Genomic DNA, 230,686 nt, shown 5'->3' with positions numbered 1-230,686 from the left:
CATTAACAAACCGCTTGATAGTAAGGGTTGAACATAGCCTGGTAGGCTGCTAAATGCTGAGGCAGGTACTGCCATTAGAACCAATCCTAAAAACATTGGTATTGCTGAACGGTAAATATTTAAACTATTAAATTGAACAAGTTTGAACCAATCCCAAGCTGAACCAAAGAGTTGAACATAAGATACAAATAAAACAGCACATCCAACACTTAGAGGTATCATCGTAAAGAATGAACCAATTTGAGGAATGACACCCATAACAAAGAACATCGCGGCACCAAAAATGAATGGCATACGGTCATAAATTTTAGTCTGTTGAATAAATCCAATTGAAGAAACAAAAGGTGAGTAAGGTACTAGACCTAAAAAGCCAGGTAAAATTGTCATAATACCAGTAATCGTAAAGGAGTTTCTATAGTCTTTACTCGTTGATGGTGAGTCTGGATAGATTGGATCTGTGCCTTTGATTGAACCATATTGTTTTGATAGATTAAGCATCCCTGTAATAATGACGGTTAATATAATTCCGATATTCCAAGCTGGAGAACCCAGAGGGAAGAGGAATAATTCTAAAGAACTTGATGTGCCTGAAGTGAGTTGAGCATCCTGACCAAATAAAAGGACATAGGATGGCCACCCGATGATAATACCAATTAACATGGCGTATTGTGATAGTTTGTTAGATCCACGAATTGTTAAGACTAAAACAAGTGCAACAATAACAAAAGATAGGATTGCTGGACCTATTTGAATCTCTGTAGGGCCTTCTCCACCACCAAAAGGTAGACCAACCATCCCCTTAAAGAAGCTAATACAAAGTGATACACCAAATAAAAGCATGAACACACCCATCACACTTGGGTTAAATAATTTCTCTAAGTAATAACCAAAACCTGTCAGGCCAATAATTACGGTTAATACACCAGTGATGACTAATCCAACAGCTATACTGCCACCGACTTCAGAGATTGGCATGCCTTGTGCGGCTGCAAGTGTAGATAAGGCAAGTAAGACACCCCACCATAATCCAGAAGGACCGTCCATAATTGGGCGTCTATGGCCGATTAAAGCTTGTAGTAAACAGGCAATCCCGCCTAAAATAAAGGAAAATTGCATGGTGCTGACGATTTCCGCTTGAGATAGATTAAAGGCAGCACCCATGGTAATCGGTACAACGACAGTATTAATGAATATATACATGAGCCACTGTAGACCACCTAACCAGTTATCTAAATTTTTAAGTTGATTGATCATTTCCCAACATCTTCTTTCTTATAATAATCATTATTTATAATATATAGATTTACATAAAATGTCTTTGGTGATAATAGATAAAAAACTCTAGCTTTCTTATCACAAATTATCCAAGGGCATAGTAAAAAATCTAGAAAAGTGTTTAGGAATAAAAACTGATATACTGTACTAAAAGAGGTGAGTTTTTGAAAATTATTGTCGATGCGGATGCATGTCCAGTCAAAGATATAGTAATTTCTGAAAGTGCCAATAGAAATATTGATGTCACTTTAGTATCAAGTTTATCGCATTTCAGTAATAAGGATTTACAAAGTCACGTCAATCATATCTATGTCGATGCTGGTCGAGACGCAGCAGATTTTAAAATTGTTCAGCTTGCAAAAAAGGGGGATTTGATCATTACCCAAGACTATGGTCTAGCATCCTTATTGCTCCCAAAGGGCTGTAGAGTGATGCACCACACAGGTTTTGAATACGATAATAACAATATGGATCACCTTTTAGAAAGTCGTTATATGGGTGCTATGGTCAGAAAATCGGGTGGGAGAACAAAAGGGCCAAAAGCATATACAGAAGCAGAAAGACAAACCTTTAAAGCTCAACTTAACGAGATTCTCGACCAATACTAAACATACAAAGCAGCAAGAATAAGTCGATAGAGGATGAATACTATGAATGAATTTATCTTTATTATATATAACGTCATGCTACCGATAGCAATTATAGTTTTGCTCGGCTACGGCATACAACTTAAACTTAAACTCGACAGAGTGACGCTCGGTAAATTGATGATTAACTACATAATGCCAGTTTTTATTTTTATGAACCTATATCAATCCAATATTGATTTTAGTCTGTTACTTTACGTCATGTTATTCTTATTTCTATTTGCAGGGCTATCATTTATTGTCTCTCAACTGATTGCGACATTTGCTAGTGTAGATCGTGACCACAAGGTGCTCTTTACTAATTCTAGTCTTTTATATAATGCTGGAAATTACGGTGTGCCGGTCAACGACCTAGTTTTTAAAAGTGATCCCTTTGCGATGAGTGTGCAGGTCATTATCATGGTATTTCAAAACATTATCAGTTATTCCTATGGCATCATTGCTCTAAGCTCAAAAGATACAGGGAAACTAGCGGCCTTACTTGGCTACTTTAAAATGCCAATGTTCTATGGTCTATTGTTTGGACTAGGATTTAATTACTTCAACGTCGACAATAGCAGAGCCCATCATTTCTTCCTTATCTTATGTGAAGGACTCAATGATTGGACTCGTTCTGTTTATACTTGGCACACAAATCGCGGGAATTAAATTTAAAAAGTTACGACCCAGTGCATTTCTCGCTACAGCGGTGAAGCTACTGATTATTCCGGCTATGTCACTTGCACTCTTAATGTTATTTAATGTTGATGACGTCGTTGCACAGGCAATCTTTATATCGACCGCCTTACCATCATCTGTCAATAGCTCTGTTATTGCTCAGCAATATAGTGATGATCCAGAGTACGCAGCAGAAATTGTCATGATGAGTACAATTTTTAGTGCAGTCACTGTACCGATTATAATATTCATTGCTTTAAATGTATTTTAAAAGTAAAGCAGCTGAATCAATTGATTCAGCTGCTTTCTGACTTATTTATTCTTTTTTACAATGATTTCAATTTCAACTTCTGCACCAAGTGGTAGTTCATATACTGCGACACAAGTACGTGATGGGAAGGGCTCTGAAAACTTAGTCTGATAGACTTCATTCATCGCTTCAAAATTTTTCATTGTAGTAAGGTATACGTTAACTTTAACAACATCTGCTTCAGTTACGCCCTGATCTTTCATTACATCGAACAGGTTGTTAAAAGCCACTTCTGTCTGGCGGGCAATATCTCCCTTTAAATCTTCTTTTAAATCAATGCGATTTTTGGCAGTTTGTCCTGAGAAAAATAGGAGTTCTCCTGCATCAGTGACATGCGAGTATGGACCTGAGCTGCTGACTGTATTTGTATTATATGCTTTTCTTGTCATGAAATGACCTCCTCTATATATTAATATCATCATAGCATTAAGCAGTACAAAATAAGATATCCATTATAGATAAGAAATTGTGAATGCCATTTCTTGCTGTCACTTAGTAAAATACGTGTAAATGTTGGTATGATAGAGAATAATGACAGAAAAATCCTTATCCAAGTTGGATAAAAGCAAAAAAGGAAGGTGCTTATGAATTTTACAGTGAGAGAATTGTTGCAATTAGAAGAAATTCAAGAAGCGAATTATATAGGAACTAAGCAAAGCCTATCTAAATATATCACAGGCATCACCATAATGGATGCACCTGATGTGTCACAGTGGTTAAAAGGCGGAGAGGCCTTGTTGACAAGTTTTTATCCTGTAAAGGATTTTGATAATCAAGATTTAGAACAATGGATTAACTCCTTAATTGACAAAAAAATATCCGTTTTTATCACAAAGATACCTAAGGAAATAAAGGAGTTGCCAGATGTTATCACTCGCATATGTCATCAAAATAATATAGGAATTGTGAGCATTCCTGAACATGAGCCCTTTATAGAAATTATTAAGAGGGTCACACGTAAATTGTTCAGTCAAGATATCGAGCGACTAGAATACTTCAGAGAAATCAATCATAGATTCACAGAACTTTCTATTAGAAATATGGATGATGAGGTCATTATTAAGACGCTTGAATCACTAATTGGTAATCCAGTTACGATATATAATGAACTTTTTAAAGTACTTGCCACAACAGATAGTGAAGTGGAGTTATTTTATGAAACTCAGACCTTTGAGAAAGATAAACACACCTTAAACACTATATTTCCAATATATCGTCGATCTGTTATCTATCCGAAATTACAGGACAGAGAATGTGAACAGATTATGATTCCGATAACAACCGTCAATCAAAGTCGGATTATGTTGGTCATTAGTGCCATAAACTCTGGTTTTTCAGAATTTGACTTCGTGGCTATAGAAAATGCGGCTACGGCCTTATCACTTAACTTAGCTAAAAAAATTGCGATTTCAGAAGTGGAAAAGAAATATAAAAATGAAATTATCGATGACTTATTATCCGGTGAAATTAAAAATGAAAATGACATTGCTGAACGTGCTCAAAATATTAACTTTAACTTAAATAGTCGATCAGCAGTTGTTGTATTCACCTTAAATATTAAGGAAAGTAAAAACAATTCAACCGTTCGTCAACGCTACTACAATATATTAATTAATAATATTGAATACTATCTGAAATCAGCAATCATCAGAGAGCGTTTCAATCAAGTTATTGTAATTTGGCCGATATTCTCAGGTCAAAAAGATAGAAAAAAAGAGATGGCCAACATTAAACGAACTTTGAACTTAGTTGTTGAAAAATTTGAGGCGAGTGTTTCGGATGCAAAAGTTTTAGCGGGGATTGGCACAATCGCAGAGACTGTTTTTGACTTGCCGAGAAGTCATACAGAAGCACAAGAGGTCAACCGCATGTTAAATAACTACAATAGGGTTCAAAGCTTTGAGGAATTGGGTATATATAGATTGTTGTATCAGTTCAAGCATGATAGCAATGCACTCAGCGACTATATTCCGCACAGCTTGAGACGCCTGTTAGATTACAATAAGAATAAACGCGAACAGCTCATTGAAACCTTAGATATGTATTTACAAAGCCAACAGAATATTTCTCGTACCGCAGACCGACTCTATGTACACTATAAAACAGTCACATATCGTTTAGATAAGATCAAAGACATTACTCAGATGGACTATGAGGATGCGAATGAGATGCTATCCGTTCAGGTCGGTCTGAAGATATTAGAAATTAATAAGAGTGAATAACTATAATAAAATGGTATGATATTGAGAGAAAACGATTTAAATTTATCCATCATAGATAAAGACATGGGGAGTATAGAAATATATAATTGCTTATGGATATTATTACTGAAAATTATATGTTTTGAAGAGGTGTAAACATGTCAGAAGAAAATAAAGAAGTCCAAGGACTTGAGAATCCAGATGCGGCAGCTCAAACGGATTCACTCAAGCCTAATGGACCAGAAGATCGTACCCTAGGTGCAGCAGGTTACATGTCACTTTGGGTCGGAGACGGTGTCAACATGGGTAACATGACACTAGGTGCTAGTGTTGTCGTAGCGGGAATGGCAGTATTAAATATTTACCAAACTATTGCAGCAGCTCTAGTTGCTATCGCAATTGTTTCAGTATTATTTGCACTAAATGACCGTGCTGGTTATAAATACGGTATTTCGTATGTTTCACAGTTGAAAGTGTCATTTGGTGAAAAAGGGACTTTAATTTCATCACTACTACGTGCTGTTCCTGCTGTAATTTGGTACGGAATTCAGTCATGGATTGGTGGTACTGCATTAAACGAGGTATTTAGAATTGTCTCTAATGGTGCGATTGATAATGTATTTGTCGCATTTATTATTTTACTTGTGATTCAAATCTTACTTTCTATGAAAGGCTTCCATAGTATTAAGATGGTTGAATCAGTAGCTTCAATCGTACTTATGGGTATTGTTATTGTCGTATTTTACATACTCGTAACAGACCATAGCGCTGCGATTGCAGACACATGGATTAACACACAAGGTACATGGGGCGTTGAATTCTTCGCCTATGTCATGGTATTCCTTGGTAACTATGCTGCAATATTCTTAAGTGCTGCAGACTACTCAAGAGAACTTAAAGTTGGATACTCAGATGGGAAACGTAGCTTACTTTACTTTGTTCCGATCATTATTGCTTATGGTTCAGTTATTGTTGTTGGTGCAATGCTTGCAAGTGCGACAGGCTATGCCAACCCTGCACTAGGTTTACCAGCCCTATTCGATAACGAAGCAATGCAATTATTCATTTCTGTATTTATTGTCTTTGGTGCGATTGCTGTAAACATGGTTGCGAACATCGTCACACCAACTTACGTTATTCAGTTATTTACTAAGTTAAATTACAAGATTGCAGTAACGATTACAGGACTGCTTGCTATGAGTTCATTCCCTTGGTTACTTGTACAAGATGATAACGCTAAAGGTTTAGATACATTCGTTCATGTATACTCAGCATTCTTAGGGCCAATGATTGCAATTTTAATTATTGAATTCTATGTGATGAGAAAACAACATATCGATATTAAAGAGCTATACAAAAAAGGCGGTTACTTCTCAGGATTTAACTATGCAGCTCTACTCGCATTAATTATTGGTGCAGCAGCAGCCTTCTCATTCGTTGATCTCGCATGGTTGATTGGATTTATTGTTGCTGCTATAGCATATCCAATTATATCTAAGACAATGTTTAAAAACTCACCGTTCAAAAAAGGTACAATCTTTGAAAAAGAGTGATGAGTGAAGACAGCAGATTAAATCTGCTGTCTTTTTTTATTATATGTTGGCAAATTGGGGTAAGGATTATAAAGAGGTGACAAAGTGACACTAAGCATTGAATATATTACATATGATAATCAAATTGTTCATGGCACACAAAAAGAAGACGTACCCGCTGATGCATCTTTCGTTTGGTACGATTATTCGAGCTTTGAAGATAAAGACCAGCTTCTAAGAGACTTTGACTTTACAGCAATTACCTTAGAAGATGAAATTACAAAATTATATCGGCCATCTTATTACAGGACAGACGATTACCAGTTGTTGATCTGTCACAATATAGATAAGGAAACACTTCAAGCTCATGCCATTAACATTTGTGTTATGAAAGATATTGTACTTACATTTCACAATGGTCAACTTGAGGATTTTATCGATATAGGTAAGATTATTAAAAATATGACCGAAGATTTAGAAGTAGATATCGCACTGTATATCCTTCTACAGGCAGTCGAACAATACTTTGGAATACTTCATGATATTGAAGATGAAGTGATTGAGTTTGAAGAACGGCATGGTGATAATAAACGGGACCCTAAAATTAATGCTGCAATTTTTGATTTAAAACGAAAGGTTTTTCGTGTTAAACGTGTAATTGTTCCGATGTCGGAATTAGTCGATAAGTTTTCAGAGGAAGAAGAAATATTTAACAGTGAGAATAGTGCGCGTATATTAAAGAAAATAAAGGCAAAAATTGATCGTCAGAAGCTAATTATCACCTTCTCTGAAGAGATGATTGACGAGATAAAAGAAAACTATATCTCATATAATTCTTACCAGATGAACCGGGTGATTAATGTACTTACAATTATTTCAGCGATCTTTTTACCACTGACTCTGATTACAGGGATATACGGCATGAACTTTAAATTTATGCCAGAATTGAACTTACAGTTTGGTTACTTTATTACCCTAGGTATTATGCTGTTGATTAGTATTGGTATGCTCGTATTCTTTAAATATAAGAGGTGGATGTAAATGGTAAAGGAAATATTCAAAAAGAGTTTAGATAAGTTGAACGATGAGCAAAAAGCAGCGATTACTAAAGTGTACGATTGGATTGAAAATCATTATCCTGACTTTGAAGGCCAAGTAAAGTGGAGAACACCGCTATATGTAAAAGAGGGTAGTTTCATCATAGGGGTCAAGCCGGCAAAACATCACTTTTCTATTAACCCAGAACCCAAAGGCATAGAAGTATTTAGCGATAAAATCAAGGCAGCAGGTTATAGTCATGAAAAGATGACCTTCAAAATAAAGTATGATCAAGCGGTGGATTACGATTTATTAAAGGAGATTATCGACTTTAATATTGAGGATAAGAAGGATTTAGACACATTTTGGAGATAACTTAATATGTATTTTGAAGCGGATTGCATCAGTCAATCCGCTTTTTTTAATGCCTAAATATAAAATCTATGTTTACATTCTTTAAAATTTCATGCTATGATACAAATCGTAACAATTACGAATAGTAATAATTACGATTTAAAGGAGAGAGATTATGAAAAAGAATGTATGGGTGTTTGGTGCAAGTTTAGTGTTAACGATGATGGCTGCCTGTCAGAATGCAGATAGTGAGGAACAAACAAGTGAGGACAGTCATGAAAATCATGATCATCATGACCACGACCACAGTGAAGCAGTTCAAACGGCAACAATCGAAGGCTTAAATGATCACTATCATACTGGAGACCAAGTCGAGCTTTCAGTTACAACAGGTGAAGAGACAGAAGGTCACTGGCATTGGTATCAGAAGTCTGATGATGAAGAGTGGGTAATAATCGAAGAAGAGTTTGAAGATACACTTAATATAGAAGCTGTAGACGGTCAAAAAATAAAAGCGACATTTTATGATGAGGACCATAACGTAATTGCTGAAAGTGAGCCGGTTGAAATACATATTGATGATCACAATAGTGATGTCTATAACGGATACTTTGAAGACGAAGATATTGCCGACCGTGACATTTCAGATTGGACAGGGACATGGCAATCTGTCTACCCTTATCTAACTTCAGGTGAGCTTGAAGAAGTTTTTGAACATAAAGCAGAAGACGGTGATAAGACTGCTGAAGAATATAAAGAGTATTACAATACAGGCTATGAAACGACGATGAATGAAATTGAAATTAAAGAAGATGGCACAATTTCCTTTGTCAGTGGAGAAGACACAATCACCGGACAGTATGAATATGATGGCTATGAAATTTTAGAATATGAAGCGGGCAATAGAGGTGTAAGGTTTATCTTCGAACAAGTGAATGGAGATGAGGATGCACCAGATTATATTCAGTTCTCTGACCACATTATCGCACCAGAAAAATCTGGTCATTACCACCTTTACTGGGGAGATGATAGAGAAGCCTTACTAGAAGAAATGGATCACTGGCCAACGTATTACCCTGAAGATCTAACAGTAGATGAGATTAAAAAAGATATGTTACAACACTAGAAAGGATATACAATGAAGCAGTTTTTAGTTTTGATAGTGACGGTATTGGTGTTAAGTGCCTGTAGTCAAGGTGAAGCAACCAATAATGATAAGTTAAAAATATATACGACTGTTTATCCTCTAGAGTATTTAGTCAATGAAATTGGTGGAGAGACAGTTGAGACCGAATCGATTATCCCACCTGGTGCTGACGGTCATTCTTATGAACCGACTATAAAGGAAATGACTCATTATGCTGATGGAGATGGTCTAATCTATGTCGGTGAAGGCATGGAGGCATTTTCTAGTAATATTGCAAGTGCCTTAGAAAACCAAGATGTGGAATTAGTAGAAATTGGTCAATACAACAATCTATTTGAAGGTCATCATGAAGAATATCAAGGATTTGAAGATGAAGCTGATCAGGAAGTTATTGAAGGTCAAAGCGACCACTACCACACTGGTGACGTTGTTGAATTGACTGTAACAGACAATGAAGTAGATGAAATTCAGTGGTCGGTCACTGAAGAGGGCGGCTTTGAAGCGGTTATGAAAGGCGATTCATTTGACCATGAAGCGGGTGAAGAAAGCTTTTCTGTTAAGGCAGAAGGTCTTAAAAACGGTGAAGTCATTTATACAGATTATGCCGATATCATTATTGATAATCATGATAATTTTGACCCGCACATCTGGATTGATCCTTTAAAAATGATTGAAGTTGGAGACATTCTTAAAGATGAACTGATTGCTTTAAATCCAGAACATGAGGCTCTTTATGAAGAAAATTTTAACAACCTTCAATCAGAACTAGAAGAGCTGGATGAAAAGTTTAGTGAAACTTTAGATGATAAAGAAAGTGCTAAAATCATCGTGCCACATGCAGCCTTTGGTTATTGGTCGCGTTATGGTGTGGAACAATTAGCGGTTTCTGGTTATTCAATGAGTGATGAGCCTTCACAACAACAACTAAAAGAATTGAGTGAGACGGCCCAGGAAAACAATTTAAATTATGTACTATTTGAGCAAAATAGTTCTGGGAAAATATCTAAAGTCGTTCAGGATGAAATCGGAGCAGAGCCAGAATACATTCACAATATGGAAGTATTAACAGAAGAAAATATAAGTAATGATGAGGACTACATTTCACTAATGGAGAAAAACTTACAAGTTTTAGATAAAGTGACTGAGTAAATATCTGTTAACTTCTTTGAATTCGGGTATATTAAATAAAGAATTCTAATGAGGTGACAGGATGAAAGATGACGGTGTGATTTATTTAAGTAGAAAAGATGTGCCTAAAAATTATGATCCGAAGGGCTTTAATTTTACCTTATTTGGCTTGATTGTCCTCGGTGCATACTTATTGTTCATTATCTTTGATTTGTCATACAGAACTTTCAATAACATTGAAGAAAGTGCCTTTAATCGTGCCTACATCATAGCGATTATTGTATTAGTTGCCCTGGTCATGGGTTTTATCTTCAAGGCAGACAAAGGAGATAAGTATTATCAACTTCATATCTCAGAAAGTGGGATAATTATTAAATTTAGACGTGGTGAAAACGTGTTGATAAAAGAAGATATTACAAATATCACTATAGAGAACGATGTTATCACTGTAATTAAATTTTTAAATGGAGATGAAGTACTTAGAGAATTGAATCATGTTCATCTAAATCATGAGCAGTTTATTTCTCGTTTAAAACAGTATAATTATCCTGTTGAAGATAAGACTAAAGAAGGTTAAATTTATAAGAAAAGGGTATGCATTTTAATAGTAAAAGAATAGTTGTAATGTTATTATTCTTTTTAATGTATTGAAAGGATGGAATAGAATGGCGTACGATATAATCATGCTCGATGACTTAACTTTAGATGTAAAAGAACTCGTTAGAGATAAAGAAGAGGGTACTGTAAACATCGTTTTCGATGTGGCGAGTGAAGATTATCACTACTTATCAAAACACTTGTATCAAGAACAATTTCGTGTAAGAATTCCAGGGAATGATAATGAAGAATTCGAAGCGAAGATTGTTAACTTCTCAACATCTCTAGACAACTTGTATGAAGAAGACAATGTTGGAGAGTATAATATTACTTTGAAAGTCATAGATTAATATGCGTATAAGTATATTAGACCAGGCACCAATTTCAACACACATGACAGCAGAAGAAGCACTGGGTAATACTGTGAAACTTGCAAGTGTTGCTGATCAATTAGGGTATACTCGGTTTTGGTTAGCAGAACACCATGGAATGAAAGGTTTATCCTCAAGTGCACCGGAGGTAACGCTCGGTGCAATCGGGATGATAACTAAAGAGATTAGACTAGGCAGCGGTGCAACACTGCTGCCTTATTATAAACCATTAAAAGTAGCTGAAACTTTTAATACACTGCTCGTACTTCATGGTGATCGGATTGACGTCGGTATCGGTCGTGCCCCGGGCGGAGATAACGTTGCCTCTGAAGCACTAAGTGATAATTATCTTGGGCATGTCTTTAAGATGCCAGACTTAGTCAGTGAATTAAAAGCATTGTTAATGAATAAGAGAGAAAACTTGAAGGTTATGCCAGATAGCCAGCATAAAGTCAAAATGTGGATGCTCGGTACCAGTGAAAAAAGTGCGATCTTTGCAAGAGACAATCAGTTGAATTACTGCTATGGGGAGTTTATGAGTGGTCAGTCAACAGGCGAAGTACTATCGACCTATAAAGCAGATAGCAATAAAGGGGAAATCATAGTTACGGTCAACGCTTTTTGTGGAGGAACGTATGAGGAAGCAGAAAGAATGGCGAGACCTTATTTAGTCAATCAAGCCTTAAAATCAACTGGGCGAGAATTTTCTGGCATACCTTCATTTGATGAAGTTTCAGCAATTGAATTGACCGAGGAAGAAGTAGCTGAGCTCAATAAGGTCCGTGACAATGTCATCATAGGAGATGCTGATTTTGTGCGGGATAAGTTGATGGCATATCAAAGAACTTACGGTGTTGATGAGTTAATGATAGTGACGATTACACATGATTTTACTGATAAGGTTAATAGTTATAAAAGAATTGCTGAAGTGATGTAAAATAATTAAGAAAAGCGTTGAACCTTATAGAGTTCAACGCTTTTTTTGTGATGTTGATGATAGCGGGTGGCCCGCTGTAGTGATCACAGAAAGCCGAAAAGTAAATAACGGCCCGCTGTGACCACGACAGAGAGCCGATAGCTATAGAGATATTATAAAACATTAATTTTCAAAGCGGCTTTTATCTTCTATGAAGTGAGTGGCGACCATGCATAAAGCGCCAAATACTAACATACCACCGGCAATGAAGGTAATCTCACGGTATGAAAATCCGTTAGTCAATAAAAGTGAACCGAGTGATGCACCGATTGAGTTTGAAAGGTTGAAAACTGAAGCGGCCAAAGTTCCGGCTAAAGCGGGTGCGGTAACGGCTGCAAAAATAATCTTAGAATTCAACATTGGAGAAATTCCGAATGTGCCTAAGCCAAATAGTCCAGCGGCAAGGTAGGCAAGATATGGAACTTCTAACATAAAGGTTAAACCGAATAAGACGATGGCTAAGAACAGAATAACCAAAGTAACTGCGCCAGTTAGTTTTCCGGGTTGGATTCGCCCAGACGAAAAGTTACCAATGACTGCAAAAGTACCAAACATTAGCATACTAAAAGTGACCCCAAAGTCTCCCATACCAGCAATGTCTCTTAACATAGGTTCTAAAAACGTATAAGCAGTAAATACACCTGAGTATCCAAAAATAATCGTAATCATTAACATGATGACATTCTTATCTTTTAATGCTGACAATTCACTAGAGATTTTCGGTGCTTCACCTGTCTTATAGTTTGGTGTAAATAATATTAGACCAAGTAAGTTGATTATGCAGAGGGTAACGATGATCCAAAAGACGATTCTCCAGTCTAACAAGGCACCAATGTATGAACCAAATGGTACACCGAGCATCACTGCGATGACGAGTCCACCATTCACTAGGGCAACCGCGCCGGTTTTCTTATTTGGTGGAGAAATTACCATCGCTAAACTCATCATGACACCGAAGAATGGCGCATGCATAGAAGCGGATAACAAACGCGATAATAGTAGTACTTCAAAATTTGGTGCGGTCGCGGCAACAATATTAGAAACTATAAATATAGAAATTAAAATTATTAAGAGTAATTTCGGAGACAATCTCAACGTTAATAATCGAATCACCGGACCAAACACAGCAACACTGAGTGCATAAACACTTAGAAGTAAACCGGTTGTAGAAACTTCAACGTTTAAATCTGCAGCAAATTGAGTTAATAAACCGGTAACGACATACTCTGTCATGCCGACTGCAAAGGCACCGATCATAAAAATTGTAATGACAAGTTGTCTTGAAGCTTGATTCTTCATATTAACCTCCTTACTAAAAGCATAAGAGATATACTATTACACATTAAAAACAAAGTCTATATTATATATAAAGAAAGTGTTTTCACTTAGTGATTTATAAGTTATTTGACAGAATATTATGTCTAGTGCTAATATAATATTCAATTAAATAAATAAAATTCTTATCCAGAGAGGTGGAGGGAAAAGGCCCGTCGATACCTCAGCAGCGGACCCTTAGGGGTACTGTGCTAATTCCTTGAAGTTCTTGTAACTTAAAGATGAGAAGATGGACATGTAAAGCACTCCTCTTTTAAATCTTAAACAAGATAGAAGGGGATTTTATTTATTTAAAAACAATATTGAAAGAGGTTATTACATGTCAGCACCATTTAAAGCAGATCACGTCGGAAGTTTATTACGTCCTGTCAGAATACATCAAGCAAGAAAAGACTTTGAAGCAGGTAATATCAGTAAGGACGAATTATTTAAAATAGAAACAGAAGAAATTGAAAAAGTTGTGGATAAGCAAATTGAAGTCGGACTCAAGGCTGTTACGGATGGCGAGTTCCGCCGACGTTTTTGGCACACTGACTTTATGGAACATGTTGGTGGCTTTGAAGGCTATATCCCTGAAGAAGGTTACTCATTCAATGGCATGAAGACAGAAGCCTATAATATCCGAAACATCGGTAAGATTTCTTTCGATAAAAACCATCCACACGTGAAAGAGTTTATCCTGTTTAAGGAAATCGTTGGAGACAGAGCTGTTCCAAAACAAACGATTCCTTCACCTAACCAATTTTTCAACTATGGTGTACGTAATAAGGAAATCTATCCGGATATTGAAGAATATACAGATGACATTATTGCAGCTTACCAGGATGCCATCTTGGCCTTCTATGATGTCGGTTGTCGATACTTACAGTTAGATGATGTTTATATTGCAAGACTAAATACTGAAGAAGAACCGTATCAAGAGAGTGGTTATAACCGCGAACAACTTATAGATCTTGCTCTAAGAGTTGTAAATGGCGCCCTAGAAGTGAAACCAGAAGATATGGTAATTACTACTCACTTATGTCGAGGAAACTACCGTTCAACTTGGGCATTTGAAGGATCATACGCCAAGATTGCACCTGTCTTATTTGCTAAAGAAAATGTTGATGGTTTCTTTTTAGAGTATGACGATGATCGTTCAGGCGATTTTGAGCCTCTAAAAGAAATTCCTGATGGTGGCCCGGCTGTTGTGCTCGGTTTACTGACTTCAAAAAGTGGTGATTTAGAAGATAAAGAAGTGATCAAAGCGCGTATTGAAGAAGCGACCAATTATGTGCCTAAAGAACAAATTCGTTTGAGTCCACAATGTGGATTCTCTTCAACACACCACGGAAATGTTTTAACTGAGGAAGAACAGTGGGAAAAATTACGTTACGTCATTGCACTTGCTGACGAATTATTATAAGGAAACTGCCACTCATGGTACAATCATGAGTGGTTTTATATATTTAAAGGAGTATCGTTATGGCGAAATATTATGCAGTGCGTAAAGGACATCAAACAGGCATCTTCACTAATTGGCCGGACTGTCAAAAAGCAGTTAAAGGTTATAGTGGGGCAGAATTCAAATCATTTAAAACAAGACAAGAAGCTGAGAATTATATAGATAATTTAAAAAATGAAATAGTAGATATTCCTAAAGGTGCCCTTGTGACTTATGTGGATGGTAGTTATGACAAAAGAAGTGAAAAGGCAGGCTTTGGTGCGGTGTTTATAGTGGACGATCGTGTGATTCACCAAGCGAGTGAACCGACTGAGGTCGACCCTGAAGTCAATCTTTGGAACGTAACAGCAGAAATAGCAGGTATTCTCTATGCAGTAGAGTGGGCGATTCAACATGACTATAGTGATATATATGTGCACTACGATTATGCAGGATTAGAAAAATGGTATAATGAAGAGTGGAGAGCGAGGAATTCTGTCACTCAAAATTATGTTAAAACGATGCACGAATATAGTAAGAAGATTAATATTCATTTCTATAAGGTGGCAGCACATACAGGTGTGGAATTTAACGATCTTGCAGACCAACTCGCTAAACAAGCTGTAAGTCAGTAGGAGAAATTATGCATATACTTTTATTTGTTTTAGTTGCAGGACTATTAATTAAATTTGCGACAACGTCATTTTTTGACCAAGATAGAATTCATTTTTCATTCGATGAAAGACGATACTTTAATGATGAAGAAGAAACGATTGCGAAGATAATGCGGTTAAATCTAGTGAAAAAAGAAAGAATATTCTTCATTGTAATGACCCTAGTTTATATCACTTCAATCATCTTATATTTCTCGGGAAATATCACTTTAGGCCTTAGTGCTTTAGTTTTAGTAATCATCTTACAATTACTTTTAAATATCATGACGGATTTTCTCTTGTATACTGCTTTTTACGATAAGGCGAATCTGTTTATGATTGCAATTTGGCTTGTACTGATTGCTGCAGTGATTATTTTATCGAATATGTATATTATTTAAATCAAAAGAGGTGCCTTATGACAGATAAGAAATTGATATTCTTTGATATCGACGGAACTTTATATAACACTTCTAAAGAAGTGCCTGAAGATGCTAGAAATGCTGTAATACAACTCAGAGAACAAGGTCATATTGTTGCAATTGCGACAGGTCGTGGTCCGTTTATGTTTAAAGAGTTAAGAGAAATGTTAGGTATCGAAACATACATTAGTTACAATGGTCAATATATTGTCTACGAAGGTCAGGTTATCTATGAAAATCCAATTTCGAATGAAACACTTGATGCACTGACTAAACAAGCTCATAAAAATGATCATCCAATTGCATATTGTGATGAGAACGATCTACGAGTGAGCACGAGAGAACATAAACATGTTCAAAGTGGCATCGGATCATTGAAGTTAAACTTCGAGGTGACAGAAGATCAGGCATACTACCATAATAATGATATTCATCAAGCGCTGTTGTTTTGTACCGATGGCGAAGAAGAAGCGTATGAAAACAATTATGATGATGTTTACTTCTTAAGATGGCATGAATTTGCTACAGATGTCATACCTAAAGGCGGTTCTAAAGCTAAAGGAATAGAAATGTTGATAGAGAAAATGGGTGTCGACTTAGAACAGGTATATGCATTTGGAGATGGACCGAATGATGTAGAGATGCTTAGCTTAGTTAAAAATAGTGTTGCTATGGGAAATGCTGTTGATGAGGCAAAAAGAGTAAGTCGATATCAAACCCGTCACGTAGACGACAACGGCTTAGTAGAAGGTTTGAAGATGGCTGGTTTAATATAAATCAGTCATTTTTTTAATGTTTATATTAATTTAGTAGGGGTATTGATTATTGTTAGCGAGATAGAAAAGTCTTCTAAAGTCTTATTTATAATAATTCTAAATAGAGCTTGATTAATTATTCTATTGTTGCTATAATAAGTTTATAAATAATAATGATTCTAAATAAATAGTTGCGCAAACTCATACTATTATATAAGGGAAAGGTGATTTTATAATGGCACAAGTTACAGAAAAAACAGCAGTAATCGAAGTATTAAACAAGCAATTAGCGAACAACACAGTATTATGGACTAAATTACACAACTACCACTGGTATGTTAAAGGACCTAATTTCTTCTCACTACACGCTAAATTTGAAGAGTTATACGATGCAACAGCAGTATATGTAGACGATTTAGCAGAGAGAATTCTTACTCTAGGTGGAGAGCCAATTGCTAAACTTACAGAATCACTTGAAGAGTCTAGCATTGAAGAAGGCGAATATGGTCTTGATGCTAAACAAATGGTTAAACAGTTAACTGAAGACTTCGAAGTATTATCTGCAGAATTAAATCAATCAGTTAAAACAGCAGAAGATGCTGGTGACGATCGTACAGCAGATATGTTCATTGCAATTGCTCAAGATGTTGAGAAAAACAACTGGATGCTTAAATCTTATTTAGGTGAGTAATGTTTATTAGGGTACATGCTCTAATGAAATGATATAGAAGACCGGTGCGTTAGAATTCTAACGCACCGGTCATTTTTATTGTTCCTCAATAACAACAAAGAGATATTGTGCAATGGTTTGACTGAGTTCAACGTTTTCATCACGACTTATGTTGTGAATGAATAGGAGATCGAGTGTTTTATCCACCTCATAAATTTTAATCTGATCGCCTACATTTAGATTGGCACGTTGGAAGTAATGAACGAGTTTTTCCTCATTAAGCATTCGTGCGATGTTGACTGGTTGATTAAGTTCAACATCAGACAGACGAATCGACACTTTCTCTTGTTTCTCCATTAAATCTAAGGGGATTGCACCGCCATGGGGACAATGACTTGGATAATCTAAGTACGCTTCTAAGCGGTCTGCTAAGAGATCACTCGTTGAATGCTCTAGTAGCTCTGCTTCATCATGAACTTCGTCCTTTTCAAAGTTAAGATTTTTCACGAGAAACACTTCCCAAAGACGGTGCTTACGAATGAGCTTCTTTGCATATTTCGCACCTTCATCGGTCAACATGCTGCCCTTATATGGAATGTATGTGACCCAGCCTGCTTTTACGAGGCTGTTCATCATTTCAGTGACAGTCGGTGGTGAAATGCCTAACCGTTCTGCAATCTCTTTATTAGGTACTTGTATTTTCCAAGCACCAAGTTCAAATAACACTTTTAAATAATCTTCTTTAGTTGGGCTCATCGTTACCCTCCATTCACAAGTTTCATGTCTAATTATGAAGAAACTTTATGAAACAGGCAAATTTAATTTACTGGTTTTCTATGGCTTAAAGTGAATTTTTGAATCATAAACACTAGTATAAATGTGATGAATGAAACCGTTGCAACACTACCTGATATAGAAGTGTCCGTGAAATACCCAAATATGCCGCCGGCTATACTGTTGAATGCCGCAATAATCAGTGTGAGCCAAATCATTCTAGATAGTCTTTTGGAAACTAAATAAGCAGTCATGGCCGGGGCCGTAAAGAAACTAATGACGAGTATTGAACCAACAGTATCAAAAGCCGTTACTGCTGTAATAGAAACTAGTGACATCAGAATGTAGTAGATCAATGTTGCCGAAAAGCCAGAAACAGCAGCGAATATTGGATCAAAACTTGTGACTTTTAATTCTTTGTAACACAAGAGAACGAAGATGATATTAATTAGTAAAATAATCGATAATTGAACAAGTGCATAGGGTAGGCTGAAACCTAAAATATCGATGCGATTTAAGGGGGCGAATAAGACTTGCCCCATAAGGACGACGTCGATATCTAAGTGCACGTCATCTGCATATCTCGACACTAAAATGACGGCAATTGCAAATAAAGCTGTAAAGACAATGCCGATTGAAGCATCGGCTTTGACTAACTTAGAGTTAGAAATTAGCTCTATTAGATAGACGGTTAATAAGCCGATAACTGTTGCTCCGATGATGAGTAGGGGTGATCGTAAATCATTGGTGATGAAAAAAGCGAGTACGATACCAAGTAAAATCGTATGACTGATAGCATCGGTTGTCATCGCCTGTCCTTTTAAGACTAAAAATACACCAAGTAAACTCGTTGCAAGTGCCGTGATGAGTAGGACTGCAAATACTTCTATCATATGTTGGCACCTCGCTTTTTACTTTGAATAATTTTAGCACCGAGCCCTTTTGGTGCAACAATTAGAGATAGTATAAATAGAATACTGAGTGATAAAATAATCGCTGGACCAGTCGGTATGCCTGTGAATGCAGTTGAAACATAGGTGCCTATAAAGGCTGAAACGACCCCTGAAATACCAGCGATAATGAGCACATTAAGGAAACGGTTCGACCATAAACTGCCTATGACAGCAGGTATGATTAAAATATTTACCATAAGAATGGCACCAACTGCCTTCAGTCCAACTGAAATTAAGACAATTGTCATGAGTAAGACCAGTGCATTCATTAAGTTTTTATTAATGCCGATTGTACGGCTGTATGTTTCATCAAAAATATAGATTCTTAATTGATGATAGGAAATAATAAATATCAGCAGATTGATCAGTGCAGCAGCAATGATGATATAGACATCAGATTTCAACATATAGGCAGCCTGACCAAATATAAAGTCATCAATCCCTTGGGTACCTGAAAAATTTGAATTGCCTTGAACGTAACTTTTTAAGACCATGCCTAAACCGAAAAAACTAGACAGAATTAAGGCAAGGGCACTGTCTAAGGAAGTCTTTGACTCTGAAGTGATTTTGTTTATAAACCAAAAGGCAAGAACTCCAAATATGACTGCACCAATCACGAGGACTGAGGTTTCCATCATGCCAAAAATCATAAAGGCAATGACAACACCTGGAAAAGTTGCATGACCGATTGCATCACCAATTAAACTTTGTCCCTTTAAGACGCTTACAGTACCCACTACGCCTGAAGCGATTGCTAAAATGACCGTGCCGAGAGCGACAATTATAAATGAATAAGACGTTAAAATATCCATTACTTATCACATCATTTCATAATAAGCGGCATTAATATTGTCTTCTGACCAGACTTCTTTTACCGGGCCGCTTGCAATGACTGTTTTGTTTAATATAATGACATAATCAAAATATTCAGGCACAGTATTTAAATTGTGATGTACAACTAAAAAAGTCTTACCTTGTTTTTGTAAATTTTTCATGGTGTCGATAATTAACTTTTCGGTTGTAATGTCAATACCTTGAAGCGGCTCATCCATAAGGTAAATACTCGCATCATGTGCAATAGCACGTGCTAAAAAGACGCGCTGACGTTGACCGCCTGATAACTCAGAGATTTGACGGTCTTTATATTCTGTCATCTTAATTGTTTTCAGTGCTTCTAGAGCGATTCTTTTATCCTCGTTATTTGGTCTTTTAAACCAACCTTTATGAACATAGCGTCCCATTGTGACGACGTCTAAGACAGTAGCAGGGAAATCCCAGTTAACGTCGCCTTTTTGAGGCACATAGGCAATATTTTTAAGTGCTTTTTTACTAGTGTCATCCATAACTGATGTCGTCCCTGATGTGGGTTTGATTAACTTCATGATTGTCTTCATTAATGTTGATTTACCCGCACCATTTGGACCGACAACCGCAGTTAAACTCCCTGCTTTAACATCTATATTTAAATGACGGACTGCAGCCTTATTGTTATAGGCTACAGTTAAATCATTTACGTTAATTATTGAATGTGACATAGTTATCCTCCTTTATTTAAGATTATCGACGATCGTATCAATATTATGGCGGTACATACCAATAAAGGTATCGCCAGCATCACCTTCTACGGCTAATGAGTCAGATAGCAACTTATCTTCGTTGCTGTTAACCACTTCTACCGAACCACCTTTTGATTCGACAATTTCCTGAAGGCGTGTCATTCTGTCTGGATTTGTCGTTGTTTCTACAAAGATTGCTTTAATATTGTTGTCAGCAATTAAATTTGCAGTTTCTTCAATTTGGTTATTTGAAACTTCACTGTCAGTAGAGAAACCTTGAGGTGCGTGAACATCTATATCTTGAGTTTTCTCTAGGTATTGGAAAGCATCGTGAGGCGTCACAAGAATACGGGATTCCTTAGGAATTTCTTCGACTCTATCTGATACGTAAGTTTTAAGTTCATCAAGCACTTTAATATAGTTATCATAATTTTGTTCATAATCATCCACAGCTTCAGGATTGTTCTCGATTAAAGTATCCTTCACTTTTGTAACAGCTTGTTTGTAAAGTTCGATATCAAACCAGAAGTGAGGGTCAGTTTCAGAGCCTCCCTCATCATCTTCCATTGTCGTTAAATGATCCGTATTGAAATCATAAGTAATCGATACACCTTCCTCAAGCACATCTGCCATTCGACCTTCAAAATTTAAACCGTGGTAAAGCACGGTATCCGCATCATCTAACGCCCTAAGGTCACTTGCCTTAGGTTCATAAACGTGTGGGTCCTCTCCAGCAGGAATAATCATTTCAACATTGTAGCCATCTATACCTTCATCTAAAACAGAGACCATATCATTGATAAAGGTCGTCGTGACAACAAGATTTTGTTTATTGTTGTCAGTTTCAGAGCTTGCTTCAGTACTACAAGCGGCTAAGATAATCGTTAAAGTTAATGCTATTATCATCGTTATTATTTTTTTCATCTGTATAAACTCTCCTTTTGTTGGGTTATATAAATTTAAATATTAGGTTACCCTAACTTTTTGGATTAGTCAAACCGAAATAGAGAGGGAGGTTATGTTGAGTGTGTTTGAGAAAAATGTTGAAAGGCTAAGTGATACTAAATGGTTTGATTTTATGTTGGAATGCGTTAGTGAATTGGTAAGAGAAGGGGAATTTTCAATGGTCAAGGAGAATGAAAGTAAAAAACTAAAAGGGAGGAGCGTAAACTATTTATTTGGGGTTTAGTGATAGGGATAATACTGGATGACATTTTGGGTAATCCGATTGTTATATTAATTGAATATATAATTGAGCATTTTTAAGTGTGATTGGGCTTCGAAAAATAAACGACTTCGCGAAAAGGCGAAATCACGAACTCGATAAATAAACGACTTCGCACAAAGCCCACAATATACAACAACACCACAAAAAAGAGCTGATAAAAATCAGCTCTTACAATTCAAATCTATTCCAGTGGTTGCGGATTTGTTGCCCACATCTCACTATTTTTAACAAAGGTTCTAGGATTAATTTTCAGTTGGTTCACAATGATATCAGCAATGTCTTCTGGATGTGTCATTGTTTCTGGATCTAGGTTAGGTTCTCTTGTTAATACAGCGGATGGTGTGAGGTAAGACATGCGAATATTGTCTTTTCTCACTTCTCGCATGACCCCTTCAGTCAAACCGATAACTGCGTGTTTTGAAGCAGAGTAAAGAGCGCTAGATTCTGATGCTCTTAGACCAGAAACGGAAGCGATATTGACAACGTCCCCACGCTGTTCTTTTTGCATATACGGTAGGACAGCTTTCATCGTGTAGTACATACCGAACACGTTGACATCTAACATCTGCCTGAACATGTCCTCGTTGTCGTCAAAGAAACTACCGCCACCCATGATCCCTGCATTATTGATAAGAATATCAATCGTACCGAATTCTTCGACTACCGATGATACGATTTCATCTACTTCTTCTTTTACAGATACATCACCGCGAATTGCGATTGTTGACACTTTATATTCATTTAAAATAGCAAGGGCTTCCTTTAGAGTGTCTTCATTACGTGCTGTAATTGCGATGTTGACGCCTTCTCTGGCAAGCGCTTCAGCAGTTTTTAAGCCTATTCCTTTTGAACCACCTGTAATCAATGCATTTTTACCATTCAAGTCTTGCATAATTTTCCCTCCTATTTTTTAGTTCTCATTATGAAATGAACTTATTTTTAAGTATAATAAAGATATTAAGAACATGATATCCATATGCTTGTATACAAAGGAGGACGGAATCATGGCAGAGCATGGTCAGACTAATATCTTTGATGATGTACTAAAGGATAATGAATCATTTGTGATTGTTGTACAAGAAGTGATGGATAACAACGGTGCACTTCAAAAAAAGATACTTCGTGAATATCCGAGCTTAGATCATACAGCAATGAAAAACTTATTTGATCACTTAAAAGATACGTATTTAAACGAAACTTTTAGTGAACACGGGACATATTTTGATATTACGGTTTATACTAATGAAGACTATGCGGCAGAAAACATTTATGCCCATACTAAAAAGTATAGAAATAAGAAAGAATGGACTAAAACATCCAAGTAAAAGGAGTACTTAAACATGAGAATGGTAGACATTATCGCTAAAAAGCGTGACGGCAACACTTTAACAAAAGAGGAAATTGAATTCTTCGTCAATGGATATACCAAAGGTGAGGTGCCTGATTACCAGGCTTCAGCACTTTTAATGGCAATCTTCTATAATGATATGACACCTGAAGAATCTGCTGATTTAACGATGGCAATGGTGGAATCTGGAGATCAAATCAATTTAGCAGATATCGACGGTATCAAAGTGGATAAACACTCTACAGGTGGTGTTGGAGATACGACTACGCTTGTATTGGCACCACTAGTGGCAGCTTTAGATGTACCAGTGGCAAAAATGAGTGGTCGTGGCCTGGGTCACACAGGTGGAACAATTGATAAGTTAGAAGCCCTAGATGGCTTCCACGTAGAATTGTCACAGGATGACTTCGTAAATCTAGTTAACAAGGACAAGCTCGCTGTAATTGGGCAGTCTGGAAACTTAACCCCTGCAGATAAGAAAATCTATGCTCTACGTGACGTGACTGCAACTGTGAACTCAATCCCACTGATTGCAAGTTCGATTATGAGTAAGAAAATTGCTGCGGGTGCAGATGCGATTGTTTTAGATGTTAAGGTGGGCGATGGTGCCTTCATGAAGACCGAGGAGGATGCAGTTGCCTTAGCTGAAGCGATGGTCCAAATTGGTAATAATGTTGGTCGTCGTACGATGGCTATTATTTCAAGTATGGAAGAACCACTTGGTTATGCAGTCGGCAATGCAAATGAAGTGCGTGAAGCAATTGACACTCTAAAAGGTGAAGGGCCAGAAGATTTAACAGAACTTTCATTAACTCTAGCAAGTCAAATGGTCGTTGTTGGCGGTAAGGCTGAGACGATTGAAGAAGCGAGAACAATGCTAGAAGAAGTCATTAAGAATGGTAAGGCGCTCGAGAAATTTAAAGCCTTTGTTAAAAACCAAGGTGGAGATGATTCCTTAGTTGATCATCCAGAAAACCTCGCTCAAGCGAAATATCATATTGACGTTGTAGCAACTGAGTCTGGCTTTATTGAGTCAATTGATGCAGAGAACGTTGGTGTGGCAGCATCTATCCTAGGTGCAGGTCGTCAGACTAAAGATGACGAGATCGACTTAGCTGTCGGCATTATACATAAGAAAAAAGTAGGCGACAAGGTCAATAAGGGCGATGTTCTTGCTGTTTTAGAAGCAAATACGGATAGTGTTGATGATGTTGTGAAACGTGTTCAAGACAGTTATCATTACGGTAAAGATGAAGTACACACTAAATTAATTAAACGCATTATTACTGCATAAAAGGAGTGGACTTATGATTGAAGAATTAATCCCACAATATAATTTATTAGAAGATAGCTATAAAGAAAAAGTTAAAGCGCAATTTGAAACTTTGGATTTAAATTTAATTAAACATGTCTATGAAGATGTGTACTTAAAGAATAATGAAATGGACTTAACAAAAGTTGAAGAAGTCCCTCACGTGTTAAAGCAGGACCTTGATGTAGATGTAGTTTCTGGACTTGCAACAACAGCGATTGAAAACGGTGAGGTCGCAGTTGTTCTACTTGCGGGTGGACAAGGTACTCGCTTAGAGCACTCAGGTCCAAAGGGGACTTTCTCTTTTGAAGGTGTTTCTTTATTCGAATTACAAGCAAGAGAAATTCTTAAATATAAAAAAGCAGATGGTAGTCTACCTGTGCACTGGTATATCATGACGAGTGATATCAATCATGAAGAAACATTACAATTCTTTGAAGACCACTTGTATTTTGAAGTGCCAAAAGATAACATTCACTTCTTCAAACAAGAGCATTTCCCACCTTTATCTAAAGATGGAGAATTGTTATTAACAGAAGAAAAAGACATCATGCTTACACCTAATGGTAATGGTGGGATCTTCAGTTCACTTAAAAGTAGTGGCATGCTAGATGATATGGCAGATAGAGGCGTCAAAAATGTGTTCATGAACAACGTTGATAATGTTGTTGTAAAAGTATTAGACCCTGCTTTAATTGGTCTACATTTACAGGATCAAAATGATGTCACATCTAAATCCATTACTCCAAAAGAAGGAGAGTCTGTCGGTAGATTGGCTGTCTTAGACGGTTATAAAGGTGTTGTTGAATATACTGAACTTCCAGAAGGTAGCGAAGATCAGTTCACTAATGGGAATATAGGGATTCATGTCTATAGCATGAATTTCTTAAATGAAGCTGCAGACGGTGCAATGCCATATCACCTTGCATTAAAAAAACTAGTGCATCTAGGACAGCATCTCGAGGTGACTAAGGAAGAAGTATTGAAATTTGAAAAATTCTACTTTGATGCCTTTAGATATGCTGGCAAACACAACACGCTTCAAGTAGACCGAAAAGGTGAGTTCTCCCCACTAAAAAATAAAGTGGGCAAGGATAGTATTGAGACTGCCTTTAACGATCTTTCTGAAGAAGGGTTGATTTAATGTATGGGGAGTCAGAACAAATGGGAGAAAAACACAACCAAGAGAATGTAACTTCTAGAATCGAACGTACTTTAAAAAGTGTTGTACCCTTATCTTTTGGAGAGGAAGTTGGCAATGCAGTCAGTCATGGTGTGGCAGCACTGATTTTCATTTTCCTCTTACCATTTACTGCGATTTATATGTACGTCCTTGGTGGGATTAGTCACGCAGTTGGGGGTTCGATCTTTGTCATTAGTATGTTGCTCATGTTTCTGACGTCTACCCTCTACCATTCGATGGCGCATAATACCAATCACAAATACGTTATGCGTTTACTAGACCATAGTTTTATCTATGTTGCTATCGCTGGAACGTATACCCCGATTGCTTTATCAGTAGTAGGCGGAACTTTTGGACTCGTTATTTTAATCATTCAATGGTTGGCGACAATTCTTGGTATCTTATATAAGGTATTGGCACCAGTCGTTAATGAAAAGGTGAGCTTGGCATTTTATCTGGTAATGGGTTGGTCAGCAGTTCTATTCATACCAACTATTATTACGGATACGTCATGGCAGTTCATGAGTCTGATTATACTAGGTGGTGTATTTTACACGGTTGGTGCATGGTTTTACGCACAAAAAACGCGTAACTACTTCCATATGATTTGGCATTTCTTCATTATTGCTGCTGCAATATGTCACTATTTTGCAATTGTGTTCTATATATGAGAGGATACTATGGTAAAATACGTACCAATAAAGAACCGAGGGTGGTCTTATGAAAATTGTATTTTACGGGGCTGGTAATATGGCCAGCGCAATCTTTACAGGAATGATTCATAAAGGAATTGTCAGTGCAAAAGATATTTATATCACAAGTAAATCTAATCGAATTACTGCTATGGCCTTTAAAGAATCATTAGGTTTAAATGTCTCTTATGACGATAAGGAACTGTGTGAAGATGCTGATTATATTGTGCTGGCATCGAAGCCTCAAAATTTCTCAGATGTTGCAGATAGAATTCGTCCGCATTTAACAGAAAAGACGAAATTAGTGTCTGTCATGGCTGGAATTAGAATTGAAACTGTGCAAGAAGAATTTGCAACGGGTAATCCAGTTGCAAGAATTATGCCAAACACCAATGCGATGGTTCAACACTCAGTTAATGGTATTGCCTTTTCTGATAACTTTTTAGAACGGGAAGAACTGATTAAACTTATGGCAAGTTTCGGGAAAAATGTAGTGGTTGAAGAAGATGGTATGGATAACATCACAGCAGCAACTGGTTCAGGTCCTGCTTTTCTCTACTATATATACGAACAATATGCGAATAGTTTAGTAGAACTCGGCTTTTCAGAAGAGGATGCGCATGAGTTAACACGTGAACTTGTTATCGGGACAGGTAAAACGTTATTGAACAGAGATGAATCGTTTGAGCGTTTAAGAAAAGATATTACTTCTAAAGCTGGAACTACTGAAGCCGGCTTAGATACTTTAATGGAGTTCAAACTCCAAGAAATGATTTTTAAAACCTTGGGCTCAGCAAGAGACCGTAGCAAGAAACTAAGTGAACGATAAATGAAACTAAGAATACTTTCATATATAATCATATATGAAAGTATTTTTTTCTGAGGATGATAATTATGGCAGACTTATATTTTAATGGGAAAATTTATACGATGACTGGTGAAAACGAAGTTGTTGAAGCCGTCTTAGTAGAAGATACAACAGTGAAAGCTGTAGGTACGTTTGAAGAATTGAAAGGTTTAGCAAATCAACATATTGATTTACAAGGCCAGACGATGATGCCTGCCTTAACGGATGTACACCAGCACCTGATTATGATTGGTAAAAAATTAGCATTACTTGCATTAGATGATGTGACTGACATAGATGAAATGAAGCAACAAGTTGCGGATTTTGATTCTAATCATAAGTGGAATAATATTCTTGGTTATGATGAAAATAATTTTGATAATCAATACAAGATTCATATTGAAGAACTTGATCAGTTAACTGAAAAACCAACCTTAATTACGCGCATTTGTTCTCATGCAGGTGTAGTGAACTCCAAAGCATTTGAAGCTTTAGGCATTACAAAAGATACAAAAAACCCAGAAGGTGGGTACTTTGAAAAAGACGAAAATGGTGAACTAACTGGATGGGTCTATGACAAAGCCTTTGAAGAAATGAGAGCAGCAACGGTAGATGATACAGTTGAGTCGATTAGTGAAGATATTACTCGTGCCGTTAAATATATGCATTCCCTAGGTATTGTTGGCGCTCATACCGAAGACCTTGCTTATTATGGTGACTTCAATGTGCCGCTTGACGCTTACCTTCAAACACTTGGTGAAAAAGAACTTAAATTCCGTGCGAATTTACTAACACATGAACAAGTTTATGAAGATGTCGTGAAAGCAAATAAGGCCTATAAGAAGAACTACGTCGAACGTGATGCCATGAAAATCTTTGCAGATGGTGCATTCGGTGCAAAAACTGCCTTAGTAAGTGAACCGTATGTTAATTCCGATGACCAAGGCCTGCAAATTCACACAAGAGAAAAATTAGAAGAAATGGTCCAGACAGCAAGAAAAAATAAAGATGCGATTGCAGTTCACATGATTGGTGACCGTGCGATTGAAATGGTGCTAGATACTATAGAAAAATACCCAGTAGCCAAAGGTAAGCACGATAGACTGATTCATGTGAGTCTCCTACGTCCAGATCTTATAGAACGTATGGCGAACCTACCAGTCATCTGTGATATTCAACCGACATTCTTAACCTCAGATATGCCTTGGGTAGAGGACTATATTGGTAGTAGTCGTGCGAAGTACTTGTATCCATTTAAAACCCTCCTCGATAAAGGACTCGTTCTCGGTGGGTCATCAGACGCTCCAATTGAAAAGGTAAATCCATTTTTAGGAATTCATGCCTTAATCACTCGTGAAAAAGATGGTGTAGTATACAATCCGAATGAGATTGTTGACCGTTATGATGCCTTTAGAATGTACACAACAGAAGCAGCAAAAATTGTTTATAGAGAAGATATTCAAGGTCAGATTAAACCGGGCTTTCTTGCGGACTTCATTGTATTGGATAGAGATGTGATGACAATAGAGCCAGATGAACTTTTAGATGTACAAGTCTTACAGACAATTATTGATGGTGAGGTCGTCTTTGAGCTGTAGCGATAAGTTCAAGATTGAGTGATATTAGGGGTAACGATCTTATGTTATTATTAGAAGTATTGGAATCAAGTTGAAGTTAGGAGCGTTTACATGATAACTGAAAGTAAGGTTAGAGAGATTATCGGAGCGTTAAATGATCCGATTTTAAATGTCCCGATCAGTGACACAGAAGGGCTGCTGGAGGTCAGTATAAAAGAAGAAAAAAATCATGTCAGTCTAAAGGTCGCAATCGGTCGTGAAGGTGGCCAAGAGCAATTAGACTTACAGATGAAGATTGTTAACCTGTTAAAAGAAGCGGGTGCAGATAGTGTCGGACTACGTTTTCAAGAGTTACCAGATGAAACAATTGAAAAATTCCGATCAACTCGCGGCGCAGCAATGGAACTTGGCTTTACACTTGGGAAGACAGAGTTTATCTCAATTGCATCAGGTAAGGGCGGCGTAGGTAAATCTACGGTTGCTGTGAACTTAGCTGTTGCCTTAGCTGAAAAAGGTAAGAAAGTTGGTCTCATTGACGCAGATATTTACGGCTTTAGTGTCCCGGATATGATGGGTATTACTGAGCGCCCTGCTTTAGATGGTGAAACAATTATACCAGTGAAACGTTTTGGTGTTGAAGTCATATCTATGGCGTTCTTCGTTGAAGAAAACACACCAGTAATTTGGCGTGGCCCAATGCTCGGACAAATGTTAACAAGTTTCTTTGAAGAAGTCAGATGGGGTGATCTTGATTACCTACTATTAGACTTACCACCGGGAACAGGGGATGTCGCTTTAGATATTCACCAGATGTTACCGCACTCTAAAGAAATTATTGTGACAACACCTCACCCGACTGCAGCCTTCGTTGCAGCGCGAGCTGGTGCCATGGCGCAGCATACAGATCATGAAATAATTGGTGTCATTGAAAATATGAGTTACTTCCAAAGTAAAGAAACGGGTAATAAGGAATATATTTTTGGTTCAGGTGGTGGTCAAAAACTTGCCGATGAACTGAACACACCTCTATTAGGACAGTTGCCACTCGGACAACCAAATTGGAATGAGGATGATTTTGCACCTTCTGTTTATATTGATGATGAGATCAGTAGAGTTTATAGTGCAATGGCCGACAAAGTAATTGGAGGATCAGCAGAATGACTTCCAAATATTTAGTTAAGTTCTACTTTGTCACTTTACTAATTGGGGCAGTAATTACTACCCTAATTAGTTTGGTGACTGAATATGATGCTGTGACAACCTTCCTATTTCAAGGTGAGTTCGGTGACTTTTTCGTTGGACTTCTATTCCTAATTGGTTACGGGCTCCTAATTGCCACAGTCAGTCAAGTAGTCTTCTACATATATCTATTCATTAATCCATTAGGTCTAGGTATCTTTAGACGCTTGTGGCCATATGTTCAACTTTTACTGATACTGTATGCAATCTTTGACTTGTTCTACTTAAGATTTAGACAAGTAGGTGCAGGTCACGAGTCAACCTGGTCATATGTATGGATTCCGATTATTATCGTCATTGCTGGAATATTCTTTGCATACTATAAGAATAAGATTTCAGAGACAAATGTATTTATTCCATCATTATTCTTTATGATCTTTATGACGTCTTTAACTTTAATTCCATTTATATCAGTAGAAAATACAGATTGGATTTATCGTTCAGTATTTACCGTAATACTTACAAACGCATATCAATTAATCAGACTACCTAAATATATCGAAGACTCCGAGCGTGAAAGAAAAGAACGCGGACGTACAACAAGGGCAGATGTTAATGAGCAAAAGCGTAAAGAATTAGAGGAAGAGAAAAGAAAACGTGAAGAAAAAGACAATAAGCAAATTAAAGCAAGTAAGAAATTAGGTTATAAGAATAAGACTAGAGCTGCAAAAAGTGACAGTAAGAAATAAAAATTGATTTATATAAAGCCCGTCAAGACAATGTTTGACGGGCTTTATATATTTTATTAGTGACTTCAGTCGGTTGAGCACGTAGACGTGCGAAACAAATAAACCACACGCTATGCGTGTGGATGAAGTAGCTTTAGCGATAATATGCCCCTTTCTGTATACTAAATAATGGCTACCAACCGCTATTTAGAAAAGAAAGGGGCATATTGAATGTCTAAAGACGACCAAAGTTTATCACATACAAGATGGAATTGTAAGTATCATATAATATTTACTCCTAAGTATAGGAGAAAAGTTGTGTATGGACAACTTCGAAAAGACATAGGGAAAATACTTAGACGATTATGTGATATGAAAGATGTAGAAATTATCGAAGCACATGCGATGCCTGATCATATACACATGCTTGTGAGAATTCCGCCGAAACTGAGTGTTTCTGGATTTATGGGATATTTGAAAGGGAAAAGTGCCGTACTTATCCATGAACAACATGCGAATTTGAAGTACAAATATGGAAACAGAACGTTTTGGGCGAAGGGATACTATGTGAGCACCGTCGGACTGAACCAAAAAACGATTGAAAAGTATATCAGAGAGCAGGAAGCAGATGACAGGGTGCTCGATTCAATTTCAAAACGAGAATACGTGGATCCATTCAAAAAGTAAAACCAAATAAAAGGTAAAGTGAATAGCGGTTGGCAGTCTTTTGAGAGCTCCCTTTAGGGAGTATGTGCGGAATGAGCCCTTATAGGGCTGAAAAAAAGCCACCCGTTATACGGGTGGATACTTACTTTAAAAATTATAAGAAAAAGTATTGACCTTTATAAATTAACTTGATAAGATATAAAAGTCGTCAAAACAAGACGTAATCAAAAAATAACAATCTTAACATTAATTTAATAAATCTCTTGCATTTAGAAAATGAACGTGTTAAGATAATTAAGCAATAAAAAACGAGAACATTGAAAACTGAATGACAATATGTCAACGTTTAATTCCGAATAAAAAGTCTTCTATTAAGATAGGAGCACAGATTGAGGCGAACAATATAAACGCAAGTAGATACTGTCAGCAGTATCGAGTGAGCTTAGTAAAAGCTTTCCAATCATGGAGAGTTTGATCCTGGCTCAGGATGAACGCTGGCGGCGTGCCTAATACATGCAAGTCGAGCGCGAGCGTAAGGAGCTTGCTCCTTACAATCGAGCGGCGGACGGGTGAGTAACACGTGGGCAACCTACCCTTTAGACTGGGATAACTACCGGAAACGGTAGCTAATACCGGATAAGTTGGATTACACAAGTAATCTTAATGAAAGGCGGATTTATCTGTCACTAAAGGATGGGCCTGCGGTGCATTAGCTAGTTGGTGAGGTAGTGGCTCACCAAGGCAACGATGCATAGCCGACCTGAGAGGGTGATCGGCCACACTGGGACTGAGACACGGCCCAGACTCCTACGGGAGGCAGCAGTAGGGAATCTTCCGCAATGGACGCAAGTCTGACGGAGCAACGCCGCGTGAGTGAAGAAGGGTTTCGGCTCGTAAAACTCTGTTGTTAAGGAAGAACACTTTAGGTAGTAACTGGCCTAGAGATGACGGTACTTAACCAGAAAGCCACGGCTAACTACGTGCCAGCAGCCGCGGTAATACGTAGGTGGCAAGCGTTATCCGGAATTATTGGGCGTAAAGCGCGCGTAGGCGGTAGAATAAGTCTGATGTGAAAGCCCCCGGCTCAACCGGGGAGGGTCATTGGAAACTGTTTTACTTGAGTGCAGAAGAGGAGAGTGGAATTCCATGTGTAGCGGTGAAATGCGCAGAGATATGGAGGAACACCAGTGGCGAAGGCGGCTCTCTGGTCTGTAACTGACGCTGAGGTGCGAAAGCGTGGGGATCAAACAGGATTAGATACCCTGGTAGTCCACGCCGTAAACGATGAGTGCTAAGTGTTGGGGGGTTTCCGCCCCTCAGTGCTGCAGCTAACGCATTAAGCACTCCGCCTGGGGAGTACGACCGCAAGGTTGAAACTCAAAGGAATTGACGGGGACCCGCACAAGCGGTGGAGCATGTGGTTTAATTCGAAGCAACGCGAAGAACCTTACCAAATCTTGACATCCTCTGATCGCCATAGAGATATGGTTTCCCTTTTGGGCAGAGAGACAGGTGGTGCATGGTTGTCGTCAGCTCGTGTCGTGAGATGTTGGGTTAAGTCCCGCAACGAGCGCAACCCTTAAATTTAGTTGCCATCATTCAGTTGGGCACTCTAGATTGACTGCCGGTGACAAACCGGAGGAAGGTGGGGATGACGTCAAATCATCATGCCCCTTATGATTTGGGCTACACACGTGCTACAATGGGCAGGTTACAAAGGGCAGCGAAGCCGCGAGGCCAAGCGAATCCCATAAAACTGTTCTCAGTTCGGATTGGAGTCTGCAACTCGACTCCATGAAGCTGGAATCGCTAGTAATCGTAGATCAGCATGCTACGGTGAATACGTTCCCGGGTCTTGTACACACCGCCCGTCACACCACGAAAGTCGATAACACCTGAAGCCGGTGGACTAACCTTAATGGAGGTAGCCGTCAAAGGTGGGATTGATAATTGGGGTGAAGTCGTAACAAGGTAGCCGTATCGGAAGGTGCGGCTGGATCACCTCCTTTCTAAGGATATAACGGAGCGGAATTAAGCGGCAGACATATTGTATTCAGTTTTGAATGTTTTTAAATGAAACATTCTAAAGTATGTACATTGAAAACCGAATAGAAGTAAAGTAAAGAGAAAAAAGATTTCATTTCAAGCAGAAATAGAAACGAGAACGCAAAGTATCGAGAGATACACTCACACATTTCAATACGATTAAGTATTGAAGGGCGCATGGCGGATGCCTAGGTACCAAGAGCCGATGAAGGACGGAACAAACACCGATATGCTTCGGGGAGCTGTAAGTAAGCGATGAACCGGAGATTTCCGAATGGGGAAACCCAATACCGCGAGGTATTATCCTAACGTGAATACATAACGTTAGCGAAGGAGACCTGGAGAACTGAAACATCTTAGTATCCAGAGGAAGAGAAAGAAAAATCGATTCCCTGAGTAGCGGCGAGCGAAACGGGAAGAGCCCAAACCAGCATTAGCTGGGGTTGTAGGACATTCACAACGGGTTGTGACATTTAGACGAATGGTCTGGGAAGGCCAACCGTAGGGGGTAAGAGTCCCGTAGTTGAAAGATGAAACAATTTAGAATGTATCCTGAGTACGGCGGAACACGAGGAATTCCGTCGGAATCTGGGAGGACCATCTCCCAAGGCTAAATACTCCTTGGTGACCGATAGTGAACCAGTACCGTGAGGGAAAGGTGAAAAGCACCCCGGGAGGGGAGTGAAATAGAACCTGAAACCATGTGCTTACAAGTAGTCAGAGCCCGTTAAGGGGTGATGGCGTGCCTTTTGTAGAATGAACCGGCGAGTTACGAATATATGCAAGGTTAAGCAGCGAATGTGGAGCCGCAGCGAAAGCGAGTCTGAAACGGGCGAATGAGTATATGTTTGTAGACGCGAAACCAGGTGATCTACCCATGACCAGGCTGAAGTTCAGGTAACACTGAATGGAGGGCCGAACCGACTTACGTTGAAAAGTGACCGGATGAGTTGTGGGTAGGGGTGAAATTCCAATCGAACCTGGAGATAGCTCGTTCTCTCCGAAATATATTTAGGTATAGCCTCATATTAGCATCGTGGAGGTAGAGCACTGTTTGGATGAGGGGCCCATCCCGGGTTACCGAGTTCATACAAACTCCGAATGCCATAGATGTGATGTATGGGAGTCAGACAGTGGGTGATAAGGTCCATTGTCGAGAGGGAAACAGCCCAGACCACCAGTTAAGGTCCCCAAATATATGTTAAGTGGAAAAGGATGTGGCGTTGCACAGACAACTAGGATGTTGGCTTAGAAGCAGCCATCATTTAAAGAGTGCGTAATAGCTCACTAGTCGAGTGACGCTGCGCCGAAAATGTACCGGGGCTAAACATATTACCGAAACTGTGGATTAAAATTTATTTTAATGGTAGGAGAGCGTTCTAAGTGCGGTGAAGCATGACCGAGAGGACATGTGGAGCGCTTAGAAGTGAGAATGCCGGTGTGAGTAGCGAAAGACGGGTGAGAATCCCGTCCACCGAACGACTAAGGTTTCCAGAGGTAGGCTCGTCCGCTCTGGGTAAGTCGGGACCTAAGCCGAGGCGAAAAGCGTAGGCGATGGACAACAGGTAGAAATTCCTGTACCAGATGATTGCATTTGAGTGAAGTAGTGACGCAGAAGGAAAAGATGAGCGCGCGGAAGGAAGAGCGCGTCCAAGCCATAAGGCTGCATGTTAGGCAAATCCGGCATGCATAAGGCTGAGTGGTGATGGGGAGCCGAAAATAGTAGGCGAAGCATACGGACTCACACTGCCAAGAAAAGCTGCTAGCGAGTAATTGATCTGCCCGTACCGTAAACCGACACAGGTAGTTGGGAAGAGAATTCTAAGGTGAGCGAGCGAACTCTCGTTAAGGAACTCGGCAAAATGACCCCGTAACTTCGGGAGAAGGGGTGCTTATAGAAATATAAGCCGCAGTGAATAGGCCCAAGCGACTGTTTACCAAAAACACAGGTCTCTGCCAAACCGAAAGGTGACGTATAGGGGCTGACGCCTGCCCGGTGCTGGAAGGTTAAGAGGAGTGCTTAGCGCAAGCGAAGGTACGAATTGAAGCCCCAGTAAACGGCGGCCGTAACTATAACGGTCCTAAGGTAGCGAAATTCCTTGTCAGGTAAGTTCTGACCCGCACGAAAGGCGTAACGATTTGGGCACTGTCTCAACGAGAGGCTCGGTGAAATCATAGTACCTGTGAAGATGCAGGTTACCCGCGACAGGACGGAAAGACCCCGTGGAGCTTTACTGTAGTTTGATATTGAATCTCGACTCCACCTGTACAGGATAGGTGGGAGCCAAAGAAGCATGGACGTTAGTTTATGTGGAGGCACTGGTGGGATACCACCCTGGTGTGGTTGAGGTTCTAACCCGCAGCCGTAATCCGGCTGGGAGACAGTGTCAGATGGACAGTTTGACTGGGGCGGTCGCCTCCTAAAGAGTAACGGAGGCGCTCAAAGGTACCCTCAGAATGGTTGGAAATCATTCATAGAGTGTAAAGGCACAAGGGTGCTTGACTGCGAGACCAACAAGTCGAGCAGGGTCGAAAGACGGACTTAGTGATCCGGTGGTTCCGCATGGAAGGGCCATCGCTCAACGGATAAAAGCTACCCCGGGGATAACAGGCTTATCTCCCCCAAGAGTTCACATCGACGGGGAGGTTTGGCACCTCGATGTCGGCTCATCGCATCCTGGGGCTGTAGTCGGTCCCAAGGGTTGGGCTGTTCGCCCATTAAAGCGGTACGCGAGCTGGGTTCAGAACGTCGTGAGACAGTTCGGTCCCTATCCGTCGTGGGCGTAGGAAATTTGAGAGGCGCTGTCCTTAGTACGAGAGGACCGGGATGGACATACCACTGGTGTACCAGTTGTCGTGCCAACGGCATAGCTGGGTAGCTACGTATGGACGGGATAAATGCTGAAAGCATCTAAGCATGAAGCCCCCCTCAAGATGAGATTTCCCCAATAGATGCCTCAGAGACTATGAGGTTGATAGGTTCGGCGTGTAAGTGTGGTGACACATTGAGCGGACGAATACTAATCCATCGAAGACTTATTCAAAGTAAGAAATAAATGAGTGCGTTCACTCTTTACTGACACTTCTATTTGGTTTTGAATGTATATACATTCAAAGTCTGGCGGCGATGGCGGAGAGGCCACACCTGTTCCCATGTCGAACACAGTAGTTAAGCTCTCCAGCGCCGATGGTAGTTGGACTGACGTCCCGTGAGAGTAGGACGCTGCCAGGCTTACATATTTTTTATTCCACAGTAGCTCAGTGGTAGAGCTATCGGCTGTTAACCGATCGGTCGTAGGTTCGAGTCCTACCTGTGGAGCCATTTTTTTGTCTTAGGCCCGTTGGTCAAGCGGTTAAGACACCGCCCTTTCACGGCGGTAACACGGGTTCGAGTCCCGTACGGGTCACCATTTTAATATAGTCTAATATGGAGAATTAGCTCAGCTGGGAGAGCATCTGCCTTACAAGCAGAGGGTCGGCGGTTCGAGCCCGTCATTCTCCATTTTTCATTTGGAAGGGTAGCGAAGTGGCTAAACGCGGCGGACTGTAAATCCGCTCCTTCGGGTTCGGCAGTTCGAATCTGCCCCCTTCCACCATGATTTTTGGGCTGTAGCCAAGCGGTAAGGCAACGGGTTTTGGTCTCGTGACGCGAAGGTTCGAATCCTTCCAGCCCAGTTTTAATTATATTTAGAGCCATTAGCTCAGTTGGTAGAGCATCTGACTTTTAATCAGAGGGTCGCAGGTTCGAGCCCTGCATGGCTCATCTTGGACACTTGCAAAAGCAAGTGTCTTTTTTTATACATGAATTTAGTTCAAATTTAATATTTATAAGCACTTGTATAAAAACGCTTTCTTTAGTATATTTGTATAACAAAAGGGTTTAGATTTGGAGGAGTTGTAGTGGTAAATATTGATTTGATCGGTGCGCCAACATCATTTGGTCAACAAAGACCAGGTGTTGCTTTAGGTCCAGATGCTTTGCGTTTTGAACATTTAATAAAGAAATTGAATGAGCTCGGTCATGAAGTAACCGATAAGGGGAATGTTGTTGGAGGATATGGGGTATGGAAAGAGAATAGTAATGAAAAAGATAAAAATGGCTTAATCAATCTAAGTGAAGTATTAGATTGTAGTCAGACGCTTGCCTCTGTGGTAGATGAGAGTGTAAGTAATAAGAAGTTCCCATTTATAATTGGAGGCGACCATAGCTTATCTATTGGTTCAATTAGTGGTATTAGTCATCATTATGATAACTTAGGGGTAATTTGGATTGATGCGCATGGGGATATCAATAGTAGCGAAACGTCACCGAGTGGTAATATACACGGTATGCCTGTAGGTGTCTTATTAGGTGAAGGGCATGAACAGCTGGTTGATGTACATAAAAGTGGTCCAAAATTAAAACATGAAAATATTGTCTTTATAGGAGTGAGAGACTTAGACTCTGGTGAGCAGTCTTATATTAAAGCACACAATATTAAGTGTCATACTATGTCAGATGTGAGAACTGAGCGTTTGACTGTTGTGATTAAAAAAGCTTTAGCTTCTTTAGAGCATTGTGATGCCATACATCTATCATTAGATGTAGATAGCTTAGATCCAATGGAAATAGAAGGGACAGGTACAAAGGTCAACGGGGGACTTTTTCTAGCTGAACTACTCGAGGCATTAACAGTACTAAGTGCATCTGATCGTTTAGTTTCTTGTGATTTAGTGGAAGTTAATCCACTCCTTGATAAGGAGAATAATACAGCTAAAAAAGCTGTAGAAATCGCATCGTTTATCTTCGGGAAAAGATTGTTATAGATAGTAAAGAAGCTGTGGAAGACGGACTTTCACAGCTTCTTATTTTATATTACTGAATCAGTTTGTCTTCTGTTTTTACAATATTAATGAGATAAGAAGAAATATCGGAGTCGTTTTCTTCATTATTTAGGTTTTTAAGCTGCACCATCAGGGCATTAAAAGAGTAATCATTTAATTTTAATTGATAAACGTGCGGGTCCGAATGTTCGGATAATGGTTTATAATTGAGTATATTCATATCAGCAATAATATGTTTTGCGCTAGGAATGTAAAACTTTTGTAAAATGCTTTTCTTTTCTACTGTATGTGAGATGGTTATAATACCGTGTTTTAACAATTGGCTGAGGTGATAGTGGACTTTAGCTCGTGGCAATTCAAGTTCGTCTGCAAGCATCTGACCAGTTTTTGCTTCTTCTGACATCATGGCAAGGAGTTTCATTCTAAACGGATCGCTAATTGACTTGAGCTGCTCTAGGTCTTTTATAACGAGCAAATTCTTCATTATATCCTCCAATGTTTTCTTTTATTATCATGTAAAAAGTAAACCTCGTCAATTAATCAAGATTTCATTTATATGATTGTTTGTTACATAAATTTGGATTTGGTATTATTAAAATGTTAAGTACTAGGGGGATGAGTATGATAGGTCAAAGAATCAAAGAAATTCGAAACAATAATAATCTGACGCAAGAAGAGCTCGCTGAGGGAATCATCTCCCGCACATATTTAAGTTTGATTGAAAAAGGTACCGTTCAACCATCAACAAATGTATTGGTTAAGTTAAGCAAGCGTTTGAATTGTACTGTAAATGATTTCATGACTGAAGTATCTCATTTTAAATATAATAATTTCGAAATACTTAGAGAAATAGGTCACTATGAATTGAAGGTTGAACATGGAGACTTTGAATCTTTGAAATATTTTATCGATAAAGAATATGAACAGATTGAAGATATTCCTATGCCAGATAGTGGTCGAATTCATTTGATATATGCTCAGTATTACCGTCATCTCGGTGATAGTAAACGTACACGTACGAACATAGATAAGGCATTAAAACAACTATCTACAGTGGCTGTGAATCAACATTATATTAACGCAGTCTTATTGAAGGCGGATTTACTGGTGAATGATAAGTTAACAGATCAAGCAATCGATATTTTAGAAGATGCTTTATACATGTTAACGAAGTTTGATGAATTAAATATTTCAGATTTAAAATTACGCTATGCACTTGTAAAATGTTATATTATATTTAAACAGTATTACACTGCACACAGAATCATTACTGATATAGAACTTATTTCTACAAGACTAGGTATCCACTATAAAGACTTGGAAATTGAACAGCTAAAAGTGCTTTGTTTGGTTAAGATTGAGCGTTATAATGATGCACTAGAAATACTGACTACAACAGATGATGAAGTACTATTAGTTTTAAAAGCCTATAGTTATTTCAAAATGGATAAGGTTAAAGAAGCAGATGCCTTATTTAAACAATTAGCTAACATTGAGTTAGATACTTCAGTCATACCTGAAATAACAGTAGTATATCGCGAGTTAACAGAGAGATTAGGTGGCTTATAACATAATAGAAAGGATAATCATTATGGACACAGCCAACTTTTTTGAAAATATCTCTACTTCCTTTGTAATTACAAGTATTATCGATGTGCTTATCGTTTGGTATGTATTTTACTTAATACTTACCGTCATCAAAGGAACAAAAGCCGTTCAGCTAATCAAAGGGATATTTTTCATAATAATTGGGCGGGCAATTAGTAATTTTTTCGATCTAACAACGACAACTCAGTTGTTTGATATGGTTTTACAATGGGGTTTCTTAGCAGTAATCGTTATCTTCCAACCTGAACTAAGAAGAGCCTTAGAACAACTCGGGCGTGGAAGTCTATTTAGATCCAATGGACAAAACGAAGCTGCAGTTAAGGAACGTCTTGTACAAGATATGCTCACCGCTGTAAGGTATATGGCTAAAAGGCGGATTGGAGCTTTAATAGTGATGGAAAAAGAGACGGGGTTAAAGGACTACATCGAAACAGGTGTGCCATTAAACTCAGAAATTTCCTCACAACTTCTTATTAACATTTTTATACCGAATACACCGTTACATGATGGTGCGATGATTATTCAAGGTGATAAAATCGCTACTGCAGGTAGTTATCTACCGCTTTCTGAAAGCAATAAGATCGCAAAAGACTTAGGAACACGACATAGAGCTGCTGTAGGAATATCGGAAGTGACCGATGCTTTTACGATTATCGTATCTGAAGAGACAGGGAATGTGTCTGTTACATACGACGGTAAAATGACCAAAGAACTCGACATGGATACACTTGAAAAACTACTCCATGAACAGTGGTTAGTCGCTGCTTCATCTAAGGAAGGGGGCGGTATATTTGCTAGAAAGTAAGGTTGGAATAAGTATTGTTGCACTGTTATTAGCAATCTTGATGTTCTTTAATGCAAATAACATCTTCGATGAGGCAAATATATTTGTTGATGACGAGAATACAAATGAAGATGCCGATTTTGTTGAATCCGTACCAGTTGAATTACTTTATGATGAAGAAGAATATTATGTTTCTGGTGTACCACAAGAGGTTACAGTTGAATTATCAGGCTCAAGTTCAAATGTGAAAAGATTACAGGCGACGAGAAACTTTGAAGTGACCTTAGACCTTAGAAATAGAGAGCCGGGAGAGCACGAAGTGTTCTTCACAGTAAACGGACTACCTGAGAATGTTACTGCAACCGTACAGCCTGAAACAACAAATGTTACAATACAAAACCTAGTGTCACAAACTTTTGAAGTTCAAGCAGAAGTGAGTGACGGTAGAGTGGGTTCTAGTTATCAACTGGATTCAGTCAATGTAGAACCTTCCACAGTGACAGTGAGTGGTGGAGAAAGCACGATGAATCGTATACAATATGTACGTGCCATGATGTCAGACACCTCTAGTATTACTGATGAGAGAGTAGAAGAAGCAGAGGTGAGTGCTTTTGATGCTCAGTACAATAAGTTAGATGTCGTCATCGAACCAGAAACTGTAAGAGTGGAAATTGAAGTTGAAGAACTTTCTAAAAGTGTACCTGTGTATCAAGAAACGGTTGGTGAACCAGATGACGGACATACGGTATCTGATGTAGAATTAAACCATGATACAATAGAAATATTCGGTGACAAGGAAACCTTGGACTCTATCAACTCTCTAATAGCTGAGGTTGATGTTGAAGGAATGTCATCGTCGGGTACAAAAGATGTTAGAATAGAATTACCAGAAAATGTGACAAAGAGTGAACCGGCAGTGCTGGAAGCAGATGTCACTGTTGAGAATGATTAACATGGACTTACAAAAAGGAGACTATTATGGGAAAGTATTTTGGAACTGATGGTGTAAGAGGAATTGCTAATGAAGGATTAACGCCAGAATTTGCTTTTAAATTAGGCCGTTACGGCGGTTACACTTTACTTGGAGAAGGCCAAGAACACCCTCGTGTACTCGTAGGAAGAGATACACGTATTTCTGGTGAGATGCTAGAATCTGCCTTGATTGCAGGCCTATTATCAATCGGTGTTGAAGTGATGCGACTCGGTGTCATTACAACTCCTGGTGTGGCTTACTTAACTAAAGATATGGAAGCGAACGCTGGTGTAATGATCTCTGCATCACATAATCCGGTTGAGGATAACGGTATTAAATTTTTCGGTCCAGATGGATTTAAGTTAACAGATGAGCAAGAAAATGAGATTGAGGCATTAATCGACAGTGAAGGTGATAATCTTCCAAGACCAACTGGTGTTAATGTGGGTACAATCTCTGACTATTTTGAAGGCGGTCAAAAATACCTTTCATACCTTAAATCAACAATTAACACAGACTTTGATGGCCTAAAAATCGGTATTGATGGTGCGCATGGTTCGACTTATCACCTAGGCCCATACTTATTTGGTGACTTAGAAGCAGAGACAGCAACAGTCGGTTCAAACCCAGATGGTACAAATATCAATGCAAATGTTGGTTCGACTCATCCAGAGAGATTACAAGAATTAGTGAAAAATGAAGAATGTGATTTCGGTCTAGCCTTTGATGGTGATGGCGATAGAATTATTGCTGTAGACGAAAATGGAGATATCGTTGATGGGGATAAGATTATGTTCATCTTAGCTCAATCACTCAAAGAAAAAGGTGAACTCAAAGACGATACAGTCGTATCAACGGTAATGAGTAACCTTGGTTTCTATAAGGCGTTAGAAGCACATGGCATGAAATCTGATAAGACAAAAGTCGGAGACAGATATGTTGTTGCTGAGATGCGTGAAGGTGGCTATTCTCTTGGTGGAGAGCAGTCAGGACATATCGTGATGATGAACTATAACACAACGGGTGACGGACTATTAACAGGTATTCATCTTGCTCAAATTATTAAAGACTCTGGTAAGAAGTTAAGTGAACTTGCAGCTCAGGTTGAAACATTCCCTCAAGAGCTTGTTAACGTTCGTGTAACAGACAAGCACCACGTAACAGATAATGAAGCGGTTAAAGCTGTCATGTCAGATGTTGAAGATAAGATGAACGGTAACGGCCGTATTCTTGTTCGTGCATCAGGAACAGAGCCATTAGTACGTGTAATGGTGGAAGCAGAAACTGAAGAATTAGCTACAGAGTATAGTGAAACAATTGCAAAAGTTGTAGAAGCTGAAATGGGTTTAGATAAATAAACATAAAATGATAAGTGGTCCGGAATGCTAATGTCCGGACCACTTTTATGTAAAATTTAAGGTGTAAGATTATTAATGAAAGATGAAAAGTTTGTACTTAGCACTTGAAATCCTAAATAGAGAGAGATTAAAGACAGTATAGAGAAGATAATGTTCTCTACAAAACTCCCTGTGCGGGTGGTTAATGGAAATCGAACTTTGAAGTTTAGGGGGAAGAACAATTGGATCCCACTTTTTGTAGCCATGTCTAATATGTAATGACTGATGATACCCGAAAGAAGCCCCGTCTTTATAGCTGTGTTGCTAAATAAAAAGTCTGCTAGAAATGCAATGACAAAACAAAATACTATACTATGAGTAAATGAGCGGTGTCCAAAAACAAAGTTGATTATTCTTGATAAGATTGGCATCCGCTTTCCAATTTTGCTTCCACTATGACAAATATCTGGAATGAGTGATCCAACTAAGCTACTTGCTAGAACAACGAATGGATCTAAATCTGTGAGATGTACCACGGTTAAACCAAGAGTGACACCGCCGATCACATGAGTTTTTCCCTTCATGATATGTGCCTCCTATAAAGGTAGTATATCATTAAACTAGATATAAAAATAACTTTATATAAACAAAAACATAACAATGTTAAATAAATTTAACTTAAAGGAGTTGTAATGATGGATCATAGAAATCGATCGAATATTAAAGTGGGGAGTCATGTCAAAGTCGTGCAAAAGCATCATCAGCGTACCGGAGAATTGACAGAGGGTATTGTTGAAAAACATTTAACAAATTCAGCAAACCATCCGCATGGTATAAAAGTGAGATTAGAAGGCGGTGTTGTAGGCAGAGTTAAAGAAATTATTGAACAATAATATTTATGGTATAAATAGGTAAAAAAATCTTGTAATATTTCGCCATATAATTTACACTTTTATTCTGACAGTAAAAAGGAGGGAAACTTTATTTAAATCGGAATAGCGCCAGAGCAGTATTAACTGCTGACGAGGAGGACAGTTATCGAACATTCGGCGGATGCTGTCCCGGATACTAAAGTATTCGTAAGTTTATCTGTTAAAACTATCGAGTGATCGATCTGACAGAGCAGATATTCCACAAAACATTAATTAAGACTAGGAGTATTATTATGTGTGGAATTGTAGGATATATAGGAACAAATGACGTTAAGGAAATTCTATTGCACGGTCTAGAGAAGCTAGAATACCGGGGCTATGACTCAGCGGGTATCGCAGTTAAGGGTAACTCTGAGACTAAAGTATTTAAAGAAAAAGGTCGTATTGCTGACCTTAGAAAACAAGTTGACGCAGATTTTTCTGGTCAAGTGGGTATTGGTCATACACGCTGGGCAACTCATGGGGAGCCAAGTGTCGTCAATTCTCATCCTCATCAGAGTAACGATGGACGTTTTACACTTGTTCATAACGGTGTTATTGAGAATTATGTACAATTAAGAGAAGACTACTTATCAGATGTAGAATTAGTGTCTGAGACTGATACAGAAATCATCGTACAGTTGATTGCTAAATTCGCCAAAGAAGGTTCATCTACTTTAGAAGCGTTCAAGAAAACTTTATCATTGTTACATGGTTCATATGCATTAGGTCTATTAGATAATGAGGATGATAATACAATCTATGCAGCAAAAAATAAATCACCACTACTATTAGGAAAAGGTGACGGGTTTAACGTTATCACTTCTGATGCAATGGCGATGCTTAGATTAACAAATGAGTTTGTTGAATTGATGGATGGTGAAGTGATTCAAATCATGAAAGATCAAATGATTATTCATGATCTTGAAGGTACAGTAATCGAACGTGAATCTTATATTACTGAGATTGATGCAAGTGATGCTGAACTTGGCACTTACCCACATTACATGATTAAAGAAATTAATGAACAGCCTCAAGTAATGCGTAAAATTATCAATGAATACCAAGATGAAAATGGGAACCTGAAAATTGATGATGCCATCATCAAACAGCTAAATGATGCAGACCGCTTATATATTATCGCAGCTGGAACGAGTTACCATGCTGGTTTAATTGGTAAAGAATATATCGAGAAATGGGCAGGTGTACCAACTGAAGTACATGTTGCTTCTGAGTTTGTGTATAACACACCATTACTTTCAGAAAATCCACTATTCATCTTTATATCACAGTCAGGTGAAACTGCAGACAGTCGTGCAGTATTAGTGGATATTAAAGAAAAAGGCTATCAGGCTCTTACTATTACGAATGTACCTGGGTCTACACTTTCACGTGAAGCGGACCAGACTTTAATCTTACATGCAGGCCCAGAGATTGCTGTAGCATCTACTAAAGCTTATGTTGCACAAATAGCAGTACTCTCAATTGTTGCAGCCGTAACAGCAAGAGAACTTGGTAGAAAGAGCGACTTAAACTTGATGTCAGAGCTTGGTAAAGTGACGACAGCGATTACTTCAGTGATTGATGATGGATCAACGATTGAAGGCATTGTTAAAGACTTCTTAGAAACGACTAGAAATGCGTTCTTTATCGGAAGAACAATGGATTATTATGTCGGCTTAGAAGGCGCCTTAAAACTTAAAGAAATCTCCTATATTCAAGCAGAAGGCTTTGCTGGTGGAGAATTGAAACATGGTACAATCGCCTTGATTGAAGACGGTACACCAGTATTTTCACTCGCAACACAAGAGAATGTAAACCTAAACATCCGTGGTAATGCACAAGAAGTTGCAGCACGTGGTGCCAATGTTTGTATGATTGCCATGGAAGGACTAGAACAAGAAGGCGATACTTATGTTATCCCTCACGTTCATGAAATGCTGACACCATTAGTATCTGTAGTAGTTTATCAGTTAATTTCGTACTATGCAGCACTTCACAGAGGTAATGATGTCGATAAACCACGTAACCTCGCTAAATCAGTTACTGTAGAATAGATACAAGAACAAAAGGTTCAGAGTAAATCACTCTGAACCTTTTGTTCATACATGTATATCTAAATATAATGAAAGCAGAGGAGTGAATTTAATGAATATATTAGTTTTAGGTGGCACGGGACGAGTTGGGTGTAAAATAGTTAAACATGCACTTCGTGATCAGCATCATGTGACTACACTAGTCCGTAGTCCAGAAAAGCTACAAATAAATCATAGAAATTTAACAATTATTGCAGGCGATGTATTAAATAAAGAGGATGTCATAAACGTAATGGAAGACATTGATGTGGTTATTAGTGCACTCAATACCGATGGTGGAACTACACTATCAAAAAGTATTCCGTATATTATAGAATCTATGGAAAGAAACGATGTAAAACGCATTATTACCATAGGCACGGCGGGGATTTTACAAAGTAGAGTAAATCCTGAGATACTACGTTATCAATCAAGCGAGTCAAGGCAGAAGTCAACACGTGCTGCTGAGGAACACAATAAAGTCTTTGACGTGCTTAGAAATTCTAACTTGGACTGGACGATTGTTTGTCCTACATATTTACCTGATGAAGAAAGCGTAGGTAAATATAGAATAGAAAGTGGCTTTTTACCGAACGGTGGAGTAAAAATTTCAGTTTCGGATACAGCAGAATTTGCATTTAACCAAATTAATAGTAGAGAGTTTATAAAAAAACGTGTAGGCATTGCTTACTAAAACAATTTTCCAAACCTCATACCTATGGATGTGACTTGTCAGTCGACGCTAAAAAAGTTTGCAATAAAAAATAATGCATGATTGAATAGAGATATTTTAATTATAAAAAGGACTTGATTGCTGTGTGTTTTTACCAAGTGAGGTTAAAAGATTCAGAGTGATGTCACTCTGAATCTTTATTTTTTATAAGGCTATAGATGTATATAATAGGTGCTAAAATATAGGCGGAAATTAGTGTGAATTTAGAATTAGGTATCTTAGTTTGTGAAAATTTGTCTTCAGTTTCTAGACCATTAAATGGGTGTGTTAAGGTTGCGACAATGAAATATATCGTTAAGATGACGTATGGGAAAGCCATGTAGTCAACCCCTACAAATTCTGACATGATTGTTATGTAAAAAAGAAAAAAGAACACATCAATAAATAATATGAGTAGACGAAAAATTCTATCACTCATTCACGAAACCTCCAATAAATCATTTCAGGTATTATTTTAAAAATGAAAAGTAATAAAGTAAACACACATTTACCAAAATATTGATAGTCTTTAACATTCCCTTGGTAAAATGATTTCTATGATTAAAATTATTGTGGAGGTTACTAATGAATAACAAAGCACAATTGAACTGGGTACGTTTACCTTTAAAAAACTTGGAAAACTGCCGTGAGCTAGGTGGATATGAAACAGGGAATGGTAGCCAAACAAAGTGGCACACATTTCTACGTTCGGATAATATGGCAAGCATCAATGCTGAAGAAATCGAATTTCTGAAAGATTATGGTGTGAAGACTGTGATCGATTTAAGAGGCGATGATGAAACTTCCATTCATCGTAACCCCTTAAGTAATGAAGATTCTTGTGATTATCATAATATCCCCTTGGCAGTCCAACCCGTTTCTGAATTAAATGAAGATGTGGCAGAAACGATGGGTGAATTCTATGTGTCAGTCTTAGAAGAATCAAAAACCATTAAGGAAGTTTTTGATGTGATTGCGAATTCTGAGGGTGGGTTGATCTTCCATTGTATGGCAGGTAAAGACCGTACAGGTATTATTGCAATGTTATTGCTTGGGCTTGTGGGTGTGAGTAAAAAAGACATTGTGTCGAATTATGAAGTGACGTATACAAACTTAGAGTCTTTCCAGAATATTAAAGGATTACCAGCGAGAATCCCCGAATCTTATTTGTATTCTAATAGAGACTATATTTTAAAGGCTTACAATCATATTATGGATAATTATCAATCGATTGAGGATTATTTACTTAGTAAGGATATTGCTCAAGAGAGTATCGATAAAATTAAAGATAAATTTACTGCGTAGATTAAAAGAGGCAGGTTACTTGATATGGTAATCTGTCTTTTTATTAAAAGGAGCTGATTTAATGGTGTAGGTCCGCTTCGAAATAAAAACGAAGCGGATGAATGGGTGAAGCTCCGCTTCGAAAGTAAAACGAAGCTGATGTAATGGTGAGGGTCCGCTTCAAAATAAAAACGAAGCGGATGAATGGGTGAAGCTCCGCTTCGAAAGTAAAACGAAGCTGATGTAATGGCGGGGCTCCGCTTCGAAAATAAAACGAAGCTGATGTAATGGTGAGGGTCCGCTTAGAAGTAAAAACGAAGCGGATGAAATGGCGGGTCTCCGCTTCGAAATAAAAACGAAGCTGATGTAATGGCGGGGCTCCGCTTCGAAATAAAAACGAAGCGGATGAATGGGTGAAGCTCCGCTTCGAAAGTAAAAACGAAGCGGATGAAATGGCGGGTCTCCGCTTCGAAATAAAAACGAAGCTGATGTAATGGCGGGGCTCCGCTTCGAAATAAAAACGAAGCGGATGAATGGGTGAAGCTCCGCTTCGAAAGTAAAACGAAGCTGATGTAATGGTGAGGGTCAGCTTCGAAATAAAAACGAAGCTGATGTAATGGTGAGGGTCCGCTTCAAAATAAAAACGAAGCGGATGTAATGGTGAGGCACCGCTTCGAAATAAAAACGAAGCGGATGTAATGGTGAGGCACCGCTTCGAAATAAAAACGAAGCGGATGTAATGGTGAGGCACCGCTTCGAAGTAAAAACGAAGCTGATGAAATGGCGGGTCTCCGCTTCGAAAATAAAACGAAGCTGATGTAATGGTGTGGGTCCGCTTCGAAATATAAACGACTTCGCGCAACCTACCATAACCTAAAAGATCAACTCAATAATGTTTTTAGCAATAATCAGACTGACGATCAAGACAATAATACTTGAGAATTTATTTAGTATTAATATGTACTTCCCTGTTTTGTCAATATTCCCAACAACCCGACCGATTATAGCCAACAAGATAAACCACAGCCATGACACAATAATGGTTGAAGCGGTGAAGAGAACTTTATCCCCACCGTCATAGACCGTAGCACTTGTACCGATAACGCCTATAGTATCTATGAGGGCATGCGGGTTAAATAAGGACACAGATAGTGCAAAACCGACTTGTTTCTTACCACTCATCGATTGCTGTTCTTCTAGATGAGTTGGCTTTTCATGCCAAAGTGACCAGGCCATATATATGAGAAAGACAAAACCGATTATATAGATAACTAATTGTAAGGCAGGTAAGGATATCAAGATTAATGAAACGCCGAGAACTGCCATTAATATAAGAAAGGTATCCGCTAGACCAGCTGTAATAATGACAGGTAAGGCGCCAGTGAGCTTCTTATGATTTGCGCCTTGATTAAAGACGAAAACGTTTTGAGCACCGAGTGGTAAAATTAATCCTAGTGCGAGTAAAAATCCATGTAGTATAGGTTGCATTAAGTGATGCTCTCTTTCTATAAAGAAGGTAATTCATATTATTATAATGGACTATATATGTTCTGACTACAAAGGGTTCACAATGTATCATAATTATTTGTGCAAAATGTACAAAAGTATAATAACAAGTACTTTTAATATTTGTGACTTATCGTTATAATAATGAATGTATGGATAAATATTCAGAAACTAATCATTTTCTGAAAGCGCTCTAAATAATAGCGTCTCCATGAGTAAATTCTATTTCTGGAGCGAGCTCCAGACTAGATACAATAATTATATTATTATCCAGGAAGAATAGGGAGGAAAATGTAATGGATTTTCGTTTTTTACCAGCTACAGAAGCTGATAAAGCAGAGATGTTAGAAAAAATCGGTGTAAAATCCACAGACGAACTTTTTTCTGATATTCCAGAAAAAGTTAGACTGAAGAGAGATCTAGACCTGAAAGACCCTAAGAATGAGTATAAGTTGAAGAAAGAATTGAACACCATGGCATCTAAAAATGCTAACCTTCAAGAGTACACTTCATTCCTTGGTGCTGGTGTTTATGATCACTTTATTCCATCAGTCGTAGACCACGTTATTTCTAGACAAGAGTTCTACACTTCATACACACCATACCAGCCGGAAATGACACAAGGTGAACTTCAGGCAATGTTCGAGTTCCAAACAATGGTATCTGAAATTACAGGCATGCCTGTTGTCAACTCTTCATTATACGATGGTGGTACAGCAGTTGTTGAAGCAATGTACTTGGCTAATGTTCAAACTAAGAAGAGCCGTCTACTTGTTTCTAAAGCTTTACACCCTGAATACCGGGAGTTAGTTAAGACTGCATCTAAAGGTAAAAACATCGAAATCGTTGAAATCGACCTAGTTGATGGCCGTACAGACCTTGATCAACTTGAAAAAGAAGTTAATGAAGACACTGCAGGTGTTATCGTTCAATATCCTAACTTCTTAGGACAAATTGAACCTCTCGATAAAATAAATGAAATCGTTAAAACTTCACCTAAAGCAATGATGATTGTATCAAGTAACCCATTAGCACTTGGCTACTTAACACCACCTTCAGAGTTTGGTGCAGACATCGTTGTCGGTGATACTCAAGTATTTGGTATCCCAGCACAACTTGGTGGACCACACTGTGGTTACTTCGCAACAACTGAAAAGTTAATGCGTAAAGTTCCAGGACGTTTCGTTGGTGAAACAGTTGACGAAGACGGACAACGTGGTTTCGTGCTTGCTTTACAAACGCGTGAGCAGCACATCAGACGTGAAAAAGCGACATCAAACATCACTTCAAACCAAGCGCTAAACGCTGTAGCAAGTTCAGCAGCAATGAGTGCCTTAGGTAAAAACGGTGTGAAAGAAATGTCTGAGCTTAACCTACAAAAATCTCGTTACACTAAACAACAGCTTGCAGATGCTGGTATTAAAGCAGCATTTGACGGTTCATTCTTCAACGAATTTGTTGTTGAGTTAAACAAACCTGTTAAGGAAGTTAACGAGCAATTATTCGAAAAAGGAATCGTTGGTGGTTTTGATCTTGGTCGCATCTACCCAGAATTCGAGAACCATATGTTAATCGCAACGACTGAAATCCGTTCTAAAGATGAAATCGATGCATTCGCTAAAGAATTGGGGGCAATCAACAATGGCTAATGAAAACTTTCCATTAATTTTTGAACGCAGTAAAGAAGGTCGAGTGGGTTATCACTTACCTAGCCTTGACGTTCCTGAAACTGATTTAAAAGCTGAAATTGGCGAAACTTACATCCGTAAAGAGCCAGCTAATCTGCCTGAAGTAGACGAATTAGAATTAATGCGTCACTACACAGGATTGTCTAACCGTAACTTCGGTATCCACACTGGTTTTTATCCTTTAGGATCTTGTACGATGAAGTACAATCCAGTAATCAACGAAGATGTAGTTAGACACCCAGGTTTCAGCCACATCCACCCATACCAAGATACAAAAACAATCCAAGGTGCTTTAGAGTTAATGTACGATCTACAAGTACACCTTGAAGAAATTACAGGTATGAACGAAATTACACTACAACCAGCGGCAGGTTCACAAGGTGAGTGGACTTCACTAATGGTATTTAAAGCCTTCCACGAAGCAAACGGCGAAGGGCACAGAAACGAAATCATCGTTCCTGACTCAGCGCACGGTACAAACCCTGCATCAGCAGCGGTTGCTGGCTTTAAAGTTGTAGAGGTTAAGTCTAACAGTAAAGGTCTTGTAGACGTTGAAGACCTTAAGAAAGTTGTTAACGAAAATACAGCAGCACTTATGTTAACTAACCCGAACACATTAGGTTTATTTGAAACTGAAATCGTTGAGATGGCTGAGATTGTTCACGCTGCCGGCGGTAAAATGTACTATGATGGAGCGAACTTAAACGCGATTATGGGTTATACTCGTCCAGGCGACATGGGCTTTGACGCAGTTCACTTAAACTTACACAAAACATTCACTGGCCCACATGGTGGTGGTGGACCAGGTTCAGGTCCAATCGGTGTAACAGAAGAACTTGCTAAATTCTTACCTAAACCACAAGTTGTTGAAAACGATGGTGTCTACGAATTAGACTACGACCGTCCAGATTCAATCGGTATGGTTAAGAACTTCTACGGTAACTTTGGAATCAACGTACGTGCTTACACTTATATCCGTACACTTGGTGCTGAAGGACTTAAGAAAGCAAGTGAGTACGCAGTTCTTAATGCGAACTACATCATGCGTAGCCTACAAGATAAATACGAACTTCCATTTACACAACACTGTAAACACGAATTCGTATTATCTGGAAATAAACAAAAAGCTCACGGTGTGAGAACATTAGATATAGCTAAACGTCTAATGGACTTCGATATTCACCCACCAACTGTTTACTTCCCATTAATCGTTGCTGAAGCATTGATGATTGAGCCGACTGAAACTGAATCTAAAGAAACATTAGATCACTTCATCGACACAATGTTACAAATCGCGGATGAGACTGAAAACAACCCAGATATCATTCACGAAGCACCACACAAAACTTCAGTTAAACGCTTAGATGAAACTAGAGCTTCACGTAAGCCTGTACTTCGTTGGCAAAAAGAAGCGTAAGTGAATAATATAAGCAGCAAACACCTTGTCGTGTTTGCTGTTTTTTTATTTCTACATAGAAATTTATGGTCACGAAACAGTCAAAATCGATGAAATTATTTTTATATATACTCCTTTTTACATGATTTTTTTAATAGTGTACGTTAGAATGACCTCTAACACTTTATTAAAAGGAGTTATCTTAAATATGAAAAAATGGATATCAGGATTAACAATAATAGGATCATTATTAGTAGTCTCTGCATGCAGTAATGATGAAGGTGCAGAAGATACAAGTGCAGAAGAAGAAAATGCTACTGAAGAAACAGCTTCGTCAGAAGAATCTGGTGGAGCAGCTACTGAAGGAGAACAGTCATCAGAAGGCGAATCAGCAAAAGGTGAAGGCGAACAAGCAGAAATGCCTGAACCAGATTTAGAAGATGTACCTGATGTCGTAGCAGAAGTAAATGGTACACAAATAGAAAAACCGGAATTTGAAGAAGCGTATAACGCTCAGTTCCAGCAGATGGCAATGATGTCTCAAATGTCTGGTGAAGAGGTCAATCAGGATGATCTTAAAACACAAGTGGCTGATGGCTTAGTTTCACAAGAGCTACTCGTGCAGGAAGCCGATAATAGAGAACTTGAAGCATCTGAAGAAGAAACGACAGAACTTCTAGATCAGCTCACAGAACAAGCTGGTGTTGAATCACAAGAAGAACTTTACACAATGTTTGAAGAGCAAGGTATGAATCAAGAAGAAGTCGATGAACAAATTCAACTTCAAGTCAGAGTAGATAAACTCATTGCAGAAGAAGCTGGAGAAATTGAACCTTCAGAAGATGAGCTAAAAGAATTATATGATCAGCAAGTCGAACAGTTAGAGCAAATGGAAACTGAAGAAGAGCCTCCTTCATTTGATGAGCTGAAACCGCAACTAGAAGAACAATTGGTCAGTCAAAAAGAAGGTGAAGCTGCTCAAAAATTAGTAGAGACGCTTAAAGAAGATGCAGAAATTGAAATGCATGTTTAATAACATATAAAAAATAAGCTATGCAGAACCGTCAGGGAATCTGCATAGCTTTTTACTTGCATAAGAATCTTATCTCACAATTATATAGTAAATAACATAGAACCATGAGAAGATGCCATGGATAATCGCCCATAGTATAGATTGGTGTAAACTCCAAGAAATTGTGACGGCTAATACAGTACCGAATCCAACACCAGTTTTTACAACGCTTGTCGATTTACTCATTACTTACTCCTTTCTGCCTCTTTAACCGGGACAGTTATTTTTGTCACGTATTGTGATGCATCTCTGACTGCAATACGGTCATATACAGGCTCGCAGTATATCTTATCTATAATCTCTAGTTGATGATTGTTTATAAATGTCTTTACCTTATCGAAAGTTTGATATATTTTCTCGTATTCACCTATATGGTAAGCGACCACATCTTGACACTTATCTTTTTTTACCAAGGGCAGTTCTTTTGTATACTCTGTTCTAACGAACAAATGCTTGAAATTATTTTCAGTCGATAGATTAAAATCATCTTTTCTTAAGATAACACCAATTGCGTATTTCTCATTCAAAGTATCCATACTTGTATGGTAAAAGTCTGCAATTACCTTTTTGTTGTAGTCTTCATCATCGTATACTAGTTGATGACTCACATATAGGTATTCAATATCTGAGTTTTGTACGACAATCTCTGAGAAATCTTGTTGTTGTGCTTCTTTGGTTAGGGTAATTTTCTTTTCTATTGAATTTTGGATGGACTTTAAGTTATCAATTTTCTTAGATATCTGTTCAGACTTTTTCTTAAATAAATCAATCATGGACTCAGGGTTTGTATTATTTATAAAGATCTTGATTTCCTTTAATGGTGTTTCCATTTCTTTTAACGATTCAATTAAGAACATGGTGTCACACTGTGTAATTGAATAATAGCGGAAACCATTTTGATCTTTATAAATCGGTTCTAGCAGATTGATTTTGTCATAATAAAATAAGGTTTGCTTAGAAACATTGCAAAGATTTGCGAAATCACCAGTTGAAAAATATATTTCTGAATTCATTAACTCACCTCTTGACTATATAGTTACTATATACTTTATATTTAATTAGGTCACTAATTATGCTGTTAGTCGACAAAACGTTTATAGAAAAAAACAGATACGAGGTGTATTATGACGACCGAAAACGTAAAGTATGAGTTTCTTTCAGAAAATCCGAATGTTAAAACTAAGCCTATTATGATTGCTTTAATCATCGGGGCATTTTTTGCGATACTCAATGAAACATTACTAAATATTGCATTAACGACTTTAATGCAAGAATTTGATATTACGCTACCCACAGTTCAGTGGATTGCGACAGGATTTATGTTGGTGATGGCTATAGTTATGCCAATATCTCCACTCTTAATTGGTTGGTTTACCACACGACAATTATTTATCGGTACCATGGTGACTTTCTTAATCGGGACCATAGTAGCAGGTTCAGCACCAACATTTGGTGTTCTACTATTTGGTAGAATGATTCAAGCTGTTGGTACAGGTTTGATTATGCCGATTATGTTTAACGTATTCTTGCTATTATATCCACCTCACAAAAGAGGTAAGATCATGGGGATTGTAGGGCTTGTCATTATGTTTGCACCTGCAATTGGACCAACACTTTCAGGTGTAATCGTCGAGTATTTAGGTTGGAGATTCCTCTTCCTCCTAGTTGTGCCATTTACAATCTTCTCGATTTTATTTGCAATGAAGTTCCTAGTAAATGTTACTGAAATTACTAAACCTAAGATTAACTGGTTATCAATTGTATTCTCAACCATTGGTCTTGGAGGTACAATATACGGATTCAGTCATGCCGGTGAAAGTGCAAATGGATTTATGACAGCATCTGTATTCATTCCTATAATTATTGGTGTGATCAGTCTTGTGCTCTTTGCCATGCGTCAATTTAAACTTGATGAACCGCTTATGGATTTAAGAGTATTCAAGTTTCCAATGTTTGCCCATGCTGTAATCATGTTCATTATTATTATTATGGTTATGTTTGCTTCAGAGCTAATTTTACCTGTATTTATGCAGGGGCCAATGGGCTTAACAGCAGCAGCAGCAGGACTTTTACTATTACCTGGTAGTATTCTTAATGGTTTAATGAGTCCATTTATGGGTGCCTTATTTGATAAGGTGGGACCAAAAGTCATGATGGTTCCAGCAACAATAGTCTTGGCAGCAGTTATGTTTATGTACAGTAACCTGACTGCAGATACACCAGAGTGGGTCATCATTGTCGGCTTTATGTTGATTATGTTAAGTGTTTCAGCAATGATGATGCCAGCAGAAACGAACGGTTTAAATCAGTTGCCTAAACATATGTACTCACACGGTACTGCACTAATGTCTACTTTACAGCCACTATCTGGCGCAATTGGTGTGTCAGTATTTCTTAGCTTACTGAACTCTAAACAAGCGAGTTACTTAAATGGTGTGGAAAATCCAACCTCACCACAAGCCATTACTGATGCGATGGTTGCAGGAACAGAATTTGTATACTTCGTCATCTTTATTATTACGATTGTTGCATTTATCTTAGCTTTATTTGTTTATAGAGCAAGACCACTTGAAGATGTTGTACCTGCACCAAAGAAGACAGAAGAAAATAATAACTAATTAGCGAAATCACTCCATATTTACTCTGGAGTGATTTCTTATCATGTATAATTGATATACGGCTAGTTAAAGGAGACTAAGTATGAATAAGTGGTATTTATTATTCTTAACCATAGTGCTCGTAGCACTTCTACTATTTACAGTGTTCTTATCACTGGGTGGAGTGTAGACTCGGAACTCACACCTGCAGACATCGATTTGCAGGTGTTTTCATTGCTTTGTCTAATTAGGTATTATGTGGTAATATTCATCATGGATTATACGAGATATTTTAAAGATAAGAAGGTTAGACATATATGAAAGAAAATTTTTGGCAGACGCTACCGCGTCCATTTTTTGTGCTTGCACCAATGGAAGACGTCACTGATGTTGTCTTTAGACATGTTGTTGCAAAAGCGAGTGCACCTGATGTTTATTTTACAGAGTTTACGAATACGGAAAGTTTTTGCCATCCTGAAGGCATACACAGCGTAAGAGGCAGATTGACGTTTACGGAAGATGAGCAACCGATTGTTGCACATATTTGGGGCGATAAGCCTGAACATTTTAGAGAAATGAGTATCGGCATGGCAGAAATGGGCTTTAAAGGTGTCGATATCAATATGGGGTGTCCAGTACCGAATGTCGCAACAAAAGGTCGTGGTTCTGGATTGATTTTAAGACCAGAAGTCGCAGCAGAAATTATTCAAGAAGCTAAAGCTGGTGGACTTCCAGTCAGTGTAAAAACACGATTAGGCTATACAGATATTGATGAATGGAGAGACTGGTTAAGGCATGTTCTAGAACAAGATATCGCAAACTTATCGATTCATTTAAGAACGAGACGTGAAATGAGTAAAGTCGATGCACATTGGGAATTAATTGGTGAAATTAAAGCACTTCGTGATGAAGTTGCGCCGAATACGCTACTTACAATTAACGGCGATATACCGGATAGAAAGACAGGTCTTGAACTCGTTCGTAAGTATGGCGTGGATGGTGTGATGATTGGTCGCGGAATATTCACGAACCCATTCGCTTTTGAAGTTGAACCAAAGGAACATAGCCCTGAAGAACTGCTCGATCTTTTAAGATTACACTTAGATCTTTTTGATAAGTATTCAAAAGATGAGCCGAGACTATTTAAGCCGCTCCGTCGTTTCTTTAAAATCTACGTTAAAGGTATACGTGGTGCAGGGGAACTTAGAAATCAACTGATGAGTACAGAAACTACAGATGAGGTACGTGTTCTACTAGATGAATTTCAAAATAATAAGTAAGACGATTTGTCCCTTTTGGTTTCCAAAAGGGATTTCTTTTTGAAATCGTGATACCATAAAGGAAAATACAGGGGATGAGAACATGATAGGAATACTAGGCATTGTAATAGGTAGTGGAATGTCCTTTCAGTCCGCTGTCAATTCACAACTGAGAAATTTCGTTTTCTCTCCTTACATAGCTTCTATGTTGTCATTTTTAGTCGGGACCATACTCTTGGCTCTGGTGGTAATCTCACAGGGCCTACCATTATTTCCGACCTTTGAGATTATAACGAATCATCCTTGGTGGATATGGCTTGGCGGACTTTGTGGTGTGATTGCATTAACAGGAAATATCATCATCTTCCCTAAGATCGGCAGTATAGAAACTGCAGTAATGCCGATTATTGGAATGATTATTACAAGCATGTTGATTGACCATTTTGGTTGGTTTGAGTCTACGGTATTACCATTCGGTTTAAACCGATTTGTTGGCGTCATTCTTATACTTATCGGCGTAGTATTTGCGGTCGTCCTGAGAGATGCCTTAATAAATCGTAAATTAACGAAAGATACCGATAGTAATATTAATAAGAATCCATGGCGTGCGGTTGGCTTATTTGGCGGAGCTATGCTCGCTGTTCAAGCGGCAGTCAACGGCCAGCTTGGTGTCGCAGTAAACTCACCACTAACAGGTGCATTCCTATCATTTTTAGTAGGAACAATTATTCTGTTTCTGCTAGTAATTTTTATCGATAAAAACCTGAAGCCCGTGAGTCGACCATTTACCGAGAAAGCACCTCTCTGGGTTTGGTTAGGTGGTGCATTTGGTGCCTGCTACGTATCGATTAATATTTTACTAGTCGGTATCATCGGTACCGGCCCAACCGTTGTACTCGTTCTATTTGGACAAATTACAGGCAGTATACTCGTGCAACAATTTGGATTGTTCCGTTCAGTTAAAACACCAACAGCTCCAATCCAAGTGATTGGTCTAATCGTTATGCTGGTCGGTGTAGTTTTAATTAACTTATTCTAGGAGGATTTATATGAATTCAGTATTCGGACATCACCATATCTCAATGATGACAAAAGATGCAGAAGAGAATAATCGATTTTACAATGAAGTGCTCGGTTTAAGACGTTTAAAAGTAACAGTCAATCAAGATGATCCGTCTATGTATCATATATTTTTTGGCGATAAGAAGGGGACACCGGGTACGGAACTTACCTTTTTTGAAATGCCTAATATCGGACAGACACATAAAGGCACCAATGCGATAACTAAAATTGGCTTATTGGTTAAAGACGAAGCGGCTTTAAGTTATTGGCAACAACGCTTTGACGAATATGGGGTAGAATACGGTAGTATCAAACAGTTCGCAGGTAGAAGAGGCTTACCGTTTGCAGATCCAGATGGCTTACATTTAGTCCTTCAAGTGGCAGACCAAGTCGACGGGAACTATCTTCCTTGGGAAGACTCAGCAGTCCCTCTAGAACACCAAATTATTAGTATGGGGACAGTTGAGTTGACGGCAAAACGATTGGATAAGCTTGAAAAAACACTGATTGAACTGTTCGATTATGAAAAGGTAGCAGGTGGTGACAACCAACGTCTTTATAGACCGAAAAATGGTAGTCATGAAGGCGAAATTTTAACTGTTTACAAAGATGGACCAAGAGAAAAACAAGGGCGTGGCAGTGTACATCATCTAGCGATTAATGTTCGAAATGATGATGAGCTCGAGTTTTGGCATGAGAGGGTAACGAAGAGGGGCTTTCGCTCAACTGGTGTCATTGACAGACACTTTTTTAAGAGTATGTATTTCAGAGAATCAAACGGCATAATGTTTGAAATTGCAACTTTAGATGGCCCCGGAATGACAGAGGATGAAGCGAATAAATCACTAGGAAATCACTTAGACTTACCGCCATTCCTAGAAGAGAAAAGAATACAAATAGAAGAAGATTTAATCAAACTATCATTTATTGAATAAAATGTGAGGAATTTCAAATGACTCAACTATTAGATAATTCAAAATTAGAAGATGTAACCATTCATACAATTACGTATATTGATGACATTGTCGGTCTGGGAGAAAAAAGACTGTCGATTGATCGTAAACATTTTGATGACTTAGAAATTTCAGAATCATTATTAAAAATGCATATTAATAGAGCCTCATTAGAAGAATTTACTAAGGAAAGAAATAAAGAGCTACTAGAATATGAGAATTACTCAGAATTTGATCATCTTAATAGTATGGTCGCTATGCTAGAGCACGATTTCTTTAGTATAGACAAAGTGAAGTTTTTTTATAGAGATGAAAACCATCTATCCGGTGAAGCGGTCATAGACACTTCAGATGAAGAACAAGTAAAAATGACTAGTGAGGTCAGTGGTAAATCGCTTATATTAACAATAGAATTACGATAAAAGAAATCCGTACATGTGATCGTGACTACATGTACGGATTTTATCTTACTATTTAATTGAAGGTTTAACGATTTTACGATCTCCACGTTCTAATGGCGCATTTCTCATCATGAAGTATGACAGGACGAGTAGGATTAGTGATCCGCCTGCAAGTATATGAATGAATAATGTGTAGTCTGTCATGATGAATTCAAACAGTGGTCCAAAATCAATATAGAAGTAGATTGAAATTGAAGCGAGTATAACTAGGCCAAGCAGTATCAATGTTCGCATTGTTCCCATATTAAAATTGATAACTTGTGCAAACATTCCGATACCAAATAGAATGAATAGCCATAGGAAATCTATCCAAAAGTACATAAATATATTTGCGTCAGTTAAAATGTCTGCCATGTGAAACACAGAATAAGAATCCTCGAATAAATTTGTCCCTATAAAGTGTAATAAAGTCAGTACGACTGATGCAGCTATTATAAATAAAATGCTTGATAGGTAAGCTGATAACACAAACTGAGTTCTAGTTCCGCCTAAGCCGAGTATGAATCGATACGCTTTAAAGAATATAAATGGCAGTGTCAGAAACACTATATAAAAGGGACCGAAAAGTGCGCCAACACTATTAGCGCCAGATGATAACGAGCTTAAAAAAATAAAGAGAGCAAAAATGGCGACTGTAACAAAAATACTAATATAAAATGTTATGCCAGTTTCTTTTGCGACGATTTTAAAAGGACCATTAAGCGTGTGCATGTAATTTTGCCTCCTTTTTAGTTAAATTGACTAGATAATCTTGGAAGGGAGCTTTTTCTATAGAAACACCGTGAGAAAAAGCTTCTTGCTTTAATGCTTCTGTATACGGTGCATCAATCATAACGTTGAGCTGTTTGCCGAGCTTTCGTTCTTCTGAAATTGTGTACTGTTCTGCAATAGCATTCACAGCATCACTTGTACCGCTTAAGTGAACACCACGTGTCTTAAGTGATTCCGTATCCTGATAGGTTAGAAGCGTATTGTTATCTATAATTGCAATTTTTTCACACAGTGGTTCAACTTCTTCAATATGGTGTGTTGATAAGAGAATCACCCTTGGATCTTCTTCAAATGAATCGAGTAGGATATCGTAGAATTGCTTTCTCATATGCGCATCTAAACCGTTTGATGGCTCATCGAAAATTGTTACGGGTGCTTTACTCGCGAGTCCGATTGCGATAGTTAACATCGTCTTCATACCTTTAGAAAATTTACGAATTTTTTTCTTTCTTGGAAGTTGAAAAATTTCTATTAATTGATCAGCTAAAGCTTGATCCCACTTATCATTAAAATTTGATGCGTAGTTTAAGGCGTCATTAACATTCCACAAGTCACTATAAGGGTGGTCTTCTTGCATAAATGCAACATGGTTCATCGCTTCAATATTATTGTAAGGTATTTCACCATCGACATGGACCGTGCCAGAAGTCGGGTGTTCTAAACCTGACAATAGTTTCATAAGGGTTGTTTTACCAGAACCATTCCTTCCCCATAAACCAATAATGACCGGATTATTTTCTATAAGATTGATATCTTTTAAAATATATTTGTTGTCATAAGCAAATGCGACATTGTCTAAATTAATCATTATTATCCTCCTTTAAAAACTTAATCACTTCATCAAGCCCCATATCTAAGCGTTTAGATTCTTCTAACATAGGTTTAATATATTGCTTTCTAAATTCATTTTTTCTCTTCTCTAATAATTTAGACCGGGCATCTTTAGAGACGAATATACCGAGACCACGTTGTTTATAAGCATATCCTTCTTCAACAAGGACAGTGAGACCTTTCTGTGCAGTTGCACGGTTAACTTGATAGAATTTCGAAATCTCCGTCGTTGAGGGGATTTGGTCACCTTCTTGGAGTTCACCTTCAATTATGTCGTCCTCTATCATTTCGTGTATTTGTTGGAATATAGGTTTTGAGTCATCTAGTACTGCTTTCACACATGAAGACCTCCTTTTGATGAGTGGTTGATTAGTTGTGTAATCAACTATACATACGAAGATAGATTTTGTAAAGAAAAAGTATAAAAAACTTGAAAGTCAAACAAGGTCAATGTATAATAAAATCATAAGTCAAAGATAGTCAAACTTCTCGGTATGATTATAAATTTGATAAGCACATAATTTGAAGTCACTGATATCAGGCTTTATACTATAAACATAGTCAAATATAGTCAAAGTCAAAACGAACTATGATTGAAACACTTTTAAAAGGAGGAAACACACATGAAATGTCAAAATTGTAGTATTAACGAAGCAAATGTTAACCTTGCAATGAATTTTAATAACCAAAAAATGCAGGTTCATTTATGTGACAGCTGTTTCCAAGAAATCCAAGGACAAATGATGAACTCTAACGATTTCTTTAAAGGTCAAAATAATGCAATGAATAACAATAAATACTTTAACGGACAAGGAAACAGTGCAACGAGCACTAGAACAAGAGAAGAAAGCAATAGAGACGGACTTTTAGATCAATTAGGTAATAATATTTCCGACGAGGCGAGAGCTGGGAAAATTGATCCTGTAATTGGTCGTGACAAAGAAGTTAAACGTGTCATTGAAACACTTAATAGAAGAAATAAAAACAACCCTGTACTCATCGGTGAACCTGGTGTTGGTAAAACTGCCATTGCTGAAGGCTTAGCACTTAAAATTGTTGAGGGCAACGTTCCTACGAAGTTGATGGACAAAGAAATTTATGTTTTAGATGTCGCATCACTAGTCGCGAACACTTCTATGCGTGGACAGTTTGAAGAACGTATGAAGCAGTTAATCTCTGAATTGAAAGAACGAAAAGAGGTCATCTTATTTATAGATGAAATTCACCAAATCGTTGGAGCGGGTTCTGCTGAAAGTTCACAAATGGATGCTGGTAACATTCTAAAACCAGCACTTGCACGAGGTGAACTACAGATCATCGGTGCAACAACGCTAAAAGAATATCGTCAAATTGAAAAAGATGCAGCGCTTGAGCGTCGTTTACAGCCAATCATTGTTAAAGAACCAAGTTTAGAAGAATCTGTATTAATCCTTAAAGGTATTAAAGATCGCTATGAAAAATTCCATGAGGTCAATTACTCTGATGATGCAATTGAAGCATTTGTTAACTTATCTAATAGATATATTCAAGATCGTTTCTTACCAGATAAGGCAATTGACTTAATGGATGAAGTCGGTGCACGACTCAACCTGTCTAATGCTGAAAATGATACGGAGTCTATTAAACAAAAATTAGACAAAATTGCTAAAGAAAAAGATGAAGCTGCTGAACAAGAAGACTATGAAACTGCAGCACACTTAAAATATCAAGAATTACAACTACAAAAACAACTAGATGCAGCAGAGGATGAACAAAAGACTTTAGATGTTGATGTCACAGATATTCAATTAATTGTAGAAGAGAAAACAGGTATTCCTGTAACAAAAATACAAGCAGAAGAACAAAATCAGATGAGACATCTGAGTGAAAATCTTAGTTCTAAAGTAATTGGGCAAGAACAAGCGGTAGATAAGGTAGCGAAAGCGGTCAGAAGAAGCCGTGCTGGACTAAAATCTAAATATCGTCCAATAGGTTCCTTCCTATTCGTTGGCCCAACTGGTGTTGGTAAAACGGAATTAACCAAAGCATTAGCTGAGAAAATTTTCGGTACAAGAGACTCTATGATTAGATTAGATATGTCTGAGTACATGGAAAAACATGCTGTCTCTAAAATTATCGGTTCACCTCCAGGTTACGTTGGTCACGAAGAAGCAGGACAACTAACAGAAAAAGTACGTCACAATCCTTATACAATTATTCTTTTAGATGAAATTGAAAAGGCACACCCTGATGTACAAAATATGTTCCTTCAAATTATGGAGGATGGTCAGCTTACTGATTCTCATGGTCGTACTGTTAGCTTTAAAGAAACAGTAATCATCATGACAAGTAACGCTGGTACAGGAGATAACAACGCTAGTGTTGGATTTAATGCGAATCAACATGAGTCAGTAACGACACTTGAGAACTTAAGTGATTACTTCAAACCTGAATTCTTAAACAGATTTGATGTAATTATTAACTTCAATGAATTGTCCGAAGAAAATCTGATGGAAATTACTGATTTAATGCTTAATGAGCTATCAGAGACACTTAAGGAAAATGATATTAACATCACTGTAACTGAAGACGCTAAGAAAAAATTAGTGAGCCTCGGTTACGATAAACGCTTTGGTGCTAGACCATTGAGAAGGGTGATTCAAGATAGAATTGAAGACCAACTTACTGATTTAATATTAGAATCGGATGGTTTAGAACAAGTCAGAGCGCACATTAAAAATGGTGAGATTGTCGTATCTAAAGCATAAGGAAGCGCAGAAAACTGAAATTTTAAATATTGAAAAAGGGTTGGGACAAAACAATTCCCTTCATATAATAAGCCGGACGTTAGCAATTCTTAAGGCATCGCGTGAGCCTGTAGTCTCACGCAGATGCTATTCCCCTAGAAGTCTAACGTTCGGCTTTTCTATTATAATTTATTATTTCCCTATATATTCAGAGTTTTTGTCCCAGCCCCTTTTTTTGTTGTTCTATTTTAATTTAGTAACCAAATCATTTATCAGTTATATCTACGAGTGATCCATTAGTAATGCTCAGTAAATCATTAGGTGTCACTTCGACCTGCATTCCTCTTTTACCAGCAGATACAACCATCTTATCAAGTGACTTAGCTTCAATAGCAATAAAGGTAGGAAAGTTTTTCTTCATACCAATAGGTGAGCAACCGCCTCTAATATAACCGGTCGTTTTCTCCAAGTCCTTCATATGCAACATGTCTACTTTCTTATTACCACTTTCCCTTGCCAGTGCCTTTAAATCCAATTCTTTTTTGGCTGGAATACAAGCAACAATTGGCCCTGTGATATTACCAACTGCTACAAGCGTCTTAAATATTATTTGTTCTGACACTTCAAGTGTGTCGACTGAACGATCAGTATCTTTATGGTCCTCTGACCAAGCATATTCGTGAATTAAATAAGGGATTTTCTCTTTATCTAACTGTCTCATAGCATTCGTCTTTTGAACTTTCTTTTTCTTCAAGATGTCATACCTCCGTATTGTTATCTTAGCGCTTAGCATATCATATCTTTTCTAGTATAATAGATTTGAAGATTCGACGAGGAGATGCCTATGTTTTTAAAATCCCAAGAAGATGAAAGAACGCCTATAAAAAAGAAATATCATTTTGATCCGATCAAGGTAATTATTGGTATGGCTATTGGTTTTGTGACCCCAGAAGTTGCTGGATTTTTATCGAAAAATGTTATAGAGACAACTACCTTAAACAATATTGCCAATGTTTCACCGATTGGTCTTGCTGTAATTTTTGGACTTGTTGCTCTGTTTTTAACCTTCAAAGTCGAGCGCATATATGAAGAAGATATAGAGAAGGACAGGAATAGACAAGTTTCAAAAGGTGTACAAAATGAGGTAACGGATAAGTTGGCAGAATATCAAGCAGCAAAAAAAGCGGGTGACACAGATAGAATGAAAGAGATTGAAGTTTGGCTAAAAGCACACAAAGTGACATTGAAGAAATAGGACACTTCATAGAGGAGTGTCTTATTTTTGTTGAAAAATAACAATAGGAAATATATTTTGTTAATTATTCACATTTTATTATTTACTTTGTTAGATTTGAACAATATAATTAATTTAAAGGTGATGGTGATGAAATCTAAAAGACAGCAATATATTTTAAGTCGGGTAGCGGAGTTTAGTGAAGTAACGATTGAAATGCTAGCTGAGGAATTGTCAGTGTCTGAAATGACAGTACGTCGAGATTTAAAGGAACTTGAAGAAAATGAACAAGTCATCCGTACTTCTAATGCGATCTTGCTTAAGGACTCTTTCTTGAACGAAGTCCCATTTGTAAAAAAACAGTTGGTTAATATCGAAGAGAAAAGGTTGATTGCAAAGAAAGCATTAGAATTCATTCATCCAGATGAAACAATCTTACTCGATGCTGGTACTACGACACTAGAAATTTGTAAACGACTTAAAAGCGTAGATTTCAAAGTTAGAATTGTAACAAATGATATAAAAGCGGCCGCGGAATTAATTGATAGTCAACACGAAGTCATTATTTTAGGCGGTCAAGTTCAAACGAATGTTGGGTCCATGTATGGTGCCCAGACAGTAGATATGCTGAACTCAATAAAGGTGAGTGTATCTTTTGTAGGTACACAAGCAATTGATGTTTATGAAGGCATATATGCACCAACAATAGAAAAAGCGAAAGTTAAACGATTGATGGTGGAATGTGGGCAGACATCTTATCTTGTTGTCGATTCCAGTAAATTCAATCACACAGCATTCGCTAAAATATGCGATTTAAATGACTTTACAGGTATTATTACTGACGATTCTCTAGATGAAGAAATAAGAAAAAGCCTGCAGTCGGCAACGACAGTCATTTAAGGAGGTAAGGCAGTGAAGGTAGGAATTATTGCGGATGATTTAACTGGCGCGAATGCGACGGGTGTCCGATTGAGCGAAAACGGCTTTCATCCTGCAACGTATTTTCATTACAATGACTTATTGAATGATGAAAATACTGATGTCATTGTCATTGACACTGATAGTAGATATGCGAGTGAAAGAGTTTTAGATCATAGAGTCGGTGGATCCTTAACTAAATTGAAGCACTGGGGTGCGGATATTTTAGCAAAACGAGTGGACTCTACTTTAAGAGGAAATGTCGGTAAGGAAATTGATATGATCTTAGAAACGGTCGGTGAAGAAACCATCGGAGTTGTTGTACCGTCATTTCCTGATTCAGGACGGATTACAGTTGGTGGGTACTTAATTGTTGATAGTCTGCCTTTACATAGAACAGATGCGGCCAATGATCCAATTACACCGATTACTTCATCATATGTACCTGAGATCATTAGTGCACAAACAGAGCATCAAGTGGGTGTAATGACCATAAATGATATGTCTGAAGACTGTGAAACTTTCTTAGAATCTTTTAAAAGCGTTATAGAAAAAGGAAACAAGATTGTTGTGTTAGATGCGGTCACGAATAATGATATTGAATTTATTGCTGAGGCACTCAGCCAATATAAGGGTCATAAGCTTGTTCCGATTGATCCAGGACCCTTTACTTCGCTCTATGCGAAGTATAGGGCCAATCAAATCGGTGATGATAGAAAGATAATTGTGACCGTAGGATCAGCGACTAAAGTATCAGAAAAACAACTAGTTTACTTAATCGATAGACTTAAGATTAAACCGGTAATACCGGATATAACAAAACTTGCAACCTTTGATCACAATTGGCACGACGAGGTTCAGAAATGTGTTAAAAAAGCTAAGAAACGTATGGAAGATAATGAAGTGACAGTGATTACAACCAACAAAGAGAATTTAGTGATTATTGATATTAAAAAATAGCTGCTGTCAATGGTGTCACACCAGATAGAGTAGCTAAACGCATCACTGATGGACTCGCCACAATTACCAAACGTCTTATTGATGAATCCAGCTATGAAATTAAAGGGTGTTACGTCAGCGGTGGCGATGTGACCGCATCATTAGCAAGTATTACTTTAGCGAGTGGTATTAAACTTATCGATGAAGTAGGACCACTGATTGCTTACGGTCATTTACTTGGCGGTGAATATGAAGGTCTGCCACTGATTACTAAGGGTGGCATGATTGGAAACAGAGAAACATTATATGAAGCCATCCAATATTTAAAATCAAAATAGGAGGAATTATGTATGTCTAAAGCAATTATTGCAGTACCAATGGGAGATCCAGCAGGGATCGGACCTGAAATTACAGTTAAATCATTTACTAACAAAGAGGTATTAGAAGCGGCAAATTCCGTAGTAATTGGAGATAAGAAAGTAATTGAAAAAGCGATTGAAATTACGAATACAGATATCTCAATTAATGTAATTGATGAAGTTTCGCAAGCGGATTTTTCAAATAATGTGATTAACTTAATCGACCTAGATAATGTAGATATGTCTACTTTTGAATACGGTCAAGTACAAGCTCAGTGCGGTAAAGCTGCATTTGAATATATTGAATATGCAATCAAATTAGCGATGGATAAAAAAGTCGATGCACTTGCAACGACACCAATAAATAAAGAATCTCTTAAAGCAGCTGAAGTACCATATATCGGTCACACAGAAATGCTTGAAGAATTAACAAACTCACATGATCCTTTAACAATGTTCCAAGTGAGAAGCCTACGTATCTTCTTCTTAACTAGACATTTATCTATCAAACAGGCCATTGATCAAATGACTAAAGAACGTGTTCAGGACTACGTTAAACGTTCTTATGACGCACTAATTAAACTTGGTGTTGAAGAACCAAAATTAGCAGTTGCTGGTCTTAACCCACACAGTGGTGAGGGCGGATTATTTGGTAATGAAGAAATCGATGAAATTACACCGGGAATTAAACTGGCTCAAGAAGACGGCTTTGATGTTGTAGGTCCAGTACCAGCTGATTCTGTCTTTTTCCAAGCTTTAAATGGGCGTTATGATGCAGTAATTTCTCTTTACCATGACCAAGGACACATTGCTGCTAAGATGACAGATTTCCACAAAACAATTTCTATTACAAATGGCTTACAGTTCTTAAGAAGTTCAGTAGACCATGGAACAGCATTTGATATTGCTGGTCAAAATATCGCTTCAAGTGAAAGTATGGAAGAATGTATTAAACTTGCGGGAGAATATGCGCTTACGTTTAAAAGATAAGTAATGGGCGGGATAACCGCCCATTTATAAATACATAAAAGTGAAAACGTTTTATGTTTTAGATGGAGGAAATTTAAATGACGGATGTTTCTACAACTCAGATGATAGTCGGTTTAGTTATCGGAATTGTACTGTTAATATTTTTAGTGCTTAAAACCCGTATTCACGTCTTTGCGTCACTGTTAATTGCTGCAATTTTGACAGGTGTTATCGGAGGCATGTCTCCGACAGATACAATTGAAACAATCTCAGCAGGCTTTGGTTCAACGCTCGCTTCGATTGGTATTATTATTGGACTAGGTATCATGATGGGGAAAATCATGGAAATATCAGGTGCAGCTGAAAAGTTAGCTTATACAATGATTAAGTTTATAGGACGTAAAAAAGAGGAGTGGGCAATCGCAATCAGTGGTTATATTGTAGCAATTCCAATATTCGTAGACTCTGCTTTTGTAATTTTACAACCTCTAGTTAAGGCATTATCACGTCAAACAGGTAAGTCTGTTGTGACGCTTGGTGTTGCTTTAGCAATTGGACTTGCTGCCACGCACCATGCAGTACCACCCACACCAGGTCCTCTAGGCGTAGCCGGAATTTTCGGAGCGGATGTCGGGATGATGGTGATTATTGGACTGGTTGTTTCTTTTCCAGTTATTATTGTCGGTGTCCTATATGCAAAATGGTTAGGTAAGAGAATTTATCAATTACCTGAAGAAGATGGAGACGGTTATTATAGACCGACTGCCAAAGAAGCATTTAAAGAGTTTGAACAAGCGGCGACTGTCAGAGAGGAAAACTTACCATCATTCTTTAAATCGTTTTTACCTATTTTAATTCCTTTGGTATTAATTTTTGGTAATACAGGAATGAATGCTTTGCAAGATGGGGGTGTCATCAACCTATCTGACACAGTAATGAATTATATTACTTTCTTAGGTAATCCAATCATCGCGGTTGGTCTAGGTTTAATTTATGCGCTTGTGTTCTTAACGAAAGATTTTACTAAAGACGAGACTCTAAATGAACTTGAAGAAGGTGTAAAATCCGCTGGTATTATTCTACTGGTTACAGGTGCTGGTGGTGCCTTAGGTGAAGTATTACGTATTGGGGGCACAGGTCAAGTCATTGCTGAACAAGTCGCAACATGGAGTGTCCCTGCAATACTCATTCCTTTCCTTATCGCAACATTTGTAAGGCTTGTTCAAGGCAGCGGAACTGTTGCAATGATTACGGCAGCATCTATCGCTGCACCTATCGTTTCTAATATGGGATTAGATCCAGTTTTAGCTGCACAGGCTGCTGCCTTTGGTGCTATGGTCTTCTCATACTTCAACGACAGTTTATTCTGGGTAGTTAATAGAATGCTTGGAATTACTAAGATTAAAGAGCAAATTATGGTATGGTCTGTACCAACAACATTAGGTTGGTTAACAGCTGGTATTACACTGGTAATCATCGATTTAGTTTTCTACTAATTATTACAGTCAAATTACGTTATCTTACATGCTTCAGAAGCAAAAATACACACTTAATAGCTAGAACCTTGATATACAAGGCTTCTAGCTATTTTTATATATTATTTTAGGACGGAAAAACATATTTTTGAGAATGTGAATGTTCTGCGATTTTTCACTTTAATTACAAGTTGGTTACAAAGGACAAATTAGCAATATCATGTGCTATAGTAGGACTCATGGAAATCGCACGTGACGCGAATTTAAAAAATACATCCAAATTACGGAGGCTTTATCAATGAAAAAAACTATTATTTCTGCAGCATCACTTACAGCATTATCAGCAGTGGCTGCAGCTAACATATCTGCATCAGAAGTAACGGTAGATTCAGGAGATACACTTTGGAGTTTATCTAGTGAAGCTGGTAAAACAGTTGAGGAAGTTAAATCATTAAACAACTTAACTTCAGACATCATCTTCCCTGGTGACGTTCTTAAGATCGATGGAGAAGCTCCAGCAGCACCGGCTGAAGAAGTAAGCTCAGACGCGACTACATATACAATTGAAGCAGGCGATACTTTATTCGCAATCGCTAACCAATTTGACGTATCAGTTTCTGACCTACAAGAGTGGAACAACCTTACATCAGACCTAATCTTCGTTGGGAAAACAATCAACGTTGCAGGTGGTTCAGAAGCAGCTGAAGAAGCTCCAGCTGTAGAAGAAACATCAGCACCTGCTGTTGAAGAAGTAGAAGTTGAGGAAGTTGAAGAAACTCCTGAAGTTCAAGATGTAGAAGAAGTTGAAGAATCTGAAGAAGTAGAAGAATCTGAAGAAGTTTCAGAACCAGCTCCAGCACCTGCACCAGAAGTATCAGGTGGAAACGCAGCATCAGTTGCGCACTCAGTAGCAGCAGGTAAGAGCTACGTATGGGGTGGAAACTCTGCAACAGCAGTAGACTGCTCAGCATTCACTCAGCAGTTCATGAAAGCATTCAATGGTAAAGATATTCCTAGAACAACTTATGGTCAGCAAGCAGCAGGTACACAAGTATCTAACCCACAACCAGGTGACCTAGTATTCTTTAACAACTACTCACACGTAGGTGTTTACATTGGTAATGGCCAAATGGTAGATGCACTTAACCCTTCAGAAGGCGTTGGCGAGCGTGCAGTATCATACGTACATGGTCACGTTGACGGTTACTACAGATTCTAATAATATTAATATGAAGAGAAAAGACTTGGATCCTTTAAGATCCAAGTCTTTTTTGTTAGTTTAAGTAGGATTGGGTGAGACGAAATGTTGTTAGATGAGCTTCGAAAACAAAACGAAGCTGACGTAATGGTGTAGCTTCGCTTCGAAAACAAAACGAAACTGATGTAATGGTATAGCTCCGCTTCGAAAACAAAACGAAGCTGACGTGATGGTGGTGCTCCGCTTCGAAATAAAAACGAAGCTGAAGTAATGGCGTAGCTCCGCTTCGAAAACAAAACGAATCTGATGTAATGGTATACCTGTAACTAGAACACAAAACGATTACCATTTACCCTGTAGTTAACGTCTACATTTATTCCTGTGATAATCGATAAGCTGTGCCCGCATTTGTTGACTCAATATCCAATTGAATATTAAGCTTCTGACAAATATTTTTGATTACTGAAAGACCTGTTGTTTCATGATCTCTATCAATTTCAAAACCAACGCCGTAGTCTTTAATTATTAAAGTATCACCAACAGTTATTACAATCTGATTCGTAGCTGAATGTTTGAAAATATTAGAGATGATGTTTTCAAATAATCGGTCCAGCCACAGTTCATTGGCTTGCCATATCAGATTTTTTTGCACGTCAATTGTATATTCTATATTATTTTTGTTTAGTAAATATGACCACTTGTTAATGGTTTGTTTTAAAGACTTATGGACTGAAATATCTTCTTTAAAAATATAGTAGTTATCGATATCAAATAATGCTTCACTTGATATAGAATTCACCAGTTTACTAATGTAATCAACTTTTTGATAGAGTACATCTACCTCTTCTTTTGATACATTATGATTTTGACTATACAAATATAATTCAAGATTTAGAGCATTTAATGGTGTGTTAATATCATGAGATAACTGTTTTAAATATTCACGTTTCAAATCTTCCATCTGTGATAGTTCCATTTCTTTTGCTCTTAGTCTGTCGATCATGGTATTGATTGATGCAGCAAGCTTATTCAACTCATCTTCACTTTCTTCAATGACTGCGAGTTTTTCAGGAAATGCATCATCTTCTGCAATTTTTCTGACCGTCTGTTCCATTGTATTGATACGATGGATAATTTTCTTAAAGTATTTAGCAGCAATAAACATTAATCCAAATAGAATGCCAAAAAAGACTATATAAAAATAAGTGGTCAGTACACTACCGGAAAAATGATTATCGATATTAAATAATGAGGTAATGCCAAGGTGAGTGAAGAACATCGCATAAGACAACACGATAAAAACCACTGGAATGGCAGCTATAGACAAAGACATGATGACATAAAATTTGTAGCTTAAATTCTTATTTTTCATGAGCATTCATCCTATAACCTATTCCATGAATTGTAGAAATAATCATGTTGTCGTGATCATTGATTTTTTGTCTAATCTTTTTAATATAAACATTCAAGGAATTATCGTAGGTATCACCATCTGGCCAAACATATTGTAGAATCTGTTCTTTTGTTAGTGTTGAACCGATGTTAGAAAATAAGTAAAAGAACAGCCGTTTTTCAATTTTGGTAAACTGAATTTCGTTATCTTCCTTGTCAAATACTTCAAATTTGTATGGATCTATAGTCAAGTTGAATAGTGTTGTCTGTGTTTTATCGTAAAAGCGACCTAAAATGTTGTTAATTCTAGAAATTAACTCGGTCGGATGAAAGGGTTTAGTAATGTAGTCATCACCTGCACGTAAGCCTGTAATCTTACTATCCATATCGTTCCTTGCTGTTAGAAAAATAATTGGAATATCGACATGCTGATGAATATAATCAGCAATCGATAAACCGTCGTCATATGGCAACATGATATCTAATAAAATAAGGTGGACATCTGTGAGTTGTTCTAAGACATGTTCACCAGTATGATTTAATGATACCCTAGCCCCTTGTTGGACTAATATCTTCTTTAAATTTTCAGCAGAACTGATATCATCTTCTACGATTAAAATATTGAAATCTTTCATTTGTAAACCTCTTTTCTGTTGCTATAGATATAAGTTTACTAGAATGAGGAAGGCGATTAAACTAATGAAAGTCACCACTCCAAATACATTTACATAAGTAAACTTTCTCTCTTTAGGTCCCTTCATTAATATTTCTAGGACTAATAACCCCACAGTTATAAAAAATGAAATAATCATGAGGTAAACAATGATCATTAGTAAAATTTCCATCATATTTTCTCCTTTCAAAATTTCTATACTGTGAGTATATAAATCAGTTCTGAAAAATTTATGAATAAGGAGAAAAAAGCTATGTAATCCTAATCAAGGATTACATAGCTTGAATTATTACTGCTGATATCTATTCTCTTTAAATTTTAAACCAAGCTCATCGCGGAGTGTTTGACCACTGTATTCATTATCATAGTAGCCGCGTTTTACAAGGATTGGAATCACCTTATTAATAAAGTCTTCAAATATTTCACCAAAGACATGAGGGATTAAAACGAAACCGTCTGCTGCACCGTGATCGATCCACTCAATAATTTGATCGGCAATCTCTTCATAGGTACCCATAAAGGCACTTTCTCTCGTCGTTTCTTCCATTGCAACTTGTCGAAGTGTTAAATTATTTTCTTTAGCGCGCTTTTTAATTTCATCTGTCGTGGATCTAAAGCTGTTTTTGCCGACATCACCAAGCTCTGGGAACGGAGCATCAACATCGTATTGACTGAAGTCGTGGTGGTCGAAGTAGCGTCCTAAATAGGCGAGGGCTTCTTCAATTGTTACTAGGTTTTTAATGTATTCATAACGTGAACGAACCTCTTCATGGTCCTTACCGACTATAGGTTGTAGGGTGGGGAAAATTTTAATTTCTTCCGTATTTCTACCACTATCGACAGCTTTTTGTTTCAGTTGTTTATAAGTCTCTTTGGCATGTTCTAGTGTACTTGCATTTGTAAATACCGCATCTGCGTGGCGGGCAGCAAAGGCGGAACCTTTTGGTGACGCGCCAGCTTGGAATATAATGGGTTGCCCCTGAGGGAAACGTTCGATATTTAAAGGACCTGCAATATTGAAGAAATCCCCTTCAAAATTTAACTCATGCATCTTGTTATTATCGAAATACTGTCCACTTTCTTTGTCTCTCGTAAAGGCATCATCTTCATATGAATCCCAGAGCCCTTGAACTGATCTTAGATGTTCGTCTGCTATATCATAGCGTAAACTGTGCTCGGGATGCTTGTCATTACTGAAATTGTTGGCACTGCCTTCTAGAGGGGAAGTGACAACATTCCACCCAGCACGCCCACCTGATACATGGTCAATCGACATCAGTTGTCTGGCGATAGTATAAGGTTCACTATATGAAGTTGAGACTGTACCGACTAGGCCGATTTTTGAAGTAATTGGAGCCAAAGCTGCTAGTAATGTTAGGGGTTCAAAACGGCTTAAGAAATGAGGAATGGATTTTTCATTTATATATAAACCATCTGCTACAAATATAAAAGAAAATGCAGCATTTTCAGCCTTTTGGGTTACAGTTTTTAAATAATCGAAGTTGATGCTTGCATCTGCTGGAACATCTTCACTGCGCCAAGCATTCATATGTCCACCTGGACCATTTAACATTACGCCAAATTTTACTTTCTTACTCATATTATCCCTGCCTTTTCTGTTTGTCTTAACTGGTTTGGAGCAAGCGTTTCTATAGTATAGTCTCTAATTTCACTACGACTAGTTGGGAGATGGAACATGAACTCATTAATTTCTATATCCTGGCTCAATTTATTTAAAGCTGCTAGTATTTCTTCTTTGTTCCCAATAATCATATCTGCTTCTTTTTTATTAACTTCTACTTTTTCATCAGTATTTTTAATAAAGTCATTAACTTGCTTTTGATTGATAACAGTTAGAGTTTTCCCGCTTTGAAAAGTAATGGTATAAAGTTCGTTTTCTTTTCTTAACAGTGCTTTATCTTCTTCGTTATCTACGGCTAAGACTGACAGGGCGACGATAATTTCACCTTCTGGATAATGCTTTCTATATACATTAACCACTTCTTTTAAAAGATCTGGGTCATTTTTAATAAAATGTGCAAAGATAAAGTTCGCCTTGTTTTTAGCAGCAAACTGAGCAGAATCAGGACTACCACCAAGGAGGAAGATGCTCGGGCGACTTGATTTTGTGTCTAAGGAAATTTGTAGACTATGAGCATTGTCATGAGTCCCGTCGATATAAGACTTCAACTTTAAGAAACGATCGTTGAAAGTTCCAATATCATCTTTTAATTCTTCTTGTAGGGCCTGTGTAGCTAATGGAGTGCCTCCTGGAGCTTTACCAACACCAAGATCAACACGCTCTGGTGCGAGATGACTAATGAGTTGAAATTGTTCTGCAACATGAAACGGGTTGTGATGAGATAACATGACTCCACCTGCACCGACCTTAATGCGCTTTGTCTGACTCAGTAGGTGGGTAACAAGGATTTCAGGAGACGTTCCAATAATATGATCCATATTATGGTGTTCTGAAACGAAATAACGACGATAACCTAAGTCATCTGCTTTTTTCGCAAGTTCGGTTGTATGAGCAAGTGACTCCTGTATATTATGATTTTCTAAAAGTGGACTTTGGTTCAAGATACTAAATTGCATATTTTTTCCCTCCGATAACATGTAAATTATCCTAGTGGCAAACTATGAATTAACAGTAATCATAACATGAATTTAGAATTATTCAACAATTAATTCCTAGTAATGAACCTGGTATTATGCATAAAAAAGCCCGGAAATCTTAAATAGATTTCCGGGCGAAATACTTAGCCCTTATGGCTTAGCATCGGTTCTGTTTTACTAAAGTCTGTTTGTTTTAATTCTTCTATTCGTGATTGTACAAACTCTGATGACAGATTATGTTCAACAATATAACGGTTACGAGGGTGCTCAGCACATTCCATAGAGCAACCACCTAAGTGATATGCTTGGTTTTCCTCTGAGGCTAAAATTTGTGCATTACATTCTGGATTCGCACAATTGATATAGCGTTCACATGGTGTCCCGTCGTAGTGATCTTTACCAACAACAACATGTTCAACTTGGTTAATTGGGACAGTAAGTCTTTCATCGAAGACATACATTTGACCATCCCATAGCTGACCTTTAGCTACTGGATCCTTAGAATAAGTTGCTACACCACCATGAAGTTGTGCAACATTGTCAAAACCTTCTTCCTTTAACCAACCAGAGAATTTCTCACAGCGAATTCCACCTGTGCAGTAGGTTAAAATTTTCTTACCTTCAAATAGATGTCTATTATTTCGAACCCATTCCGGAGTATCTCTAAACGTTTCTACATCTGGCTTGATCGCACCACGGAAGTGGCCGACATCATATTCATATATATTTCTTACATCTAATACGACAGTATCTTCTTTTTGCATCTCCTCATAAAATTCAGCAGGGCTTAAATATTCACCCGTTTGTTCACGAGGATCGATGTCCTTGTCTAAACTTAAATTAACAAGTTCAGGTCTCGGACGTACAAACATTTTCTTAAAGGCATGGCCATCTGCTTCATCAATTTTAAAGACGATATCTTTAAACAGTGGATGAGCTTTCATGTATTCCATGTAACGTTCAGTCTGTTCAATATCACCTGAAACAGTCCCGTTAATTCCTTCATGCGCAACTAAAATACGGCCTTTTAAGCCTAAATCTTTACAAAAACGTAAGTGCTCAGCAGCAAACGTTTCCGGATCTTCCACATCAACATAGTGGTAGTACAGTAAAACACGATATTCCATTTTCATTTTCCACCTATCAATAATATATTTGCAGGATACACCTGATAGTTTTACAGACAATATTGTACCAGATTTTAGGCAATTTTTGTGAAAAATTTACTACAGGAAAGTGAAACTTTAAAGTCTTGAATAAATGTATGGTAAAATTGATGTTAACTAGGAGTGAGATTATGGAAGTTAAAATTTATACAGATATTGCATGTCCTTTTTGCTACATAGGAAAGAAAAATATTGAACAGGCAAAAGCGGAATTTGAAAACTCAGAAGAGATAGGTTTGAATTATCTAAGCTATGAGTTGGATAATCAAGCATCCAAAGCACCAAAAGTTGATATTTATCAATCCCTTGCCGATAAACACCAAAAACCATTAGATGAGATTTATGACATGGTGGACCGTATAGTTGAAGCAGGTGAAAAAGTTGGTATTGAGTTTAATATGGATAAAGTAGTACCTGCAAATACAAGAAATGCACACAGATTGTTGAAATTAGCCAAGGAAAATGGCAAAGGTAGTGTAGTTTTAGATGCACTCTATGAGAGCTATTTTTCTAAAGGGGAGAATGTTAGCGATCAAGAAGTGCTATTGAATATTGGTGTCAAAACAGGACTTGAACAAGATAAAGTCGAAGAATTACTGAATGATCCAAGTATCTATTTAGAAGAAGTCATTGGAGATTTTAATCTAGCTAAAGTGAATCAGGTGAAGACGTTACCTTATTATATATTTGATGACAAATTTGCCATTGCTGGTGCTAGAGAAGTTGAGCACTATCTAATCGCCTTTAAAAAGACCTTACAAAAATAGTTGGAAGTGTAGTTGTCGGTGTGTGGTGGTGCTCCGCTTCGAAAGCAAAACGAAGCTGATGTACTATTGGTTCTCCATTTCGAAAAACAAACAACACAAAAAAACCTGAGCTTACATAAGCTCAGGTTTTCTCCCATCCCCATGGTATATATAATCTTAAAAGTCTGTTGATACTTTTGGTGCAGGTTTAATCAGTCTATATAAGTGATAGCCTGCAGCAGCTACTAGTACAAATGGTACGATGACTAGAATTAAGAAGAAGACTGATCCGCCAACTTGACGCATACCGAAGTTTTGGAAGAATTCTCCTGTTGTAACTTCTAATAATGGTGGTAAGAATGCAAAGTAGTAGATTAAGCCAACAACAACTAAAGTCAGAACATAAAATATCATATTTGTCACATGATATGGGACGGTGTTCTTATCAAATTTGAACATTATAAAACCCCTTACATTTTAGTCTTTAAATTAGTATACAACAATGTATAATTAAATGCATAGCATTTGAGAGATTTTTTACAAAATGATAGATAAAACGAGGGAGATAATATGGCTTTAAGACTAGCCGTTATGAGCGATGTACAACATATAATGGATATCGTTTCAAGAGTAATACCAGAAATGCACGCTGTAGGTAATTATCAATGGGATAAAAACTATCCTAATGCATCAGTGTTTCAAGATGATGTGAAGGCTGAAAGTTTATATGTGTTTGAAGAAGATGGTGTCATCAAAGGTTGCATTACAGCCGATGATAATCACGCCTTTAGTTATGATGATATCCCTTGGGAACTGGCACGAATTGATTGCCTTGCGACTCATAGACTCGCAATAGACCCGAATTTCCAGGGTCAAGGTCTCGCCCAGAAAATTATTCGTGAAATCATTGAGGTAGGTAAACAAAAAGGTTATCTTGGCATACATACTGATACTTCATTAGAGAATAAAGCAATGCAGTACTTGTTTACAAAACTGGGTTTTGAATTTAAGGGTAACTTAAATTTAGATGACAACTTAGATGACTGGTACGTTGCTTACGAAATCGTTTTTTAATTACTTTTTAAAGAACACTTAAGCGCTATAAATTCGAAGTTCAATATTTCAAGGGGGATTTACAAAGTGAAGTTATTAGCAAAACTGATTGCTGGTATCGTTGCGGGTATTATTGTAGGTGGGGGTTACTACTTACTCGGTCCAGATGGTACAGAAGGACAGATTATGGAATTCATCGTTAGGTTATTTGTGACATTAGAGTCAATCTTAGGCGCCTTTATATTCTTTACGATTCCATTTATTATTTTATTCTTTATTGCATCAGGGATTTCACAAATCGGTACCGGTTCAGGTAAGGTTGTTGGTGCGACTTTAGGTGTCGCTTACTTATCTACTTTAGGTGCGGGTATTTTAGCTTACATTGTTGCATCTTTCGTGATGCCACGTATAACTGAAGGAAGTTCTGTTCCTGAAGAAGGGACAGGCCTTGAGAGTTTTATCGAGTTTGAATTGACGCCAATTATTGACATCTTACCAGCGCTAGTATTAGCTTTTGCAGTCGGAATCGTCATGAACGTCTTAAAGCTCGACTTAATGATAAAATTCTTCGACCAAGGTAAAGACATCACAGAATTCATTATCGAAAAAGTTATCATTAGAATTCTACCGTTTTACATTGCCGGTGTTTTCGCTGGAATGGCAGCAACTGGCACAGTATTCGATACGCTAAAAGTGTTTGGTGTCGTCTTATTAGTTGCGATTATTTTACACTGGGTTTGGTTAACGATTCAATATACAGTTGCAGGTTCAATATTGAAGAGAAATCCATTTGCTATGTTGAAAACGATGCTACCAGCATACTTTACAGCCCTAGGTACAATGTCATCTGCTGCAACGATTCCTGTCACATTAGAACGTGCGAAGAAAAACGGAATTAGAGAAAGTATTGCTGATTTTGTAATACCATTATGTGCAACTATTCATTTATCAGGTTCAACGATCACAATCGTCAGTTGTTCATTAGCAGTTATGACGATATTACCTGAGTACAGTATGCCAGGATTCTTTGAAATGGTTGGGGTCATCTTACTACTTGGGGTTGTAATGATTGCAGCACCTGGAGTACCGGGTGGCGCAATTATGGCAGCGAGTGGTGTCTTAATGACTAACTTAGGCTTCAACGAGGCGGCAGTTGCTTTCATGATTGCACTTTACGTCGCGCAAGATAGCTTTGGTACGGCAACGAACGTTACAGGTGATGGTGCGGTAGCAGCAGTCATCGATGGTTATGAACAAAAATTGAACAAAGACGTATAAATCAAAGGTCAAAGACAGTCTAAAAGGTGATAGACTGTCTTTTTTTGTTATAATAATATAGGTAGAATTATCACTATGTTAGAAGGTATTTAAGTGAAAAAGAGAATTATTTTATATTTAGTTATCGTCATTTGTTTTTTAGACTTATTTATTCAGTTGCCGATAATTACCCCCTTTGTTCTAGAACTTGGTGCATCTGAGTTTATGGCAGGGATTGTTGTTGCTACATATTCACTGTTTAATATGGTCGGAAACATGGCGGGCGGTTACATGTCCGATAAGTACGGTCGGAGAAATACACTCCTGTTCGGAATGATTATGCAGGTGTTTTTCGTTTTAATCTACACGATGACACCATCAATAGGTATTCTTCTACTTGTACGTGCGATTCACGGTTTCTCAAGCGGACTTCTAACCCCAGCTGCATTTAGCTTAGTTGCTGATATATCAAAACGTTCGGCAATCGGTAAATCTATGGCCCTAACAGGTGTGGCCATTGGGACTGCTGCTATATTAGGCCCTGCATCGGGCGGAATCATTGCGAGTCTGGTGAACTATGAAACAGTCTATTATGTGTTAGCTATTGTTTATGTCATTGGTACAATCATTGTCTATTCTGCCATCAAAGAAAGTTCGACAGAAGGCAGCCGTGCACATCATAGTCAAACATCACTTAAGGAATTATTGTTAAGACCATCATTAAATGTGGCCTATATTTCATCGTTTACTTTGATGATTTCACAAGGTGCCTTGGCTTTTGGTTTGCCAATAAAAACTGATCTGCTTGATTTAGAAGCATCCAGTACAGGTATGATGCTCAGTGTCTTTGGTGTGACAGCGATTATTATCTTCATATCACCTATAAATAAAATATACACAGCTTACAAGAGTGAAAGCTTAGTTGCACTTGGATTATTAATCTTAAGTGTAAGTATGATGCTCTTACATTTCGTTCCGTCTGCAGCTATGATTTTCGCTGTCATGGTCATTTATGGAATTGGTTTCGCAATGACGTTCCCATCCATGAATAAAATTATTGCTGAATCGTCAGAAATGCACGAACGGGGTAAAGCAAATGGTATCTTTTATTCTTACTTTTCTTTAGGTTCTGTTGCTGGTTCCACAATTGGAGGCTACTTCGCAACAGTCTTTAACCTACCCTTCTTAGGTATTGGTTGTGTCACCATTATAATGATTATTATTATTATTTTAATGCTTGCCCTAAGGATGAAATGGGTAGATTCAGTACATTAGGAGTGGTTGTATGGAAAAAAAGAAAGTTTTACTAATGGGTGTGAACGGTAGAATTGGTGAGCATTTATATGAAGAACTAAAAGATACCTCTGAACTCTATGCATTTTCAGCAGCACATGAAGAAGATTACTTTGAAGATGTGAACTTTATTAAGAAAGATCTCTTTATCTTACCTGATGTTGAGGATGCATTAGCCGGAATTGATATTGTTATCTTCTATGAAGACCCTATTATGAGACTGAATCGATTAACTCAAGGGAAATTCAGTGACTTATATATGTTAATCGCCGATAATATTGCTCGGGCAAGTATGGTAAATGAAATAGAACAAATTATATATATAGCAGATGAACTATCCGATGGTAGTATACTTTCTGTTCTAGGTAGTTACGGCACCCCAGTTAATGAAACGCAGACACCAATAAGACGTTATGGTAAGAATTTAAATTATCGTATTAAAGACTACAATAGTGTTAGAAGTGTACAAAGGGCCCCCATGCCTTCGGGCTGGACTATAGAAAATATAGCTTGGTACTACTTTGGCTGGTTGGATGAGATTGTCTATAATTTTGTTAATACTGTAATAGAAAATAAGACCGTCTATATTCATTTACTAGACAACCCTTCTCCTGTATTAATATTGAAATTAAACGAAGAATCATCAACTGAAGATATCATTATCTTTGAAATTATCGGTGGTAAATTAAGAAAAAATATGGCTAAGAAAACCCAGCGTTTTGAGTTTAGAAAGCTTGCTGTGTCTGATGAATTTATAATGGCCTTACATGACTATGAACCATCTCTACCTTGGCCAATATATAAATTAACACAAGCACCGATTCACCTTTTAGTGAGTCGCATTTACCAAGTAGAGATGATTATCAATAAGACTGTCCCTGAAAAGAGATCCAAAAACAATTAAATCTACGAAATAAGGAAGATGAACAATGGGAAGAAAATGGAATAATATTAAAGAAAAGAAAGCTCAAAAAGACCAGAACACTAGCCGTGTCTATGCAAAATTCGGCAGAGAAATTTATGTCGCGGCAAAGAAAGGTGAACCTGATCCTGAAGCGAACCAAGCCTTAAAGGTTGTCTTAGAAAGAGCGAAGACTTATTCAGTTCCCAAACACATTATTGATAAAGCAATTGAAAAAGCAAAAAAAGGTGGCGAAGAAGAAAACTTCGATGAATTGAGATACGAAGGTTTTGGACCAAGTGGTTCAATGATCATCGTTGATGCATTGACCGATAACGTGAATCGTACAGTTTCAGAAGTGCGTGCAGCCTTCGGGAAGAACGGCGGAAATATGGGCGTCAGTGGTGCGGTATCTTATATGTTTGATAGCGTATCAGTATTTGTCTTTGAAGGCTTTGACGAAGAAGCAGTATTGATGCATTTAATGGAAAAAGAAGTCGATGTTAAAGATGTGACTTTAGAAAATGAGATGACAGTGGTCTATGGTGAACCGCATGCCTTTAACGATATCAAAAATGCACTGGATGAACTGGGTGTTGAAGACTATAAGGTTGCAGAACTTGCGATGATTGCTCAAAATGAAGTTAACCTTGAAGATGAAGACCAAGAAAAGTTTGAGCATCTCATCGATGTCTTAGAAGACTTAGAAGATGTTTCCAATGTATTTCATAATGTAAACTTAGGATAGTTTTTAGTTCCAATGGTTGATCTTTAAGTGATAAAAATATGAAGGGATGAATCAAGATGGATTTTAATTATCAAGGAAAAGTGGCAGTGATTACAGGCTCAAGTAAAGGAATCGGTAGAGAAACAGCAGAACAGATGGTTAAACTTGGTGCGAAAGTTCTACTCGTCGCTAGAGGAGAAGAAGGACTTAAAAAAGCACAAGCGGAAATATCAGAGTTTGGTGAGGTCTCATACATTGCTATTGATATTACCTCTGAGGATGCTGGTGAAAAAATTGTCAATAAAGCACTTGAAGAATATGGGCGTCTAGACGTACTTGTTAATAATGCGGGTAGTTCATTTGCTAAAAGCTTTGAAGATATTGAACTTAGTGACTGGGAACAAGATATCGATTTAAAAGTACTTGCAGCTGTTAAAATTTCTAAAGCAGCCATCCCTCACTTAAAAAACAAGGCGGTGCGATTTTAAACCTAACCGCAGTTATGGGTAAAACACCACAGGCAAATTCACTACCAACAACGGTATCTAGAAGTGCTGGTTTAGCACTGACTAAGGCAATGTCTAAAGATCTTGGTCAATACAATATCCGCGTTAATGCTGTATGTATCGGTTTAATACGTAGTGATCAAATTGAAAAGCGTTGGCAAAACAATGCACCTGATTTAAGCTGGGATGAATACTCTAAGAAAATTGGAGAGAATATCCCACTAGGTAGAATCGGGGATACGAGTGAAGCGGCTAATGTTATTACCTTCTTATGCTCAGATTTAGCATCATATGTTTCGGGGACTGCTGTCAATATTGACGGTGGTAGTGGACACGCTTGGTAAATAAAAAATATTATATACGAGTCTTAGTTATCCTAAATGGGATATCTAAGACTCGTTTTTTGTATATTGCCGAGGGATGAATATATGTCCATTCGTTGCTGCCATAATCGCTTTAATGGAATGTAGACGGTTTTCACCTTGAATAAATTGCTTTCCATATGGTGCATTAAAGACCTCGTCTGTTACTTCCATTTCATCTAAACCATAGTCTTTTTTTATCTGTTGACTAAAGCTAGTTTTCGTATCATGAAAAGCAGGCAGGCAATGCATGAATATGAACTGCTCATGTACATCTTTAAGCAAGGCTTCATTTACTTGATATTCTTTTAGTAAATCAAGACGTGCTTCAATCTGATCTTCTTCACCCATGGAGACCCAGACATCGGTATAGATCACGTTGGCGTCTTTAACTGCACTATGCACGTCACTAGTTAAATGGATCGTTGCACCGGATTCTTTTGCATATAACGATGCTTGTTTGCTATAAAATTCATCAGGTAAGAGACATTCAGGCGAAGCGATTGTCATGTCGACACCTAAAATCGCTGCTGTAACCAACAGAGAATTTGCGACGTTGTTACGGCCGTCTCCAACATAGACCACTTTAATACCTTGAAGCGACCCGAAACTTTCTTTAATTGTCATGAAATCCCCAATCATTTGTGTCGGATGACACATGTCCGTTAAGCCGTTCCAAATGGGAACGCCTGCATGAGCAGCTAGTGTTTCAATAGTGTCCTGACTTGCTCCACGGAATTGAATTCCATCAAACATGCTACCAAGAATCTTTGCAGTATCTTGTACAGATTCCTTATTACCGAGTTGTATATCATTAGTGCCTAGAAATTCAGGATGCGCACCTAGGTCATTAGCAGCTACTGTAAAGGACGCACGAGTACGTGTAGAAGTTTTCTCGAAAAGTAACGCAATACTTTGTCCTTGTAAGTACTGGTGAGGAATATTGTTTTGTTTTAAAGCTTTTAAATGAATCGCAAAGTCAATGAGGTAGGTCAATTCTTCTTTAGAAAAATCTGTAGTTGTTAAAAAACTTTTGCCCTGAAAATGCATAAAGACCTCCTAAAAATATTATATAACTAATTAATATACTTTGAATTGTATAAATATTATTAAATGTTGTTTTACATCATAACCAGTAAATACTTAAAAAGCAAGTTTAAATGAATAATATTTTATAATTTATAGACAAAATAGTGTATTAACTGTACTATAATATGTAATACAGTTAGTTGGAGGAGGTAAATTATGTTTGAAATTGATCTTAAAAGCCGACAACCCTTGTATGAGCAAATTGTTGATAATATAAAACAACAGATCATTAAAGGCGTACTTCAAGCTAACGAGCAGTTACCTTCCGTTAGAACATTGGCAGCAGAACTGACAATAAATCCTAATACCATTCAAAAAGCGTATAGGGAATTGGAAAGGCTAGGCTATGTGAGCTCACTTCCGGGACGTGGAAGTTTTGTTAATGAAATAACGAATCAAGTGAATCAAGAGAGAATAAGGGTGATTTTAGAATCGCTTAAAGCGCCGATTGGTGAGCTTGTCTTTCTTGAGGTATCGAGCGACGAGGTAAAGGCATTTGTCGATGGAATTTATAAGGAGAAGGAGGATGGTTATGAAGCTGAACATTAATCAAGCGACAAAGTATTTTGGAAAAAAAGTGGCTGTGGATCATATAGAAATGGATATCGCACCAGGAACCATACATGGTTTACTTGGCTCAAATGGAGCGGGTAAGACGACCTTGATGAAAATTATGGCGGGTGTTTACAAGGCGGACAAAGGAAGTGTCACTTATGATGGTGCTGATATTTTTGAGAGTCCCAAAGTAAAAAATGATGTGATTCTCCTTCATGATATTCCATTCTTTTTTAAGGGTGCAACTTTGAAAAAGATGGCTAATTTTTATCAGGCAATGTATACGAACTGGTCATCTGAGCGCTTTGTACAGTTGTCTCAACACTTTGGTCTCGCTCCAAATACTCAACTAAATTAGCTATCAAAGGGAATGAAACGCCAGGCATCTTTTATATTAGCGTTCTCAAGTCGACCGAAAGTACTTCTTTTAGATGAGCCTTTTGATGGCTTAGATCCAATTATGAGAAGACAAGTTAAAAATATTATGATGCAAGATATCGCTAATCATAAGATGACGGTCATTGCTTCAAGTCACAACTTAAGAGAAATGGAGGACTTATGTGACTCAGTTTCTATCATGCATCATGGTAAGATCCTATTTAATCAAGACTTGTCTGAAATTAGAGGGAGTCATTGTAAATTACAGATTGCCTTTAAAACGCTACCTGACAATAAATTTTATGAAGATTTAAACGTTGTACATTCGAGTCAAAAGGGACGAATTATCACATGTATTATTAAAGGGAATCTCTCTAAAGTAGAAGAAAAAGTGAGTAAGTATAACCCATTAATGTACGATATATTGCCATTAACACTAGAAGAAATATTCACTTATGAAATGGGGGAAATGGGTTATGAAATCTCAAATGTCATTGTTGAATAGAAATCTACTGGGTCATTTCACGGGTCTTATATTTTGGATGACAGTGGTCTACATGGTCATGAATATTATCGCCTTACCACTCATCATTTGGATAGACACCATGAATAATAACATGATTGTTGGTGGTTCAGTTAGAAGCAGTCTATTGGAATTGTCTGCTGGACAGCAAATAATCGGTTTAGCATTTTCGACGCTTGTCGGTATGTTTCTAATAAACTACTTGTATAAGGTAGATTCATCAGATTTTATACATTCCTTACCCATAAAGCGCTCAAACCTACTTATTCATGTTCTGATAGTAGGATTTTTAGCCATTGTCATCCCTCTCTTGGTAAATGGTTTAATACTTGTGGCAGAAAGTATGACAATTGCTACGAATATTACACTTTTAGAAATAGGGAAATGGTTAGTATATTCAATTTTTACACATCTAGTGATGTTTTCTATCGCCCTTTTCACAGGCTATTTAGTCAACGGATCATTCTTACATTTACAAATAATAATTTTGATTTTATTTTTACCGATTGTCTTATGGACACTCATTCATGGTACTGCAAGCTTACTCTTTGACGGTATATCAACTGATATAACAGCTTATATCCAACCGGTCTTAGATGCGACTTTTCCTATATTGGCAGTGAATCAACTATACATGGGGTTAAATGTTGGGCTGAGTTTGATTTTCGGCATACTAGCAATTATCCTTATTATCTTATCTTTTGTCCTATATAAGTACAGAAGAAATGAGAGTGTGCATTTGAGTTTTAACTTTACCTGGTTAAGAAACCTACTCATTGCTCTAACAACAATCACGGGCATGTTAGCACTGGGTGTTGTTGTATCCTTTTTACTACAGCAATCCGTTATTATCTCCATTATTAGTTTTAGCGTCGGTGCATTGGTGTCATACCTTGTCATTGAAATGCTCTTTCAAAACAGTGTTAAAATACAATTTCAGTGGCGTTCACTGATTCTAACTATAGTATTGATTATCATTTTTTGGATTATTTTTGTTTTCGCCTTCACACGATATGTGGAAGATATACCTGAGACAAATGAGATTGAGAGTGTCAGTTTAAATAATGATGCCATGATGATGGACCAAGCATCTAGGAAATATCTTGAAGCTGGTTATGGTTTTGACGATTCTAAAGGTGCGATTCAAATGGCGAGAACAATACACGAAATTGCTAGTGAAGAACGAAGTCGTCCAGATTTTTCAAAAGAGATGGAAGCAACAATCAATGTGCAGTATAAAATGAAGGATGGCAGTATAAAGACCTATCAATTTAATACTTTAAATTCTGATTCAGAGGCAGTTCAGTTAATGGATCGTCAGCGTTTTAGTGAGTATCAAAAGCATGAAGATGTACTTGCTTATGCTCAACAAACGCCTAAACTTATCGGTATCAGCAGTAATGAATATAATGTCGATTTAGATAAAGATATAGTCGACAGTTACAAAGCATCTCTCGCTGAACTTTCACTTTACCATTCGGTCATTGTTAACGAGACAGGGCAAATTGGCCTGAATCTAAACTATGTAGATGATTCTATTTATGGAACAAGCTCGATTTATAATCCTGCAATAACAGAAAATGTTGAGAATAAAGATGAGGTTTTAAGTCTACTAGGCATTGATAAGACAAGTGTATTGTACACAGTTAATCTTGAAGAGAATGAATACGAAGCGTTTGTAACCGACTATGAGACTTTAACAGTTGATGAATTAGATAAGAAATATGAACTAAAAGAAGTAGATGGAAATGACTTTGTTACTGATTTTTCAAAACAAGATATCGATCCTACCAGTGGCAAATTACTCTTATACAGTTATCCTGGATTTATTGAGGACCCACAGGCAGAGTATGAAACATATATGAATTACAGTCTCCTATCGATTCGATAAAATATAAGCAAAAGTTATAGAGATAGCAAATATAAATGCCTATCTCTATACTTTTGTTTAATTTTTTTTGTATAATTACCATTAGGAGATGAATGCCATGAAGTTGAAGTATCTGGATAAGAAAAAATGGCGACGCTTAGTGCGTTCAAAATACGATGAAACCGTACTGACTTACAAAGGTGAAAAAATCCTGGTCGGTATGATTCACATGCATAAGGTACGTGAACCCCTTGTGGTACCAGTCGTTGGTAAAGATACACTCGTGGCAGCCAACAATTATAAATGGATGCAACTCCTACCTGAAAATAGAAATTACAGTCTAACAGTCATGTACGATGAACGTTGGACAGAGATACAGTATTATTTCGACATTAATTATTCACACACATTAGAACCTGGTAAAGCGAGACGGGAAGATATGTATCTTGATGTTTTGGCCTTACCAGATGGTCGATATGAACTTGTCGATGAAGAAGATATCAAACGTGCTTTAAGAAAGGGAAAGATTACTAAAAAAAGAAAGAGATTTTGCCTATCAGGTCGCAAATGATTTAATGCATGAAATCGACAGTAATTTTTCACAGTTTAAGGCGCTAGCAGATTTTGCACTAACTGAACTTAAAAAATTAATGTAGCCATTCCGGAAACCGTGAATGGCTTCTTAAATGGAGGTAGTATCGTGAAAGTAGATGATTACCGTTTACTTGCAACACTGAGTGAAGCCAAAACTCTACGTAAAGCTGCAGAAAAATTATATATATCACAACCGGCAGTCAGCCAAAGATTGAAATCCATCGAAGATGAGTGGGGCGTGCAGATTTTTATTAGAACAAAAAAAGCACTATACACTACAGGTGTTGGAGAAAAAATTATAGAGCATGCTAAAAAGGTTGTCGACGAAGAAAGCCGTGTAAAAGATTATATTCTAGCGAATGAAGGTGAAGTAGAAGGGAATATTTCAATTGGTGTGTCATCACTAATTGGGTACTCGATATTACCTGATATTCTCTATAAGTATTTAAATGATTTCCCGAGTGTAAATGTAAAAATAAATGTAGGTTCTACTCAAGAAATTATCGCTAACCAAGGTGAATATCACTTGTCAATTGTACGTGGCTCTCGGGTGTTGAATAAGGAAAATGAGCTTTTATATAGAGACCGTCATTATCTAGTGACCCCGAAAGATTCGAACTTTGAAGACTTAACAATCATTGAGTTCCAGGCGGATCCTGCCTATATCACTCATATTAAAAATTTCTTTGAAGCACGCTTTAACACGAAGTACGAACCACAAATCTTTGTGGATCAGATTACAACGTGTCGTGAACTATTACGTAAAAAAGTTGGCATTACTGTACTACCTGAACTTGTACTTGAAGGTTTGGACCTTGAAAATTATCATATTGAAGAAGTCATGGTTGAAGATAGTCCGCTGATAAGGGAAACATTTTTATCGTACGATAAAAGTGTCTTGATGTTACCGCAAGTCGCATCTTTCGTAGAATTGATTAAAAATGAAAGCAAGCTAAGAGACTAAAATAAGATGGACAAGCAATGATTAAAGACTTATTCCAAATTCAAAACTATAAATTATTTTTAATGAATATGACGATGCTCGGTATGGCTGTTGCAATCACAGCCCCGTTCCTTGTTATTTTCTTGACTGAACACCATGGCATGTCATCATCAGCTTACGGTATATTTATGGCCTCAGCTGCTGTTGGGAGTTTTATCGTTAATACGATTATTGGTCGCTTTAGTGACCGGTTAACATTCGACCGTAAATATTTAATTATCGCAGCTTTACTAATGCAAATTTGTGCATTTTTAAGTTTCTTAATCATCCCAAACACTTGGATTTTAATTATTGCTTATATTCTATTCTTCTCACTAGGTGCACCGGCCATGCCGCAGCTCTATGCCTCAGCAAGAGAATCTATTAACCAGTATCGTTCTAGCATCGCTGTAATGGCAAATACGATTTTGCGTTCAATGTTTAGCTTTGGATTCTTATTTGGACCTTTAGTCGGTTCCATTTTACTTGCACGTTATGATTTTACAGGATTGTTCTTTGGCACAGTAATCATGTTTTTAGTTGTATTTATGTCGAGTTTCTTGATTAAGAATTCTGCAGCCCCTGCAGAATCTACTGCAATCGAAATTACGAGTTATGAAGAGGTCGAAAGTCCGAACATAATGAAGAGCCTTACTTTATTCGTGCCTTTTATAGCCTTTATTTTTCTTCATGTCGGACAGTGGATGTACCTCTTAAATATGCCACTCTTTGTAACGGGGTATTTAGGCGAACGAGATAGTGCTGTTGGTATCCTTGCGAGTCTTTGTGCAGGCTTAGAAGTTCCCTTGATGATTTTAATGGGCTATGTCGCATCGAGAGTATCATCTAAAACACTGTTAATCATTGCTGGTTTTATCGGCAGTATGTATTTCTTATCAATCGGTATTTTTGAAAGCTATACGATGATGTTAATTGGACAACTTCCCTTAGCTTTATTTTTAGCAATTTTACTAGGGCTCGGGATTTCATACTTCCAAGACCTATTACCACAATTTCCTGGTTATGCATCGACGCTATTTGCCAATGCAATGATTGTCGGGCAGTTACTTGGTAACCTACTGGGTGGATTTGCAAATGACCTTCTAGGCGTTGAAAATTCATTCTACATCAGTGCAGCATTCTTGTTTACAGCATTTATTCTATTCTTCTTTACTAAAAAAGAAGTTAGAAAAGGAGATATTTGATGGATATTATTTTATGGATAATCGTCATAGTCAGCTTCATCTTAGGCTTTCTAGGCGTCATTTACCCGGTCATCCCGTCTGTTATTATGTTTTGGGTCGGCTTTTTAGTCTATACTTTCTTCATCGGAGACGAGTTATCGTGGATGTTCTGGCTGATCGCTAGTGCCCTAACCATTGTGACTTTCATCAGTGACATTGCAGCCAACTCTTACTTTGTTAAAAAGTTTGGGGGAAGTAAGCGAGGCGAACTTGCAGCCATTATTGGTGCCATCGTCGGAATGTTTATTTACCCACCATTTGGTGTATTATTCGTACCATTTGTCTTTGTATTTATCGTCGAATTCGTGCAGATAAAGGATATGTCAAAAGCCTTTAAGGCAGCAATAGGGTCATTCTTAGCCTTCATGTCCAGTGCAGTGTTTGATGTGATTATCTACATCTTCCTAGTACTATTCTTCGTACTCGATGTGTTTGTATATTAAGTTTTCGGTTAAGGCGTGTACCTTTATGGTGCACGTCTTTTTTATGGTGGTGTGGAGTTGGGCAGTGATAAGTGGTGATGAAACCAAGGACTTATCACCAGCCCCTTAAGTAAATATCTTTAAAATACAAAAAAACCGCAAAGCCTTTAGGGTTTTGCGGGATAATCATATATCTTATGACCTAGTATATTCGTCTTGTTCAGAATGAACTGCTTCTTCACTTTCATCATCCAGTATTTCACGTACATTGTACATTTCGTACTGAGCCTCGTGTTTACCACTTTCGATATCTAAGGCGTAGTGACAAGCGACTTCATGATGACCTTCGTAGCCTTCACCTTTTTGCTCTAGATCAGGATCAGCTGTACGACAGTGATCTGTCGCGAAAGGACAACGTGTGTGGAAGCGGCAACCTGTTGGTGGATCGATTGGAGAAGGCACATCACCACGTAAGAAGATACGCTGTGATTTATTTCTCGGATCGGGTACAGGAATCGCTGATAATAAGGCTTTTGTGTATGGGTGCTGTGGATTTTCAAAAATCGCATCCGTATCCCCAATTTCAACGATTTTACCTAAATACATAACAACGATACGGTCTGCAATGTGTCTGACAACACCTAAGTCATGTGAGATAAATAGGTAAGTAAGACCGAATTCTTTTTGCAGGCGTTTTAATAAGTTTAAAACCTGCGCCTGAATTGATACGTCAAGTGCGGATACTGCCTCATCACAGATGATGAGCTTAGGATTAACAGATAAAGCTCTTGCAATACCGATACGTTGACGCTGACCACCTGAGAATTCGTGTGGATAACGGTCGATTTGGTGTCTCTGTAAACCAACTGTTTCCATCAGTTCAATAATTTTTTGTGTGCGTTCTTTACGAGGCACAACTTTTTGAATGTCCATTGCTTCCCATAGTGTTTGTCTAACCGTTTTACGTGGGTTAAGTGACGCGTATGGGTCCTGGAAGATAATTTGCATATCTTTTCTCATCTTACGCATTTCATCTTTAGACATTGATAAAACATCTTGACCTAAGAATTCAACCTTACCATTTGTTGGCTCATCAAGGCGTAGGATTGCACGGCCAGTTGTGGATTTACCACAACCTGATTCACCAACAACTGCAACTGTTTCACCTTCTTTGATTTGGAAGGTAATACCATCTACTGCTTTAACATGGTTGATTGTTCTACCGAGAAAGCCCCCTTTAATAGGGAAATGCTGTTCTAAATTCTCGACATTTAATAAAGTTTTACTTGGCATTCAGTTGCACCTCCTTATCTCCGTCCCATTGATCTGTATGAATCCAGCATCTCACTTCGTTACCCTCTCCAACACTTTCTAATTCAGGGAGTGTGTTACAAATGTCTGATGCGAATGGACAACGTGGTGCGAAACGGCAACCTGTTGGCATTTCGTCTGGAGCAGGGACGTTACCCTTGATTGGAATGAGTTCATCTTGTGTTTTGTCATGTCGTGGTAGTGAGTTTAAGAGACCGACTGTATAAGGATGTTTAGGATTCTCAAACAAGGTATAGATATCTGCGTATTCTACAACCTTACCTGCATACATTACGGCAACGTAGTCACAAGTTTCTGCTACGACACCAAGGTCATGAGTAATCATTACAACACTCATACCGATTTCTTCTTGCAGTTCTTTGATGAGCTCTAAAATTTGAGCTTGAATTGTTACGTCTAGAGCGGTTGTTGGCTCATCGGCAATAAGTAATTCAGGTTTACAAGCAAGTGCCATGGCAATCATGACACGTTGTCTCATCCCGCCTGATAGTTCGAAAGGATACTGATTCACACGTTTTTCAGGTGAAGGAATACCGACAAGTTCGAGCATTTCAATCGCACGTTTTGTACCTTCTTTTTTTACCTAAGCCTTGGTGTATCTTAAATGATTCTCTCAGCTGTTGACCGATTGTAAATGTCGGGTTTAGTGATGTCATTGGTTCCTGGAAAATCATAGATATTTCATTACCACGTACTTGACGCATACGTGCATTTTTTGCTTCTGTTAGTTCTTCGTCTTTATATTTGATACTCCCACTCTTGATCTTACCTGGTTCTTCAATCAGTCTTAAAATCGATAGGGCAGTAATACTTTTACCAGAACCACTCTCACCAACGATACCTAAAGTTTTACCCTTAGGTACTTGGAATGTTACTCCATCTACTGCCTTTACTTCATTGTCACCAACAAAGAAGGAAGTGCGGAGATCGTTTATATCGAGAATTATATCTTCTGACATGAATTCCTCTCCTCCTTAGTTTAAGTCTACGCGCTTGTTGAGCAATCTGTATGAAATATCGACAATGAGGTTAACGATAACGAAAACAACTGCGATAACAAGTATTGCACCCTGAACGACAGGGAAGTCACGTTGTAAGATTGAATCGATAATCAGTCGACCGAGTCCGTTGATTGCAAATACACTCTCTGTTAGTACTGAACCGGCTAAGAAGCTACCGAACTGAATACCAACAACAGTTATAACAGGAATCAAAGCATTTTTCAGTGCGTGGCGGAGAATTACAGTACCCTCTTTAACGCCCTTGGCACGAGCGGTACGGATGTAATCTTGGTCGATAACGTCGAGCATAGAACTACGTGTCATACGCGCGATAATCGCAGCACCTGCAGTACCGAGTGTAATAACTGGTAAGACGTTTTGTTCCAAGCTCCCCCAACCAGTAGGTTTAAAGATTGGGAATTCGATTGCAAACCACTGGATGAGCATGAGAACCTAACCAGAAATTTGGCATTGATAAACCAAATAAAGCGATAACCATCATTGCAACATCTTCGAATGAATATTTTCTAACTGCTGAAATAATCCCAACAAGGAGACCCCAGAAGATAGAGAAGATCATAGAAATCACTGATAATTCTAGTGTGATTGCAAAACGTGCTTTAATGTGATCGAATACTGGAATGTTGTCTCGAATAGAAGAACCGAAGTCCAACTGAACAACATTACCTAAGAAACGAAAGTATTGTTCATATAGTGGATCATTTAATCCTAATCTTGCTTCAATCGCTTTTACCGTTGCTTCAGGTGCACTTTCTCCGGCCATGATAACCGCTGGGTTACCAGGAGTGAGATGCATCAGACTGAAGACGAGAACTGTAACACCGAGTAGCACCGGGATAAGCTGAAGTAATCTTCGTATAATAAACTGTGTCATGAAATCCCCCTCCTATTTTTTAGACTTCGGATCAAGCGCATCTCTTAAGCCGTCCCCAAATAAGTTAAACGCAAGAACGACAATTACAATCATGATACCTGGGAAGAATGTAATGTGAGCTGCTTGATACATATAGTTACGACCATCATTTAGCATGGCACCCCATTCAGGCGTAGGTGGCTGAACACCAAGACCTAGGAATGATAGACCCGCTGCAGAAAGAATCGCTGTCGCAACAAAGATTGTCGTATTAACGATAATTGGTGACATTATGTTAGGTAGAATATGCTGGAAAATAATCTTACCATCACGCGCACCTAAAGCCCTTACAGCATCGACGTACTCAAGTTTCTTAGTCGTCAATGTGGACCCACGGACAATACGTGCAAATTGCGGTAGGGCACCGATTGCGATGGCGATTGTAACGTTGATTGTACTACCACCTAGTACACTGACAATTGCAAGTGCAAGTAGGATACCAGGGAAAGCAAGTAAAACGTCCATGAGACGCATAATTACAGTGTCGACCCATCCACCGTAATAGCCGGCAATAATACCGATTGGTACACCGACCAATGCAGCCATAAATGTTGCTGCGAAACCGACGCCTAAGGTTATGTACATACCATGTAGGATACGATAAAAGATATCGCGCCCAAGGTGATCTGTACCGAACCAATACTGTCCAGAAGGACCAAGTAATTTATCGGTAAGGTTAGTGGCGTTAGAATTCACCCCTAAAAAATTATAGTTAGAATCCAGTGCCCCAAAGATTGAGACAAGTAAGAAAAACACCAATACGTAGAAACCAGTGAGTGCTGCTTTATTTTTCTTTAATTTTGTAAAGAAATCTTTAAAGTTCTCAACACGGCGATTAGCGGGTTTCTTTGCTGGAACCTGACTAGGTTGAATGTTAGACATTTAGTATAAACCCCCTCTAAGACAAAATATTAAGATAAGTCACTGTATTTTGATAAATACCTTTTAATAATACATCGACGTCTCGACTATAACAAGAAGATAGTGAATAAGTCTATACTTTTTACTGCCAAGATTCCTAAAATTGTACACAATTGAAAACGGTAACACCCATATGACAGGCTTTATTTGCTATTATTCAGAAATTTGTTAATGATAACTTCCAATTCGTAGTTTATGACTAGGGTTTAAATTTAATGATCAATTAAATATTAGGTCATTTGATTTTTGTATGAGCAAGCATCTTGATTAATCAATCCCGAGTGGTATAATATGATTTACGCTAAAACATAGTGTAGTAATATGAATTGTAAATGGAGGATAGTAATGAAAAAATTTAAATACATAATATTTGCCATGATCCTACTAATGCTCGCAGCATGTACAGATGATTCTGAAGTAATGGAGAGTGAAAATGCAGCTTCAGATTCATCGGGTGGAGACCTAGTCGCATCTTATGCAAGTGATGCTTCATCACTTGACCCCGCAGGTCAAAATGATTTACCGTCTGACCAAAGAAGAAATGTCATCTACGAAGGCCTCTTTTATTTAGATGAGGACCTAAACCCACAGCCTAGACTTGCGACTGATTATGAACAAACAGATGATACGACTTGGGTTTTTAACTTAAGAGAAGGTGTAAAATTCCATGATGGGACAGACTTCAATGCTAACGCTGTAAAAGCAAGCTTTGAAAGAATTATGGATCCGGCAGTCGCATCGGCTCGTGCAAACATTTTTGAAATGATTTCAGAAATCAATGTAATCGATGATTACACGATTGAAATTGTAACTGAATATCCTTTCGCACCATTTTTAAATTATTTAGCACATGATGGTGCAGGTATTGTATCAAAAGAAGTAATAGATGAGGATTATCAAAATGCAATCGATCAAAGTGACCAAGATATCAGCTTAGAAGAATTTTATGAACTAAGAGAAGCTGGTGGTGAGGAGTACGAAGCGGTTGCTCAAGCAGTAGGTAATAATACCGGTGCGATTATTGAGCAAAAGCCAATTGGTACAGGCTATATGCAATTCCAATCGAGAACACCAGGTGAAGAGATTGTTGTCGAACGCTTTGATGATTATTGGGATGAGCCTGCAAAACTAGATACTGTGACCTTTAAAGTTGTCGTTGAGGATGCATCAAGAATTGCAGAACTTGAAAGTGGCCAATCTCACTTTATCCAAGGATTTGATAATGGTCAGTGGGAACGTATAGAAAATCATCCAGAGATGGAAACATATCCGGTTTATAATCTGTCGAATGAATACATCGGTATGAACACTCAAGAAGGTCCACTTGAAGATAAGCGTGTCCGTCAGGCGATTGCACACATGGTAGATAAGGAAGAAATTATGGAAGGTATCTACTTCGGTGTTGGTCGTGAGATGAAAGGTGCGATTCAACAAGAATTACTTGGCTATAACGAAAACTTAGAAGATCTAGATTATGATCCAGAGCGTGCCCAAGAACTTCTTAATGAAGCTGGCTATGAGGACGGCTTTGATTTAACTGTTATGACGAATGATTCACCAGAACGTGTAGACCTTGCTGTATTGATGCAAGAAAAACTAAAAGAGATAGGTATTAATTTAGAGATTGAGCAATTAGAGTGGGGTGCGTATCTAGAAGCTGTGTCTAACGGAGAACATGACCTCTTCATTCTAGGTTGGCCGAACCCAGTTGGAGATCCAGACCAATCATTCTGGCCATTAGTGCATTCTTCAATGCAAGGTGCGAGTGGTAACCGCTCATTCTATGAAAATGAAGAAGTGGATAGTCTACTTGAACAAGGCCGACAAGAGCTAGATGAAGGTAAACGTGAAGAAATTTACCAAAGAGTGGATGAGATCTTAATCGAAGATCAACCATTTGTTTCAATTCGACAAGCACAAAGTGCCAATGCAGCTCGAACTGAAGTACAGGGATTAGAAATTAATAACTTTAACAAACCAGACTTCAGAAACGTCACTTTAGAGAGTGAATAAATTTACCTATATTATAGTAAGAAGTAGAACCTTTGACGGTTTTACTTCTTTTTTATTGCTCTAAGATATACAATTTGTATAAGAGAAAATGGAGGGTTAAAAGATGAGTCAGTGGTATAAGATTGATAATACAGGTAAGATTTTTCATGCTGTTTCAAGTTCGTCTAATTCTGCTGTCTACAGAGTTTCAGCCACTCTATATGAAATGATTGATCCAGAAGTGCTGCAAGAAGCGCTCGACATCGTCGCAATACGCTTTCCAACTTTAATGGTCAGGGTAAGAAAAGGTTTATTTTGGGATTTTCTAGAGGCAAACGATGACAGCCTGTTAGTCAAAGAAGAAACAGATTATCCATGTGCACCGATTGATCGAAAGGAAAATAATGCCTTTTTAATTCGTGTCCTATATTTCAACAAGAGAATATCTGTAGAAGTATTTCATTCTGTAACAGATGGCGGAGGTGCCCAGGAATTTTTAAAAACACTCGTCTATCAGTACTTATATTTGATGGGTAAAAACATAATGACGGACGGCACAATTCTGTTACCTGAAGATGAGGTAGACCAAGAAGAGTCAGAAGACAGCTTTGTTCGCTATGTCAATCATAGTGAACCAGCTAAAAGCCAAGACAAAGATCAAAAAGCCTACCAATTATCCGGTACTGAGTTAAGCCCAAGAGGTATTAATCTTGTGCAGGGTATTATGGATGCTGGTGCACTCAATACCTTTGCCAAAAGTCAGGGAACCTCATTAACCGGGCTTCTAACCAGTGTATTGATTCTGACGATCTATGAAGAAAGAAAGAAAAATAGTGACGCTTATATTAGTGTGGCAATACCGGTGAACCTTAGGAAAGTGTTCCCTTCTAAGACCATGAGAAATTTCTTTTCTGTCTCAAACATCGGAGTTCAAGTAAAAAAAGATATGACAATGGATGAAATTATAGAAGCTGTCACAAGAGAACTTATTAAGAAAACGGAAAAATCTTTTCTACAGAGGGGGATTAATCACTTTGTCTCCTTCCAGAAAAATTTACTACTAAGAATTGTTCCAGTCTTTATAAAGTATCCTATTATGCGTTTTGCCTTTAATAGTGTGGGCGAAAATCGAAAGACATTGACTCTGACGAACTTAGGAAATGTAAAAGTACCAGATGAAATGCGTCCCTTTATCGATTGGATGGATATCGTTTTATACCCAACTAAAAAGAGTCCAATCAATTGTGGGGCGGCAACAATTAATAATAAGTTAACAATGACTTTTGCAAGGTCTATTGACGAAAATGAATTTATAAAAGCATTTTTTAAAAACCTTACGCGAATGACGGGACTAGAAGTAACCGTGCATTCCAATGGATGGGGAGAGTAAGATGAATCGCTGTTTAGAATGTGAGATTAATACGAAACAACGAGCATGTCCGCTCTGTCATCAGTTGCTTTCAACGACAGACTTACCAAAAGAAGAACGCGCCTATCCTGCTTATGATCAGAAAAGATTTAAAGTTAAAGACCGACTCGCAAAATTTGCAGTTTTCGGTGGCATCCTAGCGACGATTATTTGTCTCTTAGTCAATATTATCGTTATGCCTCGGTTCTTATGGGTATTCTATGTAGCAGTGGCGGTGTTCTACTTACTTGTGTCTTTAAATCACACCATCTTATCACCTTCGCATTTGGGTGGTAAGATTATTGCCCAAGTCGTCAGCTTGACGTTTTTACTTTTGGTCATTGATGCCATGACAGGTTCCTTACAGTGGTCTGTTGACTATGTTATGCCACTGATAATACTGGCAGGTATCGTGTTAATTTGTATGCTGATTATAAAGGTAAGAATGAAGTGGACAGGCTATATTAGTTTCCTGTTGATGATGATTGGATTGGGTTATCTGCCATTGATTCTCTATTTTACAGGCGTGTCACACGTTCTTTGGCCAGCTGTATCAGCTGCATCACTGGGCACAGTGTCTTTTATACTGATGCTCTTAATTGCCAACGAAAGCTTTATGACTCAACTAATGAGACGGTTTCATTTATAAAATATTGAAAGGCGTGAATGCATGAAGGTCTTACTGAGGACGATTACAACAATAACAGCGATATTTGGTGTACTCACTTATATTTACCGTGCCATATTCGTCAATCACCGTAGTGTGGGGAGTGAGCTCGCAGAGGATGTCATCAGAGTGGCAACCTTTGATAATACGACAGCGGATGAAGAATTACTCGAAAGAAAAGAAAAAGAAAATAGTGATGAATATGAGATACCAACGAGTTTATTCAGATCAAATATTGACCATTATTTTGTTTCAGATATGAAAGTTTACACAGTATCTCCGGACGAAGTAGAGTCTCATACGCGTGTACTATATTTACATGGTGGAGGTTACATCAATCAACCCTCACCATTTCACTGGCGCTTCATCAATAAACTAGTTAAGGAAACCGGCTTAGAATTTATTGTCCCAATATATCCGAAAGTACCAGTGCATACATATGAAAAAGCTTATGAACAAGTGCAAGTACTCTATGAACAATTGATTAGTGAGAACGATGACCTAATTATCATGGGCGATTCAGCAGGTGGCGGTTTAACCTTGGGTCTAGTACAGTATTTATATCAACAAAGTAAAACACTACCAAAAGCACAGATCGTCATTTGTCCGTGGATGGACGTATCTTTGAATAATCCTGAGATTGAGAACTTTATCGAAGTGGAACCGATGCTTAAAAGAGAAAAACTACAAGTTATTGGTAAACTTTGGAGAGGAGACACGGACTATAATAATTATAAAGTGTCTCCAGTGTATGGGAACGTCATAGACCTACCGAAGGTATATATTTTTGCAGGTACACGAGAAATTTTAGTACCTGATATTAGAAAATATGTCGATCGACTCAAGGATGAAGGTGCGGATTTTGAATACTTTGAGTTCGAAGAGCAAAATCACGTTTTCCCCTTGTATCCCGTTAAAGAGGGTATAGAAGCTAGGCGGATGATTGAAAATATTTTAATAGATCTAAGAGAAGAGATCCTATAATTCAGGGTCTCTTTTTAGGGAGTCAGAAGAAAACGCATCCAATAATTATAATTTTCTGAAATAAATGTTGTATAATTTTAAGTAGTAGTGTAAAATTCTGAATATTAAAAGAAGTATTTAACTTCTCGAGAAATAGGGGGTTTCAAATGAAAAAATTTAGTTTTTTGACCATATTGGGAGCTTTAATACTTATTCTAGCTGCTTGTAGTGATGACAGCAATGTTGATGAAGCAACAGGTGGCGGTGAAGAAGGAGGAGCTGAAGGCGGTACAATGACCTTGGCCATTCCTTCTGATGCGGTGTCGATGGATCCACATGGTAGTAATGATGTACCATCAGAACAAATTCGTGACACGATTTATGAACCATTAGTGACACAAAATGAAGATTTAGAAATTGTTCCTGTACTCGCCGAAGAATTTGAACAAGTTGATGATACGACTTGGGAATTTAAATTACGTGAAGGTGTGACATTCCACGATGGCTCTGAATTCAATGCAGAGGTCGTCAAAGCAAATATCGAACGTCTAAAAGACCCGGCTAAAGCGTCAGCAAGAGCCTTCTTACTCGATATGGTGACTGAAGTTAATGTCATTGACGATTACACTGTTCAATTAGTTACTGAATATCCATTTGCTCCATTAGCAAATAACTTAACTCACGGTGCAGGTAAAATGATTTCAAAAGATTTAATTGATGCAGATTACCAGAATGCATTAGATGAAGCGGGTAGTGATGTAACACTTGAGGAATATTATGAACTACGTGATGCTGGTGGAGAAGAACACGAAGCGATTGCAAATGAAATTAGTTCATATGTTGGTCAGCTTGTTGAAAGTGAGCCAGTCGGTACAAACTACTTCCAATTTGAAAGTCGTAGTCCTGGTGAAGTGACTTCTGTTGTCAGATATGATGACTACTGGGACGGCGAACCTGCACTTCTTGACGGTGTAGATTTCAAAGTTGTTTCAGAGCCAGGCTCAAGACTTGCTGAATTGGAATCAGGAACATCAGATGCAATTCTCTCAACACTATCTAGTAATATTGAACGAGTTGAAGGAAACGCTGACGTTACACTGCTAAGAAATGAATCAGTATCAATTGACTACATTGGTTTCAATACTGAAAAAGAACCTTTCAATGATCCGAAAGTCCGCCAAGCGATTACACATGCCTTTGATAGCCAAGCAGTATTAGATGGTGTTTATAATGGATCAGGTACTCCAGCATCTGCACCACTCGCACCAGGTGTACTTGGCTATTCTGAAGACCTTGAGGGCTTAGAATACGATATGGACAAAGCACAAGAATTATTAGACGAAGCTGGCGTTGAAGATCTAACAATTAACTTGATGGTGAATGATGATAACCCAGAACGTGTCGATGTCGCACTATGGTTACAAGAATCACTAAGTGAGCTAGGCATTACTGTCAACGTCGAGCAAGTTGAATGGGGTGCATACCTTGAAGCAACAGGTGCTGGGGAACATGATATGTTCATCCTAGGATGGAGCAACTCAACAGGTGACCCAGATAATGGTATTTCACCACTATTCCATAGTGATAACATCGGTCCAGATGGTAACCGTTCGTTCTACAGTAATCCCGAACTTGATGCTCTATTAGATGAAGCGCGTCAGGAAACAGATGAGGATACACGTGCTGGCATGTATGAAGAAGCACAACAAATTCTAGTCGACGAAGCACCAGCCATCTTTATTAGACACGGTGAAAACCTAAATGCACATAATAACAACGTACAAAACTTTGAAGGCGACTCTTACAACATCTTCAACTTCAAAGAAACAACAATTCAATAGAGATATTGAGCTTAAGGACAACCCTCATTAGTGTGAGGGTTGTTTTTGTTGGGACTAGATTGGAAATAGGGCTTAGCTAGAATATGGGGGTCAGACGAGTTCCATGAAACAAAATAGCTGGAACTTGAGAAATTCACGAGTAAAAAACAAAATAAAATATCTCTATCATAAATGCACAGTTAACCCTCTTTATGAATAAAAACTAATAAAATATTTGAAAGCGCTTCATCTAACAAGAAAATAATGGTATGCTAACTACTGATTGGATTTTTGTTAATAGAAGGGTAAATATTCTCAAAATTCCATCTTGTATGAAATATTCTTATCATGTAATATGTTAAGAGTGTAATTTTAAGATTGAAAATTATCTTAAAATTTAAAATTTTTGAGGGGGAATTACATAATGAAGCATTTAAAACAACTGCTGACAATTGGGATTGCAGCAATGTTTGCTTTAGTTTTAGTTGCTTGTACAAGCGATAGCGACGTGGATCCTGAGAGTGAAGAGGGCGCTAGCGAAGGTACACCTGCAGGTGGACAAGATCTTGTCATCTCTGAAATGAGTGACATTGTATCAATGGATCCACATGGTAATAACGATGTTCCATCATCGAACGTTCGTTACAATCTTTACGATGGTTTAACTCAGTTAAACGAAGATATGGAAGTTGAACCGAACTTAGCAACAGAATGGGAACAAGTTGATGACACTACATGGAGTTTTACACTTCGTGATGATGTGACGTTCCACGACGGCTCAGCGTTTAATGCTGATGCTGTTGTTGCAAACTTGGACCGTGTTCTAGACCCAGCAATGGCGTCACCACGTATGTTCCTTTACGAAATGATAACTGATGTTGAAGCAGTGGATGAGTATACAGTTGAAATCACGACTGAATATCCATTTGCGCCATTACTCGCACACCTTGCTCACGATGGTGGGGGTATGATCAGTAAAGATGTAATCGATGCTGACTACCAAGCTGCTCTTGATGAAGCTGGTGAAGATATGACAGCTGAAGAGTATTACGAGTTAAGAGACAGTGGTGAGGCAGAAGAAGTACAAGATTCGATTTCTGAACACCTTGGTCAATACGTAACGGATAACCCAGTTGGAACTGGTGCATTTAAATTACAATCTCGTTCACCAGGTGAAAATGTTGTGCTTGAAAGAAATGATGATTACTTTGGTGAACCTGCTCAATTAGATACTGTAACTTTCAAAGTTGTACCAGAAACAGCTTCACGTTTAGCTGAAATTGAATCCGGCTCATCTCATGTTGCTGGAACAATTGAATCAAGTAATGTTGACCGTGTAGAAAATGGTGAAAACACTGCTTTAGAAGAAACTGAATCTATGTCACTTTCATACATCGGTTTCAATACTGAAAAAGAACCACTTAATGATCCAAAAGTACGTCAGGCGATTTCATACGCGATTGACCGTGAATCAATTATCGAAGGGGTTTATGACGGTGTGGGTACACCTGCAAAAGGACCATTAGCACCAGGTGTATTCGGATATGATGAAAACGTTGAAGGTATTTCATATGACCCAGAACGTGCTAAAGAATTATTAGCTGAAGCGGGTTATGAAGATGGAATTAACCTTTCAATTTGGACTAACGATAGCCCAGAACGCGTGAATACAGCAGTTTATCTACAAGAATCACTTCAGGAAATTGGCATTAACTTAACTGTTGAGCAGCTTGAATGGGGTGCGTACTTAGAACAAACTGCTGCTGGTGAACATGATATGTTCATCCTAGGTTGGTCAACAACTACAGGTGATGCGGACTACGGAACTTATCCATTGTTCCACTCATCAATGCATGGTGACCCAGGTAACCGTTCATTCTTCTCAGATGATGAAGTTGATGAACTCCTAGAAGCGGGTCGTCGTGAATCTGATGAGGAAGCACGTCTAGAAATCTATTCAGAATTACAAGATAAACTCGTTGAAACAGCGCCAATGGCTTACATCCACCACCAGAGTTACCTAACAGGTTTAAACTCTAGTGTCCAAGGATTCAACGTCGACGCTCAGGGTATTTATCACTTAAATGAAGTTACAATCGAAAACTAAAGTTTCTCAAAGCATACACAGTAAATTTTACTGTGTATGTTTTTTTATAACTTTTTACGATAAATTTCAAAAATAGCTCTTGAATGGTATAATATCGGGTAAGAATAAGTATAGGTGACTGATATGAAAAAAATGATTTTGTTATTCAGTGTGTTAATGCTTGCTGCTTGTAGTGGTGAGGCTAGCCAGGCTGAAAAAGATTTAGATAAGGTGAAATCAGAAATTGCAGAACTTGAAGATCAGATTAATGATGTCCAAGGGGATAATGAAGCACTACAACAACAAGTAGATGCCAAAGAATCTGAGTTAGACGAGTTAGAATCAAACAACCAAGAAGAACCGGATGAAAGTAAAGCATCTGAAGAAAACGAAGAAACAGAAGAAAATACTGATTCAGAAGAGTGAGGATGAGCGTAATGTATGAAGAAAAGTTCTATTTAATAGAAGGAAAAGAAATGACAATAAAGGAACTTGCTAAAGAGTTAGAAGCAGCGACTGGTACTGAGCTTGAAGACGTTGAAGGTTCAATCGATCGAGTTGTCGTAAAGAAACCTGCGCCAGAGCGTGGTTTTGAAGCATTTACTGTTACTTTTAAACTCAAGCATACCGTCGATTTAATCGATGCTGTTGTGACTACAAATAATACTAAAAAACGTTTAGCTGAATATGATTTAGAAAATGGCGTATTCACTGTGCGTTTAATTTCTTATGTTAGAAAAGAAGCACCCATACAGAATGAATCAGAACTATAATATGTTAGGCTGAAGCTAAATGAAATACATCAAAACTAAAAGACTGATACTAAGAGATTGGCAGGAAAGTGATTTGAAGCCTTTTATCAAGATGAATTTAGATCCTGATGTGCGGCGTTATTTTCCTAATCTGCAAACGCCAGAGGAATCTGTCAATTATGCCAAAGCGAGCCAAAAGTCAATTTTGGATAGAGGCTTTGGTCTTTTTGCAGTGGAAAGAAAAGATACTGGAGAATTCATTGGTTTTACAGGTATCCGTGTACTAGAGGCTGATGGTAGTTTGGACTTTGAATTTTTACCTTGTATTGAGATTGGTTGGCGACTAGCAAAAAAACATTGGAATCAAGGTTTTGCAACAGAGGCGGCACGAGGTGTAATGAAGTTTGTAGAGAGGCAGACGGATATTAAAGAAGTCTACGCTTTTACTGCAAAGAAAAATATTCCATCCATTAATATTATGGAGAAACTTGGTATGGAGGTTGTTACGGAGTTTGAACATCCAAGCATTATGGATGGCCATTCCTTAAAACCACATATTTTATATAAAGTAAGCACAAAAAAAGGGCGAAGACTCAAGATGTAAATTCATCTTGGACTTCGCTCTATTATTTTAAATCCTTATAATTTCTAATCGCAACTGGGGTATAATTTTTAAATCCTTCAACTATATCTGTTAAGTTATCACTAACAAATAACATGTCTAAATATCTTTCCTCAAGGAAACCTTGATTTATAGCGTTGTATATGACTTCCTTTAAAGGATCGAAATAACCATCAATATTTAAAATGCCAATCGGCTTTTCGTGTAGTCCAAGTTGTCCCCAAGTGAATACCTCGAAGAATTCTTCAAGAGTACCTGCGCCACCAGGCATCATAATAATAGCATCACCTAAAGACTCTAATTCTAGCTTTCTTTCGTGCATGTTTTGTACCACACGCATATCAGAAACACCAGTATGCGCAATTTCACGGTCAATTAAAAACTGAGGCATCACACCGATGACGTCACCACCAACACTTAAAGCACCATTAGCAACAGCGCCCATGAGCCCAGTCGCCCCGCCACCGTAGATAATTGTCATATCATTTTTTGCTGCATCTTCACCGAGTTTATAGGCTGCCGCTTCAAATTTTGGATTATCACCAGATCTTGCGCCGCAAAATACAGTAATCTTGTTAATGTCCATATGCATAACTCCTAGTTGTTTACCTTATTTATTGAACATGAGCGATTCGTAATTTTTGATGGATTGGTCTTTAACATAAGGCGTACCATCTGTTATTTTTCTTTGTCTCTTGTTCGAATGCTCAAAATTCATACGACGGTGTTTGTTAAATAGACTATTATCCTGTTTTAATTCTTCTTTTTCTGCTTTCTTTTCACTAATATATTTATCTCTAGCAGCACTACGTGGGTCTAAAATGTTTTTATGTTTTTGACGTAGTGGAATATCATTTTCATTATTTTCATTGTTCTTTCTAGTAAACTCTGTATTTAATACTTTCTCTTCATTTAATTCTTGGATGTTTGTCATGTCGTCACTCGTTTCTATAGTTTGTAATTCATTCATTTTGTAAGGGACAATATCATTTCTTTGGTTTTCATCCTCTATGTCTTCGAACATATAAGACTCACCATAATCCGGTTCTTGTTTATCAGGGTGAGTTAACTTTTCTGCATTTACTTCAGGTGACTGTGAGTTATCTACAGTGACATCTTCAGACACAGTCATACCGTCAATCTTTTCGTCGTCGGTTTTATCCTGTTGAGATTGAAAAATCTTAGGTACGAAAGACGACTGATCATTACTCTTTTGAGATAATCTTTTCTCTCTGTGATTAGCTTTTTCTTTCTCGAATTTTTTCTCTAAAGATTCTTCTTTAGCCTGACTCTTCATATAGCCTTTTTGTTCCTTGTTATAGCTTCTTGAATCAAGTCTGTCAGACACCTTTTCTGAAATATTGCTCGCAGTATCCTTACTCGTATGATAAACATTTGTAGCTGTTTCTTTACTAGAATCTTTCACTCTAGTATAAACTGAGTTTGATACTGCACCTAATTTCTTCATATCAGGATGTTCTTTAATTTTTTTACGTTCATTAATTAGTGGGACTACAACTAAAGGGATGATTGTAGCCAAAGCTTTAATATTTTTATTCACTGGATTGACCTCCATCTTAATAGCTGTTTGAAGATTAATTATACATTACCCATCTAAAGCATGAATTAAACGAACTCATAGGTTTAAATTAAGATTAATAAAGGTATGAATATAAAGAATAGATGAGGAGGATTCAGCATGTCAAATATTAATGAAACAATGAAACTAAAAGATATTTGTTTTAAAGTGCCTGCAGCAGGAACTATATTTAGAGAACTTAATATTGACTTTGTCACCGAAGGAGATCGCACTTTAAAAGAAGCACATGAAGAAGGACAGTTTGACTTAGAAAATATTCTTTATGAATTAAACAACTTAAAAAAACAACCTAAAGAAGGTATAGACGTATCATTTATGGATCAAGTGAGCATCATTAAATATATCGAGCGTAAATATTACGATGACCTACTTGATGAATTACCAGTCTTAAATGACTATGTTGAAAAACTAGGAAAGAAATATAAGAAAAATCATCCTGAGTATGAAAAAGTCAGTGAACTATTCTATAATATTTACCGAGAAATGATTGTGCATATCGAACTTGAGAGATCAGACGTTTATCCACTGCTTAAAACCTACTATGAAGATGACAGTAAAGTAGCATTTGAGGCGCTGAAGCCACATATCACAAGACTAATCGATGCACATAAGAATATCGTCAATTGGTTCGAGCAGATTAATAAGCTGACGAATGGTTACACACCAATAGACGCCAATGAACCGATCAATGTCTTTGTCTTAAGAAAGCTTGAAGAAAACGAAGAAAATATTATGATGTTATTACACTTAGAAAACAATCTTCTATTTACACCATTTAGATAGAATCTTGTTCGCCCGTCGGTTGGATACTTTCCAGCTGGTGGGTTTTTTATCTATTAAAACGAGATTGTTGAATGGATCGAGCTCTGCTTCGAACCAAAAACGAAGCGCACCTACCGACCGAGCTCCGCTTTGAACACACAAAAAGACACGTGACCTAAATACACTAAGTCACGTGTCTACATATATTCTAGTCTTTAAAATCACCGTCATGGGTCTTCGGTAAACGGACAGAGAAGGTTGAACCGACGCCTTCTTCACTATTAACGTAGATTTCACCTTCATGGGACTCGACCAAGTGCTTAACGATAGCAAGTCCTAAACCTGTGCCGCCTGAGTTTCTGCTACGTGCCTTATCGACTCGGTAAAATCTTTCGAAGAGTCGGTCAAGGCTTTCTGGAGGAATACCCATACCAGTATCTCTAATATTAATCATTATATCTGTCGTTCGTTCTTCAAGATCGATGTAGATATGACCTTCATCCGAAGTATAGGTTACTGCATTTGCAACGAGATTCAAGATAATTTGACTCAATCTATCTTTGTCAGCTTCAATTTCCACACTTTGTGCTTCATCTGGTAGATGAATGGAAATATGCTTATCCTTAGCAAGTTTTAACACAGTTTTACCTGTTTCTCTGACAATTTTATTGACGTCGACTGTTTCGATCTGCAGTGGCATTGCTTGCTTTTCAATCTTAGAAAGATTCAACAGATCAGTAATCAAGCGATTTAAGCGTTCACTTTCATCATATATAATCTTTAAGAATTGTTGGGCAGTATCGGGATCAGGAACATCACCACTAATCAATGTTTCGGCAAAGCCTTTAACAGAAGTTATCGGTGTTTTTAGCTCATGGGAAACGTTAGCAACGAAGTCACTTCGCATTTTTTCGAGCTTTCGAATTGCTGTAATATCATGGAGAACAACAATGGCCCCACGTTGTAGCCAACCTTGTGTGTAATACGGTGCAATGTGCACATCTAGTATGCTCTCTTCAGGGAAATAGATGTGTGCTTCATCATGCTGTTTAACATTTTCATCAATCGTTGTCTCGACTAAGTTATCGACGCCTAAAGGTCCAAGTACAAATTTATAATCTCGTCCCTTGATTTTAGAACTATGTTTCGATAAAAACCGTTCTGTCGCTTGGTTGGTCAATTCAACGATGCCTTTGTCATTAATTAAAATAACACCGGATACTAAGTTCGATAGTATACTATTTAATTGCTTTTCACTCTCTTCGATTTCGTTCACATGAGACTGTAAACTCTGTGCCAGAATATTGATGGATTCATTAAGATCACCAATCTCACCCTTATATTTTGAGTGAATGCGAGCGCTGTAGTCTTGGTTTTTTAGTCTTTTTGTCACGTTGATGACATCATTGATTGGATTGGTAATATTATAGGAAAGTAAGGCTGCTGAAATTATAGAAATTAATAGTATAACGACTAATACAGCACCAAGCGTTTTCCAAATTGTACCAATCGCATTATCAATTGAAGTCGTGAATATAGAAGTTCTCACAGCCCCAATTAACTCGTCACCAGAATATACAGGGATGGCAACATACATCATTTGAGCTTCTCTAGTATCGCTGAGACGAGTCGATGTACCTAGCTCTTGATTATCAACGAGAACTGCTTGAATTTCTGGTCGGTTCAAGTGATTATCCATATCCTCGATTCGGGACTCTGAATCCGCCAGGACCTCTCCATCAAGATCAATAACGGTATATCTTAGCTCAATTTCTTCATTTAATTGATTCATCCATAAATCCAATTGTTCTGTATCTTTGTCTAAACCACCGAGCTCAATAACTTCAGAGACCATTTGAGCGTTTTCAATCAAATGGTCTTCTGTCATGTCTGTATATGTATTTTTTATAATCGAGCTGATAAAAAACCACAGTACTAATATGAAGGCAATAGATAAGATGAAATAAGAACCTGTGATTTTTAGCCACAGTCGTTGCATTTAGTCTTGTCCGTCCATCTTGTAACCAAAGCCGCGAATCGTTCTAATATACGTTGGTTGTTTAGTATCGGCTTCGATTTTTTCTCTTAAATGGCTGATATGTACATCGACGATACGGGTATCACCGTCATAGTGGAAATCCCAAACACCATTTAATAACTGATCTCGACTCAATACTTTACCTCGGTGGTTTGCCAAGTAGAGTAAGAGTTCAAACTCTTTAGGTGTCAATACAAGTTGTTCACCTTTAAAGAGCACCATATACTTCTCTGGGTGGATTTCAATCTCACCAATCTTAATGACTTCCTCTTTGACTTCTGCTGTGATGACACTTGTACGTCGTAAAATTGCTTTTACTCGTGCGACAACTTCTCTTGGACTAAATGGTTTAGTCATATAATCATCTGCACCAAGTTCTAAGCCAAGGATCTTATCGAACTCATCATCTTTAGCAGTAAGCATCAGTATCGGTGTATTGATTTTTTCTTGTCTGAGGGTCTTACAGACGTCCATTCCATCCATGCCGGGCAGCATTAAGTCCAGGACAATCATGGTTAAATCTTCAGTCGTCGCAATCTCTAATGCATCATTACCATTTTCAGCGGTCAGTACTTCAAAACCACTTTGCTCTAAGTTGAATTTCAATAGGGTGAGAATTGAAGGTTCATCATCGACAACAAGCAACTTCTTCATTTTGTGGCCCTCCGTCTAATAATTAATATTTTAACAACTATATTTTAGCATAATTCATATATTTAATCGGTATTTTTACATGTTCTTAACAATAGCGCGGATTCCTAATGGTTAAAAATCAATAAAATGATTTCGCCATATCGATATGATAAAATTAATTGTAAAGTATTTACTTTAAATTAATGAAATTAATGAGTGAAAATAAATGGACAATAGATATTCTAGACAGTTGTTATATCGCAATATTGGGGAGAGTGGCCAAGACCTCATCTCAGCAAAAACTGCTGTGATCGTTGGTTTAGGAGCCCTTGGGTCTTTATCATCTGAAATGCTTGTTCGCGGCGGCATAGGGAAGCTGATTTTAATTGACCGAGACTATGTGGAAATGAGTAATCTACAGCGTCAAACACTCTATACTGAAGCGGATGCTAAAGAGAAAATTCCAAAGGCAATCGCAGCAAAACTAAAGCTCGAACACATTAATAGTGATGTCACCATAGAAACGCATGTAGCCCACTGTGACGCAGCTTTACTGGATAGTTTAGCAAGTGAGGCTGACATTATTTTAGACGGAACAGACAACTTTGATACGCGGTTAATGATGAATGACGTCGCTTTTAAAAAAGGTATACCTTGGGTATATGCAGCATGTATAGAAGCTTCGTACTCGAGTGCAGCTTTCATTCCAGGTGAGACGCCGTGCTTTAGATGTTTGACACCAGTTTTACCGTCGACAACTCTAACTTGTGATACGGCTGGAATTATCGCACCAGCTGTTCATATGGCAGTCAGTCTTCAAGTAACAACAGCACTTAAGATTTTAACAGAGCAGTATACTAAGCCCTTTCATCTCCATATCGGTAATGTGTGGGACAGTGATTATATGAAGGCTGATATCAGTAACATGACTGAAACGACGTGTCCGACATGTCAGTTAAAAACCTTTCCTGAATTTAATAAAGAAACACATCACGCCTTGAAGTTTTGTGGTAGAGATATGATCCAAGTGATCGACCAACGTTTAACGGAAGACCTTGTTAAACAGACCTTGAATCAAGCGAATATTAACTACAAAGAAACGCCATATTTTATTGAATTTTCTTATTCAGACTCACGGATTGTCAGTTTTTCAAACGGCAGATTACTCATGCACAATGTTTTGAATTTAAATAAGGCGAGAACTATCGTCAATCAATTATTTGGTTAGGGGAGATTTCTTTTGAGTATAGTAGAAAGAATTGATAGAGACATCAAAGTAGCAGTCCTGACTGTTAGTGATACTAGGGATAAGTCGTCAGATAAGGGTGGAAAACTCATTATCGAATACTTAACTGAGCTGAATGCTATTGTTGATGAAGAAAATTATGAGATAGTAAAAGATGAAGCGAATGATATTCAAGATGCAGTGACAAATCACTTAAATACAGGTGTCGATGTGGTGATTACAACAGGTGGTACTGGCATCGCTACAAGAGACGTTACTATGGAGGCAGTTAGACCATTATTCGATAAGGAAATCGAAGGCTTTGGAGAATTGTTTAGAATGTTATCTTACACCGAAGACATTGGCTCAAGAAGCCTGTTATCTAGAGCTGCTGCAGGCACGCATGGTAATCAATTAATCATTTCTCTACCTGGGTCGAGCGGTGCAGTCAAGCTCGCCATGGAGAAATTGATTATACCGGAACTCAATCACTTAGTTTTTGAAGTGACTAAAGACAATTAAAAAATGCAGAACCCATGTGAGTTCTGCATAGATTACAGTTAGGCTTTATAATCACCAGACTTACCGCCAGATTTTTCTAGCAGTTTCGTTTCTTTGATGATCATGCCTTTATCGATTGCTTTACACATATCGTATACAGTGAGTGCAGCGGCACTTGAAGCAGTGAGTGCTTCCATCTCAACACCCGTTTTACCGGTCGTTTTAACAGTAGCTTGAATGATTAGCGTAAAGGGTGTTTTATCGTCCCAGGTAAATGAAATATCGATGCCATTTAGAGAAAGTGGATGGCACATCGGGATGATTTGATGCGTATTTTTCGCAGCCATGATGCCAGCGACCTGGGCAACACCGAGTACATCACCTTTTTTTACAGTGCCCTCTGTGATCGCAGTGTAAATCGATTCAGGCACAGCCATCAGTGTTTGTGCCAGAGCGACACGTTTCGTTTCTGATTTATTTGAGATGTCGACCATTTGGGCACGCCCTTCATCATTAAAATGAGTAAATTCGGACATGAGAGTACCTCCTGTTTATTTGTCGTTTTAGGTTGATTATCACAAAGTCGAAAAAACAACGAATGCCATCCAAAGGATAAACAGTTGCAACGACCACAACCAACTAACAATCATCATAAATTATAACAAAATATAAGATAAACACTAAATATCATAATTATGGAGTGGATATAATGACTTTAAATCGAACACCAATACATGTGAATGATGCAGTTGAAAAAGTAATGGAAAACGTGGTGCCTTCAAGTAAAGAAACGATTGCATATGATCAGGCGAATGGAAGAGTATTGGCTGAGGATTTAACGGCAACTTCAGATGTGCCCTTGTTTAATAAGTCAGCAATGGACGGTTTTGCAGTGCACAGTAGCCATACTAAAGGTGCATCGGGTTATAATCGAATTGCCTTTAAGGTTGTCGAAGAAGTACCTGCAGGATCGACAAGTGATTATGAATTAAAAGAAAATGAAGCTTTTCGCATTATGACTGGCGCCGAAATTCCGAAATCGGCAGATACGGTTGTCATGTTTGAGCAAACTAAGGAGACTGAGGATGGTTTTACCATCCGTCGTGAATTTAAGCCAGATGAAAACATTGCACTTCAAGGTGAAGAATGTAAGGTTGGCGATGTGATTGTAGAAAAAGGAATCACTATAAATCCAGGTGCTATCGCAACATTTGCAACTTTTGGCTACACTGAAGTTGAAGTTTACAAACAGCCGGTTGTGGGTGTGTTATCGACGGGGACAGAGTTATTAGATGTCGATGATGAACTTGAACGCGGTAAGATTAGAAACTCTAATACGCCAATGATCTTAGCACAGTTAGATCGAATGGGTATTAAAGGTAAGCATTATAAATTACAGACGGATGAGTTTGATGTCTTGTACGAGCGAATTGAAAATATGTTAAATGAAGTGGATGCAGTCATTACGACAGGCGGTGTGTCTGTTGGGGATTATGACTTACTACCTAAAATTTACGAAAAACTCGGCGCAGAGGTGCTCTTTAATAAGGTTGCGATGAGACCAGGTAGTGTGACCACAGTAAGCGTTCTGGATGGTAAATTCCTCTTCGGTTTAAGCGGGAATCCATCCGCTTGTTATTCTGGTTTTGAACTCTTTGTTCGACCGAGCTTAAATTTAACTCAAGGTGCATCTAAGCCATTCGCACCCATAGTGGATGCAATCTTAGATGAAGATTTCACTAAGGCAAATCCATTTTCACGCTTCATAAGAGCGGAACTGTTCTTTGAGGAAGGGAAGATTAAAGCGAGACCTTCAGGCTTTAACAAATCAAATGCAGTCACTTCAATTGCGAGAAGTAATGGTGTGATTGTCTTACCGGGTGGTAGTCGTGGATTTACGACAGGTGACGCGGTGAAGGTCATGCTGACAGATGTTACAACAGGTACAGATAGCTTTGGTGTAGAATAACATGAAAATCTTACAGGTTGTCGGCTATAAAAATACTGGTAAAACAACACTGATTACGGATCTAGTACACCTTATTAAAGCCAATGATAAAACTGTTGCTGTCATTAAGAATCATCATTTAGAAGAAAAAGTCGATGATTCTACTGATACAGGTAAATTTTTTGAAGCGGGCTCTGACTATACAATCTTAACGACTCCGGGTCATGTCATGCTTTTAGAAAACCGACAGGTGACCCTAACAAGGCTCTTAGAAAGATTTCAAAATGAAGCCGTCGACTTTGTTCTAGTCGAGGGGTTTAAACAGGAAAACTATTCAAAAATATTACTGACATTCTCCTTCGATGACGGTGAGACGGATATTAATCAAATCGGTCTTAAGAACGTATTAAACTATTTTGATATGCGTTATGATAATAAAAGAGCGCTAGAATGGTTTAAGGAATGGGGCAATCTATAAATGAAAATGTTTGAAGTCGTCAATGACGAACTGGATATAAATAAGTATCACCAAATGACTGTCAATGAACATCAAGGTGCAGTCTGTACCTTTACGGGTCATGTTAGAGAATGGACTAAAGGTACACGAACCGTGCACTTAGAATATGAAGCATATATACCAATGGCTGAAAAAATGCTCGCACAAATCGGCGATGAAATTGAAGCACGTTGGCCAGGTGTCATTACAGCCATTGGACATCGCATCGGTAAGCTCGAGATATCAGATATTGCCGTCGTTATCGTGACAAGTTCACCGCACCGAACAGATAGTTATCGTGCGAATGAATACGCTGTGGAGAGACTTAAAGAAATCGTCCCAATATGGAAAAAAGAAATATGGGAAGACGGGGAACAGTGGATAGGCGATTCCCGAAAATATCACCCGAGTGTGGAGGAGAAATAAATGGAAGTTAAGGTATTTGCAAGTATTAAAGAAAAAATTGGTAGTGACACAATCGACTTATTTGTCGGTGATAGCATTACTGCAGGTGAGCTAAAAAGTCATATCTTTGTTGACTATCCAGAGCTCGATGGTGAAGTGTTTCAAGTTGCTAAGAACGAAGCTTTCGTGAAGGATGATGAAGTGCTAACTTCAGAAGATACAATCGCATTAATTCCACCAGTAAGTGGAGGGTGATTACATGATTGGTGTCGTCTTAGCTGGGGGTAAATCGACTCGCTTCGGTGAAGATAAATCACTCTATGAGTTAAATGGCAAACCAATGTATGAACATGTCATTGAAAAGATGAAAAATGTTCAAGCAATTGACGAGATTGTTATTAACACAAATGATAAACTAGAGAATAGATTTAAAGATTATAAGGTGATTGTTGATGACCCAGACTACAAGGATATGGGTCCACTCAGTGGACTATATAGAGTGGCGAAAGCCTATCCTAATGAAGCACTTTTGATTATTTCATGTGATACACCGTATGTTGATGTGAGATGGTTGAATATTCTTGTAGAAGAAGCATTAAAGACAGGTCAAACGACAATAACAGCTGACGATGATCGGCAACATCCGCTCATTGGTGTTTACCAAGGTGAAGGTCTGGTAGACATGCTTAAGCGACAGCTGGAAACAGAGAGATTAAGCTTGAGAGCGTTTTTTGAGAACATCGATGTGAATGTTATAAATATCGATGACTATAATCTCGATAATACGACGCTTGTTAATATCAATCGTAAGACTGATATTAAATAAGGAGGAGTTACATGGCGCAAACTGTTACAGATAAATTTGGCCGCCCAATTCGTGACTTACGTATTTCGGTGACGGACAAATGTAACTTCAGATGCCGTTATTGTATGCCGAAAGAAATCTTCGGTGACGATTTTGAATTCATGAAGCGTGAGCAATTGCTATCGTTTGATGAGATTGAGAGGCTCGCTCGCATCTATGCAGGTTTAGGTGTGAAGAAGCTCCGCTTAACAGGAGGAGAACCACTTTTAAGAAAGGATCTCTACCAGTTAATCGAACGTCTTAACGCAATTGATGGCATTGAAGATATTGGTTTAACAACCAACGGCTTATTGCTTAAAAAGCATGGTAAAAACTTATATGATGCTGGTTTACGCCGTATCAACATCAGCTTAGATGCGATGGATGATGAATTGTTCGGTAAAATCAATGACCGTGGTATTGGTACATCAAGAATTTTAGAGCAAATTGAGTATGCAGTTGAGCTCGGTTTCCAAATGAAGATCAATATGGTGGTCCAAAAAGGTCTAAATGAACAAGAAATTTTACCAATGGCACGTTATTTCAAAAACCTACCTGTTACCCTGCGTTTTATCGAGTTTATGGACGTTGGTAACGACAATGGTTGGAATTTTGATAAGGTTGTCAGCAAGAAAGAGATACTCGATACGCTTGAAACAGAATTTGACTTAGAACCGTTGGAACCGTCATATTACGGAGAGGTTGCTAAGGTGTACAAACACACGGATACAGAAGATTCATATCTCGGTTTCATTACGTCTGTTTCTGAGAGTTTCTGTTCAACTTGTACACGTGCGAGACTGTCGTCAGATGGTAAATTCTACGGCTGCTTATTTGCAGTAGATGGTTTTGATATTAAGAATCTGATGCGGGATGGCATCAGCGACGAAGAGTTAACGGATGTGCTTATAGGCGTTTGGAACAAGCGTGATGACCGTTACTCTGAAATCAGAACTGAAATCACAGAAGAAAACCGCCAGAAACGTAAGAAGATTAATATGTCATATATTGGTGGATAATTATAAAAAACGTGAAGGGGATACTTCACGTTTTTTTGTTTACAGGAGAGATTATGAAGATAAATCTAGATAAAAAATATGTCTTATTATACGTTGTAATTGCCACAGTTAGTGTGTGTTTTTATATCGCTTTTGGACATTACCTGTCACTAATCCTTGAAGCAATTGTTATGGGTGAGACAATCAATTTTACTCAGAGTTTGATATATATTGCAGTATTTTTCATTCTCTTTATTATCACCGACAAGTTATATAAGTTGTATACGACTATGAAAGGTAATCAGCGTATTGAATCCATTGCGAATTCGCTCATTTCAAAAATTGATGTCAAATCAAGACGAGACTCAGAGACGATGATCAACTCCATAATGGTGCATTTAGAGAGTTATCGTTCTTATGAAACAGTCTTTGTTCCAACCATATTAAAGACGACTGTTAAAGTTGTTTTAATTATTGGTGCTTTATTTTTCATCGATGCATATGCAGCTTTGATACTCTTATTTACTGCACCGTTTATCCCCCTCTATTATGTCTTAGTTGGACTTCAGACTAGAGATGAATCGATGAGACAGGCGACACGCTTTGATAACATCGGTACACTATTCTTAAATTTAATCAGAGGTAAGGATACTGTTAAAAATACGCAGTCAGAACAAAGTGTTACAAAGCGTCTGGAGTCAGATAATGAGGGATTCGTCAAAGAAACAATGCATATATTAAAGTATGCCTTTCAGTCGACGATGATGCTCGAGTTCATTACCATCCTCGGTATTGGTCTCGTCGCACTTGAAGTTGCACTTCGAATTATTATCTTCCAAAGTATTGATTTTTACACAGCGTTCTTCGTCTTACTTCTTGCCCCAGAATTCTACAATGCCTTAAAGGTGTTAGGTACAGAATTTCATAATGGGAAACTGGCCATGGGCAGTTATGACCGTGTCTTAAGTGTGTTAAATCAAGAAAGCATCAATACTCATTATCGTCAAACGACAGCAGGTTATGCAGTACTGGCAGAACAAGTTCAATTAAACCATGGAGATAAAACAGTCCTAGACCCAACAGATTTCGCTTTTAATAAGACGGGACTCACTGCAATTACTGGTGAATCTGGGACAGGGAAGTCGACCTTACTTCGGTCAATTTTAGGTCTACATGAACCGAGTCAAGGTAAACTATCAGTTTACACAGAAGACATTGGTTATGTGTCCGATCAAGTATATTTTTCTGATACGACAATCTATGACTATATAGCTAAGGGACAAGCAAGTGAAGAAAAAGTGTTAGAAATTCTAGAGAAACTGAGACTAAGTGACAGTATTGATAACTTAGAATCAGGTATTCATACACCGATAGTGAATCATAATATTCCATTGTCCGGAGGGGAAATTGTTCGTTTGAAAATGGCAAGAGTGCTCATCGATCCTCCTGCTATTATCGTTATGGATGAGCCGACGGAATTTTTAGATGCAACGACGGAGCAGCTTGTTATGGATCACTTGAATCAACTCAAAAAACAACATGCCATCATCGCAGTAATACACCGCCGTCAGCTTTTAAAAATTGCAGATGAACATTATGTTATGGGCGAAAGAAGTTTGAAGCGAGGTGAGAGATGATGATGTTTTTAAAAGGTGAAAAGATCCATGTCTTTTACAGTATTGTCTTAGGTGTTATCGGTGGCTTGGTCGGTACAGCGATCTTTGGTCTGAGTGGTTACATGATTGCATTGTCATTCTTTGAGCCACCGTTCTTTTTAATTATCTTAATTATTGCAGTGATTAAAATGTTTGGTCTGACAAAAGGAACGACCAAGTACCTAGAACGCTTACTCAGTCACGATGCGACTTTTAAGATGATTGGTCGTTTAAGAGCGGCATATTTTAAGCGTTCTGTAGAAAGCAATCAGGACACTCACAGTGTGCGCTATATTCAAAAATTAACGACTTACTTCAACGAGATAGAAGATTACTATGTCAGAATCATCTATCCGTACATTGTTGCGGTATTTATTGCTTTGATCCTAACGGTCCTGTCGCTGATTGTGGACCCAATACTTCTTATGATAATCTTAGGTGTTTCTTTCTTGCTCTTAGTCATCATGCCGCTGATTATCAGCAGGATTTCAAGAGTATCAAATGATCGCCGATTAGATAGTGAAGACCGTTTATTTAGTAGACTCTATCATTATATTTTTGATTATGTGAATTTATATACTGTAAATGAAACTGAACAAACCAAAGATAATCTAAGAGCCACATATAAGGAAATCACTGCTAATGAGAACAAGGAGAGTCAAGTTGATGTGGTTATTGAAGTAATGAGTTTACTCATTCAATTAGCTGCAATTATAGGCGTTATTCTGTTATTTAAAGATGAATCGCCATTATTAGTACCGATGATTATTCTCGTACTTATGTCGTTCTTTGAACTGATTATACCTGTCATTAAACCTGCTTCTAAATATGGGGCTGTTAAAGATAGAGTCAATGCGGTGACGACAGAACAAGTAAATATTGAAAGAGAAAGGTCAGATGATCTAAGTCTAAGCCAGCTGACCTTTAGATATCCCGAGACAAAGCGAGATGTCCTAAAGGATATTTCACTTGAAATTAATGAGGGAGAGCAACATGTCATTATTGGTTCAAGTGGTTCGGGGAAAACGACCTTACTCAATCAGCTAATTAAGAAATCTTCGGCGGGCGTGATGCCTCAACACCTCGATTTTTATAACGCCACAGTGGAAGAAAACCTAACAATGTTTGGGGCCTTAGATAAGATTAATGCCATCGAACAACTAAGGGAATATGAACTGAACCATTTTGCACTTAATGAATATATTACTTCAAATGAATATCTATCATTGGGTGAGAAGAAACGGATGCATTTGATTCGGCTGATACTAGAAGACAAAAGTACGTGGATTTTAGATGAACCGACGGCGAGTTTAAACACACGACTTAGAGATAAGGTTTGGAAAACGATATTTAATAAAGACACTTTAATTGTCGCAACGCATGATTTGAGTCATTTGGAATCATTTGATTTTGTTCATTATCTAGAAAATGGAAAGATTATTGAATCAGGTTCGGTGGATACGGTCCTAAGTCATTCTGGTCCAACTAGAGAAGCTTATGATAGATATAAAGATTCTCTATAAATAGCATAGATATATTTCTGTGAAAGCCGATTTTTAATGTGATATAATATGATTAATTTAACTAATTTGGTGGAGGTGACGGTTCTTGGGAAGGTGTATATGAAAAGAATTGCAAAAAATAATATGTTGACAGCTGAATTTGAATTTCATAAACTTACGACCCTAACGGTCACAAATTATCGGAGGTGAACCCCAAACTAGGGGAACTGATTGGATATATCCACAATAGGAAATTTACTTTTATTTATTATATTAATTTTACTTACAATGCTATTTGTAGGTTCAGAATTCGCATTTGTTAAAGCCCGATTATCGAGAATACATGCACTAGTTGAACAAGGAAATAAGAAGGCAATGCGTGTCGAGAAAATGATCAACAATCTTGACTATTACTTATCTGCCTGTCAGTTAGGTATTACAGTGACAGCCCTTGGTCTAGGTTGGATTGGTGAATCGACTTTTGAAGTTATTTTACATCCACTATTCCATTTAATCGGCATTCCTGATTCAATTTCAACAGTGGCTACAGTGGCTGCTGCCTTCATCATCGTGACATTTATTCACGTGGTAGTGGGAGAGTTAGCACCAAAGACTGTTGCAATCCAGTACGCTGAGAAGATGGCCTTATCACTAAGTGGCCCACTATACTTCTTTGGTGTCGTTCTAAAACCATTTATTTGGACGATGAACGGTGCAGCCAGAGGCATAGTACGTATTGTCGGTATTAAAGAAATGCCAACAGAACAAGCACACTCTGAAGAGGAACTTAAAGTTATTATGACGGAAAGTTATCAGAGTGGTGAAATTAACCAGACAGAGCTTGCTTATATGCAAAATATTTTCTCTTTTGATGAGCGAACTGCTAAAGATGTCATGGTACCACGTACTCAAATGATTACTTTAGAAGAACCTGTTACTGTGGATCAAGTCATTGAAACAATTAAAGAACACAACTTTACAAGATATCCCGTTACTGAAAGTAATGGAGATAAAGATAACATCATTGGATTCATTAATGTTAGAGAATACTTAACGAACCATGTGTCAGATGAAAATGTATCTTCTGAGGACTACATTCATGAACTACCTGTCATTACTGAATCATCACGTATTTCTGATGCCTTAGTTAAGATGCAAAGAGAAAGTGTCCATATTGCCTTAGTCATCGACGAGTATGGTGGTACTGCTGGTATGATTACAATGGAAGATATCTTAGAAGAAATCGTCGGAGAAATCAGAGATGAATTCGATGAAGATGAGGAACTTGATATTGTTAAAGTAGACGATAATATCTATCATATTAGTGGACGCGTCTTGCTTGATGATTTAGAAGATGACTTCAATATTGTCTTTGATGAAAGTGAAGATATCGATACCATCGGTGGTTGGCTACAAAGTAAAGACACTGACATCACAGAAGATGATTATATCGATACTGAGTTTGACCGCTGGCAAGTGCTTGAAGTGGAGAACCATTCCATTAAACAAGTGGCTTACTTAAAAGATTACAATAAGACATCTTCAGAAATTGATGAAGAAAATGAAGAGAATAACTAAGCAATAGACCGGAACCATTGGTTCCGGTCTATTTATGTTAAAATGAAGATACTTTATAAAGGTGGTGCAGGTATGGACATTGTCGGTTTAGTAGCAGTCATACTTACGTTAACAATACCGATTTACGCAATCTATAGGGGCTATAATCAGAGTGATGAAAAGTTAGAAATAAAGAAGATGAAAGAACAAAGAAAGCTTGAAGAAATTAAACAAGAAAATTACTTGCTTGAAAATGAATCTATGCGTATTGAATTAGATAGAATTAAAAAAGAAAATGCTAGAAAACAAGAAGCACTTTATAATAAGGACAATAAGCGTTGGTTAATTGAAGAGACGAAGGAAGAGATTGAACGATAGACGGAGGGTTAAGATGGGATTTTTTGAATTTATATTTTTTACTGCGCTAGTGCTTACAGTAGGTGGGGTGAGTATTCCTTTATATGCCATGAAAAGAGGGTATAACCAGAGTGATGCAAAACTAAGAATTAAAGAAATCGAAGCACAGAAAAAGTTAGAAGCAATCAGACAAGAGAATTTTATTTTAGAAAATAAGTCTATGGAAATAGAGCTTGAAAAATTAAAAAAAGAGCGTAAAGAAAAAGAAACCAAAGCGCTTGAAGATAAGAAAAACAAGCGTTGGTTGATTGAAGAAACTAGGGGTGAAGAAAAATATGAAGACGTTAATTAAAGATGGCATGATTGTTACATCAGAGCATGAATTTAAAGGGGATATCTTAATAGAAGGCACAAAAATCGAGGCAATTGGCAGAGATTTAAGAGTAGAAGCGGATGAAGTCATCAATGCTGAAGGGATGTATATTCTTCCAGGTGGGGTCGATCAGCATGCGCATTTTTCATTTGAATTTATGGGAGAAAGAACAAAAGGCTTTGAGACGACGAATTCAGCGATTATAGGTGGAACTACAACGGTTATAGAGTTTGTTAACCAAGAACAAGGTAAAGGGCTTGTTGAAACAGTCGAAGACTATAACAAGGAATGGGTAGAAGGGATATCCATGGTGGATTATAGTTTCCATCCTGTTATTACCAACCCGTCAGAGGAAACCTTTAAAGACATTAAAAATCTCCCTGAAGCGGGCTATCCATCTGTAAAACTATTTATGGCTTATAAAGGACAGTTTTTCCATTCAGATGATGAAGCAGTGACTAATGCCTTACTTGAGGCAAAAGATGCTGGTGTCACTGTAATGGTCCATGCAGAGAATGCAGACTTGATTGAATTGATGCAGAAAAAAGCCATAGCTGAAGGGAACACAGATCCGTATTATCATGCCTTAACAAGACCACCGATTGTCGAAACAGAAGCGACAGAACGTGCCATTAACTTAGCAAGATTTGCAGAAGCTCCGATCTACATTGTCCATGTAACGACAAAAGGAGCAGTCGACGCCATTAAAAAAGCCAAAGAAGAAGGACTACCAGTATTCGGTGAAACCTGTACACAGTATCTACTGCTCGATAAAGAATATCTTCAAAAAGATAACTTCGAAGGTGCCAACTATGTATGTTCACCAGCACTCAGAGATAAGGACGACCAAGAATACCTGTGGAAGTCACTTAAAGATGGCTGGCTGAATGCAGTGAGTTCAGACCACTGTAGCTTCACGACAGAGCAGAAAAAGATGGGACTCGATGACTTTAGAAAAATCCCGAATGGCTCACCAGGCTTAGAAAATAGACTGCCGATGCTGTGGACTTATGGTGTTGAAACAGGCAAAATCACACGACCAGAACTCGTTGAATACTATGCAGCATCCCCTGCTAGAAATAATGGGATCGACCATAAAAAAGGCTATCTTGCACCAGGTTATGATGCAGATATTGTGATCTATAACCCTCATGTTAGGAAAAAAGTAAAACTAGAAGATAGTTTAAATGGTGTAGATTTCACTATTTATGAAGGATTTGACCAAGTCGGAGAATGTGATGCAGTCTTTTTACGAGGCACACAAGTTGTTAAAGATGCGAAGTACATTGGAGAACAAGGTCAGGGACACTTTGTAAAAGGAAAACCTTTCGGTACAGCGTTTAGATAAGGACCAGAGTTAGATGTTTTATTTAAATTAAGTAGAGAAGACCCCAAAATCAGAAAAGATTTTGGGGTCAATTTAGTTTTCAGGTGGGTATTTAACTGCATTCTTTTTTAACTTTTCAATAATTGCTTCATTCATATCAATATCTAAATCATCAGCCATCATTAGACCATATATAAAAACATCAGCGAGTTCATCTTTAATATTTTCTCTGTTCTTTTCTGCACCCTCTTCTGCACTGATCCATTGAAAGTTTTCAAGGAGTTCCGATGCTTCTAGAGAAAGTGATAAAGCCAAATCTTTAGGATTATGATATTGTCTCCAACTTCTTTCATCTCTAAATACATTTATTTTGTCAGTTAAGTCTTTCATTAAACTTCACCTCGTTTTGCTTTATCTAATGCTTTACGGAGCTTTTCATCACTCGCATAAATGTATAATCCTTTAACACCACGTTTCATAAGTACATTAATGGAGTTAAGGATGATTTGTTCTTTAGTTTCACCAACGTTGTATTCCACAGTCTGTTTACTTGAACTTCTGAAAGCTTCTGTATCTTTATAGTTTTGAGTGAGAATTTCTAGCTCCCCTGTTTCTTCATTGAATGAAACGGATGGTCCTAATATAACACCGACATAGTTCAAATCAAAACCTTGTATTGTATATATTGACCCGACTTCGTTAATGGTCTCTGCTCGTTCTGCCCATGTTCTTTTATCATTAGTTGTATTCCAAATACCTTTAAAACCAATTTCCTCAACATAATAATCAGCACCGTCTTTCTTGTGTTCGTAATCAAATGTCGCAACAATTCTTGAAAGTGTGTGCTTCTTATCTTTTTGTTCAATTTCTTTAAACATCTCTCCAGCATTTTCAAATATTTTTAATTCATAATCACCCGTGTTTGAAGGTATTGGCGTAATTTTCTTATCAACAAAATTATCTATCCAATCTACAACACTATCGTCAGCTTGGATACGGAATTGATCAGTAAGTTCAAAAGTTTCAACTTTTGCATCTTTAGTTATCTGCTTAAATAGGTCTTCTGTCCAGTAACTCTTAAGTTTCAAGAACTGTTTTTCATCAAATACGATGATACTGACTTTACTGGAATTAATAATATCACTGAGATGGTTTTCACCTTTATAACTATTGTATGCATCTTCTCTGGATAAAAGTAGGTGAGCTTCATCTACGAAAGTGATATCAGATTTCATTTTTCCATCATTCACTCTATTGATGAATGTTGTTGGTTTTAAGAAATTTTTCTTTTTTAAGTTTGGCAGACTTTCTGAAATGGCCTCGTATGTTTTAATCATTTCTTGGTGGTTAACAAGTAAGTGATTTTCAGAACCATATAAACGCTCAGATTCTTTGTCATTAGCTAAATCTTGAACCGCATTAAACGTAGAACTTAAAACAACACTTTTACCAGTACCAGCCTCACCTTTAATGAAGTATACTGCAGGTTTGTCTGAATCAATATTTTTCTTACAAAATTCTAGGATGGATTCTTTTAATTCTATTTGTGGTTCAGATAACTCTTTATAAGGAGAAATTTTAAAAATATCCTTATTCTGAAGGTATTCCAATGTACCATCTACAAGTTTATCTGCTCTTAATTTTTCCCAAAGCTCTTTAAAAATATCATGGTTGTATTTTGGTTTATCGTAATAGTTATGTGTAACAGAAGATGTAATTTGGCTCTTGTTAAGAATTTGATACTTTTGATCAGCTATAAAGTAATTAATTAAATTGGTCTCAATATTATACGTAGCTGATTGATTAAAATGTTCGTGAGAAACGATCACTGCAGTATTTAAGTTACTCTTAACAGGATCTTTGATGTGACTGTTTAAACGATTTCTAATCTGTACAGTCTCCCCAATGTAAGCACTCGACTTTTTCTTGTCATTGTGAAGAATGTAGACAACAGGATAATTGTTAAACTTTGCACTGCTCAATTTTGAAATGTCTTCTTTGTTAAATAAATACGTTGAAAGCTCTATATTTTTCTCTTCCATAGATATGCTCCTTGAGAGGTTTGAATATATTATAACGTACTCATTGATGAAAATAATAGAAACTAATTTTTGTTATAGAGATATCTATAATTAGTAAATAAAATAAAAATAGATTATGATAAAAGAAATGTTAAAGGAGTATTTTAAATATGAGCTTACAAAACTATTGGAACAATTTCATCAATACACACCCTAGTTACAAAAACAAATCTTACGAATCTTTTCAATTTGGAGCGGACCCTAACACACTAGCTCAGCTAGTGGTTGATAGAACTAAAACTTTAACTTGTAGTAGTTTAAGAGAGTATAAGGTGGAGAATGAACCTTTACCTGAAGTGGGTGATGTGAGTATTGTTCTTGATGAATCTGATGAACCAAAGTGTATTATTGAGAATACGAAAGTATACACTATGAAGTTTTCCGATGTAGACGAAGAAATTGCTTATAAAGAAGGTGAAGGTGACCGAACGTTATCTTACTGGAGAAAGGCTCACCTTGAATTTTTTGAATGGTTATACAAGGAAATAGGGTATGAATTTAATGAAGATGAAGAGATTGTAGTTGAAGAGTTTAAGTTGATTCATGTATAAAATATTATCTTATGTGGGGGATTGTATGAACAAAGTAATCATTGATACTGATACTGCTGGGGATGACACGATTGCAATTTTGACTGCACTTCATAATTTTGATGTGCTTGGTATTACAATCACGGGTGGTAACGTAGATTTCAACCAACAGATTGACAATGCTTTATATACCACTGAAGTAGCAGGTTTTGATAATATTCCTGTTTACCCTGGATATGAAGGTCCGATTTTTGGAAATGCAGAACAACATACAACAGTTGAGGATGTGCATGGATCGGATGGTATGGGTGATTCATTTTTCCCTAAACCTAAACGGGCTGCGGAAAAGTCTCATGCTATAGATTTTATTATAAAGACAGTTAATGAAAACCCTGGAGAGGTTACATTATTGGCGATTGCACCATTGACTAATATCGCTATGGCGATCAAGAAAGATCCTAGTATTGTTAGTAAAGTGAAGCATTTATATATTATGGGCGGTACTAATAACAAGCTCGGTAATATTGTGCCTGCTGCGGAGTACAATTTTTATGTCGATCCTGAAGCGGCTAAATTAGTATTACAATCGGGTATGGGCATGACTATGGTCGGTTGGGATATGTGTACGGATTATTCATTAATGTTCGATAAAGAACACGAAGAGATAGAGGCTTTATCTACCAAAGGATCTAAGTTCTTTAGTGATGTGAATAGAGTAGTGAAGGAATTTAATAAAGAAGTACATAAGTTAGAGGGTACAACCCATCCGGATACCTTGTTAGTTGCCATAGCAGCTGACGAAAGAAGTATGAGTGAGTTTACGAAATACTTTGTAGACGTTGAAACTAAAGGTGAGTTAACTAGGGGTTATAGCTTAGTTGATATCAATGGAAGATTAGGGAAAGAATCTAATGTTCGAGTGTGTGAAAAGGTGGATAGGGATTTGTTCAAGGCACATTTATATGATGTGCTTGAGAATATAAAATAGGTAGGATAATCTCCTACCTATTTTCATGCTATTTTGTTGTAAAGTTTAGCAGTGCTTGGATACCTGCTTCTATTGCTTTCTCTGAGAAGATAATACTAGGATTATGCAAACCTAGCTTACTTTTATCTTCGTTTTCAATTCGAGTACCAACTCTGAATAGAGCACCTTTATACTCTTCCATGTAGAATGCAAAATCTTCTGAACCCATTGAAGGTTCATGTAGTTCTGCCATTAAATCACTTGGACTAGCATTAATAAATTCTTCAACGATTTCATGATTGTTAATTACAGGGGGGCAATAGTTGTCAAAAGTAATTTCACAAGTTGCTCCAGACATTTCAGAAATATTCGCTACATAATCCTCGATAAGTTTACGTGCCTTATCTAATGAATCTTTTGAAAAGCTTCTCATTGTTCCACTGAATTCACAAGAAGAGCTGATGACATTCGCTTTATTTCCTCCATGAATAGATCCGACTGTAATGACTAATGGTTTTACAGGGTTATTATATCTTGAAACGATAGATTGGAAAAAGTTAATCATATTTGTCGATAAAAATACTGGATCTGCTGTTGTATGAGGATGTGCCGCATGACCACCACTTGCTTTGATTTCAACATGGAAACTCATTGCACCAGCCATCATATCGCCTTTTCTATAACCAACTTTTCCTTCTTCGAGAAATGGCCATGTATGATAAGCAACAATCTCATCAATTTTAATTTGATGTTTTCTTAACTCTTCTTTGATATATTGAGCACCACTCATTATCTCTTCAGCTGGTTGGAAAATGACAACGAGATTATATTTAATCTGGTCATATAGCTCAGAGATAATTTTGCAATAGCCATATAGGATACTAGTATGAATATCATGCCCACATGCATGCATGACGCCGTCATTTTTTGAAGTGTAAGGTAGGCCAGTTGATTCCACTATTGGGAGTGCATCAATATCAGCTCTTATAGCTATAGTTTTAAGAGACGGATCTTTTTCTAAATAACCAATGAGTCCGGTATCTTCACTTAACTCAAAAAATTCAAAAGCCGTATTCTCAAGTTTTTCTTTGAGCGTTTTTGTCGTATGATACTCTTTAAAACTAAGCTCAGGATTTTCGTGAAGGTATCGTCTAAATTGAACTATTTCTTCCAAGTTACTCTCTAAAATATTATTCATTGTCTAACTCCTCTTTCCCCATTTTAACAATTTCGTGGTAAGTCTCTTCTCCCCAAGTATCTATACCTAATTCACCTCTAACACTTTGAGTTTTCTCTTCAAATTTCTCCAAATCTGGTTCTGTGATAACAATTCCTTCTTCTTCTAGTGACTGAAGTGTCGCTTCTTCTTCCTCTTCTAGCAAGTTGTTCGTCGTTTCTTCAGCTTGTAGAGCAGCATCAGAAAATACTTCTTGTTCTTCAGCACTCAAAGTTTCGAAAAACTCATTATTAACTGTGATAAATGCCGGTTTATACATGTGATTGGTTAAAGAAATATTACTTTGAATTTCCATGAAACCACCAGCAACTATGGTTTCTAAAGGATTTTCTTGAGCAGTAACTATCCCAGTATCAATTGCACTGTACAATTCACCAAAATCTACAGGGGTAGGGTTAGCACCCAAGGCTTTAAATGTTTCTACATAATAGTCTCTTTCTGGTGCTCTAATTTTAAGACCTGATAAATCATCAGGAGTATTAATTTCAATATTAGAAGATACAACCCTAGGACCTCTTGGGATAATACCTAAAGTAAGTAATCCTTGATTTGCTTTCATTTCTTCTTCCCACTCTTGTCCAATTTCAGATTCTAATACATATTTCCAATGTTCATTACTGTCCATTAGATAGGGAAGTGACAACATCTCAATCTCTTTAAATCCTGGGTCACCACTGGACATCATTTCAATTGATCCCATCATCACTTGCTCCATCTGCTCGGCTGTTGAACCTAATTGGTTACCTGGGAAGAGACTCACCGTGTAGTCCGTTTTTTCTTCCACAACATCAATAAATTTAAGCATTCCTTCATATGCAGGTTCACCTTCATTTGCCCAAGTACTAAATGAAATTTCCTTAGGTGAGTTGCTAGGAGCTTCTTCAGCTAACTCATCATTACTACAGCCAATAAGGAGAATCACTGGTGTGAAAAGTAATAATATTTTTTTAATCATAAATATTTTTACCTCCTATCTTAAAATAAATTTTTCAGAGCGTAGCAAATGTTTTCAACTATATAATTAATAGCATTTTCACCAGTTTTAGCGTTTGGTTTAAATGTTTCTGAGTAAATACCATCTTCCGATAAATCAGACATGTCAAAGTAACCATCCACGTTAATCCCATTAATGTTCATTTGATTAAGATTTATAATTTTCTTGTTGTCTTTGCTAATTTTTGTTCTATTGAATTTCGTATCAGATAGATCAACATAGTCACTATATAAATATCTCATGATCGAAGAAAGTGGTTCAGAACCATGTCCAGATGGGTCAGTGTCAGTATCGTATAATTTATCCTTTTGATCAGGAGTTAATGTTTGCCAAAGGTTAAAGGTATATACTGTTAAATTTTTATGGTATTCTTTTAACTCTCTAACAGCAGTAGTGATAGAACTTTTATTTCCGGCATGTCCATTTAAAAATACAATTTTGTATTGCTCATGATCTGTTAAATTTTCAATGACATCTTTAACGATTCTAGTAACTGTATCTTCTTTTAAAGAAATTGTACCTGGAAATGACTTGAAATAACTAGAGTTACCAAATGGAATAGTTGGTAGATATAAGTTGTCTGATTCCTCAGCAACTTTCTCTGCAACATGAGTTGCAGCTAGAAAATCACCATTTATAGAATGCGTACCATGTTGTTCCATTGATCCCATTGGTATAAGGATTATCTTTTCTTTTTTAAACGCTTCTTGAATTTCTGTCCATGTCATATAATGCAATCCATATTTTTTCATAAATAAGGTCCCCTTTAATTTAAGAATATTTCAATCAGAATAAGTGATACCGATGGTACAAAACCAACTAGTATTGATGTACCTACAAGTGGAATATACATTGGTGCAACTTCTTTAAGTAAAGGTATGTAGCTTACTTTCGCGATATCAGCCACAATATAGAGTAGTACACCTACTGGTGGAGAAGCACCGCCAATCGTCAGTGTTAATACCATTAATACTCCAAATTGAACTGGATCCATGCCAACTTCTGTCATGATTGGAGTTAATATTGGTGCAAAAACAACGATTCCCTCACTTGGTAACATAAATAATCCAATAACTAGTAGAAAAACAATAATGATTAAAACAATGATGTATTGGTTCGTAGTAATATTGAATAGGAAATCACCGATACTTTCAGAAACCTGTGATCTTGTGATTACCCATGCAAATACTGAAGCACATGAGATGATAATTAGTATTTTTGCAGATTCAAAAGTTGATTCTTTCATGATTTTCCATATATCTTTGATATTTGCTGAACGATAAACGAATAATACGATTATTACTGCGTATATTAATGCAATTCCAGCAGACTCAGTAGCTGTAAAGGTACCAGTGACAATTCCAAAAACTATAATTAAGGGTAAGAGTAAAGCAAAGAACCCTTTGTACATTGCAGAACCGCGTTGTTTAAAAGTTGCTTTTGGATAACTCGGGTATCCTCGTTTTTTAGAAATAAAGTATGTGTAAATCATTAAAGAAAGGGATACAAGAACTCCTGGAATGATACCTGCAATAAGTAGTGGACCTATAGGAGTACCACTAACTACACCAAAAATAATCAAGGTAATACTTGGGGGTATAATGGGTCCAACTATAGAAGATGTAGCTGTAATAGCAGCTGCAAATTTTTTATCATACCCTTCTTTTTCCATTGCAGGTATAAGGACTGAGCCAAGCGCCACTGTATCTGCGGTTGCTGAGCCAGAAAGACCAGCAAAAATAGAACTGGAGAATATATTTACCTGAGCTAATCCTCCTTTAAAGTGCCCAACCATAGTTTTTGCAATATCAATGATTTTGTCTGTAATACCCCCAGTATTCATTATTGCTCCTAAGAATAAGAAAAATGGTATTGCGAGCAGTGTAAAAGAATCAACACCACCTACCATACTTTGAGCGACCATACTAAGATCATATCCAGCTAATAAAATATAGAGTAAGGATGCTATACCTATTGAGAATGCTACTGGAACTCCAAGCACAAGTAGAACAATCATAGTTAAAATGACGAAAGTAATCAGCATTATTTGACCTCCTTCCATTTTTTATAGCGTTTAATTTGGTTATAGATCATGGCAACTATCATTAAAATTGAACCGGCAACAACTGAACCTCTCCAAAAAGAAAGAGGTATTTCTAGTGCTGGACTAGTGTTATATCCAGCAACTCTTAATAAATCTATAGAAAATACTACAATTGTTATTAAGAAACCCAGTACAACTATAAATGATAACGTTTTCAAAAAAGAGCCTAGTTTTTTAGGGATGTATTCGAAAATAAAGTCGACGACAAGATGGGAATCTTTTAAAGATACGACTCCTGCTCCTAAGAAAACCATCCATATTAGTGAAAATCTTGCTAATTCATCACTCCAAATTAGTGGGCTATCTAGCACGTATCGAGTGAACACTCCAGCGACAGTAACAAAGATTATTACAAGAAATAAAATAGTACATAATGTAAGCACTAGATTATATAGTGTCTTCATTTAATCTCCCCTTTAGTACTCGTAATCTATATGGTATTTCCAAATATCTGTATTGACATAGTATTCTACGAATTCTACTAGTCTATGGTTGGTGTCATAGGTTAAGCGATTAATTTTTAAAATTGCTTGTCCAAGTTCTATATCTAAATTGTTACTAACTATCTTATCTGCTTGCACTGCTTCTATTGTTTCGTTGGAATATTTAAAAGTAATGCCTGTCTTCTGTTGAATCCAATCACGTAAATTATTGATATCTTGGAATTCTTCTGTAATATTATTTATTAAATCTTGAGGATAATGAGTTCTTAAAAAAAATACTGGCTCATTATTAAATTTTCTAACTCTGATTATTTTAAGCAAAGGCTCATTGAAGTCTTGTTGAAATACAGAAGATACTTCTTTATCTAGAACTGTAGATATTTCTAGAGTTGAAGTAGAAATCTTATCCCAGTTGTTTCCGAAATACTTTGAAAACCCTCCTTTAAAATTTATAGTTTCGTTTACTCTTGTGCTGGAACGGACAACAGAACCTGTACGAGGAGATCTCTCTATGTAACCCTCATTTTGCAATTTTAGTAATGCATCTCTGACAGGAGAACGACTGATAGAAAAAGTATTCATAAGTTCCTTTTCTGTGGGGATTCGGTCACCAACTTGGTAAACCCCACTGTGAATTTGATTTAATAAAGTGTTATATACTTTTTCGTTAAGCTTAGTCATGTCAATTCATCCTTTTGTTATAACAATTAAGATTATAGATGAAGAATATTACAAATAATTATAATTGTCAATATTATCAGATATTATTTTTTAGAAATTAAAACAGAGACCCAAATAGTAATTAGGTATCTGTCTGATTATCTATTCATTTCCCATTCATAAAAAGTTTCTACTTCAAATTTTCCTGAGCTTTCTAATAGCTGTTTTAGAATATACAAATGACCAGCACCAACAATCATAATCACTCTTGAATCGTTGTCTATTTCTCTAGTTATATTATTTACCATAATCATATTTCTTTTATACCACGATGTAAGCCAGGGTATAGAAGTGTTCCAGTTGTCACCAAGTAACATCATATGACCATATATTTCTTCATGAAATTTAATATTTTCAGGTTTGTTTAACTCTAAGGTGACTTCATAAATATCTTCATTGTTATGAGAGGATTGTAGATGATTAAGTCTCTCAATAAATTCATTATCATGAATTTTAGCCCAGTTAACAGTGTCTGTTATTCCGTTCTGATTTTCATCAATTTCTACACAAATTTTTGTGGCATTATATGTGATCAAAGAATTTCTTAATTTATCTAGCTTTTTTAGAAATTCTTTTGAGGGCTCATTTTCATAAAATAATTCATGATAATGAGAGGATCCAACTAATAAAATTCTTGGTTTCAAAACAACACCTCCATCAATTTATAATTAAAGTTTTAATAGAATAATTTCTTACTTATCATTCAACTTTAAAAATGGATTTCAGATTTATCTCTCTTCACTCAACACCGCAAATATAAAGCTATCCGTCCATTCGCCTTTATTCCAAAAATCTTTTATGAAATGCGCTTCTTTCCTCATACCGATTCTTTGACACAACTTCGCTGAAGCGGCATTCCTTGCATCACAATTTGCTGTGACTCTGTGTAAGTGTTTTTCGGCAAAAAGAAAGTCTAAAAGTGCTTTTGCAGCTTCTGTAGCATAGCCTTGACCTGAATAATTTTTGTTAAAGGAGAATCCTATCTCAGCAGTGTCTTTCATTTCAGTTTTCCAAGCGGATAGGATACCGATCACTTTATTATCTAAAACCACGGCTAGATTCAATCCGTCTTTTGAATCAAAGTCGTTTTTACTCAACTCTTCTTTAAAAGCTGACACTTTGTTGTTAGCATTCCATGGTTCATGTAATAAGTACTGACACGTCTTTTCATCACTATATATTTCATAAACATCTTCTAAGTCACGTTCAATCAAAACTCTAAGTTCAAGTCTATTGGTATTTATCATAAAAACACTCCATTTTCTTTTATTATTTAAAATTAGACATACTGAGCCAATTCTTAAATTTTTAAAAGAAAACACCAATAGAGAGGCCGTAACCGAATGCTAGAAATCTTACATAATTCTTTTTCATTTTAATTACGCCTCCTTCTTATACTCAATCTTTTTCTCATCATAACGACTTTGAAAGTGTTATCTATCATTTCAATTGTATCACTAAAATATTATCTAAAAATTGTGACATCATAAAGGCTATGATAATCTTTATATAACTAAGCGAACATAACAAAGGGGCAAAGACATGATAAAATTCGACACACTTTTTAATCCATATCACTCACAGCGTAATCCTGTCGTCAGTAAAAAGGGGATGGTGGCAACTTCACAGCCATTGGCTGCACAGGCGGGTCTTTCGATCATGCAACAGGGTGGCAATGCGATTGATGCAGCGATTGCGACAGCTGCGGCCTTAACTGTTGTAGAACCAACGACCAATGGCATAGGTGGGGATGCTTTTGCCTTAGTCTGGGTGAACAATGAATTACATGGCTTGAATGGTTCTGGTAAATCACCCGCATCTATTTCTATCGATAAGGTAAAGGCACAAGGTTATGATGAGATTCCAAAATATGGTTTTACACCAGTTACAGTACCAGGCCAACCTGGAGCTTGGGCTGAATTATCGAGACGTTTTGGGAGATTGCCTTTTAAAGATTTACTTCAACCTGCCATTCAATATGCTGAAGAAGGCTATCCAATTTCACCAGTACTGGCTAGATTTTGGGAGAAGGCTGCAGTTCGATTTAAGGAAGCTTTTGATGGAGATGAATTTAATCATTGGTTTGACACCTTTGCACCAGATGGCGTGGCGCCTAAAATCGGTGAGATATGGAAGTCCGAAGACATGGCAAACTCTTTAAGAGAACTTGCAGATACGGAATGTGAATCGTTTTATAGGGGAAATATTGCAGATAAGATAGATGCCTATTCTAAACAATACAATGGCTATATTAGAAAAGAAGATTTGGAAAAATATAAACCAGAATGGGTAGATCCGATTTCTGTGAACTATAGAGGCTATGATATATGGGAAATCCCTCCAAATACACAAGGTATCATCGCTTTATCAGCCTTAAATATTTTAAAGAACTTAGATATTGAAGGTAAAGAATCAGTGGATACATATCACAAGCAAATAGAAGCAATGAAACTCGCTTTTGCTGATGGTAAAAAGTATGTGGCGGATATCGATCATATGACAGTAAGCAGTAAAGCACTAATTGATGCGGCCTATGGTAAAACAAGAAGCGAAGAAATTACTGACAAGGCAAAACAACCAGAAGCGGGTGAACCAAAAGCAAGTGGTACGGTGTATTTATGTACAGCGGATGAAGAGGGGAATATGGTGTCACTGATTCAAAGTAATTATATGGGCTTTGGCTCAGGGCTAGTTGTACCTGGAACAGGAATTGGACTACAAAATAGAGCCTGTGACTTTAGTTTAGATCCAGATTCACCCAATGCACTTGGACCCAATAAACGCTCCTATCACACAATTATTCCTGGCTTCATCACTAAAGGAAAAGATGCCATCGGTCCCTTTGGGGTCATGGGTGGTTTCATGCAACCCCAAGGCCATGTTCAAGTCGTTATGAATACGATTGATTTTAAGCTAAATCCGCAAACCACTCTTGATGCTCCCCGTTGGCAGTGGGTGAAAGACAAGACGATTTGGGTAGAGAAAAACTTTCCACATCATGTCGCTGAAGAACTGGTCAAGAGAGGCCATGATATAGAAATCAAACTCGATTCAGCAGGCTTTGGACGTGGCCAAATTATATGGCGAGATCCAGAGACTGGTATTTTATACGGTGGGACTGAAAATCGAACAGATGGGCATATTGCGGCGTATTGAGTAGGGAGGGGTGTCAAACATGGCGTTAAATGAAATATTCAAACAGCAGTTGGTTGAAAGCGTAGAGAAGAATACAAAGATGATGATTGATACGACGGCTCGTTTAGTACAGATTCCTTCAGAATCACCTGAGTCGGATACTAGAGCACTTGTAGAAGAATTAAAAACTATTTTAGAAACAATAGATGGGGTAGAAGTGACTTGTCATACGAAAGAAGAACCGATTGTTAATCTAGTGGCACGACTAAAAAGTAATACTCCAGGAAAACGTCTCATTTTAAATGGACATTTAGATACCTATCCCGTTGGTGATGAATCACAGTGGACACAACATCCTTTCTCAGGACATGAAGAAAACGGGCGACTATATGGTAGAGGTGCATCCGATATGAAGGGTGGCATTGCTAGCTACATACTTACATTTATGATTATGTCTGAGTTTAGGGACAATTGGTCAGGTGAATTGGTCATGACTCTAGCTGGTGATGAAGAAACTATGGGAGTTAAAGGAACGAAATTTCTACTAGATACAGTGACTCATGCTTCAGGCGACGCCATGATCAGTGGTGATGTTGGAACGGCCAAGGTATTACGTTTTGGTGAAAAAGGCTTGATGTGGGTTGAACTCATTGCAGTAGGTAAAACCTCACACGGCGCGCATGTACATAAAGGAGAGAATGCCATTGACCGTCTAATTGAGGGGATTACTCGCTTAAATACAGAACTTGAAGCGATAGAAGTTAATGCACCTAAATCAGTGACAGAAGCGATTGAAAAATCAAGTGCAGTATCAGAAGGTTTTTCAGGGCATGGAGAAACGGAAGTACTGCAGAAAGTCACAGTGAACTTTGGTGTCATTGAAGGTGGTATATCTCCGAATTTAATACCTGCAAAAGCATCAGCACAAGGAGACATCCGTCTCCCTGTAGGTATTGAATTAAAAGATGTAGAAGAAAAGATTAGGGAAATCATCGACTCAATTGAAGGACTGTCTTACCATGTCTTTAGACAGTATGAAGCAAATTGGTCAGATACCAATCATGAAATCTTTTCACTAACAGCGGCTAATGTTAAACACGTTACAGGTGTAGATCCAGTCCTGACCATGAGAGTAGGAGCCTCAGACTCAAGACATTACCGTTTATCTAAAAATATACCTAGCGTAAACTGTGGACTCAATGCCTATAATCTCGGCGGTCCAGATGAATATATAGAAATAGAAGAGTTGGTTGATTTAGCCAAGATACATGTGTTGACTGCTTTTGATTATTTAAGTGAATCGTAGGAGTAAGGATAATGAAAAACAATTGGGCTAAAGATTTTTACAAAATGCAGTATGGACTCATAGGTAATTATGGAGATGATTTTTATGAAAAGTCTGCTAAGCAGATATTGAATCAAATTGGTAAACCTGTTGAAAATATTTTAGAGCTTGGATCAGCAGATGGAAGTTTGGCTAGGGCTTTATCGACTAAAGTTCCTCAGATCACTACTGTTGAACTAGTCGATGAACTTGTTGCAAAAGCTAAAGAAGTAAATCCAGAAAATATCAATGCGATCAATGGGAGCTTCTATGATATAAAACTTTCTAGTACTTTTGATGTCATCTTATATATAGATGGTTTTGGCGTTGGAGATGATTCAGAACAACTTAAATTGTTAAGCAATATAGAACAATGGTTGGACGATGACGGCTGTGCTTTAATCGACATCTATCAACCCGAACACTGGAAAAAAGCAAATGAAGTTGAAATGTATGTAGATCCTAAGAATATGCCTCATATAAAAAGACGCTACTCATATGATTTTATAGACAATATTATGATTGATACTTGGTGGCATGAAGAAGAGGGAACAAAGCATTCTCAATACTTAAGATGCTACACACTAAAAGAGATTACTGAATTGTGTGAAGCAGCTAATCTGAAGATTCTTGAATACTTCCGGAATGGTGCGATGGACTATAAAAAAATGACATACACTGAAAATGCTTCACTAGAAGCATGTATGTCTTACAGAATCAAAGTAATTAGAAGTTAACATATCTATTACTTTGATTCGTATTATTTGCTATTCAAGGAATTTAAGAGCTGATTCCATGTCTATATCTTTTAAAATGTGATCGGGGTTCCACTCAAGAAAAATATCTGGTTTAACTCCGTTATCCTTTATTTCTTTATCAAGGTATTGCATTCTTGATGTTGGATAATATAAAGAGAATTTATCATTCCAATCCTTTTGAAGTAGGTTGGAATAATCATTTAGTCCAGCTGTTTCTCTTCCAATTATGGTTACTTTATCAGAGGAGCTTGCAAAATCAACGAATATATCTCCTGCACTTCCACAATATATATCGGATAATATGACAACTTTTTTAGGATGTTCTAATCCTTGTATATCAAATGTATCTTCATTATCTATTGGTACAAAACCCTTACCAGAGTTATTTTCAAAGAACTGACTCATACTTCTCAATGTTTCCTTAAATGATTCATCTTCAGTTTTCTCTTGTAATTCATGAAGTAAAGTTTTTTGTAGTTCTGCAGTACGCTCAGTTACATTAAAGTCCATTTTGTAGTTTTTTAAATTAATGGATGTTGTTCCAGTAGGGAATATATAAGGTAATAACTGGCTAAAACTAGAATCACTACCTCCATGATTGTTTCGTACATCAATAATTAGGTTTTTAAGGTTGGTTAGACGTTGTTCGTTGTCTTTTAAAAGTTCAACAATTGGCTCAGGGGATATAAAATCGGATAAAGTAATTAACATAGTTTCCTCGTTTAATATATCTACCTTATGTATTGGTGTATATTTCTTTTTCTCATAAAGCTTCAAGTTAATATCAACATACTCATTGTCTATGTTTTCTATCCTAATCAAATTATGTTTTTCCATGATTTTTTCCCACTTTTGTCTTTCAGGTGGTTTACCCATCAACTCTCTTTTATATAAGGAGTCAAGTTCTGTCATTGAAGAACCATCAAGAGACACTATCTTGTCTTCTTTTCTAATTCTATCCTCACTTGAAACATCTACAACATACAGATCGTTTTTGAACCGTCGTACTTTAAACCCAATATCTTTGTTCGCTTCAGAGTTATCTTCGGTTGATATGAAAAATAAGTGGGGATCTTGAAAGTCTAAGAGATAGTCGTACACAATATTAACAAATTGATAATCATTAAGCTGTCCTTGTTGTTCTAATTTATATATTCGTTGTTGTTCTAATTTATATATTCGTTGTTGTTCTAATTTATATATTCGTTCTCGATACTTGTTAGGTGTGTCCCATCCTTTTTTATCAATACACCCCGCATAGTCATTTCGCATTATGTCGACAATCTCATCAAAAATATCTATATACATATTTAAACCTCCTAGTATAAATGGTGAATGGTTAATTTTAAAATACAAAGAAAGCGTTTACTAAAAACGACATGTTATGAGTCAAATGCCTCACCATGAAGTTGACTAATAACTCAATCCATTATTTAAGGTGTATATTCCATGAATCGTCATAGTAAAACTCTGAAAGTGAATCAGAATCCATGACTCTAAACATCTCTTCAAAATCATTAGCAAGTTCAAAATTGTTCAGTTCATTTTTATTAATCCAGAAAACTTCACCTTCATCAGAAGACCGTAAAGTCCCAGAAAACTGATTTGCTCTATACATAAGTACAATATATCTCTCATCCTGATCTGTTTGAAATTGTTTCGTTCCACAAATTTGAGGATTATGAATCGTTAGCCCTGTTTCTTCAAATACTTCTCTAACGACTGAATCCACAAACGATTCATTTTTCTCCACTTTCCCACCTGGAAAAGTCACACCTGGCCAATCTTCACTATTGCGGTTTTGTACCAATATTTGGCCATCTTCATTTTCTATCATACACATATTAGTAATGATTGCTTTTTCTGAGATTGGCATATTATTCTCCTTTTATCCAGTCGACAATAAGTTGACTCGATTCCTGAACGCTTAATTCGGTAACATCTAGTCTCAAATAATTATTCTCTTTTATTTCACCCTCATTTGAATTTAACCTATGCTTTTTAACTGAATTTCTAAGCTCTGACTCTGAGAACTCTATGTCTCTTTTAGAAGGTTTCTTTTCTAACCTATTCACTGATTTATTTCTTTTTAATCTTTCATTCAAATCAGCTGAAAGTTCTACAAAATAAATCTCATGAGAAGGTTTGTTGAACATGCGCTTAATTTCTGCTACATTATTCCAATCATCTTCATTATCAAAGGACCAAACAAATGTAAATATAATACCTGGATGTGACTCATTGTTTGAAATATGATTAAAGATTCCCATACGAAGCTGAGTTGACAGCTCGAAAGTATCATTATTCCAACCAATATACGGCCATATAGCATCCAAAGTCACATGATTATGTAGTAAAGGTAAATTTAAAGATTTTCCAACTTGTTCCCCAATTGTCATCTTACCAACTGCTTGTGGTCCAAATATTAAAATAATTTTCAAATAACCACCACTCTTTTCTCATTTGGTAAAAGTCTACCATATTTTCAAAATGGGAATATTATTATCGATTTAACTTTCCTAAATTTTTTGTGAGGAGATTTGGAAATGAAAAGACTTCATGAAAAGTTGTATAATATGTCAGAGTTTTTAAAGCTATTTATAGTATATTGTCTATTATTCTATTTTTTAAATGATATATTGCCTCAAAGTAAAGATATGTCGGAAATTATACTTAGGTCCATTTTATATGGTGTCAGTGCTGGTATCTTCTGTGGAATTTACATGAAACCAAAATATAAAGATAAAAAAAGGGATTCTAGTTATAGTGATGAGTGATAGGGTCCTGCTAATATTACTTTGACATTATTAAAATGTATAGGAGTTAATAATGAAAATTAATTTATTATCACAAAATGAAGCGGCACCGATGGATTTATTGTTGTTAGCCGATCCTTCTGAAGAAAAAATTAAGAACTATTTACAGAATGGTCATTGTTATATTGCTAAAACGAATAATGGTCAAAGTGTTGGTGTTTATGTACTCTATCCTAATGATGCATCCTCGCTTGAGTTAATCAATATCGCCATCGACGAAACTCATCAAAATCAGGGAATAGGAAAGCTCCTTATAGAAGATGCAATTAAAAGAGCCAAAGATATGGGCTATAGAAAGTTAGAAGTAGGTACAGGGAACTCTAGTATCGACCAACTTGCTTTTTACCAAAAATGTGGTTTTAGAATTAGAGGAGTAGATCAAGGTTATTTTCTTAAACATTATGATGAAGCGATATTTGAAAATGGAATCCAATGTATGGATATGGTGAGGCTATCGAGAGAAATATAGGTTTCAACAAATATCAGAAAGAACGCCCAAACGATATGGCGTTCTTATTTTATCTACTTTTTACCCAAATATCCCATGCTACCAACGGCTGCACCAAAAGCGACTCCAAGCGCTATACCAGTCGCTAAATTATCCATCACAAGTCCAATAACTGCACCAAGCACCACACCAATACCTAGCCCAATTCCTACAGCGCCACCACTATTCCCCTTACTATTTTCCTCCTCTTTACTCACTTCATACACCTCCAAACACTTTTATCTTAAAGATCTTAAGCAGTTGTTAAAGGTAATGCCGTTAGCTACTCTTTCTTAACCTATACCCAATTTGAATATACGTAGTTAGTTGTTCACCATAAAAGGGAATAGAAAATAAATAACAATATTAGGAAGGGTGACGTAATGACTCAATATAAATATGGAGATGACCATACTAAGCCCACACATCATAAGGACCGTAAGGAAGTAAATATTTTTGATATATTATTTAATACCTTCTTCGAATTCATACTTTATATTCCACGTCTCATCTTTAGAATCTTTTTTAATTAATTTATATATGGTATAGCTAAAAGTTATAACCAATCATGAAATTTAACAGTTACGCTATTACTATGAAGCTGTGCTACCATAAATTCATAGAAAAGATGAAGGAGTGGTTAGTCATGACAGTAACATCTACTAAAACAGCACCATTTAAATTCGATAATGTAGGGAGTTTCTTACGTCCCGTTAAATTAAAAGCCGCACGCGAAGATTTCAAAAATGGTGAAATTTCTCAAGATGAATTAACACAAGTAGAAAATGAAGTCATTGAAAACTTAATACAAAAACAAAAAGCAGCTGGACTAAAAGCAATCACAGATGGTGAGTTTCGTCGTTCTTGGTGGCACTTAGATTTCTTTTGGGGGCTAAACGGTGTAGAGAAAGTCGAAGCTGAGCAAGGTTACAAGTTCGCAGATGTTGAAACAAGAGCAGAGACAGCACGTTTAACAGGAAAGATTAGTGGAGATAATCATCCATTTATCGAACATTTTAAATTTGTTCAGCAGTTTGCTGACGACGATGTCATTGCACGTCTGACGATTCCAGCTCCAGCACAGTTTTTAGCAGAACTTGTCCGTCCGGAAAACAAGGCTGCGACTGAAGAATTTTACCCGAATGAAGAAGACCTTTTGAAGGATATTGCGAATGCATATCAGACATTTATACAAGAATTATCAGCAGCTGGATGTACGAACCTACAAATTGATGACTGCACATGGGGCATGATCGTCGATGAGAATTTCTGGAAGAACATGAATGACGACTTCACAGTTGAATCACTCAGCCAAAAAAATGTGAATCTAAACAATGCTGCCATTGAAGGGAAGCCTGAAAATCTTACAATTACTACACATGTTTGCCGTGGTAATTACCGTTCAACTTGGGCATCATCCGGTGCATATGACAAAGTATCTGATGAATTATTCGGGAAAGAAAATGTAGCAGGTTACTATTTGGAATTTGATACAGAACGTGCAGGTGGATTTGAATCATTAGCCAAAGTAAGTGGAGACAAACAAGTCGTCCTTGGATTAATCTCTTCAAAAATTCCTGAGTTAGAGGACAAAGAAGAAATTAAAGGAAGAATCGAAGAAGCTGCGAAATACATTAGTAAGGATAGATTATGCTTAAGTCCACAATGTGGATTTGCATCGACTGAAGAAGGAAATAACCTGACTGAAGAAGAACAATGGGCTAAACTTCAGTTGGTTAAAGAAATCGCTGAGGAAGTTTGGGGATAATACTATAATAGTAAAGGACTGGACCATTATTGGCCCAGTCCTTTTAGTTTGTGTGATCTATGTTTTAAGGCTATTTGTCTAGGATGGACATGAGAAGTTGGCGTGCTCATTCAATCCTCTTAACCTGCGATATTCTCAGGGTCTCTTACAATATAATCATCATAATTCTTCTCAGTTTTATTACCAATTGCAGTAATTAACAAGAAACCAACCACATATAAGCCTAAAAGTATCGACATTGTGTAATTATGGTTATGTGTCATATCGAATATCCATCCGATTACGAATGGGAAGAGTCCGCCTAAGATACATCCGCCGGTTTGCATCATAGCAGTCCATGAGTTCGCACCTTGTGAGGTAACTGTTTCATCTAATGGTAACATCATGGCTGCGGAATAGAGTCCACCTAATGGAATCCCCATCATAAAGGCAGCAATCCACATTAATGTATGATCTCCAGTCCAGAATAATCCTGTTGCAATGGCACCGATACCGAGTATTAAGAATATCCAATTTCTTCTTGCAGGATATTTTTCCATCAAGATCGGGAATAGTAGGTTAAATACGACTTGCATAGCCATAACTGCAGCGAGTAACATCCCACCTTGAATCATTGACATACCATTATCTACGGACATAGGTACAAGCCATGTTAATGTAGAAAAATATAAGGCAGCTTGTAAGGCATAGAATAACATGAATAACCAAGGCATTTTTTGTACCCAAGGTGACGGGAAATTATATTTAAGTTCAGGCACAGCTTGGGATGGCGTGTTGTTTTGGGCACCAGGTTTGTAAATAAATAAGACGACAATAATCGCTAAAAATGAGAATACTGACCAGATTGCTAAGGCGAATGGGTATGAATCCATACTTGTATAAAAGGCCCCTGTTAGAGCTGCTGTGGTTGCTGAACCTGCGCTCATAAAGAAGGAAGAGATACCGATCGCAACGGCAGCATGTCCTGGAAAGTATTTTTTAATAACAGATGATAGCGTTGGCGCTAAGACAGCAATTGCTAGACCAACAAAAAATGCAGAAATAAGTAAAGTTATAAATCCTGTGTAAAAACCACGGATTAATGTAGAAATAAGTAGGATGGAAAGCATTAATAATAAAGTGATTTTTGACCCGAGCGTCTTGTTGAGTACTGTTGCAAGTAAGGCAAAAATACCCATACATAACACAGGTACTGTCGTTAAAAGACTCGCCTGTGTACTAGATAAATTTAAGGACTCTTTTAGCGTATCCATTAATGGCCCGATAGATGTTATACCTAAACGTAGGTTAATGGAAACAGCTGCAATGACAAACAATAATATTAAAGTATTTCGATTGTACAAGTTTTTCAATCATTTTTCCCCCAGCCATATTTGGTATAAATTACAATAACTAATATGATACCATTAAGATTAATATACATAAAATATTAATAAAATTAGTTTTACCAACTTTTTTCATATACATGAGGTGTATTAATGGACATTAGACAATTACGTTATTTCCTTGTCATTGCAGATGAAAAACAGATCTCTGCAGCGGCCAAAAAGCTTTATATGTCACAGCCGCCTTTGAGTCAGCAATTGAAAAATTTAGAAACATCAGTCGGAGAAATATTATTTGAAAGAAGCGGAAAATTTCTAGAATTAACTGAGGAAGGAAAGACCTTATACAAGTACGCACTTGAGATTACTCAAATGCTAGAAGAAGCAAAAATTGAAGTGAGAGATGTTGGCAGTGGTGTCGATGGTAAACTTTCTATTGGTATCAACACATTTTCTTTAGCAAATTTAGATACTGTCTTTCATGAATATAAGAAAAAGTATCCTAAAATCACATATAAAATACATCAAAATGAATCATCTCTACTCTGTTATCTATTAAAGCAAAGAGAAGTTGAAATGGCTTTGGTTCGGTTGCCATTAGAGATTGATGATTTTACCTTACATCACTTACACAGTGAATCATTTTATGTTGTTACTTCAACAGATGAACGGTTGTTTGATGAGGAAGTCACCTTAGAAGAAATCAGTCAATATCCACTGGTGTTGCCGAGTATCAAAGGGTTAGGTGTTTACTATTCCATACATGAAGCCTTTTCAAAGGCTAAGATTGAACCCAATGTTATTGCTGAGTTTTCAGATTTGAAATTGATGATGCAGCTTGTATCAAGTAATTTTGGAGTTGCCATCGTTCCAGAATCACTGATTTATTTATATAAAGAGTACCCAGTACATGTCCACAAAATACAAGAAGAAGCCGAGCTCACTGGAGACATCGGCTTAATCTGGTTAAAAGATCATCGGCTTTCAAAAGCAGCTCAAAATTTTATAGAAGTGTTAAATGAATATATTTAAGTGTTGTATATGGCCCAAACGAAATAGCCGACAAATAGGATGAAAATACCAATCCCGATTAAGAGTATAATTAGAAACATATTTTCAAGACTAGGTTCATCTTTTGATGATGTGGGTGTAGAAGATTCGTCTTTAGTTTCCATAGGTAGTTCCTGCTGACTAACTTCAGTAGATTTTGAACGATTTTGGACAAGTAGAAAAATCGAACTAATAATTGCAAGCACAATGAGCACTGGAAATATATAGATGTAATTTTGACTTAAGCGGTTTAAACTACCATGTTCAATAGGAAAACCTGTATTTAAATAAGCAATACTAAGTAGAACAATTGCGATTATGATACAAGTGAGTAAAGTATAGATTATAGGTTTGTTTGTATTACCTTTAAAATAGTTTTTAAACGGCATATAAATTAAAAGTCTTATAATTGGATAGGCACACAATATAAAAATTAGGGCAAGAACAATTTGCATAAGGTAGAACCTCCTAAATGCACTGAATTAATATACTTATACCCTAGTTGAACTGTCTTATACATGGAGGGATCATTATGAAAAAATCATTACCAGGCATGACTTCACTAAGATTGTTGAGAGATTTGATGGACAAGCGTAAGCAAAAGAAAAATGGTGCTTACAGTGAAGAAGTGGATCAAGAAAAGTTAGACCGTAATATCCAAGTGGCAAAAGAGAGATTAGAGGATAGGGATTTGACCATGTGTCAGCGTCAGGAGTATGAAAAAACCCTAGAGCATCTAGTTAGACAAAAGAAATAGGAAAAGAAGCGGTAGAATCGCAGATCGAGTCGGCTATCTGAAAGTGATTCAATACAGCTTTGTGTTGATTGTACCAGTGCTGTTTATTTTATCAGTTACAGAATCATTTATACTGTCGGCCATGATGATTATGATTACAGGCTTCTTAATCTTTATGCCGTATAGTTCATTGGTTGTGCTGGGCCAACAATATTTACCAAACAGAGTCGGGCTAGCCTCCGGAGTCACTTTAGGACTATCAGTCAGTGCAGGTGGCGTGTTCGCACCAGTACTTGGGAAAGTTGCAGATATTTACGGTGTGTCTATGGTGATGACGATTATATTTGTCATCGCATTGATCGCACTCATATTTACTATGATTCTTACAAAAAGTCATAAGAAAGCAGATGTAGAAGGCTTAGTTTAAATAGGGATTATGATAGAGAGGTCAACGGTGAATTGCCGTTGACCTTCAGAGCGTTTTGGGGTCTAATGTCATTTCGGTGTTGACCTTCAGATCGTTCCAGAGTCTAACACTACTTCGCCGTTGACCCTCAAACTTAAAAAATAATCTATTGCTACCACAGATATTTTTATCCTCTAAAAATAACTGAAAAGTTAGATAATATAATTCAAATCAGTATAATAGTGAATAAGGAGCTGATTAAATGACAAACCGTAATTTTAAGCAGACTGTTTACGTGGATAAGTTTACCGATGGTGTTTTAGATCCGACTCAAGAAATGTCGTACTTTGTTAAGGATAAGGGAACGATTGTTGCAAATACCGCACCGGGTTGTTGGGGACCAATGATTACTCCAGAACTAAAGGGTGGCCACGAAGTAACAAAACCTGTTTTTGTTGAAGGTGCTGAAGTTGGTGATGCGATTGCCATAAAAATTAACTCAATTCGTGTGACATCAACCGTCACTGCTTCTGGTAATGATAAACCAATGGAAGGCCGCTTCAACGGTGATCCGTTTGTTGCTGGTATATGTCCAAATTGTGGTTCGAAGAATCCAAAAACTGTGATAGATGGTATCGGTCAGGGCGCTATTAAGTGTGCGGAATGTGGTGAGGATGTCACTCCGTTTACATTTTCGAATGCTTATACTATGGCTTTTGATGACGATAAAACGTTAGGAATCACCTTAAATAAAGATGCTGCTGAGAAAGTTGCTGAAGAATCTAAAAGTTATATGAATACACCTGAGAATTCTATTCAAAATCCTGTAGTTACCTTTGCACCACATGATATTGTCGGCGCGCTTGCACGTGTGATTCCATTTTTAGGTCAACTCGGTACTGTACCGGCATCTCCATTTCCAGATTCACATAATGCTGGTGATTTTGGACAGTTTTTAATCGATGCACCTCATGAATATTCCAAAACCGTTGAGGAACTTGAAGACCGTACGGATGGTCATATGGATATAAATAGAATGAGAGAAGGGGCAATTATTATTTGTCCTGTAAAAGTTGAAGGTGGTGGTGTGTATTTAGGTGATATGCATGCTATGCAAGGAAACGGTGAAATTGCTGGCCACACTACTGATGTCGCGGGTATTGTTGATCTTAAAGTTAAGGTATTAAAGGATATAAACATTGATGGCCCGATTTTATTACCTTTGGTAGAGGATCTACCACCTGTCGCTAAGCCATTTTCTGATGAGGAGCTACTTAAAGCGGATAAACTAGCCCTACAATGGGGAATTGATAACTTAGAAAAATCTTATCCATTGTCATTTGTTGGTAGTGGTGCAACGCTTAATGATGCAACGTCTAATGGCTTAGAGAGAGCTGCCAAATTACTTGAAATTGATGTTCCAGAAGTTATGAATAGAGCAACCATTACTGGAGCAATTGATATCGGTAGAAACCCAGGTGTGGTGACAGTGACCTTCCTTGTTCCAGTGACTCTACTTGAACAATCAAAACTTGCAGACATCGTACAAAGTTACTATGAATAAAATTAAAACAATTAGAATAGAATCTAGTGACTTTGGTTGGGGTGTATTACCAGATTCAGAAGAACTTCATATCCAGAAAATTACCATTTCAAATAACGGTAGAGTTTGGCTCAGATATTACGGACTAGCAAGTTATTCTGAAAAAAATCCTTGCTTAGCTCAAGAATATTATAAAGTATCGAAGGCAACTGCAGAAAGTATAATGACATTGATAGAGCAAGAGTTCTTATCCACAAATAGTTGTAGTGTTGAAGTGACTGATGTACCTGTCTGGGTCATGGATATTAATTTTGATGATCTTGCTAGAGTTGAGTTATCTGGACCAGTATTTGAAGGACATCGGGACATAAGTAATAAAATAAGGAGACTACTTGGTTTAAAAAATCTATTCCTGTTCAATTTACCTGAGCCACCTACGTCTTAATTTCACACTAAAAATGCTATAATGGGGTAAACATTTCTAGGAGGCACATCACACTATGGAATCTATTACTTTGATGGAAGCATACGCTATTGAAACCTTGAAAGGGAATGGCGTTGATAATGAAACAATTATTAACAATATTAAAGCTGGAGAAATAGAAGAATTTAAAGCCATCAAAGAGAATATGGACTTTGATGCTTTGGTTGAATTGAGTAAGAATGCTGATTTTGATTCTATCGTCAACGACGGTTACAAGGTTAAATTCTTAACATTCAACGGATTAAAAAATCTAATCAAAATGAAGTTTGGTAAATTTGCAGATGAAGATTACCAAGTCGATGAGTTCACTATTTCTGGTCTGGAACTAAGTAAAGACCAAGTGGCAGACTTAGAAAATGTACTTTCTGCAAACTGGGTATTGTCAAATGAACCTGGTGGCGTCACTGTAAAACCGAATAAGTAATATCTTATATAATTTTTAGAAAATTCCCTTGAAATGTGTAAATATTTAAATTATGATGAAATTGTGACAAATTCTAAAAGGAGGTAAGGCATTATGAAATTAAGAACGAATGAACCATTATTAATTTCACAAAAACATATGCAAACCTCTGTATTTCACATTTTATAAAGGTAATTTCTAAAACTATAAATATATGAAATAGAGAGGAGACCCCTCTCTATTTTTATGCAGTTTTTTAGCGTGCACAATAATAGTGCGCGCTTTTTTTGTCAAGAGAGGGTGTAAGTGATTTAAACAGAGGGATATTTGGGGGTACAAATTATGTTTAGTTACATCAAGAAAATTGGCTGGTACATTCGGGAGAACAAAAAACGATACATTGTTATTTTTGTATTACTAATGATGTCAAATTTACTCGACATCATTCCCCCGCAATTGATCGGCCGAACAATTGATCTTATTAACAACGACACAATGACACAAACATTAATGTGGCAAATTATCATTGTTTTCTTATTGGTCATTATTTTATCTTATGCTGGTACTTATTTCTGGGGATTTCTCTTATTTGAAGGTGCCATAAAAATTGAAAATATTTTAAGAAGTCGTTTAATGAAGAAATTCCTCGCATTTTCTCCAAGTTTTTATGAGAAGAATAAGACCGGAGATCTGATGGCGAAATCAACTAATGACTTGAAGACGATATATATGTCGACAGGCTTTGGTGTCATTACTTTACTCGATGCGACGACTTTCTTACTAACGATCGTCTTAGTGATGGGCTTTAGCATCAGTTGGCCACTGACATTTTTTGCGCTCTTGCCTTTACCATTATTAGCGATTTTAGAGAAACGTCTTGGAAAGAAAATAAATAAGAATCATAAGACCGCACAAGAATCCTTTGGCGTTATGAATGATGCAGTCTTAGAAGTAGTGGAAGGTGTCCGCTTAACACGAAGTTACGTTCAAGAGACACAAGAAGCGGGACGTTTTCATCAGTTGACGGAAAATTATTTAAAGAAGTATATGAAAGTGGAAAAACTAGATGCTTTCTTTCAGCCGTTAACGATTTTAGTAGTCTCACTCAGCATAGCGATTTCATTTGGTTACGGTGCAGTCTTGGTTAATAATGGATCCATTTCTGTTGGCCAGCTCATTACCTTTAACGTCTATTTAAATATGCTAATTTGGCCAATGTATGCACTTGGTATGTTGTTTAATGTAATGGAGCGAGGAAATGCTTCTTACGACCGTATCCAACAAGTTTTAGATGAAAAAGATGTACTCGACTACGAAGGAATGAAAGTGGTTGAAACGCCAGAGTTTAGTTTTAATAATGTTACTTTTAAATATCCGCTATCAAAGCATAACAATTTAGAGGATATAACAGTCGAGCTTAACAAGGGAGAAACACTTGGTATTGTTGGTAAGACTGGCAGTGGGAAGTCGACTTTTATTAAACAATTACTAAGAATTTACCCTGAAGGTAGTGGGGATCTAATTATTGATGGTTTAAATGTCTCAGAACTCGACAGAGATAAGTTAAGAGATAAGCTCGGTTACGTTTCCCAGGAAAACATACTGTTTTCAAGAACTGTAAAGGAAAATATTCTCTTTGGTAAACCAGATGCCACTGATGAGGAATTACAACAGGCGATTGAGTTAAGTGCTTTTGATGAAGATCTTAAACGCATGCCAGATGGTCTAGATACGCTTGTTGGGGAGAAAGGGGTCTCCTTAAGTGGAGGACAAAAACAGAGAATTTCAATTGCGAGAAGTTTGATTAAGAATCCAGATATCTTAATTTTGGACGACGCCTTAAGTGCAGTGGATGCAAGAACTGAGCAAAGAATTATCAATCACATTCGAGAGAAACGTCAAGGAAAAACAACCATTATCGTGACGCATCGATTGTCAGCTGTCCACCATGCGGATAAAATTATCGTCCTTGAAAATGGACGTATAGCACAAGAAGGTACGCATGAAGAATTGTCTAAAAGAGAAGGCTGGTATAAAGAACAAAACCACTACTACATCAAGGGAGGTGTCTGAGGGATGACTGAACTAAAACGATTGTTTCCATATATTCTAAGCTTTAAAGGTATCTTTTTTTCTGGAGTCATATTGATGATTCTGATGACAGCTTTTGAATTAGTCGGTCCATTGATTGCAGCGAGAATTATTGACGAACATATAAAATTAGGAGAAGGCAATATCATTTTAGAGCCGATTTTATATTTAATTGCACTATTTATGGGCTTGAAGATTATCCATGCAATCACTACATTTTTTGCACAGATTTTACTAGCGACAGCCGGTTCTAAAGCCATTCAAAAGATGAGGAAGGAAGTCTTCGGTCACGTCCAACGCCTACCCATTAAATATTTTGATAACCTACCAGCAGGTAAGGTGGTTGCACGCATTACGAACGATACCGAATCGATTTTAGAACTGTTCACATCGGTGATTCCGATGTTTATGGCAAGTATCCTAACGATCGGTAGTATAGTGACAGTTGTATTCTTCATCAACACTTGGACAGGTATAGTGATGCTCATATTTATGCCGATTATTATTGTTTGGGGTATGCTTTATAAAAAATATTCTAATGATAACAACCACATCAGACGAGAGAAGAACAGTGAAATGAATGCTATGATTAATGAGTCCATCAATGGCATGCCGATTATTCAAGTTTTCAATCGTCAAGAACAAATCGCTGATGAATTTGAAGCGATTAATGATGACTATTACAAGAGTACAAAGGGTCTAATACAACTCGAAAGTTTAACTGGAGATAACTTAGCAAATAACATTCGCTCTATCGTTTTCGCCATACTCGTCTATATATTCGCATCAGTCTATTTAAGCGAATCAACAGTTTTAACAGTGGGGACGATGTATCTCTTAGTTGATTATATTACGCGGTTCTTTAACCCCTTATTCAATATCGTTAATCAACTAAGTGTTTATGAACAAGCTCGAGTAGCGGCTAACAAAGTATTTGAATTATTGGATGCTGAAGTAGAAGAAAATACAGGCGACGACTTAGAGGAATTTAAGGGGAACATTCACTTTAGAAATGTGAACTTCTCCTACGATGGCAAAAGAGATGTCCTAAAAAACATTAACATCGATGTGAGCCAAGGAGAAACAGTCGCCTTAGTCGGTCACACTGGATCCGGGAAAAGCTCCATTATCAATCTATTGATGCGATTTTATGACCCGACTTCAGGTGGTATTTACTTTGATGATAGAAATACTATCGATATCGATAAAAAATCACTCCGTAAGTTTATGTCCATCGTTCTACAAGATCCATTTATTTATAGTGGATCGCTTTTGTATAACATTCGTTTGAATAATAAGGACATTAGTGAAGAAAGTGCTAAGAAAGCATTAATTGATGTCGGAGGAGAGAATCTTTTAAGTAAATTAGATAATGGTATTCACTCTGAACTAACAGAACGCGGCGCAACACTATCGCTCGGAGAAAGGCAGCTTATATCTTTTGCACGTGCGTTAGCGTTTAATCCACAAGTACTTGTTTTAGATGAAGCAACGAGTAATATAGACTCAGAAACCGAACAGATGATTCAATATGCCATGAAGGTTGTGAGTCACAACAGAACAACCTTTATCATTGCGCATAGACTATCAACGATTCAACACGCAGATCAGATCATTTTACTGGATAACGGGGTAATCAAAGAGCGAGGTAATCATAGCGCACTCATTCAGCAACAAGGCACCTATAGCAAAATGTATGAAATGCAGATGGGATAAAAGAAAAACCATGGGGAGAATATTCTCCCCATGGTTTTTCAATACATATTTTTAACAGGTTAGACAGATTGCCCGAGACCTACTTATAAATCAAATCATGGTGTGAGTCTTTCATTAAGCCTTCTTGTTACCTTTTAACAAGTTAAAGATAAATGAAACCACTAGAATTAGAATAATCGCACCAGCTAATGTACCAATGATGCTCATTCCGCCTAGAGTGGGTCCGAAGTCTAAACCAATTGCATTACCGATAGATGCACCGATAAGTCCTGCAATAATGTTACCGATAATACCGAACGGTACGTCTTTACTTATGATTAGTCCAGCTAACCAACCGAGAATACCGCCAACTATTAATGTCCATAACCAACCCATAACTAAATTCCTCCTATTAAAAAAGTAAAAACTGTTTCTAGTCATATATTTCCAATAACAAAGACTTGTAAACATTTCTTTGAATTATGAAGTGAATTTATTGTTAAGTCGTAAAATAAAGTATAGTCCTAGAGCGAGTGCCGCACTTGTTGCACTAATCCAATATATTGAACTGTACCCAATGAACTCTGCAACGAGTCCAAATGTCATTGCACCGAGCCCAACGCCTAAATCAAAAGCAGAGAAGAAGGTCGCGTTAGCCATACCTCTTTTTTCTGGTGGGGTTGTATTGATTGCTGACGCTTGTAAGGCGGGTTGAATCGTTCCAAATCCTAATCCATAAAATATAGCGCCTATATAAAGGAACATTTCGTTTTGTAAAATAGCTAAGAAGATTAAGCCGATAATAATCATTACTGAACCTGGTATAAAGACAATTGCCAACCCACGGCGGTCATAGATACGTCCAGCGAATAATCGTGTCGCGACTAAGGAAATTGCATAGATGACAAAATATAGCTGTATGGCATATGAAGGCAGACCTTGTTGGAATGAATAGGCTGGTAAAAATGTTGCGATTCCACCGAACGTAAATGTAATAAAAAACAGTAGGGATGAAGCGGGTAAGGCACGTTTTTCAAAGAACTTCATGCGTTCTTTTGGTAGAGTTTTTCCCTCGTAATCTGTTTTTGTTACTGGTGCAGCTTTTTTGTACTTGATATTCAATGCCAAAATTAAGGCAAGCAGTGTTAAGGAACCACAGATCATAAATAGGGTAGAGAACTCAATATGATTGACTAAAAATAGACCGAATGCAGGTCCGATTGCTAGTGCAAGGTTACCACTTAAGCCGAAGTAACCTAAGCCTTCACCCCGACGTTCTTTAGGTACAAGGTCAGACGCGATAGTACCAGATGCAGTATTGGATAATCCCCATCCCACACCTTGAACAACCCTCACAATGACTAAAAGTAGAATCGTAGTGCTGATTGCGAGCGAATACAAAGAAATAACGAGAATCAACAGTCCGCCTAGAAAGACTGGCGCACGTCCACTTGTATCCAATAAGTTACCACCAAAGGGCCTAATTATTAGCGCAGAAAAAGTGAAGATACCTACAATTAAGCCAACCCACGTATTTGAATTACTAATCTCTTGAACGTAAAGTGGCAACGTAGGTAAGGTCATTTGAAAAGATGTAAATATAAAAAAGTTTGCAAATACAATGATGATAAAATCACGAGTCCAAATTCTTGGCTTATCATTTGTCATATTAAACCTTCTATTCTAATTTAAAGTTAAAATTCTTATTAACTACATAGTTTACACTAATGGATGAATGATTACATCCGACTAGTTACTGATTCTAATATTTAAATGATGTCTGATATGATATTATTAGAAAATAACAGATTTTCAGGGAGAATGACCAGTGAATTTATTAATGATTGATAACTATGATTCCTTTACATATAATCTGGTACACTATATGGAAAGTAACCCCTATGGTGTTGGTGTAAAAGTGGTCCGACCAGATGAACTTTCTTCATATAATATGGCGGATAATAATATTATTGGTGTTGTTATATCGCCGGGTCCATCACATCCAACAGACCGTCCGGAAGTATTGGATTTTATTAAAAAATATTTTACGACCCAACCGATATTTGGTATTTGTCTCGGTCATCAAATGCTCTGGCACTTAGCGGGTGGAGAAGTTTCTCATGGAAAACGTCCCATACACGGACATGCGCACCCGGTCTATCACAACGAAAAAGATATTTACGCTAATATCCCGACACCTGTGATTGGCTGCAGGTACCATTCTTTAAGTTGTTATGGACAAGTTAATGACTACAATATTGTTGGACAGACCGAAGACGGCATCAATATGGCAATCCGTCATAAAACCTACCCCGTTTTTGGCGTGCAATATCATCCAGAGGCAATTTTGTCAGAGCACGGCAGAGCCCAGGTCAATAACTTTATTAGAATTGCAGTGGAGGAAAATCAAGGATGAGAGCACATACAAAATTCAAAAAAGATGGTGTGGTCGAGGAACATTTTTTCACTTCACCAATTGAAGTGATTCAAGCACCGACATCTTTTGATACAGCTGTTAACCATGCCAAAGCAATGCAGGAAAAAGGTTACTACGCAGTCGTCGGCGTCACATACGAAAAAGACGAATACTTTGTTGGAATCTTTGATGCGCCTGTATCTTATGAGTCCTTTTTACAAGGAGAAAAAACAGGACGCTTTACCATGACTGAACCAAGTCTCAGTGAAAGTAGAGAAGAAATAGAAAGTAACATTGAAGCAGTAAGGAATTATATACTGGATGGCCATACCTACCAAGTGAACTATACGACGAGATTGTATGGAGATTTCAGTGGTGATAGCCACCAGCTATTCTTAAAACTTACAAGCGGCAACAACGGAGATTACGCAATGTATGTGGATTTAGATGACAAAGAAATCCTTAGTGTATCCCCTGAATTATTCTTCGAAATTGATCCTAACCGAACGATAAGAACAAAACCGATGAAGGGGACGGCACCGACATTTGAAGACCAAGAGAAAGACAATGAAAGCTATCAGTTTTTAAGGCATTCAAAGAAAGACCAGGCTGAAAATGTAATGATTGTTGATCTTTTAAGAAATGACATCTCAAGAATTGCCAAAAAGAACACAGTAGAGGCAACTGAACTGTTTACCATTGAAAAGTACCGAACGGTCTACCAGATGATATCGGTTGTAGAAGCAAAAGTAAGAGATGACGTTCAGCTAAGTGATACTTTTGACGCGCTCTTTCCTTGTGGCTCGATAACCGGTGCACCTAAAATAAAGACTATGGATATTATTTCCAAACTCGAAAAAACGCCACGAGGCTATTATTGTGGTGCACTCGGTATACTCTACCCGGACCAATCCATAATCTTCAACGTACCTATTCGTACTATGGTAATCGAAGACGGTAACTACACATATGGTGCAGGGGGCGGCATTACCTATGACTCAGACCCGAGCGGAGAGTTTGAAGAAATTCTCCATAAGACTTCATTTCTAAAACAAGGCCAGTATGCTTTGATAGAGTCGATGCGACTAGAAAGAGGTAATATCAAACGTTTAGCACTACACCTCAATCGCTTGAAGACAAGTGCGGATTACTTTAACTACCCACTTGACGATGCTCAAAGTGAACTTCAAAATTATATAGAAGTTAAAGATATCCACACTGGTGTATACAAGCTACGCCTAACTTTAGATCACACTGGTGTGATGAATATTAGCCACCAAGAAGTTGAACCTGTTCATAGCATGACAGCGTGTTTATCGACTAAAATTATGTATGCACCAGAGGACTTCACTAGTCACAAAACGACGGTCAGACATCAATATTATAGTGAATCAAATGATTGTGATCTCGTTTTGTATTATAATGATAGTCTAAATGTCACAGAATTTAATATAGGTAATCTTGTCGTTGAAGAAAACGGTGTGTTGACGACACCTGTTTTAAGACCTGAGTTATTAAATGGTGTCATGAGACAGTCTTTATTGACAGAAGGCATACTCACAGAGCGAGATTATTCTGTTGAGACTTTGAAAAAGAAATATCAAAATAATGAAGTTAAACTATATATGATTAATAGTGTTAGAGAATGGGTGGCTGTAACACTAGAAGGATAGAGGTGGCTTATGTTTACACTAATTTTAGCGATTTTAGTCATCGCGATTGTTGTCGTGACGCACTTTATTGTCACGTATTTATTAAAAAATAAAATTATTATTGTCGGTGTAACCCTCGGATTTGTCGGCGTAATTATTGCGATTGTTGTCTTCGGTATGGCTATGGGCAACTTTACGGAGTACGTTGCTGGTGAATTAGAATTCTTTTACCGATAAGGAGTGGGAAAATAAATGATTTTTGCAAATGGAGATACGGCAATTACATGCCAGATTGAACCTACTGAAGTAGAGCGTCTCTTAGCTACATATAAAAAAGACGGTAAGCTAACAGATAGCCCTTATATTACAGCGGTTCAGTTTACAAATAATACGGTGACATTCCATTACGAACCAATTGAAGTGATGGAAAATGAAAACACAATAGAACCCTCAACCTTCGTAACAACGATTGTGAAATCTGTGTTGAACCGTGAGAGTGAGGTAAGGTAAGATGAGTCTAATTATAAAGAAAAGCGGCCTGTTAACGATTCTTCAAACTGTTAAAAAGACCGAAATCAACAAAGAGAATAACGAATACAACGGTGCGGTTGATCGACTATCACCCATGCTTGCTAATAAATTAGTCGGCAACGATATCGATGAGCCGACGATTGAAATGTCAGGTCAACCTGGTGTGATTCAATTTACTGAACCAACAATTTTTGCATATTCGGGCGGAGAGTTCGAGGGCTCAATTAACGATGAAGATATTCATCCCAATCGTATTTACCATGTTGACCGTGGCGATGTGTTATCGTTTCATGAGTCATCAAGAGGTTGCCGTATATACTTAGCGGTCGCTGGCGGATTGGCTGCAGAAGCCTCCAATGTATTAAAATCGGGTGACGAAGTGATTATGCGTCGTGATTATAGTACGCTTCATGATGAAATTTTCCATATGATGTCTAACAAGCGTAAAGTGGGCTGGGGCATTGCGGTGTACTCATTAGTAGAAGTATATCTTTCAGATACTTATCACATCGTTAAGAGACCTGATGTACCGGATTCTGTGTATGAAATGCTCGAAGAAAAAGAGTATGAAGTGATTCATGAAGATAATCGTGTCAACCTTGTGTTAAAAGGACAAGGGCTAGAAGACTTTGATCAAACAGGCGAACAGCCAGGTGTGCTCGGTGGGGTCTATATTAAAGACGAGACTCCAATCATCGCCCTTAACGATTTTAACAGCCAGACGGATTTAACTCATATTGGAACGATTCCGAGCTATCACATGCATAAGCTAGGTCAAAAACGTCCGGGGTCTAAGATTAAATTTAAAACAGTCGACATTGATGATGCACATGCAGAAATGTATGGACATCACCTTTGGGTAAACAGTTTATTTAAAGCAATTGATTACAAAATTTCAAAAGAATTAGTGAAAGAAAAGATGTAGGAGTGATCTCTTTTTAAGTGGACCGAGTGAATTATCGGGCTTAAAAAGAGATTTTTTCTTGGAATCTTTGAGCCAAAGTTTAACAAAGATACTCGGATTTAATGTATAATATAGCAGATAAATATTTTGACTGTAAGTACATATATAAATGTAGGACTGATAATGTATGGAAGCTATTTTAAAAGAATACTTCGGCTATGACTCATTTAGGTATGGCCAAAAAGAAATAATAGAAAACGTGTTAGCCGGAGACAACGCCTTAGGTATCTTACCAACTGGTTCTGGTAAGTCTTTATGCTATCAAGTACCAGGCTTGATGTTCGGCGGTACGACACTTGTGATTTCTCCCTTGATTTCCCTGATGCAAGACCAAGTCGATGCCTTAAAAAAACGCGGAATTAGTGCAGAGTGTATCAACTCTACCATGTCTAAAGTGGATTTAAATCGAGTGATGGATCGTATGATGAACGGTGACCTTCAGTTCTTATATGTTGCCCCAGAACGCTTTAATAATGAAGCGTTTAGAGCGGCAGTTGTAAACACAAAAATACCTTTTGTTGCTTTTGATGAAGCCCACTGTATATCTAAGTGGGGACATGACTTTAGACCAAGCTATCAGAGCATTATTCCCGAATTAAAGGGACTCTTACCAGACGCGCAAATCGTTGCAGTCACAGCGACAGCGACTGAGGAAGTCGAACATAATATTCAAGAATTATTAGATATTGATAATCATGCAGTCTTTAAGACAAGTGTTAAAAGAGAGAATCTCATCTTGTCTGTGAATCCAACCTACCAAAGAGAGCAGTTTATACTATCGTATATCCAAAATCATATTGATTCCTCAGGTATTGTATATGTATCAACCCGTGCAGAGGTAGAGAAACTTTCTGAGTACTTAAATGAATACGATATTGGAAATGTTATTTACCACGGTGGACTAGGTAAAAAAGAACGTAGTATTAACCAACAGAAGTTTGTCTCAGACGAAGTCAAGATTGTCATTGCAACAAACGCTTTCGGTATGGGGATTGATAAGCCGGATATCCGTTACATCATTCACTTTAACTTACCTGGTGACCTTGAAAGTTACTACCAGGAAATTGGGCGTGCCGGTCGTGATGGTTTAGACAGTGAATGTATCTTGCTATCGACTCAGCGAGATGTAAACTTACAACAGTTCTTCATCGACAGAGCGACGGCGAGTGAACAGTACAAGGACCATATGAGAGAAAAACTAGACTTAATGATCCAGTACAATAAGACGAATAAATGCTTGAGCAGTTTTATCGTTAAATATTTTAATGAAAACGAGTATGTCGAAGCCTGTGGTCAATGTTCAAGTTGCCTGTCTAAAAATAGAACAGAACCGATGACCACTGAAGCAAAGCTGATTTTGGGTCTAATTCAGAATTTAGATGGGGAGCTTTCAAAAGAACTCGTTATTCAAGTGATGCGAGGCGAACGCGCGGACAATATCCTCAGTCGTGGACTAGACAAGGAAGAAAATTTCGGTGTGCTTGATTCATTTAGAACAAGTGAAGTCAATCACTTAGTTGAAGAATTAGTGATGAGAGGCTACCTTCATTACACCAACCACAAGATGTACTTAATAGATAAAAGCCTAGACATATTAAATCATAAAGTAAAACTCTATACCGTACCTTACCGAAAAGAATATAACGAGCGTGTCAATGTTTCGACAGACTCCTCTCCAAACGAAGTGCTTTACGATAGACTCATTTCGACACGTAAGACACTCGCAGAAAAACATAAGCTAGATGAAGATGCGATTTTTACTGATCAAATTCTTAAAGAATTCGCCAAGAAAATGCCACAAACTAAGCAAGACATGATGCACATTCAAGGCGTTGGGAACTATAAACTCAAACACTACTGCCCATACTTCTTAGAAGAAATCCAACAACACGATAGCCAGCAAGTGTAGTGAAGTAAATTAACTCAAAAAGGGACTGCAATGGATGATTGCAGCCCTTTTTGAGTTGTGGACGGTTGTTGGTGGGGCTCCGCTTCGAAAGGAAAACGAAGCACACCATCCACCCAAAACAAAAACTACGCAGTATTTTGGTCTCTATCACCAAAGACTGCGTAGTATATGCTTATATAGATAATATAAAGTTTACTTCTTACCTGCGATTTTCAAACGTTCTCGTTTCGGTGGTCTATTCTTCATGTACATATAGTAACTTGCTGAGAAGATAATGATGTAACCGAGTATAGATAAGGCATCAGGAATTTCGTTAAAGACGATGATACTAAATAGTGCTGTAAAGAGAATCGTCGAGTAGAAGAAAATTGAGATTTCTTTAGCAGGTGCGAAGCTATAAGCAATTGTGAGTCCAAATTGACCAATTGCCGCAGATATACCGGACAGAATTAAAAACCAAAACTGACTGGCTGTCATTGCTTCATACTGGAAAATCATAAACGGTACGAGGGCAACGGTTGAAAAGAATGAAAAGTAAAATACTACAGTATAGAACTTTTCTCTACTTCCGAGCAATCTGAGCACAGTGTAGGCACCGGCTGCAAAGAGTGCCCCTAAAACACCTAGTAGCGCGAAATATGTATCACTTGAAAACGACGGTTTGATGATAAATATAGCACCAATTAAAGCGATGATAATCGAAATCATCTGGAAACGTCTTATATGTTCTTTTAAGAAAATCGCACAGAGGATAATCGTAAAAAATGGACTGAGTTTATTTAAGATGTCTGCATCACTTAGCACCATTCTATCAATGGTAAAGAAGTTAAGTAATACCCCAGCAAGGCCTAGAGCGGAGCGTAAGAGTAACCAACCTTGGTTTTCCTTTTTACCAAAGAGTCGTTCGCGATTATATATCACAAGGACTAAGGCAATCATCATCGATATAAAGTTTCTAAAAAAAGCTTTTTGAACAGTAGGTAGATCGCCTGCATATTTAACAAATAAAGACATCAAACTGAAACCGAGTGATGAAATAATTAGGGCAAGAATACCTTTAACTACATTATTCATTTACAACACTCCAAAAAAATTTGTACGTTAATTTCAACTTCTTGACTCCATTAAATTTCGCAAAAAATAATTTAAAAAAATAATATGATTTGTCATGACATACCCACCGTGACTTAGGGCGATTTATAACTCAATAAAGGGCGTGAAATTTTAATTTCAGGCAGTTTTTTACATTGCAATCAATTTTCTAATATGAGATTATAGAACATGTTAAATCATATATCTTGTGGTTTAAATTCTAAGTAAACACTATATGTGGTATTGATTAGAAATAAATGAACGAATCACTTGAATAGAACGTATGTTCTGTTTTATGATGTAATTGAATGGAGATGACAAAGTGATTATTGCTTATTATTCAATGACAGGTAATATCCGTCGCTTCTTAAATGGTATAGACATTCCAGACACCTATGAATTATATCAAATAACAGCTGATAATGTCAGCGAGAAAATCGGTGATCGTTTTATCCTGGTTACACCGACATACGGTTTTGGTGCAGTACCCGATATTGTAAGTAATTTCTTAAAAGTGAACGCTGAAAAAATGTTTGCGGTTGTCTCAAGTGGCAACAGAAACTGGGGTAGAAATTATGCACGAGCAGGCGAATATATCAGTGATGACTATAATGTACCACTTTTAATGAAGTTTGAGTTGCATGGTAGTCCAGAACAAAGAGAACAATTTTTAGTTGAATTAGAAAGGGCAGGGGAATTGCATGAAAGTATTAGATGAGAAAACATACAATCACGTTGAGTTAAATAACGAAGTCACTAAAAGAGACGAGACTGGTTTTTACAAACTAGAAAAAGATTTAGAAGCGCTTGAAGTATTCATGGAAGAAGTGGAAAGTAAAACCATACATTTCGATTCTGAGCTTGAAAGATTGCACTACCTTGTTGAGAACGACTTTTACTATGATCTGTTTAAAGAGTATGATGAAGCAGGCTTAACTGAAATTATTGACCATGCGAATAGCATTGATTTCAAATTTAAGAGCTATATGGCAGCGAGCAAATTCTTTAAAGATTACACGTTAAAAACAAATGACAAAAAACAATATTTAGAAGACTATAGACAACACGTTGTGATTGTCAGCTTATACTTAGCAAAAGGAAACATTAAAACAGCTAAAACATTCATTACTTCAATGATGGAGCAGCGCTACCAACCTGCAACACCAACTTTCTTAAACGCAGGACGTGCACGTCGTGGTGAAATGGTTTCATGTTTCTTATTAGAAGTAGATGACTCATTAAACTCTATTAACTACATCGATTCAACTGCAAAGCAGTTAAGTAAAATCGGTGGTGGGGTTGCGATTAACCTTTCAAAACTACGCGCACGTGGTGAGGCAATCAAGGGCATAGAAGGCGTCGCTAAAGGTGTATTACCAGTAGCGAAATCTCTAGAAGGCGGCTTTTCTTATGCCGACCAGCTTGGACAACGTCCAGGTGCTGGTGCAGTATACTTAAACATCTTCCACTATGACCTACCTGAATTCCTTGATACTAAAAAGGTAAACGCAGACGAAGATATCCGCCTTGCAACAATTTCAACAGGTCTAGTCGTGCCATCTAAATTCTTTGAACTCGCACGTGATAACAAACCATTTAATACTTTTGCACCACACACAGTGGAAAGAGAATATGGTGTTGCACTTGATGACATGGATATGGATGAGATGTACGATGAGCTTGTGAAAAATGATAAGGTTAAAAAACGCGAATTTGATGCACGTGATATGTTAAACACAATCGCTCAAACACAACTACAGTCTGGATATCCATACCTAATGTTTAAAGACAATGCCAACAAAGTACACCCTCTTGGAGGTATTGGTGACATTAAGATTTCTAACCTATGTACTGAAATCTTCCAACTTCAAGAGACTTCTGTCATTAATGACTACGGTGTTGAAGATGAAATCAAACGCGACATTTCATGTAACCTAGGTTCTATGAACATTGCGAACGTTATGGATTCAGGTAAGGTAAAAGAAACAGTACATGAAGGTATTGAAGCTCTTACACTCGTTAGTGATGATACTTCAATCGCTAACGCACCAGGTGTTAAAAAAGCGAATGAAGAATTGCACTCAGTTGGACTTGGTGCAATGAACTTACACGGCTACCTTGCTAAGAACAAGATTGGTTATGAGTCAGAAGAAGCAAGAGACTTTGCAAACATCTTCTTTATGCTGTTGAACTACTACTCAATCGAAAAATCAATGATGATCGCAAAAGAACGCGGTGTAACATTCAAAGACTTCGATCGTTCTGACTATGCGAACGGTAAGTACTTTAAACGCTATACAGCTGAAGATATTACACCTCAGTTTGATAAGGTAGCAGATCTATTTGATCACATTCACATTCCGACTAAGGAAGACTGGGCAAACCTTCAACAAGAAGTTGAAGCGAATGGCTTATACCATGCTTACCGCCTAGCGATTGCACCAACACAAAGTATTTCTTACGTACAGAATGCTACAAGTTCTGTAATGCCAATCGTTGATATGATTGAACGTAGAACTTACGGTAACTCAGAGACGTTCTACCCAATGCCATTCCTATCTAAGGAAACAATGTGGTATTACAAGAGTGCCTTTAACACAGATCAAATGAAATTAATCGATATGATTGCTACAATCCAACAGCACGTTGACCAAGGAATCAGTACGATTCTTTACGTGAACTCAGAAATCTCTACTAGAGAATTATCTAAGTACTATATTTATGCACACCACAAAGGATTGAAATCACTCTACTACACGAGAAACAAATTACTCAGTGTTGAAGAATGTACAAGTTGTGCAGTATAAAGGAGAATGAACTATGAAAGCTGTTAACTGGAACAGAGAAGAGGATATGACCAATATATTCTGGCGTCAAAATATCTCACAAATGTGGGTAGAAACAGAATTTAAAGTATCTAAAGACTTAGCATCATGGGCAAGCTTGTCTGATGATGAGAAAGATACATTCAAGAAAGTCCTCGCTGGACTGACAGGGCTGGATACGCACCAAGCAGATGACGGCATGCCACTAATCATGCTTCATACTCCAGATTTACGTAAAAAAGCAGTATATTCTTTCATGGGAATGATGGAGCAAGTTCACGCGAAATCATATTCTCATATCTTTACAACACTACTACCGACTACGGAAACTGATGATTTACTAGACGAGTGGGTTGTTAATAATAAGCATCTGACTTTTAAAGCAGACAAAATTGTCACAAACTATCATAAGTTACTAGATAATAACCCGTCACTTTATGATCAGTATATGGCGAGAGTTTCATCAGTATTCCTTGAGTCTTTCTTATTCTATTCAGGCTTTTACTATCCGCTTTACTTAGCTGGAAATGGCCGTATGACAACGAGTGGTGAAATTATTCGTAAGATTCTACTTGATGAATCCATCCACGGTGTCTTCACTGGTCTAGATGCCCAAGTACTAAAAGCAGAGTTGAGCCAAGAAGAACAGGACCGTGCAGATAAGGAAATGTATGAACTACTTGATGAGCTGTATGCCAACGAAGTTGAATATACAAAAGATCTCTACGATAAAATCGGTTTAACTGATGATGTTCTAAATTACTTACAATATAATGCAAACAAAGCATTATCAAACTTAGGATTTGAACCTTACTTTGAAGAAAAAGGATTCAATCCAATCATTGAAAATGCTTTAGATACAACAACGAAGAACCACGATTTCTTCAGTGTTAAAGGTGACGGCTATGTTCTCGCGTTAAATGTTGAAGCATTAAAAGATGAAGATTTTATTTTTGAAGACTAGTTATAGTAACACGCTTGATGTTTATCACATCAAGCGTGTTTATTCATTTAGTCATAAAATATTCATTTCAGTATCATTGATGAGCAAAATGATAATGTAAAATGATATTTGAATGTAAAATAGAAATGAGGTATAACTATGAAACTAAAAGGAAGCTTTTTATCAGTAATCTTATTATTATCTTTAACTCTGGCTGCATGTTCAGATGGAGAAGGTTCAGAACACGGTGATCATGGAGATATGAATCACGATCACGCATCTAGTGATGAAGTGAGATCACTTGAAGTTGATTTACAAACACCTGAAAGCATCACTGCTGGTGAAGAAGTTGAATTTACAGCTCATGTGACATCGAATGAGGAAGACGTTACAGATGCGGATGCTGTTATGTTTGAAATCATTCAAGGCGAGGAATCATTAGAAATGATTGATGTTGAACATAGTGAAAATGGTGAATATGTACTACCATACACGTTTGAAGAACCAGGGGAATACAAAGTCATTTCTCACGTTGATGCCTACCAATTACATACCATGCCAGAAGAAACAGTAACAGTAGAGTAGTATGATATTATAGTAGTATCAAGATAGTCAGTTCTAGGAGGATATTATGGATCTAACAAATAAAACTTATATCGTATCGGGTGCAACAACTTATCTCGGTAGAGAGGTTGCGCTGGAATTGGCGACAAAAAATGCAAACATTATTCTAGCCGGCTTGGATTATAGCGAGCTAGAAGATGTAAAAGCAACACTCAGCGATACTACTGGCGAACATGAAATTGTTTTATTGGAACAGTCTAAAGAAATTGATTGGCTGGACGTTGTCCAAAAAATTGAGGATAGCTATGAATCGCTAAATGGTATTATTCTAGTTCATTCAATCTTTACGGATGACAAAACAGTCTACAATGTTAGTTTTAATGAATTTAGTGAGGTCATGTATGAACATGTTTGGGGAACGTACCTCGGTATTAGAACCATGAGACCATTACTTAAAATTGAAAATGACGCAAAAATCATCAATGTCATTGAACCTTCATTTGAAGAAGTTTTCGAAAGAAACCTGTACTACACAGTTACAGGCGCAATTGAAGCTCTGACACATTCAACAGCAATTGAACTGAGTCGTGAAGATGTAGATGTTTATGCTCTAAGCTATCGCCCAACCTATAAGACAACGGAAGAAGAGCGTGCCAACCAAAAAGCAATTAAGAAAATTAAAGCAATTATCGACCACGATAAAGATATTCCAACAGGAGAAACGATCATTATCTCTTAAGATTAGCTTTATTTTAATAATCACACTTATATCTTTTAAGAGTAAGTGTGATTTTTCGTATTACGATGAGTTGGCTAGGAAAAACACGTCAGGCTATGTATAATTGCTAACAAGACTAAAAACGATAGTGATTTAAGTACGAATTTATGATGAGGAGCTTAATATGGAATTTAAAAAGTTATACTTATTATTGATATCAGGCCTTATATTATTACTTGCAGCTTGTAATGATAATGCTGAAGAAACAGCACCATCTGAAGAATCTGCAGCGGAAACTGAAGACACAGAAAGTGAAGTAGCAGAATCAGAAGAAGAACAAGAGGAAGAAGCGAGCTCTCCGGAGCACATCGCATACAAAAACTTTTTCAAGATTAAAAGTAGTACAGATGAAGACGATGATGACTTTACTCAAATTGATAACGATGTAGAATTACCGAAGAGTTCAGACCAAGTCGTTGTCTTCGACTTATCTGCAGCGTCCACTTTTGCAGCACTTGATTTAGAAGGAAATATCACCGGCATTCAAAAAGGGGAAGAAGGGGAACATTTAAACGAAGAATTGAGTGATATCTTCGGATCAGACGATCATGTGAATGTAGGTACTGAAGATGAAATTGATTATGGGGCAGTTGAAGAATTAGACCCAGAAGTGATTGTTATAGGTGAAGATGAGTCCTATTCAGCTGTAATCAGACAACTGGAAGAAGCAGCACCGAATGCTGAAATTATCAGTGTCGATAAAGATAGCACGACTTATGTGGAAAACATTATAGAATTTACTAGCTTCCTCGGAGAGATGTATGGTGTTGAAGACCATGCAGAAAATTTAGTCGATGACTTAAATACAAATCTGACTGAGCTTAAAGAACGTGTGCTTGATTTAGAGGAAAATCTACTCTATTTTGAAGTGAATGATGAGGACTTAACTATTGATGAAACAAGTGGCATCAATGATTTTCTTTTCAGTGAAGTTGGTTTTAATCGCGTACTTGAACCGGTATCAAATGAGAATAGTCAAGTAGAACCAAATGCTGATTTCGGTTTCTCGTCCATTTCTAGTTTAAACCCAGGTATTATTTTAGCCCTAAACACAAACGGAGAAAAAGATATTGAAACAGTGACTGAGGAAATTTTAACAAATGAATTGCTCACTAACATTAATGCAGTCATCAATGAAAATGTCTATGTTATATCTGAAGACAACTGGGACGAAGAACCAGCAGGCTACTTAGACATTATGAATCAAATTGAGGACTTATCCGGTATGTTGGATTCAATAGAAGAAAGTAATAATGATGAGTGATATGTAGTAAAAGCCCGTTCGTATAACGAACGGGCTGCTTTTAGATTATACAATTAGCATTTATTCAAGATGATCGCCAATGATTCTAACTTCTCTGTTTAAAGTGACTCCGTATTTCTCATTTACAGTATCTTGAACAAATTCAATGAGTGCTTCGTAGTCGCTAGCTGTACCATTATCGACATTGACCATAAAGCCTGCGTGCTTTTTAGAGACTTCAACGCCACCAATACGATGGCCTTGTAGGCCAGCATCTTGGATGAGCTTCCCTGCAAAATTACCTGGTGGTCTTTGGAATACACTACCACAAGATGGATATTCTAAAGGTTGCTTTGTTTCTCGGCGTTCAGTTAAGTCATCCATGATCGCTTTAATATTTTCAGTATCCTTGTCTTTTTTTAATTTAAAGACAGCTGATACTACAACTAGATGTTCTGTCTGTACTCGACTTGTGCGGTAACCAAGATCTAATTCATCTGGGCTCAGCGTGATGATTTCACCCGCTTCATTAATTGCTTTAATATGGCTGAGGCAGTCTTTGACTTCCCCACCGTAAGCACCAGCATTCATATAGACAGCACCACCGACTGAACCGGGGATACCACATGCAAACTCTAAGCCAGATAAGCCATGCTGGAGTGCCATATGCGAAGCATCAATAATAGCAGCACCGCCATCTGCTGTTAAAGTGTCGCCTTCTACAGTAATGTTATTTAACTTTAAAAGGTTAACGACGATGCCACGGATGCCACCATCTCGAATAATAATATTCGATCCATTGCCTAAATAGGTCACCGGTAAATGGTTTTCATTTGCGAATTTGATGACTTTTGCAGTATCTTCTATATTACCGACCGAAATGTATATATCTGCCGGGCCACCGGTTTCTGTATATGTGTATTTATTTAAGGGTTCATCGCTTTTAACAATTGACGATGTCACTATGTTTTTAAGCGCTAAGACAAGCTTTTCTTTATCCACTATAATTATCCTCTCATTCATGCTTAACAATTATTATAGTGTATAATTAGAAAAAATTAAACTCACATATATGTTATACTATATCGTGTTATAAAAAGAAATCTACCTGAAGCGGGGTTCGTATATGTCTTTGAAAACGCTGATAAAAGGTTCGCTTATCATGGCACTATTATTTTTAAGTGCCTGTGGATCAAGTCTAGATGAAGATATTAAAACATATGAAAGTGATGCGGAGCGCCTAATAGAATTAAATAGTGAGTTTAATGATTTGGTCAATGATATGGATTTCGACCGAGTGGAGCGAATGTATTTTGAAGAAGAAGAAACAGATTTGGCATTTATTCAAGATTTAATCAATCGAGTCGATAAAGAACTAGTCCCATTAGCCGATAGCCTTGGACATGAAGTCGAATCAATCCAAGTCGAAAACCCTGAAGTTCAAGAAATTCATAATATTATGCTTGAAGATGTGCAAGTGAAGAGGGATTTTACAGCTCAAATCACTTCATTTCTAAACGCTTATGCGAGTTCGATTGACTCAAATGAACAACTTGTCACATTAAGCCAATCTTTTATCACGCACCAAGAGGAACGAGATAACCTTATAGAAGCAGCGGATTCAAGTGAAGAAATAGAAGAAATGAACACTTTGATTGATGTTTTAAATAAAAACAGTGAAGCACTAGATGAGCAAATAACGAACTTTCAAAGTAAAGAGAGTGTGGAAGAAAAAGAGCAGTTTGCCAAAGAAGATTTGCTACCTTTAATAGATCAGCATATTGAAGAAATAAATGCTCTAAATTTGACGACTTCAACTGCAACTCGGGCACGGACGATTTCGCTTGAGATGAATTACAATTATCGAACTTATTTTGAAGAAAGAAAAAATGTAATGGTATCCGTTGAGCAGCTACAGGAGCTTTCTTTAGAAAATCTTTTATCCCAGTTAGATACAGCATCAACACTTGATAGTCAGTTTGAAGAAGCGTTAAACAATAAAAAAAATGAGGCACCTTAAGTGCCTCATTTTCTATTTTGGTCTTCGTCAATATTTTTACCTGTTTGTATGTTGTGTAACGGATGATTTGGATCCTTTTCAACTTTTGAAATCATTACATTTCTTAAGATGACAGTAATCAACCAAAAGGCAAATACAGCCAGTAAAATATATGACATCGTACTATTATTTTGAAAGTCTAAGAAAAACAACACGACAACAATAAATAGAATCGCATTGATTGAGTCAAGAAAAGTCCATCGCTTTAATTTTCTAGTCATATGTATACAGCCTCCAATACATTTGCATTATACCATACTGCTATAGTCAATTTGATTAATTTTTAAATAAGTGATAAATTATATAAAGTCAATGAAAGGTGTGGTTATATGTTAACAAAAATCACCAACATAGATGCATTTCAAAACTTATTAAATGACAAGCATGAGTTCTATTTTTTAAAACACAGTAATACGTGTCCTATTTCTTCCTCAGCATTTGATGAATTTCAGAAATTTCATTACGAAAGAGATATGGATGGTCACTACTTAGTGGTACAAGATCACCGTGAGCTATCAAATTATATTGCTGAAACATTTGAAATTAAACATGAATCCCCACAAGCCTTCTACTTTGTAGATGGAAAAGTAAAGTGGCATGATTCACATGGTAAAATCACTTTGGCTACACTTAGTAGCGTAGAAGATTAAAAAATCACCCCTGTAGTTGAACTTCTAAGTTCTAAGCTGGGGTGATTTTGTTTGGTTTAAAAAGTATTCTATCCTATCGGTGCGAACATCACTCGGTTTTGACCGAGTTTTTTTGCTTCAAATAGGGCGCTCTCAGCTTCTTTTACGAGGTCTCTCTTCGTTGCAAGGGCAGCTTCTTTATAACCCACACCGACTGAAACCGTGACATCGACGGTGTCAATTTCATTGATGTGAAACTTAGAATACTCAACACTGTTTCTAATTGCTTCACCAAGTCTGACGGTTTTATCGAAGTTGATGTTGGGTATGACCATGGCAAATTCTTCACCACTGTTTCTAAAGAGCTGTCCGCCTGTCGGGACGTAATTTTGAAGTAGTGAAGCTAACTGTTTGATGATCTTGTCCCCGGAGTCATAGCTATGCTTATCGTTGTAGCGTTTAAAGTTATCGATATCAATTAAAAGTAGACTCAGAGATTCGTCGTTTTCAAAATGTTCATCAACTAATCTGTCTAATGACTTCACATTACCTAATTGAGTGAGATGGTCGATAAATTCATCATCATCGATACGCTTATTTAACTGATAGATTTGGTTGATATCTTCATACATAATATGTGCTGTAAAGATAATGACAGATGTTGCTACGAGTAGTATTATCCCTGTCATAAATGATATATTGTAAAAGAGCTGATTAATCACAATGGCATACAAAGATGTAAAGATTAAGTTCACAATAACTAGCTTCGTATGTGTAATCTTTTGGAAAAAAGGTGCAGCCATTAAAAATATTAAGTAGAGTATACTGAATACAATAAATGGCCCCAAGCTCAGTTCGAATATATAAAAGTAAAAGAAAAACACAATCAATGCTGAAACTAAACCATATATAAACGAATTATATGCTCCGAGTAAAAGGAGTGGAATAAAATAGAGTGCAATTTCGCCGTCAGCCGTCGAGAACGGTACGAGCATGGTCAATACCGCTAAAGTCGTCATGAGCAAGGTTTGGAATAAACCTGTTTCGACGATTTTCTTTTCTTCAAAGAATTGTATTCTATAAAAGAGGTAGATTCCACTGATAATCAGTGCGATATTTAACAGAAAATCTATGAACATGTCGGACCTCCTTTAGACTCTTATACTTTCTTATATTATACTCGTTTAGGATGTGTGAAGAAAGTGAATTTGTTTATATGGAAAGAATGATATATACATATATACCGAATATGGTATATTTAATGGGATTAAAAAATCGGGTGAGTATATGAATACATTATTTCTACTGTGTATATCCTTTGTGATATCACTAATACTGGTGCCGGTCTTTATTTATTTAGCGAAAAGGTTTGGCTTTGTCGATTACCCAAACTATCGTAAAGTACATAAAGTACCGATGCCTTATCTTGGCGGTGTGGCAATTCTTGTAAGTTTTACAATCGTCACTCTTTTTGCCCAGCCTGCAGAAATTGAATATAAACCAATAATAATCGGCGCGACAATACTTTGTTTCGTCGGTCTAGTAGATGATAAATACGATCTTAAGCCATTCGTAAAGTTTATTGGTCAACTGGTCGCTATTAGTGTACCGATTTATTACGGGATTATTATTGATACGATTACACCATTTGGTATAGAAATTAACTTCGGTGTGCTTTCAGTTCTCGTGACAGTCATTTGGTTAGCGGCCATTATTAATGCGATCAATTTGGTGGATGGTTTAGATGGTCTCGCGACAGGTGTCGTTATTATCGCCTTAGCGAGCATCGCAGTCATTACTATTTTCCAGTCAAATATATTTGTCATGATGATTTGTATTATTTTAATCGGCTCTCTACTCGGTTTTTTACCGTACAACTTCCATCCAGCAAAAATATTTTTAGGTGACAATGGTGCCATGATGCTCGGTTATATCGTGGGTGTGTTATCAATAATTGGCTTTAAAAACATAACCTTTATTTCACTGTTTTTCCCAATTATTATTCTCGGTGTGCCATTTATTGATATGTTCTTTGCAGTGATTAGACGATACCGAGAAGGTGTATCCGTCATGCGCGCAGATAAAAACCACCTGCACCATAGGGTGAGGCACCTCGGTTTTTCTCATAGAGAGAGTGTCGTATTGATTTACTTTATAGCACTCTTATTTGCGATCGGTGGTGTAGTAATGTACTTGGCAACTGTACCAGGTGCCATTATCATCGGGATATTACTACTATTGACAACGAATTTAGTCGTAGAGGCTACAAACCTAATTGGTTCGAATAAGCGGCCGATGTTAAATTTCTTCAAGAAAGTATTCGACCGCATTCCATAGTTAAATTACTTCTTCAGCAATAACTGGATCATCTTTCTTAGCGATATAGTTATTACTCGTGATTTCTTTTAAGGTGTCGATAATCTGATCGGCACCTTCTTCTTTTATGTGAATCAAATAGTGAACCTTATCGGTATAGTCCTGAGAGACTATGGTCGCATCTGTATTTCCTAGGTAATGTTCGAATTTTGCTGTATAGGTATAATCTAAGGTGACGTTGATAGGCGTCATTGGAATTTCCATGACCTTACCGCTCTCTTTAACTGCTAAAGAAGTCCCGCTAGAATATGCTCTAATCAATCCACCGCTACCGAGTTTAATACCTCCAAAATAACGTGTGACAACGACAGTAACGTTGTATAATTCTTCATTTTTCAAAACTTCTAACATTGGCACACCTGCCGTACCCTGTGGCTCACCATCATCATCAGCTCTTTGGATTAAAGCACTTTTGCCAATGATATAGGCACTGCAATTATGTGTAGCTGATTTATGTTCTTGTTTAACTTCGTTTATGAAAGCTTTCGCTTCATCCTCAGTTTCAGTTCTCTTGATATGACTAATAAAACGTGATTTTTTTATGATTTCTTCTGTTGATAAATTCTTGTGATTCATGTATTTTTGTTCCAATGAAAAACACCTCTTAAAAATAGTTTATCATAGCATGCATATGTAGTAGAATAAGTATCGAGATGAATTGGAGGAGACGCATATGAAAGTGGCTGTAGTTGTTGATTCGACTAGTTATTTACCCACCAATATTTTAGAAAAGTATGATATATACACCATTCCTTTGAATGTGATTACCAATGATGAAGTATATAAAGAAAATGAAATAGATAATAGCTGGTATTACGAGCAAATGGCTGGGAGTGATGAATTGCCAACCACTAGTCAGCCATCTATTGGAGATTATATTTTGCTACTTGAATCTTTATATAGAGATGGCTATACAGATGTGCTGAGTTTCCACCTTTCTAAAGAGATATCTGGAACCTACCAAAGTGCGATTTCCGCATCAACTAGTGTTGAAGACATTAACGTTCATGTTGTGGACTCTCAACTATCATGCGCACCCTTAGGGTTCTTGGCTTTATATGCTGCTCAAAATAAGAATGTGAAACCCCTTGAAGCCTTGCTTGATGATTTAGAAGATATGAGGCAAAAAGAAAATTTAAATGCTTACTTCCTTGTAGATAATTTAACAAATCTACAAAAGGGTGGTCGACTATCAAATGCCCAGGCAATGATTGGTGGTTTATTAAAAATTAAGCCAATCCTTGAATTTATTGATGGTAAGATTGTGGCCGTTGAAAAAATTAGAACGCAGAAAAAGGCGATGTCTAAAATTGAGGCTAAGTTAGCAGAAGATTTTCAAGTACACAAAGGTAAAAAAATCACAGCATGTTTAATCCATGCCAATGCACCAAGCTTGGCTGAATCTTATATAGAAGAACTTCGGGAAAAGTTTGAAGATGTTACATTTATTCTACAAGAATTTGGCCCTGTAATTGGTACGCATTTAGGCGAAGGTGCCATTGGAATAGGCTATACTGTATACGATATCGATGTTTCTGACTTTTAATTAAATCTATTATTAACGCAGCTTATTTAAGCTGCTTTTTTTATTGGAGGCAAAATGATACTAAAGCATGGCGGAGAAAAAATATTGTTTGAAGCAGGTGTTAAGAATCATACGTGTTGTCGTTGTGGTAATCAAAATAAGTCCTTATTCTATACCTATTATTCACATTACGATCAGTGTAGTGTGACTTACTGTATGCACTGCATTATTCTAGGTCGTTCAGATTCAGTGACACCTTTATATGGTATGGAGACTAAACGTTTTAAGGAAGAAATTGATTATCATTTAGATTTTCAGTTGAATGACATTCAAATTCAAGCGAGTGATCGTATCGTTTCAGCCATTCATAATCATAGCAATTTACTTTTGTATGCAGTCACAGGAGCAGGTAAAACAGAAATTACCTTCGAAGGTATTAAAATAGCAAGGCGTAAAGGTTTGAACGTTGCCTTTGTGTCCCCGAGGATTGATGTTGTTAAAGAGGTATATTTGAGGCTTACAGATGCATTTAAACACACACGTATTGATTTGATGTATAGCGAGGTAAAAAATGTGTTGAGTCATGCCTTTACAGTGTGCACAGTTCACCAACTTATGAACTACATTCAACACTATGATGTGATTATTGTCGATGAAGTAGATGCTTTTCCCTTGGCTGATGAACCACTTTTAATGTCGATAATTTTAAGAGCCTTATCAGCTAACGGATCATTGATATTAATGACTGCGACACCAACTAGAGAGATGATTAAGTTAACTGGAAAGGATAATGTCGTAACGATAGCTAGAAGATATCACGGTCATGACCTCGCGATTCCGAAGGTGTACTACCATGCGGTAGACACTTATATTGAGAAACATAAAACATCACCAGTGCTTGATCAATTGGTTGGTAAAATTATAGCACAGGATCGTAAAGTACTTATTTTTTTACCAGAAATCAAAATGTTAGAGCAGCTTGGTCAGTTAATGAAAGATAAGTTTCCCGACTTACAAGCAGTTTACAGTGGAGATCGTTACCGCTATGAGAAAGTACAGCTCATGCGTGACAATAAAATAAAAGTACTTTTAACAACCACTATTTTAGAGCGTGGAGTCACCTTTCCTAATTTAGATGTGATTGTAGTCAATGCGCACCGCTTTGATAGTGCTGGACTCATTCAAATTTGTGGGAGAGTTGGAAGAAAGCCAAAAGATCCCTTGGGAAATATCTGGTTTTTATCGGAAAGTAATACGAGAAGTATTCATCAAACAATCAAGAAAATTAAAGCCTTCAATAAAGGTCGTGCTAAGTTATGATCTGCCTATACTGTCATCAAAGAATAACTAATGAACCTACTGTGATTTCCTTATTCGTAAAGTCAGAGCCACTCTGTCAAAGTTGTCGGGATTCACTAGAGGAAAAGTTTTTTGGACCGAGGTGTGGCCGATGTCATCAGGTAGTACAAGTGGAAATTGATATATGTGAGGACTGTCAGCTTCTTATCAATAGGTATCCACACGTAAATCAAATTACTGTAATAACGGATTACAACGACGCTGTGAAGATGTTGTTACATCGTTACAAGTTTTTAAAGGACCAGGCGATGGCAATGATAATGAAGTATTTAAGTGATTTTAATTTTAAGAATTATGATCTGGTCGTTCCGATACCCATTTCATCAGCACGTTTAAAGGAGCGAACTTATAATCAGGTGACAGAAATGCTTAAGGTAATGAAGGTTGATTATCAACTTATACTAGAAACCTCTAAGAAAAATCGTCAATCAGATCTCAGTCGAGCGGCGCGTTTAAATAAAGAAAATCCATTTTTCTTAAATGAAAATGTTAAAGACTATGACTTTTCGGGTATGAGTGTTCTCATAGTAGATGATATTTATACAACAGGGGTTACAGTACATCAGGCGGCAGATGTCATCTCAAATCTTAATTTTCAGAAAATAGATGTGTTAACGTTTTCAAAAGCGCAACACATTTGGTATAATGAGATTAAGAAGAAAGGTAACATATAAGGAGGGCTCATCATGATTAGAGTTGAAATTAGAGGAGAGAACATTGAAGTAACAGATGCAATCCGCGAACATGTGGAAGACAAAGTTGCAAAACTTGAACGTTACTTCAACGATGTACCAAACACTCATGCTCACGTAAATATCAAGGTTCGTAATAATAAGCGTGGTAAGGTTGAAATTACGATTCCTATGAAAGATTTAACGTTGCGTGCAGAAGAAGTACACGATGATCTCTATGCAGCGGTAGATTTAGTAATCGATAAGCTGGAAAGACAGATCCGCAAGCACAAAACAAAAATCAACCGTAAGTTCAGAGAGAAGAACCCAGAATTAGAATTCTTTAATGCCGCGGCATTTGAGAATGGACAAGAACAAGAAGGAAATAATGACAATGACGACGAGATTGCGATCTATCGTTCTAAAGAATTTACATTGAAACCAATGGATTCTGAAGAAGCAGTTTTACAGATGAACATGCTCGGCCATGATTTCTTTGTCTTTAATGATAGAGAAACAGATGGTACTAGTATCGTTTATCGTAGAAAAGATGGTAAATACGGACTAATAGAAACAAATTAAACGAATATAATAATTTGCCCCTGTGAGCTGTTATAGCCCAGGGGCTTTTTGATGGTTCATATTTTATTTTTATATATAATAGTGGTAAAATGTAACGTTGTATATAGGAATTTTTTTGAGGGAGAGAGTAAATCCATGGGTGTTTTAAATAAGATGTTTGACGGCAACAAGAAAGAGCTCAAAACATTACGTAAAGAAGCTCAAAAGGTGTTGGCATTAGCACCTGAAATGGAAAAATTAAGCGATGACGCACTTAAAGAAAAAACTGCAAGCTTTAAAAATCAATTAGCAGCTGCAGATGGAGATATAAAAAAAGAGAATAAGATATTAGATGATATATTAACAGAAGCATTTGCTGTTGTTAGAGAAGCGGCGAAACGTGCTTTAGGAATGGAACCATTCGAAGTCCAAATTATGGGGGGGATTGCCCTTCATAAAGGTGATATTGCAGAGATGAAAACCGGTGAAGGTAAAACATTAACTGCAACGATGCCAGTGTACTTAAACGCACTCGCAGGTCGTGGTGTTCATGTTATTACAGTCAACGAGTACCTTTCAGAAAGTCAGATGGAAGAATTATCACCCCTATATAACTTCCTTGGCATGTCCGTTGGTTTGAACTTAAATCAAAAAAATAGTAATGAGAAAAGAGAAGCTTTCAGAGCAGATATTACTTATACAACAAACAACGAACTGGGTTTTGACTATTTAAGAGACAACATGGTGACATATAAACAGGACCGTGTCTTACGTGGCTTAAACTTTGCAGTTATCGATGAGGTTGACTCGATTTTAATTGATGAAGCAAGAACACCACTCATCATATCTGGTAAGGCCAAAGACCGTGAAACGTATTATGTCCAAGCAAACCAGTTTGTAAAAATGTTAAAAGAAGAAGAGGATTACACATACGACATTAAGACAAGAAACATTCAGCTTAATGAGTCTGGTATGGAGAAAGCAGAGAAATGGTTTAAGCTTGATAATCTATACGATGTTAAGCATGTAAATTTACTCCATCATATCAACCAAGCCTTAAAAGCCAATTTCTCTATGGAAAGAGATGTAGACTATGTTGTCGATCAAGAAGGTATTTTAATCGTAGATCAGTTTACAGGACGTACGATGAAAGGGCGTCGCTTTTCAGACGGTCTTCACCAGGCTATTGAAGCAAAAGAAGGCATGGATATACAAAATGAATCTCGGACGATGGCATCCATTACCTTCCAGAACTTCTTTAGACTTTTCAATAAATTGTCTGGTATGACAGGTACTGCGAAAACGGAAGAAGAAGAGTTCATGAATATCTACAATATGCGAGTGACTCAAATTCCGACAAATAAACCTGTCCAACGTATCGATAATACAGATAGAATTTATGCGGCAGAAGAAATCAAGCTAAAAGCTGTCGTTAATGATGTCATTGAGCGTCATAAAAAAGGGCAACCTATCCTTATCGGTACTGTTGCAGTTGAAACCAGTGAATTGATTTCAAATCTACTGAAAAAACACGGCATCCGTCACAATGTCTTAAATGCGAAAAACCATGGCCGTGAAGCAGAGATCATTAAAGAAGCAGGTAAAAAAGGTGCTGTAACAATAGCAACAAACATGGCTGGTCGTGGGACAGATATCAAGCTCGGTGACGGTGTTAAAGAACTCGGTGGTCTAGCTGTAATTGGTACAGAACGTCATGAGTCACGTCGGATTGATGATCAGTTAAGAGGGCGTTCTGGACGTCAGGGTGACGTCGGTGAAAGTACCTTCTACCTATCACTGGAAGATGATCTAATGAGACGGTTTGGTTCTGAAAGAATTCAGGGCATGATGGAACGCATGGGTATGAGTGAAGAAGAACTAACAAGTAAGATGATTTCTAGAGGCGTAGAGTCCTCACAAAAACGTGTGGAAGGAAACAACTTTGACGCACGTAAAAAGTTACTGGAATACGATGAGGTTTTACGTAAGCAACGTGAAATTATTTATAATGAGCGTGATGAAATTATAGATAAAGACGACGTTTCAGATCTTTTGTATGACATGATTGATCGTTCAGTAGAACGTACTGTAGAGTTTTACGATTTAGATAATGAAGAAGACGTTGACTACGAGCAGTATAAGAACACACTCGTTGATCTCTACTTACCAGAAGAAGAAATCTCTGTAGAAGACATCAAAGGTAAGGACCCGGAATCAATATACGCGTTCATTATGGCTAAGGTAAAAGACCAACTTAAAGAAAAAGAAGAAACTTTAGGTGAAGAAAAAATGCGTTTGTTTGAACGTATGATGATGCTTCGTACAATGGACCAAAAATGGGTGGAGCATATCGATAGTATGGATCAGCTTAGAACTGGAATCCACTTGCGCTCATATGGACAAATTAATCCGTTAAGAGAGTATCAAAATGAAGGGATTCAAATGTTTGAAAACTTGCTTGTGAATATCGAAGATGACACATCTAAGTTTGTACTGAAGACAGTGGTTCACACAGATGAAGAAATGAAACGTGAGCAAGTCTTGGATAAAAAACAAATGCATGCTGGTGACGGTAAACAGAAAGTTAAAAAGCAACCCATTAAAAAGCAAGTAAAAGTGGGTAGAAATGACCCTTGCCCATGTGGATCAGGTAAGAAGTATAAAAACTGTCACGGACAAGCATAAGGAGATAATATATGGAATTAAGTGAAGTAAAATCTTTCATACAAAGTTCGAGAGATAAGCTAGAAGACTTTAGGGGGTCTCTTTGACTTAGAAGAAAAAGAGACTCAAATTAAAGAAAATGAAGAACAGATGATGGATCCTAATTTTTGGAATGATAGTGATGCTGCTAATGACGTCATTGCATCGAATAATCATTTGAAGAAAATTGTAGATGGTTTTAATAATCTTGAGGCGTCAGTTGATGATATTGAAACGTCATATGAATTATTACGGGAAGAGCATGACAGTGAGCTTGAGGCCATTTTATCGGACTCAATCAAAGAAACAGAAGAAAATATTGAAGCATATGAATTGAACCTATTACTCTCAGGCGAACACGATGCTTTGGATGCAACCTTGGAACTACATCCTGGTGCAGGTGGTACAGAATCACAAGACTGGGCTGAGATGTTACTAAGAATGTATCAACGTTACAGTGAAAGTGAAGGCTTTAAAGTTGAAACAGTCGACTATCAAGCTGGAGACGAAGCTGGAGTTAAGAGTGTGACGTTATCCATTAAAGGTGCCAATGCTTATGGGTTATTAAAGGCTGAGAAGGGTGTCCACCGTCTTGTAAGAATTTCTCCATTTGATTCTTCAGGGCGACGACATACATCCTTCGTATCCTGCGAAGTAATTCCGCAGTTTAAAAATACGGATGTTGAAATAGAAATTAACAATGATGATATTAAAATAGATACTTACCGTTCAAGTGGTGCAGGTGGTCAGCACGTAAATACGACTGATTCAGCTGTCAGAATCACGCATTTACCCACAGGGATTGTCGTGACATGTCAAAATGAACGTTCACAGATTAAGAACCGTGAACAAGCGATGAATATGTTGAGAGCTAAGCTCTATCAAAAGAAAATCGAAGAACAGAGAGCAGAAATCGAAGATATTAAAGGTGAACAAAAAGAAATTGGCTGGGGAAGTCAAATCCGAAGCTATGTCTTTCACCCGTATTCAATGGTTAAAGACCATCGCACAAACTATGAAACAGGTAATACTGACAAAGTAATGGATGGTGACTTATCACCGTTCATACATGCATATCTAAGAATGGTAATGTAAAAGTAGATGGAGGCTGTAAAATGAAAAAGATAATGATGTCTCTTAGCTTTGGTGTAGTACTCGTGCTGAGTGCATGTGGTTCAGGTGAAGAAGAAAGTGCGACTTCAGACAATGCATCGGTAGATGATGGTCAGGCAATTTACGAAGCTTCATCTTGCTTTAGTTGTCACGGTAGAGAATTAGAAGGCGCATCAGGACCAAATCTTCAAGAAGTCGGTAGTAGATTATCAGTAGACGAAATCAAAACTGTTATCGAAGAAGGAAAAGGACCAATGCCAGGTGGATTAGTAGAAGATCAAGAACAACTGAGTAAACTAGCAGAATGGCTTTCTGAAAAACAATAAAACAATCAGAGAAAGACCGTTAAGTTTTATTAAAAAACTTAACGGTTTTTTTGTTAACTTAAGCTAATATAGTAAATTATTTTATCCGAGTAAATTACTATAACAATGCATAGTTAAATAAATCATTTGTAAAGAAAACACGTCCAGATTTCTAATAAATTTCTTTTATATTACAAATATATTACAAGACTTTATTGTAATGACTCTTATGATATAGTTTATTACGTGTCGTAATAACGGAAGAGTTACATATCAATCAATAGCCAAACATAAAAAATTAAAAAATAAAATGATTATTAGTAGGAGGACATTCACTTTATGAAAAAGACAGTAGTATCTGTAGCAACATTAACAGCAATTACAGGTGTCGCAGCAACGACGGTTTCAGCAGACGAATACAAAATAGCTAGTGGAGATACATTATGGGGAATAGCTAATGAAGTTGGAACATCAGTAGCTGATCTTAAAGCGGATAACGAATTAACAAGCGACCTTATCTTCCCAGGTGACGTATTAACAGTAAACGAAGCGGAAGAAGAGGCACCAGCACCTGTTGAAACTCCGAATACATATACTGTACAAGCAGGAGATACACTTTCACAAATCGGTGAACAGTTCTCTCTAGATTACAAAGAAATCATGAAGTTAAATAACTTATCTAGTGATTTAATTTTTGTTGGACAAGAATTAACAATCTCAGGTGAAGAAGTTGCTTCAGAAACTGTAGAAGTTGAAGAGGTAGAAGAAGTAGAACCTGTTCAAGAAACTGAGGAAGTAGAAGTAAATACTTCAGCAAATGAAGATGCAGAAGCTCAACAAGCAGCTGAAGAACAAGCTGCTGCAGAAAAAGCAGAAGCTGAACGTATTGCAGCCGAAGAACAAGCGGCAGCTGAAAAAGCAGAAGCAGAGCGTGTAGCAGCTGAACAAGCAGCAGTAGAAGCTGCTGAAGCAGAGAGAATCGCAGCCGAAGAAGCGGCAGCGGCTGAAGAAGTAGAAGTTGAAGAGGTAGAAGAAGTAGAACCTGTTCAAGAAACTGAAGAAGTTTCAGTAGATGAAGAAGCTGAGCGTGTTGCAGCCGAAGAGCAAGCAGCGGCTGAAGCAGAAGCAGAAAGAGTTGCTGCAGAACAAGCGGCAGCTGAAAAAGCTGAGGCAGAGCGTGTAGCTGCAGAACAAGCGGCAGCAGAAAAAGCAGAAGCAGAAAGAGTTGCTGCAGAACAAGCGGCAGCTGAAAAAGCAGAAGCAGAAAGAGTTGCTGAAGAACAAGCTGCAGCTGAAAAAGCAGAAGCAGAAAGAGTTGCTGAAGAACAAGCTGCAGCTGAAAAAGCAGAAGCAGAAAGAGCAGCCGAAGAACAAGCGGCAGCTGAAAAAGCAGAAGCAGAGCGTGTAGCTGCAGAACAAGCGGCAGCTGAAGAGGCAGAAGCAGAGAGAGTAGCTGAAGAACAAGCAGCAGCTGAAAAAGCAGAAGCAGAAAGAGTAGCCGAAGAACAAGCGGCAGCTGAAAAAGCAGAAGCAGAAAGAGCAGCTGAAGAACAAGCAGCAGCTGAAAGAGCAGAAGCAGAGAGAGTAGCTGAAGAACAAGCAGCAGCTGAAAAAGCAGAAGCAGAAAGAGTAGCCGAAGAACAAGCGGCAGCTGAAAAAGCAGAAGCAGAAAGAGCAGCTGAAGAACAAGCAGCAGCTGAAAGAGCAGAAGCAGAAAGAGTAGCCGAAGAACAAGCGGCAGCTGAAAAAGCAGAAGCAGAAAGAGCAGCTGAAAGAGCAGAAGCAGAAAGAGTAGCCGAAGAACAAGCGGCAGCTGAAAAAGCAGAAGCAGAAAGAGCAGCTGAAGAACAAGCGGCAGCAGCAGAACCTGCAGCAGCAACACCAGCTTCTAGTGTATCTAACGGTACAAACTACTATCAGTGGGGTAGCTGTGCATGGTACGTATTTGAAAAGCGTTCATCAATGGGCTTAAGCACTGGCAATGGCTGGGGAGATGCTTCTAACTGGGCATCTGCAGCTTCGTCTGATGGATACTCAGTAGGTAATAAACCAGCTGTGGGTGCAATCATGCAAGCACCGGCATATACTAACGGATCATACGGTCAAGGTCACGTTGCATTTGTAGAACGTGTTAATGGCGACGGTTCAATCTTAGTATCAGAAATGCAATTCGGTGGCGGCCTTGGTAGTAAAAGCACAAGAACTTTAAGTGCTTCTCAAGCAGCTAACCATAACTTTATCTACTAATAAATACTTGATAGAGATTAAATATTTGAAGTACACTTGCACTCATATGAGATGTAAGTGTACTTTTTTATTATTCAGAACAAAATCTAGTTCGCGAAAAGCCCACAAAATCCAAAAAGACACGAACTAGGTCGTGATAATTGATAAAAAAACTCTATTCTTGAATACTTTCATAACAAAACGGTTATTTGACATATAGGAGGGTGAACATTGTGAGTAATATTACACCAAAATCCAGTGGGACTTCTGTACCGCTCTCTTCTTTATTAATTATGAGTACGATTAATGTGCTCACTTTTAAAAAGATTAATAAAGTAGATGAATATGTGGATAAACAAATGAAACAATGGAAGAAGGATCAAGAAAAGAATCGACATCGTGTCTAAGCAAATAAAAGACATTCGTTGACAGTTCATACATTCTTAACTTTCGTAGAATTAACTTTATGGTAAAATGAATAAAATGAATGCGAGAGGACTTTCAGTATGTCTTTAAGGAAAATAATTATTGGTGTTGTTTTTATCGTGTTCTTCTTAGTTGTGGGGGTCAGTATTGGTGCTGTCATCAATGTCTCTGATGAGGAACTAAGAGAACAGAGTTTAAAAACACTACAAGATTCTGAAGGTAGAGATAATCACCATGCTGTTGGTTTAAATGCTCTAAATATGGAATCTGAAGTAGTAATAAATAGTGATCAGTCACTTGAGTCACTGGTAGCAGATAATAAGGTGACTGTTGTTAATTTCTTTGCATCATGGTGTGATCCATGTAAACGTGAGACCCCAGAGTTAAATGAATATGCCAGTCAAACAGCTGACTCAGATGTTCAAGTTGTCGGTGTAAATATCGATGATAGTACTGCCAATCGTGATGAATTCCTTGATCAGTTTGAGGTATCATATCCTGTTTATGAATTAACGAACGAAGCAGCAGTAACGGATGAATTCAAAATCAGCTTAATGCCAACAACATTCTTCTTAGATTCAGAAGGTGAAGTAATTAGAGCCTACATAGGTGAGATTAGTCCCGACCTAATCACAGACTATGTTAACTATGTAAAGGAGCGTTAAATAATGGGAGTACACCAATACTTTAAAAGTCTGAGTGACTTAGAAAAACTCATACGCTGTCCTGGTAAGTTTAAATACCAAGAGCATAACGTTGCGGCTCACTCATTCAAAGTGACAAAAATTGCACAGTATTTAGGTACAGTAGAAGAATATCACGGGAGTACCATAGATTGGCGTGCGCTGTATGAAAAAGCACTCAACCATGACTATCCGGAGATTTTCACTGGTGATATAAAAACGCCTGTAAAATATGCGTCTCTAGAACTAAATTCATTATTTTTAGAAGTTGAAGAAACGATGACAACTAAATTTATAGAAACAGAATTTCCCCCAGAATATCAAGTGATATATAAGGAACGTTTAAAAGAAGGAAAAGATAGCACACTTGAAGGTCAAATACTCTCGGTGGCGGATAAAATCGATCTTTTATATGAGTCTTTCGGAGAAATCCAAAAGAGAAATCCCGAGCCTTTATTCTTTGAGATATACGAGGAATCGTTAGCAACCATTAAGCGCTTTGATCATTTGGTGTCGGTTCAAGATTTCTTAGATAACATTCTAACAGAAATGCTCAAAGAAAGATTTATTCCAAAAGATGAACTTTTTGAAATCACCAATGCGATTTTAAATAGGGAGTAAGAATTATGGACCTTTATTGGTACATGATGGCCATGGTGGTACCCGCAGTCACTGTGGTTGTTTTTACAAGACTCACAAGAAATAAGTATGTCGCTGTTTTACTAACATTCGTATTGTTCGGTGCTTCTATTTACAGAGGGTTTTACCCGAGTGATTGGGTAATTTACATTGATTCAGCTTCGATTTTTGTTGGTTACATTATAGTAGAGATTTTTACGTTAGATCAATTTAATAATGATGAAGAAGAGTGAAAAAAGACCGAACAAATGTTTGTCATTTTTACTCTTTTTTTGTTAGACTAGTATAGATAAATATGTGGAGGCGAAACAATGGCTAAGTTTGAGTTAGTTTCTAAATTTGAGCCGGCTGGAGATCAGCCTCAGGCAATAGATGAGCTTGTAGAACAAATAAACTCTGGCCAAAGACACCAGACTTTATTAGGTGCTACTGGAACAGGTAAGACGTATACAATGAGCCAAGTGATTCAAAAGGTTGGTAAGCCAACCCTGATCATCGCACATAACAAAACGCTGGCTGGGCAACTGTACAGTGAATTTAAAGAGTTCTTCCCAAACAACAGAGTTGAGTATTTTGTATCCTACTATGATTATTTCCAACCAGAAGCCTATGTCCCAAGTACGGATACTTTTATAGAAAAAGATGCATCGATTAATGATGAAATTGATAAGTTAAGGCACTCTGCAACTAGTGCCTTATTTGAAGGTGATGACGTTATCATTATTTCATCCGTATCTTGTATTTATGGTTTAGGTAATCCAGATGAATATAGAGACTTAGTTGTCAGTATTAGAACCGGTATGGAACTCGATCGTAATCAATTTTTAAGAAAACTCGTCGATATTCAATATGCGAGAAACGATATTGATTTTAAACGCGGAACTTTTAGAGTCCGTGGAGACATAGTTGAAGTATTCCCAGCATCAAGAGATGAAAAATGTATTCGTGTTGAATTCTTCGGAGATGAAATCGACCGAATACGTGAAATTGACTACTTAACTGGTGAGATATTCTCTGAACTTGAGCATTTTGCAATCTTCCCTGCATCCCACTTCGTTACCCGTGAGGAAAAAATGAAAGTTGCAATTGAGAGAATTGAAAAAGAGTTAGATGAACAATTAAAAAACCTTAGAGCGGAAGACAAGCTACTTGAAGCCCAAAGACTAGAACAAAGAACAAATTATGACCTTGAGATGATGAGAGAGATGGGCTTTTGTTCTGGAATTGAAAACTATTCTGTTCATACTACACTTAGAGATTTAGGCTCAACACCTTATACATTACTCGACTACTTCAAAGATTTTTTAATTATGATTGATGAATCCCATGTGACAGTACCACAAATTAGGGGTATGTATAACGGGGATAAGGCGAGAAAACAAGTGCTAGTTGATCATGGATTTAGATTACCAAGTGCCTTGGACAATAGACCATTAAAATTTTCTGAGTTTGAAGAGAAGGCCGATCAATTACTTTATGTCTCTGCGACGCCTGGACCTTATGAAATTGAGCATACTAAAAAAATGGTTCAACAGATCATACGACCAACAGGCTTACTTGATCCGACAATTGATGTCAGACCATCAGAACACCAAATCGACGACTTACTCGCTGAAATCCATGACCGTATGGAGAAAAATGAACGTGTCCTAGTCACGACACTCACTAAAAAAATGTCAGAGGATTTAACGACTTATCTAAAAGAAGCCGGCATTAAAGTTCAATACCTTCACTCTGAAATAAAAACATTAGAGCGCATTGAAATTATTAGAGAGCTACGCATGGGTACTTACGATGTTTTAGTTGGTATTAACCTATTAAGAGAAGGTTTAGATATACCAGAAGTTTCACTTGTGACAATATTAGATGCAGATAAAGAAGGTTTCCTAAGATCTGAACGTTCATTGATTCAAACAATCGGACGTGCTGCACGTAATAGTAACGGTCATGTTATTATGTATGCCGATAAGATAACTGATTCTATGCGTTACGCACTAGATGAAACCGAAAGACGCCGTGAGAAACAAATCGCCTTTAACGAGGCACACAATATTACACCAACAACGATTCAAAAAGAAATTAGAGATGTCATCAGTGCTCACGTTGACATTAAAGAAGACAACACTAAAGTGACTAAGAAAACTTCGCCGACTAAGAAAATGACCAAATCAGAGAGACAAAAGCTTCTTGATAAGTTAGATAAGGAAATGAAAGAAGCTGCACGCAATCTAGACTTTGAAACTGCATCAGAATTAAGAGACGCGATATTTGAGATTCAAGCAGAAGGGTGAATGACATGAAAAATCCATTTATAAGCATCAAAGGTGCGAGAGAAAATAATTTAAAAGATGTAAATCTTGAAATACCTAGAGATAAGCTCGTCGTTATGACGGGTTTATCTGGCTCTGGGAAATCATCTTTAGCCTTCGACACGATCTATGCTGAAGGACAAAGAAGATATGTAGAATCTTTAAGTTCATATGCACGACAATTTTTAGGACAAATGTCTAAACCCGATGTTGATACGATTGAAGGATTGTCGCCAGCAATTTCTATCGACCAAAAGACAACGAGCAATAACCCACGCTCTACTGTTGCAACGATTACTGAAATCTATGATTATTTAAGATTGCTTTACGCAAGAGCAGGCACACCATATTGTCCGATTCATAATATCGAAATTTCTTCTCAGACAATTGAAGAGATGACAGATACGATTATGCAGTTAGAAGAACGTACTCGTATTCAAATATTTGCACCATTGGCTAGAGGAAAAAAAGGACAGCACAAACAATTAATAACATCCTTAAGTAAAGAAGGATACGCTAGAGTCGTGGTGGACGGTGAGATGTATGACATTGAATCAGTACCTGAATTAGAAAAAAACAAGAAGCATGATATCGATGTTGTTATTGATCGTCTAGCAGTTAGGGATGGCATTGAAACACGCTTGAGTGACTCGCTACAAGTCGCTTTAGACAAGTCCGGTGGCAATGTGACAATTAACGTTATCGATGGCGAAGACTTGCATTTTTCAGAGCACTTCTCCTGTCCAGAATGTGGCTTTACAATTTCTGAATTAGAACCTAGACTCTTTTCATTTAACGCACCTTATGGTGCTTGCCCAACTTGTGATGGCTTGGGAATGAAAATGTCAGTAGATGAAGCGCTCGTTGTGCCTGACCCAAATTTAACGTTAGAAGAAGGGGCAATTGTCACTTGGCAACCGATATCATCGACTTACTATATGCAATTGCTTAGTCAGGCAGCAGCACATTTCAAAATCGATATGAAAGTACCGTTTAAAGACTTAAGTAAAAAAGATAAAGAAATAATTTTCAAAGGCTCAGATGAGCTAGTTAAGTTTTCATTCAAGCAAGATAATGGTGTGGAAAGAACGAGAGAAATGCCTTTTGAAGGTGTCTTAAGTAATATAGAACGTCGTTACAATGAGAGCCCATCTGAATATACGAGAAATGTCATGAGTCAATACATGAGAGAAATTCAATGTAAAACATGTGATGGTTATAGACTGAATGAAGAAGCACTCGCTGTTAAGGTGGATGGTCAGCATATCGGTCAAACATCTGAACAGTCTGTCATAGACTCCTTAGAATTCTTTAAAGATATATCCCTATCAGCTCAAAATGAAGAAATTGCTCAACCGATACTTAAAGAGATCAACAGTCGCTTATCTTTCTTAAGAAATGTTGGTTTAGATTACTTAACATTGAGCCGTAAGAGCGGTACTTTATCTGGTGGAGAAGCACAGAGAATAAGACTGGCAACACAAATTGGTTCACAGTTGAGCGGGGTCTTATATATCTTAGATGAGCCATCTATTGGCCTACATCAAAGAGACAATGACCGCTTAATCAGTACATTAAAAGAGATGACTGAACTCGGAAATACGCTTATTGTTGTTGAACATGATGAAGACACGATGCTCGCAAGTGACCATCTGATTGATATTGGGCCTGGTGCTGGTGAACACGGTGGAACGGTTGTAGCAGAAGGTACACCTAAGGAAGTGATGGACAACGATGCATCACTCACTGGTCAATACTTAAGTGGAAGAAGATCAATTCCACTGCCAGAACACTATAGAAAACCAGATAAAAAACGCGTCTTTAAAATTAAGGGTGCCAAAGAGAATAATTTGAAAAACATCAATGTGAATATTCCTTTAGGTGTGCTTAATGTTGTGACTGGTGTTTCTGGCTCAGGTAAAAGTACATTGATCAACGAAATTCTTTATAAGAGTCTACATCAAAAACTTTATAATACTAAGGAATTACCAGGAGAACATACAAGTGTAGACGGCATTGAACATATTGATAAAATTATCGACATCGATCAATCCCCAATTGGACGTACACCAAGAAGTAACCCTGCAACTTATACAGGCGTCTTCGATGACATCAGAGATGTTTTTGCACAAACGAACGAAGCAAAAGTAAGAGGCTATTCTAAAGGACGCTTTAGTTTCAACGTCAAAGGAGGACGCTGTGAAGCGTGTAAAGGTGATGGTATCTTACGTATTGAGATGCACTTTTTACCAGATGTTTTTGTACCTTGTGAAGTGTGTCATGGTAAAAGATATAATAGAGAAACTTTAGAAGTGAAATACAAAGATAAGAGTATAGCGGATGTCTTAAAAATGACTGTTGAAGAAGCATATTATTTCTTTGAAAACCTCCCTAAAATTAAGAGAAAGATTAAAACCTTGTTAGATGTTGGCCTTGGATATGTGAGACTTGGACAACCTGCAACAACATTATCTGGTGGTGAAGCTCAAAGGGTGAAACTTGCGAGCGAGTTACATCGTCGTTCAAACGGTAAGACGCTTTATATAATGGATGAACCGACGACAGGACTCCACTCTGAAGATATTAAGAACCTACTTGAAGTGATCCAACGTCTCGTTGAGCAAGGTGATACAGTCATCATCATTGAGCATAACCTCGATGTTATAAAAGTTGCTGACCACATCACTGATCTTGGCCCTGAAGGTGGCGAGGGTGGCGGAAACATCGTCGTAAGTGGTACAGTAGAGGATGTAATGAAGGAAGATAAGAGTTATACAGGTCAATACTTGAAGAAATGGTTGAACAGAAATCATTAGGAGGGATATAAGTGGAAAGTAAGGAACGTATCTTAAAAATGCTAGAAGAAGGAAAAATTTCTTCATCGGAAGCAATAGAACTCATGTCTGCTTTAAATGATAAGAAGGAGAAATCCAAGCAACAACAAGAGACTTCAGAAGAACAGTCAGACTCAGATAAAGGCGTATTTAACGATTATATTAATCAATTTGTCGACGAGTTTAACAAGTATGTAAATAAAGACAAAGTGACAGACACCTACTCAAATGTAAAAAATAAATTTGGCAACCAAAGACAAACAAAACAAGTATTTGATGGCCTTGAAAAAGCATTTGATTCAGTGGGTTCATCATTCGATACACTGTTTTCAAAAGGGCCTAAAAATCGTCTTATCGAAACGATTGATGAAGAATTTTCTAGTATATCACTCGATATTGCTAATGGTAATATTGAGTTAAAACCAGCTGAAAATACGAATGTCGTTAAATTTGAAGTGACACCATTCTATAGAAAATTAGATACGAAGAAAAACTACTTCCAGGATATCATCTGTGATGTTAGAAATGGTGAGCTGGTCATCGTTTCAGATGTTAAATCAGCACGTGTAAACGTCGTAGTTGAAGTGACACAAGATGTTTTAAAACGTATTATTCTTGCCGCATCAAATGGTAGTGTATCGATCCAAGATAAGGAATTCCAGGACGCAACAATTGATATACTAAATGGTGATATTGATCTTTCTAACGTAGAAGCTAAGAGTGCATTTTTAAGAACTTCAAGAGGAAATGTGAAGGTCCGAGAAGGTGATTATCAAAACATCGAGGTCATTTCAATGCTCGGCACAATTATGACAGACAATCTAAATGCTAAAGCGATTGAAATTTCTTCAAATGGTTCTGTTAATTTAGCACTTAAGAACAGTACAGAAGAAGCGACAATTAATTCAAATATGGGTAGCATTAATATTAGTGTGCCACAAGGTAAACCATTAGAAGGGCGTTTATCTACTGTACTTGGTCAAATCAATTACCCACCAGAAGTCGATGCTCGATTCATGAAACATCAAGATATCGGCTTTAAAGAACTCATGCTTGTCAACGATAGTGACGAGGAAGGATTATTCTTAGAAGTGGGAACTAAAGTAGGTAGCGTGACCTTACATCGCAGTTAAGAACTATTAAAGGTAATGGGTTGGCTTTTGCCAGCCCATTTTTTGTTATAATATTATTAAATCTATTTGCCCATAAAGAATATTAGTTAGAGGCGGTGTTTTATGCTAACAGTGAACGATTTAGTGGAACATTTTAATTTGAAAATTTGGGGAGGTAACGGTGGCTTAGAAAACGAGATTCCAAGCTTTGATTTGTCTCGCCCTGGTCTCGAGGTCGCTGGTTACTTTTCTCACTATTCATCAGAGCGAGTACAGATATTAGGTATGACAGAAATATCATTTTTTGAACGTGTGCTTTCAGATGATGAACGCGAAGATCGTGCGAAACGATTATGTCGTAAAGAAACACCATGCATCATAGTGACGAGAAGTTTACAGCCGCCTCTAGAATTAATAGAAGCATGTAACATAACGAACACTGCTTTATTAACGACAGAAGATAATACGACAAATTTCACTAGTCGTATTACAACATATTTAGAAAAAGAACTCGCACCAGAAACAAATATGCATGGTGTTTTAGTTGATGTGTATGGAATTGGAGTGCTCATTACAGGTGACTCAGGTATTGGTAAGAGTGAGACAGCTTTGGAGTTAATTAAAAATGGGCATCGACTCGTTGCAGATGATAATGTTGAAATCAAGGAAGTAACAAAGAATGTACTGATGGGATCTGCGCCAGAATTGATCCAGCATCTGTTAGAAATTCGTGGGTTGGGAATTATCAATATAATGACACTCTTTGGTGCAGGATGTATACTAACTGAAAAACGAGTCATGCTAAACGTTCATTTAGAAAACTGGGAAGACAAGAATACTTATGACCGACTTGGTTTGGAGGATAAGAAGATTAAAATCTTAAATTCTGAAGTGACCAGAAAAGTCATCCCAATTCGTCCGGGGCGTAGTCTTGCTGGTATAATTGAAGTGGCTGCAATGAATCACAGATTGAACCAGATGGGACATAATGCAGCAGTTGAATTTAATGAAAGATTGAATCAAAAGATAAAAGATAATGGAGGCAACACGAAATGATTTTAAATGCTGCCATAGATCCGGTTGCGATTTCACTAGGCCCTTTGTCCATCCACTGGTACGGAATTATCATACTCACAGGAATGATTCTAGGGTACTTTTTAGCAAAAAGAGAGACAATCAAAAGAGGCCTACCTGATGATTTATTTATGGACTTAATGATGTACATCATTATCTTCTCTCTAATTGGTGCGAGATTATATTATGTCTTATTTAACCTTGATTATTATCTCTATAATCCTATTGATATTATAAAAGTTTATGAGGGTGGCATGGCGATACATGGCGGACTCATCGGTGGATTTTTAGCGGGCTTAATTTATACTAAGAAAAAAGGGTACAGTTTCTTTCAAATTGCAGATATCGCCGCTCCGAGTATTTTGTTAGGCCAAGCTATTGGTCGTTGGGGGAACTTTATTAACCAAGAAGCACACGGTGGACCTGTATCTAGAGATTTCTTAGAGAATTTAATGATTCCAGAATTTATAATTAACCATATGAATATAGACGGTACATACTATCATCCGACATTCTTATATGAGTCAGTCTGGAGTATTATTGGTGTAGTTATACTATTGTTAATTCGTCAAAAATTAAAACTAGGTGATACAATTCTTGTTTATCTGGTATACTATTCAATCGGCCGATTCTTTATAGAAGGCATGCGTACAGATAGTTTAATGATTTTTGATTTACTAAGAACGGCACAAGTAATTTCAATTGTAATTATTGTGGTCGCTATTGGTGCGATGATTTATCGACACCGTCAGTATAACTTGCCACAGTACAATGAAGTATATGGCAATTATTTAAGTAAAGGCGATAAGCCGACACATTCAAATAAATCAACAGTAGTGAATAAGAAGAAAAAAAGGAAGAAGTAGTATGAGACAATTAAAGCGATATCGTGGTTTTACAATTAATCCATTATGGCATTTATATCGTACGGTTCGCTTTGGTAAAGTCGTAAAAAACTTTATTGTCATTGAAATCGGGCGTTTTTTGCCATCTACTCAGCTCAAACACGCATTCTATAAAAAGGGATTAAATATAAAATTAGGTGAGCACGTATCCTTTGCCTATAAGGCAATGCCAGACCTCATGTTCCCAGAATTAATTACCATTGGTAAAAATTCAATTATAGGCTATAATGCTACAATATTAACCCATGAATATTTAGTAGATGAATATCGAATTGGTAAGGTCATCATTGGTGAAAATACGATGATTGGTGCAAATGTTACGATTTTACCAGGGGTTAAAATTGGTAGTGGAGTGAAGATAGGTGCAGGTGCAGTCGTGTCAAAAGATGTACCGGATAATGCACTCGTCTATGGCAATCCGATGATTATAAGGGAGAGGTAAAAAATGAATAAAGACAACATCATCTCTCTCAATCAAAACGGAGAGAGTTACTACAGGCAAGGTATTAAGAAAAGGCAGCAAAATAACAAAAAAGAAGCCTTGCAATTATTAAAAAAAGCCTACGATAAAAACCCGGATAACCCTGACTATCTCTCAGAGTATGCCTATGTTATGGCAGAAAATGGACTCGGAAATGAAGCGGAACATTTACTAATCGATGCATTTGTAAAAGATGAATATGATGCCTCATATTTTCAAGCTTTGAGTGAGCTCAACATTATTCGTCAAGATGCAAATAAGGCATTCTTATATGGAGTATCTTATGCTGCGTATTCAGAAGATAATAGTTATCGTCAGCAACTAGAAGAGATGTTTGAAGTTGAAATTGATAATGAAGCGGAGTTAGAGAAGGAAGCAGAACGAATTATCGGCCAGCAAATTTTCCAACACTTATTTATGAATGCCAAGGTCGATGAGGCCCTAGATTATTTAACAACACTACCAAGCGACATTCAAACGGAAAATGAATTTAGAAACTTAAAGGCCATGGCTTACCTATTCTTAAATAAGTTTGATGAAGCAAGGGCTTTACTTGAACAATTATTAGAAGATGATCAGACTGACATGCATGCGTTGAGTCATATGACGCTACTTCACTATCATACCAATGAGATAGAAAAGTACGAGTCATATTTAAAAAAACTCGAAGTCGTAGAACCATTAGATGATGATGCGAGATTTAAAGTCGGTCTTGTGCTAAATTTCCTACAGAAATATGAACATGCTTACCGCTTGTTATTCCCGCTCTATAAAAAGCAGAGGGTTATGAACTTCCAGCTCTTACATGCCCTGAGTTTTTCATCATTTCATCTAGGCAAGACAGAAGAATCTAAATCATACTGGACGAAAATGCAAAACTTCCATCAGTTAGACGAGAAATTTAGTCCATGGAAAAAATCAGAAGCGGCTAACCAAATTCTCAGTCTTGAGGAAAAGTATTTAAATGATGATGATCAACATAAAAGACTGCTTGCCTTATATTTAATTTCTAAAATTGAACCGAAAGAAGCGATAATCGGTTTATCAATCTGGAATCGTATAGAAGAACTTGATGATTATGAAAAATTATACGTTTCGTTTTTGTTTCAGGGACTAAAACTTGTGAGATTGGGTCGTATGCACATTGGTTTAGAATTACTATACGATAAAGGTTTTACTGAAGAGGATACTTTGTTAATGTGGATTGATATCTTCCATGACTTATATGAGGTGCATAAGGAATTTGACGATGTTGAAAGTTATGTTGCCGCGGTCCTATATACTTATCGTTCACAGAAAAAGTTAACCAAAAAGTATTTGGTAGAAACCTTTAATACGACAAACTATCGTTTAAACAAGGCAATTGAACACCTCAAGCAAATTTAATGAATAAATGACCTTAAGTGACTATAATAGTATATAGCAATTTTTTAAAGGAGATAAACTATGGACGAAAAGACGATCTATGATGTTGTAATCATCGGTGCTGGTCCTGCAGGAATGACAGCAGCCGTTTACGCATCTCGTGCAGAATTAAAAACAGTGCTTTTAGAACGTGGCGTACCAGGTGGACAGATGGCAAATACTGAGGAAGTAGAAAACTTCCCAGGATTTACTATGATTACTGGACCCGAATTATCATCAAAAATGTTTGAACATGCTCAGCAATTTGGTGCAGAGTACAAATTTGGAGATATTAAAAGTGTTGAATTAGATGGAGACATTAAGATCCTAAAAACTTCATCTGAAGATATTTATACAAAATCAGTCGTTATTGCAACTGGTGCAGAATATAAAACAATTGGTGTACCAGGCGAAGACTTACTACGCGGACGCGGGGTAAGTTATTGTGCAGTATGTGACGGTGCATTCTTTAAAGAGCGTGAACTCGTTGTGATTGGTGGGGGAGACTCTGCAGTAGAAGAAGGTGTTTTCCTAACCAAATACGCAAGTAAAGTTACAGTTGTTCACCGTCGTGACGAATTACGTGCGCAAAAAATCTTGCAGGATAGAGCCTTTAAAAATGAAAAGATGAACTTCATTTGGGATACTGAACTGCAATCAATTAATGGTGAAGGTAAAGTCCAATCTGTCACACTTAAAAATAAAAATACTGGTGAAGTATATGAACACAAGGCCGATGGTGTGTTTATCTACATTGGTATGTTGCCTCTTACAGAACCATTCAAAGACCTTGGAATTCTAAATGACAATGGTTACATTGAAACCAATGAAGAGATGGAAACGAAAATTCCTGGAATTTTTGCAGCAGGAGATGTTAGAGAGAAATCACTTAGACAAATCGTTACTGCCACTGGCGATGGTAGTTTAGCAGCTCAAAATGCTCAGCACTACTTAGAAAAGTTAGAAGACGAAGAATAAGTTAAAATTTCCCCCATATGGGGGATTTTTCATAGTAAAATGAGTATAAAACAAAGGCTAAGATTAAATCTCTTTTAAGGGTGTGTCGAATGAAAAGTTTAATCATAATGACAGGTATGAGTGGTTCTGGGAAATCAGTAGCATTAGAAGCAATTGAAGATATGGGATATTTTTGTATTGATAATCTACCACCTATTTTGATACCCAAGGTTGTAGAACTGATGGATTCAGTTGATGGTAAAATGTCGAAAGTGGCAATAGGGGTAGACTTAAGAGGAAAAGAATTTTTTGATGATTTAATACAACAACTCAATCTCGTTTCGAACAGTAAAGAATTGATGCTTAGAATTATCTTCTTAGATACAGATGATGAGCGACTAGTTAGCCGTTATAAAGAAACACGTCGTGCTCACCCGTTAAACGAGGGTGTCGCGCTCTTAGATGCCATTAAGAAAGAGCGTCAAATCTTGGATGATTTAAAAAGTCGTGCGACAGTAATAGTAGATACGACTTTACTGTCACCAAAGGAACTCAAGGATAAGATGTTTAGTATGTACAGTGGAGGACGTGAAGAGTTCTTTACAGTCAACGTCGTAAGCTTCGGTTTTAAGCATGGTGTGCCGATTGATGCAGATTTGATGTTTGACGTAAGATTTTTACCGAATCCATACTACATTGAAGACTTGCGTCCACTAACTGGCTTAAATGCTTTGGTTTATGATTATGTGATGAAATGGCAGGACACAGATACTTTCTATGAAAAACTTTCTGATTTAATCTACTATCTAATCCCTCAGTACGTTAAAGAAGGTAAGTCACAATTGACGATTGCAATTGGCTGTACAGGTGGCCAACATCGCTCAGTTGCCTTAGCTAAACGTCTAGGGGAAGATTTAACTCATGATTTTAGTTTTCAAATTAATACTAGCCACCGTGATGCAAATATTGAAGGTTCCACTCATGGCGAAAGCTAAAATAAAAATCGCGATAATCGGTGGTGGAACTGGACTATCTGTACTCTCACGTGGATTGAAAAAATATCCTGTAGAAATTTCTGCAATTGTATCTGTTGCAGATGACGGTGGCTCAACAGGAATTATCCGTGATCAGATAGATATGCCAGCTCCAGGAGATATTCGAAACGTAATGTCCGCCTTAAGTGAAGTAGAACCCATGCTAGAGGGTCTGTTTACTTATCGTTTTAAAAAGGATGAAATATCAGGTCACTCTCTAGGAAACCTTATGTTAGCAGCAATGTATGACTTAAGTGGAGACTTTGCGACAGCAGTAAGCGAACTATCCAAAATTTTAAACGTTAAAGGTACAGTCATTCCATCTACTAATGTTAGTCCAAAATTAGCAGCAAGAATGGTAGATGACTCATTGATTATCGGGGAAAGCTATATTCCAAAGATTAATAAAGAGATTCAAGAAATTTATCTTATTCCAACGAATATTGATGCAACACCTGCTGCAGTCGAAGCCATTATGGAAGCTGATATAGTCGTTTTAGGGCCAGGCTCACTATATACAAGCATTATTCCTAATCTCTTACCTAATGGTATTAAAGAGGCACTTACGGATTCAACAGGCATCAAAGTATATGTCGCAAATTTATTAGAGCAGCCAGGGGAGACAATGGGCATGTCAGCCTATGACCATCTTTATGCTATTGAAAAACATATTAAGAGAAAGGTCATTGATTATGTCATTTTAAATGAAAGAGATGTCTATAGTCAGATGGCTTCAACGTACAAAGAAAGAGGCGTTCATATTATTGAAAGTGAACGCAATAAAATCGAAGCAAACGGTGTAAAAGTCATTACACATGACGAGTTGATCATTGTTGATGATGAAGGCGTTGTCCGCCATAACAATGAAAAGCTAGCAGAGATTATCTACGATATCGTTATCGATGAATCAAGAACACTAGAGTACTAGGTAGAATTTGAAAGGAAAGTGGTTGCATGTCATTTGCTTCCGAAATGAAAAACGAATTAACACGAATTGAAGTTGATGAATGCTGTATGAAAAGTGAACTTTCTGCCTTGATCAAGATGAACGGTGCAGTCAGTTACTTTGACAATGAGTGGGTAATCAATGTCCAAACAGAAAATGCGGCAATAGCGAGACGAATTTTTTCACTAATAAAAAATGTCTACAAAATAGAAATTGACTTACTTGTGCGTAAAAAAATGAAGTTAAAAAAGAATAATGTTTATATATGTAGAATTAAAAAAGAAGCGATGGCAGTATTAAAAGATCTAGAGATTTTTGAAGGTGGTCTATTAACAAACCGTGTGACTGATGAAATTCTAGCCAATGATTGCTGCAGAAGAAGCTACTTAAGAGGGGCCTTCTTAGCAGGTGGTTCAGTAAATAATCCGGAAACCTCAGCCTACCATTTAGAAATTGCAACCCTCTATGAGGATCATGCAGCTGAACTGACAGACTTAATGAATGGCTATGGTTTGAATGCGAAATTTATCGATAGAAAACGTGGCTATTTAGTCTACTTAAAAGAAGCAGAAAAGATTTCTGACTACCTCAGTTTAATAGGTGGTTACCAAGCGCTACTTAAATTTGAAGATATTCGTATTGTTAGAGATATGAGAAATTCAGTCAATCGTCTAGTAAACTGTGAAACAGCAAATTTAAATAAGACGATAAATGCTTCAATGAGACAAGTGGAAAACATTAAATTTATAGAGGAGGAAATTGGCATAGATGAATTGCCAGAACGCCTAAGAGAAGTCGCTAGAATTCGAGTGGATAATCAAGACATGACCTTAAAAGAAATCGGTGAGTCGGTATCGACTGGACCGATTTCAAAATCAGGTGTGAACCATCGACTTAGAAAGTTAGACGACATTGCTGAAAAAATCCGCAATGGTGAAGAAAAAATATTTTAATTAAAACCCCTGTACGATGTAATCTTATCGAACAGGGGAATTTTTATTTACTATAAATTTGTTCTAAAGCTTGGTCTAGAGTGGGGTACAAGTATTTAAACTCATTGTTTAACAAGCGTCTTGGGTGGACTTTTTGACCTTCAGTAATTAACATTGAGCGCTCACCGAGCAAACTGTTTAACAAGAAGTTCGGTGTTTTAAAGAAATTTGGTGTGCCGAGTACGGCGCTGAGTACTTTAGAGAATTCCTTTTGTCTCACAGCGACGGGTGCTGTAATATTTACAGGTCCATCTATATCTTGGTTGAGTCCAACAAAATATAAGGCGTTAATGACATCGTCAATGTGAATCCAAGAGTACCACTGACGACTAGAAGCAATATTTCCACCTAAGTTTGCCTTATATAATTTTTCGAGAATAGGTAAGGCACCTTCCTCACGAGATAAGATTAAGCCGAAACGTGTATACACAGTTCGGATACCTAAAGATTCAATTTGTCTCGCAGCACCTTCCCACTTATTTACCACTGTAGATAAGAAGTCATTCGGTGACAAGACGTCGTACTCATCATACTCAACAAGTTTACTTGTCGGATAGTAACCGATTGCACTTGCATTAACAAAGGCGAGCGGTTTAATTTTAGAATCAAAAAGCCATTGATAGAGCATATTGGTCATGTTTAAACGGCTCGATAATATTAAATCTTTATAATAATCTGTCCATTTATTATTTAACGAGGCGCCTGAGAAGTTATAGACTAAATCGATTTCTTCTGGTAATTCTTTAGTCCAAGATAGATCATTATAGTTATCTTCATCGTACTTTATATAATGCACGTAGGGATGTTCACTTGATTTAGACTGCCGACTTAAAATATAGACGTGATGGCGATCTTTCTTTAAAACATTAGTAAGATGACTGCCGATAAAACCAGTTCCACCGGAAATAAGTATATTCACTAGACAACCTCCTGAGTTTATTCTAATTTCATAATAATAAAAAAAAGCGTTTAAGTCACGTGACCTAAACGCTTTTCGTTCATAATATATTATTTTTCTGGTTCCATTACGTGGTCGATTAGACCATATTCTTTAGCTTCTTCAGCTGTCATGAAGTTATCACGGTCAGTATCTTTCTCGATTTTCTCTAGTGGTTGACCTGTACGTTCAGCTAAGATTTTATTGAGTTTTTCACGTGTTTGTAAGATATGTTTAGCTGCGATCTCAATTTCAGTCGCCTGACCTTGAGCACCACCTAGTGGTTGGTGAATCATTATCTCAGCATTTGGTAAAGCATAGCGTTTACCTTTGGCACCAGCTGTTAAAAGGAATGATCCCATTGAAGCAGCAAGGCCTAAGCTAATTGTTTGAACATCAGGCTTGATGTGTTGAATCGTATCATAGATTGCCATACCAGCTGTGACACTACCACCTGGTGAGTTAATATATAGATAGATATCTTTTTCAGAGTCTTGAGCTTGTAAGAATAGAAGCTGACTGACTACAGAGTTTGCAACGTTATCATCAATTGCACTACCAATCATGATGATTCTATCCTTCAACAGTCTTGAGTAAATATCGTATGCACGTTCACCGCGGTTAGTTTGTTCAATTACTGTAGGTATTAAATTCATATTTTTTGCCTCCTAAATTATTAATCTAGCATAATCTCTTATTTATTTATAACACATTAGTCAAACAAGGTCAAAGATAATAACCTTTAAATCAATATGACATTTATCTTATTACTATCGTCCCAAGAGAGTCAATATTTAAGGCTTTAATAGTCCTATCATTCTTGATATAATGAGTTTTGTTATTTTTATATTTTACCCCCGTGGTGTAATGGATAACACGTAAGATTCCGGTTCTTGAGATGGGAGTTCAATTCTTCTCGGGGGTGCTAAAAAGAGGTGAGTGATTTGTCAGTCGAAGCACTTGAAACAGTCGATAAACCTGACGTTAGTTTAGATGATAAGTTTGTTCGTAAAGTCTTCTATGTTTGTTTAAATAGTGGCAAGATCTTATTAGAGAGCGGCGCTGAGACCTACCGCATTGAAGATACGATGCTACGTATGGCTAACAACTATGGTATCGGTAATGTCCAAGTGTTCGTGACAACAACAGTAATCATACTATCGATGAATGATTACGCACTTTCTCAAACGATTCGTATCGAAGAGCGTGCAAACAACTTAGAAAAAGTCGTTAATATTAATGATTTGTCTAGACAAATTACTAAAGGATTACCCATTGATGAGGCGATTGAGACGATTGAAACGATTCATGAAACTAAGATGTTTCCACTATGGCTGGTGATTATCGCAGGTGGTATTGTAGCAGCAATGTTTTTACTTCTTTTTAATGGCACTATTGTGGACATTCCTATTGCAGCATTTGGTGGCATGTTAGGAGTCTTAATTACAGAAAGTATTCAGCGTTATACCAAAATTAAGTTTTTCAATGAATTCTTTGCTTCGTTCTTTATTGCTTTATTTTCTGTTCTTTATGTAAACTATGGTCCTGGTGTCAATGTCGAAACAATTATTATCGCTGCAGTCATGCCCTTAGTGCCTGGTGTCTTAATCACAAATGCGATTCGAGAAATGATTCGTGGCCACATGCTAGCCGGCACTATGAAGGGTGCTGAGGCTTCCTTAACTTCGATTGCTATCGGTGCAGGTGTAGGTCTCATATTCATGTTGATGTAGGAGGGAGAATCATGACTTATTTTTTCCAATTGATTTTAAGTTTCTTTGCATCAGCGGGTTTTGGTGTCCTGTTTAACGCACCGAGAAGAACAATTGTCGCAGGTGGTATTAGTGGTGCCTTAGGTTGGATTGTTTACTATATAGCAACAGAAATCGGTGCAGAAGCGCCAATCGCGTCCTTTTTAGGGGCTATTGTATTGACTGCGGTTTCTATCTTAAGCAGTCGCAAACTTAGGGCGCCAGTCATCATCTTTATAACTTGTGGTATCATTCCTTTGGTACCTGGTGGTACAGCGTATAATGCCATGCGTAGTGTCGTTATGACCCAATACGATATGGCTCTAGCTTACGGCTTCCAAGTGGCCTTAGTATCCATGGCGATTGCTATGGGTATTATCTCCACTGAAATGATTGATTCATTGATGCAGACGCTTAAACGTGAAGTAAAAAATTTGTGGAAGAAAGAGGCTTGACCATGCTTAATCTTACTTATTACATGCGTAACGATTGTGCGTTATGTAATGAAGGTAAACTCCAAATCAGACTGGCTTTATCTGAACTAAGGAATGATCTTGTTCAATTAACTGAAGTCAACATCGACGAAGACAATGAACTGCAAGAAGAATACATGGTACGCATTCCTGTCTTATCGAATGGTGATGAGGTCATTCAAGAAGGCGTACTTGATTTTGTGACAATTTACGATTATATACGTGAACATAAATAAATATTTGATACTAACGGAGATCCTTATAAAGGGTGTCCGTTTTTTTATGGATGTGTTTACATCAATGTAAAATTACTTTTGTAGTTTAAATCACTAAGTGAGATATGTATAATAAAATTGAATATATACTTGGAGGCGTATTCATGAAAAAGACTCTTGACGATGTAGAATTAAAAGGTAAAAAAGTTTTAATTAGAGCAGATTTTAATGTGCCCTTAAAAGATGGTGAGATTACAGATGACAACCGCATCAAGGCTGCGATTAAAACTATCTCTTATGTTCTAGCAAAAGGTGGTAAGGTCATTCTACTATCCCACCTCGGACGTGTGAAATCTCAAGAAGATAAAGAAACTTACACACTCGCACCTGTTGCGAAGCGCTTAAGTGAGCTGATGGACAAGGAAGTATTATTCAGCGATAAGACGCGTGGTGATGACTTAGAAGAAGCTGTGAGCAGTTTACCTGACGGTGAAATTTTACTGATTCAAAATACAAGATATGAAGATTTAGACGGTTCCAAAGAAAGTAAAAACGATCCAGAGCTTGGTAAGTACTGGGCATCACTTGGAGATGTATTTGTAAATGATGCATTTGGTACTGCACACCGCTCACATGCATCAAATGTAGGCATTAGTGAACATTTACCTACCGTTTCTGGCTTCTTGATGAAAAAAGAAATTGAGTTCATAGGTAATGCTGTCGACGAACCAAAAACACCATTTGTAGCAATATTAGGTGGTGCGAAAGTATCAGACAAAATTAGCGTTATTGAGAATCTTCTATCTAAAGCAGACAAGGTGTTAATCGGAGGAGGAATGGCGAATACTTTTCTTAAAGCTGCAGGTCATTCAATCGGTACCTCATTAATAGAAGAAGATAACATCAAGATTGCAGAAGACTTACTTGAGCAAGCAGAAGGTCGGTTAATTCTTCCGGTGGATGTTGTTGTTGCGAAGGAATTTTCTAATGACACTGAATTTAAAACGGTAGATGTTGATAATATTCCTGATGACATGATGGCACTAGACATAGGAGAAAAAACAATCAAACTGTATGAAGATGCTTTAAACGGAGCGAAGACAGTTGTATGGAATGGCCCAATGGGTGTCTTTGAAATGTCTAATTTTGCCAAAGGCACAAGTGGAGTATGCCAAGCGATCGCAGACTTAGATGAAGCCATTACAATCATCGGTGGTGGCGACTCTGCAAGTGCTGCACAACAACTCGGCTTTGAGGATAAATTCAGCCATATCTCCACAGGTGGCGGAGCATCACTTGAATATTTAGAAGGTAAGGAACTACCAGGCTTAAAAGCTATAGACAATGTTGAGGAGGACTAGCTTATGCGTACGCCATTAATTGCTGGTAATTGGAAGATGAATATGAACGTCCGTGAAACAGAAGCTTTTATGGATGAATTAACTAAAGAAACGCTACCTAAAAGTGTAGAAGCGGCGCTGTGTGCGCCCTTTATCGATTTGACGGTTTTAGTAAATAAAACACAGGATACAGACATTAAAGTCGGTGCACAGAATGTCTATTTCGAAGAAAACGGTGCCTACACGGGTGAAATTTCAGCAAGCATGTTAAGTAATCTAGGATTGACTTACGTGATTACTGGTCACTCAGAACGTCGACAATTATTCTTTGAAACAGATGAAGATGTGAATAAGAAGAATCATGCTGTCTTAGAGGCAGGAATGTTCCCGATTACTTGTGTTGGTGAAACACAAGAAGAACGAAATGAGGGTCAAGCGGAAGACAAGGTGAGGCAACAAGTGTCTAAGGGACTTGAAGGTATTAGTCGTGACCAAGTTGCTCAGGTTGTCATCGCCTACGAACCAATATGGGCAATTGGTACGGGTCAAAGTGCGTCAAGTGATGATGCGAATCAAATGTGCGAAGTGATTAGAAACACTATAGAGAACCTATATGATTCAAAAACTGCAGAAAAAGTGAGAATACTTTACGGTGGCTCTGTTAAACCAGCAACAATTGAAGACTTGTTGCGTCAAACGCATGTAGACGGTGCATTAGTGGGCGGTGCATCTTTAAAAGTAAATGATTTTGTTGCCTTATTGAATGGATCAAGTCATGACTAAACTTGCCGCATTAATTATACTTGATGGTTTTGCTGAACGTACTGAATCATATGGAAACGCAGTAAAACAAGCACACATGCCAAACTTTGACCGCTATAAAAATCAATACCCCCACTCGCTTTTAAAGGCGAGTGGCTTAGATGTGGGTTTACCTGATGGACAGATGGGTAACTCTGAGGTCGGACATTTAAACATTGGTGCAGGGCGTATCGTCTATCAGAGTTTAACCCGTATCAACAAAGCGATTGAAACAGGAGAATTCAATCAAAACAAGGTCCTTTTAGATGCACTTAATCACGCTAAAAATGAGGGTAGTAAGCTGCACATCATGGGCTTATTAAGTGACGGCGGTGTTCACTCACACTATAGCCACATGTTTGAAATACTTAGAATGGCTAAGGCACATAATTTAGAAGATGTCGTAGTTCATGGATTTTTAGATGGTCGTGACGTTGCTAAAAGTTCGGCACTGACCTATATTTCAGAAACTGAAAAGGTTATGGCTGAAGTTGGCGTCGGTGAGTTTGCAAGCATTAGTGGCCGTTATTATGCCATGGATAGAGATAAGCGCTGGGACCGGATGAAACTTGTTTATGACACACTTGTTCACGGCGATGCTCCGCATTTTGATACAGCAGAAGCGGGTGTTAGGGCGTCGTATGAAGCTGAGATTTTTGATGAATTTGTCCAACCATTTACGGTAGGTCATGGCGCCAAAATTGACGACAATGATGCTGTGATCTTCATCAACTTTAGACCAGATAGAGCTGTTCAACTTAGTGAAGCTTTGACGAATCCTAGTTTTAATCATATAGACAGTCTAAAAGATATTGAAAACTTAAATGTTTCAACCTTTACTGAATATAGTCCAGCAGTAGTGAGCAATGTCGTTTTTGAAAAAGATGATCTAGTAAACACGATTGGTGAAGTCATTCAAAATAATGGGTTAAAGCAATTGAGAATTGCAGAAACCGAAAAATATCCGCATGTGACCTACTTTATGAATGGGGGACGTCAGGCTGTCTTTGAAGGCGAATCTCGTATTCTTGTTGATTCACCAAAGGTTGCAACTTATGATTTACAGCCTGAAATGAGTGCCTATGAAGTCACGGATCAACTCATTCAAGCCTTAGACACAGAAGACTTAAATCTAGTGATTTTAAACTTTGCAAACCCTGATATGGTCGGACATAGTGGCATGTTGCAGCCAACAATCGATGCCTTAGAAGCAGTCGATAAGTGTCTCGGTCAAGTCGTCGACAAAATTTTAGAACTCGGCGGACGTGCAATCATTACAGCTGATCATGGTAACTCAGACGAAGTGTTAACAATGTCAGGTGAGCCGATGACTGCACACACTACGAACCCAGTGCCTGTTATTGTTACAGACACAAAGCAAAATCTACGTGAGGATGGACGTCTAGCTGATCTTGCACCAACCTTATTAGATTTGTTAGACCTCGAACAACCGAAAGATATGACTGGTGAGAGCCTTTTATCGTAAAATAAGTTATAATAAACTCGAACTAAAAACACAAAGGAGTAGGATGACATGCCATTAATTACAGATGTTTATGCACGTGAAGTTTTAGACTCTAGAGGAAACCCAACAATCGAAGTTGAAGTACTGACTGAGAGTGGCGCCTTTGGCCGAGCACTAGTGCCTTCAGGTGCGTCTACTGGAGAATACGAAGCTGTTGAACTTCGTGATGGTGATTCATCACGCTTCTTAGGTAAAGGTGTAGAAGAAGCAGTTGAGAATGTTAATGGAATTATCGCGCCAGAACTCATTGATGGTGACTTCTCTGTTTTAGAACAAGTCTCTATCGATAAAATGCTCATCCAGCTTGATGGTACTAAAAATAAAGCTAAACTTGGTGCCAATGCGATTTTAGGTGTCTCAATTGCCGTTAGTAAAGCTGCAGCAGATCTATTAGGTCAGCCGCTCTATAAATACTTAGGTGGTTTCAATGCAGTACAACTGCCTGTACCGATGATGAATATTATCAACGGTGGGGAACATGCGGATAACAATATTGATATCCAAGAGTTTATGATTATGCCAGTTGGAGCGTCTTCGTTTAAAGAAGGCCTCCGCATGGGGACAGAAGTGTTCCATCACTTAGCGAAAGTTTTATCTAGTAAAGGATATAGCACAACTGTAGGTGACGAAGGTGGTTTCGCACCTAACCTTAAATCAAATGAAGAAGCATTCGAAGTGATCGGAGAAGCAGTTAAAGCTGCAGGCTACGAATTAGGTGTTGATATTGTTTTAGCAATGGATGCCGCTTCAAGTGAATTCTTCAATAAAGAAACGGGTGCCTATGAACTCAAAGGTGAAGGGAAAACATATTCTTCAGAAGAGCTCGTAGAATGGTACAGTGCCATGGTCGACAAATATCCAATCATCTCAATCGAAGATGGCTTAGATGAAAACGACTGGGCAGGCACTAAGTTATTGACTGATAAGATTGGTGATACAGTTCAATTAGTTGGTGATGACCTATTTGTTACAAACACTGAAAAACTTGTAGAAGGAATCGAGCAAGGTGTTGCAAACTCAATCTTAGTTAAAGTCAACCAAATTGGTACTTTGACAGAGACATTTGAAGCAATAGAAACTGCCCAACGCGCAGGCTACACTGCAGTCATCTCACACCGCTCAGGCGAGACAGAAGACACAACGATTGCAGATATCGCTGTTGCTACAAATGCGGGTCAAATTAAGACAGGTGCACCATCCCGTACTGACCGCGTTGCGAAATACAACCAACTATTACGTATCGAAGATGAACTCTTTGAAACAGCAACCTACAAAGGCCTAGACTCTTTCTATAACTTAAATATCTAAGTCTATGAAATTTATGACCTCCCCTCGCTTTTGTCGAGGGGAGGTTTTTGTGATGTGGGGTTATGAGAAGTCTAGTGGGTGGTGATAAGTCTGTTAAAAACGCGGTACTTATCACCAAAAACAGTAGAACCGGTGATAAGTCTGATAGAAACGCGGCGCTTATCACCAAAAGCAGTGGAACCAGTGATAAGTCATGAAAAATCACGGCACTTATCACCAAAAGCAGTGGAAATGGTGATAAGTCATGAAGAATCACGGTACTTATCACCAAAAGCAGTAGTAACGGTGATAAGTCATGAAAAATCACGGCACTTATCACCGAAAGCAGTGGAAATGGTGATAAGTCATGAAGAATCACGGTACTTATCACCAAAAGCAGTGGAAATGGTGATAAATCATGAAAAATCGCGGTACTTATCACCAAAAGCAGTGGAAATGGTGATAAGTCATGAAAAATCGCGGTACTTATCACCAAAAGCAGTGGAAATGGTGATAAGTCATGAAGAATCACGGTACTTATCACCATCTCAAATCATAATTTGATCTTACCTTCTCTTATATATTTATTTATCACAGCCCTACTCACCATCCCTCCACTTAACTTAAATAGTATTGCTGGCGTAATCTTCCAACTGTCATTTAAGGCTGTTATTTCAGTTTGTAGGTTTTGCAAAATTTGTAGTATATTATAGTCAATTTTGCAATTTTTGCATTTATACAAATTTCTGTGGATTTTATCGAGAGTGGAAGTGGAATTACATTGATAACAGTAGGTTCCGGGACGTAATGTTTCAAATTTAATATCTACTGGAATATTGTAAATTGATTTAACTAAACGCTGACTCTCTAAAAATTTATAGAGCGCTGACTGATCATAATAATTGGACTTACAGATTTTAGATAGGCGCTTATCTACATTGGATGGGACGATTAAATTTTCTAAGTTTGGCATATTATAAATCGTTTGCTTAGGATTTACGAATACCAAATGAGACATCACATTATTTGAAGCGCTGTAGAAACTGCCTTTCTTAAGTAGTTGTTGTAATAAAAGCCGTTGCCTGTTCACTTGCATACTTAAATCTTTAAATTCCTCCCCATTTACAAAGTGCCAAGCTTTGTTGCAGTAAACTAAGTCGAAATTATAATTCTTTACTTCAAAGGTATAAGCCTGGTCTCCAGAAATAAGTAGGTTATCAATCTGCACTTCTGAACCATCCACCTTGAAACGATAATCTTTCACATGATAAACATTTAAGCCACTCAAGTGAGCGTCGAGAAGTTTATCGAAAGATAATTCTCCTAAAAAGCCAGCTTGTAAATTTTCAAATTCTTTCTCTTCATTTTCACTTAGCTCAAAGCGACGACGTAAAACCTGCATCTGATGAAGTTTAATAGGTTGTTTTCTCATACCACAAATATATAATGCAGGTAAATTATCTCCAAATGACAAAAATTTAAAAATTGCACCAGAATCACGACAATTTTTAATGTGACAAGTAGATTACAAAACATCAATTTACATTGCGGATAGAGTGTAATTTTGGTATTATTTATACTGTTAATATAAATCGGAGGGGTACTTCATGCAGACTCTACTCATCGTTCTTTTAATCGTAGTATGTATATCTTTAATCGCAACTGTTCTCCTACAATCGGGTAAGAGTGCCGGACTTTCTGGAGCAGTTAGTGGTGGAGCTGAACAAGTTTTTGGTAAACAAAAAGCTCGTGGTATGGATCTCATTTTACACAGAGCTACTGTAATCTTAGCTATTTTGTTCTTTATGATCATGTTATTGTTGACTTACATTGGATAAATACGACACCCGTATCCGACTTTAGCCGGATACGGGATTTTTTATTTCTGCATGAATCTTTAGAATCCACTCAATTTAGCGTACAATGTAAGTAAGATGAATATAGAGGTGACCTCATGAATTTCAAATTACCAGAAACATTCTATTTTAAAGAAGATAGTGGCAAATCAGCAGTGTTACTTTTACATGGTTTTACGGGTAATACATCTGATGTTAGACAGCTTGGCAGATACCTTCAGAAAAAGGGTATGACATCCTACTCAATAAACTACGAAGGCCATGCCGAACATCCTAAGAAGATTACCGAATCATCACCGTATGTTTGGTATAAACAAGTAGTGGATGCTTATGATTTTCTAAAATCAGAAGGTTATGAAGATATTTTTGCAGCAGGTGTATCAATCGGTGGTGTAATGGCGCTGAATCTTTCTAGTGACCGTGACTTAGTTGGGATATCGACAATTTGTAGCCCGATGTATTTAAAGGAATCTGAGACCTTGTATAGTCAATTTAAAGCCTATGCTGAAAAATATTTAAAAATGTTTGAAAATAAATCGCCTGAGGAAATTGAGTCAGAATTAGAACAGTTAGAGATGACATCTACTTTTGAAGACATCAGAACGTTTATTCAGATGGTAAAAGGGAACTTAGAGGATGTCATGATTCCTACATTTGTCGCTCAAGGTGAAAAGGATGAAGTGATTAATTCTGAGAGCGCCAATGTTATTTTTGATAGTATCTCAACAGATGATAAGGAAATAAAATGGTATCCGGATGGTGGACACGTATTAACAATAGACAAATCAAAGGAAGAATTATTTGAAGATATATATAAATTTACGGTGGGAGAAAACTTGCTCACCTATAAATGATACGGAGGATTACGATGAGAGACTATAAAGAAGAAATATTATCACTCGTCAACAGTGACGAATATAAACCGATGACAACTGATGATTTTAAAATGACTTTAGAGGCAGATGAGTCGGATGATTTTAAAGATATGGTGAAAGCTTTGGTCTCTCTTGAAGAATCCGGTAAACTGTATCGCACAAAAAAAGATAAGTATATGAAAGTTCCCGACTCCAACAGAATTAAAGGGACTTTATCGATGCATAAGAGAGGTTTTGGCTTCTTAAGACCTGAAGAAGAGGATGTCGAAGATATCTTCATTCCGCCTACTGCGGTTAACGGTGCCCTTGATGGTGATACTGTGTTGATTGAAGTGGAAGAAAATTCTCGGGGTGACAATGCTGAAGGAAAAGTAATTTCAATTATCGAGCGTGGTGTGACCAAGCTCGTCGGAGAATATAATGCGAGCAAGCACTTCGGTTTTGTCGTACCTGATTCCAAAACTTTTAAAACCGACATTTTTATACCTAAAGATCATAATTTAGGTGCGATTGATGGCCATAAGGTACTTGTAGAAATCACAAAATTCCCTGAGGGAGATGGTGATAATCCTGAAGGACATGTCATACAGATTCTCGGTCATAAAAATGACCCGGGTGTCGATATCTTATCGATTATTTTCCAACATGGCATCGACATTGACTTCCCAGATGAGGTCTTAAGACAAGCGGAGTCTGTACCTGAAGTTATCGATCAAGACGAAACAAAAGATCGTGTTGATTTAAGAGATGAATTTACTATTACAATTGACGGCGCAGATGCGAAAGACCTAGATGACGCTGTCAGTGTTAAAAAACTTGAAAATGGTAATTTGGAATTAACAGTCAGTATCGCAGATGTTAGTCATTATGTAACAGAGAATTCACCGATTGACAAAGAAGCGTACGATAGAGGGACAAGTGTGTACTTGGTCGACCGAGTCATTCCGATGATTCCACACCGCCTATCCAACGGTATTTGCTCACTAAACCCGAATGTCGACCGCCTAACCTTGAGCTGTCGCATCGAATTCACACCGGGCGGTAAGGCAGTGAACCATGAAATTTTTGAAAGTGTCATCAATTCGAATTACCGCATGACCTATCGTAATGTAAACTTAATGTTAGAAGAAAAAGACCCGGCAATTATTGAAGAGTTTAAGGAAGTCTACCCATACCTTCTACAAGCTGAAGAGCTGGCACAAGCGCTCCGCCGTAAGAGAGACCAACGTGGGGCAATTGATTTTGACTTTGATGAAGCGGCTGTAGTTGTTGGAGACGACGGCACACCTGAAGATATCGTTCTAAGAAACCGTGGTACTGGTGAGAAGATGATTGAAGAGTTCATGCTCGCAGCAAACGAAGCAGTGGCTGAACACTTCCACTGGATGGATGTACCCTTCCTATACCGTATTCACGAAGAACCAAAAGAAGAGAAACTTAATAAGTTCTTTGATTTCTTAACAGGTTTTGGAGTAATGGTTAAAGGTAAAGGCAATCAAATTCATCCGCATGCGCTTCAAGAGATTATTGAAGAAGTTAAAGGACGTCCTGAGGAAATGGTCATTAGTACCCTTATGTTACATTCTATGCAACAGGCGAAGTACTCAGAAGAATCTCTTGGACACTTCGGCTTATCGACTGAGTTTTACACTCACTTTACTTCACCGATTCGCCGTTACCCAGACTTAATTGTGCACCGTCTGATCCGTCAATATTTAATTAATAAGAAGACAGACGCTAAAACCATTCGTCATAATAAGAGTATCTTGCCAGATATTGCTAAGCATACTTCAGAACGAGAACGACGCGCCCAAGATGCTGAACGCGACACGGATGATCTGAAGAAAGCAGAATATATGATGAAACACGTCGGCGAGACATTCGAGGGTGTCATTGCTGGTGTGATGAACTTCGGTATGTTTGTTGAGTTACCGAATACAATCGAAGGACTCGTCCATGTGTCTCACATGACAGATGACCATTATAACTTCAACGAGAGAGCAATGGCGATGATTGGTGAACGGACAGGTACCATGTTCCGTATAGGTGACAAGGTTGAAATTGAAGTGTTAGGTGTGAATCTGGATGAACGCTTAATTGACTTTAAGGTCGTTGGTATGCCGGATAGAAAGCCGAGAGAAAAGAGAAGCCGTCCGGTTGAAATCAAGGGTAATAAGAAAGAGAAATCAAGATCTAGAGAAAAGAAAGGGACCTTTAAGAAAGGTGGAGGCAAAAGAAATGCTTCAGGCAAGAAGCCATTCTATAAAGGTGCCCCTAAAAAAGGTAAAGGAAAGAAGTAGAGGCTGATGAGTAAAGATAAGCATAAGACTAAACCACTGGCACAAAATAGAAAAGCCAGTCATGACTACTCAATCGAAGATACGATTGAAGTTGGTATGGTATTACAAGGTACGGAGATTAAATCCATTCGCCGAGGGTCAGCGAACTTAAAAGATTCCTTTGCTCGTATTCATAGAGGGGAAATGTATGTTTATAACATGCATATTGCCCCTTATGAAGAAGGGAATCGTTTTAACCATGATCCACTCAGGCATCGTAAACTGCTCTTACATCGTAAAGAAATCAATAAACTAAGAGGACATATCGAACAGCCAGGAAATGCACTTATCCCCTTAAAGTTATACATTAAAAATGGTGTATGTAAAATGCTTTTAGGTATTGCGAGTGGTAAGAAAAAATATGATAAGCGTGAAGATCTTAAGAAGAAACAAATGAAGAGAGATATTGATCGTGCTATCAAAGCGTACAATCAATAATTTGTAAGTATATTTTTAACGTGTTATAATAGATGACGCTCGGTAAAAAGATAGCCGATTATAATCCGGGGACGTTCCGGATTCGACAGGGGCTGTTTGGGCATCTTAAGCGTGTCGGAGGTTTCGGCTTCGTCATCAACGATACTCAGTTTATAATAACTGGCAAACAAAACAATTTCGCAGTAGCTGCCTAGTCAGCCTGCATCATCCCATGAGCTTTCCTATGGCCCGTGACGATGATTCAACTATAATAGGATACGCCATTTAGTCTGCAGTCAGAAGACTAATGGAAGAGATTAATCGGACTAGCATGGGCTGAGGTGGGTTCATTACCATCACCCATGCGAAATTTAAAAATGAACTACACACGTAGAAAGAGATGTTGCGAAGTCTCTGGACGCGGGTTCGACTCCCGCCGTCTCCATATTTTAAACCCCGTAAGCCTTGTGGCTACGGGGTTTGTTTAATTTCTGTGACCAATACGTGACCAAGTATTTTCCTATACCAACCATTCTAATTGTTCTAGTTCTTCTTTAGTCTGCTTATAGTCAGTATAGGAGTGAAGTATCTTTTCCTTAAGTTCTTGAATTCGGTTTTTGTCTTGAATCAAAATATCTAAACCAGCGTCTGTCATTAGAGTTGAACCAAACTTAATGATGAGAACATCAGCATCTAAATAGACGAAATGCCAAGTGCTTTTGAAAAGTTTAAGTAGGCCTTTTCCTCTCCATATAAACTGGCCATCCTTATATTTCTCTATGCCTTTAATACTTTTTTTCTTTACCATATTTTAGAAATTTAACCTGATTGTTGACGGTTAATGGTGAATCACTTAACTTTGTATAAGTGATTGAAGGGTGTTCTCTTTTACCATCTGTCCACATACTTAAAGTCGTTGCAATAATGTCCCATTTACCAAATAAATTATTAATCATAATATCTCCTTTACATAAATATATTCCCTTAATACAGAGTAATCATTCTTAATTTACATAAACTTATGATATTTTTGTTGTATTGTTTCTTATTCTAAAAGGTAACAATGAATAATGAGGTGTAAAAAATGAGTAATTTCAATATAGAAAAGGGGACGTGTAATCATGCCAACGGTGGGATTCTGAACTACCTAGCAATGGCTAAAATGAGTCATATAATGTTAGGTTCAGATTCTAAAGATAAGGTGGTTAAAGAGTTGCAATTGCTCTTTGAGAATAAAGGGAATCGCTTTAGTCATGATAAGTCTTTTGTAGCGACTGTAGACGGTCATCATGCCGGTCTAGTGACTTGTATGTCTCATCAAGATATGACGATGACAACTCTAGAAACTGTTAAGCAATTAGTAAAGATGAAGAAGTCTAAGGTGTTCGGCTTGGTTTTTAATAACTTTAAAGATCTAATCTCACTGATGGCATTTAAAGAATCAAAATCAGGAGAGTATCACATCAGTTTACTGGCAACTATGCCTGACTATCAGGGTATTGGTATTGCTTCAGCGCTGATTAAAAAAGCTGAGACCGAAGCACGGTTTAACGGTTTCGATAAAATCTCTCTTACTGTAGATAAGGATAATACGAATGCTAAAAAATTATATGAAAAGTTAGGTTTTAGGATCGTTGAAGATTCTACCTTTGGTCAATTAAAACTTTGGCGAATGGTAAAGTTACTACGATAGGCTAAACTCTTTTAAGACCTGTGTTTGGATTATTAAATTCAAGCACAGGTTTTTTAACTTGAGTAATTTAATTATATTTTAATTAACCCTTTATTAAACCGTAAGTATCCAGGCGTAGTTTGGAGACTAACAAAAACGTAAGGGGAGATTATTATGAAAATGGTTGTTATACCTTCAGGTTTTAAGGAGAGCTTAAGTTCAGAGGAAGTCGGCAAAGCGATTAAGAAGGGGATTAAAAAGTCAGGGAATGACCATGATATTACAGTCATCCCAATGGTCGATGGTGGGGAAGGATTTGTTGAGACCATTATCAAATTAAAGAAAGGGAAATGTATAAAAACCAAAGTGACAGGTCCTGTAGGAGAACAAATTAATTCACATTTTGGCATCTTTAAAGATAATGGTGTGACGACAGCCGTCATCGAAATGGCTGCAATTGCTGGCTTGAGACATGTGCCATATGAACAACGCAACCCACTTTGGACGACAACGTATGGGGTGGGTGAGACGATCATCAAGGCTTTAGATAATGGAGCTGAAAGAATCTTGATTGGTTGTGGTGATTCTGGGACGTCTGATGGTGGCGTCGGAATGGCACAAGCAGTTGGTGTGCGGTTTTTATCGAAAGATAATGAAGTGTTAATAATTAAGGGTGGTGGAGACATCCATAAAATAGACAGTATAGATCTGTCATCTATTGACCCCCGTATTGCTAGAGTGGATATTGATGTTGCGGTGAATTGGAAGAACGTGCTCTGTGGTGAAAAAGGTGTTGCAAAAGTATTTGGCCCACAAAAAGGTGCGACTAAAAAGGAAGTTGAACGCTTGTCTAAGAACTTCAATCATTTAGCTAGTTTGATTAAGACAGTGATAGGGGATGACCTTTCTAATATAAATGGTGGTGGTGCTTCTGGCGGCTTAGGGGCAGGACTTGTTGGATTCTTAGGGGCGGTCCTACATCCGAGATTTGAAATTATCCAAAATTATATAGAAATTTCCGATGCAATTAAAGAAGCTGACCTAGTCATTACTGCAGAAGGTTGCATTGATTTCCAAACCCCCAATGATAAGATCCCGTCTGAAGTTGCTCGTATTGCCAAGCAGTTTGATAAGCCAGTGATCGCTTTTGCAGGAACAATCGGCAAGAAAGCAAGTTTAAATTATGATAGTGGTATCGACACATATACGAGCATTATTCCAGAACCAGCGACTTTAGAAAAATCAATGGAAGATGCTTCTAAATGGCTGACTAAAGCAGTGGACAATACAATGCGCAGCATTTTCATCGGTATGGAATTAGCTCAAAGTGAGCGTGAAAACAATGAACTTAAAGTCTAAAATTGGTATCGGAATATTTATCGCTTTTACACTCTTAGTAAGTGCCATACCGGAGCTTGATTACCTAGGAAAACTCAGCCTCATTATATTTGTTTTAGCCCTTGGTTTATTTATATTTACTAAACTACCATCAGGACTCGCAGCCTGGCTCGTCTTAGTACTTGGTGTTTTACTGGGCTTACCTGAGAACACTATGTTTAACGCTTTTACTCATGATGTGGTATGGCTGATGATTGGCGCATTTATCATCGCGGGGGTACTGTCTGAAAGTGGCTTGATTGATCGACTGAGCCAATGGGTAATCAATAATTGCACGACAAAGGGAAGGGTCACTTTCTTTACTTTTATTGTGATAATGATTTTATCTGTCATTGTACCGTCAACATCTGCGAGAGCATCAGTGATGCTACCACTCTATGAAATCTTAACGGACCGTTTTAATCAGCATAAGAAATTTTTCAGTTTAGCGATTCCAGTGCTGATTATTATGGCAGCAAATACGACTTTACTTGGTGCGGGTAGCCATTTAGTTGGCATCAGTATCCTACAAGCCCAGACTGGTGAGTCAATTACTTATATTGAATTTCTTGTATATGCCTTACCGTTTGGACTAATTATTTCATATATTACTTATGTCATTATTAAGTGGTTATATTTTAAAGACTTTAATTACACGATAAAAACAAAAGATGTTGAGAAAATGCCGTTTAAAACAAAAGAGAAACTTACTTTTTGTTTAGTTGTGGTCACTATAATTTTATGGTTATCTGAGCCACTACATGGTTTTGATATAGCTTATGTTACCATCTTAATGAGCTTAATTATGATGCTACCTCAATTAAACTTGATCACCTGGAAAAAAGGACTTAGTTCAGTTTCATGGAGCCTAATATTTTTCGTTGCAGGTGCGACAACCCTAGGTAGTCTTTTGGTCGAATATGGAGTGACGACTTACTTTCAAGAGGTGCTATTAGCAGGCTTCAATCAGTTTGATAGTATAAATGTATTTATAGCCCTTTTATTTGTGGTATTGATTAGTGTAATATCTCACCTGTTAATACCAAGCCATACGACGAGAGCAGCTGTACTGATACCGGTCTTACTCATCATTGCAGAAACATTTAATATTAACCCCGTTGCTATGGTGTTTATCAGTTTAATTGGTATAAATTTCTGTGTCACTTTACCTGTTAGTTCAAAAGCACTCCTCATATTTTATGAGGGAGCAAATGATAATCTTACTAGCAAAGATTTGTTCAAATTAAGTATGATACTCATGCCGATATATGTAGGACTAATGATTATGACTTATTATATTTATTGGCAGCATCTTGGATTAAAATTTTTTAATTATTATGTTTAATAAATTATGATTCGGGAATACTTAGTACTGTACGAATAATACTAATTAATTATTTAAGGAGTGTTTTTCATGGCAGAGGAAAAAGACAGCAAATTAGAACAAGCTAAAGGTAACGTTAAAGAAACTGTTGGTAACGCTACTGGAGACAAAGAATTAGAAAAAGAAGGTAAAGACGATAAGCTTGCTGGTAAAGCGAAAGAATATGTTGAAGACGCTAGTGACAAAGCTAACGATACAATTGACAAACTATCAGACAAGTTCAAAAAATAAGTGGATATATTAATGGAGCTGTTGTTAATACGGCTTCATTTTTGTAAGTAAATATATTTTTAGGAGGCTATATAATGGCTGTGAAATATGAAGTTAGTGCAGTTAATACAGGTGGACGTAAAGGTCACGTAACAACATCAGACAAGGCAATAGATTCTCCGGTTATCCCACTAGATCAAGGTGGAGAAGGTGTAAACCCTGAACAATTATTTGCTGCAGGTTATGCATCATGCTTCAACGGTGCATTTGATTTAATGATTAAAAAAGGTGGCGTTCGTGACGCTGAGCCAGAAGTCGATTTAACAGTACGTTTAGAAGAAGACGGTGAAGGTGTTAAACTTAGCGTTGCAATCAATGCAAAAGTTAAAAATATGTCTCAAGAAGACGCTGAGAAATATTTAGAACAAGCACATGATTTCTGCCCTTACTCTAAAGCAACACGTGGTAATATCGATGTAGATTTATCAGTTGAGGTTGTAGAATAGAATACAAAAAGCATGCACTCTGTACTTGTACAGAGTGCATTTTTGATTTATGAGGCAGTGATAAGTTGCTCGAAATATGATTACTTATCACCGAAATAGGTCAAAATGATGATAAGTTGTCCGAGACAGGCTCACATATCACCGAAACAATAAAACCTTTCCTAATGCTCATCGGAAATGTCGATTTCAAAGACAGCTTCTTCTTCTGACTCATTTAATAATGGCTGAAATGTCGCATTAAGTGTTTCGGGTTCGTTGACCAATCCGTATGCCATACGACCGCTGATGCTTTCACCTGGCGGCAAATCTTCTAATAGTATGTCTTCAAGCTCATAGCTTCGCATCAATTCTCCTTCAGACTCAACGACGATATCTCGACCTGTCGGAAAGGTTTCTTCTGAGTTGTTTTCATATGTAACTTCTAAAATAAGCACACCACTCACATCTATGAGGTTAGTTTCATTTCTCTCATCGGTCAGATATGCATCATCAATGGTGAGTGTGATGTCATCAATCGTTGCAGATTCACCAATTGCTAAAAGGTCTGTATCAGCATCGTTTTCTTGTTGCGCACTATCGGTATTTTCTTCGACATCTTCTTCTGTATCATCTACGATTGAGGATTCTTCTTCGATTTGTATAGTTTCTGAGTCTACTTCGCTACTGCAGCCAGCTAAGAGAAGGCTAGCACTTAAGCTCGTGTATAATATTGTTTTCTTCAATTAAATAAATCCTCCTGATCGTATTCATATAAGTATTAAAATCATCACTGCATACCAATACTAATTATAGTACAATACAACATGATATTTAAAAACTTTTTATAGAATAAAATTCAAGGGGCAAAATAATGAATACTACTAAGATTGTCGTCACTTTTTCAGGTTATAACTCTGATGCAATAAATGAAGAGATTGAAGCTGCAGAAAGTCACTTAAGTGATTTTGATATAGTGGAAATACGAGGGGATGTGTTTGATGCTTTAAATCGACAGGATCACGCATCAATTGTAAGACGAATCATAGATAAGTTTAAAGCTTTCGATAAAGAAATCATCTACACGTACCGAACTTCTGGAGAAGGAGGCAAGGGCTCAAAAACTACGGTTGAATATCAAGCGCTTTTACTAGAGGTTTGTAAGTCTATGGATATTGATTATATAGATATTGAAATGTCAGTGGGTAAAAAAATAGTGCAGGAAATTATTGAGACTGCAAAGACACATCAAATTAAAACGCTACTGAGCTATCATAACTTTAAAGAAACTCTTGATTACGATGCACTCATGGATTTACTTAGTCAGATGAATCAAGTTGAAGGGGATGTGTTTAAGTTTGCCCTCTACCCTACAAACGGTGAGGATGTAGATACAGTTGTAGACGTTCAAAAAACAGCTAAAGCTCAATATGGGCATAAAGTCATCGGAATATCTATGGGTGAGCTAGGTAAGCGTACACGCGTGTTAACAGGCGACTATGCCCCATTATTTACTTATGGTTACATCAGCCGAGATGCGGCGCCCGGACAAATTCATATAAGTGAACTAAGGAAAGCGTTAACGAGTTTATGATAATTTTTACACAGAGTTTACGTTCTAATAATATTTAGATGTTAGAGTAAGGTTAGAAGATAATATACACTTCTTAAATCCTAAACCCTGGCCCAAAACCTCCCCCAAAGGTTTTGGGTTTATTTTGTGTTTTAAGTGTATAAAATATTATTTCTAAGGTAGAATTAACCTAAGATGACTTTCTATTTTAGGAGGATATAATGATAACTTTTTATGAGTATTCAAAATGTACAACTTGCCGTAAGGGGAAGAAATTTTTAGAGGATAACAACTTAGAATTCACTGCCATAGATATGGTCGAAAACGTACCGTCAATCGATACGCTAAAAGGTATTGTAGACCGTTCTTCATATAACGTAGATGATTTCTTTAATAAAAGAGGGGGCAAATTTAAAGAACTTGATTTAAAAGAACGCTTGCCTGAACTTTCAGATGACGAAAAGTTTGAATTGCTTGCAAGTGACGGTATGTTAATCAAGCGACCAATGGTTGTATTAGATAACCAAGTTCTTTTAGGTTTTAAAGAAGAAAATTATGAGCAAGCTTTATTGAATTAATCTTCTTGCCTGTAGTATGATGAATATGTAACAATATATATGATAAGTTAAAAGGGAGGTTTTAGCGTGTCATTACCACAAGATCTAAAATACAGTGAGGACCATGAATGGGTAAAGGTTGAAGGGAATACTGTAACTATCGGTATTACTGATTTTGCACAATCTGAACTTGGTGATATTGTGTTTGTTGAGCTTCCAGAGGAAGGCGACGACGTATCAACAGGTGAATCATTCGGTAGCGTTGAATCAGTTAAGACTGTTTCAGAATTAATCGCTCCAGTTTCAGGTTCAATCGTTGCGATTAACGAAGAGCTTGAAGATAGTCCTGAACTTGTAAATGAAAATCCATATGAAGGCGCTTGGATGCTGAAAGTTGAACTTTCAGATGAAAGCGAACTTGATAATCTTCTTGATGCTGCTAGTTATCAAGCAGTTATCGAGGGTTAATTTTAAACTCTGGACATTTGTCCGGAGTTTTTTAAAAACAAATATTTATTACTTCTGGTGAATTTGTATAAAATTAAACTAAGGGTGATACGAATGAATCTTTCTGATAAGGTACTCATTGTTGAAGGCAAGACTGATAAACGTCGCTTAGAAGAAGTGTTAGTAGAACCGGCTCAAATTATTTGCACTTTCGGAACAATGGGTATTTCCAAATTAGATGAAATTATCGAACAGCTAGGTGATTCGCAAATTTTTATATTATCCGATGCGGATAAAGAAGGAAGAAAAATTCGTCAATGGTTTAAAAAACATTTAAGTGAAAGCACGCATATTTATATTGATCCAAAATTTGGAGAAGTCGGTCGTTGCCCGCATGACTATCTAGCTAACCTCCTCTTAAGACACGGTTTTTACGTAGATAATGCGTTAATAATGAAAGGTAAGTTTTATCGTGAAGGAAATAATTTCAACAGCAGATTTATTAAAGAATACACAGGATAAGGACAGTTATATTATCTTTGGTTATGCCACGATGTGTAAGACATGTGAAATTTCAGAATCCATGTTGAAAGTCGTCACTGAGATGAAGGATATCTCATACGAGAGAATTAACTTGAACTACCATAAAGACTTAATAGATAAGTATCACATACGTTCAGCACCAGCCTTGCTGTTATTTAAAAATGGTCAACTTGTGAATGCACTCTATGCTTTTCACTCAGTACCATATTTAAATGAAGTATTAGATGAATTCCTGGTTGACTAGTAGAGAATAGTCTGATATTATAAATCTCAATCGAATAGAACTCTTATCAAGAGTGGTGGAGGGAAGTGCCCTAAGAAGCCACGGCAACCGTCTTAATGACAAGGTGCTAAATCACAGGAACAAATCCTAAAGATGAGAGGCATAATGAAATTAAAAGGCCTACTCATAATATTATGAGTAGGTCTTTTAATTTTCGATCGATGAGAAAGGGTAATGTATCATGATTAATATAAAAAGTGTTTCTAAGATATTTAAAACTAAGAAACAAAATATAACAGCAGTTGACCAAGTTGACTTATCGATTAATCACGGTGAAATATTTGGGATAATCGGCTACTCAGGTGCAGGGAAATCCACCTTAATCAGATTGTTAAATGGATTAGAAGATGTAACTGAAGGTGACGTGATTGTCAGTGGAGATGACATCAGTAAAATGTCCAAAGGTGATCTTCGAAATAAACGCCAGAAAGTGTCTATGATTTTCCAACATTTCAACTTACTGTGGTCAAGAACAGTCGCAGAAAATATTAGTTTTCCAATGGAAATTGCAGGTGTACCAAAAAAGGAACGCCAGGCACGCGTTGATGAATTAATTAAACTTGTTGGACTAGAAGGTAGAGCACATAATTACCCAAGTGAGCTATCAGGTGGACAAAAACAACGTGTCGGTATTGCTAGAGCCTTATCGAACAAGCCTGAAGTATTACTATGTGATGAAGCAACTAGTGCCTTAGATCCAGAAACAACTGATGAAGTTTTAGATTTACTTGTTGATATTACAAAAGAGATGAATCTAACCATCGTCTTGATTACTCACGAAATGCATGTGATCAGAAAGATATGTGACCGTGCAGCAGTGATGGAGAACGGTAAGGTCGTTGAAGTGGGTTCAGTAATTGAATTGTTCCAAAATCCACAATCAAGTGTAACAAAACGCTTTGTTAAGGATGACATTTCAGATGATGACCACCAACTTGCAATTGAAGAACTTAAAGCATCGTTCCCTACTTCAACAATTGTAAAATTAAACTTTGTAGGTACAAGAACAAAATCTCCAATTGTTTCTGAAGTTATAAGAAATTACGGTTTAGATGTAAATATTTTATCAGGTAATATTAAACAGACGAATCAAGAATCATTTGGACATTTATATATTGCCTTAGATATCGATAATGAGACCCTTGAATCAATCTCAAATGAGTTTAAGAAGCACGATGTCACATTGGAGGTTGAAGCAGGATGAACAGTGTAATTGAAGAATTTAAAAATATGTTTAGTTTTGAAAATGTGAAATGGGATGCAGTATTTGAAGCGACTTATGAAACGATATATATGACTGTGATTGCAACGATTGCAGCCTTTATAATTGGACTCATTTTCGGTATTATCTTGTTCTTATCTAATAAGAGTGAAAATGTTCCCTCAAAACCGCTTTATGGAACGACATCCTTCATCGTCAATCTCTTTAGAGCGATTCCATTTATCATTTTAATTATTTTACTTATGCCATTTACAAAAGCAATCATGGGTACAGTAATGGGCTCCAATGGTGCCTTACCCGCACTGATTATCGGTGCCGCACCTTTCTATGCACGTCTAGTTGAAATTGGACTTAAAGAAATTGATAAGGGTGTAATAGAAGCGGCTGAATCAATGGGTGCGAACACTTGGACAATTATTTGGAAGGTGTTGATACCAGAATCATTACCGGCTCTAATTTCAGGTATAACGGTAACATCCATTATGCTTGTTGGTTCAACTGCGGTTGCAGGGGTTATCGGTGCTGGTGGATTAGGTAACTTAGCTTATATGGTTGGCTTTACAAGAAACCAACCGGACGTCACACTTGTTGCAACTGTGGTAATTCTAATCATCGTTTTCGTCATTCAAATTTTAGGAGACTTTTTCTCTAAAAGAGTGGATAAACGCTGATTATATAATATAAAACTATATAGAAAAGAGGATTTTGCATGAAGAAATTTTTGAGTTTCGTTACATTGTTTTCAGTTATTTTAGTTTTAGCGGCTTGTGGAAATGATTCTGAATCTGATTCAGAAGGTGAATCAAGTGATGGAGAAGGTGCTGAAATTACTGTTGCAGCATCACCAGCACCACACGCTGAAATTTTAGAAAAAGCAGCAGAAATTCTTGAAGAAGAGGATATCACAGTGAATGTAGAAATCGTCAATGATTATACAACACCAAACCGTTTGTTAGCAGATGAAGAAGTCGATGCAAACTTCTTTCAACATACACCATACTTAGACGGTGAAATTGAATCACATGGCTATGACCTAACTAGCATCGGTAATGTCCATATCGAACCTATGGCAGTATTCTCAAATGACTATGATTCACTTGAAGACATCCCAGACGGCTCTACTATCTTAGTATCTAATAATCCTGCAGAAGAAGGACGTTTCCTTTCATTCTTCGTTAACGCTGGCTTAGTAGAAATCGAAGAAGGCGTTGAAATTCAAGACGCAACATTTGATGATATTACTGAAAATCCTCACGACTTTAACTTTGATAACAATACAGCACCTGAGCTTTTAGTTAATATGTATGAAAATAATGAAGCACCTGCTGTTATTATTAATGCAAACTTCGCAATTGATGCTGGATTGAATCCAGTTGAAGATTCAATCGCAGTTGAAGACGGAGAATCACCTTATGCCAACCTAGTTGCTGTTAGATCTGGAGATGAAGAACGTCCAGAACTACAAAGATTAATCGAAGTCCTACAATCAGATGAAATCAAGCAATATATTGATGAAGAGTACAGTGGTAATATTATTCCATCAGAATAAGTAAGAAAAACCTCACTCGACTTTCAAGTCGAGTGAGGTTTTTAATGAACTATGTTAATAGTATATACATTTTTCATCATATCGTTAACACGATCATCAACATAAATGAAACAATCAAGTAGATAAGGGAGTATCTTAAATTCATTTCTGCCCATCGGTGTTTATTGTGTGTAGTATAACCTCGAACAGATAGCACAACCCATCCTAAGGTCAATAAAGCTGACACAATTGAAAAGATGATACCGAGTGATTCAAAGAGCATAATTGGTACGGGCAACAAAGCGAGCACATAATATAAGTTCTGGCGAATTGATGCCTTGGTGCCAATGACAACTGGGAGCATTGGTATGCATGCTCTAGTGTAATCATCGAGTCTTTTAATAGCGATTGAAATTGTATGAGGTACCTGCCAAATAAGTAAAATGTAAAACAACATTAGGGGTACTAAATGATTCGCTGGTGTAATAACGGCCCAGCCAATTAATGGTGTAAAAGCGCCTGAAATACTACCGATTATCGTATTGATGGTATAGCGTCGTTTTGACCAAAAGGTGTAGAGAACGACGTAGAAAAACCAGCCAAGAAATGAGTAGATTCCTGCTTCAATATTCACCAAAAAAATTATGATCAATCCGATGATTGTTGTAATGATTGCAGCAATTAAGACATTTCTTAAAGAAAAGTCACCTGTAACGGTAGGGCGCTTTTTTGTACGGTCCATTTGTGTATCTAGGTCATGCTCGAACCAGTTGTTAAACATGAGAGCACCAGATATGACTAAGGTGCTGGAAACCATGGTCATGAAAAAAGTGCCAAGATGATCGTAAAATGACTGGTGGGTAAAGTGTAAAGCAAGCCAAAACGCTGTGAATACAGGTAGGACATTTGCGATAAGTACTTTCCCTTTAAGTAGGTATTTAATATTTATAAATAATGTTTGTAAGTTAATAGACTTACGCTTATGAACTTGTTCTGTTTCCAATGTAGTCCCTCGCAATTTAATGATTAAGCTATATTATAACAGTCATAAGAAAGCATCAGAAAAATTATTCCATTTTTTTGTGACAAAGATGTTTCAAGGAAAAGGGGGTGGGTAAATAACTGTTATATAAATAGAACGGATTTCGTAATAATTCAATTGAGTGAAATCATTGTCTCAACTAATCAATTTTAGTTGGTGCAATTGATTTTATAAAGTAAACCCCTTTGCCAGGCAGCAAAAGCTGCTTGGTTTTTTTGTAAATATTTAAATTAATAATGTAAATAGTAATATTTTAAGGTAACATAGATAACAATTGTTTTAAGGTATTAATTAACATAACTTAAAGGAGCATCTAAGATGAAAAAGTTATCATTATTTTTTGTATTTACACTATTTGCACTGACAGCATGTGGGAATGAAGAAGACACTGAAGCCACTGACACAAGTGAAGTGAGTGAAGAAACAGAGGATGAAAGTTCTAATTCTGAAGAAGGTAAATCAGATGAAATTTATGAAATAGGTGACACTACACAAGTAGAGAGTTATGAGTTTGATGCTAATTATGAGGTTACCGTCAATTCACTAGACCTGGTCAAAGAATACGATGGTCAACCTGTTGGAGATGTCATTATCAACGCACCAGAATCAGTCTTCTTAGGGGTGGTCAATTTAACAGTTCAAAATATCTCTGAGGAGCCTATTGTTATTGGTGAATATGTATTTCCTGATATTATTGAATCCGACAGAGAAGGTGGTGGAGACCAATTTATTTTTGATTTCTCTGAAGAAGATTTAAACCAAGAATTAGCAGTTGACGAAGAAGCAATATTTGATTTAGTTTACTCGATGGATTCAGAATTGGGTTCAGGAGGATACTATTTAAAATTTGAGAATGGCATGCCAACAGAAACGACTTATAACTTACCAATTAAATAAGGAAATTTTTAGTAATCATTAACCCTATCGATTGTATACACACCCTATAGATGGTAAAATTACATTAGCACCTATCTTATAATAAAAGGGGCAATTAAAATGAATGAAGACTATAATACTCCAAAAACTGGTTTTGACAGCACGCTCGTCTTAGTGTCTTATGTTATTTCACTATTCACTGCTGTTGTTGGACCACTTCTAATTTGGGCACTGAAAAAAGATGACGAACCAACAACTGCTGTCGCACTTAGAGATGTAGCGAACTTTGGTCTATCTTACACAATCTACATGTTTGTCGCTTGGTTAACAACTGCAATTTTAATCGGTTTTGTACTCGGACCAATAGTCACGATTGCATTCTACGTATTTGCGATTATCGGCATTGTAAAAGCAATTAATGGTGAGTCATACAAGCCACCATTCACAATCGATATCTTTAAATAAGTATTTGATTAAACCTCACTAAATGATATTAAAGTCATTTAGTGAGGTTTTCTTTAAATCTGATTAAAGTGGTCATAATTAGAGCCAAAACCTTTAAACCGCGTGGATTCTGATATATAATATATAGATGGTAACAGTAGACTGGTACTTTGACTATAGATTAGAATTATTATAAACTATACTAGTATCAGACAAACTAAATTTCAATTGGAGGATTAGACATGGTATCTGTTTTAGAAATAAAAAATCTACACGTTGAAATCGACGGTAAAGAAATATTAAAGGGCGTAAACCTTACTATTAAACAAGGTGAAATTCATGCTGTAATGGGACCTAACGGTACAGGTAAATCTACACTTGCTCAAGCAATTATGGGTCACCCAAGCTATAATGTAACTGAAGGTGAAGTACTTGTTGATGGAGAGAACATTTTAGAATTAGATGTAGACGAGCGTGCTAAAGCTGGTTTATTCCTAGGAATGCAGTATCCATCAGAAATCTCAGGTGTAACAAACTCTGATTTCCTACGTTCTGCAATCAATGCAAGCCGTGAAGAGGGCGACGAAATTAACTTAATGGAATTCATTAAGAAATTAGATAAGAACATGGAATATTTAGAAATGGATCCAGACATGGCAACACGTTATCTTAACGAAGGTTTCTCCGGCGGTGAGAAAAAACGTAATGAAATCCTTCAGTTAATGATGCTTGAACCTAAATTCGGTATCTTAGATGAAATCGACTCAGGTCTTGATATTGACGCGCTACGTGTAGTTTCTGACGGTATTAACAAACTTCGTGGTCAAGATTTCGGTTCACTAATCATCACTCACTACCAACGCCTGTTGAACTACATCACTCCTGATGTTGTCCACGTAATGATGAAAGGTAAAGTGGTAAAATCTGGCGGTAAAGAACTAGCTGAACGTCTTGAAACTGATGGTTACGATTGGATTAAAGAAGAACTTGGCATTGATGAAACTAACGCCGCTGAAGATAAATAAGACAGGAGGATCACTATGACTACTGAATTAAACGCATTCGAACTGAACAAAGAAGACATAATTGCTGATGCTACAGCAAGAAGTGAATCTGAGTTTTTGATCAGTAAAAGAAAAGAAGCTGTAGAAAAATTTGATAGTCTTGACATGATTAAACCTGACAAGACTAAAGTAGATAAATGGGATTTCTTTAACATCACTTCTCCAGTTGTTGAAAGTAGCACATACAACACTTTAGAAGAGTTACCAGAAGGTGTTAAAAACTTAATCGATCTAGAAAATGTACAAAATATATACGTACAACACAACAATACACCTGCCTACCTACAGTTAGATGAAGACTTAAAAAATAAAGGTGTTATTGTAGAAAATATAATTGAAGCAAGTGAAAATCACCCTGAACTTCTTGAAAAATATTTCATGACCGAAGGTGTAAAAGTTGATGAAAACAAACTTGCTGCCTACCATGCAGCTATGCTAAATGGCGGTGTGTTCATCTATGTACCAAAAGATGTCATTATTGAAGAACCAATTCAATCTGTTGTCCTACACGATGACGAGACGGCTTCATTGTTTAATCACGTTTTAGTTGTTGCAGATGAAGGTTCAGAAGTTACTTTTGTAGAAAACTATTTCTCAAACCTAGAGTCTTCAACAGAGAAAATTAATATTATCTCTGAAGTTATTGCCAACAACAACGCAAAGATCACTTACGGATCTGTAGATTTCTTACCTAAAGAAATGACTGGTTATGTAAACCGTCGCGGTGTGGCATTTGATGATGCGAACATTGATTGGGCACTAGGTCTAATGAACGATTCAAATATCATCTATGATAATACAACATACTTAATGGGTGATCGTTCCGAGTCAGAATTGAAAATTGTTCACGTCGGACGTGGTGAACAAACGTCTAACTTTACAACACAAATTATTCATTATGGTAAAGAATCTAATGGTCACATTTTAAAACACGGTGTAATGAAAGATAAGGGAAGCAGTATCTTTAATGGTATTGGATATATTAAACACGGTGCAACTAAAGCAGATGCACAACAAGAATCTCGTGTACTTATGTTAAGTGGAGATGCACGCGGTGACGCAAACCCTATCCTTTTAATTGACGAAGATGATGTAACTGCTGGACACGCAGCATCTGTCGGTCGTGTTGACGAATTACAGCTCTTCTATCTAATGAGTCGTGGAATTGATAAGAAGGAAGCAGAACGCCTTGTTATTCACGGTTTCCTAGATGCAGTTGTTTCAGCCCTACCAATTGAAAAAGTTAAGAAACAACTTAAAGAGGTCATTGAACTTAAAGTCTTATCTTAAGAAGGGAGGACACTGACTTGGATATAAATAAAATCCGTCAGGATTTCCCGATACTTGAATGTCAGGTAAACGGAAAAGACCTTATATATTTAGACACGTCTGCAACGAGCCAATCTCCAGTACAAGTTATCGATGCAATGAATGACTACTACAGAACATATAATTCAAATGTTCACCGTGGAGTTCACACGCTCGGAACTAAAGCGACTGATGCTTATGAAAAAGCACGTATGAAAGTACGTAGCTTCATCAATGCAAAACGCTTTGAAGAGATTGTTTATACACGCGGGACAACTGCCGCAATTAATCTAGTTGCTAGAAGCTTTGGTGAACTAGTGATTGAAGCAGGTGATGAAATCATCGTCACTGAAATGGAACACCATGCCAATTTAGTGCCATGGCAAGAACTCGCTAAGCGTAAAAATGCGAAACTCGTTTTCGTTCCTCTTGAAGCTGACGGGACGATTACTCTAGACAGTCTAAGAAGTGTTATAACAGAAAACACAAAAATTGTAGCAATCACTCATGTATCTAACGTACTTGGTACAATTAACGATATAAAAGCTATGGCTGAAATCGCCCATGAACACGGTGCTTACATTGCAGTTGATGGAGCCCAAGCGGTACCGCATATGACAGTAGATGTACAGGACCTAGATGTAGATTTCTATGCCTTTAGCGGACACAAAATGCTAGGTCCTACAGGAATCGGCATTCTGTATGGAAAAGCTGATTTACTTGATAAAATGGAGCCAATTGAATACGGTGGAGATATGATAGATTATGTTTATAAAACAGAATCTACATGGACTGACTTACCTGTGAAATTTGAAGCAGGTACACCTATGATTGCCGAAGCAGTTGGTTTAAATGCTGCTATCGACTATCTCAACAACTTAGGCCTCGACAACATCCATGCTTATGAGAAAGAGCTTGTAGAATATGCCTATGACAAGATGTCTGAAA

239 protein-coding genes, 7 tRNA genes, 3 rRNA genes, 1 other RNA gene, 3 pseudogenes and 2 riboswitches (2 of these 255 running past the window's edge) are annotated in these 230,686 nt (G+C 37.4%); of the genes and pseudogenes, 186 read left to right on the top strand and 67 right to left on the bottom strand.

All coding sequences use genetic code 11. The annotated features are described in order from the left end of the window. On the bottom strand, positions 1-1,254 hold the 5' portion of the coding sequence (locus JEM45_RS06195; protein ID WP_198687120.1) for a uracil/xanthine transporter. The gene continues 117 nt to the left of window position 1, outside the view; 1,254 of the gene's 1,371 nt are visible here — the first part of the coding sequence; its start codon is at positions 1,252-1,254; its stop codon lies beyond the left edge, outside the window. A 185-nt stretch (positions 1,255-1,439) separates the two neighbouring features. Here JEM45_RS06195 and JEM45_RS06190 point away from each other — a divergent pair, with 185 nt between their 5' ends. From JEM45_RS06190 to JEM45_RS10925, 3 genes are read left to right on the top strand one after another with little or no spacing between them, the layout of a single operon-like run. Continuing rightward, a complete protein-coding gene (locus tag JEM45_RS06190) occupies positions 1,440-1,883 on the top strand; it encodes a YaiI/YqxD family protein (protein ID WP_198687119.1) in 444 nt (147 codons plus the stop codon). A 42-nt stretch (positions 1,884-1,925) separates the two neighbouring features. Next, the gene (locus JEM45_RS06185) at positions 1,926-2,570 is read left to right on the top strand and encodes an AEC family transporter (RefSeq protein WP_235678833.1); all 645 of its coding nucleotides are present in this window, start codon (positions 1,926-1,928) and stop codon (positions 2,568-2,570) included. Continuing rightward, the gene (locus JEM45_RS10925) at positions 2,521-2,850 is read left to right on the top strand and encodes an AEC family transporter (protein ID WP_235678832.1); all 330 of its coding nucleotides are present in this window, start codon (positions 2,521-2,523) and stop codon (positions 2,848-2,850) included. The genes JEM45_RS06185 and JEM45_RS10925 overlap by 50 nt, the downstream gene beginning before the upstream one ends. 41 nt (positions 2,851-2,891) lie before the next feature. On the opposite strand, the gene JEM45_RS06180 is transcribed toward JEM45_RS10925, so the two are convergent. Beyond that, on the bottom strand, positions 2,892-3,278 hold the full coding sequence (locus JEM45_RS06180) for a RidA family protein (RefSeq protein ID WP_026865757.1): 387 nt from the start codon (positions 3,276-3,278) through the stop codon (positions 2,892-2,894). Positions 3,279-3,473: 195 nt separating this feature from the next. On the opposite strand from JEM45_RS06180, the gene JEM45_RS06175 reads away from it, so the two are divergent. From JEM45_RS06175 to JEM45_RS06135, 9 genes are all read left to right on the top strand, one after another. After that, positions 3,474-5,111, top strand: coding sequence for a PucR family transcriptional regulator (locus JEM45_RS06175; RefSeq protein ID WP_198687118.1), 1,638 nt, complete (start codon positions 3,474-3,476; stop codon positions 5,109-5,111). Positions 5,112-5,248: 137 nt separating this feature from the next. Beyond that, positions 5,249-6,643, top strand: coding sequence for an NCS1 family transporter (locus JEM45_RS06170; RefSeq protein WP_026865755.1), 1,395 nt, complete (start codon positions 5,249-5,251; stop codon positions 6,641-6,643). A gap of 84 nt (positions 6,644-6,727) precedes the next feature. Beyond that, entirely contained in the window at positions 6,728-7,663 is a 936-nt protein-coding gene (locus JEM45_RS06165) for a CorA family divalent cation transporter (protein ID WP_198687117.1), read from the top strand. Beyond that, complete coding sequence (locus tag JEM45_RS06160; protein ID WP_198687116.1) at positions 7,664-8,035, top strand: DUF1801 domain-containing protein; 372 nt, start codon at positions 7,664-7,666, stop codon at positions 8,033-8,035. A 154-nt stretch (positions 8,036-8,189) separates the two neighbouring features. Next, the gene (locus JEM45_RS06155; protein WP_198687115.1) at positions 8,190-9,140 is read left to right on the top strand and encodes a ZinT family metal-binding protein; all 951 of its coding nucleotides are present in this window, start codon (positions 8,190-8,192) and stop codon (positions 9,138-9,140) included. 12 nt (positions 9,141-9,152) lie between these two features. After that, entirely contained in the window at positions 9,153-10,310 is a 1,158-nt protein-coding gene (locus tag JEM45_RS06150; RefSeq protein WP_198687114.1) for a metal ABC transporter solute-binding protein, Zn/Mn family, read from the top strand. Between the two features lie 61 nt (positions 10,311-10,371). Continuing rightward, positions 10,372-10,866, top strand: coding sequence for a hypothetical protein (locus JEM45_RS06145; RefSeq protein WP_026865750.1), 495 nt, complete (start codon positions 10,372-10,374; stop codon positions 10,864-10,866). Positions 10,867-10,954: 88 nt separating this feature from the next. Then, positions 10,955-11,236 carry a DUF3219 family protein gene (locus tag JEM45_RS06140; RefSeq protein WP_026865749.1) on the top strand — a complete coding sequence of 94 codons (282 nt, stop codon included), beginning with the start codon at positions 10,955-10,957 and terminating at the stop codon, positions 11,234-11,236. Position 11,237: 1 nt separating this feature from the next. Beyond that, positions 11,238-12,194 carry an MsnO8 family LLM class oxidoreductase gene (locus JEM45_RS06135; RefSeq protein ID WP_166627123.1) on the top strand — a complete coding sequence of 319 codons (957 nt, stop codon included), beginning with the start codon at positions 11,238-11,240 and terminating at the stop codon, positions 12,192-12,194. A 162-nt stretch (positions 12,195-12,356) separates the two neighbouring features. Here the strand turns inward: JEM45_RS06135 and JEM45_RS06130 are convergent, their stop codons facing one another. Next, entirely contained in the window at positions 12,357-13,532 is a 1,176-nt protein-coding gene (locus tag JEM45_RS06130) for an MFS transporter (protein WP_198687113.1), read from the bottom strand. A gap of 158 nt (positions 13,533-13,690) precedes the next feature. After that, positions 13,691-13,796: riboswitch (SAM riboswitch) on the top strand. 91 nt (positions 13,797-13,887) lie between these two features. Here JEM45_RS06130 and JEM45_RS06125 point away from each other — a divergent pair. From JEM45_RS06125 to JEM45_RS06105, 5 genes are all read left to right on the top strand, one after another. Next, positions 13,888-14,973 carry a 5-methyltetrahydropteroyltriglutamate--homocysteine S-methyltransferase gene (locus JEM45_RS06125; RefSeq protein WP_198687112.1) on the top strand — a complete coding sequence of 362 codons (1,086 nt, stop codon included), beginning with the start codon at positions 13,888-13,890 and terminating at the stop codon, positions 14,971-14,973. 59 nt (positions 14,974-15,032) lie between these two features. Beyond that, positions 15,033-15,626, top strand: coding sequence for a ribonuclease H1 domain-containing protein (locus tag JEM45_RS10920; RefSeq protein ID WP_235678831.1), 594 nt, complete (start codon positions 15,033-15,035; stop codon positions 15,624-15,626). Positions 15,627-15,634: 8 nt separating this feature from the next. Continuing rightward, on the top strand, positions 15,635-16,045 hold the full coding sequence (locus JEM45_RS06115; protein WP_166627119.1) for a hypothetical protein: 411 nt from the start codon (positions 15,635-15,637) through the stop codon (positions 16,043-16,045). Between the two features lie 17 nt (positions 16,046-16,062). After that, positions 16,063-16,842 (top strand): Cof-type HAD-IIB family hydrolase, encoded by a 780-nt coding sequence (locus tag JEM45_RS06110; RefSeq protein WP_198687111.1) that lies wholly within the window; start codon positions 16,063-16,065, stop codon positions 16,840-16,842. Between the two features lie 214 nt (positions 16,843-17,056). After that, complete coding sequence (locus JEM45_RS06105; RefSeq protein ID WP_026865742.1) at positions 17,057-17,512, top strand: Dps family protein; 456 nt, start codon at positions 17,057-17,059, stop codon at positions 17,510-17,512. Positions 17,513-17,587: 75 nt separating this feature from the next. On the opposite strand, the gene JEM45_RS06100 is transcribed toward JEM45_RS06105, so the two are convergent. The 5 genes from JEM45_RS06100 to JEM45_RS06080 form a co-directional block, all read right to left on the bottom strand. Then, complete coding sequence (locus JEM45_RS06100) at positions 17,588-18,247, bottom strand: metal-dependent transcriptional regulator (protein ID WP_026865741.1); 660 nt, start codon at positions 18,245-18,247, stop codon at positions 17,588-17,590. 62 nt (positions 18,248-18,309) lie between these two features. Continuing rightward, a complete protein-coding gene (locus tag JEM45_RS06095) occupies positions 18,310-19,158 on the bottom strand; it encodes a metal ABC transporter permease (RefSeq protein WP_198687110.1) in 849 nt (282 codons plus the stop codon). Further along, positions 19,155-20,030, bottom strand: coding sequence for a metal ABC transporter permease (locus JEM45_RS06090; RefSeq protein ID WP_198687109.1), 876 nt, complete (start codon positions 20,028-20,030; stop codon positions 19,155-19,157). The genes JEM45_RS06095 and JEM45_RS06090 overlap by 4 nt, the downstream gene beginning before the upstream one ends. Before the next feature lie 6 nt (positions 20,031-20,036). Further along, complete coding sequence (locus JEM45_RS06085) at positions 20,037-20,753, bottom strand: metal ABC transporter ATP-binding protein (protein ID WP_198687108.1); 717 nt, start codon at positions 20,751-20,753, stop codon at positions 20,037-20,039. Between the two features lie 12 nt (positions 20,754-20,765). After that, positions 20,766-21,698 carry a metal ABC transporter solute-binding protein, Zn/Mn family gene (locus JEM45_RS06080; protein ID WP_198687107.1) on the bottom strand — a complete coding sequence of 311 codons (933 nt, stop codon included), beginning with the start codon at positions 21,696-21,698 and terminating at the stop codon, positions 20,766-20,768. Positions 21,699-21,801: 103 nt separating this feature from the next. On the opposite strand from JEM45_RS06080, the gene JEM45_RS06075 reads away from it, so the two are divergent. Continuing rightward, positions 21,802-21,963, top strand: a complete 162-nt coding sequence (locus JEM45_RS06075; protein WP_166627113.1) for a hypothetical protein — start codon at positions 21,802-21,804, stop codon at positions 21,961-21,963. A 220-nt stretch (positions 21,964-22,183) separates the two neighbouring features. Here JEM45_RS06075 and JEM45_RS06070 read toward each other — a convergent pair whose 3' ends face one another. Next, positions 22,184-22,894 carry an SDR family NAD(P)-dependent oxidoreductase gene (locus JEM45_RS06070; protein ID WP_166627112.1) on the bottom strand — a complete coding sequence of 237 codons (711 nt, stop codon included), beginning with the start codon at positions 22,892-22,894 and terminating at the stop codon, positions 22,184-22,186. Positions 22,895-23,006: 112 nt separating this feature from the next. Between JEM45_RS06070 and JEM45_RS06065 the strand changes: the two genes are divergently transcribed. From JEM45_RS06065 to rocF, 19 genes are all read left to right on the top strand, one after another. Continuing rightward, the gene (locus tag JEM45_RS06065) at positions 23,007-23,327 is read left to right on the top strand and encodes a hypothetical protein (protein ID WP_166627111.1); all 321 of its coding nucleotides are present in this window, start codon (positions 23,007-23,009) and stop codon (positions 23,325-23,327) included. 15 nt (positions 23,328-23,342) lie between these two features. After that, positions 23,343-24,644 (top strand): pyrimidine-nucleoside phosphorylase, encoded by a 1,302-nt coding sequence (locus JEM45_RS06060; RefSeq protein ID WP_166627110.1) that lies wholly within the window; start codon positions 23,343-23,345, stop codon positions 24,642-24,644. Positions 24,645-24,657: 13 nt separating this feature from the next. Next, on the top strand, positions 24,658-25,806 hold the full coding sequence (locus JEM45_RS06055; RefSeq protein WP_198687106.1) for a UTP--glucose-1-phosphate uridylyltransferase: 1,149 nt from the start codon (positions 24,658-24,660) through the stop codon (positions 25,804-25,806). Positions 25,807-25,826: 20 nt separating this feature from the next. Further along, positions 25,827-26,516, top strand: coding sequence for a PAQR family membrane homeostasis protein TrhA (locus JEM45_RS06050; protein WP_166627109.1), 690 nt, complete (start codon positions 25,827-25,829; stop codon positions 26,514-26,516). A gap of 49 nt (positions 26,517-26,565) precedes the next feature. After that, a complete protein-coding gene (gene proC / locus JEM45_RS06045) occupies positions 26,566-27,366 on the top strand; it encodes a pyrroline-5-carboxylate reductase (protein ID WP_026865732.1) in 801 nt (266 codons plus the stop codon). A gap of 65 nt (positions 27,367-27,431) precedes the next feature. After that, a complete protein-coding gene (locus JEM45_RS06040; RefSeq protein ID WP_198687105.1) occupies positions 27,432-28,982 on the top strand; it encodes an amidohydrolase in 1,551 nt (516 codons plus the stop codon). A 90-nt stretch (positions 28,983-29,072) separates the two neighbouring features. After that, the gene (locus tag JEM45_RS06035; RefSeq protein ID WP_198687104.1) at positions 29,073-30,122 is read left to right on the top strand and encodes an Mrp/NBP35 family ATP-binding protein; all 1,050 of its coding nucleotides are present in this window, start codon (positions 29,073-29,075) and stop codon (positions 30,120-30,122) included. Beyond that, positions 30,119-30,889, top strand: coding sequence for a KinB-signaling pathway activation protein (locus tag JEM45_RS06030; protein ID WP_026865729.1), 771 nt, complete (start codon positions 30,119-30,121; stop codon positions 30,887-30,889). Before JEM45_RS06035 ends, JEM45_RS06030 begins: the two co-directional genes overlap by 4 nt. A gap of 210 nt (positions 30,890-31,099) precedes the next feature. After that, the gene (gene tnpA / locus JEM45_RS06025) at positions 31,100-31,555 is read left to right on the top strand and encodes an IS200/IS605 family transposase (RefSeq protein ID WP_166627299.1); all 456 of its coding nucleotides are present in this window, start codon (positions 31,100-31,102) and stop codon (positions 31,553-31,555) included. A gap of 438 nt (positions 31,556-31,993) precedes the next feature. Next, a 16S ribosomal RNA gene (locus tag JEM45_RS06020) occupies positions 31,994-33,543 on the top strand. Between the two features lie 194 nt (positions 33,544-33,737). Beyond that, a 23S ribosomal RNA gene (locus JEM45_RS06015) occupies positions 33,738-36,624 on the top strand. A gap of 73 nt (positions 36,625-36,697) precedes the next feature. Then, positions 36,698-36,812 (top strand): 5S ribosomal RNA (rrf, locus tag JEM45_RS06010). The 16S, 23S and 5S rRNA genes sit together here with 6 tRNA genes alongside, the layout of an rRNA operon. 15 nt (positions 36,813-36,827) lie before the next feature. After that, positions 36,828-36,902: transfer RNA gene (locus tag JEM45_RS06005), tRNA-Asn, on the top strand. 13 nt (positions 36,903-36,915) lie between these two features. Beyond that, a tRNA-Glu gene (locus JEM45_RS06000) sits at positions 36,916-36,990 on the top strand. A 19-nt stretch (positions 36,991-37,009) separates the two neighbouring features. After that, positions 37,010-37,082 (top strand) — tRNA-Val (locus tag JEM45_RS05995). 10 nt (positions 37,083-37,092) lie between these two features. Next, positions 37,093-37,176: transfer RNA gene (locus JEM45_RS05990), tRNA-Tyr, on the top strand. Between the two features lie 7 nt (positions 37,177-37,183). Further along, a tRNA-Gln gene (locus JEM45_RS05985) sits at positions 37,184-37,255 on the top strand. A gap of 15 nt (positions 37,256-37,270) precedes the next feature. Further along, positions 37,271-37,343: transfer RNA gene (locus JEM45_RS05980), tRNA-Lys, on the top strand. A 137-nt stretch (positions 37,344-37,480) separates the two neighbouring features. Beyond that, a complete protein-coding gene (gene rocF / locus JEM45_RS05975) occupies positions 37,481-38,386 on the top strand; it encodes an arginase (protein ID WP_198687103.1) in 906 nt (301 codons plus the stop codon). A gap of 49 nt (positions 38,387-38,435) precedes the next feature. Here rocF and JEM45_RS05970 read toward each other — a convergent pair whose 3' ends face one another. Continuing rightward, the gene (locus JEM45_RS05970) at positions 38,436-38,888 is read right to left on the bottom strand and encodes a winged helix-turn-helix domain-containing protein (protein ID WP_166626187.1); all 453 of its coding nucleotides are present in this window, start codon (positions 38,886-38,888) and stop codon (positions 38,436-38,438) included. A gap of 137 nt (positions 38,889-39,025) precedes the next feature. On the opposite strand from JEM45_RS05970, the gene JEM45_RS05965 reads away from it, so the two are divergent. Genes JEM45_RS05965 through glmM form a run of 4 tightly spaced genes read left to right on the top strand, consistent with a single transcriptional unit; the run spans position 39,026 to position 43,127 of the window. Then, complete coding sequence (locus JEM45_RS05965; protein WP_166626188.1) at positions 39,026-39,973, top strand: helix-turn-helix domain-containing protein; 948 nt, start codon at positions 39,026-39,028, stop codon at positions 39,971-39,973. 22 nt (positions 39,974-39,995) lie between these two features. Beyond that, on the top strand, positions 39,996-40,817 hold the full coding sequence (gene cdaA, locus JEM45_RS05960) for a diadenylate cyclase CdaA (protein ID WP_198687102.1): 822 nt from the start codon (positions 39,996-39,998) through the stop codon (positions 40,815-40,817). After that, positions 40,804-41,748 carry a CdaR family protein gene (locus JEM45_RS05955; RefSeq protein ID WP_198687101.1) on the top strand — a complete coding sequence of 315 codons (945 nt, stop codon included), beginning with the start codon at positions 40,804-40,806 and terminating at the stop codon, positions 41,746-41,748. Before cdaA ends, JEM45_RS05955 begins: the two co-directional genes overlap by 14 nt. A gap of 26 nt (positions 41,749-41,774) precedes the next feature. Continuing rightward, on the top strand, positions 41,775-43,127 hold the full coding sequence (glmM, locus tag JEM45_RS05950; RefSeq protein ID WP_166626191.1) for a phosphoglucosamine mutase: 1,353 nt from the start codon (positions 41,775-41,777) through the stop codon (positions 43,125-43,127). Positions 43,128-43,183: 56 nt separating this feature from the next. On the opposite strand, the gene JEM45_RS05945 is transcribed toward glmM, so the two are convergent. Continuing rightward, positions 43,184-43,690 (bottom strand): metal-dependent hydrolase, encoded by a 507-nt coding sequence (locus JEM45_RS05945; protein ID WP_198687100.1) that lies wholly within the window; start codon positions 43,688-43,690, stop codon positions 43,184-43,186. A gap of 111 nt (positions 43,691-43,801) precedes the next feature. Between JEM45_RS05945 and JEM45_RS05940 the strand changes: the two genes are divergently transcribed. The 3 genes from JEM45_RS05940 (at position 43,802) to JEM45_RS05930 (ending at position 46,786) form a co-directional block, all read left to right on the top strand. Continuing rightward, positions 43,802-43,999 (top strand): YwbE family protein, encoded by a 198-nt coding sequence (locus JEM45_RS05940; RefSeq protein ID WP_166626193.1) that lies wholly within the window; start codon positions 43,802-43,804, stop codon positions 43,997-43,999. A 272-nt stretch (positions 44,000-44,271) separates the two neighbouring features. Continuing rightward, on the top strand, positions 44,272-46,074 hold the full coding sequence (glmS, locus tag JEM45_RS05935; protein WP_198687099.1) for a glutamine--fructose-6-phosphate transaminase (isomerizing): 1,803 nt from the start codon (positions 44,272-44,274) through the stop codon (positions 46,072-46,074). 91 nt (positions 46,075-46,165) lie between these two features. Continuing rightward, positions 46,166-46,786 carry an NAD(P)-dependent oxidoreductase gene (locus JEM45_RS05930; protein WP_198687098.1) on the top strand — a complete coding sequence of 207 codons (621 nt, stop codon included), beginning with the start codon at positions 46,166-46,168 and terminating at the stop codon, positions 46,784-46,786. 163 nt (positions 46,787-46,949) lie between these two features. Here JEM45_RS05930 and JEM45_RS05925 read toward each other — a convergent pair whose 3' ends face one another. Beyond that, the gene (locus JEM45_RS05925) at positions 46,950-47,243 is read right to left on the bottom strand and encodes a hypothetical protein (RefSeq protein ID WP_198687097.1); all 294 of its coding nucleotides are present in this window, start codon (positions 47,241-47,243) and stop codon (positions 46,950-46,952) included. A 146-nt stretch (positions 47,244-47,389) separates the two neighbouring features. Between JEM45_RS05925 and JEM45_RS05920 the strand changes: the two genes are divergently transcribed. Further along, positions 47,390-48,109 carry a tyrosine-protein phosphatase gene (locus JEM45_RS05920; protein WP_198687096.1) on the top strand — a complete coding sequence of 240 codons (720 nt, stop codon included), beginning with the start codon at positions 47,390-47,392 and terminating at the stop codon, positions 48,107-48,109. Positions 48,110-48,167: 58 nt separating this feature from the next. On the opposite strand, the gene JEM45_RS05915 is transcribed toward JEM45_RS05920, so the two are convergent. Together JEM45_RS05915 and JEM45_RS05910 are read right to left on the bottom strand one after the other, a co-directional pair. Next, on the bottom strand, positions 48,168-48,950 hold the full coding sequence (locus JEM45_RS05915; RefSeq protein WP_198687095.1) for a hypothetical protein: 783 nt from the start codon (positions 48,948-48,950) through the stop codon (positions 48,168-48,170). 11 nt (positions 48,951-48,961) lie between these two features. Further along, on the bottom strand, positions 48,962-49,576 hold the full coding sequence (locus JEM45_RS05910; protein WP_198687094.1) for a LysE/ArgO family amino acid transporter: 615 nt from the start codon (positions 49,574-49,576) through the stop codon (positions 48,962-48,964). Between the two features lie 314 nt (positions 49,577-49,890). On the opposite strand from JEM45_RS05910, the gene gcvPA reads away from it, so the two are divergent. The 3 genes from gcvPA (at position 49,891) to JEM45_RS05895 (ending at position 53,711) form a co-directional block, all read left to right on the top strand. Beyond that, complete coding sequence (gene gcvPA / locus JEM45_RS05905; protein ID WP_198687093.1) at positions 49,891-51,243, top strand: aminomethyl-transferring glycine dehydrogenase subunit GcvPA; 1,353 nt, start codon at positions 49,891-49,893, stop codon at positions 51,241-51,243. Continuing rightward, positions 51,236-52,699 (top strand): aminomethyl-transferring glycine dehydrogenase subunit GcvPB, encoded by a 1,464-nt coding sequence (gene gcvPB, locus JEM45_RS05900; protein ID WP_166626204.1) that lies wholly within the window; start codon positions 51,236-51,238, stop codon positions 52,697-52,699. Before gcvPA ends, gcvPB begins: the two co-directional genes overlap by 8 nt. Before the next feature lie 187 nt (positions 52,700-52,886). Next, on the top strand, positions 52,887-53,711 hold the full coding sequence (locus tag JEM45_RS05895; protein ID WP_198687092.1) for a SurA N-terminal domain-containing protein: 825 nt from the start codon (positions 52,887-52,889) through the stop codon (positions 53,709-53,711). Between the two features lie 69 nt (positions 53,712-53,780). On the opposite strand, the gene JEM45_RS05890 is transcribed toward JEM45_RS05895, so the two are convergent. Further along, positions 53,781-53,936, bottom strand: a complete 156-nt coding sequence (locus tag JEM45_RS05890; protein ID WP_166626206.1) for a hypothetical protein — start codon at positions 53,934-53,936, stop codon at positions 53,781-53,783. Next, positions 53,936-54,763, bottom strand: coding sequence for a MerR family transcriptional regulator (locus tag JEM45_RS05885; RefSeq protein WP_198687091.1), 828 nt, complete (start codon positions 54,761-54,763; stop codon positions 53,936-53,938). Before JEM45_RS05885 ends, JEM45_RS05890 begins: the two co-directional genes overlap by 1 nt. A gap of 111 nt (positions 54,764-54,874) precedes the next feature. On the opposite strand from JEM45_RS05885, the gene JEM45_RS05880 reads away from it, so the two are divergent. The 5 genes from JEM45_RS05880 to JEM45_RS05860 all read left to right on the top strand — a co-directional run bounded on the left by JEM45_RS05880 (position 54,875) and on the right by JEM45_RS05860 (position 60,043). Then, positions 54,875-56,368 (top strand): MDR family MFS transporter, encoded by a 1,494-nt coding sequence (locus tag JEM45_RS05880; RefSeq protein ID WP_198687090.1) that lies wholly within the window; start codon positions 54,875-54,877, stop codon positions 56,366-56,368. 296 nt (positions 56,369-56,664) lie between these two features. Then, positions 56,665-57,627 carry a tRNA dihydrouridine synthase gene (locus JEM45_RS05875; protein ID WP_026866971.1) on the top strand — a complete coding sequence of 321 codons (963 nt, stop codon included), beginning with the start codon at positions 56,665-56,667 and terminating at the stop codon, positions 57,625-57,627. Positions 57,628-57,709: 82 nt separating this feature from the next. Beyond that, on the top strand, positions 57,710-58,645 hold the full coding sequence (locus tag JEM45_RS05870; RefSeq protein WP_198687089.1) for a DMT family transporter: 936 nt from the start codon (positions 57,710-57,712) through the stop codon (positions 58,643-58,645). 10 nt (positions 58,646-58,655) lie between these two features. Continuing rightward, complete coding sequence (locus JEM45_RS05865) at positions 58,656-59,603, top strand: VOC family protein (protein WP_198687088.1); 948 nt, start codon at positions 58,656-58,658, stop codon at positions 59,601-59,603. Positions 59,604-59,620: 17 nt separating this feature from the next. Continuing rightward, positions 59,621-60,043, top strand: coding sequence for a hypothetical protein (locus tag JEM45_RS05860; protein WP_026866968.1), 423 nt, complete (start codon positions 59,621-59,623; stop codon positions 60,041-60,043). 48 nt (positions 60,044-60,091) lie between these two features. Here JEM45_RS05860 and JEM45_RS05855 read toward each other — a convergent pair whose 3' ends face one another. The 3 genes from JEM45_RS05855 to JEM45_RS05845 are packed head-to-tail and all read right to left on the bottom strand — an operon-like array spanning position 60,092 to position 62,022. Next, positions 60,092-60,793: a hypothetical protein gene (locus JEM45_RS05855; protein ID WP_026866967.1), complete on the bottom strand. Its 702-nt coding sequence runs from the start codon at positions 60,791-60,793 to the stop codon at positions 60,092-60,094. After that, complete coding sequence (locus JEM45_RS05850; RefSeq protein WP_198687087.1) at positions 60,780-61,661, bottom strand: ABC transporter ATP-binding protein; 882 nt, start codon at positions 61,659-61,661, stop codon at positions 60,780-60,782. The genes JEM45_RS05855 and JEM45_RS05850 overlap by 14 nt, the downstream gene beginning before the upstream one ends. Further along, positions 61,654-62,022 (bottom strand): GntR family transcriptional regulator, encoded by a 369-nt coding sequence (locus tag JEM45_RS05845; RefSeq protein WP_026866965.1) that lies wholly within the window; start codon positions 62,020-62,022, stop codon positions 61,654-61,656. The genes JEM45_RS05850 and JEM45_RS05845 overlap by 8 nt, the downstream gene beginning before the upstream one ends. Positions 62,023-62,307: 285 nt before the next feature. Here JEM45_RS05845 and JEM45_RS05840 point away from each other — a divergent pair, with 285 nt between their 5' ends. Further along, complete coding sequence (locus tag JEM45_RS05840) at positions 62,308-64,431, top strand: ATP-dependent Clp protease ATP-binding subunit (RefSeq protein WP_198687086.1); 2,124 nt, start codon at positions 62,308-62,310, stop codon at positions 64,429-64,431. Positions 64,432-64,675: 244 nt separating this feature from the next. Here JEM45_RS05840 and ybaK read toward each other — a convergent pair whose 3' ends face one another. Continuing rightward, positions 64,676-65,131 carry a Cys-tRNA(Pro) deacylase gene (gene ybaK, locus JEM45_RS05835; RefSeq protein ID WP_370545419.1) on the bottom strand — a complete coding sequence of 152 codons (456 nt, stop codon included), beginning with the start codon at positions 65,129-65,131 and terminating at the stop codon, positions 64,676-64,678. A 123-nt stretch (positions 65,132-65,254) separates the two neighbouring features. On the opposite strand from ybaK, the gene JEM45_RS05830 reads away from it, so the two are divergent. From JEM45_RS05830 to JEM45_RS05800, 7 genes are all read left to right on the top strand, one after another. Next, positions 65,255-65,665, top strand: coding sequence for a hypothetical protein (locus JEM45_RS05830; protein WP_026866962.1), 411 nt, complete (start codon positions 65,255-65,257; stop codon positions 65,663-65,665). A 129-nt stretch (positions 65,666-65,794) separates the two neighbouring features. Then, the gene (locus JEM45_RS05825) at positions 65,795-66,544 is read left to right on the top strand and encodes a DeoR/GlpR family DNA-binding transcription regulator (protein WP_051220517.1); all 750 of its coding nucleotides are present in this window, start codon (positions 65,795-65,797) and stop codon (positions 66,542-66,544) included. Between the two features lie 12 nt (positions 66,545-66,556). Further along, positions 66,557-67,522, top strand: a complete 966-nt coding sequence (locus JEM45_RS05820) for a four-carbon acid sugar kinase family protein (protein ID WP_198687084.1) — start codon at positions 66,557-66,559, stop codon at positions 67,520-67,522. Next, the gene (locus JEM45_RS05815) at positions 67,519-67,839 is read left to right on the top strand and encodes a nucleotide-binding domain containing protein (protein ID WP_198687967.1); all 321 of its coding nucleotides are present in this window, start codon (positions 67,519-67,521) and stop codon (positions 67,837-67,839) included. The genes JEM45_RS05820 and JEM45_RS05815 overlap by 4 nt, the downstream gene beginning before the upstream one ends. A 12-nt stretch (positions 67,840-67,851) precedes the next feature. Then, a complete protein-coding gene (gene pdxA, locus JEM45_RS05810; protein WP_198687083.1) occupies positions 67,852-68,850 on the top strand; it encodes a 4-hydroxythreonine-4-phosphate dehydrogenase PdxA in 999 nt (332 codons plus the stop codon). Between the two features lie 77 nt (positions 68,851-68,927). Continuing rightward, positions 68,928-70,325 (top strand): GntP family permease, encoded by a 1,398-nt coding sequence (locus JEM45_RS05805; RefSeq protein ID WP_026866958.1) that lies wholly within the window; start codon positions 68,928-68,930, stop codon positions 70,323-70,325. Positions 70,326-70,602: 277 nt separating this feature from the next. Beyond that, positions 70,603-71,523, top strand: coding sequence for a LysM peptidoglycan-binding domain-containing protein (locus JEM45_RS05800; protein WP_026866957.1), 921 nt, complete (start codon positions 70,603-70,605; stop codon positions 71,521-71,523). Positions 71,524-71,875: 352 nt separating this feature from the next. Here the strand turns inward: JEM45_RS05800 and JEM45_RS05795 are convergent, their stop codons facing one another. From JEM45_RS05795 to JEM45_RS05770, 6 genes are all read right to left on the bottom strand, one after another. Further along, complete coding sequence (locus tag JEM45_RS05795) at positions 71,876-72,874, bottom strand: sensor histidine kinase (protein WP_198687082.1); 999 nt, start codon at positions 72,872-72,874, stop codon at positions 71,876-71,878. Next, on the bottom strand, positions 72,864-73,529 hold the full coding sequence (locus JEM45_RS05790) for a response regulator transcription factor (protein WP_198687081.1): 666 nt from the start codon (positions 73,527-73,529) through the stop codon (positions 72,864-72,866). Before JEM45_RS05790 ends, JEM45_RS05795 begins: the two co-directional genes overlap by 11 nt. Before the next feature lie 21 nt (positions 73,530-73,550). After that, positions 73,551-73,739 (bottom strand): hypothetical protein, encoded by a 189-nt coding sequence (locus JEM45_RS05785; protein ID WP_026866954.1) that lies wholly within the window; start codon positions 73,737-73,739, stop codon positions 73,551-73,553. 117 nt (positions 73,740-73,856) lie between these two features. Next, a complete protein-coding gene (locus JEM45_RS05780) occupies positions 73,857-75,167 on the bottom strand; it encodes an LLM class flavin-dependent oxidoreductase (RefSeq protein WP_198687080.1) in 1,311 nt (436 codons plus the stop codon). Beyond that, complete coding sequence (locus JEM45_RS05775) at positions 75,164-76,165, bottom strand: MsnO8 family LLM class oxidoreductase (RefSeq protein WP_166626220.1); 1,002 nt, start codon at positions 76,163-76,165, stop codon at positions 75,164-75,166. Before JEM45_RS05775 ends, JEM45_RS05780 begins: the two co-directional genes overlap by 4 nt. 164 nt (positions 76,166-76,329) lie before the next feature. Next, entirely contained in the window at positions 76,330-77,313 is a 984-nt protein-coding gene (locus JEM45_RS05770; protein WP_166626221.1) for an oxygen-dependent tRNA uridine(34) hydroxylase TrhO, read from the bottom strand. Positions 77,314-77,483: 170 nt separating this feature from the next. On the opposite strand from JEM45_RS05770, the gene JEM45_RS05765 reads away from it, so the two are divergent. Beyond that, entirely contained in the window at positions 77,484-78,119 is a 636-nt protein-coding gene (locus tag JEM45_RS05765) for a DsbA family oxidoreductase (protein ID WP_026866951.1), read from the top strand. 156 nt (positions 78,120-78,275) lie between these two features. Here JEM45_RS05765 and JEM45_RS05760 read toward each other — a convergent pair whose 3' ends face one another. Beyond that, positions 78,276-78,557: a hypothetical protein gene (locus tag JEM45_RS05760; RefSeq protein WP_026866950.1), complete on the bottom strand. Its 282-nt coding sequence runs from the start codon at positions 78,555-78,557 to the stop codon at positions 78,276-78,278. 111 nt (positions 78,558-78,668) lie between these two features. Between JEM45_RS05760 and JEM45_RS05755 the strand changes: the two genes are divergently transcribed. The 6 genes and pseudogenes from JEM45_RS05755 to JEM45_RS05730 all read left to right on the top strand — a co-directional run bounded on the left by JEM45_RS05755 (position 78,669) and on the right by JEM45_RS05730 (position 84,179). Continuing rightward, positions 78,669-79,172, top strand: a complete 504-nt coding sequence (locus tag JEM45_RS05755) for a GNAT family N-acetyltransferase (protein ID WP_166626222.1) — start codon at positions 78,669-78,671, stop codon at positions 79,170-79,172. A gap of 66 nt (positions 79,173-79,238) precedes the next feature. Then, positions 79,239-80,429: a dicarboxylate/amino acid:cation symporter gene (locus JEM45_RS05750; RefSeq protein ID WP_166626223.1), complete on the top strand. Its 1,191-nt coding sequence runs from the start codon at positions 79,239-79,241 to the stop codon at positions 80,427-80,429. 93 nt (positions 80,430-80,522) lie between these two features. After that, entirely contained in the window at positions 80,523-81,683 is a 1,161-nt protein-coding gene (locus JEM45_RS05745; RefSeq protein ID WP_235678830.1) for an MFS transporter, read from the top strand. 10 nt (positions 81,684-81,693) lie between these two features. Further along, positions 81,694-82,605 (top strand): Rossmann-fold NAD(P)-binding domain-containing protein, encoded by a 912-nt coding sequence (locus JEM45_RS05740; protein ID WP_051220516.1) that lies wholly within the window; start codon positions 81,694-81,696, stop codon positions 82,603-82,605. Positions 82,606-82,630: 25 nt separating this feature from the next. After that, positions 82,631-83,350: a YebC/PmpR family DNA-binding transcriptional regulator gene (locus JEM45_RS05735; RefSeq protein ID WP_026866946.1), complete on the top strand. Its 720-nt coding sequence runs from the start codon at positions 82,631-82,633 to the stop codon at positions 83,348-83,350. A 56-nt stretch (positions 83,351-83,406) separates the two neighbouring features. After that, positions 83,407-84,179 (top strand): annotated as a pseudogene (locus JEM45_RS05730) (SDR family NAD(P)-dependent oxidoreductase). A gap of 45 nt (positions 84,180-84,224) precedes the next feature. On the opposite strand, the gene argF reads toward JEM45_RS05730, so the two are convergent. After that, complete coding sequence (argF, locus tag JEM45_RS05725; protein ID WP_166626225.1) at positions 84,225-85,247, bottom strand: ornithine carbamoyltransferase; 1,023 nt, start codon at positions 85,245-85,247, stop codon at positions 84,225-84,227. A gap of 195 nt (positions 85,248-85,442) precedes the next feature. Between argF and JEM45_RS05720 the strand changes: the two genes are divergently transcribed. The 8 genes from JEM45_RS05720 (at position 85,443) to JEM45_RS05690 (ending at position 91,875) form a co-directional block, all read left to right on the top strand. Further along, the gene (locus JEM45_RS05720; protein WP_026866943.1) at positions 85,443-85,835 is read left to right on the top strand and encodes a GntR family transcriptional regulator; all 393 of its coding nucleotides are present in this window, start codon (positions 85,443-85,445) and stop codon (positions 85,833-85,835) included. After that, positions 85,819-86,199 carry an ATP-binding cassette domain-containing protein gene (locus JEM45_RS10915; protein ID WP_235678829.1) on the top strand — a complete coding sequence of 127 codons (381 nt, stop codon included), beginning with the start codon at positions 85,819-85,821 and terminating at the stop codon, positions 86,197-86,199. The genes JEM45_RS05720 and JEM45_RS10915 overlap by 17 nt, the downstream gene beginning before the upstream one ends. Before the next feature lie 12 nt (positions 86,200-86,211). Then, positions 86,212-86,724 (top strand): ATP-binding cassette domain-containing protein, encoded by a 513-nt coding sequence (locus JEM45_RS10910; protein WP_235678828.1) that lies wholly within the window; start codon positions 86,212-86,214, stop codon positions 86,722-86,724. Continuing rightward, entirely contained in the window at positions 86,696-88,633 is a 1,938-nt protein-coding gene (locus JEM45_RS05710) for a hypothetical protein (RefSeq protein ID WP_198687079.1), read from the top strand. The genes JEM45_RS10910 and JEM45_RS05710 overlap by 29 nt, the downstream gene beginning before the upstream one ends. 97 nt (positions 88,634-88,730) lie before the next feature. Continuing rightward, on the top strand, positions 88,731-89,183 hold the full coding sequence (locus JEM45_RS05705; protein WP_235678827.1) for a ribonuclease FAU-1 family protein: 453 nt from the start codon (positions 88,731-88,733) through the stop codon (positions 89,181-89,183). Positions 89,184-89,312: 129 nt separating this feature from the next. Continuing rightward, positions 89,313-90,170, top strand: coding sequence for a LysR family transcriptional regulator (locus tag JEM45_RS05700; RefSeq protein ID WP_198687078.1), 858 nt, complete (start codon positions 89,313-89,315; stop codon positions 90,168-90,170). A gap of 17 nt (positions 90,171-90,187) precedes the next feature. Continuing rightward, on the top strand, positions 90,188-91,393 hold the full coding sequence (locus tag JEM45_RS05695) for an MFS transporter (RefSeq protein WP_198687077.1): 1,206 nt from the start codon (positions 90,188-90,190) through the stop codon (positions 91,391-91,393). Next, positions 91,393-91,875 carry a DUF456 domain-containing protein gene (locus tag JEM45_RS05690; protein WP_198687076.1) on the top strand — a complete coding sequence of 161 codons (483 nt, stop codon included), beginning with the start codon at positions 91,393-91,395 and terminating at the stop codon, positions 91,873-91,875. Before JEM45_RS05695 ends, JEM45_RS05690 begins: the two co-directional genes overlap by 1 nt. A gap of 174 nt (positions 91,876-92,049) precedes the next feature. On the opposite strand, the gene JEM45_RS05685 is transcribed toward JEM45_RS05690, so the two are convergent. The 4 genes and pseudogenes from JEM45_RS05685 to JEM45_RS05670 all read right to left on the bottom strand — a co-directional run bounded on the left by JEM45_RS05685 (position 92,050) and on the right by JEM45_RS05670 (position 96,003). Next, entirely contained in the window at positions 92,050-93,147 is a 1,098-nt protein-coding gene (locus JEM45_RS05685; protein WP_198687075.1) for an ABC transporter ATP-binding protein, read from the bottom strand. After that, positions 93,137-94,145 (bottom strand): annotated as a pseudogene (locus JEM45_RS05680) (ABC transporter ATP-binding protein). The gene JEM45_RS05685 and the pseudogene JEM45_RS05680 overlap by 11 nt, the downstream one beginning before the upstream one ends. A gap of 15 nt (positions 94,146-94,160) precedes the next feature. Next, positions 94,161-95,082 (bottom strand): annotated as a pseudogene (locus JEM45_RS05675) (ABC transporter permease). A 12-nt stretch (positions 95,083-95,094) separates the two neighbouring features. Then, positions 95,095-96,003 carry an ABC transporter permease gene (locus JEM45_RS05670; protein WP_026866935.1) on the bottom strand — a complete coding sequence of 303 codons (909 nt, stop codon included), beginning with the start codon at positions 96,001-96,003 and terminating at the stop codon, positions 95,095-95,097. 384 nt (positions 96,004-96,387) lie between these two features. On the opposite strand from JEM45_RS05670, the gene JEM45_RS05665 reads away from it, so the two are divergent. The 9 genes from JEM45_RS05665 to JEM45_RS05625 all read left to right on the top strand — a co-directional run bounded on the left by JEM45_RS05665 (position 96,388) and on the right by JEM45_RS05625 (position 106,334). Further along, positions 96,388-98,055: a glutathione ABC transporter substrate-binding protein gene (locus JEM45_RS05665; protein ID WP_198687074.1), complete on the top strand. Its 1,668-nt coding sequence runs from the start codon at positions 96,388-96,390 to the stop codon at positions 98,053-98,055. 103 nt (positions 98,056-98,158) lie between these two features. After that, on the top strand, positions 98,159-99,424 hold the full coding sequence (locus tag JEM45_RS05660; protein WP_026866933.1) for an alcohol acetyltransferase: 1,266 nt from the start codon (positions 98,159-98,161) through the stop codon (positions 99,422-99,424). Position 99,425: 1 nt separating this feature from the next. Continuing rightward, a complete protein-coding gene (locus JEM45_RS05655) occupies positions 99,426-100,091 on the top strand; it encodes a DUF6320 domain-containing protein (protein WP_198687073.1) in 666 nt (221 codons plus the stop codon). A 21-nt stretch (positions 100,092-100,112) separates the two neighbouring features. Beyond that, the gene (locus tag JEM45_RS05650) at positions 100,113-101,093 is read left to right on the top strand and encodes an alpha/beta hydrolase fold domain-containing protein (RefSeq protein WP_198687072.1); all 981 of its coding nucleotides are present in this window, start codon (positions 100,113-100,115) and stop codon (positions 101,091-101,093) included. Positions 101,094-101,239: 146 nt separating this feature from the next. Next, entirely contained in the window at positions 101,240-102,913 is a 1,674-nt protein-coding gene (locus tag JEM45_RS05645) for a glutathione ABC transporter substrate-binding protein (protein WP_026866931.1), read from the top strand. Between the two features lie 403 nt (positions 102,914-103,316). Next, the gene (locus tag JEM45_RS05640) at positions 103,317-104,999 is read left to right on the top strand and encodes a glutathione ABC transporter substrate-binding protein (protein WP_198687071.1); all 1,683 of its coding nucleotides are present in this window, start codon (positions 103,317-103,319) and stop codon (positions 104,997-104,999) included. 123 nt (positions 105,000-105,122) lie between these two features. Further along, on the top strand, positions 105,123-105,404 hold the full coding sequence (locus JEM45_RS05635; RefSeq protein ID WP_051220513.1) for a hypothetical protein: 282 nt from the start codon (positions 105,123-105,125) through the stop codon (positions 105,402-105,404). Positions 105,405-105,406: 2 nt separating this feature from the next. Further along, on the top strand, positions 105,407-105,751 hold the full coding sequence (locus tag JEM45_RS05630) for a hypothetical protein (RefSeq protein WP_217623502.1): 345 nt from the start codon (positions 105,407-105,409) through the stop codon (positions 105,749-105,751). A gap of 19 nt (positions 105,752-105,770) precedes the next feature. Then, positions 105,771-106,334, top strand: coding sequence for a GNAT family N-acetyltransferase (locus JEM45_RS05625; protein WP_166626235.1), 564 nt, complete (start codon positions 105,771-105,773; stop codon positions 106,332-106,334). 22 nt (positions 106,335-106,356) lie between these two features. Here JEM45_RS05625 and JEM45_RS05620 read toward each other — a convergent pair whose 3' ends face one another. Both JEM45_RS05620 and JEM45_RS05615 read right to left on the bottom strand, forming a co-directional pair. Continuing rightward, positions 106,357-106,938: an LOG family protein gene (locus tag JEM45_RS05620; RefSeq protein ID WP_051220512.1), complete on the bottom strand. Its 582-nt coding sequence runs from the start codon at positions 106,936-106,938 to the stop codon at positions 106,357-106,359. A gap of 24 nt (positions 106,939-106,962) precedes the next feature. Beyond that, positions 106,963-107,913 (bottom strand): hypothetical protein, encoded by a 951-nt coding sequence (locus JEM45_RS05615; protein ID WP_198687069.1) that lies wholly within the window; start codon positions 107,911-107,913, stop codon positions 106,963-106,965. A 138-nt stretch (positions 107,914-108,051) separates the two neighbouring features. Between JEM45_RS05615 and JEM45_RS05610 the strand changes: the two genes are divergently transcribed. After that, positions 108,052-108,735 (top strand): hemerythrin domain-containing protein, encoded by a 684-nt coding sequence (locus tag JEM45_RS05610; protein ID WP_198687068.1) that lies wholly within the window; start codon positions 108,052-108,054, stop codon positions 108,733-108,735. Positions 108,736-108,922: 187 nt separating this feature from the next. Here JEM45_RS05610 and pnpS read toward each other — a convergent pair whose 3' ends face one another. Together pnpS and JEM45_RS05600 are read right to left on the bottom strand one after the other, a co-directional pair. Continuing rightward, the gene (gene pnpS, locus JEM45_RS05605) at positions 108,923-110,713 is read right to left on the bottom strand and encodes a two-component system histidine kinase PnpS (RefSeq protein WP_198687067.1); all 1,791 of its coding nucleotides are present in this window, start codon (positions 110,711-110,713) and stop codon (positions 108,923-108,925) included. After that, entirely contained in the window at positions 110,714-111,406 is a 693-nt protein-coding gene (locus tag JEM45_RS05600; RefSeq protein ID WP_026866923.1) for a response regulator transcription factor, read from the bottom strand. 205 nt (positions 111,407-111,611) lie between these two features. Here JEM45_RS05600 and JEM45_RS05595 point away from each other — a divergent pair, with 205 nt between their 5' ends. Beyond that, complete coding sequence (locus JEM45_RS05595; RefSeq protein WP_198687066.1) at positions 111,612-112,613, top strand: ThiF family adenylyltransferase; 1,002 nt, start codon at positions 111,612-111,614, stop codon at positions 112,611-112,613. Positions 112,614-112,625: 12 nt separating this feature from the next. Then, entirely contained in the window at positions 112,626-113,132 is a 507-nt protein-coding gene (locus tag JEM45_RS05590) for a MogA/MoaB family molybdenum cofactor biosynthesis protein (RefSeq protein ID WP_198687065.1), read from the top strand. A gap of 38 nt (positions 113,133-113,170) precedes the next feature. Here JEM45_RS05590 and moaC read toward each other — a convergent pair whose 3' ends face one another. Beyond that, on the bottom strand, positions 113,171-113,647 hold the full coding sequence (gene moaC / locus JEM45_RS05585) for a cyclic pyranopterin monophosphate synthase MoaC (RefSeq protein ID WP_166626241.1): 477 nt from the start codon (positions 113,645-113,647) through the stop codon (positions 113,171-113,173). 173 nt (positions 113,648-113,820) lie between these two features. Here moaC and glp point away from each other — a divergent pair, with 173 nt between their 5' ends. The 12 genes from glp to hydA all read left to right on the top strand — a co-directional run bounded on the left by glp (position 113,821) and on the right by hydA (position 124,594). After that, the gene (glp, locus tag JEM45_RS05580) at positions 113,821-115,080 is read left to right on the top strand and encodes a molybdopterin molybdotransferase MoeA (protein ID WP_198687064.1); all 1,260 of its coding nucleotides are present in this window, start codon (positions 113,821-113,823) and stop codon (positions 115,078-115,080) included. 1 nt (position 115,081) lies between these two features. Continuing rightward, the gene (mobB, locus tag JEM45_RS05575; protein ID WP_198687063.1) at positions 115,082-115,537 is read left to right on the top strand and encodes a molybdopterin-guanine dinucleotide biosynthesis protein B; all 456 of its coding nucleotides are present in this window, start codon (positions 115,082-115,084) and stop codon (positions 115,535-115,537) included. After that, the gene (locus JEM45_RS05570) at positions 115,538-115,981 is read left to right on the top strand and encodes a molybdenum cofactor biosynthesis protein MoaE (protein ID WP_026866917.1); all 444 of its coding nucleotides are present in this window, start codon (positions 115,538-115,540) and stop codon (positions 115,979-115,981) included. Next, the gene (locus tag JEM45_RS05565; RefSeq protein WP_026866916.1) at positions 115,982-116,215 is read left to right on the top strand and encodes a MoaD/ThiS family protein; all 234 of its coding nucleotides are present in this window, start codon (positions 115,982-115,984) and stop codon (positions 116,213-116,215) included. It abuts the gene before it with no gap. Between the two features lie 4 nt (positions 116,216-116,219). Beyond that, positions 116,220-116,786 (top strand): molybdenum cofactor guanylyltransferase MobA, encoded by a 567-nt coding sequence (mobA, locus tag JEM45_RS05560; RefSeq protein ID WP_035856326.1) that lies wholly within the window; start codon positions 116,220-116,222, stop codon positions 116,784-116,786. A gap of 11 nt (positions 116,787-116,797) precedes the next feature. After that, the gene (moaA, locus tag JEM45_RS05555; protein WP_026866914.1) at positions 116,798-117,823 is read left to right on the top strand and encodes a GTP 3',8-cyclase MoaA; all 1,026 of its coding nucleotides are present in this window, start codon (positions 116,798-116,800) and stop codon (positions 117,821-117,823) included. A 53-nt stretch (positions 117,824-117,876) separates the two neighbouring features. Continuing rightward, a complete protein-coding gene (locus JEM45_RS05550) occupies positions 117,877-119,439 on the top strand; it encodes an ATP-binding cassette domain-containing protein (protein WP_026866913.1) in 1,563 nt (520 codons plus the stop codon). Continuing rightward, complete coding sequence (locus JEM45_RS05545) at positions 119,439-120,980, top strand: ATP-binding cassette domain-containing protein (RefSeq protein ID WP_026866912.1); 1,542 nt, start codon at positions 119,439-119,441, stop codon at positions 120,978-120,980. The genes JEM45_RS05550 and JEM45_RS05545 overlap by 1 nt, the downstream gene beginning before the upstream one ends. Before the next feature lie 210 nt (positions 120,981-121,190). Continuing rightward, a complete protein-coding gene (locus JEM45_RS05540; protein WP_026866911.1) occupies positions 121,191-122,537 on the top strand; it encodes a hemolysin family protein in 1,347 nt (448 codons plus the stop codon). A gap of 72 nt (positions 122,538-122,609) precedes the next feature. Further along, the gene (locus JEM45_RS05535) at positions 122,610-122,894 is read left to right on the top strand and encodes a hypothetical protein (RefSeq protein ID WP_035856323.1); all 285 of its coding nucleotides are present in this window, start codon (positions 122,610-122,612) and stop codon (positions 122,892-122,894) included. A gap of 13 nt (positions 122,895-122,907) precedes the next feature. After that, a complete protein-coding gene (locus JEM45_RS05530; protein ID WP_026866910.1) occupies positions 122,908-123,225 on the top strand; it encodes a hypothetical protein in 318 nt (105 codons plus the stop codon). Beyond that, positions 123,209-124,594, top strand: a complete 1,386-nt coding sequence (hydA, locus tag JEM45_RS05525) for a dihydropyrimidinase (protein ID WP_026866909.1) — start codon at positions 123,209-123,211, stop codon at positions 124,592-124,594. Before JEM45_RS05530 ends, hydA begins: the two co-directional genes overlap by 17 nt. Positions 124,595-124,666: 72 nt before the next feature. Here the strand turns inward: hydA and JEM45_RS05520 are convergent, their stop codons facing one another. Beyond that, positions 124,667-124,963, bottom strand: coding sequence for a nucleotide pyrophosphohydrolase (locus JEM45_RS05520; RefSeq protein WP_026866908.1), 297 nt, complete (start codon positions 124,961-124,963; stop codon positions 124,667-124,669). Continuing rightward, positions 124,963-126,615 (bottom strand): DUF2075 domain-containing protein, encoded by a 1,653-nt coding sequence (locus JEM45_RS05515; RefSeq protein WP_051220511.1) that lies wholly within the window; start codon positions 126,613-126,615, stop codon positions 124,963-124,965. Before JEM45_RS05515 ends, JEM45_RS05520 begins: the two co-directional genes overlap by 1 nt. A 149-nt stretch (positions 126,616-126,764) precedes the next feature. On the opposite strand from JEM45_RS05515, the gene JEM45_RS05510 reads away from it, so the two are divergent. Then, positions 126,765-127,205 carry an ASCH domain-containing protein gene (locus JEM45_RS05510; protein WP_026866906.1) on the top strand — a complete coding sequence of 147 codons (441 nt, stop codon included), beginning with the start codon at positions 126,765-126,767 and terminating at the stop codon, positions 127,203-127,205. Between the two features lie 25 nt (positions 127,206-127,230). Continuing rightward, positions 127,231-128,172 (top strand): nucleoside hydrolase, encoded by a 942-nt coding sequence (locus tag JEM45_RS05505; RefSeq protein WP_198687062.1) that lies wholly within the window; start codon positions 127,231-127,233, stop codon positions 128,170-128,172. Between the two features lie 28 nt (positions 128,173-128,200). On the opposite strand, the gene JEM45_RS05500 is transcribed toward JEM45_RS05505, so the two are convergent. The 8 genes from JEM45_RS05500 to JEM45_RS05465 form a co-directional block, all read right to left on the bottom strand. Continuing rightward, positions 128,201-129,349 carry a M20 metallopeptidase family protein gene (locus JEM45_RS05500; protein WP_198687061.1) on the bottom strand — a complete coding sequence of 383 codons (1,149 nt, stop codon included), beginning with the start codon at positions 129,347-129,349 and terminating at the stop codon, positions 128,201-128,203. Further along, positions 129,342-130,343, bottom strand: coding sequence for a TRAP transporter substrate-binding protein (locus tag JEM45_RS05495; RefSeq protein WP_198687060.1), 1,002 nt, complete (start codon positions 130,341-130,343; stop codon positions 129,342-129,344). The genes JEM45_RS05500 and JEM45_RS05495 overlap by 8 nt, the downstream gene beginning before the upstream one ends. Before the next feature lie 20 nt (positions 130,344-130,363). Continuing rightward, on the bottom strand, positions 130,364-131,134 hold the full coding sequence (locus tag JEM45_RS05490) for a creatininase family protein (RefSeq protein WP_198687059.1): 771 nt from the start codon (positions 131,132-131,134) through the stop codon (positions 130,364-130,366). Between the two features lie 14 nt (positions 131,135-131,148). After that, entirely contained in the window at positions 131,149-132,426 is a 1,278-nt protein-coding gene (locus JEM45_RS05485) for a TRAP transporter large permease (protein WP_198687058.1), read from the bottom strand. Beyond that, positions 132,426-132,890: a TRAP transporter small permease gene (locus JEM45_RS05480; RefSeq protein ID WP_198687057.1), complete on the bottom strand. Its 465-nt coding sequence runs from the start codon at positions 132,888-132,890 to the stop codon at positions 132,426-132,428. Before JEM45_RS05480 ends, JEM45_RS05485 begins: the two co-directional genes overlap by 1 nt. A gap of 12 nt (positions 132,891-132,902) precedes the next feature. Beyond that, positions 132,903-133,610 (bottom strand): GntR family transcriptional regulator, encoded by a 708-nt coding sequence (locus JEM45_RS05475; RefSeq protein ID WP_198687056.1) that lies wholly within the window; start codon positions 133,608-133,610, stop codon positions 132,903-132,905. 137 nt (positions 133,611-133,747) lie between these two features. Then, complete coding sequence (locus JEM45_RS05470) at positions 133,748-134,293, bottom strand: DUF5694 domain-containing protein (protein ID WP_198687055.1); 546 nt, start codon at positions 134,291-134,293, stop codon at positions 133,748-133,750. Positions 134,294-134,377: 84 nt separating this feature from the next. Beyond that, complete coding sequence (locus JEM45_RS05465) at positions 134,378-134,896, bottom strand: GNAT family N-acetyltransferase (RefSeq protein WP_198687054.1); 519 nt, start codon at positions 134,894-134,896, stop codon at positions 134,378-134,380. A 295-nt stretch (positions 134,897-135,191) separates the two neighbouring features. On the opposite strand from JEM45_RS05465, the gene JEM45_RS05460 reads away from it, so the two are divergent. Genes JEM45_RS05460 through JEM45_RS05450 form a run of 3 tightly spaced genes read left to right on the top strand, consistent with a single transcriptional unit; the run spans position 135,192 to position 138,845 of the window. Then, positions 135,192-136,805 carry a gamma-glutamyltransferase family protein gene (locus JEM45_RS05460; protein WP_198687053.1) on the top strand — a complete coding sequence of 538 codons (1,614 nt, stop codon included), beginning with the start codon at positions 135,192-135,194 and terminating at the stop codon, positions 136,803-136,805. Between the two features lie 19 nt (positions 136,806-136,824). Continuing rightward, on the top strand, positions 136,825-138,090 hold the full coding sequence (locus JEM45_RS05455) for a M20/M25/M40 family metallo-hydrolase (RefSeq protein WP_198687052.1): 1,266 nt from the start codon (positions 136,825-136,827) through the stop codon (positions 138,088-138,090). 11 nt (positions 138,091-138,101) lie between these two features. Beyond that, on the top strand, positions 138,102-138,845 hold the full coding sequence (locus JEM45_RS05450; RefSeq protein ID WP_198687051.1) for a methyltransferase domain-containing protein: 744 nt from the start codon (positions 138,102-138,104) through the stop codon (positions 138,843-138,845). Positions 138,846-138,875: 30 nt separating this feature from the next. On the opposite strand, the gene JEM45_RS05445 is transcribed toward JEM45_RS05450, so the two are convergent. The 3 genes from JEM45_RS05445 to JEM45_RS05435 form a co-directional block, all read right to left on the bottom strand. Beyond that, complete coding sequence (locus JEM45_RS05445) at positions 138,876-140,174, bottom strand: S41 family peptidase (RefSeq protein ID WP_198687050.1); 1,299 nt, start codon at positions 140,172-140,174, stop codon at positions 138,876-138,878. 121 nt (positions 140,175-140,295) lie between these two features. Next, the gene (locus JEM45_RS05440; protein ID WP_198687049.1) at positions 140,296-140,742 is read right to left on the bottom strand and encodes an 8-oxo-dGTP diphosphatase; all 447 of its coding nucleotides are present in this window, start codon (positions 140,740-140,742) and stop codon (positions 140,296-140,298) included. Position 140,743: 1 nt separating this feature from the next. Continuing rightward, on the bottom strand, positions 140,744-141,307 hold the full coding sequence (locus JEM45_RS05435) for a DEAD/DEAH box helicase family protein (protein ID WP_198687048.1): 564 nt from the start codon (positions 141,305-141,307) through the stop codon (positions 140,744-140,746). 388 nt (positions 141,308-141,695) lie between these two features. Between JEM45_RS05435 and JEM45_RS05430 the strand changes: the two genes are divergently transcribed. Next, a complete protein-coding gene (locus JEM45_RS05430) occupies positions 141,696-142,151 on the top strand; it encodes a GNAT family N-acetyltransferase (protein WP_198687047.1) in 456 nt (151 codons plus the stop codon). A 53-nt stretch (positions 142,152-142,204) separates the two neighbouring features. Here the strand turns inward: JEM45_RS05430 and JEM45_RS05425 are convergent, their stop codons facing one another. Next, positions 142,205-142,387, bottom strand: coding sequence for a glycine zipper domain-containing protein (locus JEM45_RS05425; protein ID WP_026867708.1), 183 nt, complete (start codon positions 142,385-142,387; stop codon positions 142,205-142,207). 165 nt (positions 142,388-142,552) lie between these two features. Between JEM45_RS05425 and JEM45_RS05420 the strand changes: the two genes are divergently transcribed. Continuing rightward, positions 142,553-142,702, top strand: a complete 150-nt coding sequence (locus tag JEM45_RS05420; protein ID WP_156889197.1) for a hypothetical protein — start codon at positions 142,553-142,555, stop codon at positions 142,700-142,702. Between the two features lie 113 nt (positions 142,703-142,815). Beyond that, a complete protein-coding gene (locus tag JEM45_RS05415) occupies positions 142,816-143,937 on the top strand; it encodes a 5-methyltetrahydropteroyltriglutamate--homocysteine S-methyltransferase (protein ID WP_198687046.1) in 1,122 nt (373 codons plus the stop codon). A 119-nt stretch (positions 143,938-144,056) separates the two neighbouring features. Here the strand turns inward: JEM45_RS05415 and JEM45_RS05410 are convergent, their stop codons facing one another. Continuing rightward, complete coding sequence (locus JEM45_RS05410; protein WP_198687045.1) at positions 144,057-145,289, bottom strand: MFS transporter; 1,233 nt, start codon at positions 145,287-145,289, stop codon at positions 144,057-144,059. 126 nt (positions 145,290-145,415) lie between these two features. On the opposite strand from JEM45_RS05410, the gene JEM45_RS05405 reads away from it, so the two are divergent. Continuing rightward, positions 145,416-146,294 carry a LysR family transcriptional regulator gene (locus JEM45_RS05405; protein WP_026867706.1) on the top strand — a complete coding sequence of 293 codons (879 nt, stop codon included), beginning with the start codon at positions 145,416-145,418 and terminating at the stop codon, positions 146,292-146,294. Here the strand turns inward: JEM45_RS05405 and JEM45_RS05400 are convergent. Next, the gene (locus JEM45_RS05400) at positions 146,291-146,767 is read right to left on the bottom strand and encodes a hypothetical protein (protein ID WP_026867705.1); all 477 of its coding nucleotides are present in this window, start codon (positions 146,765-146,767) and stop codon (positions 146,291-146,293) included. The two genes, JEM45_RS05405 and JEM45_RS05400, sit on opposite strands and share 4 nt — an antisense overlap. Positions 146,768-146,844: 77 nt before the next feature. Between JEM45_RS05400 and JEM45_RS05395 the strand changes: the two genes are divergently transcribed. The 7 genes from JEM45_RS05395 to JEM45_RS05365 all read left to right on the top strand — a co-directional run bounded on the left by JEM45_RS05395 (position 146,845) and on the right by JEM45_RS05365 (position 153,691). Next, the gene (locus JEM45_RS05395) at positions 146,845-147,069 is read left to right on the top strand and encodes a hypothetical protein (RefSeq protein ID WP_026867704.1); all 225 of its coding nucleotides are present in this window, start codon (positions 146,845-146,847) and stop codon (positions 147,067-147,069) included. A 43-nt stretch (positions 147,070-147,112) separates the two neighbouring features. Next, on the top strand, positions 147,113-147,475 hold the full coding sequence (locus JEM45_RS05390; protein ID WP_051220595.1) for an MFS transporter: 363 nt from the start codon (positions 147,113-147,115) through the stop codon (positions 147,473-147,475). Positions 147,476-147,716: 241 nt separating this feature from the next. After that, positions 147,717-149,018 carry an acetamidase/formamidase family protein gene (locus JEM45_RS05385; protein ID WP_198687044.1) on the top strand — a complete coding sequence of 434 codons (1,302 nt, stop codon included), beginning with the start codon at positions 147,717-147,719 and terminating at the stop codon, positions 149,016-149,018. After that, on the top strand, positions 148,972-149,442 hold the full coding sequence (locus JEM45_RS05380) for a hypothetical protein (RefSeq protein WP_217623501.1): 471 nt from the start codon (positions 148,972-148,974) through the stop codon (positions 149,440-149,442). The genes JEM45_RS05385 and JEM45_RS05380 overlap by 47 nt, the downstream gene beginning before the upstream one ends. A gap of 55 nt (positions 149,443-149,497) precedes the next feature. Then, the gene (locus tag JEM45_RS05375) at positions 149,498-149,905 is read left to right on the top strand and encodes a hypothetical protein (RefSeq protein WP_026867700.1); all 408 of its coding nucleotides are present in this window, start codon (positions 149,498-149,500) and stop codon (positions 149,903-149,905) included. Between the two features lie 321 nt (positions 149,906-150,226). Beyond that, positions 150,227-151,957 (top strand): ABC transporter ATP-binding protein, encoded by a 1,731-nt coding sequence (locus JEM45_RS05370; RefSeq protein WP_198687043.1) that lies wholly within the window; start codon positions 150,227-150,229, stop codon positions 151,955-151,957. A 3-nt stretch (positions 151,958-151,960) separates the two neighbouring features. Then, positions 151,961-153,691: an ABC transporter ATP-binding protein gene (locus JEM45_RS05365; protein ID WP_166627280.1), complete on the top strand. Its 1,731-nt coding sequence runs from the start codon at positions 151,961-151,963 to the stop codon at positions 153,689-153,691. A 114-nt stretch (positions 153,692-153,805) separates the two neighbouring features. On the opposite strand, the gene JEM45_RS05360 is transcribed toward JEM45_RS05365, so the two are convergent. Together JEM45_RS05360 and JEM45_RS05355 are read right to left on the bottom strand one after the other, a co-directional pair. Then, positions 153,806-154,066, bottom strand: a complete 261-nt coding sequence (locus JEM45_RS05360; protein ID WP_026867697.1) for a GlsB/YeaQ/YmgE family stress response membrane protein — start codon at positions 154,064-154,066, stop codon at positions 153,806-153,808. Between the two features lie 84 nt (positions 154,067-154,150). Continuing rightward, the gene (locus JEM45_RS05355) at positions 154,151-155,338 is read right to left on the bottom strand and encodes an MFS transporter (protein ID WP_026867696.1); all 1,188 of its coding nucleotides are present in this window, start codon (positions 155,336-155,338) and stop codon (positions 154,151-154,153) included. 160 nt (positions 155,339-155,498) lie between these two features. Between JEM45_RS05355 and JEM45_RS05350 the strand changes: the two genes are divergently transcribed. The 6 genes from JEM45_RS05350 (at position 155,499) to recQ (ending at position 161,142) form a co-directional block, all read left to right on the top strand. After that, complete coding sequence (locus JEM45_RS05350; RefSeq protein ID WP_026867695.1) at positions 155,499-156,086, top strand: anthranilate synthase component II; 588 nt, start codon at positions 155,499-155,501, stop codon at positions 156,084-156,086. Then, positions 156,083-157,759 carry an aminodeoxychorismate synthase component I gene (gene pabB / locus JEM45_RS05345; RefSeq protein WP_026867694.1) on the top strand — a complete coding sequence of 559 codons (1,677 nt, stop codon included), beginning with the start codon at positions 156,083-156,085 and terminating at the stop codon, positions 157,757-157,759. Before JEM45_RS05350 ends, pabB begins: the two co-directional genes overlap by 4 nt. 9 nt (positions 157,760-157,768) lie before the next feature. Next, entirely contained in the window at positions 157,769-157,975 is a 207-nt protein-coding gene (locus JEM45_RS05340) for a hypothetical protein (RefSeq protein WP_026867693.1), read from the top strand. Between the two features lie 15 nt (positions 157,976-157,990). Further along, on the top strand, positions 157,991-158,248 hold the full coding sequence (locus JEM45_RS05335) for a hypothetical protein (RefSeq protein WP_026867692.1): 258 nt from the start codon (positions 157,991-157,993) through the stop codon (positions 158,246-158,248). A gap of 1 nt (position 158,249) precedes the next feature. Beyond that, the gene (locus JEM45_RS05330) at positions 158,250-159,194 is read left to right on the top strand and encodes a 5-oxoprolinase subunit C family protein (RefSeq protein ID WP_026867691.1); all 945 of its coding nucleotides are present in this window, start codon (positions 158,250-158,252) and stop codon (positions 159,192-159,194) included. Between the two features lie 166 nt (positions 159,195-159,360). Beyond that, on the top strand, positions 159,361-161,142 hold the full coding sequence (recQ, locus tag JEM45_RS05325; RefSeq protein WP_026867690.1) for a DNA helicase RecQ: 1,782 nt from the start codon (positions 159,361-159,363) through the stop codon (positions 161,140-161,142). 192 nt (positions 161,143-161,334) lie between these two features. On the opposite strand, the gene JEM45_RS05320 is transcribed toward recQ, so the two are convergent. After that, positions 161,335-162,216: a DMT family transporter gene (locus JEM45_RS05320; protein ID WP_026867689.1), complete on the bottom strand. Its 882-nt coding sequence runs from the start codon at positions 162,214-162,216 to the stop codon at positions 161,335-161,337. A 340-nt stretch (positions 162,217-162,556) separates the two neighbouring features. Here JEM45_RS05320 and nrdI point away from each other — a divergent pair, with 340 nt between their 5' ends. The 6 genes from nrdI to JEM45_RS05290 all read left to right on the top strand — a co-directional run bounded on the left by nrdI (position 162,557) and on the right by JEM45_RS05290 (position 168,608). Then, the gene (gene nrdI / locus JEM45_RS05315; RefSeq protein WP_026867688.1) at positions 162,557-162,952 is read left to right on the top strand and encodes a class Ib ribonucleoside-diphosphate reductase assembly flavoprotein NrdI; all 396 of its coding nucleotides are present in this window, start codon (positions 162,557-162,559) and stop codon (positions 162,950-162,952) included. Continuing rightward, the gene (gene nrdE / locus JEM45_RS05310; RefSeq protein WP_166627274.1) at positions 162,936-165,041 is read left to right on the top strand and encodes a class 1b ribonucleoside-diphosphate reductase subunit alpha; all 2,106 of its coding nucleotides are present in this window, start codon (positions 162,936-162,938) and stop codon (positions 165,039-165,041) included. Before nrdI ends, nrdE begins: the two co-directional genes overlap by 17 nt. A 13-nt stretch (positions 165,042-165,054) precedes the next feature. Beyond that, on the top strand, positions 165,055-166,023 hold the full coding sequence (gene nrdF, locus JEM45_RS05305; protein WP_198687941.1) for a class 1b ribonucleoside-diphosphate reductase subunit beta: 969 nt from the start codon (positions 165,055-165,057) through the stop codon (positions 166,021-166,023). A gap of 138 nt (positions 166,024-166,161) precedes the next feature. Then, the gene (locus JEM45_RS05300; protein ID WP_026867685.1) at positions 166,162-166,587 is read left to right on the top strand and encodes a FixH family protein; all 426 of its coding nucleotides are present in this window, start codon (positions 166,162-166,164) and stop codon (positions 166,585-166,587) included. Between the two features lie 46 nt (positions 166,588-166,633). Then, positions 166,634-167,305 carry an SDR family oxidoreductase gene (locus tag JEM45_RS05295; protein ID WP_026867684.1) on the top strand — a complete coding sequence of 224 codons (672 nt, stop codon included), beginning with the start codon at positions 166,634-166,636 and terminating at the stop codon, positions 167,303-167,305. 163 nt (positions 167,306-167,468) lie between these two features. Next, positions 167,469-168,608 (top strand): ABC transporter substrate-binding protein, encoded by a 1,140-nt coding sequence (locus tag JEM45_RS05290; protein WP_026867683.1) that lies wholly within the window; start codon positions 167,469-167,471, stop codon positions 168,606-168,608. Between the two features lie 60 nt (positions 168,609-168,668). Here JEM45_RS05290 and murB read toward each other — a convergent pair whose 3' ends face one another. Beyond that, entirely contained in the window at positions 168,669-169,592 is a 924-nt protein-coding gene (gene murB / locus JEM45_RS05285) for a UDP-N-acetylmuramate dehydrogenase (protein ID WP_235678953.1), read from the bottom strand. A gap of 121 nt (positions 169,593-169,713) precedes the next feature. Between murB and JEM45_RS05280 the strand changes: the two genes are divergently transcribed. Beyond that, the gene (locus JEM45_RS05280) at positions 169,714-170,607 is read left to right on the top strand and encodes an EMYY motif lipoprotein (RefSeq protein ID WP_026867681.1); all 894 of its coding nucleotides are present in this window, start codon (positions 169,714-169,716) and stop codon (positions 170,605-170,607) included. 5 nt (positions 170,608-170,612) lie between these two features. Here JEM45_RS05280 and JEM45_RS05275 read toward each other — a convergent pair whose 3' ends face one another. Continuing rightward, positions 170,613-170,867, bottom strand: a complete 255-nt coding sequence (locus tag JEM45_RS05275; RefSeq protein ID WP_035857355.1) for a hypothetical protein — start codon at positions 170,865-170,867, stop codon at positions 170,613-170,615. 108 nt (positions 170,868-170,975) lie between these two features. Between JEM45_RS05275 and ytxJ the strand changes: the two genes are divergently transcribed. Next, positions 170,976-171,296 (top strand): bacillithiol system redox-active protein YtxJ, encoded by a 321-nt coding sequence (gene ytxJ, locus JEM45_RS05270; protein ID WP_198687939.1) that lies wholly within the window; start codon positions 170,976-170,978, stop codon positions 171,294-171,296. A 68-nt stretch (positions 171,297-171,364) separates the two neighbouring features. Here ytxJ and JEM45_RS05265 read toward each other — a convergent pair whose 3' ends face one another. After that, positions 171,365-172,414: a GGDEF domain-containing protein gene (locus JEM45_RS05265; RefSeq protein ID WP_198687938.1), complete on the bottom strand. Its 1,050-nt coding sequence runs from the start codon at positions 172,412-172,414 to the stop codon at positions 171,365-171,367. Between the two features lie 148 nt (positions 172,415-172,562). Between JEM45_RS05265 and JEM45_RS05260 the strand changes: the two genes are divergently transcribed. After that, the gene (locus JEM45_RS05260) at positions 172,563-173,612 is read left to right on the top strand and encodes a glycosyltransferase family 4 protein (RefSeq protein WP_026867678.1); all 1,050 of its coding nucleotides are present in this window, start codon (positions 172,563-172,565) and stop codon (positions 173,610-173,612) included. Here JEM45_RS05260 and JEM45_RS05255 read toward each other — a convergent pair whose 3' ends face one another. Beyond that, the gene (locus JEM45_RS05255; RefSeq protein ID WP_051220597.1) at positions 173,613-174,227 is read right to left on the bottom strand and encodes a YigZ family protein; all 615 of its coding nucleotides are present in this window, start codon (positions 174,225-174,227) and stop codon (positions 173,613-173,615) included. It lies immediately after the preceding gene. Positions 174,228-174,324: 97 nt separating this feature from the next. On the opposite strand from JEM45_RS05255, the gene JEM45_RS05250 reads away from it, so the two are divergent. From JEM45_RS05250 to whiA, 23 genes are all read left to right on the top strand, one after another. Continuing rightward, positions 174,325-175,197 carry a DegV family protein gene (locus JEM45_RS05250; protein WP_198687937.1) on the top strand — a complete coding sequence of 291 codons (873 nt, stop codon included), beginning with the start codon at positions 174,325-174,327 and terminating at the stop codon, positions 175,195-175,197. 54 nt (positions 175,198-175,251) lie between these two features. Then, complete coding sequence (locus JEM45_RS05245) at positions 175,252-176,496, top strand: DEAD/DEAH box helicase family protein (RefSeq protein WP_198687936.1); 1,245 nt, start codon at positions 175,252-175,254, stop codon at positions 176,494-176,496. A gap of 149 nt (positions 176,497-176,645) precedes the next feature. Next, the gene (locus JEM45_RS05240) at positions 176,646-177,209 is read left to right on the top strand and encodes a ComF family protein (RefSeq protein WP_169515941.1); all 564 of its coding nucleotides are present in this window, start codon (positions 176,646-176,648) and stop codon (positions 177,207-177,209) included. 12 nt (positions 177,210-177,221) lie between these two features. After that, positions 177,222-177,788: a ribosome hibernation-promoting factor, HPF/YfiA family gene (gene hpf, locus JEM45_RS05235; RefSeq protein ID WP_026867674.1), complete on the top strand. Its 567-nt coding sequence runs from the start codon at positions 177,222-177,224 to the stop codon at positions 177,786-177,788. Positions 177,789-177,923: 135 nt separating this feature from the next. Further along, positions 177,924-180,452, top strand: a complete 2,529-nt coding sequence (secA, locus tag JEM45_RS05230) for a preprotein translocase subunit SecA (RefSeq protein WP_026867673.1) — start codon at positions 177,924-177,926, stop codon at positions 180,450-180,452. An 11-nt stretch (positions 180,453-180,463) separates the two neighbouring features. After that, a protein-coding gene (prfB, locus tag JEM45_RS05225; RefSeq protein WP_198687935.1) for a peptide chain release factor 2 occupies positions 180,464-181,565 on the top strand; the annotation gives its coding sequence in 2 pieces (ribosomal slippage) (positions 180,464-180,526 and positions 180,528-181,565; 1,101 coding nt in all). Positions 181,566-181,585: 20 nt separating this feature from the next. Beyond that, a complete protein-coding gene (locus JEM45_RS05220; RefSeq protein WP_026867671.1) occupies positions 181,586-181,909 on the top strand; it encodes a c-type cytochrome in 324 nt (107 codons plus the stop codon). Between the two features lie 318 nt (positions 181,910-182,227). Beyond that, complete coding sequence (locus tag JEM45_RS05215; RefSeq protein ID WP_198687934.1) at positions 182,228-184,135, top strand: LysM peptidoglycan-binding domain-containing protein; 1,908 nt, start codon at positions 182,228-182,230, stop codon at positions 184,133-184,135. Between the two features lie 212 nt (positions 184,136-184,347). Beyond that, complete coding sequence (locus JEM45_RS05210) at positions 184,348-184,521, top strand: hypothetical protein (RefSeq protein WP_156889181.1); 174 nt, start codon at positions 184,348-184,350, stop codon at positions 184,519-184,521. 99 nt (positions 184,522-184,620) lie between these two features. Further along, positions 184,621-185,205 (top strand): TlpA disulfide reductase family protein, encoded by a 585-nt coding sequence (locus tag JEM45_RS05205; protein WP_035857099.1) that lies wholly within the window; start codon positions 184,621-184,623, stop codon positions 185,203-185,205. A gap of 3 nt (positions 185,206-185,208) precedes the next feature. Beyond that, positions 185,209-185,844 (top strand): YfbR-like 5'-deoxynucleotidase, encoded by a 636-nt coding sequence (locus tag JEM45_RS05200; RefSeq protein WP_026867303.1) that lies wholly within the window; start codon positions 185,209-185,211, stop codon positions 185,842-185,844. A 5-nt stretch (positions 185,845-185,849) separates the two neighbouring features. Beyond that, entirely contained in the window at positions 185,850-186,095 is a 246-nt protein-coding gene (locus JEM45_RS05195; RefSeq protein ID WP_026867304.1) for a DUF2198 family protein, read from the top strand. 78 nt (positions 186,096-186,173) lie between these two features. Then, positions 186,174-188,153: an excinuclease ABC subunit UvrB gene (uvrB, locus tag JEM45_RS05190; protein WP_026867305.1), complete on the top strand. Its 1,980-nt coding sequence runs from the start codon at positions 186,174-186,176 to the stop codon at positions 188,151-188,153. 5 nt (positions 188,154-188,158) lie between these two features. Next, the gene (uvrA, locus tag JEM45_RS05185; RefSeq protein WP_026867306.1) at positions 188,159-190,987 is read left to right on the top strand and encodes an excinuclease ABC subunit UvrA; all 2,829 of its coding nucleotides are present in this window, start codon (positions 188,159-188,161) and stop codon (positions 190,985-190,987) included. A gap of 11 nt (positions 190,988-190,998) precedes the next feature. After that, the gene (locus tag JEM45_RS05180) at positions 190,999-192,138 is read left to right on the top strand and encodes a DUF4097 family beta strand repeat-containing protein (protein ID WP_026867307.1); all 1,140 of its coding nucleotides are present in this window, start codon (positions 190,999-191,001) and stop codon (positions 192,136-192,138) included. A 102-nt stretch (positions 192,139-192,240) separates the two neighbouring features. Then, a complete protein-coding gene (hprK, locus tag JEM45_RS05175) occupies positions 192,241-193,173 on the top strand; it encodes an HPr(Ser) kinase/phosphatase (RefSeq protein ID WP_026867308.1) in 933 nt (310 codons plus the stop codon). Then, complete coding sequence (lgt, locus tag JEM45_RS05170; RefSeq protein ID WP_026867309.1) at positions 193,170-194,057, top strand: prolipoprotein diacylglyceryl transferase; 888 nt, start codon at positions 193,170-193,172, stop codon at positions 194,055-194,057. Before hprK ends, lgt begins: the two co-directional genes overlap by 4 nt. Before the next feature lies 1 nt (position 194,058). Next, positions 194,059-194,538 carry an acyltransferase gene (locus JEM45_RS05165; protein WP_026867310.1) on the top strand — a complete coding sequence of 160 codons (480 nt, stop codon included), beginning with the start codon at positions 194,059-194,061 and terminating at the stop codon, positions 194,536-194,538. 3 nt (positions 194,539-194,541) lie between these two features. Next, positions 194,542-195,963 (top strand): tetratricopeptide repeat protein, encoded by a 1,422-nt coding sequence (locus JEM45_RS05160; RefSeq protein ID WP_198687933.1) that lies wholly within the window; start codon positions 194,542-194,544, stop codon positions 195,961-195,963. A 60-nt stretch (positions 195,964-196,023) separates the two neighbouring features. Continuing rightward, complete coding sequence (gene trxB, locus JEM45_RS05155) at positions 196,024-196,959, top strand: thioredoxin-disulfide reductase (protein ID WP_026867312.1); 936 nt, start codon at positions 196,024-196,026, stop codon at positions 196,957-196,959. A gap of 89 nt (positions 196,960-197,048) precedes the next feature. Continuing rightward, positions 197,049-197,933 carry an RNase adapter RapZ gene (rapZ, locus tag JEM45_RS05150; protein ID WP_026867313.1) on the top strand — a complete coding sequence of 295 codons (885 nt, stop codon included), beginning with the start codon at positions 197,049-197,051 and terminating at the stop codon, positions 197,931-197,933. Continuing rightward, positions 197,920-198,900 carry a gluconeogenesis factor YvcK family protein gene (gene yvcK, locus JEM45_RS05145; RefSeq protein WP_035857104.1) on the top strand — a complete coding sequence of 327 codons (981 nt, stop codon included), beginning with the start codon at positions 197,920-197,922 and terminating at the stop codon, positions 198,898-198,900. Before rapZ ends, yvcK begins: the two co-directional genes overlap by 14 nt. Before the next feature lie 26 nt (positions 198,901-198,926). Then, positions 198,927-199,871 carry a DNA-binding protein WhiA gene (gene whiA / locus JEM45_RS05140; RefSeq protein ID WP_026867315.1) on the top strand — a complete coding sequence of 315 codons (945 nt, stop codon included), beginning with the start codon at positions 198,927-198,929 and terminating at the stop codon, positions 199,869-199,871. 43 nt (positions 199,872-199,914) lie between these two features. On the opposite strand, the gene JEM45_RS05135 is transcribed toward whiA, so the two are convergent. Then, entirely contained in the window at positions 199,915-200,829 is a 915-nt protein-coding gene (locus JEM45_RS05135) for a TIGR01777 family oxidoreductase (protein ID WP_166627254.1), read from the bottom strand. A gap of 89 nt (positions 200,830-200,918) precedes the next feature. Then, a complete protein-coding gene (clpP, locus tag JEM45_RS05130) occupies positions 200,919-201,503 on the bottom strand; it encodes an ATP-dependent Clp endopeptidase proteolytic subunit ClpP (protein ID WP_026867317.1) in 585 nt (194 codons plus the stop codon). A 197-nt stretch (positions 201,504-201,700) separates the two neighbouring features. Between clpP and JEM45_RS05125 the strand changes: the two genes are divergently transcribed. From JEM45_RS05125 to JEM45_RS05085, 9 genes are all read left to right on the top strand, one after another. Further along, positions 201,701-201,772: transfer RNA gene (locus JEM45_RS05125), tRNA-Arg, on the top strand. 19 nt (positions 201,773-201,791) lie between these two features. Then, on the top strand, positions 201,792-202,580 hold the full coding sequence (locus tag JEM45_RS05120; protein WP_198687932.1) for a threonine/serine exporter family protein: 789 nt from the start codon (positions 201,792-201,794) through the stop codon (positions 202,578-202,580). A gap of 11 nt (positions 202,581-202,591) precedes the next feature. Next, positions 202,592-203,053 carry a threonine/serine exporter family protein gene (locus JEM45_RS05115; protein ID WP_166627252.1) on the top strand — a complete coding sequence of 154 codons (462 nt, stop codon included), beginning with the start codon at positions 202,592-202,594 and terminating at the stop codon, positions 203,051-203,053. Between the two features lie 2 nt (positions 203,054-203,055). Continuing rightward, the gene (locus JEM45_RS05110; RefSeq protein ID WP_166627251.1) at positions 203,056-203,307 is read left to right on the top strand and encodes a glutaredoxin family protein; all 252 of its coding nucleotides are present in this window, start codon (positions 203,056-203,058) and stop codon (positions 203,305-203,307) included. A gap of 143 nt (positions 203,308-203,450) precedes the next feature. Continuing rightward, entirely contained in the window at positions 203,451-204,647 is a 1,197-nt protein-coding gene (pgk, locus tag JEM45_RS05105; RefSeq protein WP_166627250.1) for a phosphoglycerate kinase, read from the top strand. A gap of 3 nt (positions 204,648-204,650) precedes the next feature. Next, positions 204,651-205,409, top strand: coding sequence for a triose-phosphate isomerase (tpiA, locus tag JEM45_RS05100; protein ID WP_026867321.1), 759 nt, complete (start codon positions 204,651-204,653; stop codon positions 205,407-205,409). Further along, positions 205,402-206,913 carry a 2,3-bisphosphoglycerate-independent phosphoglycerate mutase gene (gene gpmI, locus JEM45_RS05095; RefSeq protein ID WP_026867322.1) on the top strand — a complete coding sequence of 504 codons (1,512 nt, stop codon included), beginning with the start codon at positions 205,402-205,404 and terminating at the stop codon, positions 206,911-206,913. Before tpiA ends, gpmI begins: the two co-directional genes overlap by 8 nt. A 48-nt stretch (positions 206,914-206,961) precedes the next feature. After that, positions 206,962-208,260 carry a phosphopyruvate hydratase gene (gene eno, locus JEM45_RS05090; RefSeq protein ID WP_026867323.1) on the top strand — a complete coding sequence of 433 codons (1,299 nt, stop codon included), beginning with the start codon at positions 206,962-206,964 and terminating at the stop codon, positions 208,258-208,260. Between the two features lie 183 nt (positions 208,261-208,443). After that, on the top strand, positions 208,444-208,803 hold the full coding sequence (locus tag JEM45_RS05085) for a hypothetical protein (protein WP_198687931.1): 360 nt from the start codon (positions 208,444-208,446) through the stop codon (positions 208,801-208,803). On the opposite strand, the gene JEM45_RS05080 is transcribed toward JEM45_RS05085, so the two are convergent. Then, positions 208,793-209,713 (bottom strand): nuclease-related domain-containing protein, encoded by a 921-nt coding sequence (locus JEM45_RS05080; RefSeq protein WP_166627247.1) that lies wholly within the window; start codon positions 209,711-209,713, stop codon positions 208,793-208,795. The two genes, JEM45_RS05085 and JEM45_RS05080, sit on opposite strands and share 11 nt — an antisense overlap. 133 nt (positions 209,714-209,846) lie before the next feature. On the opposite strand from JEM45_RS05080, the gene secG reads away from it, so the two are divergent. The 5 genes from secG to ssrA all read left to right on the top strand — a co-directional run bounded on the left by secG (position 209,847) and on the right by ssrA (position 214,174). Continuing rightward, positions 209,847-210,077 carry a preprotein translocase subunit SecG gene (secG, locus tag JEM45_RS05075; RefSeq protein ID WP_166627246.1) on the top strand — a complete coding sequence of 77 codons (231 nt, stop codon included), beginning with the start codon at positions 209,847-209,849 and terminating at the stop codon, positions 210,075-210,077. A gap of 116 nt (positions 210,078-210,193) precedes the next feature. Next, a complete protein-coding gene (locus tag JEM45_RS05070) occupies positions 210,194-210,949 on the top strand; it encodes an alpha/beta hydrolase (protein WP_026867326.1) in 756 nt (251 codons plus the stop codon). A 14-nt stretch (positions 210,950-210,963) separates the two neighbouring features. Then, the gene (gene rnr / locus JEM45_RS05065) at positions 210,964-213,270 is read left to right on the top strand and encodes a ribonuclease R (protein WP_026867327.1); all 2,307 of its coding nucleotides are present in this window, start codon (positions 210,964-210,966) and stop codon (positions 213,268-213,270) included. A gap of 6 nt (positions 213,271-213,276) precedes the next feature. Further along, positions 213,277-213,747 (top strand): SsrA-binding protein SmpB, encoded by a 471-nt coding sequence (smpB, locus tag JEM45_RS05060; RefSeq protein ID WP_026867328.1) that lies wholly within the window; start codon positions 213,277-213,279, stop codon positions 213,745-213,747. Between the two features lie 67 nt (positions 213,748-213,814). Next, positions 213,815-214,174, top strand: a transfer-messenger RNA (tmRNA) gene (gene ssrA / locus JEM45_RS05055). A 72-nt stretch (positions 214,175-214,246) separates the two neighbouring features. Here the strand turns inward: ssrA and JEM45_RS05050 are convergent. Together JEM45_RS05050 and JEM45_RS05045 are read right to left on the bottom strand one after the other, a co-directional pair. Then, the gene (locus tag JEM45_RS05050; protein ID WP_166627245.1) at positions 214,247-214,534 is read right to left on the bottom strand and encodes a hypothetical protein; all 288 of its coding nucleotides are present in this window, start codon (positions 214,532-214,534) and stop codon (positions 214,247-214,249) included. Further along, the gene (locus JEM45_RS05045; protein ID WP_166627244.1) at positions 214,512-214,682 is read right to left on the bottom strand and encodes a hypothetical protein; all 171 of its coding nucleotides are present in this window, start codon (positions 214,680-214,682) and stop codon (positions 214,512-214,514) included. The genes JEM45_RS05050 and JEM45_RS05045 overlap by 23 nt, the downstream gene beginning before the upstream one ends. A 128-nt stretch (positions 214,683-214,810) precedes the next feature. On the opposite strand from JEM45_RS05045, the gene JEM45_RS05040 reads away from it, so the two are divergent. The 5 genes from JEM45_RS05040 (at position 214,811) to JEM45_RS05020 (ending at position 218,875) form a co-directional block, all read left to right on the top strand. Beyond that, positions 214,811-215,419, top strand: coding sequence for a GNAT family N-acetyltransferase (locus tag JEM45_RS05040; RefSeq protein ID WP_166627243.1), 609 nt, complete (start codon positions 214,811-214,813; stop codon positions 215,417-215,419). 153 nt (positions 215,420-215,572) lie between these two features. Continuing rightward, positions 215,573-216,757, top strand: a complete 1,185-nt coding sequence (locus JEM45_RS05035) for a glycerate kinase family protein (protein ID WP_166627242.1) — start codon at positions 215,573-215,575, stop codon at positions 216,755-216,757. Further along, the gene (locus JEM45_RS05030) at positions 216,741-218,120 is read left to right on the top strand and encodes an SLC13 family permease (RefSeq protein WP_198687930.1); all 1,380 of its coding nucleotides are present in this window, start codon (positions 216,741-216,743) and stop codon (positions 218,118-218,120) included. Before JEM45_RS05035 ends, JEM45_RS05030 begins: the two co-directional genes overlap by 17 nt. A 69-nt stretch (positions 218,121-218,189) precedes the next feature. Beyond that, a complete protein-coding gene (locus tag JEM45_RS05025) occupies positions 218,190-218,390 on the top strand; it encodes a CsbD family protein (protein ID WP_166627240.1) in 201 nt (66 codons plus the stop codon). A 74-nt stretch (positions 218,391-218,464) separates the two neighbouring features. Next, a complete protein-coding gene (locus JEM45_RS05020) occupies positions 218,465-218,875 on the top strand; it encodes an Ohr family peroxiredoxin (RefSeq protein ID WP_198687929.1) in 411 nt (136 codons plus the stop codon). 161 nt (positions 218,876-219,036) lie between these two features. On the opposite strand, the gene JEM45_RS05015 is transcribed toward JEM45_RS05020, so the two are convergent. Then, the gene (locus JEM45_RS05015; protein ID WP_166627238.1) at positions 219,037-219,597 is read right to left on the bottom strand and encodes a hypothetical protein; all 561 of its coding nucleotides are present in this window, start codon (positions 219,595-219,597) and stop codon (positions 219,037-219,039) included. A 128-nt stretch (positions 219,598-219,725) separates the two neighbouring features. Here JEM45_RS05015 and aroD point away from each other — a divergent pair, with 128 nt between their 5' ends. From aroD to JEM45_RS04975, 8 genes are all read left to right on the top strand, one after another. Further along, positions 219,726-220,445 (top strand): type I 3-dehydroquinate dehydratase, encoded by a 720-nt coding sequence (gene aroD, locus JEM45_RS05010; protein ID WP_198687928.1) that lies wholly within the window; start codon positions 219,726-219,728, stop codon positions 220,443-220,445. Positions 220,446-220,645: 200 nt separating this feature from the next. Beyond that, complete coding sequence (locus JEM45_RS05005; protein WP_166627236.1) at positions 220,646-221,002, top strand: Spx/MgsR family RNA polymerase-binding regulatory protein; 357 nt, start codon at positions 220,646-220,648, stop codon at positions 221,000-221,002. 66 nt (positions 221,003-221,068) lie between these two features. After that, a complete protein-coding gene (gcvH, locus tag JEM45_RS05000) occupies positions 221,069-221,449 on the top strand; it encodes a glycine cleavage system protein GcvH (protein WP_026867338.1) in 381 nt (126 codons plus the stop codon). A gap of 93 nt (positions 221,450-221,542) precedes the next feature. Continuing rightward, positions 221,543-221,950, top strand: a complete 408-nt coding sequence (locus tag JEM45_RS04995; protein ID WP_026867339.1) for a toprim domain-containing protein — start codon at positions 221,543-221,545, stop codon at positions 221,948-221,950. Further along, the gene (locus tag JEM45_RS04990; protein ID WP_051220558.1) at positions 221,901-222,215 is read left to right on the top strand and encodes a thioredoxin family protein; all 315 of its coding nucleotides are present in this window, start codon (positions 221,901-221,903) and stop codon (positions 222,213-222,215) included. The genes JEM45_RS04995 and JEM45_RS04990 overlap by 50 nt, the downstream gene beginning before the upstream one ends. A gap of 40 nt (positions 222,216-222,255) precedes the next feature. After that, positions 222,256-222,354, top strand: a riboswitch (SAM riboswitch). A gap of 81 nt (positions 222,355-222,435) precedes the next feature. After that, the gene (locus JEM45_RS04985) at positions 222,436-223,458 is read left to right on the top strand and encodes a methionine ABC transporter ATP-binding protein (protein WP_198687927.1); all 1,023 of its coding nucleotides are present in this window, start codon (positions 222,436-222,438) and stop codon (positions 223,456-223,458) included. Beyond that, on the top strand, positions 223,455-224,147 hold the full coding sequence (locus JEM45_RS04980; RefSeq protein ID WP_198687926.1) for a methionine ABC transporter permease: 693 nt from the start codon (positions 223,455-223,457) through the stop codon (positions 224,145-224,147). Before JEM45_RS04985 ends, JEM45_RS04980 begins: the two co-directional genes overlap by 4 nt. Positions 224,148-224,185: 38 nt before the next feature. Beyond that, positions 224,186-225,025, top strand: a complete 840-nt coding sequence (locus JEM45_RS04975; protein ID WP_198687925.1) for a MetQ/NlpA family ABC transporter substrate-binding protein — start codon at positions 224,186-224,188, stop codon at positions 225,023-225,025. A 76-nt stretch (positions 225,026-225,101) separates the two neighbouring features. Here JEM45_RS04975 and cyoE read toward each other — a convergent pair whose 3' ends face one another. Continuing rightward, positions 225,102-226,007: a heme o synthase gene (gene cyoE / locus JEM45_RS04970; RefSeq protein WP_026867344.1), complete on the bottom strand. Its 906-nt coding sequence runs from the start codon at positions 226,005-226,007 to the stop codon at positions 225,102-225,104. Positions 226,008-226,364: 357 nt separating this feature from the next. Between cyoE and JEM45_RS04965 the strand changes: the two genes are divergently transcribed. The 5 genes from JEM45_RS04965 to JEM45_RS04945 form a co-directional block, all read left to right on the top strand. Continuing rightward, complete coding sequence (locus tag JEM45_RS04965) at positions 226,365-226,943, top strand: hypothetical protein (protein ID WP_198687924.1); 579 nt, start codon at positions 226,365-226,367, stop codon at positions 226,941-226,943. A 99-nt stretch (positions 226,944-227,042) separates the two neighbouring features. After that, positions 227,043-227,387 (top strand): DUF4870 domain-containing protein, encoded by a 345-nt coding sequence (locus JEM45_RS04960; RefSeq protein WP_035857135.1) that lies wholly within the window; start codon positions 227,043-227,045, stop codon positions 227,385-227,387. A gap of 221 nt (positions 227,388-227,608) precedes the next feature. Next, the gene (gene sufC / locus JEM45_RS04955; protein WP_198687923.1) at positions 227,609-228,391 is read left to right on the top strand and encodes a Fe-S cluster assembly ATPase SufC; all 783 of its coding nucleotides are present in this window, start codon (positions 227,609-227,611) and stop codon (positions 228,389-228,391) included. A 15-nt stretch (positions 228,392-228,406) separates the two neighbouring features. Then, the gene (gene sufD / locus JEM45_RS04950; protein WP_198687922.1) at positions 228,407-229,720 is read left to right on the top strand and encodes a Fe-S cluster assembly protein SufD; all 1,314 of its coding nucleotides are present in this window, start codon (positions 228,407-228,409) and stop codon (positions 229,718-229,720) included. A 17-nt stretch (positions 229,721-229,737) separates the two neighbouring features. Continuing rightward, positions 229,738-230,686: the 5' portion of a cysteine desulfurase gene (locus JEM45_RS04945; RefSeq protein WP_035857144.1), read on the top strand. Its footprint extends 278 nt past the window's final position; only the first 949 of its 1,227 coding nucleotides appear in the window; its start codon is at positions 229,738-229,740; the stop codon falls past the right edge of the window.

It is taken from the genome of Jeotgalicoccus sp. ATCC 8456, from assembly GCF_016313225.1.
GTDB classification, from domain to species: Bacteria; Bacillota; Bacilli; order Staphylococcales; family Salinicoccaceae; genus Jeotgalicoccus; species Jeotgalicoccus marinus.
The sequence above is the reverse complement of the archived record's forward strand: the minus strand, read 5'-3'. Positions and strand labels throughout refer to the sequence as shown.

Coding starts and splice junctions, on each gene's coding strand:
- JEM45_RS06185 (WP_235678833.1), top strand. CDS start 1,926: ATGAATGAATTTATCTTTATTATATATAACGTCATGCTACCGATAGCA.
- JEM45_RS10925 (WP_235678832.1), top strand. CDS start 2,521: ATGATTGGACTCGTTCTGTTTATACTTGGCACACAAATCGCGGGAATT.
- JEM45_RS06180 (WP_026865757.1), bottom strand. CDS start 3,278: ATGACAAGAAAAGCATATAATACAAATACAGTCAGCAGCTCAGGTCCA.
- JEM45_RS06175 (WP_198687118.1), top strand. CDS start 3,474: ATGAATTTTACAGTGAGAGAATTGTTGCAATTAGAAGAAATTCAAGAA.
- JEM45_RS06170 (WP_026865755.1), top strand. CDS start 5,249: ATGTCAGAAGAAAATAAAGAAGTCCAAGGACTTGAGAATCCAGATGCG.
- JEM45_RS06160 (WP_198687116.1), top strand. CDS start 7,664: ATGGTAAAGGAAATATTCAAAAAGAGTTTAGATAAGTTGAACGATGAG.
- JEM45_RS06155 (WP_198687115.1), top strand. CDS start 8,190: ATGAAAAAGAATGTATGGGTGTTTGGTGCAAGTTTAGTGTTAACGATG.
- JEM45_RS06150 (WP_198687114.1), top strand. CDS start 9,153: ATGAAGCAGTTTTTAGTTTTGATAGTGACGGTATTGGTGTTAAGTGCC.
- JEM45_RS06145 (WP_026865750.1), top strand. CDS start 10,372: ATGAAAGATGACGGTGTGATTTATTTAAGTAGAAAAGATGTGCCTAAA.
- JEM45_RS06140 (WP_026865749.1), top strand. CDS start 10,955: ATGGCGTACGATATAATCATGCTCGATGACTTAACTTTAGATGTAAAA.
- JEM45_RS06135 (WP_166627123.1), top strand. CDS start 11,238: ATGCGTATAAGTATATTAGACCAGGCACCAATTTCAACACACATGACA.
- JEM45_RS06130 (WP_198687113.1), bottom strand. CDS start 13,532: ATGAAGAATCAAGCTTCAAGACAACTTGTCATTACAATTTTTATGATC.
- JEM45_RS06125 (WP_198687112.1), top strand. CDS start 13,888: ATGTCAGCACCATTTAAAGCAGATCACGTCGGAAGTTTATTACGTCCT.
- JEM45_RS10920 (WP_235678831.1), top strand. CDS start 15,033: ATGGCGAAATATTATGCAGTGCGTAAAGGACATCAAACAGGCATCTTC.
- JEM45_RS06115 (WP_166627119.1), top strand. CDS start 15,635: ATGCATATACTTTTATTTGTTTTAGTTGCAGGACTATTAATTAAATTT.
- JEM45_RS06110 (WP_198687111.1), top strand. CDS start 16,063: ATGACAGATAAGAAATTGATATTCTTTGATATCGACGGAACTTTATAT.
- JEM45_RS06105 (WP_026865742.1), top strand. CDS start 17,057: ATGGCACAAGTTACAGAAAAAACAGCAGTAATCGAAGTATTAAACAAG.
- JEM45_RS06100 (WP_026865741.1), bottom strand. CDS start 18,247: ATGAGCCCAACTAAAGAAGATTATTTAAAAGTGTTATTTGAACTTGGT.
- JEM45_RS06095 (WP_198687110.1), bottom strand. CDS start 19,158: ATGATAGAAGTATTTGCAGTCCTACTCATCACGGCACTTGCAACGAGT.
- JEM45_RS06090 (WP_198687109.1), bottom strand. CDS start 20,030: ATGGATATTTTAACGTCTTATTCATTTATAATTGTCGCTCTCGGCACG.
- JEM45_RS06085 (WP_198687108.1), bottom strand. CDS start 20,753: ATGTCACATTCAATAATTAACGTAAATGATTTAACTGTAGCCTATAAC.
- JEM45_RS06080 (WP_198687107.1), bottom strand. CDS start 21,698: ATGAAAAAAATAATAACGATGATAATAGCATTAACTTTAACGATTATC.
- JEM45_RS06070 (WP_166627112.1), bottom strand. CDS start 22,894: ATGCAAGACTTGAATGGTAAAAATGCATTGATTACAGGTGGTTCAAAA.
- JEM45_RS06065 (WP_166627111.1), top strand. CDS start 23,007: ATGGCAGAGCATGGTCAGACTAATATCTTTGATGATGTACTAAAGGAT.
- JEM45_RS06060 (WP_166627110.1), top strand. CDS start 23,343: ATGAGAATGGTAGACATTATCGCTAAAAAGCGTGACGGCAACACTTTA.
- JEM45_RS06055 (WP_198687106.1), top strand. CDS start 24,658: ATGATTGAAGAATTAATCCCACAATATAATTTATTAGAAGATAGCTAT.
- JEM45_RS06050 (WP_166627109.1), top strand. CDS start 25,827: ATGGGAGAAAAACACAACCAAGAGAATGTAACTTCTAGAATCGAACGT.
- proC (WP_026865732.1), top strand. CDS start 26,566: ATGAAAATTGTATTTTACGGGGCTGGTAATATGGCCAGCGCAATCTTT.
- JEM45_RS06040 (WP_198687105.1), top strand. CDS start 27,432: ATGGCAGACTTATATTTTAATGGGAAAATTTATACGATGACTGGTGAA.
- JEM45_RS06035 (WP_198687104.1), top strand. CDS start 29,073: ATGATAACTGAAAGTAAGGTTAGAGAGATTATCGGAGCGTTAAATGAT.
- JEM45_RS06030 (WP_026865729.1), top strand. CDS start 30,119: ATGACTTCCAAATATTTAGTTAAGTTCTACTTTGTCACTTTACTAATT.
- tnpA (WP_166627299.1), top strand. CDS start 31,100: ATGTCTAAAGACGACCAAAGTTTATCACATACAAGATGGAATTGTAAG.
- JEM45_RS05970 (WP_166626187.1), bottom strand. CDS start 38,888: ATGAAGAATTTGCTCGTTATAAAAGACCTAGAGCAGCTCAAGTCAATT.
- JEM45_RS05965 (WP_166626188.1), top strand. CDS start 39,026: ATGATAGGTCAAAGAATCAAAGAAATTCGAAACAATAATAATCTGACG.
- cdaA (WP_198687102.1), top strand. CDS start 39,996: ATGGACACAGCCAACTTTTTTGAAAATATCTCTACTTCCTTTGTAATT.
- glmM (WP_166626191.1), top strand. CDS start 41,775: ATGGGAAAGTATTTTGGAACTGATGGTGTAAGAGGAATTGCTAATGAA.
- JEM45_RS05945 (WP_198687100.1), bottom strand. CDS start 43,690: ATGAAGGGAAAAACTCATGTGATCGGCGGTGTCACTCTTGGTTTAACC.
- JEM45_RS05940 (WP_166626193.1), top strand. CDS start 43,802: ATGGATCATAGAAATCGATCGAATATTAAAGTGGGGAGTCATGTCAAA.
- glmS (WP_198687099.1), top strand. CDS start 44,272: ATGTGTGGAATTGTAGGATATATAGGAACAAATGACGTTAAGGAAATT.
- JEM45_RS05930 (WP_198687098.1), top strand. CDS start 46,166: ATGAATATATTAGTTTTAGGTGGCACGGGACGAGTTGGGTGTAAAATA.
- JEM45_RS05925 (WP_198687097.1), bottom strand. CDS start 47,243: ATGAGTGATAGAATTTTTCGTCTACTCATATTATTTATTGATGTGTTC.
- JEM45_RS05920 (WP_198687096.1), top strand. CDS start 47,390: ATGAATAACAAAGCACAATTGAACTGGGTACGTTTACCTTTAAAAAAC.
- JEM45_RS05910 (WP_198687094.1), bottom strand. CDS start 49,576: ATGCAACCTATACTACATGGATTTTTACTCGCACTAGGATTAATTTTA.
- gcvPA (WP_198687093.1), top strand. CDS start 49,891: ATGGATTTTCGTTTTTTACCAGCTACAGAAGCTGATAAAGCAGAGATG.
- gcvPB (WP_166626204.1), top strand. CDS start 51,236: ATGGCTAATGAAAACTTTCCATTAATTTTTGAACGCAGTAAAGAAGGT.
- JEM45_RS05895 (WP_198687092.1), top strand. CDS start 52,887: ATGAAAAAATGGATATCAGGATTAACAATAATAGGATCATTATTAGTA.
- JEM45_RS05890 (WP_166626206.1), bottom strand. CDS start 53,936: ATGAGTAAATCGACAAGCGTTGTAAAAACTGGTGTTGGATTCGGTACT.
- JEM45_RS05885 (WP_198687091.1), bottom strand. CDS start 54,763: ATGAATTCAGAAATATATTTTTCAACTGGTGATTTCGCAAATCTTTGC.
- JEM45_RS05880 (WP_198687090.1), top strand. CDS start 54,875: ATGACGACCGAAAACGTAAAGTATGAGTTTCTTTCAGAAAATCCGAAT.
- JEM45_RS05875 (WP_026866971.1), top strand. CDS start 56,665: ATGAAAGAAAATTTTTGGCAGACGCTACCGCGTCCATTTTTTGTGCTT.
- JEM45_RS05870 (WP_198687089.1), top strand. CDS start 57,710: ATGATAGGAATACTAGGCATTGTAATAGGTAGTGGAATGTCCTTTCAG.
- JEM45_RS05865 (WP_198687088.1), top strand. CDS start 58,656: ATGAATTCAGTATTCGGACATCACCATATCTCAATGATGACAAAAGAT.
- JEM45_RS05860 (WP_026866968.1), top strand. CDS start 59,621: ATGACTCAACTATTAGATAATTCAAAATTAGAAGATGTAACCATTCAT.
- JEM45_RS05855 (WP_026866967.1), bottom strand. CDS start 60,793: ATGCACACGCTTAATGGTCCTTTTAAAATCGTCGCAAAAGAAACTGGC.
- JEM45_RS05850 (WP_198687087.1), bottom strand. CDS start 61,661: ATGATTAATTTAGACAATGTCGCATTTGCTTATGACAACAAATATATT.
- JEM45_RS05840 (WP_198687086.1), top strand. CDS start 62,308: ATGAAATGTCAAAATTGTAGTATTAACGAAGCAAATGTTAACCTTGCA.
- ybaK (WP_370545419.1), bottom strand. CDS start 65,131: ATGAGACAGTTAGATAAAGAGAAAATCCCTTATTTAATTCACGAATAT.
- JEM45_RS05830 (WP_026866962.1), top strand. CDS start 65,255: ATGTTTTTAAAATCCCAAGAAGATGAAAGAACGCCTATAAAAAAGAAA.
- JEM45_RS05825 (WP_051220517.1), top strand. CDS start 65,795: ATGAAATCTAAAAGACAGCAATATATTTTAAGTCGGGTAGCGGAGTTT.
- pdxA (WP_198687083.1), top strand. CDS start 67,852: ATGTCTAAAGCAATTATTGCAGTACCAATGGGAGATCCAGCAGGGATC.
- JEM45_RS05805 (WP_026866958.1), top strand. CDS start 68,928: ATGACGGATGTTTCTACAACTCAGATGATAGTCGGTTTAGTTATCGGA.
- JEM45_RS05800 (WP_026866957.1), top strand. CDS start 70,603: ATGAAAAAAACTATTATTTCTGCAGCATCACTTACAGCATTATCAGCA.
- JEM45_RS05795 (WP_198687082.1), bottom strand. CDS start 72,874: ATGAAAAATAAGAATTTAAGCTACAAATTTTATGTCATCATGTCTTTG.
- JEM45_RS05790 (WP_198687081.1), bottom strand. CDS start 73,529: ATGAAAGATTTCAATATTTTAATCGTAGAAGATGATATCAGTTCTGCT.
- JEM45_RS05785 (WP_026866954.1), bottom strand. CDS start 73,739: ATGGAAATTTTACTAATGATCATTGTTTACCTCATGATTATTTCATTT.
- JEM45_RS05780 (WP_198687080.1), bottom strand. CDS start 75,167: ATGAGTAAGAAAGTAAAATTTGGCGTAATGTTAAATGGTCCAGGTGGA.
- JEM45_RS05775 (WP_166626220.1), bottom strand. CDS start 76,165: ATGCAATTTAGTATCTTGAACCAAAGTCCACTTTTAGAAAATCATAAT.
- JEM45_RS05770 (WP_166626221.1), bottom strand. CDS start 77,313: ATGGAATATCGTGTTTTACTGTACTACCACTATGTTGATGTGGAAGAT.
- JEM45_RS05765 (WP_026866951.1), top strand. CDS start 77,484: ATGGAAGTTAAAATTTATACAGATATTGCATGTCCTTTTTGCTACATA.
- JEM45_RS05760 (WP_026866950.1), bottom strand. CDS start 78,557: ATGTTCAAATTTGATAAGAACACCGTCCCATATCATGTGACAAATATG.
- JEM45_RS05755 (WP_166626222.1), top strand. CDS start 78,669: ATGGCTTTAAGACTAGCCGTTATGAGCGATGTACAACATATAATGGAT.
- JEM45_RS05740 (WP_051220516.1), top strand. CDS start 81,694: ATGGAAAAAAAGAAAGTTTTACTAATGGGTGTGAACGGTAGAATTGGT.
- JEM45_RS05735 (WP_026866946.1), top strand. CDS start 82,631: ATGGGAAGAAAATGGAATAATATTAAAGAAAAGAAAGCTCAAAAAGAC.
- argF (WP_166626225.1), bottom strand. CDS start 85,247: ATGCATTTTCAGGGCAAAAGTTTTTTAACAACTACAGATTTTTCTAAA.
- JEM45_RS05720 (WP_026866943.1), top strand. CDS start 85,443: ATGTTTGAAATTGATCTTAAAAGCCGACAACCCTTGTATGAGCAAATT.
- JEM45_RS10915 (WP_235678829.1), top strand. CDS start 85,819: ATGAAGCTGAACATTAATCAAGCGACAAAGTATTTTGGAAAAAAAGTG.
- JEM45_RS10910 (WP_235678828.1), top strand. CDS start 86,212: ATGAAACGCCAGGCATCTTTTATATTAGCGTTCTCAAGTCGACCGAAA.
- JEM45_RS05710 (WP_198687079.1), top strand. CDS start 86,696: ATGAAATCTCAAATGTCATTGTTGAATAGAAATCTACTGGGTCATTTC.
- JEM45_RS05705 (WP_235678827.1), top strand. CDS start 88,731: ATGAAGTTGAAGTATCTGGATAAGAAAAAATGGCGACGCTTAGTGCGT.
- JEM45_RS05695 (WP_198687077.1), top strand. CDS start 90,188: ATGATTAAAGACTTATTCCAAATTCAAAACTATAAATTATTTTTAATG.
- JEM45_RS05690 (WP_198687076.1), top strand. CDS start 91,393: ATGGATATTATTTTATGGATAATCGTCATAGTCAGCTTCATCTTAGGC.
- JEM45_RS05685 (WP_198687075.1), bottom strand. CDS start 93,147: ATGCCAAGTAAAACTTTATTAAATGTCGAGAATTTAGAACAGCATTTC.
- JEM45_RS05670 (WP_026866935.1), bottom strand. CDS start 96,003: ATGTCTAACATTCAACCTAGTCAGGTTCCAGCAAAGAAACCCGCTAAT.
- JEM45_RS05665 (WP_198687074.1), top strand. CDS start 96,388: ATGAAAAAATTTAAATACATAATATTTGCCATGATCCTACTAATGCTC.
- JEM45_RS05660 (WP_026866933.1), top strand. CDS start 98,159: ATGAGTCAGTGGTATAAGATTGATAATACAGGTAAGATTTTTCATGCT.
- JEM45_RS05655 (WP_198687073.1), top strand. CDS start 99,426: ATGAATCGCTGTTTAGAATGTGAGATTAATACGAAACAACGAGCATGT.
- JEM45_RS05650 (WP_198687072.1), top strand. CDS start 100,113: ATGAAGGTCTTACTGAGGACGATTACAACAATAACAGCGATATTTGGT.
- JEM45_RS05645 (WP_026866931.1), top strand. CDS start 101,240: ATGAAAAAATTTAGTTTTTTGACCATATTGGGAGCTTTAATACTTATT.
- JEM45_RS05640 (WP_198687071.1), top strand. CDS start 103,317: ATGAAGCATTTAAAACAACTGCTGACAATTGGGATTGCAGCAATGTTT.
- JEM45_RS05635 (WP_051220513.1), top strand. CDS start 105,123: ATGAAAAAAATGATTTTGTTATTCAGTGTGTTAATGCTTGCTGCTTGT.
- JEM45_RS05630 (WP_217623502.1), top strand. CDS start 105,407: ATGAGCGTAATGTATGAAGAAAAGTTCTATTTAATAGAAGGAAAAGAA.
- JEM45_RS05625 (WP_166626235.1), top strand. CDS start 105,771: ATGAAATACATCAAAACTAAAAGACTGATACTAAGAGATTGGCAGGAA.
- JEM45_RS05620 (WP_051220512.1), bottom strand. CDS start 106,938: ATGGACATTAACAAGATTACTGTATTTTGCGGCGCAAGATCTGGTGAT.
- JEM45_RS05610 (WP_198687068.1), top strand. CDS start 108,052: ATGTCAAATATTAATGAAACAATGAAACTAAAAGATATTTGTTTTAAA.
- pnpS (WP_198687067.1), bottom strand. CDS start 110,713: ATGCAACGACTGTGGCTAAAAATCACAGGTTCTTATTTCATCTTATCT.
- JEM45_RS05600 (WP_026866923.1), bottom strand. CDS start 111,406: ATGAAGAAGTTGCTTGTTGTCGATGATGAACCTTCAATTCTCACCCTA.
- JEM45_RS05595 (WP_198687066.1), top strand. CDS start 111,612: ATGGACAATAGATATTCTAGACAGTTGTTATATCGCAATATTGGGGAG.
- moaC (WP_166626241.1), bottom strand. CDS start 113,647: ATGTCCGAATTTACTCATTTTAATGATGAAGGGCGTGCCCAAATGGTC.
- glp (WP_198687064.1), top strand. CDS start 113,821: ATGACTTTAAATCGAACACCAATACATGTGAATGATGCAGTTGAAAAA.
- mobB (WP_198687063.1), top strand. CDS start 115,082: ATGAAAATCTTACAGGTTGTCGGCTATAAAAATACTGGTAAAACAACA.
- JEM45_RS05570 (WP_026866917.1), top strand. CDS start 115,538: ATGAAAATGTTTGAAGTCGTCAATGACGAACTGGATATAAATAAGTAT.
- JEM45_RS05565 (WP_026866916.1), top strand. CDS start 115,982: ATGGAAGTTAAGGTATTTGCAAGTATTAAAGAAAAAATTGGTAGTGAC.
- mobA (WP_035856326.1), top strand. CDS start 116,220: ATGATTGGTGTCGTCTTAGCTGGGGGTAAATCGACTCGCTTCGGTGAA.
- moaA (WP_026866914.1), top strand. CDS start 116,798: ATGGCGCAAACTGTTACAGATAAATTTGGCCGCCCAATTCGTGACTTA.
- JEM45_RS05550 (WP_026866913.1), top strand. CDS start 117,877: ATGAAGATAAATCTAGATAAAAAATATGTCTTATTATACGTTGTAATT.
- JEM45_RS05545 (WP_026866912.1), top strand. CDS start 119,439: ATGATGTTTTTAAAAGGTGAAAAGATCCATGTCTTTTACAGTATTGTC.
- JEM45_RS05535 (WP_035856323.1), top strand. CDS start 122,610: ATGGACATTGTCGGTTTAGTAGCAGTCATACTTACGTTAACAATACCG.
- JEM45_RS05530 (WP_026866910.1), top strand. CDS start 122,908: ATGGGATTTTTTGAATTTATATTTTTTACTGCGCTAGTGCTTACAGTA.
- hydA (WP_026866909.1), top strand. CDS start 123,209: ATGAAGACGTTAATTAAAGATGGCATGATTGTTACATCAGAGCATGAA.
- JEM45_RS05520 (WP_026866908.1), bottom strand. CDS start 124,963: ATGAAAGACTTAACTGACAAAATAAATGTATTTAGAGATGAAAGAAGT.
- JEM45_RS05515 (WP_051220511.1), bottom strand. CDS start 126,615: ATGGAAGAGAAAAATATAGAGCTTTCAACGTATTTATTTAACAAAGAA.
- JEM45_RS05510 (WP_026866906.1), top strand. CDS start 126,765: ATGAGCTTACAAAACTATTGGAACAATTTCATCAATACACACCCTAGT.
- JEM45_RS05505 (WP_198687062.1), top strand. CDS start 127,231: ATGAACAAAGTAATCATTGATACTGATACTGCTGGGGATGACACGATT.
- JEM45_RS05500 (WP_198687061.1), bottom strand. CDS start 129,349: ATGAATAATATTTTAGAGAGTAACTTGGAAGAAATAGTTCAATTTAGA.
- JEM45_RS05495 (WP_198687060.1), bottom strand. CDS start 130,343: ATGATTAAAAAAATATTATTACTTTTCACACCAGTGATTCTCCTTATT.
- JEM45_RS05490 (WP_198687059.1), bottom strand. CDS start 131,134: ATGAAAAAATATGGATTGCATTATATGACATGGACAGAAATTCAAGAA.
- JEM45_RS05485 (WP_198687058.1), bottom strand. CDS start 132,426: ATGCTGATTACTTTCGTCATTTTAACTATGATTGTTCTACTTGTGCTT.
- JEM45_RS05480 (WP_198687057.1), bottom strand. CDS start 132,890: ATGAAGACACTATATAATCTAGTGCTTACATTATGTACTATTTTATTT.
- JEM45_RS05475 (WP_198687056.1), bottom strand. CDS start 133,610: ATGACTAAGCTTAACGAAAAAGTATATAACACTTTATTAAATCAAATT.
- JEM45_RS05465 (WP_198687054.1), bottom strand. CDS start 134,896: ATGATAAATACCAATAGACTTGAACTTAGAGTTTTGATTGAACGTGAC.
- JEM45_RS05460 (WP_198687053.1), top strand. CDS start 135,192: ATGATAAAATTCGACACACTTTTTAATCCATATCACTCACAGCGTAAT.
- JEM45_RS05455 (WP_198687052.1), top strand. CDS start 136,825: ATGGCGTTAAATGAAATATTCAAACAGCAGTTGGTTGAAAGCGTAGAG.
- JEM45_RS05450 (WP_198687051.1), top strand. CDS start 138,102: ATGAAAAACAATTGGGCTAAAGATTTTTACAAAATGCAGTATGGACTC.
- JEM45_RS05445 (WP_198687050.1), bottom strand. CDS start 140,174: ATGTATATAGATATTTTTGATGAGATTGTCGACATAATGCGAAATGAC.
- JEM45_RS05440 (WP_198687049.1), bottom strand. CDS start 140,742: ATGCCAATCTCAGAAAAAGCAATCATTACTAATATGTGTATGATAGAA.
- JEM45_RS05430 (WP_198687047.1), top strand. CDS start 141,696: ATGAAAATTAATTTATTATCACAAAATGAAGCGGCACCGATGGATTTA.
- JEM45_RS05420 (WP_156889197.1), top strand. CDS start 142,553: ATGACTCAATATAAATATGGAGATGACCATACTAAGCCCACACATCAT.
- JEM45_RS05415 (WP_198687046.1), top strand. CDS start 142,816: ATGACAGTAACATCTACTAAAACAGCACCATTTAAATTCGATAATGTA.
- JEM45_RS05405 (WP_026867706.1), top strand. CDS start 145,416: ATGGACATTAGACAATTACGTTATTTCCTTGTCATTGCAGATGAAAAA.
- JEM45_RS05400 (WP_026867705.1), bottom strand. CDS start 146,767: ATGCAAATTGTTCTTGCCCTAATTTTTATATTGTGTGCCTATCCAATT.
- JEM45_RS05395 (WP_026867704.1), top strand. CDS start 146,845: ATGAAAAAATCATTACCAGGCATGACTTCACTAAGATTGTTGAGAGAT.
- JEM45_RS05385 (WP_198687044.1), top strand. CDS start 147,717: ATGACAAACCGTAATTTTAAGCAGACTGTTTACGTGGATAAGTTTACC.
- JEM45_RS05375 (WP_026867700.1), top strand. CDS start 149,498: ATGGAATCTATTACTTTGATGGAAGCATACGCTATTGAAACCTTGAAA.
- JEM45_RS05370 (WP_198687043.1), top strand. CDS start 150,227: ATGTTTAGTTACATCAAGAAAATTGGCTGGTACATTCGGGAGAACAAA.
- JEM45_RS05365 (WP_166627280.1), top strand. CDS start 151,961: ATGACTGAACTAAAACGATTGTTTCCATATATTCTAAGCTTTAAAGGT.
- JEM45_RS05360 (WP_026867697.1), bottom strand. CDS start 154,066: ATGGGTTGGTTATGGACATTAATAGTTGGCGGTATTCTCGGTTGGTTA.
- JEM45_RS05355 (WP_026867696.1), bottom strand. CDS start 155,338: ATGACAAATGATAAGCCAAGAATTTGGACTCGTGATTTTATCATCATT.
- pabB (WP_026867694.1), top strand. CDS start 156,083: ATGAGAGCACATACAAAATTCAAAAAAGATGGTGTGGTCGAGGAACAT.
- JEM45_RS05340 (WP_026867693.1), top strand. CDS start 157,769: ATGTTTACACTAATTTTAGCGATTTTAGTCATCGCGATTGTTGTCGTG.
- JEM45_RS05335 (WP_026867692.1), top strand. CDS start 157,991: ATGATTTTTGCAAATGGAGATACGGCAATTACATGCCAGATTGAACCT.
- JEM45_RS05330 (WP_026867691.1), top strand. CDS start 158,250: ATGAGTCTAATTATAAAGAAAAGCGGCCTGTTAACGATTCTTCAAACT.
- recQ (WP_026867690.1), top strand. CDS start 159,361: ATGGAAGCTATTTTAAAAGAATACTTCGGCTATGACTCATTTAGGTAT.
- JEM45_RS05320 (WP_026867689.1), bottom strand. CDS start 162,216: ATGAATAATGTAGTTAAAGGTATTCTTGCCCTAATTATTTCATCACTC.
- nrdE (WP_166627274.1), top strand. CDS start 162,936: ATGAAAGTATTAGATGAGAAAACATACAATCACGTTGAGTTAAATAAC.
- nrdF (WP_198687941.1), top strand. CDS start 165,055: ATGAAAGCTGTTAACTGGAACAGAGAAGAGGATATGACCAATATATTC.
- JEM45_RS05300 (WP_026867685.1), top strand. CDS start 166,162: ATGAAACTAAAAGGAAGCTTTTTATCAGTAATCTTATTATTATCTTTA.
- JEM45_RS05295 (WP_026867684.1), top strand. CDS start 166,634: ATGGATCTAACAAATAAAACTTATATCGTATCGGGTGCAACAACTTAT.
- JEM45_RS05290 (WP_026867683.1), top strand. CDS start 167,469: ATGGAATTTAAAAAGTTATACTTATTATTGATATCAGGCCTTATATTA.
- JEM45_RS05280 (WP_026867681.1), top strand. CDS start 169,714: ATGTCTTTGAAAACGCTGATAAAAGGTTCGCTTATCATGGCACTATTA.
- JEM45_RS05275 (WP_035857355.1), bottom strand. CDS start 170,867: ATGACTAGAAAATTAAAGCGATGGACTTTTCTTGACTCAATCAATGCG.
- ytxJ (WP_198687939.1), top strand. CDS start 170,976: ATGTTAACAAAAATCACCAACATAGATGCATTTCAAAACTTATTAAAT.
- JEM45_RS05265 (WP_198687938.1), bottom strand. CDS start 172,414: ATGTTCATAGATTTTCTGTTAAATATCGCACTGATTATCAGTGGAATC.
- JEM45_RS05260 (WP_026867678.1), top strand. CDS start 172,563: ATGAATACATTATTTCTACTGTGTATATCCTTTGTGATATCACTAATA.
- JEM45_RS05255 (WP_051220597.1), bottom strand. CDS start 174,227: ATGAATCACAAGAATTTATCAACAGAAGAAATCATAAAAAAATCACGT.
- JEM45_RS05250 (WP_198687937.1), top strand. CDS start 174,325: ATGAAAGTGGCTGTAGTTGTTGATTCGACTAGTTATTTACCCACCAAT.
- JEM45_RS05245 (WP_198687936.1), top strand. CDS start 175,252: ATGATACTAAAGCATGGCGGAGAAAAAATATTGTTTGAAGCAGGTGTT.
- hpf (WP_026867674.1), top strand. CDS start 177,222: ATGATTAGAGTTGAAATTAGAGGAGAGAACATTGAAGTAACAGATGCA.
- secA (WP_026867673.1), top strand. CDS start 177,924: ATGGGTGTTTTAAATAAGATGTTTGACGGCAACAAGAAAGAGCTCAAA.
- JEM45_RS05220 (WP_026867671.1), top strand. CDS start 181,586: ATGAAAAAGATAATGATGTCTCTTAGCTTTGGTGTAGTACTCGTGCTG.
- JEM45_RS05215 (WP_198687934.1), top strand. CDS start 182,228: ATGAAAAAGACAGTAGTATCTGTAGCAACATTAACAGCAATTACAGGT.
- JEM45_RS05205 (WP_035857099.1), top strand. CDS start 184,621: ATGTCTTTAAGGAAAATAATTATTGGTGTTGTTTTTATCGTGTTCTTC.
- JEM45_RS05200 (WP_026867303.1), top strand. CDS start 185,209: ATGGGAGTACACCAATACTTTAAAAGTCTGAGTGACTTAGAAAAACTC.
- JEM45_RS05195 (WP_026867304.1), top strand. CDS start 185,850: ATGGACCTTTATTGGTACATGATGGCCATGGTGGTACCCGCAGTCACT.
- uvrB (WP_026867305.1), top strand. CDS start 186,174: ATGGCTAAGTTTGAGTTAGTTTCTAAATTTGAGCCGGCTGGAGATCAG.
- uvrA (WP_026867306.1), top strand. CDS start 188,159: ATGAAAAATCCATTTATAAGCATCAAAGGTGCGAGAGAAAATAATTTA.
- hprK (WP_026867308.1), top strand. CDS start 192,241: ATGCTAACAGTGAACGATTTAGTGGAACATTTTAATTTGAAAATTTGG.
- lgt (WP_026867309.1), top strand. CDS start 193,170: ATGATTTTAAATGCTGCCATAGATCCGGTTGCGATTTCACTAGGCCCT.
- JEM45_RS05165 (WP_026867310.1), top strand. CDS start 194,059: ATGAGACAATTAAAGCGATATCGTGGTTTTACAATTAATCCATTATGG.
- JEM45_RS05160 (WP_198687933.1), top strand. CDS start 194,542: ATGAATAAAGACAACATCATCTCTCTCAATCAAAACGGAGAGAGTTAC.
- trxB (WP_026867312.1), top strand. CDS start 196,024: ATGGACGAAAAGACGATCTATGATGTTGTAATCATCGGTGCTGGTCCT.
- rapZ (WP_026867313.1), top strand. CDS start 197,049: ATGAAAAGTTTAATCATAATGACAGGTATGAGTGGTTCTGGGAAATCA.
- yvcK (WP_035857104.1), top strand. CDS start 197,920: ATGGCGAAAGCTAAAATAAAAATCGCGATAATCGGTGGTGGAACTGGA.
- whiA (WP_026867315.1), top strand. CDS start 198,927: ATGTCATTTGCTTCCGAAATGAAAAACGAATTAACACGAATTGAAGTT.
- clpP (WP_026867317.1), bottom strand. CDS start 201,503: ATGAATTTAATACCTACAGTAATTGAACAAACTAACCGCGGTGAACGT.
- JEM45_RS05115 (WP_166627252.1), top strand. CDS start 202,592: ATGACTTATTTTTTCCAATTGATTTTAAGTTTCTTTGCATCAGCGGGT.
- JEM45_RS05110 (WP_166627251.1), top strand. CDS start 203,056: ATGCTTAATCTTACTTATTACATGCGTAACGATTGTGCGTTATGTAAT.
- pgk (WP_166627250.1), top strand. CDS start 203,451: ATGAAAAAGACTCTTGACGATGTAGAATTAAAAGGTAAAAAAGTTTTA.
- tpiA (WP_026867321.1), top strand. CDS start 204,651: ATGCGTACGCCATTAATTGCTGGTAATTGGAAGATGAATATGAACGTC.
- gpmI (WP_026867322.1), top strand. CDS start 205,402: ATGACTAAACTTGCCGCATTAATTATACTTGATGGTTTTGCTGAACGT.
- eno (WP_026867323.1), top strand. CDS start 206,962: ATGCCATTAATTACAGATGTTTATGCACGTGAAGTTTTAGACTCTAGA.
- secG (WP_166627246.1), top strand. CDS start 209,847: ATGCAGACTCTACTCATCGTTCTTTTAATCGTAGTATGTATATCTTTA.
- JEM45_RS05070 (WP_026867326.1), top strand. CDS start 210,194: ATGAATTTCAAATTACCAGAAACATTCTATTTTAAAGAAGATAGTGGC.
- rnr (WP_026867327.1), top strand. CDS start 210,964: ATGAGAGACTATAAAGAAGAAATATTATCACTCGTCAACAGTGACGAA.
- smpB (WP_026867328.1), top strand. CDS start 213,277: ATGAGTAAAGATAAGCATAAGACTAAACCACTGGCACAAAATAGAAAA.
- JEM45_RS05050 (WP_166627245.1), bottom strand. CDS start 214,534: ATGGTAAAGAAAAAAAGTATTAAAGGCATAGAGAAATATAAGGATGGC.
- JEM45_RS05045 (WP_166627244.1), bottom strand. CDS start 214,682: ATGATTAATAATTTATTTGGTAAATGGGACATTATTGCAACGACTTTA.
- JEM45_RS05040 (WP_166627243.1), top strand. CDS start 214,811: ATGAGTAATTTCAATATAGAAAAGGGGACGTGTAATCATGCCAACGGT.
- JEM45_RS05035 (WP_166627242.1), top strand. CDS start 215,573: ATGAAAATGGTTGTTATACCTTCAGGTTTTAAGGAGAGCTTAAGTTCA.
- JEM45_RS05030 (WP_198687930.1), top strand. CDS start 216,741: ATGAACTTAAAGTCTAAAATTGGTATCGGAATATTTATCGCTTTTACA.
- JEM45_RS05025 (WP_166627240.1), top strand. CDS start 218,190: ATGGCAGAGGAAAAAGACAGCAAATTAGAACAAGCTAAAGGTAACGTT.
- JEM45_RS05020 (WP_198687929.1), top strand. CDS start 218,465: ATGGCTGTGAAATATGAAGTTAGTGCAGTTAATACAGGTGGACGTAAA.
- aroD (WP_198687928.1), top strand. CDS start 219,726: ATGAATACTACTAAGATTGTCGTCACTTTTTCAGGTTATAACTCTGAT.
- JEM45_RS05005 (WP_166627236.1), top strand. CDS start 220,646: ATGATAACTTTTTATGAGTATTCAAAATGTACAACTTGCCGTAAGGGG.
- JEM45_RS04995 (WP_026867339.1), top strand. CDS start 221,543: ATGAATCTTTCTGATAAGGTACTCATTGTTGAAGGCAAGACTGATAAA.
- JEM45_RS04985 (WP_198687927.1), top strand. CDS start 222,436: ATGATTAATATAAAAAGTGTTTCTAAGATATTTAAAACTAAGAAACAA.
- JEM45_RS04980 (WP_198687926.1), top strand. CDS start 223,455: ATGAACAGTGTAATTGAAGAATTTAAAAATATGTTTAGTTTTGAAAAT.
- JEM45_RS04975 (WP_198687925.1), top strand. CDS start 224,186: ATGAAGAAATTTTTGAGTTTCGTTACATTGTTTTCAGTTATTTTAGTT.
- JEM45_RS04965 (WP_198687924.1), top strand. CDS start 226,365: ATGAAAAAGTTATCATTATTTTTTGTATTTACACTATTTGCACTGACA.
- JEM45_RS04960 (WP_035857135.1), top strand. CDS start 227,043: ATGAATGAAGACTATAATACTCCAAAAACTGGTTTTGACAGCACGCTC.
- sufC (WP_198687923.1), top strand. CDS start 227,609: ATGGTATCTGTTTTAGAAATAAAAAATCTACACGTTGAAATCGACGGT.
- sufD (WP_198687922.1), top strand. CDS start 228,407: ATGACTACTGAATTAAACGCATTCGAACTGAACAAAGAAGACATAATT.